General features: G+C 60.7%; 210 protein-coding genes, 1 tRNA gene and 4 pseudogenes (1 of these 215 running past the window's edge). 89 read left to right on the forward strand and 126 right to left on the reverse strand.

Annotation, left to right across the window (positions count from 1 at the left end):
* Positions 1-10: 10 nt before the first annotated feature.
* The gene (locus QLG12_RS02855) at positions 11-394 is read right to left on the reverse strand and encodes a DUF6124 family protein (RefSeq protein WP_282474080.1); all 384 of its coding nucleotides are present in this window, start codon (positions 392-394) and stop codon (positions 11-13) included.
* Between the two features lie 464 nt (positions 395-858).
* Here QLG12_RS02855 and QLG12_RS02860 point away from each other — a divergent pair.
* The 3 genes and pseudogenes from QLG12_RS02860 to QLG12_RS02870 all read left to right on the forward strand — a co-directional run.
* A pseudogene (locus QLG12_RS02860) lies at positions 859-972 on the forward strand (DNA methylase); the annotation flags it as partial.
* Positions 973-986: 14 nt separating this feature from the next.
* Positions 987-1,715 carry a DUF72 domain-containing protein gene (locus QLG12_RS02865; RefSeq protein WP_282473850.1) on the forward strand — a complete coding sequence of 243 codons (729 nt, stop codon included), beginning with the start codon at positions 987-989 and terminating at the stop codon, positions 1,713-1,715.
* A 101-nt stretch (positions 1,716-1,816) separates the two neighbouring features.
* Positions 1,817-2,197, forward strand: a complete 381-nt coding sequence (locus QLG12_RS02870) for a RidA family protein (protein WP_007955413.1) — start codon at positions 1,817-1,819, stop codon at positions 2,195-2,197.
* A gap of 160 nt (positions 2,198-2,357) precedes the next feature.
* On the opposite strand, the gene QLG12_RS02875 is transcribed toward QLG12_RS02870, so the two are convergent.
* Positions 2,358-2,834 carry a hypothetical protein gene (locus QLG12_RS02875; protein ID WP_282473851.1) on the reverse strand — a complete coding sequence of 159 codons (477 nt, stop codon included), beginning with the start codon at positions 2,832-2,834 and terminating at the stop codon, positions 2,358-2,360.
* 234 nt (positions 2,835-3,068) lie between these two features.
* On the opposite strand from QLG12_RS02875, the gene QLG12_RS02880 reads away from it, so the two are divergent.
* Positions 3,069-5,057 carry a U32 family peptidase gene (locus QLG12_RS02880; protein ID WP_114882511.1) on the forward strand — a complete coding sequence of 663 codons (1,989 nt, stop codon included), beginning with the start codon at positions 3,069-3,071 and terminating at the stop codon, positions 5,055-5,057.
* A gap of 73 nt (positions 5,058-5,130) precedes the next feature.
* Here QLG12_RS02880 and QLG12_RS02885 read toward each other — a convergent pair whose 3' ends face one another.
* A complete protein-coding gene (locus QLG12_RS02885) occupies positions 5,131-6,441 on the reverse strand; it encodes an MFS transporter (RefSeq protein ID WP_282473852.1) in 1,311 nt (436 codons plus the stop codon).
* 355 nt (positions 6,442-6,796) lie between these two features.
* Here QLG12_RS02885 and QLG12_RS02890 point away from each other — a divergent pair, with 355 nt between their 5' ends.
* Positions 6,797-7,822 (forward strand): GlxA family transcriptional regulator, encoded by a 1,026-nt coding sequence (locus tag QLG12_RS02890; RefSeq protein WP_282473853.1) that lies wholly within the window; start codon positions 6,797-6,799, stop codon positions 7,820-7,822.
* A gap of 21 nt (positions 7,823-7,843) precedes the next feature.
* On the opposite strand, the gene QLG12_RS02895 is transcribed toward QLG12_RS02890, so the two are convergent.
* Together QLG12_RS02895 and QLG12_RS02900 are read right to left on the reverse strand one after the other, a co-directional pair.
* On the reverse strand, positions 7,844-8,908 hold the full coding sequence (locus tag QLG12_RS02895) for an alpha/beta hydrolase (RefSeq protein WP_282473854.1): 1,065 nt from the start codon (positions 8,906-8,908) through the stop codon (positions 7,844-7,846).
* A 212-nt stretch (positions 8,909-9,120) separates the two neighbouring features.
* On the reverse strand, positions 9,121-9,315 hold the full coding sequence (locus tag QLG12_RS02900) for a PLDc N-terminal domain-containing protein (protein WP_039773123.1): 195 nt from the start codon (positions 9,313-9,315) through the stop codon (positions 9,121-9,123).
* Between the two features lie 167 nt (positions 9,316-9,482).
* On the opposite strand from QLG12_RS02900, the gene QLG12_RS02905 reads away from it, so the two are divergent.
* The 3 genes from QLG12_RS02905 to QLG12_RS02915 all read left to right on the forward strand — a co-directional run bounded on the left by QLG12_RS02905 (position 9,483) and on the right by QLG12_RS02915 (position 11,768).
* Positions 9,483-10,319, forward strand: a complete 837-nt coding sequence (locus QLG12_RS02905; RefSeq protein ID WP_197868331.1) for an AraC family transcriptional regulator — start codon at positions 9,483-9,485, stop codon at positions 10,317-10,319.
* A gap of 51 nt (positions 10,320-10,370) precedes the next feature.
* Positions 10,371-10,967: a LysE family translocator gene (locus tag QLG12_RS02910; protein ID WP_282473855.1), complete on the forward strand. Its 597-nt coding sequence runs from the start codon at positions 10,371-10,373 to the stop codon at positions 10,965-10,967.
* A gap of 105 nt (positions 10,968-11,072) precedes the next feature.
* Positions 11,073-11,768 (forward strand): tRNA (adenine(22)-N(1))-methyltransferase TrmK, encoded by a 696-nt coding sequence (locus tag QLG12_RS02915; RefSeq protein ID WP_282473856.1) that lies wholly within the window; start codon positions 11,073-11,075, stop codon positions 11,766-11,768.
* Positions 11,769-11,864: 96 nt separating this feature from the next.
* On the opposite strand, the gene QLG12_RS02920 is transcribed toward QLG12_RS02915, so the two are convergent.
* From QLG12_RS02920 to QLG12_RS02930, 3 genes are read right to left on the reverse strand one after another with little or no spacing between them, the layout of a single operon-like run.
* Positions 11,865-12,449, reverse strand: a complete 585-nt coding sequence (locus QLG12_RS02920) for an isochorismatase family protein (RefSeq protein WP_282473857.1) — start codon at positions 12,447-12,449, stop codon at positions 11,865-11,867.
* Positions 12,450-12,498: 49 nt separating this feature from the next.
* Positions 12,499-13,335 carry a pirin-like C-terminal cupin domain-containing protein gene (locus QLG12_RS02925; RefSeq protein WP_282473858.1) on the reverse strand — a complete coding sequence of 279 codons (837 nt, stop codon included), beginning with the start codon at positions 13,333-13,335 and terminating at the stop codon, positions 12,499-12,501.
* 11 nt (positions 13,336-13,346) lie between these two features.
* A complete protein-coding gene (locus tag QLG12_RS02930; RefSeq protein ID WP_282473859.1) occupies positions 13,347-14,411 on the reverse strand; it encodes an alkene reductase in 1,065 nt (354 codons plus the stop codon).
* Positions 14,412-14,512: 101 nt separating this feature from the next.
* On the opposite strand from QLG12_RS02930, the gene QLG12_RS02935 reads away from it, so the two are divergent.
* Together QLG12_RS02935 and QLG12_RS02940 are read left to right on the forward strand one after the other, a co-directional pair.
* Positions 14,513-15,394 carry a LysR family transcriptional regulator gene (locus tag QLG12_RS02935; RefSeq protein WP_282473860.1) on the forward strand — a complete coding sequence of 294 codons (882 nt, stop codon included), beginning with the start codon at positions 14,513-14,515 and terminating at the stop codon, positions 15,392-15,394.
* A gap of 72 nt (positions 15,395-15,466) precedes the next feature.
* A complete protein-coding gene (locus tag QLG12_RS02940) occupies positions 15,467-15,631 on the forward strand; it encodes a DUF2986 domain-containing protein (protein ID WP_011333814.1) in 165 nt (54 codons plus the stop codon).
* 42 nt (positions 15,632-15,673) lie between these two features.
* Here the strand turns inward: QLG12_RS02940 and QLG12_RS02945 are convergent, their stop codons facing one another.
* Positions 15,674-18,058, reverse strand: a complete 2,385-nt coding sequence (locus tag QLG12_RS02945; RefSeq protein ID WP_282473861.1) for a DUF3772 domain-containing protein — start codon at positions 18,056-18,058, stop codon at positions 15,674-15,676.
* A gap of 158 nt (positions 18,059-18,216) precedes the next feature.
* On the opposite strand from QLG12_RS02945, the gene QLG12_RS02950 reads away from it, so the two are divergent.
* The 4 genes from QLG12_RS02950 to QLG12_RS02965 all read left to right on the forward strand — a co-directional run bounded on the left by QLG12_RS02950 (position 18,217) and on the right by QLG12_RS02965 (position 24,325).
* Positions 18,217-18,558, forward strand: a complete 342-nt coding sequence (locus tag QLG12_RS02950) for a hypothetical protein (RefSeq protein WP_085703749.1) — start codon at positions 18,217-18,219, stop codon at positions 18,556-18,558.
* 99 nt (positions 18,559-18,657) lie between these two features.
* Complete coding sequence (locus QLG12_RS02955) at positions 18,658-19,914, forward strand: TolC family protein (protein WP_197868327.1); 1,257 nt, start codon at positions 18,658-18,660, stop codon at positions 19,912-19,914.
* Entirely contained in the window at positions 19,911-21,158 is a 1,248-nt protein-coding gene (locus tag QLG12_RS02960) for an efflux RND transporter periplasmic adaptor subunit (RefSeq protein WP_197868326.1), read from the forward strand. The genes QLG12_RS02955 and QLG12_RS02960 overlap by 4 nt, the downstream gene beginning before the upstream one ends.
* Positions 21,155-24,325 (forward strand): efflux RND transporter permease subunit, encoded by a 3,171-nt coding sequence (locus QLG12_RS02965; RefSeq protein ID WP_197868325.1) that lies wholly within the window; start codon positions 21,155-21,157, stop codon positions 24,323-24,325. Before QLG12_RS02960 ends, QLG12_RS02965 begins: the two co-directional genes overlap by 4 nt.
* A gap of 63 nt (positions 24,326-24,388) precedes the next feature.
* On the opposite strand, the gene arsH is transcribed toward QLG12_RS02965, so the two are convergent.
* The 6 genes from arsH to QLG12_RS02995 all read right to left on the reverse strand — a co-directional run bounded on the left by arsH (position 24,389) and on the right by QLG12_RS02995 (position 28,488).
* Complete coding sequence (gene arsH, locus QLG12_RS02970) at positions 24,389-25,078, reverse strand: arsenical resistance protein ArsH (protein WP_282473862.1); 690 nt, start codon at positions 25,076-25,078, stop codon at positions 24,389-24,391.
* An 11-nt stretch (positions 25,079-25,089) separates the two neighbouring features.
* The gene (locus QLG12_RS02975) at positions 25,090-25,560 is read right to left on the reverse strand and encodes an arsenate reductase ArsC (RefSeq protein WP_011333821.1); all 471 of its coding nucleotides are present in this window, start codon (positions 25,558-25,560) and stop codon (positions 25,090-25,092) included.
* A 25-nt stretch (positions 25,561-25,585) separates the two neighbouring features.
* On the reverse strand, positions 25,586-26,869 hold the full coding sequence (locus QLG12_RS02980; RefSeq protein WP_282473863.1) for an arsenic transporter: 1,284 nt from the start codon (positions 26,867-26,869) through the stop codon (positions 25,586-25,588).
* Between the two features lie 22 nt (positions 26,870-26,891).
* Entirely contained in the window at positions 26,892-27,239 is a 348-nt protein-coding gene (locus QLG12_RS02985; protein ID WP_282473864.1) for a metalloregulator ArsR/SmtB family transcription factor, read from the reverse strand.
* 117 nt (positions 27,240-27,356) lie between these two features.
* Entirely contained in the window at positions 27,357-27,977 is a 621-nt protein-coding gene (locus QLG12_RS02990; RefSeq protein WP_197868324.1) for a LysE family translocator, read from the reverse strand.
* A gap of 43 nt (positions 27,978-28,020) precedes the next feature.
* Entirely contained in the window at positions 28,021-28,488 is a 468-nt protein-coding gene (locus tag QLG12_RS02995; RefSeq protein ID WP_197868323.1) for a metallophosphoesterase family protein, read from the reverse strand.
* Between the two features lie 968 nt (positions 28,489-29,456).
* Here QLG12_RS02995 and QLG12_RS03000 point away from each other — a divergent pair.
* A complete protein-coding gene (locus QLG12_RS03000; RefSeq protein ID WP_064381904.1) occupies positions 29,457-29,933 on the forward strand; it encodes a hemerythrin domain-containing protein in 477 nt (158 codons plus the stop codon).
* A 90-nt stretch (positions 29,934-30,023) separates the two neighbouring features.
* Here the strand turns inward: QLG12_RS03000 and QLG12_RS03005 are convergent, their stop codons facing one another.
* The 10 genes and pseudogenes from QLG12_RS03005 to QLG12_RS03050 all read right to left on the reverse strand — a co-directional run bounded on the left by QLG12_RS03005 (position 30,024) and on the right by QLG12_RS03050 (position 35,652).
* Positions 30,024-30,548 carry a hypothetical protein gene (locus QLG12_RS03005; protein ID WP_064381903.1) on the reverse strand — a complete coding sequence of 175 codons (525 nt, stop codon included), beginning with the start codon at positions 30,546-30,548 and terminating at the stop codon, positions 30,024-30,026.
* 176 nt (positions 30,549-30,724) lie between these two features.
* A pseudogene (locus QLG12_RS03010) lies at positions 30,725-31,091 on the reverse strand (aromatic alcohol reductase); the annotation flags it as partial.
* Between the two features lie 16 nt (positions 31,092-31,107).
* Positions 31,108-32,025, reverse strand: a complete 918-nt coding sequence (locus tag QLG12_RS03015; RefSeq protein WP_282473865.1) for a helix-turn-helix domain-containing GNAT family N-acetyltransferase — start codon at positions 32,023-32,025, stop codon at positions 31,108-31,110.
* A 57-nt stretch (positions 32,026-32,082) separates the two neighbouring features.
* Entirely contained in the window at positions 32,083-32,775 is a 693-nt protein-coding gene (locus QLG12_RS03020) for a phytanoyl-CoA dioxygenase family protein (protein ID WP_282473866.1), read from the reverse strand.
* Between the two features lie 7 nt (positions 32,776-32,782).
* A complete protein-coding gene (locus QLG12_RS03025; protein ID WP_282473867.1) occupies positions 32,783-33,229 on the reverse strand; it encodes a hypothetical protein in 447 nt (148 codons plus the stop codon).
* Entirely contained in the window at positions 33,210-33,533 is a 324-nt protein-coding gene (locus tag QLG12_RS03030) for a gamma-glutamylcyclotransferase (RefSeq protein WP_197868320.1), read from the reverse strand. The genes QLG12_RS03025 and QLG12_RS03030 overlap by 20 nt, the downstream gene beginning before the upstream one ends.
* A gap of 66 nt (positions 33,534-33,599) precedes the next feature.
* Positions 33,600-34,637, reverse strand: a complete 1,038-nt coding sequence (locus QLG12_RS03035; RefSeq protein WP_282473868.1) for an alpha/beta fold hydrolase — start codon at positions 34,635-34,637, stop codon at positions 33,600-33,602.
* Between the two features lie 18 nt (positions 34,638-34,655).
* On the reverse strand, positions 34,656-35,087 hold the full coding sequence (locus tag QLG12_RS03040) for a VOC family protein (RefSeq protein ID WP_236195404.1): 432 nt from the start codon (positions 35,085-35,087) through the stop codon (positions 34,656-34,658).
* A gap of 47 nt (positions 35,088-35,134) precedes the next feature.
* Complete coding sequence (locus QLG12_RS03045) at positions 35,135-35,461, reverse strand: phosphotyrosine protein phosphatase (protein WP_236182700.1); 327 nt, start codon at positions 35,459-35,461, stop codon at positions 35,135-35,137.
* Positions 35,458-35,652 carry a hypothetical protein gene (locus tag QLG12_RS03050; protein ID WP_236195406.1) on the reverse strand — a complete coding sequence of 65 codons (195 nt, stop codon included), beginning with the start codon at positions 35,650-35,652 and terminating at the stop codon, positions 35,458-35,460. The genes QLG12_RS03045 and QLG12_RS03050 overlap by 4 nt, the downstream gene beginning before the upstream one ends.
* 192 nt (positions 35,653-35,844) lie before the next feature.
* Here QLG12_RS03050 and QLG12_RS03055 point away from each other — a divergent pair, with 192 nt between their 5' ends.
* On the forward strand, positions 35,845-36,291 hold the full coding sequence (locus QLG12_RS03055; RefSeq protein WP_282473869.1) for an anti-virulence regulator CigR family protein: 447 nt from the start codon (positions 35,845-35,847) through the stop codon (positions 36,289-36,291).
* 79 nt (positions 36,292-36,370) lie between these two features.
* Here QLG12_RS03055 and QLG12_RS03060 read toward each other — a convergent pair whose 3' ends face one another.
* Positions 36,371-36,670, reverse strand: coding sequence for a hypothetical protein (locus tag QLG12_RS03060; RefSeq protein ID WP_103387280.1), 300 nt, complete (start codon positions 36,668-36,670; stop codon positions 36,371-36,373).
* Positions 36,671-36,910: 240 nt separating this feature from the next.
* On the opposite strand from QLG12_RS03060, the gene QLG12_RS03065 reads away from it, so the two are divergent.
* Positions 36,911-37,168 carry a DUF2790 domain-containing protein gene (locus tag QLG12_RS03065; protein WP_282473870.1) on the forward strand — a complete coding sequence of 86 codons (258 nt, stop codon included), beginning with the start codon at positions 36,911-36,913 and terminating at the stop codon, positions 37,166-37,168.
* Positions 37,169-37,213: 45 nt separating this feature from the next.
* Here the strand turns inward: QLG12_RS03065 and QLG12_RS03070 are convergent, their stop codons facing one another.
* The 5 genes from QLG12_RS03070 to QLG12_RS03090 form a co-directional block, all read right to left on the reverse strand.
* On the reverse strand, positions 37,214-38,149 hold the full coding sequence (locus QLG12_RS03070) for a LysR family transcriptional regulator (RefSeq protein ID WP_282473871.1): 936 nt from the start codon (positions 38,147-38,149) through the stop codon (positions 37,214-37,216).
* A 72-nt stretch (positions 38,150-38,221) separates the two neighbouring features.
* On the reverse strand, positions 38,222-39,172 hold the full coding sequence (locus QLG12_RS03075; protein ID WP_282473872.1) for an aldo/keto reductase: 951 nt from the start codon (positions 39,170-39,172) through the stop codon (positions 38,222-38,224).
* Between the two features lie 22 nt (positions 39,173-39,194).
* Positions 39,195-40,613: an efflux transporter outer membrane subunit gene (locus QLG12_RS03080; protein ID WP_282473873.1), complete on the reverse strand. Its 1,419-nt coding sequence runs from the start codon at positions 40,611-40,613 to the stop codon at positions 39,195-39,197.
* An 18-nt stretch (positions 40,614-40,631) separates the two neighbouring features.
* Positions 40,632-42,098 carry a DHA2 family efflux MFS transporter permease subunit gene (locus QLG12_RS03085; protein ID WP_282473874.1) on the reverse strand — a complete coding sequence of 489 codons (1,467 nt, stop codon included), beginning with the start codon at positions 42,096-42,098 and terminating at the stop codon, positions 40,632-40,634.
* The gene (locus tag QLG12_RS03090; protein ID WP_282473875.1) at positions 42,098-43,222 is read right to left on the reverse strand and encodes an HlyD family secretion protein; all 1,125 of its coding nucleotides are present in this window, start codon (positions 43,220-43,222) and stop codon (positions 42,098-42,100) included. The genes QLG12_RS03085 and QLG12_RS03090 overlap by 1 nt, the downstream gene beginning before the upstream one ends.
* A 223-nt stretch (positions 43,223-43,445) precedes the next feature.
* Here QLG12_RS03090 and QLG12_RS03095 point away from each other — a divergent pair, with 223 nt between their 5' ends.
* Both QLG12_RS03095 and mug read left to right on the forward strand, forming a co-directional pair.
* Complete coding sequence (locus QLG12_RS03095) at positions 43,446-44,069, forward strand: TetR/AcrR family transcriptional regulator (RefSeq protein ID WP_282473876.1); 624 nt, start codon at positions 43,446-43,448, stop codon at positions 44,067-44,069.
* Positions 44,066-44,578, forward strand: a complete 513-nt coding sequence (mug, locus tag QLG12_RS03100; protein ID WP_282473877.1) for a G/U mismatch-specific DNA glycosylase — start codon at positions 44,066-44,068, stop codon at positions 44,576-44,578. The genes QLG12_RS03095 and mug overlap by 4 nt, the downstream gene beginning before the upstream one ends.
* On the opposite strand, the pseudogene QLG12_RS03105 reads toward mug, so the two are convergent.
* Positions 44,576-44,701: pseudogene (locus QLG12_RS03105) on the reverse strand (c-type cytochrome); the annotation flags it as partial. The gene mug and the pseudogene QLG12_RS03105 overlap by 3 nt on opposite strands.
* A gap of 84 nt (positions 44,702-44,785) precedes the next feature.
* Here QLG12_RS03105 and QLG12_RS03110 point away from each other — a divergent pair.
* Entirely contained in the window at positions 44,786-45,307 is a 522-nt protein-coding gene (locus QLG12_RS03110) for an AidA/PixA family protein (RefSeq protein WP_282473878.1), read from the forward strand.
* A 150-nt stretch (positions 45,308-45,457) separates the two neighbouring features.
* Here QLG12_RS03110 and QLG12_RS03115 read toward each other — a convergent pair whose 3' ends face one another.
* Together QLG12_RS03115 and QLG12_RS03120 are read right to left on the reverse strand one after the other, a co-directional pair.
* On the reverse strand, positions 45,458-45,817 hold the full coding sequence (locus QLG12_RS03115) for a hypothetical protein (RefSeq protein ID WP_039773181.1): 360 nt from the start codon (positions 45,815-45,817) through the stop codon (positions 45,458-45,460).
* A 356-nt stretch (positions 45,818-46,173) separates the two neighbouring features.
* On the reverse strand, positions 46,174-46,530 hold the full coding sequence (locus QLG12_RS03120) for a hypothetical protein (RefSeq protein ID WP_282474081.1): 357 nt from the start codon (positions 46,528-46,530) through the stop codon (positions 46,174-46,176).
* A gap of 97 nt (positions 46,531-46,627) precedes the next feature.
* Here QLG12_RS03120 and QLG12_RS03125 point away from each other — a divergent pair, with 97 nt between their 5' ends.
* On the forward strand, positions 46,628-46,867 hold the full coding sequence (locus QLG12_RS03125; protein ID WP_282473879.1) for a DUF2188 domain-containing protein: 240 nt from the start codon (positions 46,628-46,630) through the stop codon (positions 46,865-46,867).
* 147 nt (positions 46,868-47,014) lie between these two features.
* Positions 47,015-48,679 carry a TIGR04141 family sporadically distributed protein gene (locus tag QLG12_RS03130; protein ID WP_282473880.1) on the forward strand — a complete coding sequence of 555 codons (1,665 nt, stop codon included), beginning with the start codon at positions 47,015-47,017 and terminating at the stop codon, positions 48,677-48,679.
* 265 nt (positions 48,680-48,944) lie between these two features.
* On the opposite strand, the gene QLG12_RS03135 is transcribed toward QLG12_RS03130, so the two are convergent.
* The 6 genes from QLG12_RS03135 to QLG12_RS03160 all read right to left on the reverse strand — a co-directional run bounded on the left by QLG12_RS03135 (position 48,945) and on the right by QLG12_RS03160 (position 54,187).
* Positions 48,945-49,745, reverse strand: a complete 801-nt coding sequence (locus QLG12_RS03135) for a hypothetical protein (protein WP_282473881.1) — start codon at positions 49,743-49,745, stop codon at positions 48,945-48,947.
* A 210-nt stretch (positions 49,746-49,955) separates the two neighbouring features.
* The gene (phnE, locus tag QLG12_RS03140) at positions 49,956-50,723 is read right to left on the reverse strand and encodes a phosphonate ABC transporter, permease protein PhnE (protein ID WP_282473882.1); all 768 of its coding nucleotides are present in this window, start codon (positions 50,721-50,723) and stop codon (positions 49,956-49,958) included.
* Entirely contained in the window at positions 50,720-51,547 is an 828-nt protein-coding gene (locus tag QLG12_RS03145) for an ABC transporter permease (RefSeq protein ID WP_085747402.1), read from the reverse strand. The genes phnE and QLG12_RS03145 overlap by 4 nt, the downstream gene beginning before the upstream one ends.
* Complete coding sequence (locus QLG12_RS03150) at positions 51,541-52,338, reverse strand: ATP-binding cassette domain-containing protein (RefSeq protein WP_282473883.1); 798 nt, start codon at positions 52,336-52,338, stop codon at positions 51,541-51,543. Before QLG12_RS03150 ends, QLG12_RS03145 begins: the two co-directional genes overlap by 7 nt.
* On the reverse strand, positions 52,335-53,189 hold the full coding sequence (locus QLG12_RS03155; RefSeq protein ID WP_102718319.1) for a putative selenate ABC transporter substrate-binding protein: 855 nt from the start codon (positions 53,187-53,189) through the stop codon (positions 52,335-52,337). The genes QLG12_RS03150 and QLG12_RS03155 overlap by 4 nt, the downstream gene beginning before the upstream one ends.
* Positions 53,190-53,290: 101 nt before the next feature.
* Entirely contained in the window at positions 53,291-54,187 is an 897-nt protein-coding gene (locus QLG12_RS03160) for a LysR family transcriptional regulator (protein ID WP_085747398.1), read from the reverse strand.
* Positions 54,188-54,351: 164 nt separating this feature from the next.
* Here QLG12_RS03160 and QLG12_RS03165 point away from each other — a divergent pair, with 164 nt between their 5' ends.
* A complete protein-coding gene (locus tag QLG12_RS03165; RefSeq protein ID WP_011333861.1) occupies positions 54,352-55,101 on the forward strand; it encodes a glucose 1-dehydrogenase in 750 nt (249 codons plus the stop codon).
* A 1-nt stretch (position 55,102) separates the two neighbouring features.
* On the opposite strand, the gene QLG12_RS03170 is transcribed toward QLG12_RS03165, so the two are convergent.
* From QLG12_RS03170 to gstA, 3 genes are all read right to left on the reverse strand, one after another.
* Positions 55,103-55,774, reverse strand: coding sequence for a paraquat-inducible protein A (locus tag QLG12_RS03170; RefSeq protein ID WP_282473884.1), 672 nt, complete (start codon positions 55,772-55,774; stop codon positions 55,103-55,105).
* Positions 55,771-56,367 carry a paraquat-inducible protein A gene (locus QLG12_RS03175; protein WP_282473885.1) on the reverse strand — a complete coding sequence of 199 codons (597 nt, stop codon included), beginning with the start codon at positions 56,365-56,367 and terminating at the stop codon, positions 55,771-55,773. Before QLG12_RS03175 ends, QLG12_RS03170 begins: the two co-directional genes overlap by 4 nt.
* Before the next feature lie 132 nt (positions 56,368-56,499).
* Entirely contained in the window at positions 56,500-57,114 is a 615-nt protein-coding gene (gene gstA / locus QLG12_RS03180) for a glutathione transferase GstA (protein WP_282473886.1), read from the reverse strand.
* 108 nt (positions 57,115-57,222) lie between these two features.
* Between gstA and QLG12_RS03185 the strand changes: the two genes are divergently transcribed.
* Both QLG12_RS03185 and QLG12_RS03190 read left to right on the forward strand, forming a co-directional pair.
* Positions 57,223-58,110 carry a transcriptional regulator GcvA gene (locus QLG12_RS03185; protein WP_282473887.1) on the forward strand — a complete coding sequence of 296 codons (888 nt, stop codon included), beginning with the start codon at positions 57,223-57,225 and terminating at the stop codon, positions 58,108-58,110.
* 132 nt (positions 58,111-58,242) lie between these two features.
* The gene (locus QLG12_RS03190) at positions 58,243-58,668 is read left to right on the forward strand and encodes a cupin domain-containing protein (protein WP_282473888.1); all 426 of its coding nucleotides are present in this window, start codon (positions 58,243-58,245) and stop codon (positions 58,666-58,668) included.
* Positions 58,669-58,733: 65 nt separating this feature from the next.
* Here QLG12_RS03190 and QLG12_RS03195 read toward each other — a convergent pair whose 3' ends face one another.
* The 4 genes from QLG12_RS03195 to QLG12_RS03210 form a co-directional block, all read right to left on the reverse strand.
* Entirely contained in the window at positions 58,734-59,849 is a 1,116-nt protein-coding gene (locus QLG12_RS03195) for an alkene reductase (RefSeq protein ID WP_282473889.1), read from the reverse strand.
* Positions 59,850-59,996: 147 nt separating this feature from the next.
* Positions 59,997-62,234 (reverse strand): molybdopterin cofactor-binding domain-containing protein, encoded by a 2,238-nt coding sequence (locus tag QLG12_RS03200; protein WP_282473890.1) that lies wholly within the window; start codon positions 62,232-62,234, stop codon positions 59,997-59,999.
* Positions 62,231-62,704, reverse strand: coding sequence for a (2Fe-2S)-binding protein (locus QLG12_RS03205; RefSeq protein WP_282473891.1), 474 nt, complete (start codon positions 62,702-62,704; stop codon positions 62,231-62,233). The genes QLG12_RS03200 and QLG12_RS03205 overlap by 4 nt, the downstream gene beginning before the upstream one ends.
* Positions 62,701-63,960 (reverse strand): c-type cytochrome, encoded by a 1,260-nt coding sequence (locus tag QLG12_RS03210; RefSeq protein ID WP_282473892.1) that lies wholly within the window; start codon positions 63,958-63,960, stop codon positions 62,701-62,703. The genes QLG12_RS03205 and QLG12_RS03210 overlap by 4 nt, the downstream gene beginning before the upstream one ends.
* A 309-nt stretch (positions 63,961-64,269) precedes the next feature.
* Here QLG12_RS03210 and QLG12_RS03215 point away from each other — a divergent pair, with 309 nt between their 5' ends.
* Entirely contained in the window at positions 64,270-65,466 is a 1,197-nt protein-coding gene (locus QLG12_RS03215; protein ID WP_197868291.1) for an MFS transporter, read from the forward strand.
* A gap of 100 nt (positions 65,467-65,566) precedes the next feature.
* Positions 65,567-66,484, forward strand: coding sequence for a LysR family transcriptional regulator (locus tag QLG12_RS03220; RefSeq protein WP_282473893.1), 918 nt, complete (start codon positions 65,567-65,569; stop codon positions 66,482-66,484).
* Between the two features lie 40 nt (positions 66,485-66,524).
* On the opposite strand, the gene QLG12_RS03225 is transcribed toward QLG12_RS03220, so the two are convergent.
* The 4 genes from QLG12_RS03225 to QLG12_RS03240 all read right to left on the reverse strand — a co-directional run bounded on the left by QLG12_RS03225 (position 66,525) and on the right by QLG12_RS03240 (position 69,721).
* A complete protein-coding gene (locus QLG12_RS03225) occupies positions 66,525-66,674 on the reverse strand; it encodes a hypothetical protein (RefSeq protein WP_197868289.1) in 150 nt (49 codons plus the stop codon).
* Between the two features lie 78 nt (positions 66,675-66,752).
* Positions 66,753-67,955: an NAD(P)/FAD-dependent oxidoreductase gene (locus QLG12_RS03230; protein WP_282473894.1), complete on the reverse strand. Its 1,203-nt coding sequence runs from the start codon at positions 67,953-67,955 to the stop codon at positions 66,753-66,755.
* Between the two features lie 223 nt (positions 67,956-68,178).
* Complete coding sequence (locus QLG12_RS03235) at positions 68,179-68,553, reverse strand: response regulator (protein WP_041475244.1); 375 nt, start codon at positions 68,551-68,553, stop codon at positions 68,179-68,181.
* A gap of 148 nt (positions 68,554-68,701) precedes the next feature.
* A complete protein-coding gene (locus QLG12_RS03240) occupies positions 68,702-69,721 on the reverse strand; it encodes a helix-turn-helix domain-containing protein (RefSeq protein ID WP_282473895.1) in 1,020 nt (339 codons plus the stop codon).
* A 275-nt stretch (positions 69,722-69,996) separates the two neighbouring features.
* Here QLG12_RS03240 and QLG12_RS03245 point away from each other — a divergent pair, with 275 nt between their 5' ends.
* On the forward strand, positions 69,997-70,956 hold the full coding sequence (locus QLG12_RS03245; protein ID WP_197868286.1) for an MBL fold metallo-hydrolase: 960 nt from the start codon (positions 69,997-69,999) through the stop codon (positions 70,954-70,956).
* Between the two features lie 145 nt (positions 70,957-71,101).
* Here QLG12_RS03245 and QLG12_RS03250 read toward each other — a convergent pair whose 3' ends face one another.
* The 5 genes from QLG12_RS03250 to QLG12_RS03270 form a co-directional block, all read right to left on the reverse strand.
* Complete coding sequence (locus tag QLG12_RS03250) at positions 71,102-71,476, reverse strand: response regulator (protein ID WP_011333877.1); 375 nt, start codon at positions 71,474-71,476, stop codon at positions 71,102-71,104.
* Positions 71,477-71,602: 126 nt separating this feature from the next.
* A complete protein-coding gene (locus QLG12_RS03255; protein WP_282473896.1) occupies positions 71,603-72,127 on the reverse strand; it encodes a hypothetical protein in 525 nt (174 codons plus the stop codon).
* 15 nt (positions 72,128-72,142) lie between these two features.
* On the reverse strand, positions 72,143-72,784 hold the full coding sequence (locus QLG12_RS03260; protein ID WP_349016966.1) for an AraC family transcriptional regulator: 642 nt from the start codon (positions 72,782-72,784) through the stop codon (positions 72,143-72,145).
* A 116-nt stretch (positions 72,785-72,900) separates the two neighbouring features.
* Positions 72,901-74,355: an ATP-binding protein gene (locus QLG12_RS03265; RefSeq protein WP_282473897.1), complete on the reverse strand. Its 1,455-nt coding sequence runs from the start codon at positions 74,353-74,355 to the stop codon at positions 72,901-72,903.
* A gap of 346 nt (positions 74,356-74,701) precedes the next feature.
* Positions 74,702-75,349, reverse strand: coding sequence for a response regulator transcription factor (locus tag QLG12_RS03270; protein WP_282473898.1), 648 nt, complete (start codon positions 75,347-75,349; stop codon positions 74,702-74,704).
* A 441-nt stretch (positions 75,350-75,790) separates the two neighbouring features.
* Here QLG12_RS03270 and QLG12_RS03275 point away from each other — a divergent pair, with 441 nt between their 5' ends.
* On the forward strand, positions 75,791-76,765 hold the full coding sequence (locus tag QLG12_RS03275; protein ID WP_282473899.1) for a LysR family transcriptional regulator: 975 nt from the start codon (positions 75,791-75,793) through the stop codon (positions 76,763-76,765).
* A gap of 110 nt (positions 76,766-76,875) precedes the next feature.
* Here the strand turns inward: QLG12_RS03275 and QLG12_RS03280 are convergent, their stop codons facing one another.
* Both QLG12_RS03280 and QLG12_RS03285 read right to left on the reverse strand, forming a co-directional pair.
* The gene (locus QLG12_RS03280; protein ID WP_197868356.1) at positions 76,876-77,694 is read right to left on the reverse strand and encodes an alpha/beta hydrolase; all 819 of its coding nucleotides are present in this window, start codon (positions 77,692-77,694) and stop codon (positions 76,876-76,878) included.
* Positions 77,695-78,027: 333 nt separating this feature from the next.
* Positions 78,028-80,202 carry a TonB-dependent siderophore receptor gene (locus tag QLG12_RS03285; RefSeq protein ID WP_197868279.1) on the reverse strand — a complete coding sequence of 725 codons (2,175 nt, stop codon included), beginning with the start codon at positions 80,200-80,202 and terminating at the stop codon, positions 78,028-78,030.
* 407 nt (positions 80,203-80,609) lie between these two features.
* Between QLG12_RS03285 and QLG12_RS03290 the strand changes: the two genes are divergently transcribed.
* Positions 80,610-81,050: a hypothetical protein gene (locus QLG12_RS03290; RefSeq protein WP_282473900.1), complete on the forward strand. Its 441-nt coding sequence runs from the start codon at positions 80,610-80,612 to the stop codon at positions 81,048-81,050.
* Positions 81,051-81,173: 123 nt separating this feature from the next.
* Here QLG12_RS03290 and QLG12_RS03295 read toward each other — a convergent pair whose 3' ends face one another.
* From QLG12_RS03295 to QLG12_RS03310, 4 genes and pseudogenes are all read right to left on the reverse strand, one after another.
* Positions 81,174-81,593, reverse strand: a complete 420-nt coding sequence (locus QLG12_RS03295) for an organic hydroperoxide resistance protein (protein WP_064381867.1) — start codon at positions 81,591-81,593, stop codon at positions 81,174-81,176.
* Positions 81,594-81,876: 283 nt separating this feature from the next.
* Positions 81,877-82,794, reverse strand: a complete 918-nt coding sequence (locus QLG12_RS03300; RefSeq protein WP_197868277.1) for an AraC family transcriptional regulator — start codon at positions 82,792-82,794, stop codon at positions 81,877-81,879.
* Positions 82,795-82,875: 81 nt separating this feature from the next.
* A pseudogene (locus QLG12_RS03305) lies at positions 82,876-82,992 on the reverse strand (Atu4866 domain-containing protein); the annotation flags it as partial.
* Between the two features lie 266 nt (positions 82,993-83,258).
* Positions 83,259-84,023 carry an SDR family oxidoreductase gene (locus QLG12_RS03310; RefSeq protein WP_282473901.1) on the reverse strand — a complete coding sequence of 255 codons (765 nt, stop codon included), beginning with the start codon at positions 84,021-84,023 and terminating at the stop codon, positions 83,259-83,261.
* Positions 84,024-84,309: 286 nt separating this feature from the next.
* Between QLG12_RS03310 and QLG12_RS03315 the strand changes: the two genes are divergently transcribed.
* Together QLG12_RS03315 and QLG12_RS03320 are read left to right on the forward strand one after the other, a co-directional pair.
* Entirely contained in the window at positions 84,310-85,254 is a 945-nt protein-coding gene (locus tag QLG12_RS03315; RefSeq protein WP_282473902.1) for an AraC family transcriptional regulator, read from the forward strand.
* Positions 85,255-85,434: 180 nt separating this feature from the next.
* Positions 85,435-86,169 (forward strand): SDR family oxidoreductase, encoded by a 735-nt coding sequence (locus QLG12_RS03320; protein WP_282473903.1) that lies wholly within the window; start codon positions 85,435-85,437, stop codon positions 86,167-86,169.
* Between the two features lie 70 nt (positions 86,170-86,239).
* Here the strand turns inward: QLG12_RS03320 and QLG12_RS03325 are convergent, their stop codons facing one another.
* The 4 genes from QLG12_RS03325 to QLG12_RS03340 all read right to left on the reverse strand — a co-directional run bounded on the left by QLG12_RS03325 (position 86,240) and on the right by QLG12_RS03340 (position 91,324).
* Entirely contained in the window at positions 86,240-87,592 is a 1,353-nt protein-coding gene (locus tag QLG12_RS03325; RefSeq protein ID WP_282473904.1) for a cytochrome c, read from the reverse strand.
* Between the two features lie 17 nt (positions 87,593-87,609).
* On the reverse strand, positions 87,610-89,859 hold the full coding sequence (locus tag QLG12_RS03330) for a molybdopterin cofactor-binding domain-containing protein (protein WP_282473905.1): 2,250 nt from the start codon (positions 89,857-89,859) through the stop codon (positions 87,610-87,612).
* Positions 89,859-90,314, reverse strand: coding sequence for a (2Fe-2S)-binding protein (locus QLG12_RS03335; RefSeq protein WP_085611777.1), 456 nt, complete (start codon positions 90,312-90,314; stop codon positions 89,859-89,861). Before QLG12_RS03335 ends, QLG12_RS03330 begins: the two co-directional genes overlap by 1 nt.
* A gap of 77 nt (positions 90,315-90,391) precedes the next feature.
* Positions 90,392-91,324 (reverse strand): AraC family transcriptional regulator, encoded by a 933-nt coding sequence (locus QLG12_RS03340; protein ID WP_282473906.1) that lies wholly within the window; start codon positions 91,322-91,324, stop codon positions 90,392-90,394.
* Between the two features lie 230 nt (positions 91,325-91,554).
* Here QLG12_RS03340 and QLG12_RS03345 point away from each other — a divergent pair, with 230 nt between their 5' ends.
* A complete protein-coding gene (locus QLG12_RS03345) occupies positions 91,555-92,763 on the forward strand; it encodes an MFS transporter (RefSeq protein ID WP_282473907.1) in 1,209 nt (402 codons plus the stop codon).
* A gap of 199 nt (positions 92,764-92,962) precedes the next feature.
* Here the strand turns inward: QLG12_RS03345 and QLG12_RS03350 are convergent, their stop codons facing one another.
* The 4 genes from QLG12_RS03350 to QLG12_RS03365 all read right to left on the reverse strand — a co-directional run bounded on the left by QLG12_RS03350 (position 92,963) and on the right by QLG12_RS03365 (position 96,909).
* Positions 92,963-93,961 carry an NADP-dependent oxidoreductase gene (locus QLG12_RS03350; protein WP_282473908.1) on the reverse strand — a complete coding sequence of 333 codons (999 nt, stop codon included), beginning with the start codon at positions 93,959-93,961 and terminating at the stop codon, positions 92,963-92,965.
* Between the two features lie 67 nt (positions 93,962-94,028).
* Positions 94,029-94,898 carry an alpha/beta hydrolase gene (locus tag QLG12_RS03355; protein WP_282473909.1) on the reverse strand — a complete coding sequence of 290 codons (870 nt, stop codon included), beginning with the start codon at positions 94,896-94,898 and terminating at the stop codon, positions 94,029-94,031.
* Between the two features lie 82 nt (positions 94,899-94,980).
* On the reverse strand, positions 94,981-95,769 hold the full coding sequence (locus tag QLG12_RS03360; RefSeq protein ID WP_282473910.1) for an SDR family oxidoreductase: 789 nt from the start codon (positions 95,767-95,769) through the stop codon (positions 94,981-94,983).
* A 39-nt stretch (positions 95,770-95,808) separates the two neighbouring features.
* A complete protein-coding gene (locus tag QLG12_RS03365) occupies positions 95,809-96,909 on the reverse strand; it encodes an alkene reductase (RefSeq protein ID WP_197868266.1) in 1,101 nt (366 codons plus the stop codon).
* A gap of 149 nt (positions 96,910-97,058) precedes the next feature.
* Between QLG12_RS03365 and QLG12_RS03370 the strand changes: the two genes are divergently transcribed.
* From QLG12_RS03370 to QLG12_RS03380, 3 genes are all read left to right on the forward strand, one after another.
* Entirely contained in the window at positions 97,059-97,655 is a 597-nt protein-coding gene (locus QLG12_RS03370; protein ID WP_236195011.1) for a TetR family transcriptional regulator, read from the forward strand.
* 129 nt (positions 97,656-97,784) lie between these two features.
* Entirely contained in the window at positions 97,785-98,405 is a 621-nt protein-coding gene (locus tag QLG12_RS03375) for a TetR/AcrR family transcriptional regulator (protein WP_197868265.1), read from the forward strand.
* A 199-nt stretch (positions 98,406-98,604) separates the two neighbouring features.
* Complete coding sequence (locus QLG12_RS03380) at positions 98,605-99,876, forward strand: outer membrane protein transport protein (protein ID WP_282473911.1); 1,272 nt, start codon at positions 98,605-98,607, stop codon at positions 99,874-99,876.
* A gap of 75 nt (positions 99,877-99,951) precedes the next feature.
* Here the strand turns inward: QLG12_RS03380 and QLG12_RS03385 are convergent, their stop codons facing one another.
* Entirely contained in the window at positions 99,952-101,412 is a 1,461-nt protein-coding gene (locus QLG12_RS03385; RefSeq protein ID WP_282473912.1) for an efflux transporter outer membrane subunit, read from the reverse strand.
* Between the two features lie 210 nt (positions 101,413-101,622).
* Here QLG12_RS03385 and QLG12_RS03390 point away from each other — a divergent pair, with 210 nt between their 5' ends.
* Together QLG12_RS03390 and QLG12_RS03395 are read left to right on the forward strand one after the other, a co-directional pair.
* Positions 101,623-102,732 (forward strand): efflux RND transporter periplasmic adaptor subunit, encoded by a 1,110-nt coding sequence (locus QLG12_RS03390; RefSeq protein WP_197868262.1) that lies wholly within the window; start codon positions 101,623-101,625, stop codon positions 102,730-102,732.
* Positions 102,729-105,818: an efflux RND transporter permease subunit gene (locus QLG12_RS03395; protein WP_282473913.1), complete on the forward strand. Its 3,090-nt coding sequence runs from the start codon at positions 102,729-102,731 to the stop codon at positions 105,816-105,818. Before QLG12_RS03390 ends, QLG12_RS03395 begins: the two co-directional genes overlap by 4 nt.
* A gap of 322 nt (positions 105,819-106,140) precedes the next feature.
* Here QLG12_RS03395 and QLG12_RS03400 read toward each other — a convergent pair whose 3' ends face one another.
* On the reverse strand, positions 106,141-106,830 hold the full coding sequence (locus tag QLG12_RS03400; protein ID WP_282473914.1) for a lipopolysaccharide kinase InaA family protein: 690 nt from the start codon (positions 106,828-106,830) through the stop codon (positions 106,141-106,143).
* A 959-nt stretch (positions 106,831-107,789) separates the two neighbouring features.
* On the opposite strand from QLG12_RS03400, the gene QLG12_RS03405 reads away from it, so the two are divergent.
* Positions 107,790-108,983, forward strand: coding sequence for a GAF domain-containing sensor histidine kinase (locus QLG12_RS03405; protein WP_197868260.1), 1,194 nt, complete (start codon positions 107,790-107,792; stop codon positions 108,981-108,983).
* 168 nt (positions 108,984-109,151) lie between these two features.
* Here the strand turns inward: QLG12_RS03405 and QLG12_RS03410 are convergent, their stop codons facing one another.
* Entirely contained in the window at positions 109,152-109,409 is a 258-nt protein-coding gene (locus QLG12_RS03410) for a hypothetical protein (RefSeq protein ID WP_011334177.1), read from the reverse strand.
* Between the two features lie 182 nt (positions 109,410-109,591).
* On the reverse strand, positions 109,592-110,494 hold the full coding sequence (locus QLG12_RS03415; protein WP_166673454.1) for a LysR family transcriptional regulator: 903 nt from the start codon (positions 110,492-110,494) through the stop codon (positions 109,592-109,594).
* A gap of 123 nt (positions 110,495-110,617) precedes the next feature.
* Here QLG12_RS03415 and QLG12_RS03420 point away from each other — a divergent pair, with 123 nt between their 5' ends.
* The gene (locus tag QLG12_RS03420) at positions 110,618-112,048 is read left to right on the forward strand and encodes an aldehyde dehydrogenase family protein (RefSeq protein WP_282473915.1); all 1,431 of its coding nucleotides are present in this window, start codon (positions 110,618-110,620) and stop codon (positions 112,046-112,048) included.
* Positions 112,049-112,255: 207 nt separating this feature from the next.
* On the opposite strand, the gene QLG12_RS03425 is transcribed toward QLG12_RS03420, so the two are convergent.
* Positions 112,256-112,343: transfer RNA gene (locus QLG12_RS03425), tRNA-Ser, on the reverse strand.
* Positions 112,344-112,465: 122 nt separating this feature from the next.
* Between QLG12_RS03425 and QLG12_RS03430 the strand changes: the two genes are divergently transcribed.
* On the forward strand, positions 112,466-113,137 hold the full coding sequence (locus QLG12_RS03430) for a Bax inhibitor-1/YccA family protein (RefSeq protein WP_007955123.1): 672 nt from the start codon (positions 112,466-112,468) through the stop codon (positions 113,135-113,137).
* A 72-nt stretch (positions 113,138-113,209) separates the two neighbouring features.
* On the opposite strand, the gene QLG12_RS03435 is transcribed toward QLG12_RS03430, so the two are convergent.
* Both QLG12_RS03435 and QLG12_RS03440 read right to left on the reverse strand, forming a co-directional pair.
* A complete protein-coding gene (locus QLG12_RS03435; RefSeq protein ID WP_197868255.1) occupies positions 113,210-113,536 on the reverse strand; it encodes a YceK/YidQ family lipoprotein in 327 nt (108 codons plus the stop codon).
* Between the two features lie 40 nt (positions 113,537-113,576).
* A complete protein-coding gene (locus tag QLG12_RS03440; protein ID WP_197868254.1) occupies positions 113,577-114,014 on the reverse strand; it encodes an Lrp/AsnC family transcriptional regulator in 438 nt (145 codons plus the stop codon).
* Positions 114,015-114,153: 139 nt separating this feature from the next.
* Here QLG12_RS03440 and QLG12_RS03445 point away from each other — a divergent pair, with 139 nt between their 5' ends.
* Positions 114,154-115,047: a DMT family transporter gene (locus tag QLG12_RS03445; RefSeq protein WP_064381846.1), complete on the forward strand. Its 894-nt coding sequence runs from the start codon at positions 114,154-114,156 to the stop codon at positions 115,045-115,047.
* 3 nt (positions 115,048-115,050) lie between these two features.
* Here QLG12_RS03445 and QLG12_RS03450 read toward each other — a convergent pair whose 3' ends face one another.
* Both QLG12_RS03450 and QLG12_RS03455 read right to left on the reverse strand, forming a co-directional pair.
* Positions 115,051-116,091 (reverse strand): FUSC family protein, encoded by a 1,041-nt coding sequence (locus tag QLG12_RS03450; RefSeq protein ID WP_197868355.1) that lies wholly within the window; start codon positions 116,089-116,091, stop codon positions 115,051-115,053.
* Positions 116,092-116,137: 46 nt separating this feature from the next.
* Positions 116,138-117,763: an NADP-dependent glyceraldehyde-3-phosphate dehydrogenase gene (locus QLG12_RS03455; protein WP_197868253.1), complete on the reverse strand. Its 1,626-nt coding sequence runs from the start codon at positions 117,761-117,763 to the stop codon at positions 116,138-116,140.
* Between the two features lie 275 nt (positions 117,764-118,038).
* Between QLG12_RS03455 and QLG12_RS03460 the strand changes: the two genes are divergently transcribed.
* From QLG12_RS03460 to QLG12_RS03470, 3 genes are all read left to right on the forward strand, one after another.
* A complete protein-coding gene (locus tag QLG12_RS03460; RefSeq protein ID WP_197868252.1) occupies positions 118,039-118,401 on the forward strand; it encodes a c-type cytochrome in 363 nt (120 codons plus the stop codon).
* Between the two features lie 76 nt (positions 118,402-118,477).
* Positions 118,478-119,806, forward strand: a complete 1,329-nt coding sequence (locus QLG12_RS03465; protein WP_282474082.1) for a D-arabinono-1,4-lactone oxidase — start codon at positions 118,478-118,480, stop codon at positions 119,804-119,806.
* A gap of 74 nt (positions 119,807-119,880) precedes the next feature.
* Positions 119,881-121,089 carry a DSD1 family PLP-dependent enzyme gene (locus QLG12_RS03470; RefSeq protein WP_282474083.1) on the forward strand — a complete coding sequence of 403 codons (1,209 nt, stop codon included), beginning with the start codon at positions 119,881-119,883 and terminating at the stop codon, positions 121,087-121,089.
* Positions 121,090-121,092: 3 nt separating this feature from the next.
* Here the strand turns inward: QLG12_RS03470 and QLG12_RS03475 are convergent, their stop codons facing one another.
* Together QLG12_RS03475 and QLG12_RS03480 are read right to left on the reverse strand one after the other, a co-directional pair.
* A complete protein-coding gene (locus QLG12_RS03475) occupies positions 121,093-121,365 on the reverse strand; it encodes a bacteriocin immunity protein (RefSeq protein ID WP_282473916.1) in 273 nt (90 codons plus the stop codon).
* A gap of 9 nt (positions 121,366-121,374) precedes the next feature.
* On the reverse strand, positions 121,375-122,688 hold the full coding sequence (locus tag QLG12_RS03480) for an S-type pyocin domain-containing protein (RefSeq protein ID WP_282473917.1): 1,314 nt from the start codon (positions 122,686-122,688) through the stop codon (positions 121,375-121,377).
* A gap of 269 nt (positions 122,689-122,957) precedes the next feature.
* Between QLG12_RS03480 and QLG12_RS03485 the strand changes: the two genes are divergently transcribed.
* The 12 genes from QLG12_RS03485 to QLG12_RS03540 all read left to right on the forward strand — a co-directional run bounded on the left by QLG12_RS03485 (position 122,958) and on the right by QLG12_RS03540 (position 133,957).
* A complete protein-coding gene (locus tag QLG12_RS03485; RefSeq protein ID WP_064381840.1) occupies positions 122,958-123,584 on the forward strand; it encodes a transposase in 627 nt (208 codons plus the stop codon).
* A gap of 55 nt (positions 123,585-123,639) precedes the next feature.
* On the forward strand, positions 123,640-125,235 hold the full coding sequence (locus QLG12_RS03490; RefSeq protein ID WP_282473918.1) for a ShlB/FhaC/HecB family hemolysin secretion/activation protein: 1,596 nt from the start codon (positions 123,640-123,642) through the stop codon (positions 125,233-125,235).
* Between the two features lie 14 nt (positions 125,236-125,249).
* Positions 125,250-127,049 carry a MotA/TolQ/ExbB proton channel family protein gene (locus QLG12_RS03495; protein ID WP_197868249.1) on the forward strand — a complete coding sequence of 600 codons (1,800 nt, stop codon included), beginning with the start codon at positions 125,250-125,252 and terminating at the stop codon, positions 127,047-127,049.
* Between the two features lie 11 nt (positions 127,050-127,060).
* A complete protein-coding gene (locus QLG12_RS03500) occupies positions 127,061-127,486 on the forward strand; it encodes a biopolymer transporter ExbD (protein WP_007955109.1) in 426 nt (141 codons plus the stop codon).
* 3 nt (positions 127,487-127,489) lie between these two features.
* Positions 127,490-128,197 carry an energy transducer TonB gene (locus QLG12_RS03505; protein ID WP_282473919.1) on the forward strand — a complete coding sequence of 236 codons (708 nt, stop codon included), beginning with the start codon at positions 127,490-127,492 and terminating at the stop codon, positions 128,195-128,197.
* 39 nt (positions 128,198-128,236) lie between these two features.
* Positions 128,237-129,934 carry a putative porin gene (locus QLG12_RS03510; protein WP_282473920.1) on the forward strand — a complete coding sequence of 566 codons (1,698 nt, stop codon included), beginning with the start codon at positions 128,237-128,239 and terminating at the stop codon, positions 129,932-129,934.
* A 17-nt stretch (positions 129,935-129,951) separates the two neighbouring features.
* Entirely contained in the window at positions 129,952-130,581 is a 630-nt protein-coding gene (locus QLG12_RS03515; protein ID WP_282473921.1) for a DNA repair protein, read from the forward strand.
* A 29-nt stretch (positions 130,582-130,610) separates the two neighbouring features.
* Positions 130,611-131,078 carry a YbjN domain-containing protein gene (locus QLG12_RS03520; protein WP_085700718.1) on the forward strand — a complete coding sequence of 156 codons (468 nt, stop codon included), beginning with the start codon at positions 130,611-130,613 and terminating at the stop codon, positions 131,076-131,078.
* Positions 131,075-132,022, forward strand: coding sequence for a peptidylprolyl isomerase (locus tag QLG12_RS03525; RefSeq protein ID WP_282473922.1), 948 nt, complete (start codon positions 131,075-131,077; stop codon positions 132,020-132,022). The genes QLG12_RS03520 and QLG12_RS03525 overlap by 4 nt, the downstream gene beginning before the upstream one ends.
* A gap of 159 nt (positions 132,023-132,181) precedes the next feature.
* Complete coding sequence (locus QLG12_RS03530) at positions 132,182-133,159, forward strand: LysR family transcriptional regulator (RefSeq protein ID WP_282473923.1); 978 nt, start codon at positions 132,182-132,184, stop codon at positions 133,157-133,159.
* Between the two features lie 67 nt (positions 133,160-133,226).
* Positions 133,227-133,349, forward strand: a complete 123-nt coding sequence (locus QLG12_RS03535; RefSeq protein ID WP_275949902.1) for a hypothetical protein — start codon at positions 133,227-133,229, stop codon at positions 133,347-133,349.
* Positions 133,350-133,465: 116 nt separating this feature from the next.
* Positions 133,466-133,957: a hypothetical protein gene (locus QLG12_RS03540; protein ID WP_282473924.1), complete on the forward strand. Its 492-nt coding sequence runs from the start codon at positions 133,466-133,468 to the stop codon at positions 133,955-133,957.
* Between the two features lie 306 nt (positions 133,958-134,263).
* Here the strand turns inward: QLG12_RS03540 and QLG12_RS03545 are convergent, their stop codons facing one another.
* On the reverse strand, positions 134,264-134,485 hold the full coding sequence (locus QLG12_RS03545; RefSeq protein ID WP_011333930.1) for a hypothetical protein: 222 nt from the start codon (positions 134,483-134,485) through the stop codon (positions 134,264-134,266).
* Positions 134,486-134,500: 15 nt separating this feature from the next.
* Positions 134,501-135,928 carry a cytochrome-c oxidase, cbb3-type subunit I gene (ccoN, locus tag QLG12_RS03550; RefSeq protein ID WP_282473925.1) on the reverse strand — a complete coding sequence of 476 codons (1,428 nt, stop codon included), beginning with the start codon at positions 135,926-135,928 and terminating at the stop codon, positions 134,501-134,503.
* A gap of 285 nt (positions 135,929-136,213) precedes the next feature.
* On the opposite strand from ccoN, the gene QLG12_RS03555 reads away from it, so the two are divergent.
* The 4 genes from QLG12_RS03555 (at position 136,214) to QLG12_RS03570 (ending at position 140,295) form a co-directional block, all read left to right on the forward strand.
* Complete coding sequence (locus tag QLG12_RS03555; RefSeq protein WP_282473926.1) at positions 136,214-137,887, forward strand: nitrite/sulfite reductase; 1,674 nt, start codon at positions 136,214-136,216, stop codon at positions 137,885-137,887.
* Positions 137,884-138,363, forward strand: a complete 480-nt coding sequence (locus QLG12_RS03560; protein WP_197868240.1) for a DUF934 domain-containing protein — start codon at positions 137,884-137,886, stop codon at positions 138,361-138,363. The genes QLG12_RS03555 and QLG12_RS03560 overlap by 4 nt, the downstream gene beginning before the upstream one ends.
* Before the next feature lie 129 nt (positions 138,364-138,492).
* Positions 138,493-139,467 (forward strand): hypothetical protein, encoded by a 975-nt coding sequence (locus tag QLG12_RS03565; RefSeq protein WP_197868239.1) that lies wholly within the window; start codon positions 138,493-138,495, stop codon positions 139,465-139,467.
* Positions 139,468-139,623: 156 nt separating this feature from the next.
* Positions 139,624-140,295 (forward strand): DUF3313 domain-containing protein, encoded by a 672-nt coding sequence (locus QLG12_RS03570; protein WP_197868238.1) that lies wholly within the window; start codon positions 139,624-139,626, stop codon positions 140,293-140,295.
* Between the two features lie 46 nt (positions 140,296-140,341).
* Here the strand turns inward: QLG12_RS03570 and QLG12_RS03575 are convergent, their stop codons facing one another.
* The 3 genes from QLG12_RS03575 to QLG12_RS03585 form a co-directional block, all read right to left on the reverse strand.
* On the reverse strand, positions 140,342-141,337 hold the full coding sequence (locus QLG12_RS03575; RefSeq protein WP_197868237.1) for a DUF3829 domain-containing protein: 996 nt from the start codon (positions 141,335-141,337) through the stop codon (positions 140,342-140,344).
* A complete protein-coding gene (locus QLG12_RS03580; protein ID WP_197868236.1) occupies positions 141,334-142,980 on the reverse strand; it encodes a J domain-containing protein in 1,647 nt (548 codons plus the stop codon). Before QLG12_RS03580 ends, QLG12_RS03575 begins: the two co-directional genes overlap by 4 nt.
* A gap of 150 nt (positions 142,981-143,130) precedes the next feature.
* A complete protein-coding gene (locus tag QLG12_RS03585) occupies positions 143,131-143,556 on the reverse strand; it encodes a YciI family protein (RefSeq protein ID WP_064381823.1) in 426 nt (141 codons plus the stop codon).
* A 271-nt stretch (positions 143,557-143,827) separates the two neighbouring features.
* Here QLG12_RS03585 and tpx point away from each other — a divergent pair, with 271 nt between their 5' ends.
* The 8 genes from tpx (at position 143,828) to QLG12_RS03625 (ending at position 158,042) form a co-directional block, all read left to right on the forward strand.
* Entirely contained in the window at positions 143,828-144,328 is a 501-nt protein-coding gene (tpx, locus tag QLG12_RS03590) for a thiol peroxidase (protein WP_064381822.1), read from the forward strand.
* Between the two features lie 188 nt (positions 144,329-144,516).
* Positions 144,517-145,824 (forward strand): MdtA/MuxA family multidrug efflux RND transporter periplasmic adaptor subunit, encoded by a 1,308-nt coding sequence (locus QLG12_RS03595; protein WP_197868234.1) that lies wholly within the window; start codon positions 144,517-144,519, stop codon positions 145,822-145,824.
* Positions 145,821-148,913 (forward strand): MdtB/MuxB family multidrug efflux RND transporter permease subunit, encoded by a 3,093-nt coding sequence (locus QLG12_RS03600; protein WP_039772386.1) that lies wholly within the window; start codon positions 145,821-145,823, stop codon positions 148,911-148,913. Before QLG12_RS03595 ends, QLG12_RS03600 begins: the two co-directional genes overlap by 4 nt.
* 112 nt (positions 148,914-149,025) lie before the next feature.
* A complete protein-coding gene (locus QLG12_RS03605; protein ID WP_282473927.1) occupies positions 149,026-152,133 on the forward strand; it encodes an efflux RND transporter permease subunit in 3,108 nt (1,035 codons plus the stop codon).
* The gene (locus tag QLG12_RS03610) at positions 152,130-153,599 is read left to right on the forward strand and encodes an efflux transporter outer membrane subunit (RefSeq protein WP_236194963.1); all 1,470 of its coding nucleotides are present in this window, start codon (positions 152,130-152,132) and stop codon (positions 153,597-153,599) included. Before QLG12_RS03605 ends, QLG12_RS03610 begins: the two co-directional genes overlap by 4 nt.
* Positions 153,600-153,842: 243 nt before the next feature.
* Positions 153,843-155,924 carry an EAL domain-containing protein gene (locus tag QLG12_RS03615; protein ID WP_236194962.1) on the forward strand — a complete coding sequence of 694 codons (2,082 nt, stop codon included), beginning with the start codon at positions 153,843-153,845 and terminating at the stop codon, positions 155,922-155,924.
* 85 nt (positions 155,925-156,009) lie between these two features.
* Complete coding sequence (locus tag QLG12_RS03620) at positions 156,010-156,756, forward strand: SDR family oxidoreductase (protein ID WP_039772394.1); 747 nt, start codon at positions 156,010-156,012, stop codon at positions 156,754-156,756.
* A 155-nt stretch (positions 156,757-156,911) separates the two neighbouring features.
* Positions 156,912-158,042, forward strand: a complete 1,131-nt coding sequence (locus QLG12_RS03625; RefSeq protein WP_282473928.1) for a kelch repeat-containing protein — start codon at positions 156,912-156,914, stop codon at positions 158,040-158,042.
* An 8-nt stretch (positions 158,043-158,050) separates the two neighbouring features.
* Here QLG12_RS03625 and mapR read toward each other — a convergent pair whose 3' ends face one another.
* From mapR to QLG12_RS03640, 3 genes are all read right to left on the reverse strand, one after another.
* Positions 158,051-159,460, reverse strand: coding sequence for a GntR family transcriptional regulator MpaR (mapR, locus tag QLG12_RS03630; protein WP_039772397.1), 1,410 nt, complete (start codon positions 159,458-159,460; stop codon positions 158,051-158,053).
* Positions 159,461-159,735: 275 nt separating this feature from the next.
* Positions 159,736-161,166, reverse strand: a complete 1,431-nt coding sequence (gene ccoG, locus QLG12_RS03635) for a cytochrome c oxidase accessory protein CcoG (RefSeq protein ID WP_282473929.1) — start codon at positions 161,164-161,166, stop codon at positions 159,736-159,738.
* 195 nt (positions 161,167-161,361) lie between these two features.
* A complete protein-coding gene (locus QLG12_RS03640; protein WP_011333950.1) occupies positions 161,362-161,610 on the reverse strand; it encodes a DUF3203 family protein in 249 nt (82 codons plus the stop codon).
* A 122-nt stretch (positions 161,611-161,732) separates the two neighbouring features.
* On the opposite strand from QLG12_RS03640, the gene QLG12_RS03645 reads away from it, so the two are divergent.
* Positions 161,733-162,269, forward strand: coding sequence for an MgtC/SapB family protein (locus QLG12_RS03645; protein ID WP_197868227.1), 537 nt, complete (start codon positions 161,733-161,735; stop codon positions 162,267-162,269).
* Here QLG12_RS03645 and QLG12_RS03650 read toward each other — a convergent pair whose 3' ends face one another.
* Entirely contained in the window at positions 162,270-162,428 is a 159-nt protein-coding gene (locus tag QLG12_RS03650; RefSeq protein WP_170928915.1) for a hypothetical protein, read from the reverse strand.
* Positions 162,429-162,646: 218 nt separating this feature from the next.
* Here QLG12_RS03650 and QLG12_RS03655 point away from each other — a divergent pair, with 218 nt between their 5' ends.
* The 3 genes from QLG12_RS03655 to glgB all read left to right on the forward strand — a co-directional run bounded on the left by QLG12_RS03655 (position 162,647) and on the right by glgB (position 170,307).
* Positions 162,647-164,641: an alpha-1,4-glucan--maltose-1-phosphate maltosyltransferase gene (locus tag QLG12_RS03655; RefSeq protein WP_282473930.1), complete on the forward strand. Its 1,995-nt coding sequence runs from the start codon at positions 162,647-162,649 to the stop codon at positions 164,639-164,641.
* Positions 164,642-164,722: 81 nt separating this feature from the next.
* Positions 164,723-168,064, forward strand: coding sequence for a maltose alpha-D-glucosyltransferase (gene treS, locus QLG12_RS03660; RefSeq protein ID WP_197868225.1), 3,342 nt, complete (start codon positions 164,723-164,725; stop codon positions 168,062-168,064).
* 2 nt (positions 168,065-168,066) lie between these two features.
* On the forward strand, positions 168,067-170,307 hold the full coding sequence (gene glgB, locus QLG12_RS03665; protein ID WP_282473931.1) for a 1,4-alpha-glucan branching protein GlgB: 2,241 nt from the start codon (positions 168,067-168,069) through the stop codon (positions 170,305-170,307).
* 58 nt (positions 170,308-170,365) lie between these two features.
* Here glgB and QLG12_RS03670 read toward each other — a convergent pair whose 3' ends face one another.
* The 18 genes from QLG12_RS03670 to QLG12_RS03755 all read right to left on the reverse strand — a co-directional run bounded on the left by QLG12_RS03670 (position 170,366) and on the right by QLG12_RS03755 (position 193,186).
* Positions 170,366-171,436, reverse strand: a complete 1,071-nt coding sequence (locus QLG12_RS03670) for an autotransporter outer membrane beta-barrel domain-containing protein (RefSeq protein WP_282473932.1) — start codon at positions 171,434-171,436, stop codon at positions 170,366-170,368.
* A gap of 390 nt (positions 171,437-171,826) precedes the next feature.
* Positions 171,827-172,624 carry an endonuclease/exonuclease/phosphatase family protein gene (locus QLG12_RS03675; protein ID WP_197868222.1) on the reverse strand — a complete coding sequence of 266 codons (798 nt, stop codon included), beginning with the start codon at positions 172,622-172,624 and terminating at the stop codon, positions 171,827-171,829.
* An 86-nt stretch (positions 172,625-172,710) separates the two neighbouring features.
* Positions 172,711-173,472 (reverse strand): PIG-L family deacetylase, encoded by a 762-nt coding sequence (locus QLG12_RS03680; protein ID WP_064381811.1) that lies wholly within the window; start codon positions 173,470-173,472, stop codon positions 172,711-172,713.
* 177 nt (positions 173,473-173,649) lie between these two features.
* Positions 173,650-174,309, reverse strand: a complete 660-nt coding sequence (locus QLG12_RS03685) for a glycosyltransferase (RefSeq protein ID WP_282473933.1) — start codon at positions 174,307-174,309, stop codon at positions 173,650-173,652.
* Positions 174,306-174,905 carry an SAM-dependent methyltransferase gene (locus QLG12_RS03690; RefSeq protein ID WP_197868220.1) on the reverse strand — a complete coding sequence of 200 codons (600 nt, stop codon included), beginning with the start codon at positions 174,903-174,905 and terminating at the stop codon, positions 174,306-174,308. Before QLG12_RS03690 ends, QLG12_RS03685 begins: the two co-directional genes overlap by 4 nt.
* Complete coding sequence (locus QLG12_RS03695) at positions 174,902-175,660, reverse strand: PIG-L family deacetylase (RefSeq protein ID WP_282473934.1); 759 nt, start codon at positions 175,658-175,660, stop codon at positions 174,902-174,904. Before QLG12_RS03695 ends, QLG12_RS03690 begins: the two co-directional genes overlap by 4 nt.
* Positions 175,657-176,655 (reverse strand): acyl-CoA dehydrogenase, encoded by a 999-nt coding sequence (locus tag QLG12_RS03700; RefSeq protein ID WP_197868218.1) that lies wholly within the window; start codon positions 176,653-176,655, stop codon positions 175,657-175,659. The genes QLG12_RS03695 and QLG12_RS03700 overlap by 4 nt, the downstream gene beginning before the upstream one ends.
* Position 176,656: 1 nt before the next feature.
* Complete coding sequence (gene glgX, locus QLG12_RS03705) at positions 176,657-178,816, reverse strand: glycogen debranching protein GlgX (protein ID WP_197868217.1); 2,160 nt, start codon at positions 178,814-178,816, stop codon at positions 176,657-176,659.
* A gap of 108 nt (positions 178,817-178,924) precedes the next feature.
* Positions 178,925-179,257, reverse strand: coding sequence for a DUF2934 domain-containing protein (locus tag QLG12_RS03710; protein ID WP_282473935.1), 333 nt, complete (start codon positions 179,255-179,257; stop codon positions 178,925-178,927).
* 29 nt (positions 179,258-179,286) lie between these two features.
* Entirely contained in the window at positions 179,287-182,064 is a 2,778-nt protein-coding gene (locus QLG12_RS03715; RefSeq protein WP_282473936.1) for a malto-oligosyltrehalose synthase, read from the reverse strand.
* Positions 182,061-184,139: a 4-alpha-glucanotransferase gene (gene malQ / locus QLG12_RS03720; RefSeq protein WP_282473937.1), complete on the reverse strand. Its 2,079-nt coding sequence runs from the start codon at positions 184,137-184,139 to the stop codon at positions 182,061-182,063. The genes QLG12_RS03715 and malQ overlap by 4 nt, the downstream gene beginning before the upstream one ends.
* Positions 184,136-185,938: a malto-oligosyltrehalose trehalohydrolase gene (gene treZ / locus QLG12_RS03725; protein WP_197868213.1), complete on the reverse strand. Its 1,803-nt coding sequence runs from the start codon at positions 185,936-185,938 to the stop codon at positions 184,136-184,138. Before treZ ends, malQ begins: the two co-directional genes overlap by 4 nt.
* An 18-nt stretch (positions 185,939-185,956) precedes the next feature.
* Positions 185,957-187,543, reverse strand: coding sequence for a glycogen synthase GlgA (gene glgA / locus QLG12_RS03730; protein WP_064381801.1), 1,587 nt, complete (start codon positions 187,541-187,543; stop codon positions 185,957-185,959).
* Positions 187,544-188,071: 528 nt separating this feature from the next.
* Positions 188,072-189,025 carry a D-2-hydroxyacid dehydrogenase family protein gene (locus QLG12_RS03735; protein ID WP_282473938.1) on the reverse strand — a complete coding sequence of 318 codons (954 nt, stop codon included), beginning with the start codon at positions 189,023-189,025 and terminating at the stop codon, positions 188,072-188,074.
* A gap of 13 nt (positions 189,026-189,038) precedes the next feature.
* Positions 189,039-190,064, reverse strand: a complete 1,026-nt coding sequence (locus QLG12_RS03740) for an alpha/beta hydrolase (protein WP_282473939.1) — start codon at positions 190,062-190,064, stop codon at positions 189,039-189,041.
* Between the two features lie 85 nt (positions 190,065-190,149).
* Positions 190,150-190,584 carry a YqaA family protein gene (locus QLG12_RS03745; RefSeq protein ID WP_197868210.1) on the reverse strand — a complete coding sequence of 145 codons (435 nt, stop codon included), beginning with the start codon at positions 190,582-190,584 and terminating at the stop codon, positions 190,150-190,152.
* On the reverse strand, positions 190,584-191,030 hold the full coding sequence (locus tag QLG12_RS03750) for a DUF411 domain-containing protein (RefSeq protein WP_108561755.1): 447 nt from the start codon (positions 191,028-191,030) through the stop codon (positions 190,584-190,586). The genes QLG12_RS03745 and QLG12_RS03750 overlap by 1 nt, the downstream gene beginning before the upstream one ends.
* Before the next feature lie 164 nt (positions 191,031-191,194).
* Positions 191,195-193,186 (reverse strand): methyl-accepting chemotaxis protein, encoded by a 1,992-nt coding sequence (locus tag QLG12_RS03755; protein WP_197868209.1) that lies wholly within the window; start codon positions 193,184-193,186, stop codon positions 191,195-191,197.
* 382 nt (positions 193,187-193,568) lie between these two features.
* Here QLG12_RS03755 and QLG12_RS03760 point away from each other — a divergent pair, with 382 nt between their 5' ends.
* Positions 193,569-194,102 (forward strand): hypothetical protein, encoded by a 534-nt coding sequence (locus QLG12_RS03760; protein ID WP_197868208.1) that lies wholly within the window; start codon positions 193,569-193,571, stop codon positions 194,100-194,102.
* A 39-nt stretch (positions 194,103-194,141) separates the two neighbouring features.
* Here QLG12_RS03760 and QLG12_RS03765 read toward each other — a convergent pair whose 3' ends face one another.
* From QLG12_RS03765 to QLG12_RS03790, 6 genes are all read right to left on the reverse strand, one after another.
* Positions 194,142-195,086 (reverse strand): GNAT family N-acetyltransferase, encoded by a 945-nt coding sequence (locus QLG12_RS03765; RefSeq protein WP_236194946.1) that lies wholly within the window; start codon positions 195,084-195,086, stop codon positions 194,142-194,144.
* Complete coding sequence (locus QLG12_RS03770; protein WP_236194945.1) at positions 195,086-196,375, reverse strand: AMP-binding protein; 1,290 nt, start codon at positions 196,373-196,375, stop codon at positions 195,086-195,088. Before QLG12_RS03770 ends, QLG12_RS03765 begins: the two co-directional genes overlap by 1 nt.
* A complete protein-coding gene (locus QLG12_RS03775) occupies positions 196,359-198,809 on the reverse strand; it encodes an aldehyde dehydrogenase family protein (protein ID WP_282473940.1) in 2,451 nt (816 codons plus the stop codon). Before QLG12_RS03775 ends, QLG12_RS03770 begins: the two co-directional genes overlap by 17 nt.
* A gap of 1 nt (position 198,810) precedes the next feature.
* Complete coding sequence (locus tag QLG12_RS03780; protein ID WP_282473941.1) at positions 198,811-199,941, reverse strand: acyl-protein synthase; 1,131 nt, start codon at positions 199,939-199,941, stop codon at positions 198,811-198,813.
* A 15-nt stretch (positions 199,942-199,956) separates the two neighbouring features.
* Positions 199,957-201,204 (reverse strand): MFS transporter, encoded by a 1,248-nt coding sequence (locus tag QLG12_RS03785; protein ID WP_236194942.1) that lies wholly within the window; start codon positions 201,202-201,204, stop codon positions 199,957-199,959.
* 262 nt (positions 201,205-201,466) lie between these two features.
* The gene (locus QLG12_RS03790; RefSeq protein WP_282473942.1) at positions 201,467-201,604 is read right to left on the reverse strand and encodes a hypothetical protein; all 138 of its coding nucleotides are present in this window, start codon (positions 201,602-201,604) and stop codon (positions 201,467-201,469) included.
* Between the two features lie 157 nt (positions 201,605-201,761).
* On the opposite strand from QLG12_RS03790, the gene QLG12_RS03795 reads away from it, so the two are divergent.
* Positions 201,762-201,950: a hypothetical protein gene (locus QLG12_RS03795; RefSeq protein ID WP_007957552.1), complete on the forward strand. Its 189-nt coding sequence runs from the start codon at positions 201,762-201,764 to the stop codon at positions 201,948-201,950.
* Between the two features lie 18 nt (positions 201,951-201,968).
* Here QLG12_RS03795 and QLG12_RS03800 read toward each other — a convergent pair whose 3' ends face one another.
* The gene (locus QLG12_RS03800; protein ID WP_197868202.1) at positions 201,969-202,346 is read right to left on the reverse strand and encodes a fe2+ zn2+ uptake regulation protein; all 378 of its coding nucleotides are present in this window, start codon (positions 202,344-202,346) and stop codon (positions 201,969-201,971) included.
* Between the two features lie 294 nt (positions 202,347-202,640).
* Here QLG12_RS03800 and QLG12_RS03805 point away from each other — a divergent pair, with 294 nt between their 5' ends.
* Entirely contained in the window at positions 202,641-204,977 is a 2,337-nt protein-coding gene (locus QLG12_RS03805; RefSeq protein ID WP_282473943.1) for an acylase, read from the forward strand.
* A 62-nt stretch (positions 204,978-205,039) separates the two neighbouring features.
* On the opposite strand, the gene QLG12_RS03810 is transcribed toward QLG12_RS03805, so the two are convergent.
* Complete coding sequence (locus QLG12_RS03810) at positions 205,040-206,041, reverse strand: FecR family protein (protein WP_282473944.1); 1,002 nt, start codon at positions 206,039-206,041, stop codon at positions 205,040-205,042.
* Positions 206,042-206,196: 155 nt separating this feature from the next.
* On the opposite strand from QLG12_RS03810, the gene QLG12_RS03815 reads away from it, so the two are divergent.
* A complete protein-coding gene (locus QLG12_RS03815) occupies positions 206,197-206,466 on the forward strand; it encodes a PepSY domain-containing protein (protein WP_011333983.1) in 270 nt (89 codons plus the stop codon).
* 60 nt (positions 206,467-206,526) lie between these two features.
* On the opposite strand, the gene QLG12_RS03820 is transcribed toward QLG12_RS03815, so the two are convergent.
* Positions 206,527-209,847 carry a DUF6543 domain-containing protein gene (locus QLG12_RS03820; protein WP_282473945.1) on the reverse strand — a complete coding sequence of 1,107 codons (3,321 nt, stop codon included), beginning with the start codon at positions 209,845-209,847 and terminating at the stop codon, positions 206,527-206,529.
* Between the two features lie 48 nt (positions 209,848-209,895).
* Between QLG12_RS03820 and QLG12_RS03825 the strand changes: the two genes are divergently transcribed.
* From QLG12_RS03825 to QLG12_RS03835, 3 genes are all read left to right on the forward strand, one after another.
* Positions 209,896-210,957 (forward strand): hypothetical protein, encoded by a 1,062-nt coding sequence (locus QLG12_RS03825; protein WP_282473946.1) that lies wholly within the window; start codon positions 209,896-209,898, stop codon positions 210,955-210,957.
* A 9-nt stretch (positions 210,958-210,966) separates the two neighbouring features.
* Positions 210,967-211,311, forward strand: a complete 345-nt coding sequence (locus tag QLG12_RS03830; RefSeq protein WP_282473947.1) for a hypothetical protein — start codon at positions 210,967-210,969, stop codon at positions 211,309-211,311.
* A gap of 253 nt (positions 211,312-211,564) precedes the next feature.
* A complete protein-coding gene (locus QLG12_RS03835; RefSeq protein WP_282473948.1) occupies positions 211,565-212,596 on the forward strand; it encodes an Ldh family oxidoreductase in 1,032 nt (343 codons plus the stop codon).
* 55 nt (positions 212,597-212,651) lie between these two features.
* Here the strand turns inward: QLG12_RS03835 and QLG12_RS03840 are convergent, their stop codons facing one another.
* Positions 212,652-212,969 carry a DUF883 family protein gene (locus tag QLG12_RS03840; RefSeq protein ID WP_007957537.1) on the reverse strand — a complete coding sequence of 106 codons (318 nt, stop codon included), beginning with the start codon at positions 212,967-212,969 and terminating at the stop codon, positions 212,652-212,654.
* A gap of 153 nt (positions 212,970-213,122) precedes the next feature.
* Here QLG12_RS03840 and QLG12_RS03845 point away from each other — a divergent pair, with 153 nt between their 5' ends.
* On the forward strand, positions 213,123-213,377 hold the full coding sequence (locus tag QLG12_RS03845) for a hypothetical protein (RefSeq protein WP_007957535.1): 255 nt from the start codon (positions 213,123-213,125) through the stop codon (positions 213,375-213,377).
* On the opposite strand, the gene QLG12_RS03850 is transcribed toward QLG12_RS03845, so the two are convergent.
* Positions 213,378-214,292, reverse strand: coding sequence for a LysR family transcriptional regulator (locus QLG12_RS03850; protein WP_282473949.1), 915 nt, complete (start codon positions 214,290-214,292; stop codon positions 213,378-213,380).
* Between the two features lie 84 nt (positions 214,293-214,376).
* Here QLG12_RS03850 and QLG12_RS03855 point away from each other — a divergent pair, with 84 nt between their 5' ends.
* Positions 214,377-215,300: a carbon-nitrogen hydrolase family protein gene (locus QLG12_RS03855; RefSeq protein ID WP_197868196.1), complete on the forward strand. Its 924-nt coding sequence runs from the start codon at positions 214,377-214,379 to the stop codon at positions 215,298-215,300.
* Here the strand turns inward: QLG12_RS03855 and QLG12_RS03860 are convergent.
* From QLG12_RS03860 to QLG12_RS03875, 4 genes are all read right to left on the reverse strand, one after another.
* The gene (locus tag QLG12_RS03860; protein WP_197868195.1) at positions 215,290-215,847 is read right to left on the reverse strand and encodes a GNAT family N-acetyltransferase; all 558 of its coding nucleotides are present in this window, start codon (positions 215,845-215,847) and stop codon (positions 215,290-215,292) included. The two genes, QLG12_RS03855 and QLG12_RS03860, sit on opposite strands and share 11 nt — an antisense overlap.
* A gap of 50 nt (positions 215,848-215,897) precedes the next feature.
* A complete protein-coding gene (locus QLG12_RS03865; protein WP_282473950.1) occupies positions 215,898-216,371 on the reverse strand; it encodes an LEA type 2 family protein in 474 nt (157 codons plus the stop codon).
* A 70-nt stretch (positions 216,372-216,441) separates the two neighbouring features.
* Positions 216,442-217,908 (reverse strand): nucleobase:cation symporter-2 family protein, encoded by a 1,467-nt coding sequence (locus QLG12_RS03870; protein WP_085667096.1) that lies wholly within the window; start codon positions 217,906-217,908, stop codon positions 216,442-216,444.
* Positions 217,909-218,007: 99 nt separating this feature from the next.
* Positions 218,008-218,907, reverse strand: coding sequence for a LysR family transcriptional regulator (locus QLG12_RS03875; protein WP_282473951.1), 900 nt, complete (start codon positions 218,905-218,907; stop codon positions 218,008-218,010).
* Positions 218,908-219,006: 99 nt separating this feature from the next.
* Here QLG12_RS03875 and QLG12_RS03880 point away from each other — a divergent pair, with 99 nt between their 5' ends.
* From QLG12_RS03880 to QLG12_RS03910, 7 genes are all read left to right on the forward strand, one after another.
* Positions 219,007-220,098, forward strand: coding sequence for an extracellular solute-binding protein (locus tag QLG12_RS03880; protein WP_197868193.1), 1,092 nt, complete (start codon positions 219,007-219,009; stop codon positions 220,096-220,098).
* A gap of 26 nt (positions 220,099-220,124) precedes the next feature.
* Positions 220,125-221,084, forward strand: coding sequence for an agmatinase (speB, locus tag QLG12_RS03885; protein WP_282473952.1), 960 nt, complete (start codon positions 220,125-220,127; stop codon positions 221,082-221,084).
* Between the two features lie 88 nt (positions 221,085-221,172).
* Entirely contained in the window at positions 221,173-221,889 is a 717-nt protein-coding gene (locus QLG12_RS03890; RefSeq protein ID WP_197868192.1) for a YafY family protein, read from the forward strand.
* Positions 221,890-221,939: 50 nt separating this feature from the next.
* A complete protein-coding gene (locus QLG12_RS03895; RefSeq protein WP_007957516.1) occupies positions 221,940-222,281 on the forward strand; it encodes a nuclear transport factor 2 family protein in 342 nt (113 codons plus the stop codon).
* 22 nt (positions 222,282-222,303) lie between these two features.
* The gene (gene zapE / locus QLG12_RS03900; protein WP_197868191.1) at positions 222,304-223,422 is read left to right on the forward strand and encodes a cell division protein ZapE; all 1,119 of its coding nucleotides are present in this window, start codon (positions 222,304-222,306) and stop codon (positions 223,420-223,422) included.
* Positions 223,423-223,438: 16 nt separating this feature from the next.
* Positions 223,439-224,020 (forward strand): DinB family protein, encoded by a 582-nt coding sequence (locus QLG12_RS03905; protein ID WP_282473953.1) that lies wholly within the window; start codon positions 223,439-223,441, stop codon positions 224,018-224,020.
* Between the two features lie 98 nt (positions 224,021-224,118).
* Positions 224,119-224,616, forward strand: coding sequence for a GNAT family N-acetyltransferase (locus QLG12_RS03910; protein WP_007957513.1), 498 nt, complete (start codon positions 224,119-224,121; stop codon positions 224,614-224,616).
* An 82-nt stretch (positions 224,617-224,698) separates the two neighbouring features.
* Here QLG12_RS03910 and QLG12_RS03915 read toward each other — a convergent pair whose 3' ends face one another.
* The 3 genes from QLG12_RS03915 to QLG12_RS03925 form a co-directional block, all read right to left on the reverse strand.
* The gene (locus tag QLG12_RS03915) at positions 224,699-224,905 is read right to left on the reverse strand and encodes a hypothetical protein (protein ID WP_201818332.1); all 207 of its coding nucleotides are present in this window, start codon (positions 224,903-224,905) and stop codon (positions 224,699-224,701) included.
* A 185-nt stretch (positions 224,906-225,090) separates the two neighbouring features.
* Complete coding sequence (locus QLG12_RS03920; RefSeq protein WP_282473954.1) at positions 225,091-227,337, reverse strand: TonB-dependent siderophore receptor; 2,247 nt, start codon at positions 227,335-227,337, stop codon at positions 225,091-225,093.
* A 145-nt stretch (positions 227,338-227,482) separates the two neighbouring features.
* Positions 227,483-228,829: the 3' portion of a phosphoethanolamine transferase CptA gene (locus QLG12_RS03925; protein WP_197868187.1), read on the reverse strand. 399 nt of this gene lie beyond the right edge of the window; the window shows 1,347 of its 1,746 coding nt (coding positions 400-1,746); its start codon lies off the right edge, out of view; the stop codon is at positions 227,483-227,485.

Genomic DNA, 228,829 nt, shown 5'->3' on the forward strand with positions numbered 1-228,829 from the left:
CTGGTGCGACCTATTCCGTCGGCACAATGTTATCCAGCACCTTGTTCACTGCCAGTTCCGCCAGCATCACGATCTGTGCGATGCCCTGCGCGGTTTTGCGGTGGGGGCCCTGGAGGGCGTCGACGAGGTTGTTGAGCATCACGTTGGCCGAGCCCAGGGTTTCGCAGGCGTCGGCGAGCAGGGATTCGTTGTTGCTGGCCGGGTTGGCCTGGTAGAGGCGGTTGGGGTAGTAGGGCGCGGCCATCATGTGGGCTGATATCGGGCCGAGGTGGTAGTCGAGGGCGCGGTTGGCGGCTTCGTTGAATCTCTTGGAGTCAGGGCATTCGTAGGGGGAGGTTGGGTCGGTGATGCTGCCCGGTTCGGTGACCGGAGGATTCGGCGTGACTTTGAACATGTTCATTCTTTTCCTGTTTTGAAGCCGCCAGACCCGAGCTACTAAACAGGGGTGGAGGCAGCTGTGCGCAGGTTAGTAGACCGGGGAAAAGAAGAAAGCCGGCGTGCCCGGGGGCACCCTACGCACAGCCACCATCAAATACAGGTATGGGAATACCTGACTGATAGACACTTGTGCACTCTTCAAATACCAACGGGCTACTAAACCCGATCACTGCGAATCAGTGACCCGATCCAAGTTACCGGCCGACCCCAAGGCGCACAAGCCGGCGGATTCTGGCGTAGCGGTAGGCTCTGGCGCAAGGATTTGTAGGCATCCGGAAGCATTCCGACATGTCTTTAAACGGCACGATCCAAACCTGTTTATCGATCCTCACCCAAGGAGGAGACGCCTGACGCTTTACGCCCCCAAGCCATTCGTCGCCCGCCTCGCACTCATCACGCCGACGCTCGCTCAAAAGCTGCATGACCAAAACCATCAACGCCCAAGACTTGCACATCGACCTGCATCCGCTGAACGAATCAGCCCTGTTCAAATGGCTGCTCGCCAGTTTCCCGATGGGTAAACCAATCCAAGCGGCCAGGGTGCTGTTTTGAGTGTGCCGTCGATCTTCATCGGTTGCGCCGGCTGGAGCCTGCCCCGCGAACACTGGCCGGACTTCCCGGAGCAGGGCACCCATCTGCAACGCTATGCCGCGCTGCTCAATGGCGTGGAAATCAACAGCTCCTTCTATCGTCCGCACAAGCTGCAAACTTACGCCCGATGGGGCGAGTCGGTGGCGGACGGGTTTCGCTTCTGTGTGAAGATGCCAAAGTCGATCAGCCACGAGCGACGCCTGCGGGACTGCGAATCTGAGCTCGATGCCTTTCTCAAGCAGTGTTCGGGGCTGGGTGATCATCTGGGTTGCCTGCTGTTGCAGTTGCCACCGTCACTGGCATTTGATGAAGCGCTTGCCGAGGCCTTTTTCATCGCGTTGCGTCAGCGCTATTCCGGGGCCGTCGTGCTGGAACCGCGCCACGCATCCTGGGCCGCCGAACTGCTGTTGATGGCGTATCGCATCGCGCAAGCGGTGGTCGATCCCTCGCGCATCAGCACCGACACGGCTCCGTGCGGCTGGCCGGGCGTGCGCTACTGGCGGCTGCACGGTTCGCCACGGATTTATCACAGCCCCTATGATTCGGCGTATCTGGAAACGCTCGCCGGCGATTTGCAGGTAGCGGCTGTCGATGGCGTCGACACCTGGTGCATTTTCGACAACACCGCCAGCGGCGCGGCACTCGGCAATGCGCTGGAACTGCGGCGGATACTGGCGCAGTGCTGACACACCACGTCGGGACTTCCCACCGGCGACCGGGTCTGTAAACTGGCCGCCCGAAACGGCGCGCGATGGCGCCGTCCTCACTGCCAGCGAAGGACTTTCCCATGGCCAACCAAGACATCACCTACACCCCGGACCCGGATGCAGACTCGATCTCTTCGGACGTGACCGAATTCAACGGCATCCTGATGTCGACCCAGATCCCGACCCGTGCCGACGGCAGCCTGGAACTGGGCGACGTCACCGCGCAGAGCGAATGCACGTTGCAGGCACTGAAAGTGGCGCTGGAAAAGGCCGGCAGCTCGATGGACCGCGTGCTGCACCTGACCATTTATTTGACCGACATGGCTGATCGCGCTGCGTTCAACGAAGTGTACAAGCGCTACTTCGCCAAGCCATGGCCGGTGCGTGCAGCGGTGGGCGTGGCGGCGCTGGCGGTTGAAGGGATGAAGGTGGAAGTCACCGCGATGGCCGCCAAGGCCTGACTTCAGCACAGTTGCTCCCCGTAGGAGCAGCTGTTCCAAGTCAGTCATTCATTGCTGCTGTATTGTGCCGGCGTTTTTACGGGCAAACTTCCCTACAGACCAACGCAGCCAATACGGCCGCTCCGAGCCTGGCTGCGCTTCGAACTTTCTATTAAGGCTATTAATCGTCCAGTGGGCCGGTGGCATTTACAAAAAGTTTTGCGTTTTTCACATGGTATTCGGCGCCTTCATAAAAAACACGCATTTCAAAGTCTGCTTCAATAGTGTTGCTGATCCTGTCTCTTTTGAACGTAACCTTTCCGTTAGAACCCGGCACGAAATAAAAGCCTGCTGTTAGGTAGCCCGTTACAACGTCAGTACCTTCGCGCTCTATTGGGTGTGTACCGTCTTCCAGCGTTTTGGGGATTATGAGCGCGAGCTGTACGTGTTCCTCATCTGGCAGGCTACGACCCAGGACACTTACAGAGTCTGAGACTAACGAAGCATAGATGAATACGTCAGCTGAAAACGTTTTCCCTACGCCCGGAAGGGGTGGGCTGAACGTTGCCTTGTAATAATTGTTCATTACTGAATGTGCATCGCCGACTGTCATGTCTTTTTCATTAATATTTAATGCTTTGTAAATTTCAGTGTTCATTATCAAGTACCTTTTTTATGATTCGAAAAATGGAACAGGCACTGCAATACGCTGGAATGCCTGGCGAAAAGCGTGCTTCATATAATCCGACTCAACAACTGACAGAACTTACAGTTATGCCATTCCTGAAACTGTGCTAGTGCCTTTATGCGTCACATCGCCCCATGGGTGCCGGTCAGGCCGTTCGCAGGTACAATGCGCGCCTCAACCGTGACAGCCTGACTAAAAAAACATATGTCCTTGCCCAAACATCACCTGGAACTGCTCAGCCCCGCCCGTGACGTGGCCATCGCCCGCGAGGCCATCCTGCATGGCGCCGACGCGGTGTACATCGGCGGCCCGAGCTTCGGTGCGCGCCACAACGCGTGCAACGAGGTGAGCGAAATCGCCGAACTGGTGGAATTTGCCCGTCGCTACCACGCGCGCATCTTCACCACCATCAACACCATCCTGCACGACAACGAACTGGAGCCGGCGCGCAAGCTGATCCATCAGTTGTACGACGCCGGCGTCGATGCGCTGATCGTCCAGGACCTGGGCGTGATGGAGCTGGACATCCCACCCATCGAGCTGCACGCCAGCACCCAGACCGACATCCGCACCCTTGAGCGGGCGAAGTTCCTCGATCAGGCCGGTTTCTCGCAACTGGTACTGGCCCGTGAACTGAACCTCAAGGAAATCCGCGCGATCGCCGATGAAACCGATGCCGCCATCGAGTTCTTTATTCACGGCGCGTTGTGCGTGGCGTTTTCCGGTCAGTGCAACATTTCCCACGCGCAGACCGGGCGCAGCGCCAACCGGGGCGACTGCTCCCAGGCCTGCCGTCTGCCGTACACCCTGAAAGACGAAAAGGGTGGCGTGATCGCCTACGAAAAACACCTGCTGTCGATGAAGGACAACAACCAGAGCGCGAACATCCGCGCGCTGGTCGAGGCCGGTGTGCGTTCGTTCAAGATCGAAGGTCGCTACAAGGACATGGGCTATGTGAAGAACATCACCGCCTATTACCGTCAGCGCCTCGACGACGTGCTCAACGACCGTCCGGACCTGGCCCGCGCTTCCAGCGGCCGCACCGCGCATTTCTTCATGCCGGACCCGGAAAAGACCTTCCACCGTGGCAGCACCGACTACTTCGTCAGCGAGCGCAAGATAGACATCGGTGCGTTCGATTCGCCGACCTTCACCGGTCTGGCGGTGGGCACGGTCGAGAAAGTCGGCAAGCGTGACATGCAGGTCATCACCCACGAGCCGCTGTCCAACGGCGACGGCCTCAACGTGCTGGTCAAGCGCGAAGTGGTGGGTTTCCGCGCCAACATCGCCGAAGCCAAGGGCGAGTTCGAGGAAGAAGGCGAGAAGCGCTACCGCTACCGCGTTGAGCCGAACGAAATGCCGGAAGGCCTGTACAAGCTGCGCCCGAACCACCCGCTGAACCGCAACCTCGACCACAACTGGCAGCAGGCCTTGCTCAAGACCTCCGCCGAGCGTCGGATCGGCGTGAGCTGGCTGGCGAAGCTGCGTGAAGAGCGTCTGGAACTGACCGTGACCAGCGAAGAGGGCATCAGCGCCAGCGTCGCGCTGGACGGCCCGTTCGGCGTCGCCAACAAACCGGAACAGGCGCTGGAGACCTTGCACGATCTGCTTGGCCAACTCGGCACCACCGAGTACCACGCGACCTCGATCAAGCTGGATGCGCCGCAAGCGTTCTTCATCCCGAACTCGCAGCTCAAGTCATTGCGCCGCGAAGTGATCGAAGCGCTGACCGCCGCCCGCGTTGCCGCTCATCCGCGCGGTTCGCGCAAGGCCGAGACCACGCCACCGCCGGTGTACCCGGAAGCGCATCTGTCGTTCCTGGCCAACGTCTACAACCAGAAGGCTCGCGACTTCTACCACCGTCATGGCGTGAAGCTGATCGACGCGGCGTACGAGGCCCACGAAGAGGCGGGCGAAGTGCCGGTGATGATCACCAAGCACTGCCTGCGGTTCTCCTTCAACCTGTGTCCGAAACAGGCCAAAGGCGTGACCGGCGTGAAGACCAAAGTCGCGCCGATGCAGCTGATTCACGGTGATGAAGTGCTGACCCTGAAGTTCGACTGCAAGCCGTGCGAGATGCACGTGATCGGCAAGATGAAGGGTCACATCCTGAATCTGCCGCAGCCGGGCAGTGTGGTGGGGCATATCAGCCCTGAAGACCTGATGAAGACCATTCCTCGGGCGCCGCACTGATTCAGAGGCTGCTGTGCGATAAATAAAAAAACCGGTGACGAAAGTCACCGGTTTTTTTATGCCCGCCGGAAACTCAACTGGCTTCGTAGCGGGATCCTGTTGCCGGCGCCGCTTCGCCGCTCAACGCATCGACCATCGGCGGATGTTCCTGCGCGGCCTGACGCAGATCTTCGGTTACCCGCAGCTCGGCGCCAGTCGGCGAGAACGTCGCTGCCGCCGCAAACGGCGCCGGGTTGGCTGGCACCGGACGCTTGCCGCGACGCCAGAAGAAGAACGTCACCATGGCCAGGTTGACCAGCGCGAAGGCCCAGAACAGGCCGGTTTTGCCATGGGCGTTCATCGCCGGCGAGATCAGCAGCGGGCTCATCGCCGAGCCCAGCGAGTTGATCAGCAGCATGCCCTGAATCATCGGCACCAGGGTTTCCACTGGCGCACGGTCGGCCGCGTGGCTGACGGCGACCGGGTACAGGGCGAACACGCCGCCGCCCAACAGGAACAGCATGGCCGCGAGCAGGGACGAAGACAGCGGCACCAGCACGATCACCAGCGACAGCACGGTGCACGCGGCGCAGAGCACGGTCAGCACTTGCAGGCGATCCTTGCGGTCGGACCAGCGCCCGACCGGGTATTGCAGCAGCATCGCGCCGAGGATCGTCCACGCCATCATGCTGCCGACTTCGCCGACGTTCAGGCCAATGCGTTGCAGGTACAGCGGCAGCAAGGTGTAGATCGCCGCGATGGTCACGCCGGAGCCGAAGCAGCCGACCAGCCCGGTCGGCGACACACCCAGCAGCGCTCGTGGCTTGAGCGGTTCGACCTGTTCCAGCAGCGGCGAAACCCGCGGCAGGATCACGATCGGCAGCACTGACAGGGTCGCGAGCATGCCGGCGACCATGAACGGCGCAGTGTCACCCAGACCGGTGATTTTTCCCAAAAACGCCTGGCCCAGCACCCCTGCGCCGTAGAGGACGATCATGTACAGCGCGAGCAGACGGCCGCGAATCTTCGCGTCGCCGGCCAGCAGTAGCCAGCTCTCGATCACCAGAAACACGCCGACCGTGGCCCAGCCGTTGATCAGACGCAGAACGACCCAGCCCCAGGTGTCATAAAACAGCCCTTGCAGCAGGATGGTCGCGGCGATCAGCGAGGCGAAGCTGCTGTAGGCGCGGATATGGCCGATGCGCAGGATCAGCCGGTCGTTGAAGATCGCGCCCAGCGTCAGGCCGATAAAGTAGGCCGAGGACACGATGCCGATCATCGTCGCCGATTCGCCGGCCGCGCCCAGGCGCAGGGTGGTCAAAGAAGACAGAAAGCCGTTGCCCAGGGCAACAATGAACAGCCCGAGCAGGGGCGCCAGCGCCATGGCCAGCAAACGCGGTGTCATAAAAACCTCAAGTGATCGAACAGCGGAACGTGCGCCTCTGCGCATGCGAGTGCCAAGCCGAAGTGTGTTGAAGACAAACGACCGCCGAACGGGCAGGGCGATTGAGCCAGGCGCACTGGGTGAAAGTGGCCGGCTGTTCAAACCTGAGGGTTGTCATGGCTGCGGGCAGGCGCCGGTCGGGCGACTGCAAGAGGAGGCGCGATTTTAAGCCTTGTGTGGCGTTTGCCAAGGTGCCGGGCCTGCGACGTTGGGACGCAGGCACGTTCGTTCAGGCTGATCGTTCCCTGCGGTGCTAGCGTCGTTTGCGAGTAATTTGCTGCGGCGCCGGTTAGCATGGCGCCATAACAACGAAACGATGGACCCCGCCTTGATCGAACGACGCCAATTCAGCGGTGGCATGAAGGGCAAGAACCTTCGCTACCTGAACGAGCCCGCCAGCGGGCCGGGACGCATGACCCGCACCGGGTTCGTGCTGCTGGAGCATTTTTCCCTGCCGGCCTTCACCCAGGCGCTGGACACTCTTGTCACCGCCAATCTGCTGCGCCCCGGTCTGTTTTCCACGCGCACCTTTGGCCTGAGCGACGGCGAAGTGATCAGCGATCTGGGGCTGGTGATCCGCCCGGACTCGCGTCTGGAAACCAGCGTGTTGCAGGAGCTGGATCTGCTGGTGATCTGCGGCGGTTACCGCACGGAACTGAAGGCGAGCGACGAGTTCATCAATCTGCTGAAAATGGCCGCCGAGGCCGGCGTGATACTGGCCGGGTTGTGGAACGGCGCGTGGTTCCTGGGCCGGGCAGGGGTGCTGGAAGGCTATCGCTGTGCGATTCACCCGGAGCATCGGCCGGCGCTGGCGGAGATTTCCAAGGCGACCCAGGTCAGCAGCGAACCCTACGTGATCGACCGCGACCGGCTGACCGCGTCCAGTCCTTCCGGCGCATTCCACATGGCACTGGACTGGATCAAGGGCCTGCACGACAAGGCGCTGGTCGAAGGCATAGAAGACATTCTGGCGTTCGAGGAATCGCGTTACCGGCGGATCAAGCCGACCGAGAACCTCTGCGTCAGCGCCCCGCTGCGTGAAGTGGTGAAGCTGATGGACGCCAATCTCGAAGAACCGTTGGAGCTGGAGCAACTGGCGGTGTATGCCGGGCGTTCCCGACGTCAGCTGGAGCGGCTGTTCAAGGAACAACTCGGCACCACGCCGCAGCGTTATTACATGGAACTGCGCATCACCGAGGCCCGGCGCCTGTTGCAACACACCGAGCTGTCGCAGGTGGACGTGCTGGTGGCCTGCGGATTCGTGTCACCGAGTCATTTCAGCAAGTGCTACAGCGCCTACTTCGGTTATCGCCCGTCCAAAGAAAAACGGCTCGTCAAATGACGAGCCGCCTGGCGTGCCGCTTCAGAGGTGATCGGCGTCGATGATCGCCTGAGCGAAGGCTTTCGGGTCTTCCTGCGGCAGGTTGTGCCCGATTCCACCGTTGATCAGGCGGAACTGGTATTTGCCGGTGAAGCGTTTGGCGTAGTCCTCGGGTGCCGGGTGCGGTGCGCCGTTGGCATCGCCTTCCATCGTGATGGTCGGCACGCTGATCGACGGCGCGGTGGCGAGTTTCTGTTCCAGTGCCTCGTACTGGCTTTCACCCTGCACCAGGCCCAGACGCCAACGGTAGTTGAACACGGTGATGGCGACGTGATCCGGGTTCTGCAACGCCTTGGCGCTGCGGTCGAAAGTGGCGTCGTCGAAGGCCCATTTCGGTGACGCCAGTTGCCAGATCAGCTTGGCGAAATCATGGGTGTTCTTGGTGTAGCCCGCCTCACCACGGTCGGTGGCGAAGTAGAACTGATACCACCATTGCAGTTCGGCCTTGGGCGGTAGCGGGTTCTTGCCGGCGGCCTGATTGCCGATCAGGTAACCGCTGACCGAGACCAGCGCCTTGACCCGCTCCGGCCACAGCGCCGAAACGAGGTCTGCCGAGCGCGCGCCCCAGTCGTAGCCACCGAGCACGGCCTGTTTGATCTTCAGTGCATCCATGAAATCGATCACGTCACTGGCCAGCGCCGCCGGCTGACCGTTGCGCACGGTCTTGTCGGACAGGAAATGGGTATCGCCATAACCCCGGGCGTACGGCATCAATACCCGATAACCCTTGGCCGCCAGCAGCGGCGCGACGTCGTCGTAGCTGTGAATGTCGTACGGCCAGCCGTGCAGCAGAATCACCACCGGGCCATTGGCAGGGCCGGTTTCGGCGTAGGCCACGTCCAGTACGCCGGCCTTCACATGCTTGAGCGGGCCGAAGGGCAGGTCAGCCGTGACGCTGGCGGCTGCGGTCCTGACCGGCTCGGGGGCTGCGGTTTGTGCCTGGGCGAAGGCGCCGAATTGCAGCAGCGCGGTGGCTAGAATCGACAGGCCCAGCAGGCGACGACGGTTTTTTCCAGTGTGTACGGTGGTGTGCAGTGCAGGCTTCATGGCAAGTCTCCTTGGTAATCGGTGAGGGCCGGGCGTTGGCTGAACCCTTCGAATCTGGAGCCCATTAAAGACTGGCCACGTATCTGCGCTGTTTCCGTTTCCGCTGGCTGATGCGCGGGCATGTATCCGGGAGGCGTTCGTACACACTGCGATACAAACCAGCGGCCAACAAAAAGCCCCGAATGTTCGGGGCTCCTGCTTGCCTTGGGTTTTCAGGCCTGAGTAACCTGCTTGGGCCCGGCCAGTGCCCAGGCGATCAGCCCGAACAGTGGCACAAATACGATCAATACGATCCAGACGCCTTTATTGCTGGCTTTCCCCTCACTCTTGCGCACCCGGTTGATTGCCCACAATTCGATGAGCAAAAGAACGACGGCCAGTACGATCCACGTGGTTTCAATTTGCATGAGCTACCTCCTGATGGTCTCTGGCTTAGGCGGGCCGTGGCACTCAGGGTTCATTAAATTTGCTGGATCGCCTGCCTGGCGCAGGTGCACAAATGTTCTAAACGCTTTCGTAAAGTCGCGGTAACGTAGACGTCTTTGACGAACAACCACTGCCTTCGGAGCTTTGCGTGGACAAACGCAACTGGATCGAGCTGTCCCAGGATGCCGACACCGGGATCGAGTCGATTCGTGCCCATTTCCAGGGCCATGCCTACGATCCGCACTGGCACGACAGCTTTCTGGTGGGCGTCACCGAGCAGGGTGTGCAGCAGTTCCATTGCCGACGCGTGCGCCATCTGAGTACGCCGGGCAAGATTTTCATGCTGGAGCCGGGGGAGATCCACGACGGGCACGCGCCGACGGAGGAGGGTTTCACCTATTCCATGCTCTACCTCGACCCGCACTGGCTGGAGCGTGAATTGCGCGTGCTGTTCGAGCATGCGCCGGACAACAGCCAGCTCGGATTCACCGATACCCTGAGTCAGGATTCGCGCCTGTCCACGGCCATCAATCAAGCCTTCAACGCCCTGCATCAAGGCGACTTGCGCATCGTGCGCCAGACCGCCATCGACACCTTGCTCGGCGCGCTGACATCCCACCTCGACTGGCGCAAGCGTCAACCGTTCGATCCGCGCCTGCCACGCGTGGCCCAGGTGGCGCGGGACTATCTGCATGCGCATGCCTTCGAGGACATCGGGCTGGACGACGTGGCCCAGGCCTGCGGGGTTGATCGCTTTCGTCTGACCCGCGCATTCAAGGCCGCTTTCGGACTGGCGCCCCATGCCTATCTGATCCAGCTGCGGCTGGCCCGCGCCCGCCAATTGCTGGCGCGTGGCGAAACACCCGCCACCGTCGCCAGCACCCTCGGTTTTGCCGATCAAAGCCATCTCGGGCGCTGGTTCCGCCGTGCCTATCACCTGACGCCGGCGGATTACCGCAAGCGCTGCTCAAACCTTCCAGACTGAACCCCGCGCAACCGCGACCATGACCTCCTGTTTTGATTCGGGAGCCCTGTCATGGAATCGTTGTTGCCTTTTCTGCTGTTTTCCTTCGTCGCCTCGATCACCCCGGGGCCGACCAATATTCTGGTGATGAGCCACAGCTCGCGACGCGGTCTGACGGCCACCGTGCCGATCATCTTCGGTGCCTGTGTGTCGGCGGCGCTGGTGGTGTTGGTAGTCGGGCTTGGCGTGGGGGAAACCTTGCTGCGCTATCCCCGTGTGCAGCAGGCGATGGCCTGGGCCGGGGTGTTGTGGCTGAGCTGGCTGGCGTGGCAGATCTTTCGCAGTACGCCGCCGTCGCTGGACTCGGCGACCGCGACTGATGACGGCCTCAGCGTTGTCGGTGCCGCCGGCCTGCAAATGATCAACCCCAAGGTCTGGATGATGGCCGTGGCGGTGGTGAGTGTGTTTGGCGGCAACGGCGACGACAGCGCGCGGATGCTGCTGTTGTCGGCGGTTTTTCTAATGGTCTGCCTGCCTTGCATGACGGCGTGGGCGCTGCTGGGCGTGGGCAGTGCGCGGTTCTTTGGCTCGCCACGGGCATTTCGGCGCATGAATGCCGGGCTGGCGTTTATGTTGTTGCTGTCGGCTTGGTTGGCGGTGTTGGTCTAGCCGTGGCGTTCGGTCACATAAATTTGAAATGCAAGACGCAGCCCCCCAGAATCGCGCCCCGATCCGGCCACCAGCGCCGGGCGTTCAGAGTGAAAGGGGCTGCGGTTGAACGAACAGACATTGTCCATGCGCCTGGAACGGGTGGCGGCGCACGTGCCCGCCGGTGCGCGGCTGGCCGATATCGGCTCGGATCATGGCTACCTGCCAGTGGCCCTGATGCGCCGTGGCGCGATCGCGGCGGCCGTGGCGGGCGAGATGGCCGAGACGCCGTTCCGTTCGGCGCAACGCACCGTGCGCGAAAGCGATCTTGAACAGCAGATCACCGTGCGCCTGGCCAATGGCTTGATGGCCGTCGAACCGGAAGACGGGATCACGGCAATTACCGTGTGTGGCATGGGCGGCGAGACCATCCGCGACATCCTCGACGCCGGCAAGTCGCGCCTGAGTGGCCGGGAGCGTCTGATCCTGCAACCCAACGGCGGCGAGCAGCCGCTGCGCCAATGGCTGATGGACAGCGACTACCGAATCCTCTGCGAAGAAGTCCTGCGCGAGAATCGCTTCGACTACGAAATCATCGTGGCCGAGCGGGGCGGGCCAGTTTCCTATACCGCCGAGGAACTGTACTTCGGGCCGCTGCAGTTGCAGGCACGCAGTCCGGCGTTTGTCAGCAAGTGGCAGCACCGGTTGCGGCATAAGCAGCAGACCCTGAGCCACTTCGCTCGAGCGCGGCATGGGGTATGCGAGCAAAAGGTGCAGGATCTGAATCAGCAGGTGCGGTGGATCACTGACGTACTGGGGTGAAACTCTCGGGGATGCTAATGAGGGGATCCTGTCCGAAGTCGGGGTTGCCCGGTGCTGCGCCTGCCAGCGCCACACCGGGCAATGAATCCAGCGCAATCAGCTACCGAAAGACTCCATCAACACCTGCACCAATTCACCGCCCTGAGGCGTCGCCCAGCTACCGGCCAGTTCGGCAATCAACTGGTTGGTGCTGGTCAGCGTGACACCGGCCTTGTCCATGCGGCGCAACGCGATGTCATCGGCTGCCTTGGTCGGTGAAGCGCCTGCATCGGCGACGACCTGGACTTCATAACCATCACGCACCAGCGAGAGCGCCGGGTAAACGGTGCAGACGTCGTTGGTGACGCCGGCGATGATCAGTTTACGGCGACCGGTCGCCTTCACTGCGGCGGCGAAGTGTTCGTCGTCCATGGCGTTGACGATGCCAAGGCGTTTGATGCGGCTCGCAAACTCAGCCGGCAGGATCTGCTCAAGCTCAGTCAGGAGCGGGCCTTGTGCGTGCTCTTCCATGCTGGAGGTCAACACGACGGGCATTTTCAGAATGCGCGCGGCCTTGGCGAGCATCAAGGCGTTGCGTTTGAGTTCTTCGAAAGCCATCGATTTGGCCCAGCCCATGGTCCCGACCTGGTGATCGATCAGCAGAAAGGCAGCATTGTCGGCACTGAAGTTTTCGTACGTCATGGTGGTTCTCCTGGCATTTGAAATGGGGGGAATGCCCCCGGTGGTGGAGTCAGCGAAGATTCAGATTTCCAAAATCACCCCGTTGATAGCGGGCCACGGCGGCGGTCAGGGCTTCTGAAGAAGCGAGCGCCATCGGGCCCTGCCAATGCACCGGCTGGTTCAAGGGCGTGCCTGAGAAAACGACGGCCTTGGCGTTGCCGGTCGGCGCACTCAAGGTGACTCTACGATCCGCCCCTTGCGGGAGATTGACCGGTACTTTCGGATCGGACAGATCGAAGGGGTGGCCGTCGACAGACACTTCGCCGTCTATAGGCATGACGAACGCCACATGACCTTCGGGAATCGAGATACTCAGTTCGCGCCCAGCCTCCAGGGATATGTCCAGCAGTCGCACGTCGGTTGGCAGCGATAGAGGAGACACAACGTTGCGGAAGCTGCCCAGAGGCACTCGAACCTTCACGCCCGGCGAATGAACGACCGGCACCTCCTGAGATTCAACGCTGAAGGCAAACGGTGCTTGCGACTGTTTGTCTTCCGGCAGATTGATGAAAATTTGCAGCATGTGAACGGTCTTGCCGGGCTCGGCCGGAACTTCTTCGTGCACGACGCCATTGCCCGCCGCCGTCCAGTGCAGACCTCCGGGCTGGATCAGGTTGCGATTGCCCAGTGAGTCCAGGTTATCGATACCGGTTTGCGAATCCATAAACAGGTAAGACACTGCCGAGAACCCTGCATGAGGGTGGGCCGGAAACGTCGGTCCGCTGATCCAGGCGTGATCGACGCCCAAAAACGGGTCGATCGGTTTCGCATGCCGATCGCCTCGCAGGGTGAACGCCCTGAATCGGCTGCCGTGGTTCATGCGTTGCAAACGTGCGGTGGTAAGCATGGCTGCGTTCCTCAAGCCTTTGCGGACAGGGTCGGATAGTCGATGTAGCCTTCTGGGCCCGGGGCGTAAAAGGTGTTTTTGTCCGCAGTGTTCAGCTCGGCACCACTGCGCAAACGCTCGGGCAAGTCAGGGTTAGCGATAAACGCACTGCCAAACACCACCGCATCGGCCTTGCCACTGGAAATCAGGGATTCGGCGGTGTCTTTGTCGAGACCGCTGCCGATCAGGTAGCGCCCGGTAAAGAGAGGTCGCAGCGCTGCGTGGTAGTCGAACGTGGCGCCGAACAGCGCGACATGCAGGTAAGCGAGATTGAAAGCGCGCAGTTGTTCGACCAGGTGCATGTAGGTTTCCTGCGGGTTGGCATCGACGATGTCGTTGAAGTTCATTTCGGGCGAAATCTTGATGCCGACGCGGTCACCGCCAATCTCATCCACCATGGCGGCGAGTACTTCCAGCACGAAGCGGACGCGGTTTTCAACCGGGCCGCCATATTCGTCATCTCGCTGGTTACTGCCAGTGGACAAGAATTGCTCCGGCAGATAACCGGATGCCGCATGCAGCTCTACACCATCGAAACCCGCCTCGATCGCGCGGCGTGCAGCCTGGCGATAGCCTTCGACGACGGCGGCGATTTCGACGATGGTCAAGGCGTGCGGGACGACGAAATCCTGCAAGCCGTTGGCGGTGTAGGTCTGTCCCGCTGCTTTGATCGCAGAGGGGGCTTGCGGTTGAGCACCATTGGCGAGCAATGAAGGGTGGGACACCCGTCCGCAGTGCATCAGTTGCATGAAGATGCGACCGCCACGGGCATGCACGGCGTCCGTGACTTGCTTCCAGGCCGCCACCTGTTCGGCAGTTGCGATACCCGGCGTTCGGACGTAGCCCTTGCCGAGTGCAACGGGAAACACGCCTTCGGAAATGATCAGCCCGGCGCTGGCGCGCTGAGCGTAGTAGGTCGCGACCAGATCCGTCGGTACACCGTCATCATCGGCGCGCGAACGCGTCATGGGTGCCATGACAATACGGTTGGAGAGGGTGTGGCGGCCGACCTGGATTTCAGAAAAAAGTGGGTTCATCGCGGTGCTCCTCAGCAGTGATGGGGCTATCATCAGCCAATTCAAATTCGGGATAAATCCGTCTTAATTGAAATGACTGATCCACTGATGGAGCAATCTTTTTGGAGTACCTGAACGACATGGCGCTGTTTGTGGAAGTTGTGAAAATGCGCGGCTTTCGTGGGGCGGCTGAATCGCTGGGCATACCCAACTCAACGCTTTCCCGGCGCATCAGTGGCCTGGAGAAGGCCATCGGCTTGCGTCTGTTGCACCGCACGACACGCCGGATCGAGTTGACGGAGGCCGGGCAGCTTTATTTCGAGCGCTGCAAGCGGATCGTGGAGGAGGCGAGACTGGCCCATGAGCAATTGGGCGAAATGCTTGCCCGGCCCAGTGGTTTGCTGCGGGTTTCGATGCCGGTGGACTTTGCCACTATTTATCTGGCGCCGCTGATTGCCGAGTTTGCCCGTGAATATCCGGGTATAAGCTTCGATCTCGATCTCACACCCCGGCAGGTGGATCTGGTCAGCGACCCGGTCGACATCGTCATTCGGATGGGCGAACCGCCGAACTCAAACCTGATTGCCCGTAAGTTGGCGAGTATGAAGCGTGGTTTTTACGCATCGCCCAGGTATCTCGAACTGTTCGGGGAGCCGGAGCAACCTGCCCAACTCATCAATCATGAATGCCTCAGAATGCGCGGCTCCGGTTCTGACCGCTGGACACTTACCAGTGAAACCGGGAGCGAACAAGTGGAGGTCGGTGGACGTTTTGAACTCAACAGTGTGGGCATGCTCCGGCGTATGGCGTGTCTGGATCTGGGGATCGCGCTGCTACCGGAAGGTATCGCCGTCCAGGATGTGGCGAGCGGAACATTGCGCAGAGTACTGGCGCAATGGCAGGCACCACCGGTTTCGGTCTACGCATTGACAGAGACGCGACTGCTCCCGGCCAAGACGCAACGTTTCATCGAGTTTCTGCGTGACAGGCTCGATTGCGCGTAAGGGGTACTCTGGGATCAGTAACGGATTGAAGCTGATATCATCCAACAACTTTCAAGCAGGCCAAAAAACACCATGAACCGTCAGAAAAAACTGCAACAGCTCTTCAAGGAAAAATCCAGAAAGGCCAACGCCAAACTGGCACCCAAGAGCAACAAGCCGAAGTACATCAGCAAGGCGGATCGCTTGAAGCTGGAGGCTGAAGCGGCTCCAGCGTCGACTGACACCCCTGAGGCCTGATCGAGCGGGCGCACAGCGATACAGAGCCCATCAGGTTTTTCCTCAGGTACTCGGCGGTTTCGCCAGCTCGATCCCCGCCGCCCCCAGCCGCTTGAGAATCTCGAACAACAGATCACTCTTGGTCGTCCCGACAATCCTCGGGCTGGCCACATACCCGGTCACCGTCAACGTAATCCCGTCCGGCGTCAGCTTACTGAAACGCACAAACGGCGCCGGTTTTTCGAGGATGGTTTCGTGTTCCTTGTAGGTGTCGAACAGCAGGTTTTGCACCTGCTCGGGGTCGATGTCCAGCGGGAACATCAGCTCCAGCGTCGCCACGCCCTGGGCGCTGCCGCCGAGGGTGACGTTGCGCAGGTTCTGCGAGATCAGTTGCGAGTTGGGCACGATCACGATCGAGCGATCGCTGAGCTGGATCTCGGTGGCGCGCACGTTGATCCGGCGGATGTCGCCCTCGACGCCGCTGATGCTGATCAGGTCGCCGACCTTGACCGGCCGTTCGGTGAGCAGGATCAGGCCGGAGACGAAGTTCTTCACGATCTCCTGCAAGCCGAAGCCGATGCCCACCGACAGGGCGCTGACGATCCACGCCAGGTTGGTCCATTGCACGCCCAGCGACGACAGGGTCAGCAGGATCACCACCGCATAACCGATGTTGGAAAACAGCGTGCTGAGTGAGGCGCACATGCCCGGGTCCATGTCGGTCTTGGGCAGGAACTCGTTGTCGAGCCAGCGGCGCAGGGCGCGGATCAGGTAGATGCCGATCAGCAGCGCCAGCATCGCGTTGAGCAAATGGCCGGGGACGATGTTCAGTTTGCGCAGGCCGGCGCCGCCGAGGATCGTGCCGATGTTGTTGGCCAGTTGGCCCAGGGTGGTGCCGATCCCGCCGACAAACAGCGTGATGACGGCCAACAGCAGCAGCGCGGCCCGACCGAAACCGGCCAGCAGGGTCGAGGCTTGTTCGAGACGCCGATCACCCACGCCGAGCAGCTGTTTCAGGGCCTTGCCGCTGGAGTGGCGGGGCGAGAAGAAGTATTCGCAACTGTCCCTGAGCAACTGCATCAGCAGGTAAAACCCTGAAAACACGATAAACGCCCATACCAGTTCGTAGGTGATGAACCGCGCGAGCGACACATATCCCGTCAGCAGGGCGCCGAATGACAGCACCATCGCCAGGGTGGCCACGGTGTAAATCACCCCGGCGAAGGTGTTGCCCGCCACTTGGGTATCGCCGGCCAACGCCAGTACTTTGCGGACCTTGCCAACGCGCATCAGCAATGTTGTGACGATGCCCAGCACCACCAGCGCAATGATGCCCCGGCCTGCGATCACGATCTGGCTGCTCATGCCGGAGGCATTGCTGACTTGCACCGCCGTCACCAGCACCAGCAGCGTGGCGGCCAGAATCCGCGCAAAGGGCTGCAGCGCGTTTGCCACCTCGTCAGCCACCGCCGGCAAGCGCCACGACGGGTGCTCGGTGGACAGCAGGGCGCGGCTGAGCCCTGTGATCAGCACGCAGGCATAAACCACTTTCCCGAACTCATCGGAAAACGTCGCCAGCATCGGCGGCAGCGGCACGTGACGGGTGCAGGCGTAATAGAGCAATTCCAAGGCGATGGCGGTGGTCGCGAGAGTCGCCAGGGCCGAAGCGAATGCCAGCGAACTGCGGCGCAGTCGACCCTCCGGCATGCGGTGAATGCATACCCACGCCAGCCAGCGGCCGGCCAGCCGACGGCCCAGCGTCCAGACGACGAAGGCCAGCACCACCAGCAGGGCGGTGTAAAAACGCTGGCCGGGTTGCCAGGCTTCGGCACCGGTCTGTTGCACCTGTTCGACGAAAAAGCGCAGACGCTGGCGGTCATCAGGAGAAGGATTGACAAGGGGTGTCCAGAAACCGGGATTCAGAATGCTGTCGGTGCTGAGCGTCAGTTCGCTTTCGAGCAACGTGCGGCGGATACCGGCGATCTGGGTGATCAGCTCCGTGGCGTTTTGCTTGAGGCTGGCGAGGTTCTTCAGCGCCGTATCGACTTTGGTTTTTTGCTCGATCAACGTCGCCCGCTGCGCCGCGATATCGGCTTGTTCGGCAGCGACCGCTTCGGCCGGCGCGGCACCGAGCACGCCCAGTTGCACGGCCAGTTGCGCCTGCTGCGGCAACAGCGACGCCGACAGCCGATCAATGTCCAGAATGAACGTCTGCACCCGATCCTGCGGGCCTTCGAGCTGGTTGTAATTGTTGGCGGACGAGATCTGCTGCTTGAGGCCGTCGAGGCGCAGTTGCAGGGCTTGCAGATCGCTTTGAGTGACGCCGGGGAGCGGGGCGCCGGTGCTGACATCCGCTGTGCCGGACAGGTCGGCGGCCGACACCGCCACAAACCCGGAGCCGAGCAGGATCAAAGCGATGAACATCAATGACTTCAATGCATTACGCATGGGACTGGACGATTCCGGTTGATCACACAAGCATTGAGGTTAGGTGATCGGGCGCCTGCTGCATCATTTTCTGCTGCTAATCCTGGCTTAATGCGTGTCCGGTGAGATCGCCGGGCAGCCGATTGTAGGCGCCCGTTTTCACGACTAGACTCCCGGCCATGAAACGCTATCTGCGGTTTTGTCTCGTTTTCCTGATCAGCCTGGCGCTTCCCCTCAGCGGGATGGCGGGGGTGCAGGCACCGACAGAACCGTGCCCGATGCAAACCATGGGCATGGCGATGATGGACGGCATGAACATGGATTGCTGCAAGGACATGAAGAGTCCTGCCGACCATGGCTCCCCCTGCAAACCCGGCCAGGAGTGCAAGACCGGCGGCCTGCTGCAAGTCGCGATCCTCAAGCCGCCCGTTACCGTATTCAGCCCTGTCACGCATTCGTTCTTCAGTGATTCCCTGCCGCTAGCGGCCCCGTCCGGGGTCTGGCGACCGCCCCGCACCTGATTCCTGTCTCCCCTTGAAGCTCATTCCGCCCAGGCGGAGTGATTTGGCTGTGCGCGTGTTTTTCGTCGCGCGCAGTGGACGATCACAGGAATCGTAAACATGACATTCAAGTGCAATTGCACGGGTTGGCCTCTGGTGGCCGGCCTTGCGGCAAGCGTGCTCGCGTGGCCGGGTTTCGCCGCCGCGCTGACACTCGATCAAGCGCTGCGGCTGGCCGAAAACAATGCGCCGTCGCTGACCGCACAAGATCAGAAAATCCAGGCCGCCAGCAGCGCGGCCATTCCGGCGGGCGAGTTGCCCGATCCCAAGCTGTTGCTCGGTTTGCAGAACTACCCCGTGGGCGGCCCGGATCGCTGGAGCGTCGATCAGGACTTCATGACCATGCAGATGGTCGGTTACCGGCAGGAGATGCCCAACGCAGACAAACGCAAGGCGCGCATCGAAGTTGCCGACGCCGCTATTGAGCGCGCGGCGGCCGAGCGCAGGGTCGAGCGTTTGAAGGTGCGTCAGGCGACAGCGCTGGCGTGGATCAGCGGCTATTCGGTCGAGCGTAAGGAAGCGCTGTTCCGGGATCTCTTCAAGGAAAATCGCCTGCTGAGTGAGACCGTCCGGGCGCAGATCGCCGGTGGCCGCGCGCAACCTGCCGACGCGGTGACGCCGAAGCAGGAAGCGGCCCGACTCGCCGAGCAGCAGGACAACCTGACCCTCGAGCGTACCCTGGCCCGAGCCGCGCTCAAACGCTGGATCGGCAGCGCCGCCAACGACAAGCCCGAAGGCGGTTTGCCCGTGTGGTCGGTCGATGCCTCGACCTTCAATCATCAACTGCAACACCATCCCGAACTCGCTGCTTTCGCGCCCATGACCCGCGAAGCCCAGGCCAGGGTGCAAGAGGCGGTGTCCGAGAAAAAGTCCGACTGGAGCTGGGAGGTGGATTACCAGCACCGGGGGCGCGAGTTTGGCGACATGGTCAGCGTGCAGTTTTCCTGGGATCTGCCGCTGTTTCCCGAGACGCGGCAGAACCCTAAAATCGCCGCCAGACAGGCCGAGGTCAGCCAACTGCAAGCCGAGCGCGAGGCCCTGTCCCGCGAGCACACCGAACAACTGGAAAACCAGTTGGCCGATTACCAGCGTCTCGATCGGGCCGTACGCCGCACCGAAGAAAGCCTGGTGCCGCTGGCCAGAGAGAAAGTCGATCTGAGCCTGGCCAGTTATCGCGCCGGCCAGGGCGATTTGAACGCGGTGGTCAACGCCCGCCGCGAACTCATCGAGGCCCGCCTCAAACAGATCGACATGGAAGAACAACGCGCGCTGACCGCTGCGCGTCTGCATTTCGCTTATGGGGAGACCAGCCTGTGAACCGTAAACAATGGAACGGCGTGTGGCTGGCCGGCCTCGCGCTGGCGGTGGGCGTGGGTGGCGGTTACGGATTGGCCTATCAGCGAATGAACGGAGTAGCGGCTTCAGCCCCTGCGCCGAGCACTGAGCCCAAGGCCTTGTACTGGTATGACCCGATGTACCCGCAGCAGAAGTTCGACAAACCGGGCAAGTCACCCTTCATGGACATGCAACTGGTGCCCCGATACGCCAGCGGCGAGGAGGGCAGTGCGACCGTCAGCATTGATCCGGGGCTGAGTCAGAACCTCGGTCTGCGTGTGGCGCCGGTCAGTCGCGGCGCCTTCACCTCAAGCCTCGATGTGAGCGGTGTGCTGGGGTTCAACGAGCGCGATGTCGCGGTGATCCAGGCGCGCACCAATGGGTTTGTCGAGCGGGTTTACGCCCGTGCGCCGGGGGACGTGCTCACGGCTGGCACGGCGTTGGCAGACATTCTCGTGCCGGAATGGACGGCGGCCCAGAGCGAGTTTCTGGCGCTCAGGCGTAGCGGCGATGCCGACCTCATCGCGGCGGCGCGCCAGCGCTTGCGGCTGACCGGGATGCCAGCAAGCTTGATTGCTCAAGTGGAGCGCAGCGGCAAGGTGCAGTCCGAACTGACGGTCACCAGCCCTTTGGGCGGTGTGCTGCAAGCACTCGACGTGCGGGCGGGCATGACCGTGGCGAGCGGTGAAACCCTGGCGCGGGTCAACGGGCTGAACAGTGTCTGGCTCGCTGTGGCGGTGCCGGAATCGCAGACCGGTTCGGTTGCCGTGGGGCAGGCCGTCGAAGCACGCCTGCCGGCCTTTCCCGGCAGAGTATTCAACGGAATGGTCAGCGCGATTCTGCCGGACACCAACCCGGACAGCCGAACCCTGCGCGTCAGGGTTGAGCTGACCAATGCCGACGGCCGATTGCGGCCGGGGATGACGGCGCAAGTGCGGTTGAACCGATCGACCGGGCAAGACAGTTTGTCGGTGCCCAGCGAGGCAGTTATTCGCACCGGCAAGCGGGCATTGGTCATGCTCGTCGAAGACGCGGGGCACTATCGCCCGGTGGAGGTGCGCCTCGGTCAGGAAAGCGACGGCAGAACGGTGATCCTCGAGGGCCTGGCAGAAGGGCAGAGCGTCGTGACGTCCGGCCAGTTCCTGCTCGATTCGGAGGCCAGTCTCAAGGGCATCGTCGCCGAGCCGCTTGAATCGGGCGGGAACGTTTCGGGGAGCCAGCCATGATCGCCGCGCTGATTCGCTGGTCCGTCGCCAATCGTTTTCTGGTGCTGCTGGCGACGCTGTTCGTCACGGGTTGGGGCGTGTGGTCGGTGCAGAACACACCGATCGATGCGCTGCCGGATCTGTCCGATGTGCAGGTGATCATCCGCACGCCGTACCCCGGACAGGCGCCGCAGATTGTCGAGAATCAGGTGACCTATCCGCTGACCACCACCATGCTATCGGTGCCGGGGGCGAAAACCGTACGCGGTTATTCGTTCTTCGGTGACAGCTTCGTTTACGTGCTGTTCGAAGACGGCACCGATCAATACTGGGCGCGCTCGCGAGTGCTGGAGTACCTGAGCCAGATCCAGAGTCGCCTGCCTGCCGGCGTCAAACCGGGATTGGGTCCGGATGCGACCGGCGTCGGCTGGATCTATCAGTACGCGCTGGTGGATCGTAGCGGCGGGCATGATCTGGCGCAGCTTCGGGCGTTACAGGACTGGTTCCTCAAGTTCGAGCTCAAGACCCTGCCCGACGTCGCCGAGGTCGCTACCGTTGGCGGCATGGTCAAGCAGTATCAGGTGCAGCCCGATCCGGTGCGGCTGGCCAGTTTGGGTATCACTCTGGCGCAGGTGCGCGAAGCCATCGGCAAGGCCAATCAGGAAACCGGTGGCGCGGTGCTGGAAATGGCCGAAACCGAATTCATCGTGCGCGCTTCCGGCTACCTGAAGACGCTTGATGATTTTCGGGCTACCCCGTTAAAGCTCGGTGCTGGCGGGGTGCCGGTAACTCTCGGCGATGTCGCAACGGTTCAGACCGGGCCGGACATGCGTCGGGGCATCACCGAGCTGGACGGCCAGGGCGAAACCGTCGGCGGCGTGGTAATCCTGCGCAGCGGCAAGAACGCCCGCGAGACCATCGCGGCGGTCAAGGCCAAACTCGATGACATGAAAAGCAGCCTGCCGTCCGGCGTCGAGATCGTCACCACCTACGATCGCAGCAAACTGATCGATCGCGCCGTGGAAAATCTCAGCCACAAACTGCTCGAAGAGTTCATCGTCGTCGCGCTGGTGTGCGGGATCTTCCTCTGGCATTTGCGCTCTTCGCTGGTGGCGATCATTTCGTTGCCGGTGGGCGTGCTGATCGCCTTCATCGTGATGCGTTATCAGGGCTTGAACGCCAACATCATGTCGTTGGGCGGGATCGCCATCGCCATTGGTGCGATGGTCGATGCGGCGGTGGTGATGATCGAGAACGCCCACAAGAAAATCGAAGCGTGGCACGCAGCCCATCCGGGGCAGGCGCTCAAGGGCGAGCGCCATTGGCAGGTGATGACCGACGCGGCAGCGGAGGTGGGGCCGGCGCTGTTTTTCTGTTTGCTGATCATCACGCTGTCGTTCATTCCGGTGTTTACCTTGCAGGCCCAGGAAGGGCGGCTGTTCGGTCCGCTGGCGTTCACCAAGACCTACGCCATGGCAGCAGCTGCGGGATTGTCGGTGACGCTGGTGCCGGTGCTGATGGGCTACTGGATTCGCGGGCGGATTCCGGATGAGCGCCACAATCCGCTCAACCGCTGGTTGATCCGGATTTATCAACCGGCGCTGGATGCGGTGTTGCGCCGGCCGAAATTCACTTTGCTGGTGGCGCTGTTGGTGTTTGTCAGCGCTGCCTGGCCGATTTCGCGGCTCGGTGGCGAATTCCTCCCGCCGCTGGACGAGGGCGATCTGCTGTACATGCCTTCGGCCTTGCCGGGTTTGTCGGCGCAAAAAGCCGCGCAACTGTTGCAGCAGACCGATCGGCTGATCAAGTCAGTGCCCGAGGTCGAGCATGTATTCGGCAAGGCTGGTCGTGCGGAAACCGCTACCGACCCGGCACCGCTGGAGATGTTCGAGACCACTATCCAATTCAAGCCCCACGATCAATGGCGTCCGGGCATGACCCCGGAAAAACTCGTGGAAGAACTGGATCGCGTGGTGCGAGTGCCGGGCCTGACCAACATCTGGATTCCACCTATCCGCAATCGCATCGACATGCTCGCCACCGGGATCAAAAGTCCCATCGGCGTGAAAGTCGCCGGCAACGATCTGGCCCAGATCGACGCCGCGACCCAGGCCGTCGAGCGGGTGGCCAAAGGTGTGCCCGGCGTCAGTTCGGCACTGGCCGAGCGCCTGACCGGTGGCCGCTACATCGACGTGGATATCGACCGCAACGCCGCCGGCCGCTACGGGCTGAACATCAGCGATGTGCAATCCATCGTCTCCGGTGCCATTGGCGGGGAAAACATCGGGGAAACCATCGAAGGGCTGGCGCGGTTTCCGATCAACATCCGTTATCCACGAGAGTGGCGTGATTCGCCCGGCGCCCTGGAGCAATTGCCGATCTACACGCCTTCCGGCAGCCAGATCACCCTCGGCATGCTGGCGAAGATCAAGGTCACGGACGGCCCACCGATGCTCAAGAGCGAGAATGCCCGGCCGTCCGGTTGGGTGTACATCGACGTGCGCGGGCGGGACATCGCTTCGGTGGTGGCCGATCTGCGTCGCGCCGTCAATGAACAGGTGAAATTGCAGCCCGGTATGAGCCTGAGCTATTCGGGGCAGTTCGAGTTTCTGGAACGGGCCAATGCGCGGCTGAAACTGGTAGTGCCTGCCACGCTGCTGATCATCTTCGTGCTGCTCTACCTGACGTTTGCTCGCTTCGATGAGGCGCTACTGATCATGGCCACGTTGCCGTTCGCATTGAGCGGCGGTGCGTGGTTCCTGTATTTGCTGGGCTACAACTTGTCGGTCGCGACCGGGGTTGGCTTTATTGCACTGGCTGGGGTTTCGGCCGAGTTCGGCGTGATCATGCTGCTCTACCTGAAAAACGCCTGGGCCGAGCGCGAAGGCCTCGGCGACCACTCTGAACGTGGACTGGTCGCGGCGATTCGCGAAGGCGCTGTGCAACGCGTGCGCCCCAAGGCGATGACCGTGGCCGTGATCATCGCCGGCCTGTTGCCGATTCTGCTGGGCAGCGGCACCGGCAGCGAAGTCATGAGCCGCATCGCCGCGCCCATGGTCGGCGGCATGGTCACGGCGCCGCTGTTGTCCCTGTTTGTCATACCGGCGGCGTATCGCCTGATGCGCCGTCGACGGTTGCCCGCTGAAAACAAGTCACCTCAAAGCGACGATGCTTCCATCCAGCCGTAACCCGGCGACGAAAAAAAACCGGTGCGAACGTTCGCACCGGTTTTTTATTGTGAGGTCTGGTCATCAGATCGACCGCTGATTGACCCGCTGCATCAATTCCTCCGCCGACTCCTTGCGCTCGGAATAGCGATCCACCAGATCCGGGCGATCACGCAGCAACAGCGTGAATTTCACCAACTCTTCCATCACGTCCACCACCCGGTCGTACAGCGCCGAGGGTTTCATGCGGTTGCCTTCGTCGAATTCCAGATAAGCCTTGGGCACCGATGACTGATTGGGGATGGTGAACATGCGCATCCAGCGGCCCAGCACGCGCAGTTGATTGACCACGTTGAACGACTGCGAGCCGCCGCAGACCTGCATCACCGCCAGGGTTTTGCCCTGGGTCGGACGCACCGCGCCGAGGGCCAGCGGCACCCAGTCGATCTGCGCCTTGAATACCGCCGACATCGCGCCGTGGCGTTCGGGCGAGCACCAGACCTGGCCTTCCGACCATTGCATCAGTTCGAGCAGTTCCTGGACTTTCGGGTGATCGCCCGGCGCATCGTCCGGCAGCGGCAGGCCTGAGGGATTGAAGATTCTCGTCTCGGCACCGAAGTGCTCCAGCAGGCGGGCGGCTTCTTCGACGAGCAAGCGGCTGAAGGAGCGCGGGCGGGTCGAGCCGTACAGCAACAGGATGCGCGGCTTGTGGGCGCCTTCGTCACGCGTGGTTGTTTGAACCAGTGAAGGATCAAGGTTGGGCAAGTTGGTCATGTTAGCTCCGGTTACAGCGTGCTGATGCGGTCGAGCTCGCGCTTGAGGGCATCACGGTCAAGTTCGGCGAAGGGCAGGGCGAGGAAGGCCCGGCAGCGGGTTTCGATTTGGGCGAGGGTGGCGCGGAAGGCGGCATCAATGGTGCGTTCATCGCCGACCACATCCGACGGATCTTCCAGCCCCCAATGGGCTTTCAGGGCCGGGCCGAAATACACCGGGCAAGCTTCACCGGCGGCCTTGTCGCACACGGTGATGACGATGTCCGGCGGGTTGTCTTCGAAGGCCTCGTTGCCCTTGCTGCTCAACCCGGCGATGGAAATACCGGCCGCCTGCAACGTGGTCAGGCTGCGCGGCAGCACCTGGCCCTTGGGGAAACTGCCGGCACTGACTGCTTCGAAACCGGCCGGCGCCAAGTGATTGAACATCGCCTCCGAGAGAATGCTGCGGCAGCTGTTGGCGGTGCACATGAATAGAACGCGCATGATGATTCCTCTTTCCAGACAGGCGTTAAACGCTCAGGCGCAGGGCCAGGGCAGACAAGGTGATGAACAGAATCGGCAGGGTCAGCACCACGCCGGTCATGAAGTAATAACCCCAGGTGATGCGGATCCCTTTGCGCTCCAGCACGTGCAGCCAGAGCAGCGTTGCCAGACTGCCGATGGGGGTGATTTTCGGGCCCAGGTCCGAGCCGATGACATTGGCGTAGATCATCGCCTCGCGTATCACGCCGACGGCATCACTGGCCTGGATCGACAACGCGCCCACCAACACCGTCGGCATGTTGTTCATCGCGGACGACAGCAGGGCGGTCAGAAATCCCGTACCCAGCGCCGCGCCCCAAAGCCCGGTACCGGCCAGATAATTCAGTGCCGTCGCCAGATAATCCGTCAGCCCGGCGTTCTTCAGCCCGTACACCACCAGGTACATGCCGAGCGAGAAAATCACGATCTGCCAAGGGGCTTCGCGCAGCACGCGCCGGGTCGAAATCACATGACCCCGCGCCGCCACCGCGAACAGCAGCGCCGCGCAGACTGCGGCAATCGCACTGATGGGAATGCCCAGCGGTTCCAGGGCGAACAGACCGATCAGGAGCAGCCCCAACACGATCCAGCCGACCCGGAAAGTCAGCCCGTCTCGGATGGCCAGTCGCGGATCCTGCAAGTCATCCAGTGAGTAATGTGTGGGTATGTCACGCCGGAAGAACCAGTACAGCACCCCCAGAGTGGAGGCCACGGCAACCGCGTTGACCGGCACCATCACCGAGGCATATTCGCTGAAGCCAAGGCCGAAATAATCGGCGGAAACGATGTTGACCAGGTTGGACACCACCAGCGGCAGGCTCGCGGTATCGGCGATGAAACCGGCCGCCATGACGAACGCCAAAGTGGAAGCCGCCGAGAAGCGCAGGGCGAGCAGTATCGAAATCACAATCGGCGTCAGGATCAGCGCCGCGCCATCGTTGGCAAACAGCGCAGAAACGGCCGCGCCCAACAACACCGTAAAGGCGAACAGACGCCGGCCATCGCCCTTTGCCCAACGGGCGACGTGCAACGCGGCCCACTGGAAAAAACCGGCTTCGTCGAGCAACAGGCTAATGATAATGACGGCAATGAACGTCGCGGTCGCGTTCCAGACAATGCCCCACACCGTGGGAATATCGCCCAGGGTGACAACCCCGCTCAGCAGCGCCAGCACCGCACCGAGCGTCGCACTCCAGCCGACACCCAGCCCCTTCGGCTGCCAGATGACCAGCACGATCGTGAACAGAAAAATGGCAAAAGCGAAAAACATGGGAATCCCGAAAGCCTGAGGCTTAGCAGCAAGCGGAGGTGTTGAGCGGGCGATCGCCCATGGCAGCCAGCCGCGCGCTGTTTTCTTCCAGCCAGGCGGTGTTGGCGGCGAGCGTGGTTTCGAGCAGCGTGCGAATCCATCCGGGCAAATCAGGGTTGAGCCGGTAATAAACCCACTGGCCCTGACGACGATCCAGCAGCAGACCGCAGGTGCGCAGCTGCGCGAGATGGCGGGAGATTTTCGGCTGACTGTCGTCCAGCGCGCAGACCAGTTCGCAGACACACAACTCACCCTCACGGGTGATCAGCAGCGTGGCTCGGGCGCGGGTTTCGTCGGCGAGGCATTTAAAAACGGAGGCGGGGTTGAGCATGACGATGCCTTGAGTGCATATGGTTGTCCGAATATACGGATATCCATATGTTTCGGGCAAGCCTTGATTTTGGTGAAGTGGCAGGTCTCGACCGAAGGTTTGTTTAGCGCAGGCGCTTCAACGCTTGCTGAACGCCAACCGCGCAGCAAACAACACGAAAATCACCCCGGTGGTGCGATCCATCCAGCGAATCACTTTCTCGCGCCGCAGGAACCCGGACAGCGGCTGCGTCGCGCCAATCAACACCAGCGACCAGATCAGGCCGAGCACTACATGAATGCTCACCAGCCCGAATGTCCACGGCACCAGCGGCTGGCCTTGCGGAATGAACTGCGGCAGAAACGACACGTAGAAAATCCCGATCTTCGGATTCAGCACATTCCCCAGCATGCCCTTGAAAAACCAGTTCGCCCCCGGCTTGCCGTCGGCCTCGGCCGGTGCCAGCGAGCGGCGAGGGCGCAGCAGCATGTTCAACCCCAGCCACGCCAGATACGCCGCGCCGCAATACTTCAACAGGTTGTAGGCCAGCTCCGACACCGCAATCAACGCCCCCAACCCAAACGCCACCGCCGCGCCCCACAACAGACAACCGGCGTTGATCCCCAACGCCGCGCGCAATGCCTGCTGCTTGCCCTCGACGGTGGCCGTGCGCAGCACCAGCGCGGTGTCGAGACCGGGCGTCAGGGTCAACAGCGTGGCGGCGAGGGTGAAGGCGAGGAGGTTGTCGGCGATAGACATGGCGCGTGGGTTCCCGGTTCTGGATGGGGGGACGGTAGCGGTTTCAGGCAGGGGGATCCAGCAGGGAAATCAGGCGCGGTTCGATGCGGTCGGGTTGTATCTCGAGGATCGCCAGCGTGACCGGCAACTTGAAACGCCGAGGGCCGGCGCTGCCGGGGTTCACGTAGAGACGGTCACCGCGCCATTCGATGCGGGGTTTGTGGGAGTGGCCGGTGATGATGAGCTTGATGCCCGGATCGAGATCGGCGGGGACGTCGGCGATGTCGTGGACGAGGAGTGCTGGCCAGCCGTTGAGGGTGAAGGTCAGGAGGTCGGGGAGGTTTTCGGCCCACGGGCTGTTGACGTCGTTGTTGCCGCGCACGGCGTGGACCGGGGCGATTTTGGCCAGTTGGGCGAGGATGTCCGGGTTGCCGATGTCGCCGGCGTGGATGATCTGGTCACAGCCCTGGAGCGCGGCGAGGGCTTCGGGGCGGAGGAGGTTGTGGGTGTCGGAGATCAGGGCGGCTTTCATGGGGGGGCTCTCAGTTGGTGGATCGGGTGGGAGTGGCTGGTTTGGCCGTCTTCTGCCCGTCGCGAGACGGAAGAGAACGACCCGATGCAGCTCTCAAAAAAGGGACTGATTCGATTTGTCAGCCGCTTTAGATACCCCCGAAACCGAAAAGCCAGAAAGTTAAAGCCCTGCCTCTATGCCCCTCATAATCCGATTCACTATCAAGCTGTTTTCGACAATAAAACAAACTGATAATGGCTGGGATAAACAATAACGTGAACAACCATTGAAACACGTCTGTTGATTTCAAGGTGATCGCCACAAGTAAATTGGTTAGAGTCATGCCAATAATTAATAAGTTGTATCTAATATGTCGACGCTTCGTTGAAGCAAAGCTTTCCCAATCATAAATCAGCCAGTCGTGGGAAAAGTCGTCGCATTTAGGACACCTAAGGCTCGGCGGAAGCTTGTCTGCGATATAACCGCAGCTAGAGCATCGAACTTTCATGGCGCTATCCTGACACTCTCTCATTAGTTGACATGTCATGTCGTGGTAAGCGCGAGATCTATCGAGGGATGACGCGATAGGGTAACGGCAAGCCCGACTACGATAAAGAGGGTAGCAGGACACAATCTATTTGCCGGTAGTCTGTCCACCGACTGCTTTTGGCTGTTGATTCAGCCGATAGCTGCCATTCCGCAGGGCAGCTTCGGCCAACGGTCATCCCTCTGTTGTTGCGTACAATCCGTTCGCCGCAGAGAGCAAATGGCAACCACTGAGTAGGCTCACTTCCGCTATTTGCAAGAACCTCAACCCACACTCATACAGAGTGCATGCCTATATTTGGCCATCACTCTGCACAACTCTTTGATTTTTCTAAGACCTTTTTAAGGGGGGCGCTGGCACACAATATGCGAGGTCTGTCTGGAATACCGTGAGAGTTGCCGACCACCTTCGGCAAAAAAATAATCCGTGATAGAGGCCTCAAATGAACGCCATCGACCTTTTGAAAACTGACCACGAAAAAGTAAAAGGCATCCTGAACCAACTCAGCGAATCGACCGATCGGGCATTAAAAAAACGCGCGGATTTGTTGGACAAGCTGGAGCTGGAAATCACCATTCATACTCAGCTTGAAGAGCAGATTCTGTATCCCGCTTTCAAGGAAGCAGGCGGTAAAGAGCAGGATGAGATGTACTACGAGGCAAAAGAAGAACACCGCACGGTCGATTCTTTGGTACTGCCTGATCTGAAATCTACCGATCCTTCCAAGCCTGAGTTCGCGGGCCGCGTAAAAGTCGTCAAAGAGCTTTTGGAACACCACATTGAGGAAGAGGAAACCGAGATGTTTCCTCAGGCCAGAAAGCTGCTGGGCAAGGCAAAGCTCGAGGAGTTGGGCAAGGAAATGGAAGTGATGAAGGCTTCACTCAAGAAAAGCCTCGGCGGGGCGAATATGGCAGCCTGAACAAATAGACGGATCTGCTGCGTAATCACAAGCCCGGCTTAATGCCGGGCTTCTCGATTTCAGCCCCTGCGTGAGGGGAGGCCGTTGTGATCAGGCCACCTGGATGAACACGCCCCAAAAGCCGAGCAGCACCCAGAATGACGCGAAAATCCACGGCGTGCGCACCGAAAACAGCAGTGCCTTGCGATAGCCTTTGTGCGTTGACTCGCGCTCACAGAACAGAGGGGATTCGTCATAAGCCATACCCATCACGGGCTCGCTGCGTAACAGTTCACTCTGTTTGTAGTACCAGTGGTCGATGATGTCGTAAGCGGCGCGGATGCCCGGCCACGCGTTGAGTGAACTCAACACGCCCAATAGCGCGAGAAAGGGAGGCACGACGAGAGTGAACATTTTGCCCCACTCGGGATTGAGATTGCCCATGCTGGAGGCGAAAGCAATGACCAGGAATGACTGGGCGGCGAGATAGGCGTCCGTACGATTGGCCAGGATGCTGGTCTCGTACTGGATTTCCCGACGATAGAAATCCAGTCGTTCTTTCGGCGAGCCAAACATCTTGGCGTTATGTTCTGTGAGTTCGCTGTCGCTGGTATGACTCGTCAGTATTCTTGGCACGAAGAAACGTCCTGATATTCGAATCCGGAGAACATTCGGAGACGTCGGTCAGCGAAAGGTTCACCTTGTGCGATGAACAGTAAGCGAGCGCAAGGGAGAGGACTGGACGGGTATATCGGCGAGGCATTATGAGGTGCGCTCATCAGTCCTGCAGAACCGTTGAGCGCGAAGTGATTTCAGTTGCCTGCGAGGTTTTCTCGAACCCACTGTTCTGCGCTGGTGACCTGAATGGATTGCTGCTCGTTGAACGTGCCAGCTTTCGGCCAGGCCACGCCTCTGCCTTGTGCAAACACGGCGCGATACTTTTTGATGTGGTGGGTGGGATCTTTTTCGAGTTCCTGGATCAGGTGCTCAACAGTCCAGACATTGCGTTTGAACGGACGCTCAAGCACCTACTTGCCCGTACGTCACGGTGTCGCCGGACAGGTAGACGATCTGATTGCGAAAGCGAGGTTCGAAGAAGACGATTTCGGCGGTCAACCTGCCGATGTCTTGCGGTGTCGTGAGCGTCACGCTGTTGTCGAGACCGCCCAAGGCGTTCACACCGCGAGCATAAACCTTACAACGCAATCGCCCAGGTCTGACTCACCAGTTCCTTGCCGAAGCTGAAAATCGGCTCTTCCTCGACCAGTTCAAACCCCGCCCGTTGATACAACCGGCGGGCATCCACCAGATTGCTGGTGGTCCACAGAATCATCTTTTTGTAGCCGACATCCCGGGCAAAACGCAGGCATTCCTCGACCAGTCGATTGCCGATCCCCAGGCCCCGCGCGCTGGCATCCACGTAGAGCATGCGCAGTTTCGCGGTGGTTTCGTCGTGGCGAATGACGAACACCGAACCCACCACCTTGCCGTCCTTCTCCGCAATCCAGCAGCGCTCGCCCGTGGAGTCGAATTCGCGCAGATATTTGGCGACAACCTCTGCCACCAGCGCTTCGAACTCTGAATTCCAGCCGTATTCGCGGCTGTAGATCGCGGTCTGCTGATGCACCACCAGGCCCATGTCGCCGGGTTGCGGATCGCGCAGCAGATAGGTCGTCGGCTGGCCGCCCTCGAGCAGCGTCTGTATTTGCTTCATCGAGGCGATCAGTTGCAGTTGCTGCGGTTCGGACAGGCGTTCGAGCAGGGTGATGACCTCTTGTCGCGAGGCCTGTTCCAGCGGGGCGAGGATCTCGCGGCCCAGGTCGGTAATGTGCAACTGACTGGCGCGGGCGTCGGTGGCGGAGGGGACTTTCTGGATCAGGCCCTTTTTGTCGAAACCGCTGATGAGGCGACTCATGTAGCCTGCGTCGAGGCCCAGCATCTGGCGCAAATCGGTGCTGGTCAGATCGCCCCGGGACGCGAGTTCGTAGAGGATGCGCAGCTCGGTCAGCGAGTAGTCGCTTTGCAGCAGATGCTCCTGCAGCACGCCGATCTGATGGGTGTAGAAACGGTTGAATTGCCGAACGATGTCGGCGCGGTCGGTGATTGTGGACATTGCGGTATGCTCATGTATTTGCCTTAGGCAACTATATAGTTGCCTAAGGCAATCAAGTCAAATGAATGATTCCACGATCCCGAACGCAAAGTCCCCCGGATCGAACCGCTCGGTCGTGTCCATTTTTATGTTTCTGAGGCTCACCGTTTCCAGATGCGTTGAGTAGAGCGATTCGGAAAACCAGGTAATCAACAGGGTTCGTCGGGCTGCACCGCTGGAGTTCAAGCTGCCGGCGTGGATCAGGTCGGCATCGAAGATCAGGATGTCGCCCGCGCTGCCCGTCAGTTGCACGGATCGGGACTCGTCAGTGAAATCGAATGGGGGCTCGCTCAGAGCAGGGCGATGGCTGCCGGGAACAATGCGGGTTGCACCGTTTTCCGGGCCGTAATCGTCGAGGTACACCAGCGCGTTGACGGTGTCGCCGGGGCGTTGCGCCGACAAGTCGCGGTGCAGTTGTTGGTGGCCGCCATTGATGAGCGGTTCACGGCCCTCGACCTGAGAGAGGAAGAAGCGTTCGCCGATCAATGCGCCCACCACCGCCAGCAAGGGTGGCAATCGGCACACGGCCTGAACGGTCGGGTCAGTGTCCAGTTGTGAATGGCGCCAGTCGCTGCCGCGGGGCACGGGCCATTCGTTTGAGGGTTTGATACCGGTATCGAAAGCGAGGCGAAGGGCGGGCAGCCACGTGTTTGGAACCGCTCCAAAGAGCAGTGTGTAGCCTTTGCTATGGAGTAGTTCGCGGCTCGTCATGGCTTCATCAGTCTCCCTTTTTACAATCAGGGCGAGTATTGCCGATCGTGATCAAGCCAACGCGAACCTCGGTATCGCTGCCGTAACCCCAAGACAATCGGTCTCCGTAACTCACCAGATCGTAGATCTCGCTTTCGCCAAGTAGCTGATCATCGCGATTGTCGTACAAACGGAAAAACGCGGGAGATTCCCAGCGGACGAACCATTGAGTTTCGAAGGGGGCGTCTGGAGGCGCCTGCGGGTGAAGGAAGTTGGGTAATAACCAGAAAGGTCTGAAAGTTTGCACCCTAAAGCAGCCATCGGGGCTGATATGAGCTGCATAGGCAGGCTTCGCCAACGCCTTCTCCCACCACTCGGAAACACTCCAAAGCCCGACACAAAATAATAGCCCGGCAAGGACGATCTTCAGCCGCCGAGGAAAGGGCGAACGCCGACTACCTGAGCGCGTAGACATAAGCATCCATTGCCGTCCCGTCATCCAGCGTGACCTTGGTCAACACGCGCTGATACTCAGCTCCTTCAAACTCATCCAGCGCCGCCCAGTGCAGGTGGAAATTCTCGGAGGCGAACACGTAGCCTTCGATGACATCGCCATCCTCGGCAATCACCAGCCCGGGAAAGCCCATTGCCGCGCCCCATCCGGCCTGCGACAAACGACCCTTCAGCGAAGCGGCCTGCCACGTGCCGCCGATGTTCAGCATCACATGTTCATTCGGTCGGCCAGGGCCCAGGGTTCCATAAACGAAGAGACGTTCCACGATTGCTCCTGCCAGTCAAAAAGGGAGGGATCCTGACGTATCAACGATGTGCAGGCAACACCGCGATCAGTTCTGCGTCGACCGGCTCAGAAACCCGTCGATCAACGCCACCACCTGTTGCTGGATTACCTCACGGGAACGCGCGCCGCCGTCAGCGCAAATGATGCCGTCGCCTGGCGAATCTTCTTCCAGCAGCGCCACGGCGCCGGGCTTGCACAACGACATAAAGCTGAAATGGCTGGCATCACTGATCTCGACATACTGCGAGGTGGCCGAAGGCAGCCGCGTGGCGAGATTCGCCGATTCCAGTTGGGCGGGAAGGTCTTCGGACGGCACACCCGCGCCGATCACCAGTGTTGGCACCGACAGTGCTGCGAGGCTGGCGTCGGTCATCCCGCGTGACAGGCCCAAATCCAGTGACACGATGGCGCTGACGCGTTTGTCGCTCAAGTCTGCGCTGATCCGGTTCTTCGATTCCGACGTGTCGGCGACGTTGATCATCTTGTAGACCGAGCAACTGGCAAGTTTTTGATGGGCTGCGCAGTCCTTGGCAAAGCGCTCGGGATCGAAGCGTGTGCCGGCAATTTCCAGAGCGGTCCAGCCGCCAAGCGAATGGCCGGCGACTGCAATTCGCTCCTTCGAGACCGCGCCAAATTGCCCCGGTTGAGCCGTAACCGCATCGATGATGCGGCTGATGTCGACAGGCCGTTGCCACAACTGTGCAGCGGCTTTCTGACTGCGGTCATGAGTCGTGGTGCCCGGGTGATTGACCGCCGCGACGATGTAACCCTGACGGGCCAACGCACTGGCCAGCCATGCCTGATTGCTCCAGTTGCCACGGTAACCGTGAGAGAGCACCAGCAATGGATGATCGCCGGCTGTTGGCGGCGCCTCGCGCACCGCCGTAGTCCCGACGAACACCGCGTCGTCGGCAATCAATTGCGCGGGAGCGGTGGTCTTGGCGGGATACCAGACGACCATGTCCAGCGGGCGCTCGTTGTGCGCGTCCGCCAGCGTGGCGGAGCGGAAACCGATGGGGTTTTCGTCAGCGTGTGCGCCGGCTGAAAGGCAGATCAGAAACAACAGGCCGAAAGCGTTTTTCATTGTTTTTATCTTCCTTGATCAAATCGGGCAAACAGGACGTTCGCCCAGACGTTCTACCAGTCTTACGAGATAACCGTCCGGATCCTGAACGAGAAATTCACGCTGGCCGACCTCGACATCGTCAGCGCGATACCAGGTGTCTTTGCAGGTTTTATAAAGTGGAATCTGGGCAACGCCCAGTCTTTCGATGATGGGGGCAACCGCCTCAACGTCAATCTGCAGATTGACGCCTCTTCCGAAAGGCCTGCTCAGATCCGCCGTCAGCCACTGGCCTGCTTCCGGCTCAACTTGTTCGAGCATGACTTGAGCGCCATTCAGGTCGAGGTAGGCAAAGCCATCTTCCGGGCGTTGATAAGCGATGTTGAATCCCAGGCAGGAGACCCAGAAAGCGAGGCTGGCCTGCAGATCCGTGACCATCAATTCTGGAACCAGTTTGTTCCGTTCAAACATGGGGTGGAATTCCTTTTCATTCGATGCATTGCCAAATGCGCAGAGGGTCAAGTAGCGAGGTAGGGTTTCACCGATTCTTCAAGAAGGTCTACCAACTCGGGATCCATGTAGTGGTAGTCATCCGGAATATCCAGCGAGTGAATCCGCTTGTGCTCGAGCAGCCGGGCGTACTCGGCCCGCAGGCGATTGAGGTGTTTGGTTTCCATCACAAAAATGAAATCGGCCCAGCGAATATCCGCTGGGCCGACGGTTTTGCGTGCATTGGGGCTGGTGCCCGCGGAGCGGACATTGAAGCCGGGGCGGCGACGCCAGACTTCTTCGGCCGTCGGGCTGCGCCATTGGTTGCGACTGCAAATGAACAGAAGGTTCGTCACGTTTCATCCAACAATTGGCGGGTAGAGCGAATGGGATAGCTCATGCCGAGTTGGCGAGCCCTGACCAGTTTGGCGGAGCGGATGTACATCAACTTCCAGTTCTTTTCTGGCTTGAACACTTGCGGGCGGGCCGCTTTGTCACTGCCGTGTTTGCGTGCCTGGGTGCGTCTCCAGGCGCGGGTTCTTTTCATGGTCTGTCCTCGTGAATACCGGGTTCAGCAGCCGCGGTAATACGAGTTGGGCGTATGGTAAGCGCGAATCGGGGGGCACCGAAAGCTGCGCGCATCGAAATTCTTCACAAACCGCGATGACCGGATCGTCTCTCTTTACCTGTAAGAAACTGACTAGAATCCACACACACCCATTCATTCAAGGAACGAACCATGTCCGGTTTACGCACGTTGATTGCGACCACGACCTGTATTGCGCTGTTGAGCACTTCGGTGTCAGCGCTGGCCGATCCTGGCAATGGAAAGGGGCAGGGCAAGGGCAATCCGCATAACAGCCAGGATCATGGCAATCAGGGGAAAAAAGGCGGGGGCGGTTATCAGGGGCATGGCCCGAGTATCGATCGCGGCGGGGTGATCGGGATCGTGGACGGCTATCGTGGCTACTGGACCCCGGGCCCGGCGTTGCCGCCCGGCATTCAGAAGAACCTGGCGCGGGGTAAACCGCTGCCGCCCGGTATTGCGAAGAAGCTCGATGGTCGACTGGTCGGCAGACTGCCGTACTACGACGGCTACGAATGGCAGCAGGTCGGCACCGATCTGATCCTGGTCGCGCTGGCTACAGGGCTGATTTATGAAGTGCTCAATGGCGTCTTCGATTGAAAAATAAATCTGTCCCCATATGAAAAAGCCCGGCGGATAAGGCCGGGCTTTCGTCGGGTACTGCGGTAAAACCCAGCATTCAGGCGTTACGACTTTCGATCAGACGGTCAGAACCACCTTCGGCAACGGCATCGCTGAACAGTGGGTCGGTTTCAGTCGCGGCAACTGCATCACTGAACAGCGGATCGGTTTCAGTCGCGGCAACGGCGTCACTGAACAGTGGATCAGTTTCGGTCGCAGCTACGGCATCGCTGAACAATGGATCGGTCTGGGTCGCAGCGGCGACAGCATCGCTGAACAGTGGATCGGTTTCAGTCGCCGCAAAAGCGTTCAAGGCGAAGAGCGAGAAGGCGATGCCGAGGATAGTTTGGCGTTTCATGGTTCTGTACTCCGTGTGCATTGGGTTGGTATGGAGCAGATCCTACGCTTTGGATTTGATATGAGAACTTCATTGAATTAATGGTTGTTATTGATGCGCTCAATGATTGGCGCTGACCCTATTCATATGAAATCCAGCAAGAGTGTTTGTCTATCCCGCCGATATTTCCGCGCCGCCGCAACCCTTAGCATCGTCTCCAATCCGTGAACAAACACGGTCCTCAACGAGACGGTGAACATCATGAACCTCAAGAAAATCGCGCTGGTTTTAATGCTTGGCAGTTTCGGTGCGCACGCTTACGCCGATAACGCGGACTCGGCGAACATCCCGGTCGAGACCTACAGTTCTTCGACCAATCTGGACATCGAACACGTCATATCCATCACCGACCCGGCCAACGAATGCGCCCCGGTGCCGGTGCAGATGACCTACGAAGATTCCCATGGCGAGCGCCACGTTCTGCAATATCAAGTGATGGGCACTGGCTGTTCCAGTTGAGTCGGGCACAGGGGATGGAGGGTCGACACTCCATGCCAGCCACGCTCAACACGCTTTCGCTCCAACGACGTCTTCATCCGATGCCAGCAATTGCGGGATCGACTGCTTCAGAAACTCAACCCAGGTCTTGATCTTCGCATCGACGAACTTGCGCGACGGATAGATCGCGAACAGGTTCAACTCCTCCAGCCGGTACTCCGGCAACACCCGCACCAGGGTTCCCGCCCTCAGGCCATCCACGGCCGAAGCAATCGGCTGAATGCCGATGCCCATGCCTTTTCTGATCGCGATGGTCATGCCGTCGGCGGTATTGATGTGGAAGGGCGATGCGGGAATGCTGATGGTTTCCATGCCTTCGGGCCCTTCGAATGTCCAGTTTTCCACCGGCATCACCGTGTTGACGATGCGCAGACACTCGTGTTCGCAAAGCTCGCCCGGTGTTTGCGGCAGGCCGCGTTTGGCCACATAGGCGGGCGAGGCGCAAAGAATGCTGTAGGTGATGCCCAAACGTTGCGCGACGAAGCCGGAATCCGGCAGGTCGCGGGCCAGCACGATGGACATGTCGAAGCCTTCTTCGAGCAGGTCGGGGACGCGGTTGGTCAGGGTCAGATCGAACATCACCGTGGGGTGGATTTCACGATAGCGGGCGATGGCGTCGATCACGTAGTGGTTGCCGATGGCCGACATGGTGTGAATCTTCAAGCGGCCGACGGGCAGGGTCTGGGCGGTGCCGGCTTCTTCGTCGGCTTCGCGCACGTCATCAAGGATTTTTTCGCAGCGCTCCAAATAGCGTACGCCGGCTTCGGTCAGGGCCAGACGGCGGGTGGTGCGGTTGATCAGCCGCGTATGCAGGCGCGCTTCGAGAGCAGAGATCGCTTTGGAGACGTTGGTGGTATTGGTGTCCAGCAGCTCGGCAGCGGCGGTGAAGCTGCCACTTTGGGCGACGGCGATGAAGAAGCGCATGCTTTGGAAGACGTCCATCGGTGTCGTCTCAACAGTCAGGTGGAAAGAGTATAGGGGCGACCTCACAGGAGGCCGCCCCTTTGCCATGTGTCACTTTTTACGGGGGATGAAACCGGGTACGCCGGTCTCGACCACCGAGTTGAAGCGGATTCGCGTCGTGATCTCTTCCTTGATCTCGCGCATCGCCCGGTGCGGCAACGTCGCGATATCGAAGTTTTCCTGAATCCGGCTCGGGTTGGCCGAGGTCGTCAGGAACGCCGTCCCACGCTGCACCGCCCAGGCCAGGGCCACTTGCGCCGGGGTTTTCTGTACGTGCCGGGCGATCCCGGTGAGCACGGAATCCTCCAGCACATTCGGCTCCATGCCATGACCCAATGGGGCGAAGGCGAGCAGGATGATGCCGTGTTCCTTGCAGAATTCCAGCATCTCCCACTCCGGCAGGTACGGATGGGATTCGATCTGCACCACCGCCGGTTTGATGCGTGCGGCGGCGACGATGTCCTTCAGCGCACCGAGGGTGATGTCGGAAAGACCGATGGACCTGCAGCGTCCTTCATCCACCAGCGCCTCGAGCGCACGCCAGGTGTCGATCAAACGGGTTTCGCCATCGTAGATCACGTGCCCGAACACATCCCGCGGGTCCTGATCGTCGCCGGGCTGGAAGGCGAATGGCGTGTGGATCAGGTAGCAGTCGAGATAGTCGACTTGCAGCCGCTGACAACTGGCTTCGAACGCCGGTTTTACTCGCTCGGGGCGATGGTTGGTGTTCCACAGTTTGCTGGTGACGAACACGTCTTCGCGGCGGATGTTGCCCGCCGAAAACACCTGCGCGAAGGCCTCGCCGATCTGTGTTTCGTTGCGATAGCGCTCGGCGCAGTCGAAGTGGCGAAAGCCCACTTCCAGCGCGCACTTGACCGCATCGGTGGTGGTGCTCAAGTCGCGAAACAACGTGCCGAATCCCACGGCCGGCATCGAGCCTGCGCCGTTGTTCAGTGGTAGGCGGGTGTCGCGAAGTTCATCGTGAAAGGCTTCGTAAGTCATGTCGTGTCTCCGGTATCTGCCGTTAAAGAAGGGATGAGGTCTTGCGGGTGGCGAGCTTCTGGTCGAGCACACCCACCGAGTTGCCGCCGAGCGCCACGAACAGGCGCACCGAGTCGAGATAACGCGCGGTCTTCACCTGAATCTGCCCGAGCAGCGCCTGTTGGTAGGCGCGTTCGGCTTCCAGCACCTGCAACAGGCTGGTTTCGCCCTGGGCGTAGGCCTGGCGATTGAGCCGCAGGCTGGTGTCGGCGGCGCGCAAGGCGTCGTCCTGCGCCAGGTTTTGCTCGGCGCCGTGGTTGAGCGCCTGCAAGGTGTCCGCGACCTGGCCGAAGGACTGAATCACCGTCTGTTGATAGCGGGCGAGTGACGCGTTGTAGCCTTCGACGGCGCCTTCGCGTTCAGCCTTGAGCGTGCCGCCATTGAAGATCGGCGCCGTCAGGCCGGCGGCAAATCCCCAGAGTGCGGCGCCGCCATTGCCCGACGCGGCTTGCATCAGCGAGGCCGACAGCTCGACATGCGGGTACAGATTGGCGGTCGCGACACCCACCGCCGCGCTGGCGATGTGCAGTTCGGATTCAGCCTGGAGAATGTCCGGGCGGGTACGGGCCATTTCCGAAGGCAGGCTGACCGGGATGTTTGACGGCAAGGCGAATTCGTCGAGGCTGAAGTCCGGCGCAATCCAGTCCGCCGGGCCCTTGCCGGCCAGAATCGACAACGCATGACGCGCCGCATCGCGCTGCTGGGCGAGGGGCGGCAGCAGCGTGCGATCCTGGGCGAGCCGGGTTTCGGCCAGCGAGATTTCGATTTGTGTGGTGCTGCCGCTCGCCTGGGCCCGGCGCACCAGATCGAGGTTTTTCGCATCGTTGGCCAACAGGGTTTCCACGGCCTGGATCTGCGCGTTGGCCGAGGCCAGCAGCAAAGCCTGGCTGGCGACGTCGCCGGTCAAGGTCAGCCAGGCTGCTTCGTAGCGATGCTTTTGCAGATCGGTCAGCGCTTGTTGTTGCTCGACCGCGCGCTTGTTGCCACCAAAGACGTCCAGATCGAACGCGACCCGTGGCCCGATCCCGTAGAAATTGGAGACCACCGGCTCTGGCCCATTGTGGGTGCGCTGGCGCCCGGCAGAAGCAGCGAAATCAACCTGCGGATACAACACGCCTTCCGCCGCCGCGACTGAAGCGGCGGCCTGACGAAGGGTGGCGTCAGCGGCGGCCAGTTCGAGGTTGCCGTCGATGGCGCGGCGCACAACCTGATCGAGTTTTGGTGAACGGAACGCCGACCACCAATCGCCGTGGATCCGCCGGCCCATCGCAAAATGCTGTTCGGCCGCTTGATCGTAATGCTGCGACGGGCTCTCGGCAGGCCGCTTAAAATCAGGGCCAACGGTGCAGGCGGACAACATCACCAGCATCGCCAGCGGGGTGAAGCGCATAGAAGCTTTCATGGTTCAGACTCCACGTCATCAGTTGGCCGCAACAGGTTTGCGCAGGAACATCACCAGCGGACTCACCACGAGCATCGCCAGCATCAGAATCTTGAATTGGCCCATCACCGCGACGAACGCCGCCTGGTGGGTGACCAGATGGTTGAGGCCTTCGAGCGCCGGCAAGGAGGTCGGCAGGGCCACGCGATAAGGCGTCAGCTGATTGACCAGCGCCGAGTGCATCGCCTGGGTGTTGTTGAAGAAAAAGATCTGCACCACGGCCACACCGAGGGTGCTGCCATAGACCCGCATCAGGTTGAAGAAACCGGTGGCTTCCGGGCGCAACTTCGGGTCGATGGTGCTGAACGCGGTTTTGCTCAGCGCCGGCATCAAGACGCCCAGACCGACGCCCTGGATAAACCCGGTAACGGCCACGGGCGTCCAGTCCATCAGCGGCGAATACCCGAGCATGAGCCAGTTGGCGTACACCACCAGCGCGATGCCGGCGGCGACGAACAGCCGCGCGTCGATCCATATCGGCGCGCGCATCATCAGCAGAAACGCACCCACCAGACCGATGCCGCGCGGAACAGTCAGCAACCCGGTGGTGTCCGGCGGATAGCCGAGGATTTCATCGAGCATCGGCGAGGTCAGGGCCATGGTCGACAGCAGCACAAATCCCAGGGCGAAGAACATCACCGTCGACAGCATGAAGTTGCGGTCGCTGAACAATCCCTTGCTGAGAAAGTGGGTCTTGCGGGTCAGTGCATGGACGACGAACAGGTACAGGCCGAGGGCGCTGGCCAGCGCTTCGATCCAGATTTCCGGCGAGTCGAACCAGTCCAGCCGTTCGCCGCGATCGAGCAGTATCTGCAGGCCGATCATGCCGACGGTGAAGCTGGTGAAACCGAAGAAATCGAACGTCGGACGCGGGTCTGCTTTCTTCTCGGCGAGCAGCAACGTCACCACCATCAGGATGTACGCGGTCAGCGGCAGGCTGAGGTAGAACATCGGGCGCCAGTCGAAGTACTCGCAGATCAAGCCGCCGATGCTCGGGCCACTGACGATGCCGAACAGCACCAGCGCCGTCCATTTCGGACCGAACGCGGGGCGTTTTTCCGCTGGCAAAGTTTCCAGGGCGATGGCCATCGACAACGGTGCGATCACGCCGCTGGCCAGACCTTGCAGGAGGCGTGCGCCGATGAATTCCAGCGGTGTGCCGGCCAAAGTGCCGAGCCACAGACCGAGGGCGAACAGCACCAGTGCCGTCTGGTAAACCCGCTTCAACCCAAAGCATCCGGCGAGCCATTGCGCGACCGGCATCGTGATCGCGCTCGCGGCCAGATAAGACGTGAAAATCCACCCGGCCTGATCGTCGGTCATCGACAGACTGCCCTGAATCAAGCGCAGCGCGGCGTTCGGCAACGGCAGGTTGGCTGACTGCATATAGGTGGCGAGCAGGGCGACAAACCGCAGTGCCCGCGCATCGGCTGCTGAGCTGTTCATCACGAATTACCCGCAGACAACAACGACTTGAGCGGATGCCACCACGGCGTGCGGTGCCCGGTATCGACCTTGACCGTGGCGCTGGTGCCGGAGAACAACGGCAGGGCAGGGTCGGCCTCGTCCAGTTCCAGACGCACCGGCACTCGCTGCACCACCTTCACCCAGTTGCCGGTGGCGTTCTCCGGCGGCAACAGCGCGAAGTCGGCACCGGCGCCGGGGCTCATGCTGATCACGTGTGCCTTGAACGGGCGATCCGGGTAGGTATCGAGGGTGACTGTCGCGGTCTGACCGGGGCGCATGTGCGTCAACTGGGTCTCGCGAAAGTTGGCCTCGACCCAGATTTCCCGGTCGGAAATCAGCGCAAACGCCGGTGCGCCGTTGTTGACGTAGTTGCCCACCTGCAAATCATCGACCCTGGCGACGATGCCGTCGTCCGGCGCCGTCACCGTGGCGTAAGACAGATACAGCTGTGCTTCATCGAGCTGAGCCTTGGCTTCGCGCACGGTCGGGTGATTGTCTAGGGCGATGTCCGGGTTACCGTTCAACGCGACGACGGTGTTGGCAATCTGTTGCTCGATGGACGCGATGCGTTGGCGCGAGACTTTCAGGTCAGTTTCGGCGCGCTCGTAGAGGGCCTTCGACACGAACTCGGTGGCGATCAAGGCTTTCTTGCGGGCGAACTCCTTCTGGTCGTATTCCGCCGAGGCTTTCGCCGATTGCAGCTCGGCCTGTTGCTGGCGATAACTGGCCTTGAGCCCGTCGATGCGCAGGCGCGCGTTGGCCAGTTGCGCTTCGGCCCGGTCGACGGCGATTTGCAATGGCTTGGGATCGATGCGAAACAGCACCTGGCCTTTGCGTACTGGCTGGTTGTCGTCGACCGCGATCTCGACCACTTGCCCGGAAATTCGCGCGTTGATCGAGGCCTTGGTCACGCGGGCGTAGGCGTTATCAGTTGAGACGAAGGGCTCGTTGGCCACGTACTGGCCGCAGCCAATCGCGGCGAGAAGCGCGGGGACGCCCCACATGAAGACCGGGCGCAGTCTCTGCTTGAGCGGCATTTTCGGCGGCGCGTCGACGGGGTGCGTGCGGGCTTGTTCTGCGGTGAGATCGAATTGCTGATTCATGAACGGCTCTCTCCAAAGTGCTAGGCGGCGTTGAATGCGGTGCGTCATCAAGTCAGTGCGCGGTGCAGGAGGGGTGCTCTGTTGCCGCTGTTTCGTCGTCGCCAGCCTCGGTTCGAGCGCTGTTACAACAAACCTGCCGATCAAGGAATTTCTGATTCCTTAATTTTGTGCGATGGTGTAAGAATATGGGCGACTTCATTTCCCCGCAAGGAATTTGTACGACATGGCACAAAATAAACCGACAGAAGGAAAAGGCCGTGGCCGTCCACGGGCCTATGACCCGCAAACCGCGCTGCAACAGGCGCTGGGCGTGTTCTGGAACACCGGCTATTCCGGCGCATCACTTGACAGCATCGCCAGCGCCGCCGGCATGAACCGCCCCAGTCTGTACGCCGCGTTCGGCGACAAACACGCGCTCTACATCAAGGCCCTCGACCAATACTGGGCCACCGCCCACGCCGCCATGCAGGCCGCGCTGAACGACAGCAGCCTGACCCTGGAACAGGCCCTGACCGGTTTCTACGAAGGGCAACTGGCGATCTATTTTTCCGGCGACGGCCAGCCACGCGGCTGCTTTGCCATCGGCACTGCGACCACCGAAGCGGTCGAGGACCCGGAAATCCGCAACGTGCTGTCCCAGCGCTTGAGCCAGCTCGATGCCGATCTCGAAGCTCGTCTGCAACGAGCGATCGAGTCTGGCGAGCTGAACGCTGATGTGGATGCAGCCGCGCGGGCCATGCTCGCGTCATCGCTGCTGCACAGCATCTCGATCCGCGCCCGTGCCGGTAAATCCCGCGAAGAACTGGCCGGGCAGGCGCGCGATGCGGTGAAGGTGATCTGCGGTTGAACGGGCTTGAGGACATCCTCACGCAAGGCCTGTCCGTTGTGTTCTGCGGAATCAATCCGGGATTGGTGGCGGCAGAGCAGGGCCATCACTTCGCCGGACGCAGCAACCGCTTCTGGCGCACGCTGCACCTGGCCGGTTTCACGCCCCACGAGTTACGCCCGGAAGAAGACCGCTCGATCCTGCAATTCCACTGTGGCCTGACTGCCGTGGTCGAGCGGCCGACGGCGAGTGCGGATCAACTGTCGGCAGAGGAATTCACCGCAGCCGCCGCCAGCTTCGAACGCAAGATCGCTCGTTACGCGCCGCGCTTCGTGGCGTTTCTCGGTAAGGCTGCGTATGCCGGGTTATCCGGCAAGAAGTCGATTGAATGGGGGTTGCAAGAGGAGACGTTCGGTGGCGCTAAAGTCTGGATTCTGCCCAACCCCAGCGGGCGCAATCTGGCGTTCAATCAGGCGCAACTGGTGATGGCGTATCAGCAGCTTCAGCGGGTGTCGAGCGCCAGCACATAAGCGCCCGGTGCCTTTGATATCGGCTCCATGGCACACGGTGCATTGCTGTGAATAGAGGGCTTTTCCATTGGCCGCATCGGCGAGGGATAGCGCTGTTTGGGTGAGGGCAAAGAAGTCTGACATGACGATGAGGAGTGGGACCGGATGAGCCGGACAGCCTTCGCGGGCGCGGTCGCTTATGCGATTCCAAAAACAAGGAGCCTCAAAATGTCCAGTGCTACCCAAACCATTGACGTGCTAGTCAATGTCGATGCCGATTACCTGCTTGCCCATCCCAACGACGTAGGCGGCGCAATCTCCATGCTGGTGACGCGCGACGCCGTCGACCCCAATGCCAGTGGCAACACCGGCGAAGGCGGCGACGAGTTGTGGATCGACGTCAAACCCGGCGACAACATCCGCTGGCGCGCCACCACGCTGTCGCGCAACTTCGACCACATCGCCCTGATCAAAAACGTCCAGAGCGGCGACCCCCACCAGGGCGGCGATTACAAAGGCACCATGTCGACACCGCTCACCTACAACATCCCCGGCGTAGTGCCTTACCTGAACAAGGCTGCCAATGGCGGTATCTCCAAAACCGATGTGATCTATTCCATGTGGCAAGCCACGGCCGAGAATCCGGGCAAACTCTGGTACCAGATCACCTTCGTCCTGCTCGACCGCGACCTCAACCAACTGGGCCCGCAACACACCTGGGCCCCGTACATCACCGTCAATAACCAGTAACTGAAACGCCAACAGCCCGGCCCGGCATCCTTCGTCATTGACGAGGGTGCCGGGCCGGGCTGTTTACATTCCACATCTTCTGAGCCGGATGTTTCCAGCGGCAAAAACGGACTCAACAACTCCCGCTGGAGACAAGCTTTCGACGACTGCTTACGCGACTTCGACGTGATCCAGCGCCTGATTCACCGCCAGCTCGGCAATCATCACGATTTGCGTAATACCGATCGCGGTCTTGCGATGCGAGGGATCGAGCGTGGCCGCGAAATTGCTCAGCATCTCACTGGCCGCACCGAGGTTTTCGCTGGCGTTGGCCAGCAGGCATTCGGTGTTGAATTTCGGATTGGCCAGATACATCCGCTCGGGCTCGTTCAAGGACGACATGATCCCGGCGGCGGGGAAGAGGTAGTGATCCAGCGCGCGCTCGGCGGCGTCGTGGAGTTTTTTGGAGTTGGGGGATTCGTAGGGGGAAGTGGGGTCGGTTTCGGGTGGGTTGGGTGTTGGTTTGATCATGGTGAAACTCCTTGTGTCGTCATCAGGAGCCATCACCCACTCGCTACCAAACGTTGGGTGGTGGCCATACGCAGGTTGGTAGACCGGGACACAAGGAGACCGGCGCGCCCGAAGACGCCCTGTGCATGGCCACCATAAAACCGGGGCGATTGACCGCCGCGATGGTGTGCTCTGCATCTTGTGTTTGTCTCGGGCTACCAAACCCGATCACTGTTTTTCAGTGACCCGGAAACGATAAAACCCGCGCTGTAGACACACAAGCCGGCGGATTCTGGCGTAGTCGTAGGCAATGACGCAAGGCGTTGTAGCCTTGGGGAAGTTACGGCGGGTTGCTTTAAACGGACCTGTTTAAGCGCTCAAAGCCTGGAGGAAATCTCCTTCCAGATGTAGCCATAGTTGTATTGCAGCCAGCGAACCAACGCCTTATCAAACTGCCTGCGAAACCAGCTGTTCTCCCTCGCTGCCAAACGTTCCTCGATCATTGCCCTGAGAGAGTCTGGATCAAAGCCAGTCCATACCGGAGGCACAGCGGCCACAAGGTTGGTGAAGCAAACCGGCGCGATCTCTGAATAAAGGATTTCGTAGAGCACGTCAGGATCGATGCCTCTGACCTCCGCCGCTACGTAATCGTATTCGACCGGCAAATCGTTGAAAGGCCAGGAAAGTGCAGCTCTGACGTCGGTCAGCTGTGATTCACTCAGAAAGTGCCCAATACAAAGAACCTCCTGTTTCGCGTCCAGATTTTGTGGCCGTGTGCGTTTTGATGGCATTGAGCTATACCTCAATGACCACATTGCCTAGGAGGCGATCATGAGTAAAGGCCGAGACAGAACAATATCCAAGCGACCTGACGGAACCTGGGAAAACAAGCGCAATGACGCAGAGCGCGCATCGAGCGTTCATAGCACACAAGCGGATGCCCAGAAAGCAGCGCGTGAAATGCTCAAGAATCAAGGTGGAGGTGAATTGACGACGAAGGGCGTTGATGGGCGAATTCGCGACAAAGACACTGTCGCGCCCGGGAATGACCCCAATCCACCGAAAGGATAGACCAACAATGTTTGCATGTGATGATTATTAGGAAATGAAGGAAAAGAAGGCAGGACACACCTGCCTCCTTTTTATATAGCGGTCAAAATAAGCGGCCTCCTCTATTCTAAGTGAGTTCTGGCGAGGCAGAGAAAAATAGGAGCGGACATGTCGACATGGAATGATGTCAGTGCTGTGCCAGGTAATTCGACGTTAGTTCCGCAAAAGAATAAAAAGGAGAGAAAAGAGAAGCTATCTATATATTTGGCAAAGAATTCGCAAGTCGAAGATTCCGTTCTTTTGAAGCTGGAGAATACTAAATCGCCAATTGAGCTTTCCATTTCTGGACTTGAGATTGCTCGGCTGTATATAAAAAAAGAGCCTCCAAAACACTCACCTCCATGGACGGATCTGTTTACTTCAAGACCGGAGGTGTCTTCTGATGCATTTGGGAGTAGCAGTAGTGTAGGGGCTGCACTGTGTGTTTTTGTGCATCAAAACAAATTCATACTAACGTTCGGGACGGGTTTTCATCTTCTGCGTGAGGAGGCGATTGAGCGAGACTTCGGTTTGCGGGTTACATTGAATTCAGTTGATCCTGATAAGCTTAGAAGCTTGGATAAGTCAAGTTATGATCACAATCCTTTGAATTCGAGAACGCAAAGCACACGAGAGGTTGATATATTTGACCTGCATATAGATTCTGATCTGGAAATGCTATACGCAGTTACGGGTAGTTCCATTGTGGATTTGTTTGGAACTCATGTAACTGGGCGTGACGCTCTAACGGTAATTACTGGTATGGAGCTGGATAAATTAGAAAGCATTTTGGCGGAGGCGCTTGAAAGGTATAAGAAAAAACTTCCGGATGCTTTTGAGTGGGTGGATAACGTAAATAAGGTAAGAGATCATGATGAAATTCATATTTTGGATCTCGAACTAGAAAAGATTTTATGTGGTGCTGATTTGTCTGGCTTGTGGCTCGGAGAGCCTGAGATCGTCGATTGGGAAGAGCAGATCGGTTATTCGTTTGAGCTGTATGCGCGTAGTGAGCGCTATGCAGTTTTAGAGTTATCACAACTTTTGTCGTATCTTGGTACGAAATCATTGCCGCTTTCTGTCGAGAGCCTAAAGCATACTTCTATTCATATAAATGACTCGCAATACCATGCGATAAAAACGTGGAGTGCATACAAGTGTTTGTATGCTGAGGTAAAGTATGGTGCGGATCAATTTATTCTAAGGAATGCCACTTGGTATAGGGTTGATAGTGATTTTTTAACAGCTGTTGATTCTAGTTTGTCAAGTATGGAGTTGTACGGTTATTCATTTCCGGTTTATAGTCAGGATAGGGAGGAGGATTATAATAAAATTGTAGTTGGTGATCCTTCGTTTGAGTTGCTGGATAAGAAAAATATTAAGATAGGCGGGTCTTACGATAAGTTGGAGTTTTGTGATTTGGTTCGAAATGGAGAAGACTTAATTCACGTAAAATATTACAGAAGCTCGAGCACTTTAAGTCACCTGTTCTCACAAGGTTGTGTTTCAGCCGAAGCATTCGTCAGGGACGTGGAATTTAGAAAGAAGCTTAACGCCAAGCTTCCGAAATCAATACAGTTAGAAGATCCTGTGCCGCGCCCAAGTCCCGAGAGATATACAGTTGTATACGCTATAGCGACTACAAAACAATTGCCCTTGGAGCTGCCATTTTTTTCGAAGGTCACTTTGAGAAACGCGCTAAAGGTTCTTCGAGGGTTAAATTATTCGGTTAAGATGGTTGCTATTGATATTGATCCAACGCTTAAGGTAAGAAAAAAATACAAACCGAAATGACGTTGATGTTTTTATATTTACCCTGCGATCTTGTATTCGTGTTTCGTGTTTCGTGTTTCGTGTTTCGTGTTTCGTGTTTCGTGTTTTTTTTCCTGATATTGTGATAATTTTGATCTGCGCTTTTTGATTTGAGAAAAGGTGACTGAATTGTTTTCAGAAAATAAAACTGTCACCTTTGTGCGCAGTCATCTTTGTACTCATAAACCAAAAAAGAGGATTATCCTTTGGAGATAAATTCGTCCCCTGTTTTTCCACACATAACTATTCAGTTTGTTATGGCTACCCCTGTGCTGAAAGCTGGAATATTTACATCTGGTTCAATGTACCCGCCGGAGAATAGTAAAGAGTGATCCTTGTCTCCAACTCCTAACCCCCAAGCTAATAGCTCTAAACCTTTTACACTAGGAACAAAGCCTATCCCATCCTCTCGAATATCTGGCATGAATGTTTTCATATGATTAGCTCCGCCGTATTCAAAGTTTTCTAAGAGACCATATTGGTAGAGGCCGAATAGCGTATGTGAGAACATTCGATCAATATTTTCAAGCTCTTTTGTTGAAAACTCCATCGCTGATATGAATGTATTCATTGGCATGAAAAGTTTTATCTTTGATCGAACTTCGGAGGCAGAGATTTCACTAGGGCCTTTATAGTGATCGATAAATGCTTTGTATAAAATATAGTGTGCTCTAATTTGATAGGTCGAAAGGCTGTCTAATAATTTTGCTATGCTTGCTCCTCGATCGTCTCGTCCCGTTTCTGATTTTGATGAAGCGAGTATCCCACCGAAGTATTCGATGCTCAAGTCGTCTTCGTTGAATGAAGCGTCCCCTAGAATCGTATTAAGCAACTTTGGAGGAATCTGTCCTTTTTGTCTTGCCTTTTCTCCAAGTTTGCTTTCTCCTTTTTTGAAGATTTTCCCAATGTTCTCGACTCTGCTTTTGGTTATCTCCTTAAGAGTGTCGCCTAAGTAAGAAGCGGTTGGGCCTAAGAGCTTTTCTAATCCATCTTTGCCTATGTAGGCTGCAATTGCACCGCCACCAATTATTGAGATAGGATCTGGCATATTTTGGGGTCTCTAATCGAAGCTGTTATAGGGCATAATATAGTTTGGTTCGAATGCTGATTTTACATCAAGATTTCTGCCTATACATTCTGTAATGCGAGGTTTTCCGAAGATGGTTAGCGTCGGGTTACAGCGTGCTTTTTTCGATTGCGACCACTTCAGATTTGCATCAACTGTCCTACTTGATAGGAGGAATACTCTAAAAAACAACTACGCCTTAACCCACCGCCCCCGACCCCAACCACTCAACCAATCCACCCCCCACACCAAAATCAGCATAGCCAAAATCACCGTCCCCGCCTGCGCCTCCTGAAACAAACTCAAGCTCACATACAACATCTGCCCCAACCCCCCAGCCCCGACAAACCCCAGCACGCTGGCCATCCGAATATTGTTCTCCCACCGATACAAACAGTACGCCAGCAACTGCGGCGCCAGGTTCGGCAGCGTGCCGTAGCAGAACGCCAAAACCGGATTGCCCCCTTGCAATCGGATCGCATCCGCCGGTTCCGGCGGTGTGTTCTCCAGCGCTTCAGCAAACAACCGCCCCAGCACGCCCGTGGTGTGCAGGGCGAGGGCAAGTGTCCCGGCATTCGGCCCAAGCCCAGCCGCCAGCACCATCAACGCAGCCCACACCAATTCGGGTATGGCGCGCAGGGCATTGAGCAGCAGGCGCGCGGCACTCTGAAAAAACCAGCCAAACCGGCCAGCGGCGGGGAGCGCCAATAGCAAGCCCAGCACAGCGGCGAGCAGGGTGCCGAGGGCCGACATGGCAAGGGTTTCCATCGACCCGCGCAGGATGGCGCTCAGGTAATCGGCGCTGAGATCGGGGCTGAGAAATCGCGCCACATACAGGCCCATCTGTTTCAGGCTGGTAGCGCTGCCGAGTTCTTCAAGATCAAGGCCCAGGTAGGCAAATGAGGCGATGACGGCCGCGACGATGGCGAGAATCAGCACCGAATTGATCAGGCGTTTCATGCCAGCCTCCAGCGCAGCAGGCGGCTGAGTTGGTCGGCGCCGAGGACGAGGAGGAGGAAGGTGAGGAGCATGCTCGCGACTTCGCCGCCGGCGAACATGCGGATCGACAGGTCGATCTGTTGGCCGAGGCCGCCGGCGCCGACGAAGCCCATGACCACCGAGGCGCGGATGGCGCATTCCCAGCGGTAGACGGTGTAGGAGAGCAGTTCTGCGGCGACGTTGGGCAGTACGCCGTAGGCGAAACTGGCGAGGCGGCCGCTGCCGGCCTGGAGCAGGGCGTGGGCCGGGCGTTGGTCGGTGGATTCGTAGATTTCGGCGTAGACCTTGCCGAGCATGCCGCTGTAGGTGATGGCGATGGCCAGCACGCCCGCCGCCGGACCGAGGCCGACGGCCCGCACGAACAGCAGCGCCCAGACGATTTCCGGCACGCTGCGCAGGAAGATCAGCAAGCCGCGCACCGGCCAGCGCAGCAGCCGGCCCAACAGGCTCGGGCGGCCGCTGCGGGAGGCGGCGGTCAGCGACAGGGCGCGGCTGGCGAGCAGGCTGGCCGGCACTGCCAGCAGCAGGGCCAGGGCCATGCCGGCGGTGGCGATGGCCAGGGTTTGCAGGGTGGCTTTGAGCAGTAATTGCAGAAACTCGCGGTCATGGGCCGGTGGCCAGAACATCGACACGAAGCGGCCCATTTCGCTCTGGCTGTCGGCATGAAACAGCACGCCCAGATCCAGCTCACTGAGCTGAATGCCGGGCCAGAGCAAGGCAATCGCCAGCCCGGTCAGCAGCAACCGTGGCAGTGCGGCGGGGTCGCGGGTGTCGGCGCTCAGCATCGCGGAATCTGCACAATCAGTGGGGTGACGGCGGGCGCCGGGGATTGCAGTTGTTCGTTGGCGTAGAGGGTGTCGAGCATGTCGCGGCTGACTTGCGCGGACGGGCAATCGAACAGGATCTGCCCTTCGCGCAGACCGACGATGCGCGGGAAGTGCGCCAGCGCCAGTTCCACCGCGTGCAGGCTCGCCACCAGCGTGACGTTGTGCTCCCGGGCATGGCGCGACAGGATCGACAGCGTGTGCCCGGCCAGCACCGGATCCATCGCCGAGACCGGTTCGTCGGCCAGCAACACCTCCGGCGCCTGATACAGCACGCGGGCGATGCCGACCCGCTGCAATTGTCCGCCGGACAGTTGCTGGCATTGGCTGAAGAGTTTGTCCGCCAGATCCAGTTTTGCCAGGGCGGCGCGGGCGCCGGGCACGTCGAGCGGGTGCAGCAGGTTGATCAGGCTTTTGCCCAGGCTCCATTGGCCGAGTTTGCCGGCCAGCACCGCCGTCACCACCCGCTGCCGGGGCGGCAGGGGCGGCGCCTGATGCACCAGACCGATGCGCGCACGCAGGCGTTGCCGTTGGCGGGCGGACAAGTGCCAAGCGCGCTCGCCCAGCACTTCGATGTCGCCGCTGCTGGGTCGAATCGCGGTCGCCAGCAGGTTCAGCAGGCTGGATTTGCCGGCGCCGGACGGGCCGATGATCGCCACTTGCTCGCCGGCCTCGATCTGCAAATCCACGCCACGCAGAGCCTCCACGCCATTGGTGTGGTGCAGAAAAGCCTGTTTAAGGCGCAGCGTCATTTCAGCAAGTCGGCGGCGCGGGCGGCTTCCTCGATGCCTTTGTAATTGTCCGGGCTGGTTTCGATGAAGCGGCTGGCGGCTTGCAGGTCGAGGATTTTCTTGTGCTCGGGGTTGGCCGGGTCGAGGTCGAGGAAGGCTTTTTTGATCTTCGCGGCCAGCGCCGGGTCGAGGGTGCCGCGCACGGTCCAGTTGTAATCGAAGTAGGCTGGGGTAGTGGCGAAGACCTTGACCTTGTTGGTGTCGACCTTGCCGGCGTCCACCAGTTTCTGCCAGACGCTGGCGTTCAGCACACCGGCGTCGACCTTGCCGGCCTGCACCCAGGCGACGGTGGCGTCGTGGGCGCCGGAGTAGCCGACGCGGCTGAAATAGCTTTCCGGTTTGATGCCGTCCTTGAGCATGAAATAGCGCGGCATCAGGCTGCCGGAGGTGGACGACACGGAGCCGAAAGCGAATGTCTTGCCCTTGAGGTCGGCGAGGCTTTTGACGTTCGGGTCGGCGGTGATGAATTTGCTGGTGAACTGCGCATCTTGTTCACGCTGCACCAGCGGAATGACCTTTGGATCACTTTTCAACTGCGCCTGGACGAAAGTGAAGCCACCGAGCCAGGCCAGATCGAGACGGTTGGTGGCCAATGCTTCGACCACCGCCGGGTAGTCGGCCACCGGCACAAACTCGACTTTCATGTTCAGTTGCTTCTCCAGATAAGACCCCAGCGGCTCGAACTTGCGCAGCAGCTCGGTCGGGGCTTCATCGGGAATCGCGCTGACCTTCAACACCTCCGCGGCTTGCGCCAGCACGGCGGACAGGGACAGGGCCAAACCAGCGGTCAGTGCCAGGGTTCGCTTGAGCATGGAATTCTCCGTTTCGTGGGCATCAAGAGCAGTGCGCCGATGATGGGCAGTTATCGTCGGGTGCAACGTCAGGTTAGACGAAACGGCGCGATTGCGAGGGCTCAGTCAACCTGCGCAAACCGCTCCACCAGCCAATCAATGAACACCCGCACCCGATTGCTCAAATGCCGGTTTGGCGGATACAGCACATGAAACGGATACGCTGGCGGACGCCAATCCTCGAGGATCGGCACCAGTTCGCCGCGCTCGATGGCGGTCCTGACCGTGTAGCTGAAGGTGTGGATGATCCCCAGCCCGGCAAGCCCGGCCGCCAGGTGCGCGTTGCTCTCGTTGACGCTGATCAGACCTTTGCCTTCGATCTGATGGCGTTCGCCGTTGCGCTGGAAGTTCGACGGCAGGATGCGCCCGGTGGAGGCCGAGCGGTAGGCGATCAGCTGATGGCTGGCCAGGTCGAGCGGGTGGCTCGGAGTGCCGTGGCGTTGCAGATAGTCGGGTGTGGCGCAGGTGGTCCACGACACTTCGCCGAGGCGGCGCACGGCCAGGGTTTGTTCGGTCAGCGGGCCGCCGCGAATCACGCAGTCGACGCGCTCGCTGATCAAGTCCACCGGGCGGTCGCTGACGCCCAGGTCAATCTGGATGTCCGGATAGCGTTCGAAGAACTTCGGCAGTTCGGGGATCACCAGCATCGTCGCGGTCGAGCCGCCGATGTCCACGCGGATCTTGCCGCGCGGCAGCCCCTGGGCCTGGCTGAAGCCTTGATCGATGTCGTCCAGTTGATGCAGCAGTTGCTGGGTCAACTGGTAATAAGAGGCGCCGTCGGCGGTGACGGTGAGGCGGCGGGTGGTGCGTTGCAGCAAGCGTACGCCGAGGTGGTTTTCCAGTTGGCCGATCAGTTTGCTGACCGTGGTTTTCGGCAGGTTCAGCGAGTCGGCGGCTTTGGTGAACGAACCGCTTTCCACGACGCGGGCGAAGGTGCGGATCGCCATTAACTGATTCATCGGTTCGGGCTCGGGTGGGAAGAGTGGGCTGAGTATTGTGCATGTGTATGCACAAACAAAACCTATTTTGCGGATTTTTCAATTCAATCGATCGGCCTAAAGTCGCTTCCAACGGCTCACCTACGACCCGTCACCTACCTCGAAACGGTTACTGGAGATTCATCATGAGCAACAGACTTGAAGGCAAAATCGCACTGATCACTGGCGGCACCACCGGCATCGGCCTGGCTTCGGCGCAGGAATTCGTCGCCCAGGGCGCCACGGTATTTATCACTGGCCGTCGTCAGGCCGAACTGGACAAAGCGGTCGCCGCCATCGGCCCGCGAGCCATCGGCATCCAGGGCGATGTGGCGAAGCTGGAGGATCTGGATCGCATCTACAGCGAGATTTCCGCCAAGGCCGGGCACCTCGACATTCTGTTCGCCAACGCCGGCGGCGGGGACATGCTGCCGCTGGGCTCGATCACCGAAGAGCACTTCGACCGGATTTTCGACGCCAACGTGAAGGGCACGCTGTTCACCGTGCAGAAGGCCTTGCCGCTGCTGCGCGATGGCGCCTCGATTTTGCTGACCTCATCGACCACTTCGGTGCAGGGCACGGAGAACTTCAGCGTCTACAGCGCGAGTAAAGCGGCGGTGCGCAACTTCGCCCGGTCGTGGCTGCTGGATCTGAAACCACGGCGCATCCGCGTCAACGCCATCAGCCCTGGCCCGGTGCGCACGCCAGGTCTGGCAGGGCTGGTGCCGGCGGAACATACGCAGGGGCTGTTCGATCAACTGGCGTCGATCGTGCCGATCGGGCGTCTGGGCGAGCCGAGCGAGATTGCCAAGGCAGCGCTGTTCCTGGCTTCGGATGACAGCAGCTTCGTGAATGGCATCGAGTTGTTCGTCGACGGTGGCACCGCGCAGATCTGATTTAAGTCGCTTGATGCCCCGGCACTTGTTCAGTCGAGTGCCGGGGCATTTCCGTTTCTTCGTCCGGCGCGTTATCCCAGATCAGCCGTGGGTCGAAACTCATGGCCGAGAGCATGGTGAACACGACCACCAGGCCGAAAAACAGAATCCCTACGCGCGGCTCGATATCCCCCAGCGCCTGAAACTTCACCAGCGCCGCCACCAACGCAACCACCAGCACATCGAGCATCGACCAATAGCCGATCAGCTCGACGAAACGGTACAACTTCGAACGCTCCTTGCGCGCCCAATGGCTGTCCCGTTGCACGGTGACCAGCAGCAAGGTCAGGGCCACAAACTTCACCCCCGGCACCGCGATGCTGGCGACGAAGATGATGACGGCGATATCCCACGCACCGTGTTCCCAGAACTCCAGCACGCCGCTCATGATGGTGCTGTCGGCGCCACTGCCGAGCAGGGTGGTGTTCATCACCGGCAGCAGATTGGCCGGCACGTAAAACGCCAGCGCGGCGAACATGTAGGCCCAGGTGCGGGTCAGCGAGTTGGTCTTGCGCCGGTGCAGCGGCGCGTCGCAGCGCGGGCATTGATGGGGCTCGCCGGTCATGTCGCAGGCCAGCCCGCAGCTGTGGCACAGGCACAGGTTGAGTTCGCTGGCAGTCGGTGGTCGTTTCATAGGATGTCCCACAGTTCACGTACGTCGCGCCCGGCGATGCGGATCAGCAACAGGCTGAGCACGGCGAGCGCAAACAGGCCGATGCCGGGAATCACGTCGAGCATACCCGCCAGTTTGAACACCGCCACCATGGCACCGAGCAGGCAGACTTCGAGCATGCTCCACGGCCGCAAGGTTTCCAGCCAGCGCATGCACAGCTTGAACCCCGGTGAACGGCGCGAGGCGAGGGCGAAGCTCAAGACCCAAATCAACAGCACCAACTGAAAGGCCGGTGCGATGATGATCGAAATCGCCGCGACCATCGCCATGAAGGTGATCGGCCCCTGACTCAGGGCCAGCACCGAATCCCACAAGGTTGCGCTGTTTTTCAGGCCCTTCATGCTGATGCTCATCACCGGGTAGAAATTGGCGAACAGCCACAGCATCGCCGCGGTGAAACTCAGGGCCAGCCGTTGCTCCACGCTCAGGTTGTTGTAGCGCTGGAGCACGGCGCCGCAACGCACGCAGAGGGTCTTCTGGTGTCTGGCCAGCTCGACTTTTTCGTACACGCAGTCGCAATGCTCGCAGATGATCAGTTGATCGGTGCTGGCCATGGGGCGCTCGACGGGAGGAGGGCATGAACCCTTTCACTATAGAAGCGCTGGGGCATTCAACAACTGTCACCTTGCGAAACGCGCGTGGGGCGATGAAATCCAATCCGTCCTGGTAGCGGTTTTCCGGTCTTGTCAGAGCACCGGTTGCGTGGCGTCCTCTTCCGCAATGGCAGCCCGCACGCTGGGCCGCTCGGCGATGCGTGTCATGTAGTTCGCCAGCGCTGGCCAGTCTTCGATGGCGATCCTGAACGTCGGCAACCACTTCAGCACCGTGAACAGATAGGCATCCGCTACACCGAACGTCTGCATCAGAAAGGGCTGGGTGGCGAGGAGGCGGTTCAGGTAATCCAGACGCTTGAACAGTTTGTGTTTGAAGAGCGTTTTGGTGGTTTCCGGGATTTCGCTGCTGAACAACGGCGCGCTGCCCCCATGAATTTCCGAGCTGATGAAGTTCAGGTGTTCCTGCAAGCGCGAGCGCTCCCAGGTGCCATTGGCCGGGACCAGCGCATGACCGGGCACCAGGTCGGCGAGGTACTGCAGAATCGCCGGGCCTTCGGTCAGCACTTCACCGTTGTCCAGCATCAGTGCGGCCACGTAGCCCTTCGGGTTGATCTGGCGAAAGTCCCGGCCATCGGCGGTTTGCTTGGTCTGGTTGTTGACCCGGATCAGCTCGAACGGCAGCTCCAGTTCGCGCAACACGATGTGCGGGGACAGTGAACAGGTCATGGGGGCGAAGTACAGTTTCATGGCAGCTCCTTGCAAGTGAAGCCTCAGAATCGGCTATCGCCGCGGCGCTTCGCAAAGGACAAATCCAGTGCTAGCGTATGACAAAATCTCATGGACTGTAGAGGTCATATGCTCCCCCGACTGCCATCGCTCAACGGATTGAGAGCCTTCGAATGTGCGGCCCGGCACCTGAGTTTCACCCGTGCTGCCGAAGAACTGAACGTCACGCAAACCGCGATCAGCCATCAGATCCGTCGCCTCGAGGATGAACTCGGCGTGCGCCTGTTCTTGCGCTCGAAGGATGGGTTGGCGCTGACGGATGAGGGCAATGCGTATTTTCCCGGCGTGCGTTCGGCGTTTCTGGAGTTGCGCCATTCGACCGAGCGTTTGCTGGAGTCCAACGACCACAGCGTCCTGACCATCAGTACTTTGGTTTCGGTGGCGTCGAAATGGTTGTTGCCGCGTCTGCCGTCGTTTCACGAGGCGCATCCCGAGATCGATGTGCGAATCAGCGCCATGACCCGACTGGTGGACTTTCGCAAGGTCGGCGTTGACGCGGCGATCCGCTACGGCAACGGCGACTGGCCCGGACTGCGGGCTGACTGGTTGATGTCTGACGAGATCTTCCCGGTGTGCAGTCCGCGACTGCTGACCGGCGACAAGCCTCTGAAGACGCCGGCGGATCTGGCTCATCACCCTTTGCTGCAAGTCAGCGGCCTGACCGCCAATGACTGGAATGACTGGCTGCGCGCGGCAGGCCTGCCACCGCTGACGGCCAAAGGCCCGCGTCTGACGTTCGATCTGGCAATGATGGCCGTGCAGACCGCGATTGACGGGCAAGGCGTGTGCATCGGGCGTTCGACCTACGTCGATGACGATTTGCGCGCCGGGAGGCTGGTGGCCCCTTTTGATCTGCGGCTGAAGTCCAGCTCGGGTTTCTACTTTGTCACGCCCCAGGAAAATGCCGAGTCGAAAAAGATCGTGGCATTCCGGCAATGGCTGTCAGAAGTGCTGTGAGTTGTATGCGCGTGTATCCATCCCGTCGCCGTACACAAACGGGTAACAAACCCCGACCTCAGGACACATCCCGAGTACATGCCCCGCTCAAAGTAGTGGCCAACCCATCACTACTTCCAAGAGGGCAACACCATGCGCCGCACACTTCTGATGACCGCTGCCGCCGTATTCGTTTCGCTGACCGGCCTCGCCCACGCGGCTGACACCCCATCCGCCGCCCCGGCGAAGAGCTGGCAGCAGGGCCTGAGCCGTACTGATCTGGTTCGTCAGGATCTGGGTGCTGCGGATCGCGAGGTGATCCAGGCCCGTGTCGATTTTGAACCGGGCGTCACCTCGCCCAACCATGCGCATCCGGGTGTGGAAGTGGCTTACGTAATCAGCGGCACGTTCGAATACCGGCTTGAGGGTCAGGCTCCGGTGACGCTGAAGGCGGGGGATTCGCTGTTCATCCCGGCAGGCGTGGCGCATATCGCGAAGAATGTCGGCAACGAGAAGGGCTCGGAACTGGCGACTTACATTGTGAAGAAGGGCGAGCCATTGTTGATTCTCAAGCAGTAACGCTCCGCGAAAACGAAGAAGGCCTGCCGGTGTGGCAGGCCTTTTTGCGTCCGCTGTTCAGCGTATCAGTGGGCGTACACCGGGTAGTCGGTATAGCCACGCTGATCGCCGCCAAAGAATGTGCTCGGGTCCGGTGCGTTGAGCGTCAGGCCTTCGCGGATTCGTCGCGGCAGATCGGGGTTGGCCAGAAACGGTCGGCCGAACGCGATGATGTCGGCGCGACCGTCGGCCAGCGCTCGTTCCGCCGACTCGGGGTCGTAGCCGCCGGCGATCATCAGCACGCCACCCCACGCATCACGCAACTGAGCGATGATCGCGTCCCAGCGCGGGTCGAAATTTTCGTCCTTGACGGTGCCGACCACGGCCGGCTCGACCAGGTGCAGGTAGGCCAGCTTCCAGCGGTTCAACGAGCGCACGATGTAGCCGAATGTGGCCTCCGGCGATTCATCGCCCATGCCCATGAAACGGCCCATGGGTGTCAGGCGCACGCCGACACGGTCGGCACCGACTTCGTCGACCACGGCCGCCACCACTTCGAGTAACAGGCGCGCACGATTTTCCGGGGTGCCGCCATAACCGTCAGTGCGCTGGTTGCTGTTGCTGTTGATGAACTGGTCCAGCAGATAGCCGTTGCCGGCATGAATTTCCACGCCATCCATCCCGGCTTTCAGCGCATTGCGTGCGGCGCGGCGGTAGTCGCTGATGATGTCGGCGATCTCCGACGTTTGCAGTGCGCGCGGCACTGGCACGTCGCCCCAGACACCGTTGCCCTCGGCATCGACGATGAAAGTCTTGCCCGGTACAGGCAATGCGCTCGGCGCCACCGGCAGTGCGTTGTCCGGTTGAAAGCTTGGGTGCGATACGCGGCCCACATGCCAGAGCTGCATGAAGATCAAGCCGCCGGCCTCGTGTACCTGGCGGCTGACTTCGCGCCAGGCTTGCACCTGTTCATCGTTGTAGATGCCGGGCGTCCACGCATAACCCTGACCCTGACGGGAAATCTGCGTGGCCTCGGTGATGATCAGCGCGGCGCTCGCCCGCTGGCGGTAGTACTCGGCGTTCATGGACGTCGGGATGTCGCCCGGTTGCCCGGCACGGGAGCGGGTCAACGGCGCCATCGCCACCCGGTGAGGAAGTGTGTAGGGGCCGAGGGCAATCGGGCGGAACAGTTGTTGTGTCATGTGGGTTCTCCAGTCTTCGAAAAGGTCGGTGGACGGTGTCGGGCGTTGGGGCCGGCACCGGATGGCCCTACGTTAAGCGGCTGTCCGGCGCTTGATAATCCACACGCGACGCCACGCTGCATTGCGTGAAATGCAACGTGGCGCGGTTCAGGAAGGCTGCTGCGAGCGGGTCAGGGGCAGGTTCAGCCAGCGTCGTCCGGTGGCGTTCGCTACGGCGTTGCCGATGGCAGCCGCCATGGGACCCTGGACGATTTCGGCGGCACCAAGAAACGGTTGCCCCGGCTGGTCGAGCAGGTGAACGTCGACCTTTTTGGGTACTTGCGAGAAACGCAGGATCGGGTAGCCGCTCCAGTCGTAGCTGCGGATCCCGCCGGCGTCATAGGCGACCTTTTCATACAGCGTCCAGCTGGTGGACTGCACGATCCCGCCCTCGACCTGGTTGCGCAGGCCGTCGGGACTGACGATCTGGCCCACGTCCACTGCGGTGACGACGTGATCGATCTGCACTTCGCCGGTCTGCGGATGCACCCGCAAACGCACGGCAATGGCGCAGTAACCCATGATGTTTTTGTAACGCGCGAAGGCGAAGCCAAGGCCTGCGCCGGGGTCGCTGCTTTTGTGCGGCCAGTCGATTGCATCGCGCACCCGTTCCACCACCGCCCGCGCCCGAGGATCGGTCAGGTGCGCCAGACGCAGGGCAACCGGATCGACTGCGGCCTTGGCGGCCAGCTCGTCGATGCAGGCTTCGATGGCGAAGACGTTGATGTGGGCGCCCAGCGAGCGCATGGCCGAGGTGCGGAACGGCATTTCGGTGACGAAGTTCATGTCGATCCGCGAAGAGGCCACGGTGTACAGCGGCACCGCGTTGCGATCGCCGTCGCCTTCGGGCTGAGCGATCGGCACCGACGGTGCGGAGGCGAACGGCCGGGCCAGCAGGCGTGCGGGCAGCAAGCGCCCGGCGTTGACGATGCGTTCGTTGTGCGGCGTGGTCCACAGCTCGTAGTTCCAGTCCTGCAGCCGACCCTGTGCGTCAAGGTTGGCTTGCACCTCGGTGACCATCGCCGAGCTGTACGGCTCCCAAAGGTTTTCCTGCTCGCGCATCCATTGCACCCGCACCGGCGTGCCCGGTACGCGCATGGCAATCAACGCTGCGTCGGCCGCGGCATCGTCTGCGCCGTTGTGGCCATAGCAGCCGGAACCTTCGGTGTGGATGCAGCGCACACGCTCGGGCGGCAGCCGCAGCATTTCGGCGATCCCGGCACGTAGCGGATACACGCCCTGGGTGTGGGTCCAGACGGTGAGGGTGCCGTCCTTGAACCAGGCTACGGCGCAGGAAGGGCCGATCGAGCCATGCATCAGGTATTGCTTGGTCACCCGGGCGCGGTATTGGTTGTCGGTCTTGCCTTGCGGCGTGCCTTCATGGCTGATCGGATAACGCCGTGAAGGCAGACGTTCGAGCAAGGTGTGGATGTCGCGCGATTCGGGAATCGCCTGTCCGCCGCTCCAGCGCGCCGATGCGTATCCGTGGCGCATGGCTTTGATCGCTTGCCATTCGTCCCGCGCCACCACGGCCAGATAATTGCCGTCGCGAATCACCTGCACCACCCCGGACAGGGCCTTGATCGATTCAATATCGATGGCGTCCAGCGTGCAGCCGGGACGCGGCGGGCGGATGACCCGGGCGTGCAGCATGTCCGGCAGGCGAATGTCCTGCACGAACGCGGCGCCCCCGCTGACTTTGCCCGGAATGTCCAGGCGTGGCAGCGAATGGCCGATGAGCTTGAATGACGCCGGTGGCATCGAGGGCGATGCGGATTTTGCGTAGCGGTGCAGATCGACCTGCTGCACGGCGTCGGCGTAGGACATGCGTTGCCCGGTCGGGCCGAGAATGATGCCGTCCCGTGTCGTCAACAGTGCCGGCGCAACGTTCCAGCTGCGCCCGGCCGCTTCCAGCAGCATCTCGCGCACTTGTGCCGCCGCGTTGAACAGCGCGGTGCCGCTGTCGAAAATCGTGTGGCTGCCAGCGGTGTAGCCTTCGTTCGGCGTCAGTGCGGTGTCGGCGGTGAGCAGGTTGATCGCGGTCGGGGCGACCTCCAGGCGTTCAGCGGCAATTTGCAGCAACGCGGTTTTGACCCCGGTGCCCAGTTCCACCTTGCCGGTGTAGACGGTGATGCCGTCAGGGCCGACGCGGATCCAGGCATCGAGCCAGGGATTGGTGCGCAGGCTGCCGGGCAGGTCCGGTGCCAGCACGACAGTGCCCAAAGTATCGACTTCGGTGTCGGCCAGGGCGCGGCGCGAGACCGGTACCAGCGCGAACGCCACCAGCAGGGCTCCCCCACGCAGGAACGCACGGCGACTGTGATCGACCTCATTGATCGTCGTCATAGCGCGCTCCCGTTTTGCCGGGCGACAAGGTTGATCGCCTCGATGATGCGCAAGTGCGTGCCGCAGCGGCACAGGTTCACGGACATGTGTTCGCGAATGGTCTGTTCGTCGGGCTGCGGATTGCTTTCCAGCAGAGACTGCGCACGCATCAACATGCCGGCGATGCAGTAACCGCATTGAGCGGCCTGCCTGTCGATGAACGCTTGCTGCAGGGCGCCGGGGTGTTCGGCGGTTCCCAGGCTCTCGACCGTCCGCACCTTTTTACCTTCGAGGCCGGCGCAGGGTGTCAGGCAGGAAAACACCGGTTGGTCATCGACGATGACGGTGCAGGCACCGCATTGGCCCAGACCACAGCCGTACTTGGCGCCGTTCAGGCCCAGGTGATTGCGCAGCGCATAGAGCAGCGGCATGTCGGGTTCCAGCTCGAGAGCCTGGGTGGATCCGTTGACGTTGAGGGTGATCTGAGTCATTTCGTCTCCTGACGCAGCGTTTGGAGGGTGGCAGGAAGGTCGGTCCAGGGTTGGTCGGGTCTGGCCTGATGGCGCAGGTATACGGCCAGGGCATTGAGTTGGGCATTGTCGAGACTGGCGGCGAACGAGGGCATCACCGGCCCCGGCTGGCCGGACTCTGCCGGTATGCCTTCGAGTATGGTTTTCACGAAGTTGCGCGGGCTTGAGGCTTGCAGCGCTGACGTCTGATCCAATGACGGACGCCCGTCGATTTCACGCATCGGCGCGCCTTGGGCATGGCAGCCGGCGCAGGCACTGGCGAACAGCTGCGCGCCAGAGGATCGATCCGCAGGTTCAGCGCTGGCGCTCGGGATCTCGTTGATCGCGATTTTCGCCGGCAGACTCAGCAGGTACTCGGCAATCGCCTGTGCATCTTCTGCGGGCAAGCGCGCCAGACCAAGACTGACCGGGCGCATCGGGCCCGCCGCCGTGCCGTGTCCGTCGACCACTTCGGCCCGCAGGTAACTCACCAATTGTTCGCTGCTCCACGGGTTTGCCCGGTGCGCCATGCCCAGCAGTGACGGCGCGTCCCAGCCATCCACGCTGCCGCCGGCCAGGTTTTCGCCGGATTTCTCGGCACCGATCAGGTTCAACGGCGAATGACAGCCCGCGCAGTGACCGGGCCCCTCGACCAGGTAACGTCCGCGATTCCACGCCTGCGATTGCTGCGCCACCGGCGTCAGCGGCTTCCCATGCAGGAACAGCAGGTTCCAGAACGACACCAGTGGACGGATGTTCATCGGGAAGTTCATGCGGTTCTGTTGTGGCGGCGAGTCCACCGCCGGGCCGCTCATCAGGTACGCATAGGCGTCGGCAATGTCGTCTTGGTTCATGCGCCGGTAATGAACGTAAGGGAAGGCCGGGTACAGGAAGTGGCCGTCGCGGGAGATCCCTTCACGCATGGCCCGCTCGAAGGCCGGCAACGACCATTGGCCGATGCCGGTCTGTGGATCCGGTGTGATGTTGGTGCTGTAGAGGGTGCCGAACGGCGTCACCAGCGGCAGTCCACCGGCCAGGTATTGGCCACCGGGTCGCGTGTGACACACCGCACAGTCGCCAGCCTCGACAACGCGCGCGCCGCGTTGCAGTTGCACGGAGTCGAAGGTCAGCGGGCGCTCAATGGGTGCAATTGCCGGACGCCACATCAGCGCCAGGGCCGCGATTGCCCCGATCGACGCGAGTGCTGCTGCGCTGATCCACAGCGCTCTGGATCTCATGAAATGGCCGTTCATGAGCGGTTGCCCAAGAGGCACGCGGTGGGCGTGAGGGACGGATTTGGCATCTTCGACAACTCCTTGAACGACCGGGGAAGGGCGCCGATGTAAAGCCCTGCGCCAGGTGCCCAAGGGTAGAGAAGGTGCATCCGTCCGAGTATTGCCAGACCGCGCAATAGCACGTTGCGCCAAGTGCAACGCCGGGGGTCGTTGCATTTGGCGCATCACTCAATTGCCTTTGGGATGGATACTCGAAGGCCGAAGCAGCCCTTAGCCTTGGCGTCACTTTTCCAAACTCATTGAGGTGTCATCATGCTTACGGGCAATCCGGCGGCGGCCAAGGCCGAACCATCCGCTTCTCTTTCCGGCCTGATGGTCGCGTTCCTGGCATTCTGCTGCGGCGCGGTCGTTGCCAACCTTTATTACGCTCAGCCGATCGTCGAACTGATCGCGCCGCAGATCGGCCTGTCCAGCGCCAATGCCAGCCTGATCGTTTCCCTCACGCAGTTCGGTTATGCGCTGGGCCTGCTGTTGCTGGTGCCGCTGGCCGACCTGATGGAAAACCGCCGGCTGGTGGTGGGCTTTACCCTGGCGGCGAGCGTGACCCTGTTGTGCGCCGGTCTGACGCACTCGCCGTCGATGTTCCTGGTCCTGTCATTGCTGATCGGCCTGACTTCGGTGGCGGTGCAGATTCTGGTGCCGTTGGCCGCGCATCTGGCGCCCGAGGCAACCCGTGGGCGGGTGGTGGGCAACATCATGAGTGGCCTGTTGCTGGGCATTCTGCTGTCGCGACCACTGTCGAGTCTGCTGGTGGAAGTGTTCGGCTGGCGCGGGGTGTTTTTCAGCGCGGCGGCACTGATGGCCGTCATCGCCTTGATCACGACGATTGCCTTGCCGCGCCGCGTCCCGACCCATCAGGCGACGTATGTGGCGCTGATCGGCTCGGTGTTTGCGCTGGCCCGTCGGCACGCGGTTCTGCGTCAGCGTTCGCTGTATCAGGGCTTGCTGTTCGCCAGTTTCAGCCTGTTCTGGACCCTCGCACCGATCGAGCTGATGCGGCACCACGGTTTCAGTCAGGCACAGGTGGCGATTTTTGCCCTGGTCGGCGCTGTCGGCGCGGTCGCAGCGCCGATTGCCGGGCGCTTGGCCGATGCCGGGCACGGTCGGCGCGGGACGCTCGTGGCACTGTTGCTGGCGCCAGCCTCCTTGCTGATCGCCGCGCTGCCGGGCAGCGGCTATGTCTGGCTGGTGGTGTGCGCGGTGCTGCTGGACTTTGCCGTGCAACTGAACATGGTGCTGGGCCAGCGCGAGGTGTACGCCATCGATCCGCACAGCCGGGCCCGCCTGAATGCCGTGTACATGACCAGCATCTTCATTGGCGGCGCCCTGGGATCGTTGGTCGCCAGTCCGCTCTACGAGCATTTTGGCTGGAACCTGTCCGCCGTGACCGTGGCGTTGCTGCCGGCGCTGGCACTGGCGCTGTTCCTGAGTCGCAAGGCCGATGCCTGAACCTCAGGCACCGCTGAGTTCGATGAAGCACGGTCCTACAAGACGATTGGCGAACGGTGATGCACAATCATCACCGTTTCCTTTCGATCGGGCTCCACTTATGGACAAGTTGCTGGCACTGAAGATGTTCGTTGAAACCGTCCGTTGCGGTGGTTATTCCTCGGCGGCGCGCAAACTCGGCATCTCCACATCTTCGGTGACGCGCCAGGTGGCGGGACTGGAACACGAGTTGGGCGCCAGCCTGCTCAACCGCACCACACGCAACACCAGCGTGACAGTCGCCGGACAAACCTATTTCGAGAAAGCGGTGGCCATTCTCGATGCCATCGACGAGGCCGACGCGGTGGTCGCCGACCGTGGCAGCGAGGCGCAGGGACGCCTGCGCATCAGCGTGCCGGTGGAATTCGGCCGACAGATCATTGCACCGCAACTGGGTGTATTGCTCGACCGCCATCCGGGGCTTGAAATCAGTGTGTCGTTGAGCGATCAGGTCAGCGATCTGCTGAGCGAGCAGATCGATGTCTCGGTGCGCCTGGGATCGTCGGTGGTCAGTGACGATATCGTCAGCAAGCGCGTGGGCGGCTTCCAGCGCTGGGTGTTGGCGAGTCCGGATTACCTGAGCCATCACGCTGTGCCGACGCATCCACGGGACTTGCTCGAGCATCACTGCCTGCGCTTCGACTACGGCGCTGCGCACCAGCACTGGACGTTCCAGGGCGACGAGGAAACCATCCAGCTCAATGTCCATGGCCGCCTGCAAAGCAACAACGCCGACATCCTGCGCGAAGCGGCGGTGGCGGGGCGCGGGGTGGCCCTGCTGGCCGACTGGCTGGTGCGCGCCGATGTCGAGGCGGGTCGGTTGATGCGACTGCTGGCGGGGTATGAAGTCAACCCCGGCAATGCGAGCTGCTGCATCAATGCGTTGTATCTGCCCAATCACCGGGGCTCCAGTCGAATCAATGTGTTCATCGACTTTCTGGAAGATATTCTGGCTGCGGAGCCATCGCGTCAACGCTAGAGTGCCGTTTATTGCCGCTGTGCTGCCGGTGGCTTGTTCTTCAGCGCGGCAGCACGGTTTCGCGACAGTCATGTGCGGGTCGGTAAGTGCATTGTTGAGCCATGGCGTTCAATTGTGGATCGAGGCCGATCAGCCGTGCGGCGCTCTCGTCCAGTGTGTTTTGTTGGCCGACGCTTTGTGAGTTCTGCATAAAAAAAGCGCCCGCCAAAAAAACCGTGGCGGGCGCCTGGGAATGCGCAGCGATAGGGAAGTGTGAACCGTCGGGTGATCAGGCCACCGGAATCAATGGGTCGGCCGCGGCCAGTGCGGTTGCACGATCGGCGGCCGGCGGGTAGATCCACACGGTGTTGATCTGGGTCTTGAGGTCTTTGGCCTCTCGCCCGACCAGTTTCAATTGACGGTCCCAGCCCTCGGTGAACACCGCGCCCCAGGCACCGAGGTCAAGGCAGGTCACGTACTTGGGCTGGCGGTAGTTGACCGGTGCGACACCGATCAGGTCAGCGGCCGCATTGTTGCCGGCATAACGGCCCAGGCTGATCGCATGCTGGCAGGACATCGCGGCGTAGTTTCCGAGGTCATCCGTAGCGGCATAAGCGACGTCGCCGGCAGCGAAGACATCCACGTGCCCCAGCACTTTCAGGTGACCGTCGACGTGCAGGCGACCTTGTGGGTCGCGGCTGCCCGGAATCTGCTCAGTGAGCGGGCTGGCGCGGAAGCCAACGGTCCAGATGACGGTGTTGGACTCGATACGTTTGCCGTCAGCCAACGTCACGCCGCCGGCATCCACCGAGGCGACCGAGGCGTCGACTACCCATTCAATGCCCAGCTCTCGGGACGCTTCCACAATGGAGGGGCGAATCCCGTCACCCAGCGTCGCGGCGATTTGCGGCGAACGATCCACCACGATGACCCTGATCGGCGCATCGTCACCCAGTGCGGCACGCAGGCGCGCCGGCATTTCGGTGGCGGTTTCGATTCCGGTAAAACCACCACCGGCGACCACCACGGTATTACGCGCAGCACTCGACGGCTGGTCCTTCAACGACTTGATATGGGCTTCGAGGCGCGCGGCTTCTTCGATCTGATCGACATCGAAGGCGTGTTCGATCATGCCCTTGAGCGGTGGCCGGATTACGCGGCTGCCAGCTGCCAATACCAGTCGGTCATAGTTCAGCGTGCCTTGTGTGCCGAAGGCATCGCTGTAGGTCACTTGCTTGCCGGCGGTGTCGATGCTGTCGGCGATGCCTTTGACAAATTTCACGCCCACGGCATCGAATAGTTCACCCAGCGGCGCCTTCATGTTGTGGACATCCGGCTCGTAAAAACGGGGGCGGATGCGCAGTTCTGCCTGGGGCGCGAGGACGGTGATCTGCACGTCGTTACGATCATGCTGGTCCAGCAGACGTGAGGCGCTCAGGGCGCTCCAGACTCCACCAAACCCTGCGCCTATAACTAAAATGTGCTGTTTCATCGGATGACTCCTGTGGAAATTCTGGTCGTTGAACGGTTTGTCCGTTCATGCGTGAGCGTCTGCCGCACTGCACGAAGCAGGTGGTTGTGAACAACCGCAGAGCCGGTTCGATTCGCTGGGGAAGATGCTATCCGGGAAGGTGCGGCGAGACACTTCTACATAGGGTCAGTGCCGACATGCTTAGGTATGGGGTGGGGTATACACAGGTATGGGAAGAGGGCCGTCAAACGGCGCGATTGAATGCGCTTTCGATGCAGGTGATGAGTTCGCCGCACGGGAAGGGTTTAGGGAAATAGGCGAGGGGCTCGGGGAATGCGGCGTTGACCCGTGGCGGACGCCCCTGGTAACCCGTGATGAAAATGATCGGGATGCGCACGCCTCGGGCGCACAGCTCATCATACATCTCTATGCCGGACAGACCGGGCATCTGGATGTCCGAGATGATGCAGCCGGGGCGGGGCGGCGCCTTCATCGCCAGAAAAGCCTCCGCGTTCGGGTACAACTGCACGGTGTAGCCGTGAGAGCGCAACAGGCTGTCCAGCGCCATGCGCACGGACTCATCATCATCGACAACCGATACAACAGCGGTGTGGGACATTGCTTTACCAGGGCTGATCTCGGGTAGCCCGTCGAGGACGCCCGCCATTGCCGCACGATACGCCGCTCGGTCCGGCCACGTACTTATACGTGTGTATAGCGACAGTATTTGAGCGTCTGCGAGCCCGGCGCCATTGCGCTGTGTGGCGTCAGCGCGAGAACCGGCTGCGGTATTCCCGGGGCGAGACCGAAAGGTGACGGTAGAAGGTGTCGCGCATGCGCTCTTCGTCGCCAAACCCGCACAACTGCGCGATCTGGTCGATGTTGCGCTGAGAGTCTTCGAGCATTCGTCGCGCCGCTTCCAGGCGAAACAGCTCGAGTGCCTTGGCCGGCGTGCGGCCGATCTTGCGTTTGTAGACCCGCGCGAAATTGCGCGGGCTCATCTGCGCCTGTCGGGCCAGCGATTCGACGCTCAATTGTGGGTCGCCGAGGTTTTCGCTGATCCACAGGTGCAATTCTTCGAAGCAGCCTCTGTCGTCGATCTGCGCTTGCAGCAACTGGCTGAACTGCGCCTGACCGCCAGGGCGTTTGAGAAAAACCACCAGCTCCCGCGCCACCTTCAACGCTACGGCGCGGCCGCAATCGGCCTCGACCAGCGCCAGCGCCATGTCGATCCCGGTGGTAACCCCGGCGGAAGTCCAGACGTTGCCTTGCTGGATGTAGATCGCATCAAGGTCGACATCGACACTCGGAAAACCACCCTTGAGCATCTCGCACATGCCCCAGTGGGTGGTTGCGCGCAAGCCTTCCAGCAGCCCGGCCTGGGCCAGCAGAAAGGTGCCGCTGCACACCGAGGCGGTGCGTCTGGCCTTGGCCGATGCCGCGCGCAGCCAGTCGACCAACGCAACATTGTCGAGCATGGCCTGACGGATATTCGGCGCACCGGGCACGATCAGCGTATCGATGGTTGTCTCGTCAAAAGTGTGCAGGGCCAAGGTGTTGACCGACAGCCCTTCGGCGGTGGCGATCAATCCGCCGTCCAGGCTTGCGGTGTGCAACGCGTAGCCAGGCAAGCCGCGTTCGGCCATGGCCTTGGACGCGGCCCAGAACACGGTTTGTGCGCCGGTCAGGTCCAGCAAGCCCATCTGCGGATACGCCAGGAACACCAGAGTGCGCGGTTGCGCGAGCAAGCAGGTGAGAGGGTCGGGTTGGTGAAAAATAGAGTTCATGACTGCTCAGGGACCTGATGATCGCCCGCTTTTCGGCGATCCGGTGCGCCGTAGTTTCGGTGTTTGCGGGCAGGAGCGCGAATATACATTGGTATGGGCCACAGCCACCTCAAAAGCGGCGTTACTCGGTCGATGTGGTTCAAGCCCTATACCCGCGTATGGTGTTGGACGTCGTGGTCGCGATGCACACTCGATTTCAAGGCACGCCCTTCAGCGCTTGCGCCAGCAAGGGCATTCGTCCGGGAAATTTTGACTCAGCCAAGAGGAAAGCGACCATGTCAACGTATCTGAATCACTCCAATCAAACCAACGCAACCGATGACCGGCAGACGTCCGTCACCCGCCAGCCATTCGCTCCGGCGCAGGAGCTGGTGCCATCGCGCTACGCGCTGCAGGTCGGCGACATCGACGTGGTGGTGATCAGCGACGGCGTGCTGCCGCTGCCGACCTCGACCATGTCCACAAATGCCGACCCGCAGGCTCGCGCCGCCTGGTTCAAGGACATGTTCCTGGGGCCTGATGCGTTTGACTGGGCACTCAACGTGCTGGTGGTGCGCAGCGGCGAGCAGATAATTCTGGTCGACGCCGGGCTGGGCGGGCAGTTTCCCGGCTTCCCTCGGGCCGGCCAGTTGCCGAAACGCCTGGAAGCGGCGGGCATTGATCTGGCCAGCGTGACTGACATTGTGATCACGCACATGCACATGGACCATGTCGGCGGTCTTCTGGTCGACGAGGTGAAGAGCCGGTTACGCGCGGACGTGCGCATTCACGTCTCGGCAAAAGAGGTCGAGTTCTGGGAGACGCCGGACTTCACCCAGACCGTCATGCCGGCGCCGGTGCCTGACGTTCTGCGCGCGACGGCCAATCAGTTCATCAACGATTACCGCCGCCAGGTGCGCACCTTCGAGGATGAATATGAAGTGGCGCCGGGGGTGGTGGTGAAACTCACCGGCGGGCATACGCCGGGGCACAGCATTGTCTACGTCAACTCGGGCGGCGAACGCCTGACCTTTGCCGGCGACGCCTTGTTTCCGGTGGCCTTCGAGCATCCGGAATGGCACAACGGTTTCGAGCATGATCCTGAAGAGTCAGTGCGTGTCCGCGTGCGCCTGATGCGTGAGGCGGCGGCGAGCGGCGAGTGGTTTGTCGCCACTCACCTGCCGTTCCCGTCGGTGGGCCGCGTGGCGGTCGATGGCGATGCGTTCCGCTGGATTGCAGCGTTCTGGGATTACTGATCGGCTGTCGGCGGCCCGACTGCATTCGGCCGGGCTCGATAAAAAATCAGGCCCCGCAAGTGATGAACTTGCGGGGCCTTTTTTTGCTTTGAGGTTTGTCGGTCGGGCAGCGGCGGCTCTGCATCCAGTTGTTCGTCAGGGCCGCTCAACGGCGGCGCATCAGCGCCTGTTCGATGCAGGCCAGCAAGGCCCCGGTATGGAACGGTTTGGAGAAATAACCTTCCGGCGTCTTCACCCGCGCACTGAACTCGGGGGGCAGGCCCGGTTTGCCAGTGATGAAAATCGTCGGAATATGGATCTTCCTGGCCGCCAGCGCCTCGTACATTTCGACCCCGCACATGCCGGGCATCTGAATGTCCGAGATCAGGCACCCGGTCTGCTCTGGCGCGCTCGATTCAAGAAATGCAAAAGCGCTGTTGAATGTCTTGACCGTATAACCGCAAGACCGCAACAAACTGTCCATTGAAACCAGAACAAGTTCGTCATCATCGACAACTGAAACAATAGCTGAGTGGAACATGGGAAACCTTGCGTTCTTTGCGGGTGTCTGTCGCGCCCGCCATACTTGCAAGATACGCTTTCAAAAATTGTGGAATAGTATACGTGGGTATGTTTGGTTGGTTTTTTTGTTAGTTGCGAAAGTTAATCAATGTTCAGCAAATAAATGGTTGTTGATTAACGAAAGAAAGTAACTGTTATGTCGAGTGCAGGCTTCAAAGAGTTGTCGGCTGGCGCAGTCGTTGTTGGCAATTGCGCTGGCGCGACAGTCGCGGAACAAGGCATCGGCGGCCCGCAGTCGGCTCAGGGCGCGGTCAATGCCTTTAAGGCAGTCGGCAAAGCATAAAGGTTCGGGAGCCTCATTGAGGTGGTAGAGCGCGTCGCGCTGGGCATGGCCGCCCAGGTCGGTGATGCCGGTGACGAGAAAGTCGGCGTAACGGGTATTGGCGTTCAACAGTCTGCGAAACAGCGTCTGCACCGGTAGAAAGCTGACAGCGTGCAGTGTCTGCTGGCTGTGCTTGAGCCGCGCCAGAATGCTCAGCGTCGCGCTCAGGGTCTGCGTCAATGCGTCGATGATCTCCACGCGCTCAGCGGTGGACAACGATGTGTGCGTGCCATAGCGGGTGAAGCAGGGCGGGTGACTGACCAAATACAGTTTGTGCGGTGCGTTCATGACCACCGTCTCCGGCTAGCGCTCGTGCGCGATTGAATGTTGTGATTGCAGCAGCGGACTCCACTGTTTCTGGTTGTCCGGGCGTCGGTAGTACACCACCATGCGCCGGGCGACCTGCATGGCCAGCTCGCGACCGTGATCGGCTTCGACCAGTGCCAGCGCCAGATCGATCCCGGCGCTGACGCCGGCGCAGGTCCACACCGATGCCTGGTGGACGAAGATGGCCTCGCGATCCAGCTCGACCCTGGGGAACAGACGCTCGAACATGTCAGCCATCAACCAGTGTGTCGCCACGCGCAGTCCATCGAGCAGTCCGGCCTGAGCCAGGAAGAAAGCACCGCTGCACACCGACGTCGTACGGTTGGCCGTGGCTGACGTGGCGCGCAACCAATCGACCAGCGGCGCGTTGTCTCGCAACGCCTGGCTGATGGACGCCGAGCCCGGAACGATCAACGTATTGATCGGCTCGTCGCTGAGCTCATCCAGCCGCCGGGTTTGAACCACCAGGCCTTCGCCGGTCCGCACCGGCCCGCCTTGCAGGCTCGCGGTGTGCAAGGCATAACCGGGCAAACCGAGTTGCGCCAGTCCGCACGTCGCCGCCCAGAAAACGGTCTGCGCACCGGTCAGATCCAGCAGGCCCATTTGCGGGTATGCCACGAAAACGACGGTTCGTTCGTGTACCGGGGTTTCGGGTTCTGCGCCGGGGTTTGTACGTTGGATAGACAATGCGGGTCTCCGTATCGCCACCGGGCGACATCAGGGGTGGATGGTTGTCATTGATCGTGTTCGAGCGCAGCCAATGGAATCGCAAACACAAACTGCGTGCCGACGCCTTCGGTGCTGTTGACCCAGATGCGGCCGCCGTGGAATTCAATGATCGAACGGCAAATCGAGAGGCCCATTCCCAGGCCGGTGGGCTTGGTGGTGAAGAATGGATCGAACAGCGAAGGCAGGATGTCCTCGGCAATGCCAACGCCGGAGTCGGCGATTTCAAGCACGGCCTCGTTGTGCAGGATCGAGGTGGTGATCCGCAGCGTCCGGGCGCGGTCAAGCACATTGGCCATGGCCTGGCAGGCGTTGATGATCAGATTGATGATGACTTGCTGCAGTTGTACCCGGTCACCTTTGATCCGCGCACCATGAGTGCCCAGTCGGGCGTGCGGGCGAACCTCATGGAAGCTGATGTCATGTTGCATCAGCGTCAGCGAGTCACTGACGATGTCGTCGAACACTTCGACATTGCGCTGCACCTCGCTGTGTCGCGACAACGCCCGAATACAGGCGATGACATCGGAGACCCTGACCGAGTTTTGAATGATCCGGTCCAGCGAACGGCGGGCTTCTTCCAGGTTGGGTTCTGGCCGGTTGATCCAGCGTTTGCAGGACTCACCGCTGGTGATGACCGCTGCCAGCGGCTGATTGATTTCGTGGGCGATGGAGGCCGCCAGTTCGCCCATGGAAGTCAGGCGCGTGACGTGGGCGAGGGTGGCTTGCGAGTGAAACAACGCCTCTTCCGACTGTTTGCTGGCGGTGACGTCCATCAGCGCCCCGGCGTATTGCGTGCGCCCGCGATGTCTGGGCAACGGGCTGGCGATCATCTGCACGTGCTTGATCCGACCATCCGGCATGAGCAGCCGATGCTCGACTTCGACCAGCTCCTGCCGGCGCGCAAACTGCTCCAGCACCTGATCGATAACCGGCAGGTCGTCGGGATGAGTGCGTGACTTGACCAGCGCAAGTGTCGGGGGGACGTCCGGCGAATACTCGAAAATACGCGACGACTCTTGCGACCATGACACGCTGACTTTTTTATCGATGATGAAACCGATACTGCCGGTGTGGGTAAGTTTCTGTGCGCCCAGAAAGAACGCTTCCTTGCGCCGCAGCGTTTCAGTGGCGCGTTTGCTGCGCAACGCGAGCAGGGAAATGGTCGTCAGCGCGATCAGGCACCTGACGAATCCGGCGATGCTGCGGTGATCGCGATAACCTTCATCGACCAGGAAGTCGGCCGTCAGCAGCGTGAGGCAACCCAACGCTACGGCAAGAAATACCGGTACCGGGAAGATGTTCGCTGACATGAATACCAGCGTGATGTAGAACAACGTCGGCGCAACGTCCAGATCGAGGTACGCGTTGGTGATATAGATCATGCTGCCGACCGCTATGGCGCCAAGCCAGGCGAAGGCGTCTGAACAAAGAAGTTGTGCGCGACGTTTGATGATAGACATTTATTCTTCCAGATTTTTGCTATCGGACGGCAGGTCGTGTTCTTTCGATGAAGCAGGCAAACGCTATGAAAGGCGTATTAATGAAGAGGTTAAAAAGTCTGAAGTTGTTTTTCAGGCATGACGGTTGTTGGCGACTGTCTGTCATTCACCAATCGTTGTATTGAGTAATGATTATTTGAATAAAGATCTTATTCGAAGACTTCTACGCTGGCACTGCTGCATTGGGTCATTTGCAGTATGAGTGCGTATGAACCGGATATACCCAAGTGTTAGTTGTTCGGAACTTGAGTGTTGATTGTGCCGGCCGGCCACGGCGGCTTGAGCCATACCGTATCGTTTCATTCGGTCACCGATGTGAAGGCAGCGCCGCGATGACTTCGGCCATGCGCACCAGGTCCGCAAATGAGCGCGCGCCCATCTTGCGCATGGCCTGGCCCCGGTGGATCTTTACAGTGATTTCACTGAGGCCGATTTCCCCGGCGATCTGCTTGTTCATCAAGCCTGAGGCCGCCAGAGCCATGACCGTCTGCTCTCGGGGTGTCAACGTCCCATGACGGGCGCGCAGCTCATCGGCATGCCGCCCTGACTCGCGACGCTGCTTGTCCCGCGAGTGTGCGGCGCAGACGGCATCGATCAGGTCCTGCTCGCGAAACGGTTTGGTCAGGAAGTCCACCGCGCCGGCTTTCATCGCGCGCACGGTCATGGCGATATCGCCGTGTCCGGTGATGAACACGATCGGCACATTGATTCCGGCGGTGGTCAGTTCATTCTGGAAATCCAGCCCGCTGCTGCCTTGCAGGCGCACGTCGAGTACCAGGCAACTCAGCGTGTCCGGACGTTGATACGTCATGAACTCGGCGACCGATCCGAATAGCTCCACCCGCAGACCAATGGAGCGCAACAGGCTGCCGAGGGATTCGCGCAACGCGGCATCGTCGTCGACGATGAATACCACCGGCTCGCCGGGGTTGTTGCTGATGGGATTGTTGTTCATTGCTCTTTTCCCAAAAGGTTGTGACGTTGTGGGGCTCGTCGTGGTATCGGTGAGGACCCATCAAGAATGTGCGAATCCCTCGGCCCGGCGGCCGGTGTTTGCTCGTGCGGGTTGATGCCCGACCAGAGACACGGTCCCGCTGGCGATAGCGCCGTGAGACACGTTGCGCAGGTGTGGGCGTGAGTAGATAAACGGTTAAGCATCGTAGTGGCGCAGCACGCCGTCAGCTAGGACAAAAAACCCGAAAAAACGGCCATTGCACCGGTCTTTGCGCGGCCCGATGCAGCGATCGGTTTCAAACGGTTCATACACAAGTATCAAAACACTCACCTAACGCATGATCTCGCTGTCCCCAAGTACCACAGACGTCCGGCAGGCGTGCCCTTAACCTTTATCAGCTCTCCGTCGATTTCAATGGCCGCGTGCCGGGTGGTGAACTTCATGAACAGAAATGAACTCCGTCGTGTCGACATCAATCTGCTGGTGGTCTTCGAGACGCTGATGCATGAGCGCAACGTCAGCCGGGTCGGCGAGAAGCTGTTTCTCGGTCAACCGACCATCAGTGCCGCGTTGGGGCGTTTGCGTGTGCTTTTTGACGATCCGTTGTTCGTTCGTGCGGGGAGGGTGATGGAGCCGACAAGGCGGGCCGAGGAAATTTTCGCCAACCTGACGCCGGCGCTGGATGGCGTTGTCGCGGCGTTGAGCCGTTGCCAGCCCTTCGACCCAGCTACCAGCGAGGTGACCTTTCAGGTCGGCCTGTCCGACGATGTCGAATACGCGTTGCTCCCGCGACTGCTGCGCCAGCTTCGTAGCGAGGCGCCGAATATTGCCTTGGTGGTGCTGCGCGTCGATCAGCAGCAGATGTCGCAGCGGCTGTTCAATGGCGAGATTTCTCTGGGCATCAGCCCTACGCTCGATCTGCCAGCCAACGCTCGACGCAAGAGTCTACGGTCGATCCGGCCAATGCTCCTGCGCTCGGATAACCGCCCGGGCCTGCTGGCGCTCGATGAGTTCTGCGAGCGCCCGCATGCCATCGTGTCGTCCATGGGCAAGGCCAGGGATGACACCGATCACGCGCTGGACCTGCTCGGACGTCGGCGCAAAGTAGTGCTGGCAGTGCCGCAGTTCAGTGCCTTGCCAAGGTTGTTGGCGCAGAGCGATATGCTGGTCATCGTTCCGGATTACGTGGCCAGGGCCATGGCCTCGGTGAATGGCATCAGGGCTGAGCCGGCCCCCCTGTTGCTGCCATCGCGGGAGCTTTCCATGGTCTGGCGTGCCGCTGCGCACAACGATTCCGGCCAGCGTTGGCTGCGTTCGCGTTGCCAGGCATTTTTTGGCACGCCGATTGAGTTGCAGGTTGTGCCCAAGCTGCGCCCGGCGTTGCCCGTCGATCAGACGTTGATGATGGTCCGGTAGATAACTGCAACGGCTGTGTGATTCGCCCAATAAAAAAGCTCCGACTCGATCGGAGCTTTTCTTTTCAGGGGGCCCTACGTGGCTTGTCGTGAGGGCGCGGCCCTGGAACCTCATGCATTGATAAACGCCAGAAGGTCCGCGTTGATGGTGTCGCCATTTGTGGTGCACATGCCATGGGGCTGGCCGGGGTAGGTTTTCAGCGTACCGTGCTTGAGCAATTTGATTGAGAGGTGAGCCGAATTGGTGATCGGCACGATCTGGTCATCTTCACCGTGCAGCACCAGGGTCGGCACATCGATGTTTTTCAGGTCATCGGTGAAGTCGGTTTCGGAGAACGCGCTGATGCAGTCGTACTGCGCCTTGATCCCGCCGTTCATGCCCTGACGCCACCAGTTTTCGACGATCGCCTCAGACACTGTCGCGCCAGGGCGATTGAAGCCGTAAAACGGGCCACTCGGGAAGTCTCGATAAAACTGGCTGCGATTCTGCGCGAGTGCCTTGCGCAACCCGTCAAATACCTCCATCGGCAGGCCGCCAGGATTTTTTGCGGTGCGCAGCATGATGGGCGGCACGGCGCCGATCAGCACGGCCTTGGCCACCCGGCCGCGACCATGCCGCGCCACGTAGCGTGCGACTTCACCGCCGCCGGTGGAGTGACCGATGTGCACGGCGTTGCTGATGTTCAGGTGCGCCATCAACTCGGCAACGTCGGCGGCGTAGGTGTCCATTGCGTTGCCCATGGCCGTTTGCGAGGAGCGACCATGGCCACGTCGATCATGGGCGATGACGCGAAAGCCCTTGTTGAGGAAGAACAGCATTTGCGTGTCCCAGTCATCACTCGAAAGGGGCCAGCCGTGGTGGAAAACGATCGGCTGGCCGTGGCCCCAGTCCTTGTAGAAAATCTGCGTGCCATCCTTGACGGTGAACATTCCCGAACCGCTGCCGTTGCCGGCGCCGGCGCTGCCCCCTGACGCGGATGCCGGTGTCTGCTGCGTCGCCAGCGCCGGCAATGCCACTGCCAGGGTTGCGGCCATGGCGCCCGTCGTGATCAAGCCACGACGGGTGGTTCCGTTTTTCTCGTCAGTCATTTTGAACACCCATTGAGTTAAAGAAGTTGCACAGGCGGCGCAAGGCTGCAGCCCTGACCGAAGGCAATCTTTGGGCAAAGGGGTACGACTGACCACCAGACATGGGTTTTTGAAATTAACGCTTTGGTATGTAGGGCATGTTGGCGGGGTGGCGCGTCCCTGCGCCTGGACAAGTCAGAAGGTGTACTTGGCCGTCAGCATCATGTTGCGCGGTGCACCATAGCTGTCGCCGCCGTAGCTGACGGAGTTGGCGATGGTGGAGTAGTACTTGCGATCGAAGATGTTGTTGGCGTTGAGCTGCAGGTCGAGGTTCTCATTCACCCGGTAGCCGGCCATCAGGTCGGTCACGGCGTACGCGCCTTGTTTGAGGCGGTAGTTGCCGCCGTCGAGCAGTTCGATGTCGTTGTACATGCGGCTCTGCCAGGAGATGTTGCCGCCCACGCGCAGTTTTTCCAGCGGGCCCTGGAAGTTGTAGCGGGTGGTGAGCTTGAACAGGTGTTCCGGTGTGTCGGTGTCGAACTGCTTGTTCACGTTCTGCGGGTTCGCCTCGTCCTTGATGGTGTGCGTACGGGCGTAGGTGTAGCCGCCGCCGATCTGCCAGTTGTCGGTGAGCGCGCCTTGCAGTTCGAAGTCGATACCCTGGCTGCGGATCTCGCCGGAGGCTTCATAGCAGGAAGCCTGCGGGCAGTTTGGTACGAACACCTGCACCGCGCGGTTTTCCTGATCGACACGGAACACGGCGAGGCTGGCATTCAGCGCGCCACCCAGGTATTCGCCCTTGATGCCGACCTCGTAGTTCTTGCCCACGATCGGCTTGACCGGACTGCCGGAGGTGCCCTTGTTGCTCTGCGGGGTGAAGATGTCGCTGTAGCTGGCGTACACCGAATGATGGTCGTCCAGCTCGTAGATCAGGCCGGCATAGCGGGTGACGTTGCGGGTGACTTTGTAATCGCCGTCGCCATCGCGGTTGTCGTAGTCGTACCAGTCCAGACGTCCACCGAGGATCAGCTTCAACGGGTCGGCCAGGCTCAGGCGGGTGGTCAGGTATACGCCGTCCTGAGTGGTGACTTCACGTGTGTTGTTGGTGTGGACGAAGTCCGGCTTGCCGGCGTTGATCGGCCAGTTGGTGTCGTACGGCGAGTAGTTGTGGGTGTTCAGGTCGTAGATGCGTTTGCTGGCACCGACCACCAGTTCATGGCTACGCCCGAAGGCTTCGAACGGGCCGCTGAAGAACGCGTCGAGACCGGCCTGGTTTTCATCGGCCTTGGATTGGTAAACCGTACGGGCCAGGGTGTCGTTGACCCAGCGCGACTGGTACGAGCCGGAGAACAGCGCGTTCTGTTCGGAATAGTTGGCGTTGACCTGCAGCTTCCAGTCGTTGGCCAGTTGCTGACGGATCTCGGCGAAGACCGTGTTGATTTCCTGATCCTTGTCTTCCCAGGAAGTGCCGGGGTTGTACGAGCGCGGGAGGTCGAGGTGATGGCCGTCGAGGCCGATCATCGACGAGCCCCAGAAGTAGTTTGTCCTGTCTTTCTGGTGCGAGAAACCCAACGTCAGCGTGGTGTCATCGTTCAGGTCGGCTTCGGTGACGGCGTAGAACAGGTTGTGTTGCTCGTCCACGTCATCGATGAAGCTATTGGTGTCGCGGTAGGACGTGACGACCCGGCCGCGCAGGGTGCCGCTGTCGTTGAGCGGGCTGGAAGCATCGAGCTCGCCGCGATAGTTGTCCCAGGTCCCGGCGGCGCCGGTCAGGGTGACGCGCTGCTCGGCCAATGGCCGTTTGCGCACCAGATTGATCGCCGCCGAAGGGTTGCCGGCACCGGTGACCAGACCGGTCGCGCCCCGAACAACTTCAACCCGATCGAACATTGCCAGATTCGGCTGGGATCCGACGTTCACGCCGTTGTAGCCGCTCGGAATGCCGTCGTACATCAGGTTATCGATGTCGAAACCGCGGGCCTTGTAGGACTGTCGGCCGGGGCCGTTGGAGTAGTCGAGGAACAGCCCCGGCGTGGCGTTGACCACGTCATTGATGCTGGTCATCGCCTGATCGTCCATGCGCTGGCGGGTGATGACGGTGACGGCTTGCGGCGTTTCGCGCAGGGTCAAAGGCAGCTTGGTGGCGGTGGCCATGGTGCCGGTGGTGTAGGAATCGGAGCCTTCGGTGATGCTGCCCAGTTGGGTGGATGTGATTGCAGTCGCGCCGAGTTCGAGGGTGGCGGGCGGGGCAGTGTCCTGCACCTCGCGGGTTTCATCGGCCAGCGCCGGGGTCATGACGGCCATGCAGATGGCCATGGACAGGAGGTTGCGTGACGGGTTGAAACGATGTGGCGAGGTGGGGCGCGACATGGAGGCTTCCTGATTTTTAAATAGCAAACAAAGAGCTGTTGAGAATCATTTCCAATAATTGTGTCAGGGTTTTTTACAGCGACAAAGCGATTCGTGAAAGAAATGTGAAATCGCGCAACGGGAGAGGGAGCTGGGTCTGTGTCGTTAAGGTAACCGCTCAAGCACGGCCCTTGGCGCTCAGACAGCCGAAAAGCCGCTTGTCAGTTTCCAACGCAAACCAACAGGTCGGCGTCTACTTTTGTGACCGGGTCAGTCAAATGACAGGAGAAATTCTGAAGTCATTGAAGCGAATTCGAACTGACCCCGTGACGTTGATTTCAGGATGGATCTTGAATGAGGCGCGGAGCAACGCCCAGGCGGTGCGTAACGGAGAACCCGCGCCTTTGAGCTCGTTAAGGAGAACGCAGATGGCAATCAGCCGAGTCACCGAAACAACCGATAAAACCGCACTCGTCAAAGCCGAGGTGTACCGATGGTACAACCTCTTTTTCCCGTGGTCGCGCGGTGTGGCTTCCCAGTCGGAAGACGCGATAAAGCCTTTGTATGATGCCCTGGCGAACGATTTCCGGGTGGTACTCACGGACGGTCAGATCATGGACCGCGAGAACTACTGGGAACGCCTTTGGGGGCTGCACGGCAAACGTGCCGGAAGTCCCGAGTCGCACATCATCAATCTCTCGATCACGCCGCTTCCCGGTGACTTCTTCCTCACGGTTTTCGACCGGGTCAAGAACGGGATCACCAAGAAGAAAGTCGACTCGGCGCTGATGCGTCTCGACCCGGATTCACCGTCGGGTATTTCGTGGATTTACGTTCACGAAAGCGAGCACGAGACACCGTTCGCGTAAATCGTTCAATGACCGTTCGCACCTCTGGTTGTTTGAACCGGAGGAACGGCATCGCTCAACCCTGTAAAAAAAAACCGCCCTAAGCCGTTCATCGGGCGGTTTGCAGGATCAAACAGGGTTGATTCAGATCAGCCGCAGGGTGACGTCGATGTTGCCGCGAGTGGCTTTTGAGTAAGGACAGGTCTGATGCGCCGCGTCGACCAGCGCCTGGGCAACCGAAGGCTCCAGCCCCGGCAGGCTGACACTCAAGCGTGCCTGAAGGAAGAACGCATCACCGGTCTTGCCCAGATCGATTTCGGTTTCGACCGCCACATCCGCTGGAAGCCTGATCTTCTGTGCCGCAGCTGCCTTGCCCATGGCGCCGATGAAGCAGGCCGACCAGCCGGCTGCCAACAGCTGTTCCGGATTGGTGCCGCTGCCATTCGAACCGGGTGGCGAAAGTTTGATGTCCAGGTTGCCGTCCGAACTGCGCGATGCGCCATCGCGCCCGCCGGTGGTGCGGGTCTTGCCGGTGTACAGCACGGTGTCGATTTGATTGATCATGGAAATACCTGCCTGAGTGATGGGTTAAGTCGGACAGCGAAGGTTCCGATGGCCCACACTTTTGCATTGGCATGTACCCGGGATGTGTCGTGCGGCGGCGTTTTTGTATCGCTCTGTAGCCTGAGCCAGGCCACTGGTTCCTGTCGCTTATCACGTCAGGCGATACGCATTGACCGCTTAAAGCCATCGCTGTGCATTGCGTAATGGGGCAGGCTTGGGTCTGCCTGCCTCTTTCTCGATCCTGGCGGATAACGTTCCCCGCGTCTGCGTCAGCGTGCGGGGTTTACCCCGTGCGACGCGTACGGCTGGCATCTTTGGACGGTGGGCAGCCAAACTGGCGACTATATTCCCGGCTGAATTGCGACGGGCTTTCGTAGCCCACTCGATAACAGGCGCTCGCCACATCCAGCCCTTCGCCGAGCAACAGCCGGCGGGCTTCCTGCAGGCGCAGTTGTTTCTGATATTGCAGCGGACTCATGGCGGTCACTGCCTTGAAGCGATGATGCAATGTGGAGTTGCCCAAATTGGCGACCCGGGCGAGTTCTTCGATGCGCAAGGGTTGGGTGTAGTGGTTGTTCAACCAATCGATTGCCCGCGTAACCCGACGTGTTTGCGAGTCGCCGAGGGCAAGCTCATACAGACGACGGCCGTGCATGCCGCGTAGCAGGCGGTAATACAGCTCCCGCAAGGCCAGAGGTGCCAGCATGCCGATGTCTTTCGGGGTGTCCAGCAGTCGGACCAGTCGAAGCATGGTTTCCAGCAGGGGCACATCGACCCTTTCAAGGAAAAGGCCCAGTTCCGGCTCGTCCGGTACGCCCGCCGGCGGCGCGTCGGCGATGACCTGGGCAATTTCCGTGGCCTCGAAATCGAACCGGATACACAGGTAAGGCGCTTGCGGACTGGCCTTCAGCACGCGGCCGGCAACCGGGAGTGTCACCGAGACCACCAGGTAACTGAGCGGATCGTAGAGGTAATGATCGTCACCCAGGCTGATTTCCTTTTGTCCTTGCACGATCAGGCAAAGTGCCGGTTTGTGCACGGTATGGATCAGCTCCGAAGGTGCATCGAAACGAATCACATGCACGGGAGCTATGGCGGTCTCATAGATCCCGGGTGTGGTAAAGCGTTGAGTCAGCAGGCGAACCAGTTCGTCACGGTAGATGGCCGTGTTCTGCAGGATGAAAGCATCGCTTTGTTCCATTTCAAGGCTCTCACAAGTGTTCATCAGCGTCTGCCCGGAACTGCGCGGGCAGACGATATTCACCCGACATCATCAAAGTACTCATTGTCGATGGAGGATCATTCCGGCGTGATACAGCACGTCGTCATGAAAGTGGCCATCAGCGGTGAAGCCGGTGTCGTCCCTGTACTGGATGTAATCACCGACCAGTCAGCGGCCAGGTACAGGCTGGTCGAGGAAAGGTTGATCGCACAGGCCACCATCGCGCCGATCACCAGTGAAAGGGAAAGCCGTTTTGCGTTTTTCATTGTTCAGTCCTCATTGACGTTGTTCATCTGAGCGGCCTGCCGTGGCCTGTGTGTGCATCCGTTGCGTGCTTTCAGATTACGTAGCCGAGCGCAGCGGTGTTAGGACGAAACTGCCGCAGATTTGCCTGATCCTCTCGGGTTGGTCGGGCGTGTCCTGCGGCGCATTTGTGCTGCGGCTCAGCCGGCCGTGACCGTCATGCCGCCGTCGGCCATGACCACCGAACCGACCATGAAACTGGCCCGATCCGAGGCGATGAAGGCGACCACTTCGGCGATTTCTTCCGGTTGGGCGGCGCGGCCGATCGGTGCCGCTTCGCCATGTTGGGCGAGAAAGGCAGGGCCGTCGTCGACCACATTGTTGAGGATGTTGGTCACCACATCGCCGACACCGACAGCATTGACGCGGATGCCGTGGCCAATGACCTCAAGCGCCAGGGTGCGCGTCAGTTGGGCCAGCGCGCCTTTGGAAGCGGTGTAGGCGGCAATGGTGGGGAAGGCGAAATAGGAAGCGTAGGACGCGATGTTGACGATCGATCCGGACTTGTTGGGCATCATCGCTTTGACCGCCTCCCGGCTATGCAAAAAGGCCGCCGTGGCGTTGACCGCCTGAATGCGTTCCCAGTCTTCGCGGGTCATGTCGATGACCAGTTTGTTGATGATGATGCCGGCGTTGTTGACCAGAATGTCCAGCCGACCGAATTGCTCGACGGCCAGGGCGACCGCGCGTTCGGCTGCGCCGTCCTGAGTGATGTCGGCCACCAGGGGGACCAGGCCAGGGCGGGCCAGTGCTTCCACCTCAGGGTTTACATCTTCAGCAATGACCTGGGCACCGCGGGCGTGCAGCAGCAGTGCGATGGCCTTGCCGATGCCACTGGCCGCGCCAGTGACCAGCGCGACTTTACCGGCCACTTCGTTTGGGGTGCTGTTCTTGAAGTCAGTCATGATGTTCTCCAGCGTTTTTGATCGAGTAGGGATAAGCCGTGTTGGCGCCGGCGAGGCGCTGTCATCGGCGACGGGCCTACTGTCTCGCAGCGCAGTGAGGTCGGCTTTCGTGAGATTGCCCACGCTGTCGGGGTTTTGCGCTGAATGTCAGTGAGGGAGGTTCGGTGCGCGATTCAACCCGCGGAAAAACCCCGATATCATCGAGCCGGTCACCGTGACACGGCGTGCGGGCAAGCATCCGAGACCTGTCTGTCTTGGCACAGCCGAATCTGAAAAGGACGAGTTCATGGCAAATACCGGGCGCACCTCCCAGGAACCGATGTCGACATCTTCTCGAGACTTGCGCATCACCGGCGAGTCGATGGGTGAGTTCCTGCCTGGCGAACCCCAGGCGTTACCTTCGCGCCCGGAAATCACGGATGTTGTGATTCAGCTGTTCACCCATCGCAGCGTTACCGAACCCATTCTCGTGCCTGCGGTGGTGGAGCCGTTGCTCGTTCTGGTTCTGGCCGGGGCGGCGAGGGTGGAGGAGCGCGCATTGGGTGGCGAGTGGGAAGCTGCGCAAGTCAGTGCCGGCGATTTTTTCCTTACCAGCTCCGATGAGCCGTATGAAATGCGTTGGCAGACGCACGGAGGCGATACCTTCGAAGTCATGCATCTTTATCTCGGGCTGCCGCTGATCGAGCAAGCGTCTCGAGAGCTGTCGGGTCAGCACGCCGGGTCTGTGCGTTTGCGCGATGTTTCAGGGTCACGGGACGAGCGCGTCGCGTTTGTCATGGAGCAATTGCGCACCGAGCTGCTTCTGGAGCGCTCGCCCAGCGCGCTTTTCGCCCGCTCGCTGGCGCAGGCGCTGGCCGTGCATCTGGTGCGCAGTTATCTCGCAGAAAGCCAGCCAGGGCGTCGGGTCAATGCCTTGCAAGCCTACAAACTGCGCAAAGTCACCGACGCCATGAGCGCACATCTGAGCGATGAATTCAGCCTGTCCAGACTGGCCAGCCTTGCCGAGCTGAGCGAGTACCACTTCAGCCGCCTGTTCAAGCGGGCGACGGGGCTTTCGCCGTCGCAGTACTTCATTCGCTTGCGCATGGCTCGCGCGCGGCACCTGTTGCTGGAGACCCGTCTTGGCGTTATCGACATCGGGCTGGAGGTCGGCTACTCAAGCCCAAGTCATTTCTCGCAGGTCTTTCGTCGCGAAGTGGGCGTAACGCCCAGCGAGTTCCGTGGGGCGTGAGCGCAGCCTCATTACAAATTTGCGGGCGATGCACACAGACACGAATAGGCAAAAGTGGCGCAGGTTTCGGCACGCGCCGACGAGGCCCGTGCCCTTAATCTTTTCGACGTACCCCGCAGCAACGACCGCGTCTTCAGCGGTCGGTGCTGAACTTCAATGCAGACAGCAGGAGCTACGGATATGTCGAACATTCAAAACAAAGTCGTCCTGATTACCGGTGCAAGCAGTGGTATTGGCGAGGCAGCGGCCAGGTTGATTGCTGCCAAAGGCGCGCATGTGGTTCTCGGCGCCCGCCGGACCGAGCGTCTGGACAGACTGGTCAGCGAGATCCAGGCCGAAGGGGGCTCCGCAAGTGCCTGCGCACTGGACGTTACGGACCTGCAATCGATGCACGCCTTCGTGGCATTCGCCAAGACTCAACATGGCAAGGTCGATGTGATCATCAACAACGCGGGGGTGATGCCTTTGTCTCCGCTGGCTTCGTTGAAGGTCGATGAATGGAACCAGATGCTCGATGTCAACGTTCGCGGTGTGCTGCACGGTATTGCCGCCGTCTTGCCCGACATGCAGGCGCATGGTTTCGGTCAGGTCATCAATATCTCGTCCATTGGTGGACTCGCGGTTTCTCCGACAGCCGCGGTGTACTGCGCGACCAAATTCGCGGTCCGGGCTATCTCGGATGGTCTGCGCCAGGAAACGGACAAGATCCGGGTGACCGTGGTGTGCCCGGGCGTCGTCGAGTCCGAACTGGCCGATACGATTTCCGATGAGGTGGCACGCGAGGAAATGAAAGCCTTCCGGCGCGTGGCGCTTAATGCAGACGCTATTGCGCGGGCGCTCGCCTATGCCATCGAGCAGCCTGACGATGTGGACGTGAGTGAGATTGTGGTTCGTCCGACCGCCAGCCCACACTGAGCAGTCGGGAGGCTAGCCAGTCCCGCGCCGTGCGCGGGACCAGCAAGTCGATGCTTTATCAATCTCTCCTCTAGCGCATCTGCAGGATGATCGGACTGCTGCTGGCCGGATCGGTGTGTTCACGCAGTTTGCCCACCGTCTGCGCATCAACGGCAATCCCCTGGTTGCCCCAAGTGCTGCGCATGAACGTCAGCACTTCGGCGATCTGCTGATCCGACAGCTGCTCACGGAAGGCCGGCATGCGATAGGCATCCGGCACGCCGGCCGCCACCACTCGTTGCGAACCATTGAGGGTGATGTTGATTGCCGAGGCACTTTCCCTGGCCAGTGCAGAAGTCGCGCCGGCCAGCGGCGGCATCCATTGCGATTGACCCTTGCCGTCCAGGCCGTGGCACGACGCACAGCGCGTCACGTAGGTCTGTGCACCGGGCGATTCCAGACGTTGCGCTGCCGAAACCGCTTGATACTGCCAAGGCGCGCCATCCCGTTCGCGATCTCCCGGAAGCGACTTCAGGTAGTGGGCAATGGCGGTCAGATCGTCGTCGCTCATGAACTGCGTGGAGTTGTTGAACGCCTCGGTCATCGAGCCGTAGACCACCGCGTGCTGGTTGCGACCGGTCTTGAGGAACTGCACGATTTCCGGCTCGCTCCAGCGGCCCAGGCCGGTGTTGTGGTCATCGCGCAGGCTCGGCGCGTACCAGCCATCGAGCAGGGCGCCGGCCAGGTATGGCTTGCCAGACTCATCCAGTGCCTTCTCGTTGAACGCCAGGCCGCGCGGTGTATGGCAACTGCCGCAGTGCCCGGCGCCCTGAACGAGATAGGCGCCGCGGTTCCATCGTTCATCCTGCGACGGTTTGGCTACGTAGGGCTCCGCGTCGACAAACACACCGTTCCACAGTGCAATCGGCCAGCGCAGGTTCAGCGGAAACGGGATCGCACTGGGGATGTTCGCCTGTTTGACCGGCGCCACGCCTTTCATGAAGAACGCATACAGCGCTCGAACATCGTCATCACTGAGCTTGGCGTAGGACGGGTAGGGCATCGCCGGGTACAGACGGCGACTGTCGGGCGCCACCCCGTGGCGCACGGCACGGTCGAAGTCCGCCAGGCTGTAGTGACCGATGCCGGTTTCTGTGTCCGGGGTGATGTTGGTCGCATGGATTGAGCCCAGCGGCGTGGCCATTTCCAGCCCTCCGGCGAACGGCGCGCCGCCCGGCACGCTGTGGCAGGCCACGCAATCGCTGAGCCTGGCGACGTATTCGCCACGGGCCACCAGCGCCGGATCGATGTCGGCCACGGCGATCTGATGGTTTTCCAGACGCGAGACAGGCTCACGGGTGACATACCAGGCCAGCAGGCCTGCCGCGACCAGACACGGCACGGCCAGCCAGCCAGCGGTTCTTGCGAATCGGCTGTTGTTCATAAACGCTCCGGCGCTGATCAGGTGAAAGTGTGTCGGCTCAAGGGCAGGCTGCGCACCCGCTGACCGGTCAGCGTCGCCACCGCGTTAGCGACAGCGGGCGCGACCGCAGGCAACGGCGGTTCACCAATGCCACCCATTTTTTCCCCGCTCTCGACCACCCGCACATGCACCCGTGCCATCCGCGCGGGCGGCAGGATCGGATACAAGTCGTAGTTGCGCGCCCGAGGCTTGCCATCGATCCACACGGCTTCTTCCACCAACGTCTGCGAAAGTCCCAACGCTACGGCGCCATTGACCTGAGCCTCGACAATCGCTGGATTGACGATGCTGCCCGGATCAATCGCTTGCCATATGTCATGCACCTTGACCTGGCCGTTCTCGATGGACACCTCGGCGATCACCGCCGTCTCGGTACCGAACGGCGAAGCCATGGCCACCCCACGCGCACGTCGGCTGCCGTCCTCGGCAGTAAACGGGCCGCGTTTCCAGCCACCTGATAGTTCACCCACGGCTTGCAGCAGTGTGGTCAGCCGTTGGTTGCCGCGCAGCAAATGCAGGCGCAGGTCGAACGGATCTTTGCCACCCTTGTCGGCCAGTTCATCGAGGAACGATTCATAGAAGAAGTCGTTGAGCGAATTACCCACCGAGCGCCAGTAGCCGAGCATCGCCGGGCCTTTGACGTAGATCTGTGCGATGCGTTTGTTGGGGATCGCGTAGGATTTGCCGGACAACCCTTCAAGGGCCGTCGGATCGAGCTTTTCACCCTGTTTGCCAGCGATCCCTTCGGTAGGCCCTTCGGTGGCACTGATCGCTTCGATTGCCAGCGGCCAGCCGTCGTTGTCCAGTGCGGCCCGGAAATTCACTGCGGCAACCGGGCGAAGCACATCACGCAGGAACTCTTCTTCGCGACTCCAGATCAGTTTGACCGGGCGCCCAACCGCTTTGGCCAGCGCGATGGCCTGAGGGTAGGGACTGGCCGAATCGTAGAGGAAATGCCGACCGAAGAACCCGCCCAGCAGCGGCGAATGCAAGGTGATGCGTGACGGATCGAGCCCGGTGCGCTTGGCGATGTCGGCGCGGAACATGTCCGGCGCCTGGTTCGGTAGCCAGACTTCGAGCGAGCCGTCCGGATTGAACCGGGCCAGTGCTGAAGGCGGCTCCAGCTGTCCGTGGTTCAGGTATTGGTTGTGGTAAGTGGCGTCAATCCGGGTCTTGGTCTCCTTGAGAATCGAAGCCACATCGCCTTCGTGTTCATCATCTTTGGCGGGGCTTTTATCTTCAGCGAGGCGCTTGAACCAGGCATCGCTGGAAAAGTCGGCGGGCATCGGCCGCACTTGGCTGTCGGCCGTCGGCTCTTGCCAGTCAACCTGGATCGCCTCGACAGCACGTTTGGCGTGCCACCAGCGCTCGGCGACCACCGCCACGGCGCCCGGCAGACGATGCACGGAATGCACGCCTTTCATAGCCTTGACCTGCTCTTCGTTGCGCAGATTCCCTACGGTCATCCCCAGGCGCGGGGCATGTTGAACGGCGGCATGCAGCATGTCGTCGACTTTCAAATCGATGCTGTACAGCGCCTTGCCGGTGGATTTGTCGTAAGCGTCGAGACGCTTCACCGGTTTGCCGATCCAGCGGAACTGGCTCGGATCACGCAGCTTCACCGAGGCTGGATCGGGAACCGGCAGATCCATCGCACGCTCGGCCAGTTCACCGTAGGCCAACGAGCGCCCGGACTTGGCATGCACGACTTTGCCAGGCTCAGTGCTCAACTCGCTCACCGGCACGCCCAGTTGCTGCGCGCCGGCCTGCAACAGCATGGCGCGAGCGAGGGCGCCGAGGCGGCGCATGACCGGGTAACTCATGCGCACCGACATACTGCCGCCGGTGATGCGCATGCCGTTTTCCATCACCACATAAGCTTCGCCGGGCGGCGCGGCTTCGACCAGAAAGGTCGCCGGGTCGGCATCCAGTTCTTCGCCGACGATCTGCGCCATGGCGGTGAACGTGCCTTGGCCGCCTTCCATGAACGGGCAGAGCAGGCGCACGCGGTTGTCCGGGCGGATTTCGAGAAACGCCGGGACTTGGGTGCCACGCTCGGCCGTCGCTGCCGCTGCCGCTTGTACCCGTGTCGCACCGAGCGGCAGACCGAAGCCGAGCACCAATGCGCCGACGGCGGTACCGGTCAGAAAGCGTCTGCGCGACACATTGATCGGTTCATGCAGATCCAGTACTGAAGCGTGTTGTGAAGGGTCGATACGAACGGTCATCACGCGTCCCCCTTGCCGGCAAGCTCATGCACGGCGGCATGAATGGCGTTGTAGGTACCGCAGCGACACAGATTGACCATCGCCGCCTCGATCTGCGCATCACTCGGTTTGGGGTTCTGCTTGAGCAGCGCGGTGGCAGCCATCACCTGCCCGGACTGGCAGTAGCCGCACTGGGCGACCTGCAGATCGACCCAGGTCGAGACGACTCGTTTGCCCACGTCATCGGTTTCGATGGCTTCAATGGTGGTGACCTCGCGGCCAACCACACCCGCCACCGGCGTGACGCAGGAGCGCACGACGTTGCCGTCCACCAGCACCGAGCAGGCGCCGCATTGCGCCAGTCCGCAGCCGTACTTGGTGCCGGTCATGCCCAGATCATCGCGGATCACCCACAGCAAGGGCGTATCGGCGTCGGCATCGACCTGATAGGTCTTCTGGTTGATTCGTAGTTCCATGATTCACCCGCTGATCATCGGTTGACGTGCATTGTTATAAGCAGTGACACGCGGCGGGGCGCATCACCGGTTTTCGTTCAATTCGCGACTGTGCCGAGCGCTGCTGCCTCGAAGGGCTGCCCGCGCAAAAGGGCCATGTCACGACTCGGCGCGGTGCCGAACAGCCGGCCATATTCGCGGCTGAACTGCGAAGGACTTTCATAGCCGACTGCAAACGCCGCGCGCGAAACGTCCAGGCGCTCGACCAGCATCAGCCGCCGGGCTTCGTTGAGCCGCAGCCATTTCTGGTACTGCAACGGACTCATGCCGGTGAGCTGGCGGAAATGATGGTGAAAGGTCGGCGCGCTCATCTGCACCCGCGCGGCCAGATCATCGATGCGCAGGGCATCGGTGTAGTTGACCTTGAGCCAGTCGATGGCCTTGGCGATGCGATAACCCTGACCGTCGACGGCCGTGATCTGCCGCAGCCGTGGGCCTTGGTCGGTGTGCAGCAATCGGTAGTGGATTTCCCGCAGAATCAGCGGCGCCAGAACCGGGATCGCCTCGGGTTCATCGAGCAGGGCCAGCAGGCGATCGAGCGCGTCTTCCAGCGCTGACGACAGGCTGCCAATCGCGGCACCCGTACCCGTTGATGGCTGGCGTTTCGCAGGCAAGCCGCTCTTGGTAATGACCTCGGCAAGCATGCTGACATCCAGTTTCAGTACGAGGCCGACACAGGGCTGTTCAGGACTGGCGAGCATCACTTCGGAGTTGGCGGGCAGATCCAGTGAAGTGACCAGAAACCGCGACGGGTCATAGCTGTAACCCTCACCGCCGACCCACAAGCGTTTTTCGCCGCGACCCACAAGAATCAGGCTGGGTTCGATCATGCACACAACGGGTGGCGCCGGCTGGTCGCGACGAAACAGCGACAGACCGGGTATCGACGTGGCGAAGTCGCCCGGTGCGCGCACGTGCGGGTCGATGTGCACGGCCAAAGGCGATTCCTGGGGCAGAGGGTTAGGGATCATGTCGGGTCACTCCTGTTGACCGAACTCTAATGCGCGCGCGAGACGTTTCCTATCCATCACCCTGCATCGCCAGAGGATCAGGCAAGCATTCAAGAGGAATGCGCTAGGGAAGCACCGGACTGACCGGGAGAATGTGTCTATCTGTTTCAGGTGTAGTGCCCGGACGGGCGACAAACCGCTTGCCCCTGCGTATCACACCCCACACGTTTTTCGCACCACAGGTAGTTCCCATGACGTTTCCTTCTACAGATCCTTCCAAAAGAACAGGCGGCTGGAGCGCCGTGCTGGCCATGTCGCTGGCGGCATTCGCTCTGGTCGCTTCCGAGTTCATGCCCGTCAGCCTGCTGACGCCGATTGCGGCGGACCTGCACATCACCGAAGGCCAGGCCGGGCAGGGGATTTCCGTGTCCGGTGCCTTTGCCTTGATCACCAGTTTGTTGATCGCCTCGGTTGCCGCTCGCGTCGAACGCAAGAAGCTTCTGCTGGGCCTGACCTTGTTGATGATCGTCTCCGGAACGGTCGTCGCACTCGCCCCGGGCTACCCGTCGTTCATGTTCGGACGTGCGTTGATCGGGATTGCGATTGGTGGTTTCTGGTCGCTGTCGGCGGCGACTGCCATGCGCCTGGTGAAGCCTGAACAGGTTTCCCGTGCGCTGGCCATCGTCAATGGCGGCAACGCTTTGGCCACGGTCATCGCCGCACCGGCGGGCAGCTTCCTTGGCTCGTTGATCGGCTGGCGCGGCGCATTTTTTTGTGTGGTTCCGGTTGCAGTGCTTGCCGCCGTGTGGCTGCTGATCAGCCTTCCGTCTTTCAAGGCCGAGCGCCAGGCCGGTAGCGGCAACGTTCTGCGGTTGATGAGGCAAATGCCAGTGGCTTTGGGCATGGTCGCCGTCAGCGTCTTTTTCATGGGCCAGTTCATGCTGTTCACTTACCTGCGGCCATTTCTTGAGGGTGTGACTGGCGTCAGTGTCTCAACCTTGTCGCTCATGCTGCTGGGGTTGGGACTGGCAGGCTTTATCGGCACCTTTCTGATCGAACGGTTTATGGGCCGTGGCCTCTATCGCACGCTGACCGCCATTCCGCTGATCATGGCGGTGATCGCGCTGGCGTTGATCAGCTTCGGCAAATCGCCGGTGCTGACCGCCGTGTTGCTCGGACTTTGGGGGCTGGTCGCCACAGCCGCGCCGGTTGGCTGGTGGACTTGGCTGGCGCAGACGCTTCCGGATGATGCGGAAGCGGGAGGCGGCTTGCTCGTCGCGATTGTCCAACTGGCAATCGCCGGCGGCGCAATCATTGGCGGCCTGGCGTTTGATCTGAGCGGCTACAAAGCCACCTTCGAGCTTAGCGCCGCTGTTCTGGTCGCCGCATCGGTGCTGGCCTGGCTGGCCGGACGCAATGCCACGCAAATTCATCTTGTCGAGCCGAACGCGATAGCCTGACGAGATCACATGCGACTCGTTTCAACCTATGGCTCGAGCATCAAACTGCGCCAAACGATAACGGGCGGTTCAACCCGCGCATCATCCGGTTGAAGCGCTTGCTGTTCCTGCACCTCTGGCGAAATCACCTCGGCTGATGGCCCCTCAAGCAGTAAAAGCGGTGCAGTGTCTACGGTCGATTCATGAGCTGGCGGCGGGGTCATTTGAGCGAAACAACGACCTTGCCCTTGGCGCGTCCCTGCTCGACGTACTTCAATGCCTCGGCCGTTGATTCAAAGGGGAAGGAGCGATCAACCACTGGTTTGATGATCCCGTCCTCCACGAGCGCGGTGATGTGTTGCAGTTGAGCGCCATTGGCCCGCATGAACACGAACGCGTAGCTGACATCCTGCTTGCGCGCTTTGCGACGAATGCCAAGGCTCAGCAGGCGCATGACTTGCTGCAATGGCCAGGACAATCCTTGCTCCCGCGCGAACTGCACAGTGGGTGGGCCCGAGATGGAAATGAGTTGGCCGCCGGGCTTCAGGACCTTGAGTGACTTCTCCAGCACGTCGGCGCCGAGGCTGTTCAGCACCACGTCGTAGTCATGCAGCACGTTTTCGAAGTTCTGCTGTGTGTAGTCGATCACCAGATCGGCCCCCAGCGCCTTGACCCATTCGACATTGGCGGTACTGGTGGTTGTGGCGACAAACGCACCGAGGTGTCTGGCAAGCTGAATGGCAATGGTGCCGACGCCGCCGGAACCTGCGTGAATCAGCACTTTCTGGCCCTTTTGCAGACGTGCGGTTTCAACCAGTACTTGCCACGCAGTCAGTGCAACAAGGGGCAAGGACGCGGCTTGTACCATGTCGGTATTGGCGGGTTTCAGGGCGACCGCGTTTTCGTTCACGGCGATCAATTGGGCGAATGTCCCGATCCGCGTTTCGGGCGGGCGAGCGTATACCTCGTCTCCCGGTTTGAAGCGTGTCACCTGCGGGCCGACTTCAACCACGACACCCGCCAGGTCATTGCCCAATATCAACGGCAAGGCGTAGGGCAGGATCAGCTTGAACTCGCCTTTGCTGATCTTCGAATCCAGCACGTTGACACTGCTCGCATGGACCTCGATCAAGACGTCGTGGGCACCGACTGCAGGGGCGGGGGCTTCGCCAATGCGTCCGGGGTTCTTGCCATAGCCATCAATCAGAAATGCTTTCATCGTGGTGCGGCTCTTGCTGGTTGTACGGAGGGTAGTCGGTGGGTTGCGGTGTTGCTGCGTGACGTGATCAAGCATCGAGAAACGCCTGCGCCTTGGCCACAAAGTCCGCGTGATGCTGGAAAATCCCGCCGTGCCCGGCATCCTCATAAATCACCAACTGTGCGTCGGGGATAAGCCTGGCCAGTTCAAACGAGGTAACGCTGGGCACCATGATGTCGTTGTCGCCGTTGACGATCAGCGTCGGTGTGCGCAAGCGTCCGAGCGCTTGCCGCGGTTGCCTGCCCCACGCCGTGATGGCTTTCAATTGCCGCAGGAAGGCGCGTGGCGTCGGGCCCTTGTCGCGATTGTTCTTGCGTGCCTTGAGGCGTCTTAAATACTGCGAGGCAGACCGTCGCCCATTGGCCGACGAGGTGAAGAAAAGGTAGAACTTGGGATCACGCAGGGTCAGCAAGCCTTTGAGGATCAATGGCCATGACACTGTGCCGACCTTGTCGATGCCGGTGCCGCCCGCCGGTCCAGTACCGGTCAGAATCAACCGGCGTACCAAATCAGGCGCCTTGAGGGCAATGTCCTGAGCGACGAAGCCTCCGAGGGAAAAACCGAGCACATCCACGGTTTTCAGCCCCAGCGCCCTGATCAGTTGGATGGCATCGTCGGCCATTTCACCCACCGTCAGTGGCGCGGTCCCACCCGAGTTGCCGATGCCGCGATAGTCGGTGGTGATGACGCGTCTGGTTTGCGCCAGGCCATCGATGATCGCGGGGTCGAAGTTGTCCAGCACCGCGCCCCAATGGTTGAACAGTACAAGCGGCACGCCGGTTGCGGGCCCGGTGTCGCGGTAGGCGAAGGGAATGCCGTTGACTGTGATCGACTGGTTCGCCGCGTCAATGAATGACGTCGGCGAACCCGAGCGGGAAGTTGTCTGCATTGAACTCATTGTCACTCCGGCAAGCCGGCAGGATGCGATGCAGTGCCGTGCGCCTGCATCGAATCCGGCGCGAATGCTCGCTAGCAAAAAATCACTGTGGCGTCTGGTAGCGTTGGGCGACCGCAGACTGGCGGATTTGCCCCAGCAGGCCCTGACGTGCGCCCTGCAGGTCATCCCAGCGCTCGGCTTCGTGCAGCGGCGGGATGGTCACAGGTTCACGACGATCAAAACCGACCAGTGCGGCATCCACCAGATCACCCACTTCCATGATTTCGCTCAAGGTGTTGACGTCTATGCCGGAGCGATCCCAGATCTCCGTGCGGGTGGCGGCGGGCAACACGGCCTGCACGTAGACGCCCTGAGGCGAAAGCTCCAGGCTCAGGCCCTGGGACAGGAACAGCACAAAGGCCTTGGTCGCACCGTAGACGCTCATGCCGAACTCCGGCGCAAGGCCTACCACCGAACCGATGTTGATGATTGCGCCGTCGCCGGCCTTGGCCAGGCGTGGGGCGATGGCGCTGGCAAGCCGTACCAGCGCCGTGGTGTTGAGGGCCACCAGTTGCGCGACGCTGTCGGTGCTTTGGTCGACGAAGAGGCCGGACAGCGCGGCGCCGGCGTTATTGACGAGGATCCCGATGCGGGCGTCGTCGCGCAGGCGGCTTTCAACGGTGGTCAGATCGGCGAGTTGGGTCAGGTCTGCCGGGATGACATCGACGGCGACGTCGTGCTCGCTGCGCAGGCGCGCTGCCAGTGTGTCCAGGCGAGCCTTGTCGCGGGCGACCAGTACCAGATCGTGGCCGCGTTGGGCGAAGCGGTCGGCGTAGACGGCGCCAATGCCGGTAGAGGCGCCAGTGATGAGAACAGTAGGGCGAGTGCTCATGGGGTATCTCTCTTTCAGGAGGTGAGAAACAGAACGCGCTCAGCTTGCGCTGACGCTCGACTCAGCCAGCGTCGGGTAGTCGATGTAGCCCGCTGCGCCGCCGCCATACAGGGTGGCGGGATTGAAGGCGGACAGAGGCGCGCCCTGTTTGAGGCGCTCCACCAGATCCGGGTTGGCAATGAACGGGCGACCGAAGGCGATCAGGTCGGCCTGGTCTTCGGCCAGCCGCGCAGTCGCCAGGTCCAGGTCATAGCCGTTGTTGGCGATATAGGTGTTTTTGAAGCGCTGACGCAGGGCGTCGAAATTGAAGGGCGCTACGTCACGCGGGCCGCCGGTCGCGCCTTCGACCACGTGCAGGTAAACCACGCCGAGGGCGTCGAGTTGCTCGACGACGTAATTGAATTGCGCCTGCGGATCGCTGCTGGCCACGCCGTTGGCCGGCGACACGGGAGACAGGCGCACACCGGTACGATCCGCGCCGATCTCGTTGACGACGGCCGCCGTCACTTCGAGCAACAGACGCGCACGATTTTCAATCGAACCGCCGTAAGCGTCGGTGCGCAGATTGGCGTTGTCCTTGAGGAATTGATCCAGCAAATAGCCGTTTGCACCGTGAATTTCCACGCCATCGAACCCGGCGGCGACTGCGTTGGCCGCAGCCTGGCGGAAATCGGAGACGATCCCCGGCAGTTCGCTGGTTTCCAGGGCGCGGGGTTCGGAGACGTCTTCAAAGCGGTTGTTGACGAACACTTTGGTCGCGGCACGCAGTGCAGAAGGAGCCACCGGTACGGCGCCGTTTTCTTGCAGGTCAACGTGTGAGACGCGGCCGACATGCCACAGCTGCAGGAAGATTTTGCCGCCCTTGGCGTGGACCGCATCGGTGACTGTGCGCCAACCGTCAATCTGTGCCTGGGTGTAGATCCCGGGGGTGTCCTGATAACCCTGGCCCTGTCGGGAAATCTGCGTCGCTTCACTGATCAGCAGACCGGCGCTGGCGCGTTGGCTGTAATAGGCGGCCGCGTATTCGCTGGGGACAAAGCCCTGGCCTGCGCGATTGCGTGTCAGCGGTGCAAGAACGACGCGGTTCGACAGCATGAGACTGCCTAGCGTGTAAGGGGTGAACAGAGTCTGCTTGGTCATCAGATGATTCTTCCGTGCCCGTTGATGGAGATCGGTGGGGTGTGAAATTAGGATGATGATCGAAATCTAAACTGTCAACTGTTTTGATTATGGCCAACATCTATGTATCATCGAGCGCAGAAATTCCCGCTGAACACGAGGTATTGCACGTGAGAGTGACCAAGGCCCAGGCGCAGGCCAATCGAGAACACATCGTTGAAACAGCCTCAGAACTGTTCCGTGAGCGTGGCTTTGATGGCGTCGGTGTGGCCGATCTCATGGCCGCTGCCGGTTTCACCCATGGAGGCTTCTACAAGCACTTCGGCTCGAAAGCCGACCTGATGGCCGAAGCCTCGGCCTGCAGTCTTGGCAAATCGTTGACTGGCGCCCAGGCGCTCGACGTGCCCGGTTTCATCAACGTCTACGTGAACCGGGAACATCGCGACGGACGCGGCAGCGGTTGCACGATGGCCGCACTGTGTGGCGACGCGGCGCGTCAGTCGGACGATGTGAAGGCAACGTTTGCCGCAGGCATTGAACAGATCCTGCAAACCCTGGCGGAAAAATATCCTGTGGGCACGGATGCCGCAGAGGGCGAGGGGAGAAAGAAAATGATCGACTTGCTGTCGCGGGCGGTCGGCGCAATCATCCTGTCACGCGCCTGCCCGGATGATTCTGCCTTGGCGGATGAGATCCTTGAGGTATGCCGCGCTGAAATGTTTGCTTCATTACCGGTGCTGCCGGTCGATCAAGTGGAAACACCGTAGAAGGGCCGATCCGGCCTTTTCGATGACTTGAACGTCAGCCTGTTATCAGTCGATCAGCCGGCTTTTCGTGACCATGTACTCTGTTGGTCACGATTTGTAAGTCCTCGAAAGGGTGAGTAAGCTACGCCCATGAATCAGCCATCCATATCTTCGCCCGGCCCACGTGGCCCAGTCGATCACGAGATTCGTGATCAGATTGTTGCGGCAGCCAATGAACACTTCAGCCAATACGGCTATGGCAAAACCACGGTTTCCGATCTGGCCAGGGCCATCGGTTTTTCCAAGGCGTACATCTATAAGTTCTTTGATTCCAAGCAGGCGATCGGCGAAGCGATCTGCTCGAATTGTCTGGGTCAAATCGTTGCAGCGGTGGAGCAGGCTGTTAACGCAGAGGGAATTTCGCCGACCGAGCGTTTCCGCCGACTGGTGAAGACCGTGATTGCCACGGGTGTGGACCTGTTCTTCAATGACCGCAAGCTCTACGACATCGCTGCATTTTCCGCCGGGGAGCGCTGGCCCAGTGCGCAGGTGTATGAAGAGCAGATCAAGCGCTTTATCTTCGACATCGTGCGTGAAGGGCGAGAGCTCGGAGAGTTCGAGCGCAAGACCCCGCTGGACGAAACCGTCGAGGCGATTCATCTGGCCTTGCGCCCCTTCGTAAACCCGTTGCTGCTGCAGCACAATCTGGATTTTATCGAGGTAGCGCCCACGCTGACCTCCAACCTCATTCTGCGTAGCCTGATGCCCTGACCCAACCCGGATCACCTGTTCAGGTGAGCTGGGCCAGAGCGCGACATCCCCCAACCAGGTTTCCTGTTACCGGCACATGCGTGCCGGTACGGCTTTGATTATTGCTTAATGTGACCATTGACTGAAATGGTCACTTGGATAGTATGGCTTCGCTGTTGTTCTCGATGTTGTTTTTCAGTGATCCCATAGAGTCCAGATAATGAAAAAAATAATGCTCAAGAATCCCGTCGGCCTGGCGGTCGCGCTGGTGTCCTCCAATGTGTTGGCCGGTGGTTTTGCCCTCAACGAACAAAGCATCAGCGGGATGGGCTCCGGTTTTGCCGGGCGATCTTCATCCGCCGAAGACGCCAGTACGATCTACGGCAACCCGGCAGGCATGGCGCGGCTTAAACGAGAGCAGGTGAGCGTGGGGGCGGCGACGCTGTTCGCCAAATCGGACATCAGCCAGACACGCAGTACGTTTGGGGGGAAGGAAGACGGCGACATGGTGCCCGTCACCACGGTACCGATGGGGTATTACGTGAAACCGATCGATGAGCATTGGGCATTCGGCGTCGGGTTTTATGTGCCTTTCGGGCTGATCACCGACTACGGCAGTGGTTTTGCCGGCCGCTATTACGCCAACAAGAGTGAAGTCACCACGCTGACCTTCCAGCCGACCATCAGCTACGCCTTTAACGAAAAGGTGTCGATCGGATTCGGGCCGACCATCAATCGTATCGGCGGAGAGATATCGGGCATGGTGCCCAATCCACTCAGCCCCGGGCGCAACGACGGCAAACTCAAAAGCACCGGCGATGACACGGCACTGGGCTTCAATGCTGGCGTGCTGGTGCAGGCGACCGATCAGACCCGCCTGGGCCTGACGTATCACTCCAAAGTCAGTTATCACCTGGACGCCAAAACCAAGGTCACCGATGGCATCTTCAGCGTGCTGGGCGTCAGCGGCCGTAGCTATGACGCATCGCTGGATGTCGACACGCCGGAGTCGGTGGACTTTTCGCTGACGCATCAATTCAACGACGACTGGACACTCTATGTGGGCAGTACCTGGACACGCTGGAGCCGCTTCAAGGAACTGACGATTGAGAACAGCGGCTTGCCGCCGTTGCTGAGCGGGCAATTGGGGACGATCAGCGAAGAGCAGAACTGGCATGACACCTGGGCTCACGCGATCGGTGCAGCCTATCGATTGAACAGCCAATGGGTGCTGCGTAGCGGGTTTTCGGTCGATCAGTCACCCGCCAACAACACCAATCGGGGGCCGCGCATTCCGACGGGTGACCGTAAGGTTGTCAGCTTCGGCGCCGGTTGGACGCCCGTGGACAATGTGACGATCGATCTGGCGTATTCCTATCTTTGGGAGGAAAGCGTCGGGGTCAACGACACCTCGGCATCGAGGGGGGCCTACAGTGCCAGGTACAAGAACAGTGCCAGCGGGTTCGGTACGTCGGTCAGTTATCGCTTCTAGGTGAGCGCTATCAAGCCAAATGCGGGTCGGGAGTACACGTGTCTCCCGACTCTTGAAGCGATCCGGGGTTGCTGTTCAGCGCGCCGCTACAGAACCCGGCGCAACGGGTTGCCATCCTCCACCGAGCGACTTGAATAACGCCACCGCCGCACGGGCCGATTCGGTCCGCGCTTGCGCTCTGGCGTCGGAGGCCTGCAACAGTGTTTCGTCGGCGTGCAAGACATCGATCAGGCTGGCGGTGCCTTTTTCATAGGCGGTGAACGAGGACTGGCGAGCTTGAGTCAGCGCCGCTTCGCCGCCGGTAAGGGTGGTGGTCTGAGTTTGCCGATTCACCAGTGAGGACAGCGCGTTCTCTACATCTTCGGTGGCGCGCAGTACCGACTGGCGATAGGCGGCCAATGCTTCAGATTCCTGGCCTTTGGCCTGATCGATCCGGGCGTTGATGCGTCCGAAGTCGAATAGCCTCCAGCGCAGACCCAGGACAGCGCTCGACTGGCTCGCGCCGCTGGTGAAAAGATTGCCGCCGGAGACGGCAGTCGCGCTGCCGAGCAAGGCGCTGAGGGAAAATTTCGGGTAGTACTCGGCAATCGCTTCGCCGATACGCGCGTTGGAGGCCGCAAGGCGGCGTTCGGCGACGATCAGATCCGGTCTGCGCCGTAGCAGATCCGCCGGAGTGCCCAGCCTATTCAGCGACGGCACATCGGGAATTTCGCCCTCAGGTGCCAGTTGCGTGCGGTGGGTGCCGGGAGGCGTGCCGAGCAGCACGTCCATCGCATTCATGGCCGCTTCCAGACCACTTTGCAGTACCGGAACGCTCGCCTGGACTTGCGACAATTCACCCTCGGCCTGACGCACTTGATACTCCGCGGCCAGCCCTTTGCCGTAAAGCAATTGAACCTTCTCCAGCAATGCGCGCCGGGTGTCGACTTGCCGGTTGGCGATGTCCAGCCGGGCCTGTAATCCGCGCAGGGTGATGTAGATATCGGCCGTTTGCGCAGCGATCGCCAACCTCGTCGCCGTGAAACCGGCTGCTGAGGCCTGATACTCAGCCAGTGCCGCCTCACGCCCGCGGCGCAGTCCGCCAAAGACATCAACTTCCCAGCCCGCCTCGAGGTTAGCCTCGTAGGCATTGCCGTAACGGTCGTAGCCAGGTGTTGAATTCAACACCTGGCCCAGTGGTGTCTCGACGGACTGATAAGCGCGTGCCGCCTGTGCGCTGATATTCGCCGAGGGCAGCAGTGCTGCATTGGCGGCGCCCAGGCCGGCCCTGGCCTGGGTGACGCGCGCTGATGCCTGTGCAAGGTCCAGATTCTGCTGCAAGGCCTGGTCGATGAGGTTGCTCAGTAGCAGATCGTTAAAGCTTTCCCACCAGGCGGCAAGGCTGTCCGGTGTCGATCCTGATCTCAGTTCGACAGCAGACTGCCCGAGGTAATGATCTGAAAGCGGGGCATCTGGACGATGGTAATCCGGACCCACCGCACAACCTGCCATGAGGCTGGCGGTAACCAAAAGAGCAATCGGGCGGAGGGGAGGCATCGTCGTTCCTTTACAAGTTTTGTGACCATGTTAAGTATTGGTCACATCTTGTCAATCAAGGGCGATCGATTTGATTGAGCGGGTTATAAATATCATTGCGGCGTGAGTGATAAAGCTGAAGCGTCGGATAGTTCATGGTTAGTGACTATTGACGTTAATGGTCACGCGACTGAGAATATGATGAACATCCTATTTTCAGTAAGGGTACCTATGCGCCGGCTCCGAATTTTTCCCATCGCCGCATGCCTGTTACCACTCGCCCTGGTGGCGTGCGGTGATGTCACCTCCGTTGCAGACCCGCGCACACAGGCGCCTCTGGTCAGGTTCACCGCTGTTCAGGCTGCGGGCGACGGTTCCCGATCTTTTACGGGGGTGGTGACGGCGCGCATTCAGACCGACCTGGGTTTTCGTGTATCGGGCAAGGTGCTCGAGCGTCTGGTTGACACGGGGCAGACCGTCAAACGCGGTCAGCCGCTGATGCGGCTCGACCCCATCGACTTGGGGTTGCAGGCGCGCGCGCAGCAGGAGTCGGTCATCGCCGCACGGGCCCGCGCCAGGCAGACAGCCGATGACGAAGCTCGTTATCGCACTCTGGTCAGCGCCGGCGCCATTTCCGCTTCGGCCTACGATCAGATCAAAGCCGCCGCAGACACGGCCAAGGCCCAACTCAGCGCCGCTGAAGCGCAAGCGGACGTTGCCCGCAACGCTTCCGGTTACGCGGTGCTGGTCGCCGATGCCGATGGCGTTGTGGTGGACACACTCGCCGAACCCGGACAAGTCGTCAGTCCCGGACAACCGGTGGTTCGACTGGCGCGGGCAGGGCAGCGCGAGGCCATCGTGCACTTGCCCGAGACCTTGCGTCCCGCAGCAGGATCCACCGCGCAAGCCACGCTTTATGGTGATGCCTCGGGTGCTGTGACCGCGAAACTGAGGTTGCTTTCAGATTCGGCGGACCGCACGACGCGTACGTTCGAGGCCCGCTATGTACTGGAAGGCGCGCTGGCCAATGCGCCGATAGGTTCGACAGTCACCCTTGGAATCGCCGAGGGCTCGACACCTGCCGCGTCGTTGCAAGTGCCCATTGCCGCGCTTTACGACGCCGGTAAAGGTCCTGGGGTGTGGGTCATCGCCGGGACACCGCCAACCGTGACCTGGCGTCCGGTTAAAGTGCTGGGTTTGAGCGATGATCTGGCGCGAGTGGCTGGCGATCTTCGGGTCGGCGAACAGATTGTGGCGCTGGGCGCTCATCTGTTGCACGAAGGTGAACCCGTAAGAATGCCTGTGCCTGAAGCGGCCACCGTTGTCGGGAGTCGTCCATGAGCGAAGGACGATTCAACCTTTCCGCCATCGCCGTTCGCGAGCGGGCGATCACGGTCTTTCTGATTTTCCTGATCGCCGTTGCCGGCACCCTGGCGTTCTTCCAGTTGGGGCGTGCCGAAGATCCTCCGTTTACGGTCAAGCAGTTGACCGTCATCACGGCGTGGCCGGGGGCGACCGCACAGGAGATGCAGGATCAGGTCGCGGAGCCACTGGAAAAACGCCTGCAAGAACTCAAATGGTACGACCGCTCGGAAACCTATACGCGGCCAGGGCTCGCTTTCACGATGGTCTCGTTGCTCGATAGCACGCCGCCCTCGCAAGTGCAGGAAGAGTTCTATCAGGCGCGTAAAAAACTCGACGATGAAGCGATCAAGTTGCCGGCGGGTGTCATCGGGCCGATGGTCAATGACGAATATTCGGACGTGACCTTTGCGCTGTTCGCCCTGAAAGCCAAAGGCGAGCCGCAGCGCCTGCTGGTTCGCGATGCGGAGTCCATGCGCCAGCGCCTGTTGCATGTGCCGGGGGTGAAGAAGGTCAACATCATCGGCGAACAAGCCGAACGGATATTTGTTTCTTTCTCGCATGAGCGGTTGGCGACCCTGGGCTTGTCACCGCAAGACATCTTCGCCGCGCTGAACAGTCAGAACGCACTGACCCCGGCCGGATCAATCGATACCAGCGGGCCACAGGTTTTTCTGCGTCTCGATGGTGCGTTCGACAAGCTGCAGAAAATCCGTGACACCCCTGTGGTCGTGCAAGGGCGGACACTCAAGCTGTCTGATGTGGCGACGGTCGAACGCGGTTATGAAGACCCGGCTACCTTTATGGTGCGCAACAACGGCGAAGAGGCGCTGTTGCTCAGCGTAGTGATGCGTGAGGGCTGGAACGGCCTTGATCTGGGCAAGGCGCTGGATGCCGAGACCGTCAGGATCAATGAGGAAATGCCCTTGGGTATGACTCTCTCGAAAGTCACCGACCAGGCAGTGAATATCGACTCGGCTGTCGGCGAGTTCATGGTCAAGTTCTTCGTCGCGCTGCTGGTGGTCATGCTCGTTTGCTTTCTGAGCATGGGCTGGCGTGTCGGCGTGGTGGTCGCCGCCGCGGTTCCTTTGACTCTGGCAATCGTGTTTGTGGTGATGGCGGCCACCGGCAAGAATTTCGACCGTATTACCCTCGGGTCATTGATCCTGGCGCTTGGTTTGCTGGTCGACGATGCGATCATTGCCATTGAGATGATGGTGGTGAAAATGGAGGAGGGCTACGATCGCATCAAGGCCTCTGCCTATGCCTGGAGCCACACGGCGGCGCCGATGCTGTCCGGAACCCTGGTGACGGCGATCGGTTTTTTGCCGAACGGTTTTGCTCAGTCCACGGCCGGCGAATACACCAGCAACATGTTCTGGATCGTGGGCATCGCTCTCATCGCTTCGTGGGTCGTGGCAGTGGCGTTCACCCCTTATCTGGGCGTGAAACTGTTGCCGGATATCAAGGCGGTGGAGGGTGGACATGCGGCGATCTACAACACGCCGCGATACAACCGCTTCCGCGGGGTTCTGGCCTGGGTCATTGCACGCAAATGGTGGGTCGCGGGCATGGTCATTGCGCTGTTCTTCGTGGCGGCTGCGGGCATGGGCCTGGTGAAGAAACAGTTCTTCCCGACCTCTGACCGTCCTGAAGTCATGATCGAGGTGCAAATGCCCTACGGCACTTCCATCGAGCAGACCAGCGCCACGGCCGCCAAGGTCGAAGCCTGGCTGCACCAGCAGGATGAGGCGAAAATCGTCACGGCCTATATCGGCCAGGGTGCACCGCGTTTCTTCCTGGCCATGGCGCCGGAACTGCCCGATCCGTCGTTCGCCAAGATCGTGGTGCTGACCGACAGTCAGGAGGCACGGGAAACCCTCAAGTTGCGTTTTCGTGACGCGGTGGCTCAAGGTCTTGCCCCGGAAGCGCGCCTCAGGGCATCGCAAATCGTGTTTGGTCCTTACTCGCCGTTTCCAGTGGCCTACCGGGTGATGGGGCCTGATCCGGCCAAGTTGCGCGTAATCGCCGAGCAGGTGCGGGGCGTGATGCAGGACAGCCCGATGATGAGAACCGTGAACACTGATTGGGGGCCGCTGACTCCGTCGTTGCATTTCAACCTGGATCAGGATCGTCTGCAGGCAGTGGGGCTGACATCGACTGCGGTTGCACAGCAATTGCAGTTCCTGCTCAGCGGAGTACCGATTACGGCGGTGCGCGAAGATATTCGTTCCGTGCAGGTCATGGGGCGGGCAGCGGGCGATATCCGGCTCGATCCACAGCAAATCGAAGGCTTCACCTTGGTCGGTGCGTCGGGGCAGCGGGTCCCGTTGTCGCAGATCGGTGAGGTCGATGTGCGCATGGAGGATCCGATCCTGCGCCGGCGTGATCGCACCCCGACCATCACCGTGCGCGGCGACATTGCCGAAGACTTGCAGCCACCGGATGTTTCCAGTGCGCTGCTGAAGCAATTGCAGCCGATCATCGACAAGCTGCCTTCCGGTTACCGGATCGAGCAGGCGGGTGCGATCGAAGAGTCCGGCAAGGCCGGCAAGGCGATCCTGCCGTTGTTGCCGATCATGATCGCCATGACCCTGGTCATCATCATTGTGCAGGTCCGTTCGATCTCGGCGATGATCATGGTGTTCCTGACCTCGCCGTTGGGCTTGATTGGCGTGGTGCCGACACTGCTGATCTTCAATCAGCCGTTTGGCATCAATGCGCTGGTTGGCTTGATTGCACTGTCGGGGATCCTGATGCGCAATACGCTGATTCTGATCGGGCAGATTCATCACAACGCGCAAGAAGGGCTGGATCCGTTTCACGCGGTCGTCGAAGCCACGGTGCAACGTGCGCGACCGGTACTGTTGACGGCCCTGGCGGCGATCCTGGCGTTCATTCCCCTGACGCACTCGGTGTTTTGGGGGACGCTGGCCTATACCCTGATTGGCGGCACGCTCGTCGGCACCATCATGACGCTGGTGTTCCTGCCTGCGATGTACTCGATCTGGTTCAAAATCGGTCCTGACGCCAGGCCGCCGGCTGCAACAGTCAAACCGGAGTAGCCATCAGTGCTGAAAATCGAGGCCTGATCGCGGAAACGACAAAGCCCTGAATAATCAGGGCTTTGTCGTATATAAAGATGGCTTCCAGCCTCACCACACGGCGCCGCGCGGATAGTCAATGTGCGCCGAATCGTTCTCGGCCGTTCCGATCCCGTTCCGGCGTGGCCTGTGCTGTCGAAAAACTGGATGGTAGCTGCGTCAGTAGAGTAGAGCCTTCAATGAGTTGGGCGGGGCCGGGCACACACCCTGCATTCACCGGTTCACCTGGCAGATCGATGCAGACATTCATGTGATGTGAGCGCCTGCCGCCTTCGTTGGGCTTTCAAGAACGGCCCTGAGTGATTACTGGTCGACCCAGGTGCTTTTCATAATGACGAAGAAAGTGTTGCCACTCCGGTTCGCTCCAATAGGAATGGCGCCTGAGTTGCAAAATGTCGTGCCGAGCCGCCCGCAATGAGCTGATTCGCCCATGGGACTTCTCGAGATCGAGCAGCGCAAGCTCGAACTCGGTATCGCTCGACGAATTGCGAACTTTGATAAAAATGTGTTTTGAGCGCATGCAGCCATGTTGCCAGCGGCCGAGATGCATTCGTGCCATTAACGACGCGAGTATTTCAAGCACATTGTCCAGTTGCTTGGGTGTGTATTGGTTTTTAGCGCCTTCGTTGTACCAGGATTCCAAATCCTGGAAACCGTTCAAGTCCTTGGTGACCAAGATGCCGTGCCAGACCCCTTTGATTTTTTGCGCACCGTAGTAAACCGGTTGAGGGGCGTTGACCCCAAGATGGAGTAACTTTGTGAGCGCGCGGCCTTCGCGCAAGGTGGTGGGGCGCCCCAGAGGATATCTCAGGCTGCGAAACAAATGACCCGTCTGACGTTTAACGTACACAGTCGCGCCGTTATGCAGAACTCGCTGCACTCCGCTTGTGCCACTCCTGCGAACGTTGGGTTCTTCTACCCAAGGGCCTGATGTATTCCACCAATAGGAAAAAATTTGGTCGGTTTGGCTCATCGCGCACTCCATTCTTGTGTTGTTATCAGCTGCGCCATTGGCCTTTTTGCTGGCTGGCATCATGCCGTTATTCAAACAGACGTTTCAATATTGGGCTTAGTTCCTTTGATGACGCGCTTATCCATTATTGAGCGGGAGCTACGGTCCAAAGGCAGTCGTGAGAGATGAAATGGTTTCGGCCAGAACAGTCGTCCGCAGGGGGCAGCATTCGGCTGATAGCTATCAGTCAGGTGCCATCATCACGGCCAGAGTCATCTTGATGAATTCCCGTATTACATGAAGAGTGTTTTATGTTCGGCAGGACGCTGGAGAAGGGAGTGAAAGTTGCGGTTTGTGGAAAACATCCTGATGTCATCAGAATTTCTGGAACGCCAGAAACGACAAAGCCCCGAATAATCAGGGCTTTGTCGTATCAAATATGGCGGAGGTGATGGGATTCGAACTCATGGACCTGTTACAGTCGACGGTTTTCAAGTCCGAAGATTAATTTTTAAATTTCAATGGTTTAGGTTGAATTCGTTTCCGCTGGACAGTATTTGTCAACGCTCTGGAGGCCTCTGAAATCAAGGGGTGGGAACTTATTTGCGGAAACGAAATGGCGGGTTATTTGGCGTTCTCGGTGGGCTCATTATTACCCTAAATTTCATAGCTGTAATCGAGAGACTGCGCTTGATGGAAAGCGACTTTCATCTGAGGTGTTTTTTCGCAGCCAACCTGGTCAGTCGTGACCGGCAGTAAACGGCCAAAAGCTGCCACGGTAACGGGTAGAAAGCGGCAAAATATAGTCGTTGGAGGAATGTCAACACGAAATCGATGTCCATTTCATCGACCGCCGGAGGCGGCCGTTATGACACTCGCTGGTTTTGGCCCTAGTGACGTGAAGCTTGATGAAATAGCTTATTGGAAACCTTAGATAATTAGGAATACTCTCTGAACGCACGCATTTGAACCGCAGATCTATGACCAGCCAAGAATTCTCTCAAGACATTAATGCTATCCACCGCATCAAAGCTGTGCCGGTGATATTGAGCATGGTCAAGCACGTCACTGGAATGCGGTTCGCCGCTGTCGCCAGGGTCACTGAAAGAAACTGGGTGGCGTGCGCAGTAGATGACTCCATCGAGTTCGGCTTGAAACCTGGCGACGAGCTGGTGCTTGAGTCAACGATCTGCCATGAAATTCGCCAGCACAGAAAACCGGTCATTTTCGGCCACGCCAGTAAACATCCCGTTTTTTCCCTGCATCACACGCCCAGAACCTATGGATTGGAAAGCTATATTTCTATTCCGATCATAAAGGCAAACGGCGAGTTTTTTGGGACACTGTGTGCCATCGACTCCGTGCCTGCTCATCTCGATGAACCGGCCATTGCCAACACACTTACGCTTTTCGCCCAATTGATAGCGTTGAGCCTCGATGCCCAGAATAATCTCGAGATTACCCAAGCGGAGTTAGTTAATGCCCAGGAGCACGGAAGGTTGCGCGAGCAATTCGTCGCCGTACTCGGGCATGATCTGCGCACGCCATTGAGCGCCATTCGTATGAGCGCCGATCTGCTGGAAACCAAAACAACGGACAAAAGATCGCTTAGCTTAATTTCAGCCATTCGTACTAGCTCCACACGCATGGGAAACCTGATCGAAAACGTGCTGGATTTTGCCCGGGGTCGAATGGGGAGCGGAATTCCAATCAAACGCCAACTTGTCGATGATCTGGGCAACACACTACGTTTGACTCTGAATGAGGTTCAAATCTCGCACCCTCGAGCTACATTTATTGAGTTGGTAGACATACCGGCCGGTGTCTATTGTGACCCTCTGCGTATCAGCCAGTTGCTTTCCAACTTGTTGGGAAACGCAGTCACCCACGGCTCATTAGCGTCGCCTATCACTGTTAAGGCCGACACTGAAGTGGACGAAATTGTTATATCTGTGACCAACCAAGGCCCCCCGATACCGCCGCACTTGTCGCCCTTGCTGTTTGAACCTTTCACCCGATCAGAGGCTGGACAACGTGGTGAAGGCTTGGGCTTGGGACTCTATATCGCCTCCCAAATTACCACTGCGCACGGAGGCAACCTGAGCGTAGTGTCCACACTCGAATCGGGAACTTGTTTCGTAGCAAGATTTCCCGCTCGTCTCAAACGTGCCTAAACAACGATCTTCATCCTTCAGATCATTGTTGAAGACGGTTAGGTCTTGATTCCATGCGCCAAAAAGCAAAAATACTACCACTGTTAGAATTATTCTTTTTGATTTGCTTTCGGGTGAACTAGGTTCCATAAACAGCTCTTGGGGGCATTAATCGTCGGAGGCAAAAATTTAAGTGGTGACGTCAGCGCGGGAGGGAAGAAGCTCATAAGTCAACCCTGCCTCATAAAACACCGTTCGCCACTCTAGAAAACCCGGACGGTATTCGCACAGAAGACGAACGATCTGCCCATCCTCTCCGACATAGACTTCTTCCACCAAAGCGATATCTCCTGGCGCTGCCTCGCGAGAGTTAATCCAATCAGTTAAAACTATTTTCGCTTGGTCAGCGCTGATTAGTTTTATGAAATCGCCTTTAGACAGTGCCATGTCCCTTCGCCTGGATTTTTACTGATAACAAATACATGAGCCTATCGGCTTTTTAAGACAAAGTCCTTCTTTTAGTCCAAAGGCTTCCTTTAGACGATGTTCGCTTCTGGCCGAAAGCGGTCCTTTCTGATGGGTGTTTTTTTGGCCGAAGGGGGGGACGATAAAAAGGCGGCGGAACATTATCAAACCACCGTGGGCCGCAACTCTTGCGCCAGTTCAATCAGTGCGCGCAATCGCGCCGGCACGAAGCGATGGCCCGAGTAGTAGAGCCTCAACCCGCCAAACGACGGGCACCATGGCATCAACACCGGCACCAGGGCGCCGCTCGCCAGTTCTTCTTGGATGAACCACTCGGAAATGAAACCAATGCCAAGGCCCAACACCACGGCCTGTTTGATGGCCAGCAACTCGTTGGAGGCGAAGCGCACCGGCAGATCCATCTGCAGCTTTTGGCCATCGCGCTCCAATTCCCACTGATAGAGGCCACCGTGGGCCATGCGCATGCAGATGCTCTGGTGGGTAAGCAGATCTCGTGGATGCTCGGGCACGCCGTGGCGTTCGAGGTACTCGGGCGTTGCTACCACGAGCATCCGGATGTCACCTGACAGTGGCACGGCAATCATGTCTTGCGGCACAGACTCCGCCAGGCGGATCCCGGCGTCGAAGCCACCGGCGATGATGTCGACCATGCTTGATTCGCTGACGATGTCGATGCGCACTTCGGGATAGCGCTGAGCGTACTGCTTCAATAGCGGATCCAACAGCAGGTAGGCCGCGCCATGCGGTGCATTGATGCGTAATGTGCCGCTGGGTTCATCAGGGCCGAGGCTGGCTTCTTCGCCGGCACTTTTGATCTGCGCCAACGCAGGGGCGATACGTGCCACATAGCGTTGCCCAATGTCGGTGAGGGCCACGCTGCGCGTGGAGCGATTGAACAGGCGCACTTTCAGGCGTGCTTCCAGGCCGGCCACCGCGCTGCTAACGGCGGTAGTGGACATGCCCAATTCCTGTGCTGCGCCGCGAAAACTGCTGCGTCGCGCCACGGCCAGAACCACTTCCAGCTCGGTCATTCCTGTTCTGTGCATGGATTGTCCTGAATATGCGGATGCTTCATAAGCCAAAGGGTGGCTTATCGGAATAATGAACCCTTCTTAGACTTCATCACAGAGGCTCGATTCAGGCGAGTCGTTTTTGAGCGAGGAGTCGCCATGCAACTCATTGAACATATCTACATCGACGGCGAGTTCGTCATTCCGCACGGTCAGGAATGGTTCGCCCTTCATAACCCGAGCACCGAGGAAGTCATCGGTCAGGTTCGGCTGGGCGATGCATTGGACGCACAGCGTGCGATCGCAGCCGCCAAGGTTGCGTTCCCGGCGTGGGCTCGTACTAGCCGGGGGGAGCGTATTGCGGCACTGCAACGCATGCACCGGGCCATGGCGGCAAGGGAGGAGGAACTGTTGGAAGCCATCCTCGTGGAATACGGCGCGCCTGCGGTTCGCGGGCGCTGGATGGCGACTTATCCGGCCGATGTGATTGCGCAAGCAATCGATGCACTGGAGGCGTTCGATTTCGAGGAACAGGTCGGCGTGGCCAGGGTCATTCTGACGCCCGTGGGCGTGACCGGTCTGATCACGCCCTGGAACAGCAATGCGGGCTTCATCTGCAACAAGCTGGCCACTGCGCTGGCGACAGGCTGCACCGCTGTCATCAAGCCCAGCGAGATGAGCGCGTTGCAGACGCAGGTCGTGGTCAGAGCGTTGCACGAAGCGGGGCTGCCACCGGGTGTATTCAATGTCGTCAACGGACGGGGCGATGTGGTTGGCGAGGAGATCGCCCGTCATCCCGACGTTGCCAAGATCTCGTTCACGGGTTCGTCCGCTGTCGGTCAGCATCTGGTAAGAACCGGTGCCGACACCATGAAGCGCGTGACGCTCGAATTGGGCGGCAAGTCCCCCACCGTGGTGCTTGACGATGCTGATTTCCAAGCGGTCATGCCGTTGGTGCTGCAAGCCGGATTTCTCAACAGCGGCCAGGCTTGCATCGCGGGCACTCGCATCCTCGTGCCGCGCAGCCGGCTGGCAGAGTTCGAGCGGATTGCGAAGGAGGGTGTCTCACAGATTCAATCGGGCGATCCACGCAACGCCGACACCGACATCGGTCCGATGGTGAGCCAGAAACAATGGGAGCGGGTGCAGCGCTACATCCGTACCGGCCACGAAGAAGGCGCGAGGTTGCTGGCGGGTGGCGAAGGTCGCCCGGAAGGCTTGCATGCCGGATGGTTCGTGAAGCCCACGATCTTCACTGATGCCACCAACCGGATGCGCATCGCGCGTGAGGAAATTTTCGGCCCCGTGCTGACGATCATCCCCTACGAGGATGATGCCGATGCGATCAGCATTGCCAACGATACGGACTATGGGCTGAGCGCCCTGGTGCTGGGAAAAAGCTCCGAACGTTGTATGAACGTCGCCCGTCAGATCGATTCGGGACGCGTGCTCATCAACACCCTGGCCCACGAACCGCGTGCCCCCTTCGGTGGATTCAAGCATTCAGGCCTTGGGCGCGAAATGGGCAGGTGGGGGATGAGCGCGTATTTGGAGCCAAAGACGTTGATCAGCTATGACCCATTGAATTGACTGGGTCAGGTTCCTGTCTGGGAGCACTGGATGAGGAATGGCGGTTAGCGTCCGCTTTTGGCTGTGGATTCAACCGATCGATGCAACACAACTAAATTCTGTGTAAGCAGAAGGAGTGTTGTAGATGAAGCAGAGACCTCGGATCTATTACACCGAAAGCCAAAAACGACAAAGCCCTGAATAATCAGGGCTTTGTCGTATCAAATATGGCGGAGGCGATGGGATTCGAACTCATGGACCTGTTACAGTCGACGGTTTTCAAGACCGTTGCCTTAAACCACTCGGCCACACCTCCGTTGCGTTGCGGGCGCCATAATACCTGAATGAAACACACTGTCAAACTCTGTGCATGGCTTGTTACAGAGCGTCTGTTATGATCTTTGCGACTGAACGTTTCAAACCAACAGGAGTGTCGCCATGCGCGAACAGGATTACGCAGTTCACAACAGCGTGCAGGCTGAGCAGCTAGAGGTTAGCCGCGTCCTGCGCAACACTTACGGTCTACTGGCGCTCACCCTCGCATTTAGCGGTGTGATGGCGTTCGTGGCCCAGCAGATGCGGGTCGGCTACCCGAACATTTTCGTGGTACTGATCGGTTTCTACGGTCTGTTCTTCCTTACCAACAAGCTTCGTGACTCTGCCTGGGGCCTGGTGTCGGCATTTGCCCTGACCGGTTTCATGGGTTTCCTGCTCGGCCCGATCCTCAACCGTTACCTGGGCATGCAGGGCGGCGCTGAAGTGGTCAGCTCCGCGTTTGCGATGACGGCACTGGTGTTCGGTGGCCTGTCGGCCTACGTGCTGATCACCCGCAAGGACATGAGCTTCCTTGGTGGCTTCATCACCGCTGGTTTCTTCGTCCTGCTGGGCGCGACGCTGGCGAGCATGTTCTTCCAGATCAGCGGCCTGCAACTGGCGATCAGCGCAGGTTTCGTGCTGTTCTCGTCGGTCTGCATCCTGTTCCAGACCAGCGCCATCATCCACGGCGGCGAGCGCAACTACATCATGGCGACCATCAGCCTGTATGTATCGATCTACAACCTGTTCGTCAGCCTGTTGCAGATCTTCGGCATCATGAGCCGCGACGACTGATCGCCTCACCGCTACAAACAAGAAACCCGCGAAAGCGGGTTTTTTGTTGCCAGCGGAAAAGGGAGCAGACGATCAATTGATCTCGATGCTGCCATCAGCCTGTTGCTTGTAGATCGTGTAGGGCAGCAGCAACGTATCGAGCACGCCCGACACGGCCGCATCGACCAGCAGACCCGGTGTAGCGTTCTTGTAGTTGAACGCATCGACGTCATCCGGCTTTTCGGCGTGCAGCATGCAGAAGTCGTACGTCACGCCACTGTAGATGCGCGGTACAGCGCCGCAGTAGGATTTTTTAGCCTTCAACTGGTCGGTGGAAAACTTATCGCTGAACGCCACGGTCTGCACCGTCCCGCACCCGGCCAGCATCAACACAGAAAGCATCATTGCCTGAATTTTCATACCGCCAATCCTTCGCCGGAAAAGACTCAAACTACGCCGCTCAGGCCATCGGTGGCAATCGACGTTTCACCGGGGTCTTCTTGACGATCGCGGTATTGGTTTCCGCCAGCGTATTCAGCCGATCAAGCAGGGTGTCCAACTGTTCCATCGAACGCACATGCAAACGGGCAATGAAGCAATCCTCGCCGGTCACCTTGTCGCACTCGGTGAACTCGGGAATCGATAGAATCTGCCGCTCGACCTCCTGCAACTGCCCCGGTAATGGCCGCACCCGGACAATCGCCTGCAACTGATAACCGAAGCATTTCGGGTCAACTTCAACGGTGTAACCCTTGAGCACACCGCGTTCCTCCAGCCGCCGCAGGCGCTCGGCCACGCTCGGCGATGACAACCCGCTGATTTGCGCCAGGGCCTTGAGCGAGCGCCGCGAATCCTCCATCAGGGCCCCGATCAGGATCTGGTCGATATCGTCGGTCATACAAGAAACTCCCACATTAGGCGAATGGCACAAACTACCCTTGATAAAAAAGGCAGAAACCGAGTTTAGCCTGCTTTTTCCGCTGGAGAGGCCCCGATCTCGCTTGGCATACTTTTGCCACACATTAAGGAGATAGATGATGGACAAAACAATCCGTCGCGGCTCATTCGAAATGACCGCCGCCATGCTGATATCCGGGACGATCGGCTGGTTCGTGCTGGTGTCGGGGCAACCGGTGCTGGACGTGGTGTTCTGGCGCTGCCTGTTCGGCGCCGGCACCTTGTTGCTGATCTGCGCCGCGTTCGGCTTTCTGCGCCCAGGCATTCTGACCCGCACCACATTCCTGCTGGCGGTGCTCAGCGGGGTGGCAATCGTCGGCAACTGGGTGCTGTTGTTCGCCTCCTATTCAAGGGCCTCGATTGCCATCGGCACGGCGGTGTACAACGTGCAGCCGTTCATGCTGGTGGGTTTGGCGGCGCTGTTTCTCGGCGAGAGGATCACCCTGCAGAAGATGTTCTGGCTGGCGATTTCTTTCATGGGAATGCTGGCCATCGTCAGTGCCCACGGCGGGCAGGGCGAGGGTGGCAATGATTACCTGATGGGGATTGCGCTGGCGCTGGGGGCGGCGTTTCTGTACGCCATCGCCGCGTTGATCATCAAGCGTCTGACTGGCACGCCGCCGCATCTGATCGCGCTGATCCAGGTCTGCACCGGCGTGCTGTTGCTCGCGCCGTTCGCGCATTTTTCAGCGATGCCCGAGGCACCGAGTGCCTGGGCCAGTCTGGTAACGCTGGGCATCGTTCACACGGGGCTGATGTACGTGCTGCTTTACGGCGCGATCCAGAAACTGCCGACCGCATTGACCGGCGCGCTGTCATTCATCTACCCGATCGCGGCGATTTTCGTTGACTGGTTTGCCTTCGGTCATCAACTGCAAACCCTGCAATGGATCGGCGTGGCGGCGATTCTATTGGCCGCTGCGGGCATGCAACAGGGTTGGGGATTGAAGGCGCGGCGCCTGGCCGCGCAGTAAACCCTAGATATTCCAGCGCGGCGCGGTCTTCGCCAGGCGCTGGCGCATCTCGCCGATGTTGGCCGCCAGTTGCCGGGTCAACAAACGGTAGCCATCGAGCGCGTTGTAGACCGGCGTGTCGAGACTGGCGTCCGGCAACTCCACCGGGCGCCCCAGTCTCTGGGCCGCACCGGATTTCAACGCTCGGGCCATGCCGATCAATTGCACGCGAATGTGCCGGTGCTCAGTCTTGAGCGCGGCTTGCAGATGCGCCATGGCGTCGGGGTCGTTGGCATCCGGGCGAATGTTGCCGAGGATTTCCAGGGTGCTGATGCACATGCGCAGGTTGCGCTGGATGGCGTCCAGCTCAGTCATCGAGACTTTGACTTCCTTGGACACCGACGGCATCAGCGAGCGCAGTTGCACCATCACCGCGTTCAGCCGGCTCATCAACTTCAAGTGTTCGTCGGCCGTCACCGGTTGGCCGCCAATGATCCGCCCGTACACCGTGGCGCAGTCGCGCAGCGCGTCGGCCAGGTTGTAGCGCCACGAGTACACCGCGTACAGCGGCAGGGCGAAGGAAAAGGCCAGGGCCAGGGCGATACCGATCAGGATATCGACCCCGCGCCACAGCCCGTCGGTGATCGGGTTGTCGCCATGCCCGGCGACAATGAACACGGTAATGGCCGAGAGCAGGGCGGTGTAGCCGCCCTTGCCGATGGCGTGATACGAGAAAAATCCGCAGACCACTGCCATCGCAAAATAGGTCAGCCACGGCATGCCGAGCCACGCCTGTTGCGCCACGATCAACAAACCGACGCCGGCACCGATCAAGGTGCCGGTGGCACGCTCGGCGGCTTTCTTGCCGATGTTGCCGTGGTGCTGCAGGCCGCCGATCACCACCAGCATGGTCACCGACGCCCATTCGCCGTGGGGCAGATTGATGCCGGTGGTCAGCAGGATTGTCGCCAGCAACCCCAACGCGACCCGCACCGCGTGAATCGTTCGAGCATGGCGATAACGTCGATACGGGTCGAGCAACGGCCGCAGGATCCGCCGCAACAGCGGCGGCCAGCGGTGGGGGCTGAAAGTGCTCAGCGCTGATTCCTCCTCAGAAGATGTAGTCGGTGGCGATGAAGTTCGAATCCCGTCCGCGAATGATTTCGCTGATCAGATCCTTGTTGGGTTCCTGGAACTTGGTCGCCACCAGGGTGCGGATCGAAAACACCCGCAGTGCATCGTGTACCGACAGCGTGCCTTCGGCGGAGTTCTTGCGACCGTTGAACGGGTAGGTGTCCGGGCCGCGCTGGCACTGGGCGTTGAGGTTGATCCGCCCGACCTGGTTGGCGAAGGTGTCGACGAGCCGGCCGACGGCCACCGGGTTGGTGCCGAAGATGCTCAGTTGCTGGCCGAAGTCCGATTCCAGCACGTAGTCGATCACGGTATCGAGGTGACGGTACGGCACAATCGGCACCACCGGCCCGAACTGCTCTTCCTGATAAACGCGCATCTGCGGCGTCACCGGGTACAGCACCGCCGGGTAGAAGAACGATTCCCGCGACTCGCCACCATTCGGATTGACCACCTGGGCGCCTTTGCTCTGCGCGTCAGCCACCAGCCCGTGCAGGTAATCGACCTTGCCCGACTCCGGCAACGGCGTCAGCGACACGCCGTTGTCCCACGGCATGCCCGGTTTGAGGCTGGCCAGTTTGGCGTTGAATTTCTCGATGAAACTGTCCACCACATCTTCATGCACGAACAGAATCTTCAACGCGGTGCAGCGCTGGCCGTTGAACGACAGGGAGCCGGTGACCGCTTCGCTCACCGCATTGTCCAGATCGACTTCCGGCAGGACGATGCCGGGGTTCTTCGCATCCAGGCCCAATGCTGCGCGCAAGCGGTGTGGTTTCGGGTGCAGTTTTTTCAGGTCGCTGGCGGCCTTGTTGGTGCCGATGAAGGCGAAGATGTCGATCTTGCCGCTGGCCATCAGTGCACTGACGGTCTCGCGGCCGCTGCCGTAGATCACGTTGATCACGCCGGTGGGGAAGCTGTCGCGGAAGGCTTCAAGCAAAGGACGGATCAGCAGTACGCCGAGTTTTGCCGGTTTGAATACCACGGTGTTACCCATGATCAGCGCCGGAATCAGCGTGGTGAAGGTTTCGTTCAGCGGATAGTTGTAAGGGCCCATGCACAGCGCTACGCCGAGCGGAACGCGGCGGATCTGGCCGAGGGTGTCCTGTTCCAGCTCGAAGCGGCTGGAGCGGCGGTCGAGTTCTTTCAGCGCATTGATGGTGTCGACGATGTAGTCGCAGGTGCGGTCGAATTCCTTCTCCGAGTCCTTGAGGTTCTTGCCGATTTCCCACATCAGCAGCTTCACCACGGCGTCGCGTTGCTGGCGCATGCGCCCGAGGAAGGCTTCGACGTGCTGGATGCGTTCGGCGACGCGCATGGTTGGCCACAGGCCCTGGCCCCGGTCATAGGCGCGCACGGCGGCGTCGAGGGCGGTGAGGGCGGTGTCGGCGTCCAGCAGCGGCGTGCTGCCGAGGATCACTTGTTCGTCGCCATTATCGCCGTGCAGATAGACCGGACTGCGCACGGTGGCAAGCGGGCCATCCCAGCGGCGCAACTGGCCATCGACCAGGTATTCGCGTTGCTCGACCTGACCGTCGAGGCGGTATTTTTCCGGGATGTCGCTGACAGAAGGGAACAGGTTGCCAAGGATGTTTGCTGTGGTCATGTCGCTACCCCGCGTCATTGAAAAAGTCTGTAACGGTTATACGCCTGAATGCGCCGAAATTTAAACCCGCAAATGTCACGCGAATGTCACCCAAAGGCGCAGGGCAGAGGGGATGACACCGCAGCTCCCACAGGTTTTCAGCAATACCCGATTCTTCAGGGAACCCGACTGGCCCCGGATGCCCCCCTCACTGTCCCGCAATGCCCTCAGCCCGCCGCCGTCGCTGCCTTAAGGTGGGAGCACAACAATAAGCGGCACCTCACGCGAGGATTTTTATGCGGGCATCCCGTTTCACCTGGCTGCTGTTGCTGGCCGTTGCACTGGCCGGCTGCGGCGAAGACGCCAAACCCCCGACCTCATCCGGCATCGCCCCGGGTGCCATGCCCTCCGACCCGGCGCTGGCGCAGATCTACGCCAACAGCTGCCAGCTCTGCCACGCCAACCCCGCCGCCAATGCGCCGCTGACCGGCGACCGCAAGGCCTGGGAACCGCGCATCCAGCAGGGCGCCGACACGCTGCTCGACCACGCTATCAACGGCTACAACGGCATGCCGCCGATGGGTCAGTGCGTCGAGTGCTCGGAAGAACAATTCCTTCAGTTGATCGGCTTCATGGCCGACCAGCCGCTCCCACAATAAGGATCCTGGCATGCCGATAGATCTGACACGCCGGCAGTTATTGCAACGGGCAAGCATCGTCGGCGCGTTCAGCGCGCTGGCCTGCAATCCGGCGCTGGGCCAGTTGATGCGCGCACCTCGGCTGATTCCCTGGCGCAACTGGTCGGGCGGGCAGAGTTGCCTGCCGGCGGCGCGAGTGGCACCGAAAAATCTCGATGAACTGACCGCAGTGATTCAGCAGGCGCCGGGCAGGATTCGCCCGGTCGGTTCGGCGCATTCCTTCAGTGCTTTGGTGCCCACCGACGGCACGTTGCTGTCGCTGAGCTACTTCAACGGTCTGCTCGATCACGACCCGAAAACCCTGCAAGCGGAATTCGCCGCCGGCACGCCGATGTCGCGTATGGGCACGCCGCTCAAGGACATCGGCCAGGCCCTGCAAAACATGGCCGATATCGACTACCAGACCCTCGCCGGGGCGATTTCCACCTCGACCCACGGCACCGGAAAAACCTTCCAGTCTTACTCGGCCCATGTCTGCGGGATGCAACTGGTAACCGCCAGCGGCGAGGTGCTGGACTGCGACAGCCAACGTCATCCCGAAGTGTTCAACGCTGCCCGTGTGTCCCTCGGTGCGCTGGGCGTGGCCACCAGAATCCGCCTGCAAAACCGCCCGGCCTATCGCCTGCGGGAAACCCAGTGGATCGCCAAGACCGAAGAGCTGCTGGAAGACATCGACAAGAACACAAGCGAAAACCAGCACTGGGAAATGCTCGTCGTCACTCATTCCGACTACGCCTTGTCGATCGCCCTCAACGAAACCACTGATCCGCCCACGCCGCCGATTCCGCCCGAAGAGGAGGGCGGCAACGAGTTCGTGACCCTGATCGAGAAGATCGACAAGTACGGCAGCGATTTCCCGAGCCTGCGCAGCTCGTTGCTCAACAGCCTGCGGCATCTGGCGAGTTTCGATGATCGGGTCGGCGACTCGTTCGACATCTACGCCAACGTGCGCACAGTGCGCTTCAACGAGATGGAATATTCGGTGCCCGCCGAACACGGCCCGGCCTGTCTGCGCGAGATTCTCAAGCTGATCCGCGACAAGGACCTGCGCACCTGGTTTCCCATCGAATACCGCTACGTGAAGGCTGACGACATTCCGCTGAGCATGTTCGAGGGCCGCGACAGCTGCTCGATCTCGGTCCACCAGCATTACCAGATGGACCATCACAACTTCTTCGCCGCCGTCGAGCCGATCTTCTGGAAGTACAACGGCCGCCCGCACTGGGGCAAGTTGCACTCGCTCAATGCCCGCACGTTGCAAACGCTCTATCCGCGCTGGCAGGAATTCATTCAGGTACGCCAGGCGCTGGACCCGAGCGGCAAGTTTCTCAACGGGCATCTGTCGTCGATTCTGGGGGTGAGCTGATGGCGGTCAATCGACGTAATTTCGTGCTCGGGACTTTGGGTGTTGGCGCTTTGCTGGTGGGGGTTGGCGCATGGTTGCGGCCGGGGGATCGCGGCGGGCCTTACAGTGACTATTTCCGGGCGCTGAACAACGAACTCAAGACCAAAGGGCCGATGCGCCCGGTGCTGCTGATCGATCTGGATCGGCTGGATCACAACATCGATGTGGTGATGCGCTCGGTCAAACGCGCAGGCAAGCAGTTGCGGCTGGTGGAGAAATCCCTGCCATCGCCGGGCCTGCTCAGCTACATCAGTCAACGGGCGGGGACGCAGCGACTGATGTCGTTTCATCAGCCGTTTCTCAATCACGATGCGGTGACGTTTCCGCAGTCGGACATTCTGTTGGGCAAGCCGTTGCCGGTACGCTCGGCGGAGATTTTCTACCAGACCCACAAAGGCCCGTTCGACCCGACGAAGCAACTGCAATGGCTGATCGACAACCCCGAACGCTTGCAGCAATACCTCGCACTGGCCCAGGGATTGGGCACGCGGATGCGGATCAACATCGAGCTGGACGTCGGCCTGCACCGAGGCGGCGTCAGTGATGTGAACGTGCTCGGGCAGATGCTCGCGCTGATCGCCGCCAACCCGCAGCACCTGGTGTTTGCCGGGTTCATGGGCTACGACCCGTTCGTGGGCATGGGCGTGCCGGGGATTCTCGGTTCGCCCGAAGAACTGTTAGCCAGGGTGATGGTGATTTATCAACGCTGCGTCGACTTCACCCGGCAGCAATATCCGGCGTTGTGGCATGACGGCTTGTGCCTGAACACTGCTGGCAGCCCGAGTTATCGCATGCATGAAAACGAACACCTGAGCAGTGAAGTATCGGTGGGGACGGCGATGCTCAAGCCGACGCATTACGACTTGCCGTCGCTGGTCGAACACGAGCCTGCCGCGTACATCGCCACGCCGGTGTTGAAAAGCACGGGGCCGGTGAACATCCCGGCGCTGGACGACAAGTCGAAACTGTTTTCGTGGTGGGACACCAACCAGCGCCAGACCTTCTTCATCTACGGCGGCAACTGGATGGCTGAGTTCGAATCGCCGCCGGGCCTGCAGAGTAACGGTGTGTATGGCCGAAGTTCGAATCAGGAGATGGTCAATGGTTCAAATGCCGTGGGGCTGACGGTGGAGGATCAGGTGTTCCTGCGACCGACCCAGACTGAAGCCGTCCTCCTGCAATTCGGTGACTTGCTGGCGGTACGTGGCGGCAAGATCGTCGATACCTGGCCGGTGTATACATGAAGGTTAGTCGGATTTGAATCCCGGCAGGCCTTGGGATATGCGCCATTCTTTTATGGTTCGGGTTATTCCTTCCGCTGAGTCATCGGCCTCGGGCAGCGGACGATAGATCAGGTTCATCTTCTCCGGATGCCCGACGATCTTGTTGAAGTGGCGAACCAGCAAGTCGGCGCGGGTATCAGAAGGCGCCTGGTCCTCTTTGAATATTTCTTCCAGAAAACTAACGAACTCGCGCTCCGTGTATTCAGAAATGTTGTTTTTGATAAAGGGATCCTTCATTTTCTTTCCTTAATTCTGATGTACGTCAATGTGGTTTCGAGGTGTGTTAACTCGCATGTTATCGACGTCGTAAACCGGACCACCCTCTGAAATCAGCTCCACGTGATGTATCTCATGCGAGATCCTTGAGCCTGCCACATCCGAAATATCGACACGCGGGGCTTTTCCTGCTCGCATACGATCCAGATCCCTGCGCGAAAACTGGGAACTCAATTCCGGCCTTTTCGATACGGCGGTCCAGAACGCTCGTCGGAATGCATCGAAGCTGGAGAAACGACGTCCTCTTAATTGACTGGCCATATTGGTTGGAATTGGCGCTCCGAGTCCGGAACGGGCAGTGTCGAGCCATCGTCCCTCCACATCCTCACCCACCCCCGTCACAACCCCCGGCTCATACCGCGTGCTGAGCACCACATAAATCGGTGCCAGCCCCGCATCCGCCGGAAACCAGACGATCGCGTCGTGATAATCCGGCGGATGCTGCGGATTGACGAGGATGCGGTCAGTCTTCTCGCCCGGCGGATAGACCCAGATCGTCGGCAGCGGCGGGGCGCCTTCCAGGGCTGGGATGGGTGGCGCGTCGTCGGGATTGGCGGCAGGTGTCCAGATCAGGCCGATGCCGTGGCCGAGGTCGGCGACGAAGTGTTCGCCTTCTCGTTGCGCCTTGATGACCGGGACGAACTCCCAGTCTTTCTTGCCACCCGTGTAGAAGCCGTAGGCGCTGATTGAGCCGTCGGGCAGTGTCTTGGCACTGAAGCGCACACGGGTGCGGCCGCTGGCGAGTAGTGCGTATTGTTCGGTTGTGTAAAAAGCGCTGTCGGACGAGGTATCCGTGTTGGGGATCAACAACGCCAGCGTGCCGACGGTACTGGCGCCACTCAACAGGCTGAGCCCGAGCGAACCGCCGAGCCGCTGGGCCAGCGCCCGACCGCTTCCGGAGCCTGCCACCCATTTCAATGGCACGCCTTCAGCGCTTATCGGCACCTGGCTGCCAAGAACGGCCCACTGACCGTACTCGGCCAGGCGTTCGGTCGGGATGAAACCGGCCGGATTTTTGTGATCTATCACGCCGTCCGAAAGGTTGCAGCTTATGGCGAACACACAACCCCGGCCGGGCGCTTGCGGACGCTGCTCGATCTGGCGCAAGTGCCGATCTTCATACGCCTGCTGGCGGGCGATCATTGCGTCGTAGGTCGCTTCTCGGGCTTTGAATTCGGCGAACTCGGTCGACGTCATGTCCCGTGGGACAAGCCTGCCGTGTCCGGCGCCGCCATTGCCGCCCCGGTCTTCCCAGACCTGGGGAATGTCGTTGTCCCGCGCCATGGTTGTTTTTCTGCATGTAACCGAAGAGGCGCGAAACCTAACCGGGCGGCCCCTGACCTGGCGTTAGGACGTTTCCTAAATGCAGCGCTGAAATTTCCTGTTTCGCGGTGTTGCTGCAGCTTCCTCAATCCTCAGTGGATTTCTGTAATGAAGCTTTTATGACAAAAGTTCGGTAGCACATCGCCAGTCCGGTCATGCCTATGTAACGCGCTTGAGGGGCCCTGAGGGGCGCTTTTCACAAGCCGAGGCGGGACGCCGGGAGTGAGGCAATGGGGACTATGGAACGCTACTCGAAAGTGGGCATGCAGGAACTCGATCAACGCCTGTCGAAGATCGTCGAAGCCGCGCGCAAGAAGCCGGTTTCTGTGTATCGCTACGGCGCGCCGTGGGTCTGGATCGTCTCGCAGGATGACTGGCAGGGCGCCTTGAAGGAGGTCTCCAGCTACATTCCGCCGGGGCATTCGCTGGTGCTGCTGCGCCCGCAGATCGACGACCTGCTCGACGCCCACCGCGACCTCCTGCACGAACTCAATGCCCGACCCGGCATGCTGATCGCCCCGCAGACGGTCATGCACATTCTGCTGCTGCAACTGCTGTATTCAGTACCCAGCGAGCAGCAGCTCTACGAACAGCTCAATTACAACCTGCTGTTTCGCTGGTTCGTCGGCCTTGGCCTGAACCAGAAAGTCTGGAGCTTCAACGTCCTCAGTCGCGACATCGCCACGCTGCTCAACGAGCCGCGTGCGGTGCAGCTCATCCAGAAAATCATCGGTGAAGTGTTCTGCGGCGCGCTGCTGCAAATGCCCGAGTTCTCCTTGAACTTCGCGCTGCTGCACACCTGGCTGGGCAAGCACACCGGGGCCTGCACTTCAGCAATCAAGAACGCCAGTAACTGACGCACACGCAAGGCGCATGAGCGCCAACAGGTCATCGCGAAATTCAGGGGGTAGTGTGGAGCAGATTTTCACGTCACGGCTGGCGCTGTGGGGCTGGCTGCTGGTGACGGCCGGCGCGCAGCCGGCGTTCGCCGATGAGGCCGGGAACGCAGAGGCGCAGCGTCTGGTGGACGTCAACGAATACTTCGTGCGCGGCAACACCGTGCTCGATGCGCGGGCTATCGAAGAAGCGGTGTACCCGTTCCTCGGCCCGCAAAAAGCCATGAGCGACATCGAAGGCGCGCGCGATGCCTTGCAGAAGGCCTATCAGGAGCGCGGCTACCAATCGGTGTTCGTTGAACTGCCCGAGCAGGCGGTGGCCGACGGCATCGTCTACCTGCAAGTCAGTGAAACCAAGGTCGGCCGGGTCCGTGTGGTCGGCGCCAAACACTATTCGCCGCTGGACATCCGCGACAACGTCCCGGCGCTGAAGGAAGGCGAGGTGCCGGACTTCGCCAAAGTTCAGGGCGAACTGGCGCAACTCAACAAGACCCCGGGCCGCCAGGTGATGCCGCTGGTGCGTGAAGGTCAGCGCCCCGGCACCATGGACGTGGACTTGCAGGTCGAAGACCAGAACCCGTGGACCGCCAGCGTCGGGCTGAACAACGACTACAGCGCCGACACCGAAAAACTGCGCACCGTCACCAGCCTCGGCTACAACAACCTTTGGCAGTTGGGGCACAGCGTCAACCTGACGTTCTTCACCGCGCCTCAGGAGACTGACAACGCCAAGGTCTGGTCCGGCTCCTACACCGCGCCGCTGACCGAGCGCTGGAGCGTGCAGTTCTCCGGTTACCAGTCCGACAGCAACGTCGCCACCCTCGGCGGCAGCAACGTGCTCGGCAAGGGCCATTCCTATGGCGTAGCGGCGATCTACACGATCCCGTCCAGTGGCAACTGGTCGAACTCGCTGTCGGCCGGCATCGACTTCAAGGACTTCGACGAACGCCTGACCCTGTCCGGCGAAAGCGACAAGGTGCCGCTCAAATACGCGCCGTTCACCTTCGCCTATAACGGCTATCGCTACAGCGAAAAGAGCCAGCTCGGCCTCGGCCTGAGCCTGGTCGCCGCCACCCGCAGCATCTTCGGCTACGGCAGCTCCGACGAAGACTTCGACTACAAACGCTACCGCGCCAACCCGAGTTTCGCCGTGCTCAAGGGCGATACCAACTTCACCTGGACCTTCGACAACGACTGGCAGAGCGCAAGCAAAGCCGCGTTCCAGCTGGCGTCGGGGCCTCTGGTTTCCAACGAACAATTCTCCGCCGGTGGCGCCACTTCGGTACGCGGCTATCTGGCCGCCGAGCGCACCGGTGATGACGGCGTGTTGCTCAGTCAGGAAGTCCGCACGCCGTCACTGGCCAAGTACGCCGGCACCTGGATGCAGGACTGGCGCTTCTACGCCTTCGCCGAAGGCGCGCAACTCTACCTGCGCGACGAGCTGCCGGACCAGGACGCCAATTACGCCTTGGCCAGCGTCGGCCTCGGCACCCGCGCCAGCCTGAGCAAATGGCTGTCCGGCAGCCTCGACTGGGGCTATCCGCTACTCGAAGGGCCGAACACCTCGAAACAGGAATCGCGCCTGCACTTCAACCTTCAGGCCACTTTCTAACAAGGAGCACCTCCATGCAGCGCCTTTTCCTTTCGTTGTTGATCTGCCTGGGCTTCGTGCTCCCGGCCACGGCCCAGGCCTGGTGGCAGGACGACTGGCATTACCGCAAACAGATCGCCGTCGACACCACGCCGCAAGGCGCCGCGATCAATCAGGCTCTGGGTCGCACCGCGCTGCTGGTACGCCTGCACACCGGCAACTTCACCTTCGACGGCGTGAAAGAGGACGGCTCGGACCTGCGCTTCGTCGCCGCCGATGACAAGACCGTGCTCAACCACCAGATCGAAAGCTTCGACGCGCTGATGGGCATGGCGCTGATCTGGGTCGATGTGCCGAATGTCGAGGGCGGTCAGCGTCAGGACATCTGGATGTACTACGGCAACCAGAAGGCCCCGGCCACCGGCAACGGCCAACTGACGTTCGATCCGAATTACACCGCGCTCTATCACTTCGACGGCGCCACCGGCACCCCGGCCAAAGACACCACCGCCTACGGCAACACCGCGCAAAGTGCGACCGGCGCAAGCATTGACGGCGTAGTAGGGCGGGCCTTGCAGTTCAGCGGCCAGCCGTTGCTGCTGCCGGCCAGTCCGTCGTTGCAGCACAACGCCGGCAGCGCGTTCACCTTCAGTGCCTGGCTGCGACTGGATCAGGCCAATGGCGAACAACTGATCCTGGCACGCCGCGAGGGCAGCAACAGCCTGCTGGTCGGGGTGAATCAGGGCGTGCCGTTCGTGGACATCGACGGCCAGCGCGCCGTGGCCACTCAACCGCTGAATCCCGGCCAATGGCAGCACGTCGCACTGACCGCCGAAGGCGCGAAAGTGACGCTGTACATCAACGGTCGCGAAAGTGCGGCACTGGCCCAGGCAATGCCGGCGTTCAACTCGGTCATGGCCATTGGTGCTGATCTCTCCCCGAGCGCGTTCCAGCCATTCGCGGGGGCCATTGATGAACTGCGCCTGTCGAAAGTCGCCCGCCCGGCGCCGTTGCTGCTGGCCGACGCCACTTCCCAGGGCGCCGAGTCGAAACTGGTCGCCTACGGCGTCGATGAAGAACAGTCCGGCTTCGGTTTCGGCAGCCTCGGTTTCCTGCTCAACGCGGTGCCGGTGGACGCCTGGGTGATCATCGCGGTGCTGGTGCTGATGATGTTCCAGTCGTGGATCATCATGCTGCGCAAGAACCGCACCCTCAGCCGCGTCACCGCCGCCAACGAAGACTTCCGCGTGCAATTTGCCAAGGTTGGCACCCGCCTGGAAATGTTCGCCGACGACACCCAACTCGCCCAGCGTTTGCAGCACTCGCCGCTGTGGCGCCTGTATCTGGTGGCCGTGAAAGAAATCCGCACCCGCCGCGAGCAGGGCGCCGATACCTCGTCCGTTTCCGCCGCGACCATCGAAGCCATCCGCTGCTCGATGGACGGCGTCCGCACCCGTGAAAACCAGCAGCTCAGCTCGAAACTCTCGACCCTGTCCAACGCCATCGCCGGCGGCCCGTACATCGGCCTGCTCGGCACCGTGCTGGGGATCATGGTGGTGTTCCTCGGCACCGCCATGGCCGGCGACGTCAACATCAACGCCATCGCGCCGGGTATGGCGGCCGCCTTGCTCGCCACGGCCATGGGCCTGTTCGTCGCGATCCCGGCGCTGTTTGGCTACAACCGCCTGATCACCCGCAACAAGGAAGTCAGCGCCGACATGCGCGTGTTCGTTGACGAGTTCATCACCCGTCTGGCGGAGATGCACGGCGAAGGCCAGTCCAGTGAAACGGCGCATCAGCGCGGTCATCACGCCAACCACTCCGTACCGGCCTGAGGAGCACTGACATGGCGTCCGTAAATGCCTCCCACGACGATGATGAAGATGCAGCGGTAGACAGCATCAACATCACGCCACTGGTGGACGTGCTGATGGTGGTGCTGGTGATGTTCATCCTCACCGCCACCGCGCAGGTCTCCGGGATCCAGATCAACCTGCCCAAGGCCAGCGCCGCCGTGTCGCTGTCCGAGGCCAAGACCAAGGCAATCTCGGTCAACGACGGCGGCCAGGTGTTCCTCGACGCCTACCCGGTGACGTTGCCGGAGCTGGAAGAACGCCTGCGCATCGAGAAGGCGCAAAACCCGGACTTCCCGGTGATCGTGCGCGGCGACGCCACGGTGCAGTACCAGAAGGTCATCGAAGTGCTGGATCTGTTGCGCCGGCTCGAACTGTCCCAGGTCGGTCTCGTTACCGGCAAACCGACGCAGGGCTGAGTGATGACTGCACAACTGCCAATCGAGCCTTTGCCGGTGACGAAGTCGCCACTGCGTTACGTGAAATGGGGCGCCGGGCTGCTGCTGGGTGCTGTCGCGGCGTTCCTGTTGTGGCAGTGGGCCAACGACATGAGCGGCATCCGCCGGGAAGCGCCGAAGGTGCCGACGATCATTCCGCTGCCGCCACCGCCACCTCCGCCGCCGCCGGAAAAACCGCCGGAGCCGGAAACCCCGGTGGAAGAAAAAATCGTCGAGCCCGAGCCAACGCCGGAGCCGCAAGAGGTCAAGCCCGAAGAAGAAGCACCGCCATCGCCGGCGGACGATCTGGCCAACCCGATGCAAATCGACGGCGACGCCCAGAGCGGCAGCGACGCCTTCAACATCGGCGCGGGCAAGGGCGGCGGCATGGCCGGATCCGGCGGCGGGCGACTGGGCAACGGCACCTATAGCCAGTTCCTCGCGTTCACCTTCCAGAAGCTGCTGCGCGAGAACCCCGACCTGCGCAACCTGGCGTTTTCGCTGCAGGCCGATGTGTGGCTGAGCAGCGTCGGCGAGATCACCCGGGTCGAGCTGATCAAGTCCAGCGGCAATCCCGAAATCGATACGCAAGTGCTCGCCGCGCTGCGCAATGCGCCTGCTTTAAGCGAGCGGCCACCGGCCTCCATCACCTTGCCTGTGCGCATGTCCCTGCAAGGGCGGCGTCCGGGTTAACCGAATTCATAAAGCTGTATGAAAAGGAGTTGTGTGCAGATGATTTCCAACGTGAATCGATTGTCCCTGGCGGTCGGCATGGTCCTCGCGACCCTGGTCGGTCAGGCCGCGGCAGCGCCTGCGCCCTCGGAGAACGCCACGATCAATCTGATCCGCTTGCTGGTCGAGCAGGGCATTCTGAAACAGGACAAGGCTGACGCGCTGATCGCCCAGGCCCAGAACGAAGCGGCCCAGGCCAAGCAGGCTGCGGCGTCTACTGCCGTGGCCGCCGGGCCGGTCGCAGCGCCGGGCGATGTGCGGGTGCAATACGTGCCGGCCGCGGTGCGCGACCAGATCCGCGATCAGGTCAAGGCTGAAGTCATGGCCACCGCCAAACAGGAAAACTGGGCCGCGCCCAACACCTTCCCGGACTGGGCGTCGCGCATCAGCTTCGACGGCGACATCCGTCTGCGTGACGAATCGCGCTATTACTCGGGCAACAACAGCAACGAAATCGTCGACTTCGCCAAGCTCAACAACAACGGCCCGTACGACGTTAACCCCAACAGCAGCACCGCGTTGCCGCCGTTGCTCAACACCCGCGAAGACCGCGAAAACCTGTTCCGCCTGCGGGCCCGGCTGGGCATGAAAGCGGAGATTTCGCCGCAATGGACCGCCGGCATCCGCATCGGCACCGGCTCGGACAACAACCCGGTGTCGACCACCCAGAACCTCGGCGGCGGTTTCTCGAAAAAGGACATCTGGCTCGATCAGGGTTACCTGACCTGGAAGCCGTCGGATGAACTGACCCTGACCGGTGGCCGCTTCGCCAACCCGTTCATGTCCACCGACATGCTGTACTCCAACGACCTGAACTTCGACGGCGTGGCGGCGATTTTCGACCACAAGCTCAGCCGCGACTGGGGCGTGTTCGGCACCGTCGGTGCGTTCCCGGTGGACTACACCAACGACACCACGACCAGCAACGGCTTCGACAAAGAAGAAAGCGACAACAAATGGCTGTACGGCGCGCAGATCGGCGCCAAGTGGGCGATCAACAGCAACAACCGCTTGAAAGGCGCGCTGGCCTACTACCGCTTCGACGACATCGAAGGCCAGCGCTCCAGCCCTTGCGAACCGTGGGCCGGCGCACCGGGCTGTGACAGCGACGGCACCCGCGCGGCGTTCATGCAGAAGGGCAACAGCGTGTTCCTGCTGCGTGACATCACGCCGAACCCGCTCAACCCGACCACCACGCCGCAACCGCAATTCGTCGGCCTGGCGTCCGAGTTCAACCTGCTGGACCTCAACGTGGTGTGGGACGCCGACCTGCCGGAAGACTTCAAACTGCGCAGCCAGGGCAACTACATCCACAACCTCGGCTACGACGAAGGCGACATGCGCAAGCGTTCGGCGGGACAGATCGTCAACAACCTCGACAGCAACGGCAACATCGAAAGCGGCGCCAACGCGTGGATGGTCCAGTTCACCCTCGGCAACGCGCTGGAGCTGAAGAAGCAGGGCGACTGGAACCTGTTCGCCGGCTACAAGTACATCCAGCCGGATGCCTTGCCGGACGGCTTCAACGACTCGTCGTTCCACCTCGGCGGCACCAACGCCAAGGGCTACTTCCTGGGCGGCAATTACGGTCTGGCGAAGAACGTCTACGCCACCGGCCGCTGGCTGAGCTCGGAGGCGGTGTATGGCGCGCCGTTCGATATCGACGTCATGCAGCTTGAGATCAACACGCGCTTCTAAAGCGCCGGGAGAGGGTTATGAAAATCCGCTTTTTATGGCTTGGGCTCGGGATGTTGATCGCCACCGGGGCGAGCGCCGAAGGCATGGAAGAACGCCTGCGCACGCAATTGCGCAGCACCACCCAACAGCTGCAAACCCTGCAAAGCCAACAGGCCCAGGCCAGCGCCGCGCAACTGGCGGCGCAGAACGAAGCCAAGGCTGCGCAGGCACAAATCAAGCAATTGACCGCCGAACTGGCCAAGGCCAAAGGCCTTGTCGTGCAACTGGCCGGGCAGCAGCAAAGCCTGCACAGCCAGGCCCAGGCGCAAGTCGCGGCCAGCAACGAGCAGACCGGCAAGTTCAAGAAGGCCTACGAAGAGCTGTTGGTCATGGCCCGTGCCAAAGAGGCAGAACGGTCTAAGCTTCAAGCGCAATTGACTGAACGTGACACACAAGTGCAGCAATGTTCGGTCAAGAATCAGCAGATGTATGGCGTGGCCAAGCAGATTCTCACCGCCTACGAAAACATTGATGTGGCCGAGGTGATGAAGATCCGTCAGCCCTTCGCCGGCAGTGCCCGGGTCAAGTTCGATGAGCTGGCTCAGGGCTTTGGCGACGAACTGTACAAGACTCAATTCGATGCGCCGCAAGCCGCGATTGCGCACTGATTAAAAGACTCATGGACAAGGAAGAAGTAATGACTCAATTGATCTCCCACGTATCCCCGCAATCCCTGACCGACGTGCTGCAAGCCGCCGGTTACCGCGTCAACCAGACCGAACAGAACGGTATCGTGCAGTTGCTCAGCGCCAGTCAGGGCATCGGTTACGCCGTGCGTTTCGGTAACCCGGCGGTGGCGGAGCAGGGCAGTTACGTCGACTTCACCTTCAGCTGTGCGCTGCGGGTACAGGGTGAATTGCCGGCGGGTGTGGCCGAGCAGTGGAACGCGACCCGCCGGTTTGCCCGGTTGTCGTTGCAGGGCGAGTTTCTGGTGATGGAAATGGACGTGGTGGTGGCTGCGGGTGTCAGCAACGATCACCTGCGCGGCAACCTGGAATTGTGGGATCGCCTGCTTCAGGAGTTCATCGTGTATCTGCGTGATTTCACCCAGAACGCTGCTGCCGCCCAGGCTCCAAAGGTTGAGCAAGAGGAAGTCGCGCTGTGACAAAGCCTGCCATGGTAATCAGCGCCGCTGCGGTGGCGCTGTTGGTGGTGGCCGTGGCGCTGGTGGTGCGGCCGGGCAATGACCCGGTCGCCGCCCAGCAACCGGCGCCGGTCGTGGGCGCCAATGCCGGGCCGGCGGTGGCGCGGCTGGGCAATCAGCAGGTCACGCCGGAGGAATTGCAGGCGCTGCTGGCGGCCGTACCGCCACAGACTCGCGAGCAACTGCGTGGCAATCGTGAGGCGCTGGAACGCTGGATTCGTTCACGCCTGGCCGAAAAAGCCGTGCTGGAACAGGCCGACGCCCAGGGCTGGGCGCAGCGCCCGGACGTGGTGCGGCAGACTCGTGCCGCCACCGAACAGATCGTGTTCCGCGACTATTTGCAGTCGGTGAGTAAAGTGCCGGCGGATTACCCGAGCGCTGCCGAGTTGCAGCAGGCGTATGACGCGGGCAAGGCCAACTGGCAGACGCCGGCGCTGTATCGGGTCAGCCAGATCTTCCTTGGGGTGAATGAGCCGCAGAATCTTGAAACCGTGCGCAAACAGGCCACGGAGCTGAGCAAGAAAGCCCAGGCGACCCCGGCGGACTTTGCAGCACTGGCCAAAGAGTTTTCCCAGGATCGGCTGACTGCCGAACGCGGCGGCGATACCGGCCTGCAACCGTTACAGCAGCTGGTGCCGGAAGTTCGCGGTGCGGTGGCGCGGCTCAAGGTTGGCGCGGTTTCCGATCCGGTTCAAAGCAGCGCCGGTTTCCACGTGATCAAACTCACTGAGCAACAACCGGCCCGCACCGCGACCCTCGACGAGTTGCGCGATCAACTGACCCAGGCCTTGCGGGCACAGCGTCAGGAACAGATCGCCCAGGCCTATCTGGACGGCATGCTCAACACCGCGACGCTGAGCATTGACGGGGCTGAGCTCAACAAGGTGCTGGAGGAAAAGCTGTAATTCAGACTCACCTCTGAACCCCTGTGGGAGCTGGCTTGCCAGCGATGGCTGTGTGTCAGTCACCAAATATGTTGGATCTGCCGGGCGCATCGCTGGCAAGCCAGCTCCCACAGGGAATGTGTGCAAAGGCAAACAACAAAGATCGACAGGGAGTCATCGATGTCATTCACCGAACCCGCAGCACGACCGAGCAGCGCTGATTTCCGCTGGCCCCGGGATAAGGAAGAGCCCTGGCTGGCGCAAGCGGCGACCCTCGACGGCGACGTCGCCCAATACTTTCTGGTCAGCGCCCGCTGCGGTTGCTTCATGCAGGCCGCCCGCAGCCTCAACGTGCGCTCGACTTTGCTGCGTAAACAACTGGCGCAACTCGAACAGCAACTGCAATGCGCGCTGTTCAGCTTTCAGGGAAGCGCCTTGAGCCTGACCCGCGAAGGCCAGCAATTGCAGGCGCAACTGGTTGCCTTGGCCCACGAACGTCAACTGCCGGTGATCGAGCAACCGCTGATCAGGCTGGCCGTCGCCGAATCGATCCTGCACGACATCCTCGGCCGCGACCTCATCGCACTGCTGCGCCGCAACGCCAGCGTGCGCCTTGAGATCATCGCCCTCGACAGCGAGCTGGCCCTGCGCGCCGTCAGCGCCGACATCGTGCTGTGGCTCGCCCACGGCGACACCCCGCACCCCGGCCCGACCTTCGCCACCAGCGAACCGCAACGCCTCGCGCAACTGGAGTATCAGCCACACATTGCCAAACGCTACTCCCGCGTGACTGCCCGCCCGGAGAGCCCGGACGACCTCGCCGATTTCATGTTGGTGCAATGGCAGCACGACCGGCAGATCGACAGCTTCCGGCCTTGGAACAATCTGGTAGAACAACGCCTGGCTGGCGTGGTGCAGATGCAATCCTATGAGCTCATGCTGGAGATGATCCGCTGCAGCGCGTGTATCGGATTGCTGCCGATGTACATGAGCCGCTTTGATCGCGGGCTGGTGGCGTTGCCGGGGTTGTTTGACGAGGCGATGCGGTTGCAGGCTTGGTTGGCGGTGAACAGTGAATCGCAGGAGGTTGGCGAGGTGCGGACGTTGGTTGAGTTGATTCAACGCACTTTCAATGAGCGGCAGGAGTGGTTCGAGTAAGCCTCGCCAGGATCAGTTGCGCCGGTTTACAGTGACCGGCCACGCACTGATCCAGGAGGGATCTTTCATGCCTGAGCACAACCCCGCCATTCATCTCGAGCGCTTCAACGAGTTCCACCTCGAAGGCGTCACCGTGCGTGACGGGCAATGGGTCGACACCTTGAGCATGGCGCGTTTGCGCAAGCGCTGACCTTTTGTCAGTCCATGGCCGAAGTGGCGACCGTGCAGGCAAATGACTTGCACGGCCGTCATCGGCATCTGCCATGCTCGGAGTCCGCAGCACCGCTTCCTTGAAGGAACACCGCAATGGACGACGTACAGCAACTGGGCGAAATGCTTCGCCACTATGCCGACAGCGAAGCGCACAAGAAGCAACTGTTCGAGACGCAATCGGCGACCTGGGCTACACGGATTACCGAGTTGTTCGGAAAGATTCAGCAATGGCTGGAACCGGTGCAGGCGCCGGGTTTGCTGGAGGTGAGTCGCGAGGCGTATGTGGCGTTCGGGCCGAGCACCCCGGTTGAGACCTCGACCTTCAAGACTGAAAAACTAAGCATCGTGATCGCCGGCAAACCGGTGGAGTTCGTGCCGGATGTGATGGGCAGCGGCGGGCAGATTTCGCTGGCGGTGATGGGGTTGACGGCGGCGCGCTACGGGAGTGTTTCGTTGGTGGGGTTGCCCAATGGTGATTGGCAGTGGCGCAAGACCAATGGGTTGAAGGATCCGGATACCTTTGCCTTCGACGCGAATTTCCTCGCACAGCAATTGCAGAGCCTGATTCCTCGAGACCGCACCTAAGATCAAAAGCCTACCCCCTCATCGGAACGCCGCCCGCCCAACCCTCTCCCCCAAGGGGGCGAGGGGGAAAGGGAGCAGATCTGCGTTGTTTTCAATTTTGAGCTCGGCGGAAAGGGAGCCGATCTTCGTTGTTTTCAATCTTGAGTTCGACGGAGAGGGAGCAGATCGGGGGCTTTTCAGTATTTGAGTTCGGCTCGATATTTCAGGTCGATGTATCTCGGATAAACGACTCGGTCAGTTCCCTCTCCCTATGGGCGGTCCGACGTTTCGGGAGGGCTAGGGTGAGGGCCGCTCGGCTGACACACCTCACATCTCAAGATTGACCCACCCCGGCTTCGCCACCTCCGGCGCCACCGCTTTCACGGTTTTACCGGTAGCCATCTCAACCCGCCGAGCCACCTCCGGATCATCGGCAAATGGCGTCAGACTCGCCTCATCCAGGCTCTCGCTCGTCTCATGGCGCAAGCAATACTCGACCGCCAGCCACAGAAACACCACACCCAACACATTCAAGAAAATATCGAACATGACCGACTCCCTCGATCAGGCGATCTGCGCTTCACGGTGGGCAATCGCAACATCCGCCACCCGCACCGTGCGCCACACGTTATAGGCCATCAGCAACATGCCGCTGAGGAAGAACACCCCGCCGGCAAACCGCACGACAAACCCCGGATGACTGGCCTGCAACGCTTCGACGAACGAGTAGGTCAGCGTGCCGTCCTCGTTGATCGCCCGCCACATCAAGCCCTGGGTAATCCCGTTGACCCACATCGAGGCGATGTACAACACCGTGCCGATGGTCGCCAGCCAGAAGTGCAGGTTGATCAGCGGCGTGCTGTGCATCCGCTCGCGGCCAAAGACCTTGGGCACCATGTGATAGGTGGCGCCGAAGGTGATCATCGCCACCCAGCCGAGCGCGCCGGCGTGTACATGGCCGATGGTCCAGTCGGTGTAGTGGGAGAGGGCGTTGACGGTCTTGATCGCCATCATCGGGCCTTCGAAGGTCGACATGCCGTAAAACGCCAGCGACAACACCAGGAAACGCAGGATCGGGTCGGTGCGCAATTTATGCCACGCGCCGGACAGGGTCATCATCCCGTTGATCATCCCGCCCCAGCTCGGCGCCAGCAGGATCAGCGACATCGCCATGCCCAGCGACTGTGCCCAGTCCGGCAACGCGGTGTAGTGCAAATGGTGGGGGCCGGCCCAGATGTACAGGGTAATCAGCGCCCAAAAATGCACGATCGACAACCGGTACGAATACACCGGCCGATTCACTTGTTTGGGCACGAAGTAATACATCATCCCGAGGAATCCGGTGGTCAGGAAGAAGCCCACCGCGTTGTGCCCGTACCACCACTGCACCATTGCATCGGTAGCGCCGGAATACACCGGATAGGACTTGAACCAGTCCACCGGAATCGACAGGTGATTGACCACGTGCAGCATGGCAATCACCAGGATGAACGCGCCGAAGAACCAGTTGCCGACATAGATGTGCTTGGTCTTGCGTTGCACCACCGTGGTGAAGAACACGATGGCGTACGCGACCCAGACCACCGCCATCCAAACGGCGCCGGAGAATTCGATCTCGGCGTATTCCTTGGTCGTGGTGTAGCCCATCGGCAAGGTGACCAGCATGATCACGATCACCGATTGCCAGCCCCAGAAGGTGAAGACCGCAAGTTTGTCCGAGTACAGCCGCACCTGGCAGGTACGCTGCACGGCGTAGTAACTGGCGGCGAATTGCGCGCTGCCGGCGAAACCGAAAATCACAAGGCTGGTGTGCAGCGGTCGCAAGCGGCCGAAAGTTGTCCATGGCAGGTCCAGATTCATCTCCGGCCATACTAGTTGCGAGGCGATCCATACCCCCATCGCCATGCCCACGACACCCCAGAAAACAGTCGCGATGACGAATTGGCGGACGACCTTGTAGTTATAAGCCTGTCCGATTGTTGCTGTGCTCATGGTCAGTTCATCCACGGTTGCAAAGTCTTGCCAGGCCACCCGGTCTGGCACGAGCTGCACTGTAGAAACCCCACCGGAAACAAAACAGGCTCAGGAATTGTTCATTTATGCGGATCAGATCAGGGCGCTGCCTGCGGCCATCTGCCGCGCCCTGATACGGTTTTTATGGTTTCAGGTGAATCTGTTGCGTGCTGCGCCGCTCGTCCATAGTCGTAAAAAATCCTGTGGGAGCGGGCTTGCTCCCACAGTTTTGACCGTGATCAAAACTGATGAGGTAGCCGCTGCATGTATCAATACGATGATTACGACCGGGCGCTGGTGTTCGAGCGCGTTGCGCAGTTTCGCGATCAGGTCGAGCGCTTCATGGCCGGGGAGTTGAGCGAAGAAGAGTTTCTGCCGCTGCGCCTGCAAAACGGCCTGTACATGCAAAAGCACGCCTACATGCTGCGGGTGGCGATTCCCTACGGCACGCTGAGCGCCGGGCAGATGCGCACACTGGCGAGCATTGCCAGTGACTACGACCGTGGCTACGGCCACTTCACCACGCGGCAGAACATGCAGTTCAACTGGATCGAACTGCACGAGGTGCCGGACATTCTCGAACGTCTGGCGCAGGTCAACATGCATGCGATCCAGACCTCGGGCAACTGCGTGCGCAACATTACCACCGAAGCCTTCGCCGGGGTCGCGGCAGACGAGCTGATCGACCCGCGTCCGCTGGCCGAGATCCTGCGGCAATGGTCAACGATCAACCCGGAATTCCTGTTCCTGCCGCGCAAGTTCAAGATCGCCATCTGCTCGGCGAAGCAGGATCGCGCGGCGATCATGATGCACGACATCGGCCTCTACCTTTACCCCGGTCGCGACGGCCAGATGCTGCTGCGGGTGATCGTCGGCGGCGGTCTGGGGCGTACGCCGATTCTCGGTCTGCAAATTCGCGATGGCCTGCCTTGGCAACACTTGCTGTCCTATGTCGAGGCGGTGTTGCGGGTCTACAACCGCCACGGCCGGCGCGACAACAAGTACAAGGCGCGGATCAAGATTCTGGTCAAGGCGCTGGGCATCGAGGCGTTCGCCAAAGAGGTCGAAGAGGAATGGCACCACCTCAAGGACGGTCCGGCGCAACTGACCGAGGATGAATACCAGCGCGTCGCCAGTGCTTTTGTGCCGCCGAGCTACCGCACGCTGGCGGGCACCGATCTGGATTACGGTACGCATCTGGCGGAGAACCCGGCGTTCGCCCGTTGGGTCGCGCGCAACGTGCAACCGCATAAAGTGCCGGGCTACACCAGCGTGGTGCTGTCGACCAAACCGGGCCTGGCGTCACCGCCGGGGGACGTGACCGATGCGCAGATGCAGGCCATGGCCGACTGGTCCGAGCGTTTCGGTTTTGGTGAAATCCGCATCGCCCACGAGCAGAACATCGTCCTGCCGGATGTACCCAAGTCCGAGCTGTTCGCGCTGTGGCAGCAGGCGAAAGAGCAGGGGCTGGGCGCCGCCAACGTCGGTCTGCTGACCGACATCATTGCCTGCCCCGGCGGTGATTTCTGTGCGCTGGCCAATGCCAAGTCGATCCCGATTGCCCAGGCGATTCAGGCGCGTTTCGACAACCTCGATTACCTGCATGATCTGGGCGACATCAGCCTGAACATCTCCGGCTGCATGAACGCCTGCGGCCACCATCACATTGGCAATATCGGGATTCTCGGCGTCGATAAGAACGGCAGCGAGTGGTACCAGATCACCCTTGGCGGCGCGCAGGGCAAGAACAGCGCACTGGGCAAGGTCATCGGCCCGTCGTTCAGCGCCGCCGAAGTGCCGCAGGTGATCGAGCGGATCATCGGCACCTTCGTCCGTTATCGCGAGGCCGAAGAGTTGTTCGTCGATACCGTGGCGCGCATTGGTCTGGAGCCGTTCAAGGAGCGGGTCTACCCGAAAGCGCTGGAGGTGTCGGCATGAACAATCTGCTGCGAATGGAGACGAGCGGGGCGCGGATCGTGCTGGATGATCCGTGGACGCTGATCCGCTCGCCCGAAACGGCTGACAGCACTGAAATGTTGATTCTGCCGCTGGCCCACTGGCTCGAATCACCCTCGACTCACGCGGTCTGGCTGGGCCCGGACGATGGCGTCGAAAGCCTGCTGCCGTGGCTGGCGTCGCTGCCGCTGATCGCCCTCGACTTCCCGAGCTTTCGCGACGGCCGCGCCTACAGCCAGGCCTATCTGCTGCGCAGTCGTTTCGGCTGGAAAGGCGAGTTGCGCGCCATCGGCGATGTGCTGCGCGACCAGCTCAGCCACATGCGCCAGTGCGGTTTCGACAGCTTCGCCGTACGCGAAGACAAATCCGCCGAGGATGCGCTCAAGGGCCTGGCCGGGATGAGCGTGTTGTACGGGCGCTCGGTGATCGAGCCGCGACCGTTGTTCCGGCGTAGGTGATGCAGGGGAAACCCTTAGAACCCTGATGAATCGGGGATTTTTCCTTGGGTCGATGGTGGCCTTTTGGTAGAGTCCCCGTCGCCAGCGGGTTTTCGGCTGGACGACGGAACGAAGAAGGGAGTCTGAGCAGTGAGTCCGGGCAAAAAAATTCTGGGCCTCACCGCGTTGCTGTTGATGGTGACGCTGTGGGCCGGTTACATCTATGTGTTCAACGAAAACCGGGGCGGTCAGCTCGGTGGCGTGGGCGAAAGCACCGCGTGGTGCGGCACGCCGCCAAACACCGAAGCGGCGCTGCTGGGCAAGGATCAACTGACTCTGCGCATCACCAACAACCTGCGCGGCGAGTTCATGCTCAGCGGCGCGGTGGTGGTCTCCGAGCGCACGTTCAACCGCTATGACCTGGGCCGCAACGAACTGCGTCTGCGCCTGGAGCCGTTGCAGTGGTCGTTTGGCGTCACGCCGATCTTCCTCGAACAGGTGAAAGTCCTGCCCCTGAGCCGCAACCTCGCCTCGACCGACAAGAGCGCCTTCGCCGAACTCGAATCGCGGCCGATCAGCGTCCAGGGCCGGGTCACCGAATTTCCCTTCGACACCTATCGCTACGGCTACAAACCGGTGCTGTATTACCTCAAGGGCAGCGAGCGCATCGACCTGCGCTTCAAGAACATCACCACGCTGATGGAGATGTCCAACACCTTCATGCCGATCCAGAAATACAACCGCGCCGATTACATCAACGAGAAAAACTCGATGATCCGCGACGAGGACTACAAGGCCTACGGCCCCCACGAATGCGCGTTCAGCGTCGAGCGCAAGGGCTCGTTCAAGGTTGTGGTGCTGTTGATGCTGCTGGTGCTGTGCCTGCCGTTGCTGCTGGTGTTCTACCGCGATGAACCGGGGATCGACTTCCTCGCCACGCTGGTGGGAATCGGCGTGGTGCGCACGGTGCTGGTGGGGCCGGTGCAGGATTTCCAGCTGTACAACATTGATTTTCTGTTCGGTGCGGCGATTTTGCTGGTGGGGACGGTGTCGCTGATCAAGGCGATGCGGGCCAACAGCCGGCGGGAGATGGCGTTGAGAAGTGGTGAGACTTCGAGCTGGTAGTCGCAAGCCTTGAACACCTGTGCTGGTCCGGACCTTTCCAAGGTCCGGACCAGCTGTTGTGCGATGTTGTGGTTTCTAGTCGCAAACGGCGCGAATTTAGCTATACCTGTAACTCCCCCGACGCAATAAATTCGGCCTTCCGACAGGAGTTACAGCATGAAGCTAGCCGTAATGATGAGCACCCTGTGCATTGCTACGCTGGGCGTGGTGGGTTGCTCCAGCAAAACCGTCGCACCCGACGAGTACTCAGGCTTCCTCAAGGACTACAGCCAGCTCAGGGAGGCCAAATCCCCGTCGGGGGCCGAAGTGATGCGCTGGATCGACCCGAAAGTCGACATCGGCAAATTCACCAGCTTCTACGTCGAACCGACCCAGCTCTATCCCAAACCACAACCCACCGTAAAGATTCCCCAGCAGACCCTCAACGGCATCACCAGCTACTACGATCAGGCGCTCAAGCGTGAAATGGGCAAATCCCTGCCGCTGGCCTCAGGCCCCGGGCCGGGCGTGATTGTGGTGCGTGCGGCCATCACCGCCGTCAGCAGCAAGGCCGAAGGCCTGCATGCCTATGAAGTGATTCCGGTGGCGTTGGTGGCGGCAGCGGTCAGCACCGCCAGCGGCAGTCGCGATCAGGAGACCACGCTGGCGACCGAAGCGGTGTTCCTCGATGGCGGCACCAACAAGGTGGCGGCGCAGGTGGTGCGCAAGGGCACTGGCAAACCGCTGGAAAACGATTCGCAGGTGATGAAGGCCGATGACGTGAAAAGCGTGATCGACGGCTGGGCGTCGGACCTGCATCAGTCCTACCTCAAGCTAAAGGCCAAGTAAGGCTGGCTGCCGGATCGCTCATGGCGGGCGATCCGGCTGGCTGTCATCAGAACTCGGCTCTGGCTCGGCGGTTGTAGTAGCTGAGCAGTCCATCGTAGCGGCGGTTGATGGCGTAGAAATCATCACTCAGCCGTTTTGGCTCGGCGTGATTCCGCCAGTCCTTTTGCAGGGTATTCAGCGCGTCGAGGTATTCGGTCCCGGGCTTGCCAATGTACAACCACAGGTCCCGTGCAGCATCGGTCTTGTTCTGGAAACCGCTCGTTTGCGAGCTCAGGAAGGGCTCCCGACGATTCCAGGCCTGTTGCAGCTTCGCGGTGGTGTCCGCCAGCAATTGCGGGGTCAGCGTGCGGTTTTTCATGGCCGCTTCGAGCACATCGACAGTTTCCCGGGCCTGGATCATATAGGCCAGCAAATACCAATGAACGTCCCGGCCCTGGCGTGCTTCCAGCAGCCTGAGCTGTTCGGGCCGCTGCGCGGCGTCCAGCGGCAGGAGGGCTTGCCTGAGGCGTGTCGAGGCACTGGCGTAATCCTGCGAGACGCGCTCGATCATTGCCTTTTCTTCAGCGGACGGCTGTTGCGATGAGGAGATGAAGCTCGCTTCCCGGTAAAACCGTTGAGGCGGAAGCGTTGTCGTCACACGATTCAGCGCCAACGCATATTCATTGGCTACTTGCGCCAGCTCGGGTTGATAAGCCAGCAGTTCGAGTTTTTCGGTAAAACCTTGGGAGCAGACATCGCGCTGGATGTCTCGCACGTTGAGCGCGTCACTGTCCTCGAAATCGCTCAGGCTGGCGAACCATCGTTCATCGACCGGTGGACGTGGCTGGGGATGCTTGTAACGGTCGTAGGCCACTCGCCATTGCACGTCGATCCGGTTGATGCAGGCGATCACCGGGCTCAGCGCATTGGCCTGGGCGGTGATCGGCGCATCGCGCTCGTCCAGCCAGAGATCGAGCTGCAGGAAAGGGCGGCTCGCACTCGTCAGCGCCATCACCACCAGCGCGAAGAAAATACCGAGGCAAAACATCATTCTTGAGCTCATGGGCGGGCCTCCTTGCCGTACCACTGCTCAACGGTGGCCGGTGCGCTGCATTCGGGGGTAGTCGCCGGCAAGCGGCTGCACAGGCGTTCGGTCCAGGGTTGCAGGCCCTGATTGCGATTGACCGTGCCTTGGCTGGCGACCACTTTGAATACGCCGAGCACGAGGGCCAGCACCAGAATGCCGAAGATCGTCACGCCGACCTTCATGGCCGGACGGCTCTCTTCCCAGGACACCCGGGGCCTGGACTGCCAGCGGCGCACAAGTCCGAAGGCCGCCAGGGTCGCGGCGTACACCCCGCCGGCAATCGGGCCGAAAAACCAGCCGAGCCCGACCACCATCAGTGCGGCGGGCACGAGGTCGCGCAGCACGCCGAATGGCGGCGAGTCTTTGAGCAAGCGCGGGCAGAGGCCAGCGCTGAGCCGGTCATCCAGCCGCCATACGCGATGGGCAACGTTGTGTACCAGCCAATTGAGCCCGGCCACGATCACGCCGAACACCACGGTCGAGATCATGACGATATTGATCAGCCCGCTGAGGCGCACGCCCAGCGGAATGTAATGGGTGAACGCGCCGATCAGACAGGCCAGCACCACGCCCACGTAGGTCGGCCAGTCATTGAAGCTCAGTTCCCAGTCACGCCAGAAAAACGCTGTGCCGCCGGGCATCTGTGCGCAGACATTTGGGTGATTGGCGTACAGTTCTGAACTCAGTTTCCGGCACTGCGCCCAGTCTTCTTCGCGCAGGCGGCGGGCGAGTGCACGGCGGGCGCTGAACGAGCCGGTGCCCAGCAGCAGGCGGGCGGCGCGGTGTTCGGGGGTGACGGGCGGTTCCATGGCCAACTGTTGCTGGCTCGCCAGGTACAGCGGCGCATTTTTTCGCGCCAGCAGGCGTTGCCATTCACCGTCAGGGCAGGGATTCCCCGTGCTGCCGTGCCAGCCTTGATGGGTGCGCACCCGTTCGAAAACCTCGGGATACCAGACCGGCGCATCCAGCAGCAAATGGCTCAGGGTATGGTCGAACCATTTCTGATGTCGTTCGATTGTCAGCCATTTGAAATGTGCACAACGGGCATACGCCTGGAGGAATCCGTCAACGTCTTCCTGTTCGAGGGCTTCACGCATCGGTTGCGTGATCCGCGTGCGCTGCCGGGCCAGCAACAGCTCGATCGATTCTTCATCGAGCTCCAGGCGTTGCCAGGCGCTGAACCAGAAAAAGGTCGGCACCGCCCAGTCCACCAGCGTGTCGGAGGATTCCGGGTGCTCGATGCAGTGATGCAGCAGAGTGTCCTCGAAGATATGCGCGCAGCCTTGTTCGAGGGCGACGGTATGGCGACGTTTCAGCTCTTCAACACTGAGCCCGTCCAGCGAACGGGTCGCCAGTTGCAGGGCATCGACCTCGACCACGGTGAGGCCGCTCAGGTCCCAGGATTCTTCGATGCCCTGTTCCTGCGCTTGTTCTTCATGCTGCTCGTGATACTGCTGCCATTCCTTGTACGCCAGCGCCTGCTCATAAGCATCGCGCAGCCGTTGGAAACCCTCGGGGTCATCGTCGGGGCGGGTTTGTTTGAGCAGGACGGCATATTGGCGTTTGATAGCGCGCACATCGGCGTCGGCCGACAGGCCAAGGACGGTCCAGCAACTCATTGCGATGACAACTCCATAAAAATCGCGACGCGATCCAGTGGTGGCATTGTGATGTTGCGCACCCTACCTGTTTCGCGTCGAAAAGTCCCCGTGTCTTGCTCAGTCGTCTTCGGCCATGCAGAAAATGCTCACGTTCTCGATTCGGGGGGCTCAGTGTTTTTTGGCTTGCTCGCGTATGCGTTCTTCCTGCTCTCGCAGTTCCGGCGTGAACTCGGCGCCGAAATCTTCCGCGCTGAACACCTGGCGAATCTCGATTTCCGATTCAGTGCCGGGCATGGGATTCGGGCAGCGCTTGACCCATTCGATGGCTTCTTCTTTGGATTTCACGTCCCAGATCCAGTAGCCGGCGATCAGCTCCTTGGTTTCGGCAAACGGGCCGTCGATCACGCTGCGGTTTTCGCCACTGAAGCGCACGCGGGCGCCTTTGCTGCTGGGATGCAGGCCGTCCGCTGAAACCAGGATACCGGCCTTGGCCAGTTGTTCGTTGTAGTTGCCCATGTCGGTCAGCAGTTGCTCGCTGGGCATCACGCCGGCTTCGGAGTCGTGGCTGGCTTTGACAATGATCATGAAGCGCATGGTGTTTCTCCGCAGGTGAGTGAAGGATTCATGGCTTAGTCGAACGGCCGGGGTCTGAATCGACAGGTCGTTAAAGAAAAGCCGCAGATTGTCGCTTTCACAAGCTTCACTTCCTTTGGACACACGGCTGTGGCCGGCACTGGAGAGCGTGTATCCAGTTTTGTGTGCCAACACATGACAATTTCGGTTCAGGCATAGGTCGTCGGACAATTTCGTGGTTAACTTCCGCCTCTTGCATGCTTTCCCAACAACGTTAAGAAGGACTCCGTTCATGGCTCAAGTCACGCTCAAAGGCAACCCGGTTCAAGTCAACGGCCAACTGCCACAAGCCGGTTCCAAGGCGCCAGCCTTTTCCCTGGTAGCCGGCAATCTGTCCGACGTCACCCTGAAAGACTTCGCCGGCAAGCGCAAAGTGCTGAACATCTTCCCAAGCGTCGACACCCCGACCTGCGCCACTTCCGTGCGCAAGTTCAACGCCCAGGCCAACGAACTGGCCAACACCGTGGTGCTGTGCATCTCGGCTGACCTGCCGTTCGCCCAGGCTCGCTTCTGCGGTGCCGAAGGCCTGGAAAACGTACAAAACCTGTCGACCCTGCGTGGCGCCGAGTTCATTCAGAACTACGGTGTGGCCATCGCTGACGGCCCGCTGAAAGGCCTGACCGCCCGTGCGGTGGTTGTTCTGGACGAAAACGACAACGTCCTGCACAGCGAACTGGTCAAGGAAATTGCAGAAGAGCCTGACTACGATGCGGCACTGGCTGTATTGAAATAAGTGTTCTGAAACAAGCGCTTTACAATTGTTAACGGCCTGGCCCTGTCCAGGCCGTTTTCATTTGTGTATCAGTGTTTTGCCTCACACCTTGAAACGTAAGTGGAAGGTAAATTGCCGGTAAAGCTGCTTTGCTAAATCCCGGCCAGTGCTTATCGTTCAGCCTCCCGTAAAAGAAGCCCACGCGCCCAATGGTTAATCACTCCATGCAATCGTCTTCCCGAAACTCCCGTCGCTGGCTGTTGAGCCTGCTTGTCCTGCTGGTCATTGCCGCACTGTGCTGGAAATTCTGGCCCGCCGGTTCGACCCACAAGGAGGGCGGCGAGAAGGCGCAGGCCGGCCACACCGGTCGTTCGGGGATGATGCGTCCGGGCTTCGGCGGCGCTGCGGGGCCGATTCCGGTGCGCGTGGCGCCGGCAGTCACCGGGGACTTCCCGCTGTACTACAAGGCGCTGGGCACGGTGACAGCGCTCAACACCATCAATGTGCGCAGCCGGGTCGGTGGCGAACTGGTGAAGATTTATTTCGAGGAAGGGCAGATGGTCAAGGCCGGCGACCTGCTGGCGGAGATCGACCCGCGCCCGTACCAGAACGCCTTGCTCCAGGCCGAAGGCACCTTGCTGCAGAATCAGGCGCAATTGAAAAACGCTCAGGTCGACGTCGAGCGCTATCGCGGCCTGTACAAGGAAGACAGCATCGCCAAGCAGACGCTGGACACCGCCGAAGCGCTGGTCGGCCAATACCTCGGCACCGTGAAAACCAATCAGGCGGCGGTCAACGACGCCAAGCTCAATCTCGAATTCACCAAGATCCGTGCACCGATTGCCGGTCGCGTCGGTCTGCGTCAACTTGACGTCGGCAACCTCGTGGCGGCCAACGACACGACCTCCCTGGCGGTCATCACTCAAACTCAACCGATCAGTGTCGCCTTCACCCTGCCGGAAAACAGTCTGGACACCGTGCTCGCCCGCTATCGCAGCGGCGCCAAACTGCCGGCCGAAGCCTGGGATCGCGGCGACACCAAACTGCAGGCCACTGGCGTGCTGCAAAGCCTCGACAACCAGATCGACGTGACCACCGGCACCCTGAAATTCAAGGCGCGCTACGAAAACCGCGATCAGTCGCTGTTCCCCAACCAGTTCGTCAACGTTCACCTGCTGGCCGACACCTTGAAAGGTGTGGTGCTGGCGCCGTCGGCGGCCATTCAGTTCGGCACCAACGGCACTTTCGTCTACGCGCTGGATGGCGACAAGAAAGTCACCATCCGCCAGTTGAAGATCGGTGCCAGCGACGGCGAAAACACGGTGGTCACCGAAGGCCTCGCGGCCGGCGACCGGGTGGTGCTGGAAGGCACCGACCGCCTGAAGGAAGGCAGCGAAGTGGAAGTGGTCAACGAGAGCAAGGATGTGCCGACTACTCCGACCGAACACCTGCAAGGCAAGTCCGCCGCCACCGCGCCTGACGCCACGGTCACTGACAAGGCCAAGAAGGGCGCATGAACATTTCGCGTCTGTTCATCCTCCGTCCGGTCGCCACCACGCTGAGCATGCTGGCCATCGTGCTGGCAGGTCTGATCGCCTATCGCCTGCTACCGGTTTCGGCGTTGCCGCAGGTCGATTACCCGACCATCCGGGTCATGACCCTGTATCCGGGCGCCAGTCCGGACGTCATGACCAGCGCCGTCACCGCGCCGCTGGAACGCCAGTTCGGGCAGATGCCGGGCCTGACGCAAATGGCCTCGACCAGCTCCGGCGGAGCGTCGGTGCTGACCTTGCGTTTCAGCCTCGACATCAACATGGACGTCGCCGAGCAGCAGGTGCAGGCCGCGATCAACGCCGCGACCAACCTGTTGCCGACCGACTTGCCGGCGCCGCCGGTGTACAACAAGGTCAACCCGGCGGACACCCCGGTGCTGACCCTGGCCATCACCTCGAAAACCATGTTGCTGCCCAAACTCAATGATCTGGTCGATACGCGCATGGCGCAGAAAATCGCCCAGATCAGCGGCGTCGGCATGGTCAGCATCGCCGGCGGCCAGCGTCAGGCGGTGCGGATCAAGGTCAATCCGGAGGCGCTTGCGGCCAACGGTCTGAACCTGTCGGACGTGCGCACGCTGATCAGTGCGTCCAACGTCAATCAGCCCAAGGGCAACTTCGACGGCCCGACTCGAGTGTCGATGCTCGACGCCAACGACCAGCTGACGTCGCCCAAGGACTACGCCAACCTGATCCTGGCCTACGCCAACGGCGCGCCGCTGCGGCTCAAGGATGTCGCGCAGATCGTCGACGGCGCCGAGAACGAGCGTCTGGCGGCGTGGGCCAACCAGAATCAGGCCGTGCTGCTGAACATCCAGCGTCAGCCGGGCGCCAACGTGATCGAGGTGGTCGACCGGATCAAGGCGCTGCTGCCGAGCATCACTGACAACCTGCCGGCCGGTCTCGACGTGGTCGTGCTGACCGACCGCACCCAGACCATCCGCGCTTCCGTCACCGACGTGCAACATGAATTGCTGATCGCCATTGCGCTGGTGGTGATGGTGACGTTCCTGTTCCTGCGCCGCGCCAGTGCGACGATCATTCCGTCGGTGGCCGTGCCGCTGTCGCTGATCGGTACGTTCGGCGTGATGTACCTCGCTGGCTTCTCGGTCAACAACCTGACGCTGATGGCATTGACCATCGCCACCGGTTTCGTGGTCGACGATGCGATCGTGATGCTGGAGAACATCGCGCGTTTCATCGAGGAAGGCGACAGTCCGATGCAGGCCGCGCTCAAGGGTGCGAAGCAGATCGGTTTCACCCTGATCTCCCTGACCCTGTCGCTGATTGCGGTTCTGATTCCGCTGCTGTTCATGGCCGACGTGGTGGGGCGGTTGTTCCGTGAGTTCGCCATCACCCTGGCGGTGGCGATCCTGATTTCTCTGGTGGTCTCGCTGACCCTGACGCCGATGATGTGCGCGCGTCTGCTCAAGCGCGAGCCGGAAGCACATGAGCAGGGCCGTTTCTACCGCGCCAGTGGTGCGTTCATTGACTGGATGATTGCCGCTTACGGCCGCAAGTTGCAGTGGGTGCTCAAGCATCAGCCGCTGACCCTGCTGGTGGCCATCGGCACACTGGCCCTGACCGTGTTCCTTTATATGGTGGTGCCCAAGGGCTTCTTCCCGGTGCAGGACACCGGGGTGATCCAGGGCATTTCCGAAGCGCCGCAGTCGATTTCCTTTGCCGCCATGGGCGAGCGTCAGCAGGCGCTGGCCAAGGTGATTCTGGAAGATCCGGCGGTGGAAAGCCTGTCGTCCTACATCGGTGTCGACGGCGACAATGCCACGCTCAACAGCGGTCGGTTGCTGATCAACCTCAAACCCCATGGCCAGCGTGACCTGACGGCGACTGAAGTGATTGCTCGCCTGCAACCACAACTGGACAAGCTTGTCGGCATCCGTCTGTTCATGCAGCCGGTGCAGGATTTGACCATCGAAGACCGCGTCAGCCGTACCCAATACCAGTTCAGCATGTCGTCGCCGGATTCCGAATTGCTCAGCCTGTGGAGCGGCCGTCTGGTCGAGGCCCTGGCCCAGCGCCCGGAACTGACCGACGTCGCCAGCGACTTGCAGGACAAGGGCTTGCAGGTGTTCCTGGTGATCGACCGCGACGCCGCTTCACGATTGGGCGTGTCGGTGTCGAACATCACCGATGCGCTGTACGACGCGTTCGGCCAGCGGCAGATCTCGACCATCTATACCCAGGCCAGCCAGTACCGCGTGGTGCTGCAGGCTCAGGCCGGGGAGAAGATCGGTCCGCAGGCGCTGGATCAGATTCACGTCAAGACCACCGACGGCGGTCAGGTGCGATTGTCGAGCCTGGCCCACGTCGAGGAACGGCAGGCGCAACTGGCGATCACCCACATCGGCCAGTTCCCGGCGGTGATGATGTCGTTCAATCTCGCACCCGGCGTGGCGCTGGGGCATGCAGTGGACATCATCGAGCAGGTGCAGAAGGACATCGGCATGCCGATCGGCGTGCAGACCCAGTTCCAGGGCGCCGCCGAAGCGTTCCAGGCATCGCTGTCGAGCACCTTGCTGCTGATTCTGGCGGCGGTGGTGACCATGTACATCGTGCTCGGCGTGCTCTACGAGAGCTACATTCACCCGATCACCATTCTCTCGACCTTGCCGTCGGCGGCGGTCGGGGCCTTGCTGGCGTTGCTGCTCAGTGGCAATGATCTGGGCATGATCGCGATCATCGGCATCATCCTGCTGATCGGTATCGTGAAGAAGAACGCGATCATGATGATCGACTTCGCCCTCGACGCCGAACGCACTCAGGGCATGGCGCCGGAGCAGGCGATCTATCAGGCGGCGCTGTTGCGCTTCCGGCCGATTCTGATGACCACGCTGGCTGCGCTGTTCGGCGCGGTGCCGCTGATGCTGGCCACCGGTTCCGGCGCTGAATTGCGTCAGCCGCTGGGTCTGGTGATGGTCGGCGGGTTGCTGGTGAGTCAGGTGCTGACCTTATTCACGACGCCCGTGATTTACCTGGCTTTTGATCGGTTGGGACGGCGTTGGGCGAAGTCCGGCACAGGAGAGGTTGCGTGAAGGGCGACGTGAATACAGCTGCAAGCGTCAAGCTTCGAGTTGCAAGAGAAGAGCGTACCGAAAGCTTGTTTTCAGCTTGCGGCTTGCAGCTTGCCGCTAGTGGTTGCCACCTATGAATCTTTCGGGTCCTTTCATCAAACGCCCCGTGGCAACCATGCTGCTTTCATTGGCGATCATGCTGCTGGGCGGTGTGAGCTTCGGCCTGCTGCCAGTGTCGCCGCTGCCGCAAATGGATTTCCCGGTGATCGTGGTGCAGGCCAGCCTGCCCGGCGCCAGTCCGGAGGTCATGGCGTCCACCGTGGCCACGCCGCTGGAGCGCTCGTTCGGCGCCATCGCCGGCGTCAACACCATGAGCAGCCGTTCCAGCCAGGGCTCGACCCGGGTCATCCTGCAATTTGACCTCGACCGCGACATCAATGGCGCGGCGCGGGAAGTGCAGGCGGCGATCAACGCCTCGCGCAACCTGCTGCCGAGCGGGATGCGCAGCATGCCGACCTACAAGAAGGTCAACCCGTCGCAGGCTCCGATCATGGTGCTGTCGCTGACCTCGGACGTGCTGGAAAAAGGCCAGCTCTATGACCTGGCCTCGACCATCCTGTCCCAGAGCCTGTCTCAGGTGCAGGGCGTCGGTGAAGTGCAGATCGGCGGCAGCTCCTTGCCCGCGGTCCGTATCGAACTCGAACCCCAGGCGCTGAACCAGTACGGTGTGGCGCTGGACGATGTGCGCAAGACCATCGCCGAAGCCAACGTGCGCCGGCCCAAAGGCTCGGTCGAGGATGACCAACGCCTGTGGCAGATCCAGGCCAACGATCAGTTGGAGAAGGCCAAGGATTACGAATCGCTGATCATCCACTACAACGGTGGCGCGGCGCTGCGCCTGAAAGACGTGGCCAAGGTCAGCGACGGCGTGGAAGACCGCTACAACAGCGGTTTTTTCAACGATGACGCGGCAGTGTTGCTGGTGATCAACCGCCAGGCCGGCGCCAACATCATCGAGACGGTCAACGAGATCAAGGCACAGTTGCCGGCGTTGCAGGCGGTGTTGCCGGCCAGCGTAAAACTGAACCTGGCGATGGATCGCTCGCCGGTGATCAAGGCCACCCTGCACGAAGCGGAAATGACCCTGCTGATTGCCGTGGCCCTGGTGATTCTGGTGGTGTTCCTGTTCCTCGGTAATTTCCGTGCGTCCCTGATTCCGACGTTGGCGGTGCCGGTGTCGCTGGTCGGCACTTTTGCGGTGATGTACCTCTACGGATTCTCGCTGAACAACCTGTCGCTGATGGCGCTGATCCTCGCCACCGGGCTGGTGGTGGACGACGCCATCGTGGTGCTGGAGAACATTTCCCGGCACATCGACGAAGGCGTCAAACCGATGAAGGCCGCGTACCTCGGGGCCAAGGAAGTCGGTTTCACCTTGCTGTCGATGAACGTCTCGCTGGTGGCGGTGTTTCTGTCGATCCTGTTCATGGGCGGGATCATCGAAAGCCTGTTCCGCGAATTTTCCATCACCCTGGCGGCTGCCATCGTGGTGTCGCTGGTGGTTTCCCTGACGCTGACGCCGATGCTCTGCGCCCGCTGGCTCAAACCCCATAAGCCGGGTGAGGAAAACCGCCTGCAACGCTGGAGCCGCCGCACCAACGACTGGATGGTCGGCAAGTACGCCACCAGCCTCGACTGGGTATTGCGCCACCGTCGCCTGACCTTGCTCAGCCTGATCATCACCGTCGGAGTGAACGTCGCCCTGTATGTGGTGGTGCCGAAGACCTTCATGCCGCAACAGGACACCGGCCAGTTGATCGGTTTCGTGCGCGGTGACGACGGCCTGTCGTTCAGTGTGATGCAGCCGAAAATGGAGACGTTCCGCCGCGCCGTGCTCAAGGATGACGCGGTCGAGAGTGTGGCCGGGTTCATTGGTGGCACCAACGGCACCAACAACGCCTTCATGCTGGTACGCCTGAAGCCGATCAAGGAGCGCAATATCTCGGCACAGAAGGTTATCGAGCGCCTGCGCAAGGAAATGCCCAAGGTGGCCGGTGCGCAGTTGATGCTGATGGCCGACCAGGACCTGCAATTCGGCGGCGGTCGCGAGCAGACCACTTCGCAGTACAGCTACATCCTGCAAGGCGGTGATCTGGGTGAGTTGCGCGAGTGGTATCCGAAAGTGGTCACCGCGCTCAGGGCCTTGCCCGAGCTGACGGCCATCGACGCCCGCGAAGGCGCGGGCGCGCAGCAGGTGACATTGATTGTCGACCGCGATCAGGCCAAGCGCCTGGGCGTGGACATGGAAATGGTCACGGCGGTGCTCAACAACGCCTACAGCCAGCGGCAGATTTCCACGATCTACGACAGCCTCAACCAGTATCAGGTGGTGATGGAGGTCAATCCGAAATACGCCCAGGATCCGGTGACGCTCAAGCAGGTTCAGGTGATCACCGCCGACGGTGCGCGGATTCCGCTATCGACCTTCGCTCATTATGAAAACAGCCTGGAAGACGACCGGGTCAGCCATGAAGGCCAGTTTGCTTCCGAGAGCATTTCCTTCGACATGGCCGAAGGCGTGACCGTGGAGCAGGGCAGTGCCGCCATCGAGCGGGCGATTGCCAGGCTTGGCCTGCCGGAAGACGTGATCGTGAAAATGGCCGGCACCGCCGATGCATTCGCCGCCACCCAGAAGAGCCAGCCGTTCATGATCCTCGGTGCGCTGCTGGCGGTGTATCTGGTGCTGGGCGTGCTGTATGAGAGCTACATTCACCCGCTTACGATCCTGTCGACGCTGCCGTCGGCCGGGGTCGGCGCGTTGCTGTCGATCTATGTGCTGGGCGGCGAGTTCAGCCTGATCTCGCTGCTCGGGCTGTTCCTGTTGATCGGCGTGGTGAAGAAGAACGCGATCCTGATGATCGACCTGGCGCTGCAACTGGAACGCCATCAAGGCATGGCGCCGCTGGAATCGATCCGCAGCGCCTGTCTGCAACGCCTGCGACCGATCCTGATGACCACGCTGGCGGCGATCCTCGGCGCCTTGCCGTTATTGCTCGGCCGGGCCGAAGGCGCGGAAATGCGCCAGCCGCTGGGCCTGACCATCATCGGCGGGCTGATTTTCAGTCAGGTGCTGACCCTTTACACCACGCCTGTGGTTTACCTCTATCTCGACAAGCTGCGCCATCGTTTCAACAAATGGCGTGGCGTGCGCACTGATGCCGCTCTGGAAACTCCGCTATGAATGACCGTTCGCTTATCCAACTGGCCAGTGTCCGCGGCTCGCGTCTGCTGAGCCTGTCTCTGTGCGTGGCGATGCTCAGTGCCTGCGCCGTCGGCCCGGACTACCAGCGCCCGCAGACCGCCGAAATCGCCCAGTACAAGGAAGCCGAAGGCTGGCGTCAGGCCAATCCGAGCGATTCCTTGGCACGCGGCGCCTGGTGGGAGCTGTATGGCGATCGTCAGCTCAACCAACTGATCGAGAAGCTCAACAGCTCCAACCAGACCGTCGCCCAGTCCGAGGCCCAGTACCGTCAGGCCCAGGCGTTGGTACGCAGTGCACGCGGGGCGTTTTATCCGAGCGTTGATTTGAGTGCCGGCAAGACCCGCTCCAGCCAGGGCACCGGCAGCAGCAGTTCGAGTCTGAGCAGTTCCTCCAGCGGCATTCGTGACACGTACAACGCGCAACTGGGCGTGAGTTGGGAAGCGGATGTCTGGGGCAAATTGCGTCGGGGCCTGGAAGCCAATGAAGCCAGTGCCCAGGCGAGCTTCGCCGATCTGGCGGCGATGCGTCTGAGCCAGCAGTCGGAGCTGGTGCAAAACTACCTGCAATTGCGGGTGATCGATCAGCAGAAACGCCTGCTCGAATCGACAGTGGCCGCGTACGAGCGCTCGCTGAAGATGACCATGAACCAGTACAACGCCGGGGTTTCCGGGCGTGATGCGGTGGCGCAGGCGCAGACCCAGCTGAAAACCACCCAGGGCGATCTGGTGGACCTGATCTGGCAACGGGCGCAGTTCGAAAACGCCATCGCGGTACTGACCGGCCAGCCGCCCGCCGAATTCAATATTGCCGAGACTCAGGACATTCCCAAGCTGCCGCAGATCCCGCTGAGCCTGCCGTCGCAGTTGCTCGAACGCCGTCCGGACATTGCCTCGGCGGAGCGCTCGGTGATCGCTGCCAACGCCAACATCGGCGTGGCCAAGGCTGCGTACTACCCGGATTTCAGCCTGAGCCTGAGCGGCGGCTACAGCAGCAGTACCTCGCAGAACCTGATCAGCCTGCCGAACCGCTTCTGGTCGGTGGGGCCGAAAATGACCCTGCCGCTGTTCGATGGCGGCATCCGCTCGGCCGAAGTCGACCGCACTGAAGCGGTGTACGACCAGACCGTGGCCAAATACCGCCAGACCGTGCTCGATGGTTTCCGCGAAGTGGAAAACTATCTGGTGCAGTTGAAGGTTTACGAGGATGAAGCGGCCGTGCGTCAGGAAGCCCTCGAAGCGGCACGAGATTCGTTGCGCCTGACCGAAAACCAGTACAAGGCCGGGGTGATTGCTTATCTCGACGTGGTGACGGTGCAGGCCACTGCGTTGAGCAACGAGCGCAGTGTGCTGAACGTATTGCAGAGCCGTTTGATTGCCAGCGTGCAACTGATTGCCGCGCTGGGTGGTGGTTGGGACGGACAGCTGGAAACCTCGGATAACCGCTAGCCTGATAGATCGTTCCCACGCGGACGGTTCGATGCCTCGACGTGGGAACGATCTGCCGGCGAGGCGGACGATCTGCTCAAGACACCGAAATTGAGCCTCGTCAGACGATCAAACAAGCGTTTCATCGGCTTGATGGCCATTTGATTACTTTGTCAGTGCGTTCTTCCGCGCAATCAGTACAATCGCCGCATTTGGCCCCGCCGAGAACGGACGCAGTACGGCGGGGTGGTCACGAGAATCCTCATGCTCATCGGTAGCTATTCCTTCACGCTGGTTTTCATTTCGCTGTGTGTGGCGATCCTCGCTTCCTACACCGCGCTCGATCTCACCGGGCGCATTGCTACTGCCAAGGGCCGCGCCGTGCATTTGTGGACGGCCGGCGGGGCGTTCGCCATGGGCATCGGTGTCTGGTCGATGCACTTCATTGGCATGCTGGCATTCAAGCTGCCGATCAGCCTCGGTTACGACATTTCAATCACCGCGCTTTCATTGCTGATCGCCGTGCTGTCCAGCGGCTTCGCCCTGTGGCTGGTCAGCCAGCCGAAACTGCCGGCCTGGCAACTGGCCTTTGGCGCGCTGATCATGGGCGCCGGCATCAGCGCCATGCACTACACCGGCATGGCTGCGATGCGCATGCAGCCGGGTATCGACTACGATCCGACGCTGTTTGGCGCCTCGCTGTTGATCGCCGTCGGCGCCTCGGCAGCAGCGTTGTGGATCGCCTTTCGCCTGCGTCAGCATTCGCCTTACGTGCGGCTGTTTCGTGCAGGTGCGGCGATTGTCATGGGCGTGGCGATTGTCGGCATGCACTACACCGGGATGGCGGCGGCGCGGTTTCCCGACGGCAGTTTCTGTGGTGCGGCGCTCAGTGGCCTTAACGGCAACGGCCTCGACAATCTGGTGCTGATCACTACGCTGGCGGTGCTGGCCATTGCGCTGCTGACCTCGATTCTCGACGCGCGTCTTGAAGCCCGCACGGCTGATCTGGCCCATTCGTTGACCGTGGCCAACCGTGAACTCACCCAACTGGCCCTGCACGACCCCTTGACCGGCCTGCCGAACCGGATGTTGCTGGACGACCGGATCAATCAGGCGATGAAAAAGGTCAATGAGCAGGGCGGCTGCTTTGCGCTGATGTTCATCGATCTGGACGGCTTCAAACCGGTCAATGACGCTTTCGGTCACCACATGGGGGACCAATTGCTGCGCGAAGTGGCGGTGCGCTTGCGTGAAGATTTGCGCAGCCTCGACACGCTGGCGCGGATCGGCGGCGACGAGTTTGTCCTGCTGGTGCGCCTGGCCGAACCCAACGATGCACTGGGTCTGGCGGCACGTCAGGTCGGGCTGATCGCACAGTCGTTCCGGGTCGCCGAACATGACCTGCAGATTTCTGCCAGCGTCGGCATCGCCCTGTACCCCGGCAACGGGGAGAGCGCCCAGGAACTGTTGATGAACGCCGACGCCGCGATGTACCACGCCAAGGGCGGCGGCAAGAACGGTTACAGCTTCTTCGACGTTTCGATGAACAGCAACGCGCGCAAGCAGTTGCAGTTGTTGCAGGATCTGCGTGCAGCACTGGAGCACAGTGAGTTTTGCCTGCATTACCAACCCAAATTCCACGCCGCTGACGGTCACCCGGTCGGTGCCGAAGCGTTGTTGCGCTGGGAGCATCCGGTTCACGGCATGCTGATGCCGGACACGTTCATCGATCTGGCAGAGAAAACCGGTCTGATCATTCCGATTGGCGAGTGGGTGCTCAACGAAGCCTGCCGGCAGATGCGCGAGTGGTATGTACTGGGCCACACCGAATGGCGGATCGCGGTGAACCTGTCGGCGTTGCAGTTCTGCCACGCCGGACTGGTGCGCAGCGTGGCCAAGGCCCTGGCCACCCATCATTTACCGGCCAACAGCCTGACCCTGGAAATCACCGAAACCACCGCCATGAGCGACGCCGATGCGAGCATGACGGTGTTGCAGGAGCTGTCCGACATGGGCGTCGATCTGTCCATCGACGATTTCGGCACGGGCTATTCCAGCCTGATGTATCTCAAGCGCCTGCCGGCCAACGAGCTGAAGATCGATCGCGGTTTCGTCCGCGATCTGGAGCACGACAGCGACGATGCGGCGATCGTTTCGGCAATCGTCGCCCTGGGTCAGGCGCTCGGACTGCGTATTGTGGCCGAAGGCGTCGAGACCGACTCGCAACAGGACTTCCTCACGCAACTGGGCTGCGATTCGCTGCAAGGTTATCTGCTCGGTCACCCGATGCCGGCGGATCGCTTTCTGCAGGATGTCGCGCGCGGCAAACCATTGGCGGTGAGCTGAGCCGCTAATCGCAGGTCATGCAAAACCCTGCAATGACGGTTATTCTTGCCCCGACTGTTACGTGTGCATCGGGGGAAAGGCCAGCATGGATAAAGTCATTGTGATCACCGGCGGTGGTCGTGGAATTGGCGCCGCCACCGCGCTGTTGGCTGCCGAGCAAGGCTATCGGATCTGCATCAATTACCAGACGGACGAACAGGCCGCCCACCATGTGCTCGATCAGGTTCGGGAACGCGGCGCGACGGCCATTGCCGTCCGTGCTGACGTCAGTATCGAAGACGAAGTGATCGCGCTGTTTCATCGGGTCGACACAGAGCTGGGCCGGGTCACTGCCCTGGTGAACAACGCCGGCACCGTGGGGCAAAAATCCCGGGTCGACGAAATGTCCGAATTCCGCATCCTCAAAATCATGAAAACCAACGTGCTGGCGCCGATCCTCTGCGCCAAGCACGCGATCCTGCGCATGTCGCCCAAACATGGCGGGCAGGGCGGCAGCATCGTCAACGTTTCTTCGGTCGCCGCGCGGTTGGGTTCGCCTAACGAATACGTCGATTACGCGGCCTCAAAAGGCGCGCTGGATACGTTCACTATCGGTCTCTCAAAGGAGGTGGCGGGCGAGGGGATTCGGGTGAACGCGGTGCGTCCGGGTTACATCTATACCGACTTCCACGCCTTGAGCGGCGATCCGGATCGGGTCAGCAAGCTGGAGTCGGCGATCCCGATGGCCCGGGGCGGACGGCCGGATGAGGTGGCGGAGGCAATTGTCTGGTTGCTGTCGGACAAGGCCTCGTATGCCACCGGCACTTTCGTCGATCTCGGCGGCGGGCGTTAGACCGGACCACGTGAAACCACCTGTTTTTATCGTTGTCAAGCTGTTGGTTCTGACAGTTTACGCGGCTTGCCGCCGCGCCTAGATTAGGCGCGGCGGACTTAGGCGACTCAATTCCTGTATCGCGCTGTCCGTATCTGGCGAAGCGGGGCAGCGTGATGCAAACAATCAAAAGCGGGACCTTCAAACCGACATCGCCGATGATGGCGCCACGTGCATTTCATACGGCGACCTTGCTTGCGAACGGCGATGTGCTGGTGGTCGGTGGCCTTAACGCGGACGCGGCAACTGCAATGGCCCCTCAGTCTGTACGTGTTGAGGCGTTGCTTCCTGGCGGGATGAGCCTTGATCAGCAAGCGTACGCATCAAGCGTTGAGCGCTATGACCCGAACCAGCAAAAATGGTCATCGGCCGCACCACTTCACGGCGCACGTTGGTCTCACACTGCGCTCCTTCTTCGTTCCGGCCTGGTCATGGTCACAGGTGGCAGCGATGGAACAACGCTGCGAAGCAGCGAGTTATACGACGTCCCGAGCAATCGATGGTTTGCATCCGCTGACCTGAAGATTCCGCGCTTTGCACATACCGCCACGTTATTGCCTTCCGGCGAAGTGTTGGTGGTGGGTGGGAACAATCTGCAGCCGAGTGGCGGTGAGGTGCTTGACAGTGTCGAGAGGTTTGACCCGGCAACCGGCCAATGGGCTGATATGCCCAGTCTGCCTGTCGCACGAATGAATCACACCGCGACATTGCTCGATACAGGCGAGCTTCTGGTTGCTGGTGGCTACTCGGCAACCGACAACGCCGCATTGCGCAGCGCCTGTATTTTCGACCCCCAGCGCCGCCTGTGGAGAGAAATCGAGCCGATGCCGACGCCCCGCATGCTGCAAACAGCGACGCTGTTGGAGGATGGAAGTGTCTTGCTGGCCGGAGGAGCTGACGCACCTTTCGGTTTACCCTTGAACAGTGGCGTACTTTATTGTCCGAACGACGGTACCTGGCAGCCGACGACTGCGCTGACGGTTGCTCGCAGTCGGCATACGGCTACCATACTGAACAGTGGTGAGGTGCTTGTGGCGGGAAGTACCGGGGTTTTTGACATAGGAGATGCGCGGTCCGCCGAAATCTACAACCCCGCCTCCAATGAGTGGGTCCCGGTCGGTGACTTGAGCGACGGGCGGCATTCGCACAGCGCTACTCTGCTCAAATCCGGCGCAGTGCTGATTGCAGGAGGACAGATCCCGACACCCGACCCGGGATATACAGGTAGCGCTGAACTGTTCAGTTGAGTGACTGTTCAGAATGATCGGACAATCCGCCCCAAGGTCTCCATGGCCTTTTCGGCATCCTCGGTCCACGGGCTGCCGTAGTTCAACCGGATGCAATTCCTGAAGCGCTGGGTCGGCGAAAAAATCGGACCCGGCGCGATGCTGATCCCCTGCGCCAACGCCATCTGAAACAACTTCAACGAGTCCATCTGTGGTGGCAGTTCCAGCCACAGGAAGTAGCCGCCGGCCGGTTGGCTCACGCGCGTCTGCGCCGGGAAATAACGGGCGATGGCCGCGAGCATCGCGCTTTGCTGTTCTTCGAGGGCGTAGCGCAGTTTGCGCAGGTGACGGTCGTAGCCGCCGTGTTGCAAATAGTCGGCGATGGCCGCTTGGGCCGGCATCGAGGCACAGAGTGAGGTCATCAGTTTCAGGCGTTCGATCTTTTGTGCGTAACGGCCGGCGGCGACCCAGCCGATGCGGTAGCCGGGGGCGAGGCTCTTGGCGAACGAGCCGCAGTGCATCACCAGACCTTCAGTGTCGAAAGCCTTGGCCGGTTTTGGCGCCTGCTGGCCGTAATAGAGTTCGGCGTAGACGTCGTCTTCGATCAGCGGCACCTGATGCTGTTTCAGCAGTTCCACCAGTTCCTGTTTCTTGGCCTCGGGCATGGTCGCGCCCATCGGGTTCTGGAAACTGGTCATGCACCAGCAGGCCTTGATCGGGTGCCGCTCAAGCGTTTGGGCGAGCACGCCGAGGTCGATACCGTCGCGCGGGTGCACGGGGATTTCCACGGCTTTGAGTTTCAGGCGTTCGAGCACTTGCAGGCTGGCGTAGAACGCCGGGGCTTCGATGGCCACCAGATCGCCGGGTTCGGTGACCGCTTGCAGGCACAGGTTCAGCGCTTCGAGGGCGCCGTTGGTGATCAGCAGTTCTTCCATCGGCAGCATCAGGCCGCCGACCATGTAGCGCAGCGCGATCTGCCGGCGCAGCTGCGGGTTGCCCGGCGACATGTCGGTGACCACCATGCGCGGGTCCATTTCCCGCGCGGCGCTGGCCAGCGAGCGGGACAGGCGTTGCAGCGGAAACAGGGTCGGGCTGGGGAATGCCGAGCCGAACGGCACGGTGCTTGGGTCTTTGATCGACTCGAGCACCGAGAACACCAGTTCGCTGACGTCGACCTTGGTGGACTCGTTGACCTGGCTGCTGATCACCGGCTCCGAGAACGGGCTCGGGGCGTGGGTGTTGACGAAGTAGCCGGAGCGCGGCCGGGCACGGATCAGGCCGCGACGTTCCAGCAGGTAGTAAGCCTGGAACACCGTGGACGGGCTGACGCCGTAGGTTTGGCTTGCGTAGCGCACCGACGGCACCCGCTGACCGGGGCCGAGGACGCCGGAGCGGATTAGTTCAGCGATGTCGTCGGCGAATTTTTCGTAGCGTTTCATCGGGGGCCTTGGTACGTGGTGTTTGGTGTTTTTGTGGTGGGTCAGTGGCATCAGCCCTCACCCTGGCCCTCCCGAAACGTCGGACCGCCCGGAGGGAGAGGGGACTGATCGTGGATTGCTTAAAAGTTACGCCGACATGAACATGCTGCAGTGAATCCATAATCGACGCGGTATTTCAGGCCGACGTATAGCGCCAGATACCTCGGTCGGCTCCCTCTCCCTCTGGGCGGTCCGACGTTTCGGGAGGGCTGGGGTGAGGGGGCGATTCTAAGGGATCAGCGATTCATCGGCGCAACAAACCGGCTCTTCGCCACGCTATAGATCTCTGGCTCATCACTGTCGGCAATCTTGAAGCTCAAGGTCTGCGAGCTGCTGGCCGGACGCTCTGTGGTCATCGCCACCGACACCGGCACATCGACGATCTCGCCCGGCGCCAGGCTCAGCTCGGTCTTGCCTTGCAGCTGGAAGCCGTCGCCGTCCATCAGGCTCAGGTTGTAGTCCTGTCGCTGCTGGGTCTTGTTGATGACCTTGAGGGTGTAGATGTTTTCGATCTGGCCCTGACCGTTTTCACGGAACAGGCCACGGTCCTTGGTCACGTCCAGTGACACCATCGGCCGTTCGACCAACGCGAGAGCGAGGGCGCCGATCATGACCACCAGTACCGCGACGTAGCCGATCAATCTCGGGCGCAGCAAATGCGTCTTGCCACCCTGCAATTCACGCTCGGAGGTGTAGCGGATCAGGCCGCGGGCGTAATTTATCTTGTCCATGATCGAATCGCAGGCGTCGATGCACGCCGCGCAGCCGATGCATTCCATTTGCAGGCCGTCGCGGATGTCGATGCCGGTCGGGCAGACCTGCACGCACAACTGGCAGTCGATGCAATCGCCGAGGCCGGCTTCGGCCGGTTTCACCTCGCGTTTGCGCGGGCCACGGTTTTCGCCACGGGCGGCGTCGTAGGAAATGGTCAGGGTGTCCTTGTCGAACATCACGCTCTGGAACCGCGCATACGGGCACATGTGCATGCACACCGCTTCGCGCAGCCAACCGGCATTGATGTAGGTGGCGGCGGTGAGAAACAGCACCCAGAACAGACTGACGCCACCGATCTGCAAGGTCAGCAGTTCTTCGGCCAGCGGCCGGATCGGGGTGAAATAGCCGACAAAGGTCAGACCGGTCAGCACGCTGATCGCCAGCCACAGCGTGTGCTTGGCCGCACGCCGTGCCAGTTTGTTAAGGCTCCAGGGCGCCGCTTGCAGCTTGATGCGCTGGTTGCGCTCGCCTTCGGTGATCTTCTCGCACCACATGAAGATCCACGTCCACGAACTCTGTGGGCAGGTGTAGCCACACCAGACCCGGCCGGCGAACACAGTAATGGCGAACAGGCCGAACGCGGCGATGATCAGCAGCGCCGACAGCAGAATGAAATCCTGCGGCCAGAAGGTCGCGCCAAAGATGTGGAACTTGCTTTCGGAAAGGTCCCAGAGCACCGCCTGACGACCGCCCCAGTTCAGCCAAACCGTGCCGAAAAACAACAGGAACAGAAACCCCGCACCGCTCATGCGCAAGGTGCGGAACAGGCCGGTGAAGCTGCGGGTGAAGATCTGGTTGTCGCTGGTGGCGTGTTTCGCCTTCATTGGGCGCGCCGGTACTTTTTTTATCCGGGGAGATGCTTCTACGGTTCGGACGGGGATTCGTTCGCTCATGGTCGTTCGCTCATCAGCCTCCATCAGGCCGATGAACTATGAGCGTCGATCTGTTTGCATAACAGACTCAGGTATTTCAATAAAAAGCGTATCAGATGTCATTTGCACCCACGTCTGCGACAACTTGAAGCAGCCTGCAGGCCAAGGCGCAGATGCCTATCCCAGACGCCTGCGCCGGTTCTTGACCGGGGTCAGTCAAATCACCGAATCACTGTCGTCGGCCTTCAGGTGTTTGCGTCCATCCCTGGCACCTGCGACGGTCAATGCATCCGCTTCGGCTTCGGTAACGTAGATGCGCCGTCCTTCCACTTCGACGAACGACATGGCTTTTTCGCTATCTGTCCTGACTTCCAGCGTGTCGCAGATACGAATCTCCTCACCATTTTCCACGGTGAAAAAACAGACTTTCGAGTCCGGATTGCTTTCATCGATACGAAGGGGCATGGGGTAGTCCTTTTTCACAGGGGTTCTGAACCTTTAGGGCTTGCGCTGCGCCGATCGTTCTACGCAACCGATTAATGGTCGGTGCTGTCCATCCTTTATCGACTCATTACAAGGACTGGCCGATGAACGCCTGGTGGCATGAAGTGTGGGAAACCCTGCAAGCGGAATTCGCCGACATCGGCGACGCCTCGCAGCTGACCCGGATCACCGTGCGCCTGCTGATGGCGGCGATATTGGGCGGGATTCTCGGTTTTGAACGTGAACACAAGGGCAAGGCCGCCGGGGTGCGAACGCACATGCTGGTGGCACTCGGCGCGGCGCTGTTTGTGCTGGTGCCGCAATTGTCCGGTTCCCAGGCCGATGCGATGAGCCGGGTAGTGCAGGGGGTGATTGCCGGGATCGGCTTTCTCGGCGCCGGCACCATCCTCAAGAACCACGAAGGTGACGAAGGCCACGTCAAGGGCCTGACCACCGCCGCCGGACTGTGGATGACCGCCGCCATCGGCGTCGCGGCCGGGTTGGGCCGCGAGGCGACGGCGCTGCTCAGTACGTTGCTCGCTCTGGGGATCTTCAGTGTCATGCCGCGGATCGTCAGAGTCTTCGATAAGGATCACATCGAAAAAGACCGCATCGAGAAAGACCACAACGACCCGCGCTGATCAGACGATTACCGGCGGCATGGTCGTCGGCGGTTCTTCCTTGGGCGGGGGCGTGGAACCAGGCGGTTCCTGTTCGGGAATCGGTTGCGGCTCGGTCTCGGGCAGGGTCGGTTTGTCGATGTTCGGATCGGGTGTTTCGGCTGGAATCGGGATAGTCATCGGGTGAGCCTCCGTGTGGCACTTGGCGTGGGAAGTGCTTAAGTGGATTGACCACTTCACTGCGAAATCGATCCGATTTTGTGGCGGGGCAAATCCCTGTGAACTTTTCCCGGCGTCAATCGCTCGGAACCTGAGAGAGTTCATCATCGGGCGCAGGCCCGGCCGTGACCGCCAAACAGGCAAACGAGCGTCCTTGGGGCGTTAAGGAGAGATGCTCAATGACTGCTGAAAAACCTTCCGAACAGAGCTACAACCCGCACATACCGCTGTCGCAAGCCTTGCTGTTGCCGCGCATCGTCATTGAAAACACCATGCCGACCCTCGACGGCGGACAGTTTGCCGTCAAGGCAATCGCAGGCCGGGAGATCGTGGTCACCAGCAAGGTGTTCGCTGACGGTCACGACAAACTGGCGGTGCGCATCCGCTGGCGCGAAGAGGGCGATGAAACCTGGCAAACCGAGGTCATGTCCGATCAGGGCAATAACGGCTGGAAAGGCGTTTTCCAGCCACAGCGCGTGGGTCGATATCTGTATCTGATCGAAGCCTGGATCGACCAGTTCGCCAGTTTTCAATACGAACTGGAGAAGAAACACTCCGCCGCCGTTCCGGTCAGCCTCGAGCTGCAAGAAGGACGCACCATGGTGCAGCAGGCTGCCGAGCGCAGCGAAGGTCAGCTGAGCGAACAACTGGCCGCCTTGCACCACGAATTGTCCGGCCTGCTCGAAACCGAGCAGGTTGCGTTGTTCCTGCACTCGCGCAGTGCGCAACTGATGGCCGAGGCCGATCACCGCGCCTACCTGAGCATCAGTGCGGAATTCCCGGTGGACGTCGAGCGCGAACTGGCGGAATTCGCCAGTTGGTATGAATTGTTTCCCCGCTCGATCACCGACGATCCCGCCCGCCACGGCACCTTCAATGACGTGCACGCGCGCCTGCCGATGATTCAGGACATGGGCTTCGACGTGTTGTACTTCACGCCGATCCACCCGATTGGCCGCAGCCATCGCAAGGGCCGCAACAATTCCCTGACCGCCGGCCCGGACGATCCCGGTAGCCCGTATGCGATCGGCAGCGAGGAGGGCGGCCACGAGGCGATTCACTCGCAGCTGGGCACCCGTGAAGACTTCCGTCGGCTGGTAGCTGCTGCCGCAGACCACGGTCTGGAAATCGCCCTCGACTTCGCCATCCAGTGCTCCCAGGATCACCCGTGGCTCAAGGAGCATCCGGGCTGGTTCAACTGGCGGCCGGACGGCACCATCAAATACGCGGAGAACCCGCCGAAGAAATACCAGGACATCGTCAACGTCGACTTCTATGCGCCGGAAGCGATTCCGAGCCTGTGGGTCGAGTTGCGCGACATCGTGGTCGGCTGGGTGCAGGAGGGCGTGAAGATCTTTCGCGTCGATAACCCGCACACCAAACCGCTGCCGTTCTGGCAATGGCTGATTGCCGACGTACGTACGTTGTACCCGGAAGTGATTTTCCTCGCCGAAGCCTTCACCACCCCGGCGATGATGGCGCGGCTGGGCAAGGTCGGGTACACCCAGAGCTACACCTATTTCACCTGGCGCAACACCAAGGCCGAACTGGCGACCTATTTCAGCGAACTCAATGAATCGCCGTGGCGCGAGTGCTACCGGCCGAATTTCTTCGTCAACACCCCGGACATCAACCCGGCATTCCTGCATGAATCGGGACGTCCCGGATTTCTCATCCGCGCGGCACTGGCAACCATGGGCTCGGGGCTGTGGGGCATGTATTCGGGGTTCGAACTGTGCGAATCGGCGCCGGTGCCGGGCAAGGAGGAATACCTCGATTCCGAGAAGTACGAGATCCGCGTCCGCGACTTCAACCAGCCCGGCAACATCATTGCCGAGATCGCCCAGCTCAACCGCATCCGCCGGCAGAATCCGGCGCTGCACAGTCATCTGGGCCTGAAGATCTACAACGCCTGGAACGACAACATTCTGTATTTCGGCAAGCGCAGCGCGGACGGCAGCAACTTCATTCTGGTCGCCGTCAGCCTCGATCCGCATAACGTTCAGGAGGCGAATTTCGAGCTCCCGCTGTGGGAAATGGGCCTGCCGGACGATGCCACCACCCACGGCGAAGACCTGATGAACGGCCATCGCTGGGACTGGCACGGCAAGTACCAGTTCATGCGGATCGACCCGTCGTATCAGCCGTTCGGAATCTGGCGGATCACCGCCTGAACACAGATCCCACAGGTTGCTCATCGTTTGCGAGCCAAGTGATCGGCTCACCGTGTCTATAGAATTCAACAGGAGTTTCACATGGCGAAGAAACCCAAGGCAGCCACATTCATCAAGGACCCGCTCTGGTACAAGGACGCGGTCATCTATCAAGTTCACGTCAAATCCTTTTTCGATTCGAATAACGACGGGATCGGCGACTTTCCCGGTCTGATCGCCAAACTCGATTACATTGCCGATCTTGGCGTCAACACCATCTGGCTGTTGCCGTTCTACCCCTCGCCCCGTCGCGACGACGGTTACGACATCGCCGAGTACCGTGGCGTGCACAGCGATTACGGAACGATGGCCGACGCCAGGCGTTTCATTGCCGAGGCGCATAAACGCGGGTTGAGGGTCATCACCGAGCTGGTCATCAACCACACGTCCGATCAGCACCCGTGGTTCCAGCGTGCGCGCAAGGCCAAGCCCGGTTCGGCCGCGCGGGACTTCTATGTGTGGTCGGATGACGACCAGAAATACGACGGCACACGGATCATTTTTCTCGACACCGAAAAGTCCAACTGGACCTGGGATCCGGTGGCGGGTCAGTACTTCTGGCACCGCTTCTATTCGCACCAGCCGGATCTCAACTTCGATAACCCGCAAGTCATGAAAGCCGTGCTGTCGGTGATGCGCTATTGGCTGGACATGGGCATCGACGGCCTGCGCCTGGATGCGATTCCGTACTTGATCGAGCGCGACGGCACCAATAATGAAAACCTTCCGGAAACCCACGACGTCCTCAAGCAGATCCGTGCCGAGATCGACGCCAACTATCCGGATCGTATGCTGCTTGCCGAGGCCAATCAGTGGCCGGAAGACACCCAGTTGTACTTCGGCGACACCGATGCCGAAGGCGTGAATGGCGATGAATGCCACATGGCGTTTCACTTCCCGCTGATGCCCCGGATGTACATGGCGCTGGCCCAGGAAGATCGCTTCCCGATCACCGACATCCTGCGCCAGACCCCGGAGATCCCGGCCAACTGCCAATGGGCGATTTTCCTGCGCAACCACGATGAGCTGACGCTGGAGATGGTGACCGACAAGGAGCGCGACTACCTGTGGAACTACTACGCCGCTGACCGTCGTGCGCGGATCAACCTCGGCATCCGCCGCCGTCTGGCGCCGTTGATGGAGCGTGACCGCCGCCGCATCGAGCTGCTGAACAGTCTGCTGTTGTCGATGCCCGGCACGCCGACCCTGTATTACGGCGATGAAATCGGCATGGGCGACAACATCTACCTCGGCGACCGCGACGGTGTACGCACGCCGATGCAATGGTCGATCGACCGCAACGGCGGTTTCTCCCGCGCCGATCCGGCCAGTCTGGTACTGCCGCCGATCATGGACCCGCAATACGGGTATCAATCGGTCAATGTCGAAACCCAGGCCGGTGACCCGCATTCGCTGCTGAACTGGACTCGCCGCCTGCTGGCCGTACGCAAGCAATCCAAGGCATTCGGTCGCGGCACGCTGAAAATGCTTTCGCCGGCCAACCGCCGGGTGCTGGCCTATACCCGTGAGTACACCGGGCCGGACGGCAAGCACGAAATCATTCTGTGCGTGGCCAACGTGTCGCGCAGTGCTCAGGCAGTGGAGCTCGACCTGTCGGCCTACGTCGGCATGGTGCCGGTGGAGATGCTCGGCGGTAACGCCTTCCCGCCCATCGGCCAGTTGAGTTTCCTGCTGACCCTGCCGCCTTACGGTTTCTACTGGTTCGGCCTGGCGGCGGAAAACCAGATGCCGAGCTGGCACGTCGAACCGGCGCAAAGCCTGCCGGACTTCACCACGCTGGTACTGAAAAAACGCATGGAAGAGCTGCTTGAAGCGCCGTCCCGGGCCACCCTCGAGCAGGCGATTCTGCCGAGCTGGCTGCAGAACCGCCGCTGGTTCGCCGGCAAGGACGCCGCCATCGATCAAGTGAAACTGGCCTACGGCGTGCGCTTCGGCGACGCACAGCATCCGGTGTTGCTCAGCGAAATCGAAGTGCAGAGCGGCGGGCAGACCAGTCGTTATCAATTGCCATTCGGCTTTATTTCGGAAGATCAGGTCGGGCCGGCATTGCCGCAGCAACTGGCTTTGGCGCGGGTACGCCGGGTGCGTCAGGTCGGGTTGATCACCGATGCCTTCAGTCTTGAAGCGTTTATTCGCGCGGTGCTGCAAGGCATGCAGGGCGGCACGGTACTGGAATCCAGTGACGGCGAGATCCGTTTCGAGGCAACGCCGCATCTGGAAAAACTCGGCCTGGGTGCTGAATCCGAAGTGCGCTACCTGTCTGCCGAGCAATCCAACAGTTCAGTGGTGATCGGCAACAGTCTGGTACTTAAGCTGATCCGAAAAGTCGCGTCCGGCGTACACCCGGAACTGGAGATGAGCGCTTACCTGACCGCTGCCGGATTTGCCAATATCTCTCCGCTGCTGGGCTCGGTGATTCGCCGCGACGGGACGGGCGAGGACAACCTGCTGATGATTGCGCAGGGCTATCTGAGCAATCAGGGCGATGCCTGGGAATGGACGCAGAATAACCTTGAACGGGCGCTGCGCGACGAGCTGGCCGACGCCGTGTCCGAGCAGGCACAGCATTACAACGCTTTGGGTGAGCTGAAGGATTTCGCCGGGATGCTCGGCCAGCGTCTGGGGGAAATGCATCAGGTGCTGGCAGCGCCGAGCGACAACCGGGACTTCGCGCCGCAAGTCAGTTCGGCCAAGGATGCGCAGGCGACGGGTAGGGATGTCGCGGCGCAGGTCGAGCATGCGCTGAAACTGCTCAAACAGCATCAGGGCGAACTCGATACGGCGGATCAGAAGCTGGTGGCTCGGCTGCTCGAGCACAAGAAAACCATCCTGGCCCATGTGCAGGAACTGGCAAAACGATCGGCTGGCGGCTTGCGGATTCGTGTCCACGGCGATCTGCATTTGGGACAAGTGCTGGTGATCAAGGGTGATGCTTACTTGATCGACTTTGAAGGTGAACCGGCGCGGCCATTGAGCGAGCGCCGAGGCAAGCACAGCCCGTACAAGGACGTCAGCGGGGTGCTGCGTTCCTTCGACTATGCCGCGGCCATGGCCCTGAACGTGCACAACGTCGACAACAGTCCCGAGACTGAAGCCGCGCGTCGCCGGGTCACGGAGCGGTACTTGCGTGAAGCACGGGACGCGTTTCTCCAGGCATATCGCGAAGCGGCAGCTAGTCTTGATCATGCCTGGCAGGATCCTGAAGGTGCCGACGCCGCTCTGGCGTTGTTCGGTCTGGAGAAAGCGGCCTACGAAGTGGCCTATGAAGCCGAAAATCGCCCCACCTGGCTGCCCGTGCCGCTGCACGGTCTGTACGGGTTATTGGCGGGGCTAAAACCCTTTTCCGATCTTGGTGGAGAGTAGTCATGAGTTTCTCGAACAAGGAACAGGGTCGCGCTAAAGAAAGATTGCTGCCCACTGCAAAAGACATTGATGCCTTGGTGCGTGCGGAGCACCACGACCCGTTCTCCATTCTCGGCCCTCACGGCGATGGCGCCGGCGGGCAATTTATCCGGGCGTATCTGCCCGGTGCGTTGAGTGTTTCGGTGCTGGACAAGAACAGTGGTGAAGAGCTCGGTCCGTTGGACGCCACCGAAACGCCGGGGCTGTTTGTCGGCCATTTCGAGCACGCGCGGTCGTATCTGCTGCGTACTCGCTGGGCCGGTGGCGAGCAGGTCGCGGAAGATCCTTACAGCTTCGGCCAGTTGCTCGGTGAAATGGACCTGTATCTGTTTGCCGAAGGCAATCACCGCGACCTCAGCAGTTGCCTCGGTGCGCAGTTGAAAACCGTCGATGGCGTTGATGGCGTGCGCTTCGCGGTGTGGGCGCCGAATGCCCGTCGGGTGTCGGTGGTCGGCGATTTCAACGTGTGGGATGGTCGGCGGCATCCGATGCGCCTGCGGCATCCGTCTGGCGTGTGGGAATTGTTCATTCCGCGCCTGCAAGCAGGGGAACTGTACAAGTACGAAATCCTCGGCGCCCACGGCATTCTGCCGCTGAAGGCCGACCCGATGGCTCTGGCCACCAGTCTGCCGCCGGACACTGCGTCAAAAGTCGCCGCACCGTTGCAGATCGACTGGCAAGATCACGACTGGATGAGCGGCCGCCGCGAACATCAGCAGCACAATGCGCCGCTGTCGATCTATGAGTTGCACGCCGGTTCCTGGCAATGCGAACTCGACGATCTGGGCGAAGTGGCGCGCCAGTACACGTGGCCGGAACTGGCCGAGCGGCTGATTCCTTATGTGAAGGAACTGGGCTTCACACATATCGAACTGATGCCGATCATGGAGCACCCGTTCGGCGGTTCATGGGGCTATCAGTTGCTGTCGCAGTTCGCTCCGAGTGCGCGATACGGCACGCCCGAGCAGTTCGGCGAGTTCGTCAATGCCTGCCACCAGGCGGGCATCGGTGTGATTCTCGACTGGGTGCCGGCGCATTTCCCGACCGATACCCATGGCCTTGCGCAATTCGACGGCACCGCGCTCTACGAATACGGTAATCCACTGGAAGGCTTCCACCAGGATTGGGACACGCTGATCTACAACCTGGGCCGCACCGAAGTGCACGGCTACATGCTGGCGTCGGCGTTGCACTGGCTCAAGCATTTCCATATCGACGGGCTGCGGGTCGATGCTGTGGCGTCGATGCTCTATCGTGATTATTCGCGCAAGGCCGGCGAGTGGGTGCCGAACCGTCATGGCGGTCGCGAGAACCTGGAAGCCATCGATTTCCTGCGGCACTTGAACGACGTGGTAGCACTGGAAGCGCCGGGCGCGCTGGTGATCGCCGAAGAGTCCACGGCGTGGCCGGGCGTCAGCCAGAGCACCCAACAGGGCGGTCTCGGGTTTGCCTATAAATGGAACATGGGCTGGATGCACGATTCACTGCATTACATTCAGCAGGATCCGGTGTACCGCGCCCATCACCACAATGAGTTGAGTTTCGGACTGGTCTACGCCTGGTCCGAGCGGTTCATCCTGCCGATTTCCCACGACGAAGTGGTGCACGGCAAGCATTCGCTGATCGACAAGATGCCCGGCGATCGCTGGCAGAAGTTCGCCAACCTGCGCGCATACCTGAGTTTCATGTGGACCCATCCGGGCAAGAAACTGTTGTTCATGGGTTGCGAGTTCGGCCAGTGGCGCGAGTGGAATCATGACCAGCAGCTGGACTGGTATTTGCTGCAGTATTCGGAACACAAAGGTGTGCAGAAACTGGTCAGCGACCTCAATCGGTTATACCGCGAAGAGCCGGCGCTGCACGAGCAGGACGATGCACCGCAAGGCTTTCAGTGGTTGATCGGCGATGATGCGATCAACAGCGTCTATGCGTGGCTGCGCTGGAGCAAGGACGGCACGCCAGTGCTGGTGGTGGCCAACTTCACCCCGGTGCCGCGTCAGTCGTATCGCGTCGGTGTGCCGTTTGCCGGGCGCTGGAAGGAGTTGCTCAACAGTGACGCCGACACCTACGCCGGTTCCAACTACGGCAACGGGGGCGGGGCGTTCACCGAAGAGGTCGCGAGCCATGGGCAGGCGCTGTCGCTGGAACTGAATCTGCCGCCGCTGGCGGTGTTGATCCTCAAACCCGAGGGTGCGAACGCGTAACCGATCGCCCCCACGTAGATCGTTCCCACGCAGAGTGGGAACGATCATGCAGAAGAAGTCACCACCGCATCCGGACCCCCAAGCTGCCAATCAACCCGTTCAAGTCGTTGTCGTCCACATCACTGCTGTAGTCGGCGCTGACGTACAGGCTCACTGTCGGCGTCATTCTGGCCACCAGTCCCAGTCCGACTTCCACCGTCGAGGACTTGCGGCTGCTGCTGATCTTGTCCACCTGATCCAGCGTCACCGTGTCGCCGGTGTACACCGTGTGCCACAGGTTCGTGCGCACGTAGGGCTCAACGGGCAACCCGTTCAGATCGTAGCTGCCTTTCAAGCGCGCACCGACCCGGCCGCTCCACGATGTGATGTCACTGGAAGAGGCGTTGCCCGAGCCTGCGTACGGCGTATCCAGAGTGATGCGCTGGTTGATCAATTGCGCTTGCGGTTCAACCACCCAGTTTTCACCCAGGCCGATCGGGAATCCACCTTCCACCGACAGCGTCATTGCGTTGCCCTCAGTGGCCAGGCGTGCACCTTGCTCGTTACGACTGAAACCGCTGACCCGACCGCCACTGGCCGACAAGTCAACGTGCCAGCCTTGTGGGCCACTCAAGCTGTAGTAGGCGCCCAGGCTCTGGCCTTGCAGGTTGAGGGTGTCGGTGTTCGGATCGGCGAGGGCGCGGCTGGTGATCAGTCCGCTGCCATTGGCCTTGATCTGATTGACCCCGCCGATCAGGCCGAGCTGCTGGGTGTGGCCGCTGCTGCTTTTCAGGGTCAGCACGGCGGGGCCTTTGAAGTCTCCATTGCCGGGCATGGCGAAGCCTTGGCCGAGTGCATCGGTTTGCGCCTGGCGGGAGGTCTCTCCGTAGAGCTGCTCCCAGGCCGAAGGGGCGAGGTCTTCGGTGATCAGCTCCGCGCCTCGCAGGTCCGGCTGCGGACCCAGACGTTGCGGCCCTGGCGTCACCACCGTGGCGGGGAGGGTCATGACTGGAATGTCCTGGCGATACCAGGACGTGGTGTCGTCCTCCGCAGGACCCGCCTGCGCCTCCATGGACGAGCACAGCAAGATAGAACTTGAAACGGTGCAAAAGGTAACTCTGATCTCTTGTGAGGTGAGTGAGGTTTTCATGGAGGTCTACCTTGCTAGCGCATGCAGTATCTCGCCTTGGCGTCTCTCCTACCCCGAACGAGGGGCGACCGAATGGAGCGTGGCGAACCTGTGGTCGCCCGTTTTGGCGAGTGACCTGAGGCTCGCCCCGAGTAGTATTTCCGGGGGTAGTAAGGTAGAGCTAAGAAGACCCGAGCCTATGCGTCAAGAAATTGAACGATGAGCGGTAGGGTCAAAACAGGTGATGCAAGCTTCTGTTTTTGCGTATTTATCTAAGTTCTTGTTTGTAGGCGTAATCGCTGCGCAAGCCGCGAGGCAGAGACGTTTTGTAACCGACAGTCGGTCTGCCAGACCGTGCTCGGCAACCGGTTTCGCATCGCTGTGCGGGTGAGGACGGCTCTCAGTATCGCGCTATAAATGCACTTCGACAGCCAGCGGCAAATGATCCGACAGATGCGTCCACGGTTTGCTGCCGAGGATCTGCGGGTCGTGGCTGCTGGCATTGCGCAGGTAGACCCGATCCAGGCGCAGTAAAGGGAAGCGTGCGGGGTAAGTCTTGGCGGGGCGGCCGTGATGGCGTTCGAAGGCTTCGTGCAAGTAGTCGCGACGGGCGAGGGCGACGTTGCCCTGCAACTGCCAGTCATTGAAGTCGCCGGCGATGATCACCGGGGCATCCTCGGGCAGGGATTCGAGTAACTGGCAGAGCAGCTGCAACTGCAATTGCCGATGGCTTTCGAGCAGACTCAGGTGCACGCAGATGGCATGTACTTCGGCATGCCCCGGCACATCCAGGACGCAGTGCAACAGCCCGCGCCGTTCGGGACCTGTGATCGAAACATCGAGGTTGCGGTACTCGCGGATCGGGTATTTCGACAGCAGGGCGTTGCCGTGATGGCCATCGGGATACACCGCATTGCGGCCGTAGGCAAAATCGCTCCACATGCTGTCGGCGAGGAATTCGTACTGCGAGGTTTGCGGCCATTCGTTGTAGCGGCTGGAGTGTCGCTCGTGTTCGCCGACCACTTCCTGAAGAAACACCAGATCGGCCGAGGTGCTGCGCACCGCTTCACGCAGCTCCGGAAGGATGAAACGTCGATTGAGCGCGGTGAAACCCTTGTGCGTGTTGACCGTGAGCACCCGCAGGCGATGGATGTCGGACGGCGTGGAGGTCTGTGCGTCGACGGCATGACGCTTGGGATTGCTGGACACGTTCACTCCTCTGAATCATGACGGCCTGTTCATGCGACTGATCCTGACGCGAGCAGTTCACTTTGAGTGGCTGCCCGCGTCCGCCGTCAATCGACCAGGACGATCTCGTAAGGCAGGCGCATGCGTTCCAGAATCGACTTGGGCAGAAGGGGCGCAATACCGATCGCCGGTTCGCCGTTGAGCTGGCTGGCGTAGGCATGGGTGGCGTGGCTCTTGCGCGCGACCGTCCAGGTGTCGAGCCGCAGCTTGCGCGCGCGATGCCACGGGATCTGCGCCTGGTCCCGTTCCGGCCAGTGCCAGGCCCAGACCGGCACATCATGATAGGTCGCGCCGGCCAGTTGCGCAGCCTTGGCACTGGCCCGGCCGACCACTTCATGATCGGCGGTGCCATCTTCGCGCCAGGTGCTGAAAACCACATCACCGGGGCGCAGGTAGCGGGCGATGAAATCGGTCAGCTGATGTTCCTGATCGAGCAGGGCGTTGTCAGTGAACCCGCCGCGCACCCATTTCAGGCTGTGCATCGGCAAACCGAGACGGCGCAAGGCTTCGACGCTTTCCTGGGGGCGGAACACACTCAGGCGTTTCTCCGACCACTGTCGTGAGCCCGGATGACTGGCGCTGCCATCGGTGATCGACAGCAGTTGCAAGGGATGCCCCAGGCTGGAAAGCAGTTGCAGCAGGCCGCCGCAGGTCACCACTTCATCGCCGGGGTGCGGGGCAATGACCACGGCGCGGGCGCCGGGTGGCACTAATGTGTGAGTGTTGATGACGGGAATATTGTCGAGCTGCGGGGCGCTGTTCCAGATCTGCGCCGGCAGGCCGTTTTCGCTGAGGGATAACGGTTTCATGAGTCATACGTCCTTGTTGTGTCTCGCCCTCAGTCGTGCGCGCCATGCGATGCGTGTACGACCCGTGAAGGCTGGTGGATAGCCCGGCAGCGCTCCGAACCCTGGATTGCTGCGCAGCAGAGTATTGCTCAAGACGGGCGGTTCGTCGCGTCACAGATCAATCTGATCCGTTTTTTTTTATTCAGTCTGTGCCAACTGTCGCAGATAGTCGCCAAAACCACCCCGTGCACGACTGTCCAGACGGGCGCTGGTGATGACTTGCGGGCGATGGCTCCAGGCGATGCTGGCCCCTGAACGCTCCAGTTGGCGCACCAGCTGCACATCTTCGTCACAGGTCAATGGTTCGAAGCCGCCGGCGCGCACGTAGGCTTGTGCGCTGACGCCCAGGTTCGCGCCATGGATGTGCCGGTGACCTTCACAGGCCTGGTAATGTCCGTGATAGCGAATCTGTGCGGCCTCATCGAACGTGTCATGCCACTGCTCGACCGTCACCGTGCCGCATACGGCATCGGTGCCCAATCCCAGTTGTTCCACCAGCCAGTCTTCGGCAACGCGGCTGTCGGCATCCGAGCAGGAGATCCAGCGCGCACCGCGCTCAAGCAGTTGTTGTGCGCCAATCGCGCGAGCCTGGCCGACGTTGCGCGCTTCGATGCTCAAAGCTTGCACCGGGTATTGGCTGACGATGTGCGCCGAACGATCGGTGCAGCTGTCCAGCACCACCAGAATTTCCACCGGTTCACCCGCCAACATGGGATGTCCGCCAGCCCGCAAGGCAGCGTGCAAGCAGTCATCTAGCCATTCTTCTTCGTTGTGCGCAGGAATCAGGATGCCAATCATCGCAAGCCCTCCAGCGCGGCCACCGAACGCGGTTCGCGGCTCCAGACTTCCAGCAGAAAATCCGCTTCCTGATGCAGGACCAGTCGCGGCAGGTGCAACTGTTCGTGAATCAGGTCGTGAACCTGTCGAGCATTGAGCGGGCAGCCTTCGATGGGCGGGCGCCAGTGACAGGCCAGCAATTGACCGTCCGCTGCTAACGAATCGCTGATGCAACGGATGACCTCCGTCAGATCCTGCCGGTCAAGGTAGTAGCCGATTTCGCTGAATACGATCAGGTCGTATTTTTCCGCCGGCCAATCGCCAGGCAACCGACATTGACGGACTTCGGCGTGGTCGAACAGGCTCAGCCGGGTGCGCGCCAGATTGACCGCAGCGGCGCTGGTGTCGCAGCACAACAGCCGATCACAGCGTTCGGCCAGCGCGGCGCTCAGTTCGCCGTTGGCGCAACCGGGTTCGAAGATCGTGCGGTAGTGCGGGCGGGGCAGGGCTGCCAGGGTCACCAGGCGTTTGCGCTGCTCGTACCAGCGCTGGCGAAATCCCCAAGGGTCGTTATTGCCCGCAAACAGGCCTTCGAAGTAGCGATCCTCGACACTCATAGAAAGACCACCTCGAACGGTTGCAGCAGTCGCTCGATCACATAGGGCGCGAGCACCGGTGGCAGGCCGGCGTCGGGATCGCCTTCCAGCTGGCTGGCGAAGGCGTGCACCGCGTGACGCTTGCGTGCGATTTGCTCCGGGCTGAGCAGAATCTTGCGCGCTCGCTCCCAGGGCACGAGGGCGTCTTCCGGGGCTGCCCAGTGCCAGGTCCAGACCGGCAGCTCATGGCAAATCGCGCCCACGCGCCGCGCCGCTTCGACGCTGGCGCGGCCGACCGCCTCGTGGTCGCTGTGGCCGTCTTCGCGCCAAGTGGTGAAAACCACGTCGTCGGGTTGCAGGTAACGGGTCAGGTACTGGCAGAGCATTGATTCGCGCGCGGCGACCTGAGTGTCGGGGAAGCCGCCGCGCAGCCACTGCAACTGGTGCATGGGGAGGCCGAGACGGCGCAGGGCTTCAGCGGATTCCTGCGGGCGCACGACGCTCAGGCGCGCCACTGGCCAGCGCTCCGAACCTGGATGGCTGGCGCTGCCATCGGTGACCGAGATCAATTGCAGGGTGCGTCCCGCCGCTGCGAGCCCTTGCAACAGTCCGCCGCAACCGAGCACCTCGTCGTCCGGATGCGGCGCGATCACCACCGCCCTGGATCCCGGTGGTACCAGGTCGAGAATCTCGACGCTGTCTACCGCTGCCAGATGGCGTGAGCCCTGCCATTCGTGCAGCGAGGTTCCTTCGCCGACGATCGGATTGCGCTTCATAGGGCCCAACCCTCGCGCGGTTGCTGTGCAATCAGTTGGCCCAGTGCCGCCAGATCGCGTTCGGCGTGGCTCTGACGCAGATACACCGGCAAGTCGGCCACCAGCCGGGCGAAGTGCGGATCCTTGCAGAACGGCCCGGCCCCAAGTGCCCGACCGGTCTCGCGGATCACCTGTTCAGCGGTGTCCTCGACCACGGCCCGTACGCGGCGGGCCAGCAATTCGGCGTTGGTGTGGGGATTGCTGTCGATGTCCAGCGCACTGACGCGAAGTGCTTGAGCTGCGGCGTGCAAGGCACTGTCGACGGCGCCGAGACTGGCCAGCGCGTGGGGTTCTTCACGCCGCGCACAGTGCAGGCGCAAGCGTTCGCCGATCTCCCTGGCGGCGCCGTACCAGCACGCGGCGATTCCGATCCCGCCCTGCCAGAAACCCGGCCGTTGCAGGTAGTCGCCAGGCTCACCGATCGCCTGAGCCTCGACCTCATCAAACAGCACCTCGACACTGCCGGTGGCCGCCATGCCGACCGCTTGCCAGCCCTGATCGGTGACGGTGACGCCCGGTTGATCGAGGGCCACCGCGACCAATTGCTGACGATCCTCCTCATCCCATGCCGTCAGCAGGGCGTGGCTGAGCACTGCTGCACCGGAACACCAGGCCTTGCGTCCATTCAGCTGCACCATATGTCCCGATCGGCTGACCCGAACCCGCGCCTGCGGCGGTTCGGCCGCCCACATGCCCCAGGTGCTGCCGGGCGTTGGCGAGCCACCGAGCTGTTCGATGATCGCCAGTGCATCGGTATGACCTTCGTAGAGTTTGCACAGCCCAAGGTCATGCCCGCCGACCTCGGACAGGCGTTGCCAGCGCTCCAGCGTACGACCGCTGCCGGGCAATGGCAGACGGTCGAGGCCGGCTTCGACCATTTGCCGCAGACACAGACCAAGAGCAGCCGTGTCGCGGTAGTCCCTGGCGTGCCGGGAGAGATAGGCTGACAAGTCCATGTCAATCCTCTTCTTCGCGTTGCAGTTCAAACAGCAGCAGCGAGCGTCCGGTGACCGAGTACTCATGACCGAACTCGAAACGCTCCTGGCCACGGATCGCTGGTTGGTTGGTATCGATCATGCACGTCCAGAAACTGCCCTCGGGCACTTCCGGCAAGGTGAAGTTGACGATGTCGTGATGGGCATTGACTACCAGCAGCAGCGTGGCGTCGGCACCCTTGCGGCGGATCCCGGTTTCCTGGGCACGACCGTCGAGCAGCATGCCCATGCAGCGGTTCTGCGCATCATGCCAGTGCTCGGTGGTCATTTCCGTGGCGTCCGGCGCAAGCCAGGTCACGTCCTTGACGCCGATATCCTCGTTGTATTCGCCGACCAGGAAACGCCCGCGGCGCAGGATCGGATAAGCCAGGCGCAACTTGATCAGGCGTTTGACGAATTTCAGCAGCGCCTTGCCATCCTCGCTCAAGTCCCAGTTGACCCAGCCGATCTCGCTGTCCTGGCAATAGGCGTTGTTGTTGCCGTCCTGGGTGCGGGCGAATTCGTCGCCGGCCACGATCATCGGGGTGCCCTGTGACAACAGCAGGGTGGCGAAGAAATTGCGCATCTGCCGGTGGCGCAGCGCATTGATTTCCGGGTCGTCGGTGGGCCCTTCGACGCCGTGGTTCCAGGACAGGTTGTTGTTGCTGCCGTCCTGATTGTTTTCGTCGTTGGCCTCGTTGTGCTTGTCGTTGTAGGACACCAGGTCGTTGAGGGTAAAACCGTCGTGAGCAGTGACGAAATTCACTGACGAATAAGGCCGGCGACCGCGCTGGTTGAACATTTCCCCGGAGGCGGTCATGCGGCTGGCGAAGTCGGCGAGCTGGCCGTCGTCGCCCTTCCAGAAGGCGCGCACCGTGTCGCGGAACTTGTCGTTCCACTCGACCCAGCCCGGCGGGAACTTGCCCACCTGATAGCCGCCGGGACCGCAGTCCCAAGGCTCGGCGATCATTTTCACCTGGCGCAGCACCGGGTCCTGGCGGCAGGCCACGAGGAAGCTGTGGCGTTCATCGAATCCGTCGTGATAGCGGCCGAGGATGGTCGCCAGGTCGAAGCGGAAACCGTCGACATGCATTTCGCTGGCCCAGTAGCGCAGCGAGTCAGTGACCATTTGCAGCACACACGGATGGCTCAGGTCGAGGGTGTTGCCGGTGCCGGAATCGTTGATGTAGAAGCGTTTGTCGTCCGGCATCAAGCGATAGTACGAAGCGTTGTCGATCCCGCGCATCGACAGGGTCGGGCCTTGTTCGTTGCCCTCGGCGGTGTGGTTGTAGACCACGTCGAGAATCACTTCGAGATTGGCGTCGTGCAGGTGCGCGACCATCTCCTTGAACTCGGCGATCTTGCCGCTGGCCAGATAGCGCGGGTCCGGGGCGAAGAACGCGATGCTGTTGTAGCCCCAGTAGTTGGTCATGCCTTTGTGCAGCAGGTGCTGGTCGTTGACGAAAGCGTGGATCGGCAACAGTTCGACGGTCGACACACCCAGTTTGCGGATGTGTTCAAGCACATCGTCGACCATCAGCCCGGCAAACGTGCCACGCACATTTTCCGGCACCGAAGGGTGGCGCATGCTGATGCCGCGCACATGGGTCTCGTAAATGATGGTCTTGTCCCACGGCACGCTGACGCGGTGGTCGTGGCCCCACGTGTGGGCCGGGTCGATGACCTTGCACTTGGGAACGAAAGGCGCGCTGTCGCGCTCGTCGAAGCTGAGATCGGCGTCCGGATGGCCGATGGTGTAGCCGAACAGCGCTTCGGACCATTTCAACTCGCCCACTAACTGCTTGGCGTAGGGGTCGATCAGCAACTTGTTGTGATTGAAGCGGTGGCCGTTGGCCGGGTCATACGGGCCATAGACCCGGTAACCGTAGATCAGCCCCGGATGCGCATCGGGCAAATAGCCGTGGTAGATCTCGTCGGTGTATTCCGGCAGTTCGATGCGTTCGAGTTCAACTTCGCCGGTATCGTCGAAAATGCACAGTTCGACCCGAGTGGCGTTGGCGGAAAACAGCGCAAAGTTCACCCCCAGACCATCCCAGGTGGCGCCGAGCGGGAAGGGCAGGCCTTCACGGATGCGCGAGGGTTCGGCGTGCGCGGCGGGCTCGGCTTTCTTTGGACGGTTCATAGGTGCTCCTGCAAAAAATCGGGGGGTAGATGTTTTTCGAGGACGAGTAAGCCCTCGGTGGCGAGCGAGCCCGCCACACGGTTATTCAAATCAATGGATCGGGGAGCGTCAGACCGCAGGCGGCTTGCGCGGCGCGCGGGGTTTTTTCTCGGCGGCTTTTTCGCCCGGGGGAATCACTTTGGCGGCACCGGCAGGCTTGGCCTTGGCCGTCGCGGCCTTGGGTTTGGCGGCAGTTGCCTTGCCCTCGACAGCTTTGCTGGTGGTGGTCTTGCCGGCGGTTTTACTGCCGGCAGCCTTCGGCGATTTTTTCGGCGCCAATGCCTCGGCTTCGGCCAGTTTGCGTGCCATCTCCCAGTGGCGGGCGTCCTGGCCCTCGGGTTTACCTTCCGATTCCCAGATCTGATAGGCGAATTCGCGGATGCGTTTATCGTCGGTACTCATCGCAATGCTCCTGAACTGAACTCATGCTGCTAGACGTGTTGGATAAGCAGATTGACCGGGAAATCCCCCAGCGCGGCGCTGACCTGCAGCTCCCTGTTTTTTGTGACTGCGGTGCTCGAAAAAAGTCCCTTCAGATTTTCGTCAGAGGCGTCGAACGGTAAAACCACCCGTGTATCGCCCCAGCGCAGCGCGTCAACCATCGGCACAGCACTGTTTTCCAGCAATGTCGCGCAACGGATCGGCACGATCACGATGATCCGTCGTTCCCCATGCTCGCGGGCAAACGCGAGCACGTTGTGCGCCTGGCTGCCCAGTACCTCGAGGGCCTGGTACGAATCACGGCGAAACAACTCGGTGTCGTCGGCGCGCAGGCGCAGCACCTCGGCGATCAATGCTTGCTTGATTCGCCCGTCGCGCCAGTTCTCCAACAGCTCCTGAACCGGCCCTGGTGCCTCCAGCGCCTGTTGCCTGGCGGCATAGTCGACTGGCCGCCGATTGTCCGGATCGACCAGGCTGAAATCCCAGAACTCGTTGCCCTGATACAGATCCGGCACCCCCGGCACGGTCATGCGCAGCAAGGTTTGCGCCAGACCGTTGAGGGCGCCGGCCGCCGCGATGCTGTTGACGGTCTTGGCCAGTGCTCCGCGCAGCAGTTCACCTTCGGGGGCCAGCAGCAACTGTTCGGTGAACGCCTGGGCTGCGTTTTCGTACGCCTCGTTCGGCGCGCTCCAGCTGCTTTGCAGCTTGGCTTCGCGCAGGGCTTTCTGCTGCCACTGCCATATACGTTTGGCGTAATCGGCGAAGCCCGCCTGATCGTCGTCACGCAACTCCAGCGGCCAACTGCCGAGCAGCGCCTGATAAAGGATCAGTTCGTCCGCCGACGACGGCAGTTGATCGTCATGGCGCAGCGGCCGGGCGAGGGCGCGCCACAGCTCGATCTGCTCGGCGTACCAGTGGCTGCGTTCGCTGAGCACGGCCAGTCGCGCGCGGGTGTCTTCGCCGCGTTTGTGGTCGTGGGTGGCGGTGGCCAGCAGGTTGTCCGGGAAGCTCGCCAGACGCTGCTGGTTCACCGCGTGAAAGTCGCTGACCGGCGCACTGAACTGCTCGGTGTTGTAACCGACGTCATTGCGCGACAGCAGCACCGCCGAGCGATACAGCGCGGTGTCTTCCACCGCTTTGGCGGCGGCCGGGGAGGTGAGCTGCTGAAAGCGCACGCAGGCATGCTTGAGGATTTTGCGCGAACGGCCACGGGGTTTGCGCCGCCACGGCTGGCCGCCAAGCCAACCGGCTACGGAGTCCAGCACTGGCCAATCGGCTTCGCTCAATGTCTGCCGCGCACCGTCCATGGCCTGCTGGAAAAACACCTCGTCGCGCGCCGAGCGGCCCATCGCGGTGATGTAGGTGCGATAAACCGGGAAGTGCACGATCAACGCCTGCAACACACGGCGGATCGAGCCGAGCGTGAGGTCGCGGGTCATCAGGTCGTCGCGCGCCACTTGCAGCAGGGCCTGAGCAACACTTTCGCAATCGCTGGCCAGCGAGCCGTTGAGGATCTGCTGGCGCGCCAGTTGCGCTTCTTCGATGAACGCGGCGGGGCGCTCGGTGCGGCGTTGCCACAAGTCGCCGAGCACATGTTCACCGTCCGGGTCGTGTTGCAACAGCGACAACTGGTTCATGAATTCATAACCGGTGCTGCCGTCCACGGACCAGTCGGTGGGCAGGGTTTCGCCGTCGCCGAGAATCTTCTCGACGTAAATCGGCAAGTGCCGGCCCGGCGCCAGATGGTCAAGACGACGGCGCAGCTTGCGGCAGTAGCCGCGCGGGTCGGCGAGGCCGTCAATGTGATCGATGCGCAGGCCGTCGATCAGCCCTTCGCCGATCAACTGGAAGATCTTGCCGTGGGTGGCCTCGAACACTGCCGGACGCTCGACCCGTAAACCGCCGAGTTCATTGATGTCGAAGAAGCGCCGCCAGTTGATGTCGTCCGCCGCCGTGCGCCAGCTCGCCAGGCGATAGCTTTGCCGTTCCAGCAATTGGTGCAGGCGTTGAAAACCTTCTTCGGTCTTCGAATCGTAGTGCGTCAGGTTGCGCTCAATGGCCTGCAGGACTTGCGGATCACTGGCCAGTTGCTGGAGTTCTTCCTTGAGCGGCAGAGCCCGCGCGTGCGCCTCGGTCTGATAGCCAAGCGCGCTGAAACGGTCGGCGAGGGCCTTGAGCGCGTCGTTCGGGGCGTCATCGGATCTGAGCAGTTCGCCGTAATCAGTAGGGCAGATCGGGAAGTGATGCTCGTAATGCTCGACGTGGAAAGTGCCGCTCTCGGCATTGAACAGCAGCGGCAGAGTCGCGTCCTGCAATGCGACACCGTAGTCGCTGCCGAGAAACGGCAGCAGCAACTGGCCTTCCATCAGCGGGTCGGGCGAGTGCCACTGAATGTCGAAGAACTCGCCGTAGGGGCTCAGTCGGCCCCATTCCAGCAAGTCGAGCCACCACGGGTTGTCACCGCCACCGACCGCCATGTGATTGGAGACGATGTCGAGGATCAGCCCCATGCCGTGCTCGCGCAGGCTGGCGACCAGACGACGCAAGGCTGGTTCGCCGCCGAGTTCCGGATTGACACGGGTCGGATCGACCACATCGTAGCCATGCATGGAGCCTGCGCGGGCGGCAAGCAGCGGCGAGGCATAAATGTGGCTGATGCCGAGTCGAGAGAAATACGGCACCAGCGGCACGGCCTGATCAAGGGTGAAGCCTCGGTGAAATTGCAGGCGAACCGTGGCGCGCACGGTCTGGATAGGCAATGCACTCATTGGTCACGCTCGGCTGCCTGAAGGCGGGCACACGCCAATAGTTCCAGGCGTCTTGCGGCGTCGACACCGTCGAGCAGCGTCTCACTGGTGGCCGGCAAGCGGCGCGACCAGTTGGGGTGGGTGTCGATGGTGCCGGGCAGATTGGCCTGCTCGTCGAGCCCCAGCGCATCTTCCAACGGCAGCAGAACCAGCGGCGCACGGGTGTGGCCGAGGAAACGCACTGCGGCGTCGACTACCTGATCGGCCTCGTGGGATTCCTCGCGAAAGTTTTGCGGGTCCTGGCTAAGGGCATTGCGCAGGCCTTCACGCTCCCGTTCGCGGTAACGGCGCCAGTCGATTTCGCCGTTGGCGTCGATCAGTCCCAGTCGCGCATTCCAGTCGATGTCGCGGCCGTGCCACCAGCCGTTGAGGGTCGGCAGATCGTGGGTGCTGGTGGTGGCCAGGGCGTTGTCCGGCCAGTCGAGGATCGGTTTGAAATGGGTGTTGTCCTGCTCGAACAACAGCACGCGCATGCCGAGCATGGCCCGGGCGATGAGTTTTTCCCGCAGGCCATCGGGCACGGTGCCGAGGTCTTCGCCGAGCACGATCGCTTGATGACGATGGGATTCGAGGGTCAGCAGACGCAGCAGGTCATCCACCGGGTAATACAGGTAGGCGCCGTCCGCCGGGACCGCGCCGTTGGGAATCACCCACAGTCGTTGCAGGCCCATGACATGGTCGATGCGCAGCCCGCCGGCGTGGGCGAAGTTGGCGCGCAGCATGTCGATGAACGCACGAAAGCCGTTGCGCACCAGACCTTCCGGGGAAAACGCGGAAATGCCCCAGCCCTGGCCTGAGCGATTGAGGATGTCCGGTGGCGCGCCGACGGTCAGCGAGGCCAGCAGTTCGTCCTGAAAGCTCCAGGCCTGGCTGCCGGCACCATCGGTACCCACGGCCAGGTCGGCGATCAGGCCGATACCCATGCCGGCGCTGCGGGCGGCGGTCTGGGCGCGTTCCAGGCAACGGTGGATCAACCATTGGCAGAACGCGAAGTAGCTGATGCGCTCGGCGTATTCCTCGGCAAATGCGCCGAGGGCAGCGCCGCGCGGGTCGTGCCAGTGCTCCGGCCATTGGCGCCAGTCGAGGCTCTCGCCACGGGCCGCGCGCATTTCCTGGATGGCTTCGAAGCGGCAGTGGTTTTCCAGCGCTTCGCCGCCGGCATCGCGGAAACTGGAGAAGTCGGCATGCAACGGGTGTTCGCCGCTGATAAAGCCGTCGTACAAGGCTTGCAGCAGTTTCAGTTTGGCCTCGGCGGCTTTCGGCCAGTCGATCAGTTTCAGGTTTTCCAGTTGCTCGAACTGATCGGCCAGGCCGGCGGCGTCAATCGCATCGCGCAGGGCGCGTTCGCCGAGAATCGCGCCGGGTGCGGCATACAGCGGATTGAGAAACAGCCGACTGGACGGCGAGTAGGGGCTGTAGCGCCCGGTGTCGGCGCTGAACATCGCGTGCAGCGGGCTGATCGCCAAGGCATCGGCACCGCGTTCGCCGGCCACCCGAGCCAGCTCTTCCAGGGCCTGGGTGTCGCCGAAACCGCCATCGCCGGGGCGGCGCAGGCCATAAAGCTGCACGCTCAGGCCCCATGCGCGCGGGATCGGGCTGTCCACCGCGTCACCCACGCTGAAGCAGCGTTCCGGTGCCACGGCCAGGGTGAATTGCTGATCGGCGATGTGCACTTGCTGATAGCCGACCGGAATCTCGCCGGGCAATACGGACTCGGCATCGAGACGCAGGCTCAGGCGCGAGCCGTCTTCCAGGTGAATCTCGCAAGGCGTCTCGGGTTCGAAATAACGGGCCAGATCCACGCCCACGCCGACATCGGCAGTGAGCAGCGGGGGCAACTGGCGATTTTCCTGTACCTGTTGCAGTTCGAGCAGGCTGGCGTCGATTTCCTGAGCCGTTCCGGCCGGGTGACCGAGGCCGATCAGCACATTGCGCAGCACCGCCGGGGCGACTTTTTGCGCTCGCCCGTTGGCGTCGATCCAGTCGACGGCAAGGCCGGCTCGGCTGGCGAGAATTTCCAGTTGCGCATCACTCATAGGCGCTCTCCATCCAAGGGGGGCAAAGGGGTTGCGGCCGTGAGGCTGACGAGCGCGCAATACGGGGGCAGTTGCCCCTCATCCGACAGGCCGGCGTCGGATGGCTGGCGAAACAGCCACACCGACTCGGTCTGTGGAAGGTTGACCACTGGCGTATCGCTGAGGTTCAGGTCGATTCGCAGCTCGCTGCCATCGCCCAGGCGCCAGCGTGCGCTGACGGCGCCAGGCCCCAGCACTTGGGCGCCGAGGGCTTGAGTGCCGGACAGGTTGGGAATGATGTATTGATGGCGCAGTTGCAGAAGCTGGCGATACAACGCCAGCGTCGCCTGTTGCCGAGGCGTGCCGTTACCCGTCAGGCGCGGTTGCGAGGCGTGAAAGGTCTGCTCGGCGTTGGGGTCGGGAATCTGTTCACGCTTGTGCGGATCCGAGAAGGCACTGAATGCCGCGAACTCATTGCGCCGACCTTCGCGCACCAGTTTCGCCAGTTCGCCATGGTGGCTGGTGAAGAACAGAAATGGCTGTTGGGCCGCGTATTCATCGCCCATGAACATCAGGGGAATCATCGGCGACAGCAACAACAACGCTGTCGCAGCATCCACCGCGCGCGGGTCGGCCAATTGATGCAGGCGCTCGCCGAAGGCGCGATTGCCGATCTGGTCGTGATTTTGCAGGAACAACACGAAAGCAGTGGATGGCAGATGCTCGCTTGGCTCGCCACGGGGTTCACCGTGGCGCGTGATATGACCCTGAAACACGAAACCCTGGCTCAGACAGCGGGCCAGTTGCTCCGTGGGTTGCAGTGCATAGTCCGCGTAGTAGGCGTCGGTTTCACCGGTCAGTAATACATGCAGGGCGTTGTGGCCATCGTCGTTCCACTGCGCGTCGTAATTTTCCTCAAGCAGGCTGGACTGGTTGAGTTCGTTTTCGATGGTCAGCCACACATGCCGGGACGGGTCGATCTGCTGACGTATGCGACGTGCGAGTTCCGGCAAAAAGTCGGGGCTTTCGATGGCATGCACCGCATCCAGGCGCAGGCCGTCGAAACGGTATTCCAGCAGCCACATCAACGCGTTTTCGACGAAGAAGTCCCGCACTTCGCGACGACGGAAGTCGATGGCCGCGCCCCACGGGGTATGTTTGTCTTCTCGAAAAAAGCCCTTGGCGTAGCGGTGCAGGTAATTGCCGTCGGGGCCGAAGTGGTTGTAAACCACATCAAGAATCACCGCCAGACCATAACCGTGGGCGCTGTCGATCAGATGTTTGAGTTGTTCCGGCGTGCCGTAGCTGGCTTGTGGTGCGTAATGCAACACGCCGTCGTAGCCCCAGTTGCGATCGCCGGGAAACTGCGCGATCGGCATCAGTTCAATGGCGGTGATGCCAAGCTCCGCGAGGCGTGAGAGATGCTGCTCGACTTCGGCAAATCCGCCGAGCGCGCCGACATGCAGTTCATAAATGACCGCTTCATTCCAGGGGCGCCCTTGCCACGTGGTGTTGCGCCAGGAATAACGGTGCGGATCGACCACCACGCTGTGGCGGTCGAGATCACCGTCCTGCGCCCTGGAGGCCGGGTCGGGCACCTCCAGTTCGCCATCGATATTGAAACGGTAGCGGCTGCCGGCAGGGCATCGGGTCTTGATGACAAACCAGCCCTCGCCCTGGGGCAGCATGGGCAGGGACTGGCCGTTGTCCAGCTCGACGCTGACGTAAAATGCATCCGGCGCCCACAGCGCGAATTGGGTGTGCTCGGCATCCAGCATGATCGCGCCGTGGGGCCAGCTTTCAGGTGTCCGTGACGGCATCGTTGAAAACCTCCCTGGTTATTTGTGGTGCGTTTTACCCAGCGCCTTGGCCACCAGTCGTTCGTAGAGTTCGGCGTAAGGTTCGACTGCCTTGCACCAGTTGAAGGGGGCGGCCATCGCCCGGCAACGCATGGCGTTGAGCAGTTCGGGAAAGGCAAACACCTTGAACGCTCGGCTCAGGGCCTCGCGGTAGCTGTCGGCGGTGGATTCATTGAACAGGAAACCGGTAACACCGTTTTCGATGGTGTCGGCCAGCCCGCCGGTGTTGCGCGCCACCGGCAGTGAGCCGAAACGCTGGGCGTACATCTGGCTCAGACCGCACGGTTCATAACGCGATGGCATCAGCAGGAAATCGCTGCCGGCGAACATCCGTCGGGCGTCGGTTTCGTTGAAGCCGATGCGCACGCCGATCTGGCCGGGGAAGCGCAGCGCCAGTTCACGCATGGCCTGCTCTTCTTCAGGCTCGCCACGGCCGATGATCGCGATCTGGCCACCGTTCTGCACGATGTATTCCGACACCGCTTCGGTCAGGTCCAGGCCTTTTTGATAGACCAGTCGCGAGACCACTGCAAACAGAGGACCTTCGGACTCGTTCAGGCCGAACAGTTCGCGCACGTGAGCGGCGTTGATGGCCTTGCCTTCCCAGTCGCCGATGGCAAATGGCGCGAACAGATGCGGGTCGGTGGCAGCGTCCCAGCTCTCATCGATGCCGTTGGGAATGCCGCTGAGCAAGCCTTGCTGGGTCTTGGCGGCGAGAAAACCGTCGAGACCGCAGCCGAAATCCGGGGTGGTGATTTCTTGCGCGTAGGTGGCGCTGACCGTGGTGATGTGGCTCGAATAAGCCATGCCGGCCTTGAGGAACGACATCTTGCCGTAGAACTCCATGCCTTCCTGTTGCAGGGCATGGGCGGGAATCCCGAGCTCCGGGCACGAGCCCAGGCTGGTGACGCCTTGATAGGCCAGGTTGTGAATGGTGAACAGGGTCGGCGTGCGTTGCCCGCGCCAGTGCATGTAGGCAGGCGCGAGACCGGCCGGCCAGTCGTGGGCGTGCACCAGATCCGGGCACCAGTGGATTTGTGCGAGGTTGGCGGCGATATCGGCGGCGGCCAGACCCAGACGGGCGAAGCGAATGTGGTTGTCCGGCCAGTCGCGACCATTGTTGGCGCCATACGGGCCACCGTCACGGGCGTACAGTTCAGGGCAGATCAACACATAAATGACCAGACCGTCGGGCATGTCCATGCGCCCGATCTTGCAGGGCGGCAGCGCGGCGTGGCCACCTAGTTCGCCGATGATGTGGATCGGATTCTCGCTGTTCATGACTTGCGGGTAACCCGGGATCAACACCCGGACGTCGTGCAGATGCGCCATTGCACGGGGCAGGGCGGCAGAAACGTCTCCCAGACCGCCGGTCTTCACCAGGTCGGCGATTTCCGAGGTCACGAACAATACTTTTTTCTTGTTGGGGTTCTGACTGGCTATCGGCGTCAGTGTCTTGGTGATCGGGACGCTGATCGATCGGCTGCCGGGAACGCTTAAAGTGCTCGATTCACCCATCGGCTGATGAGCCCGTTCTCCCTGAATTTCCAATGCCGCACTGATCATATGAATCTCCCGTCTTTTTGATCTGATTCTTGTCTTGAACATGCGATGTCCATGGCCAGGTCCTGTGGCCGGGCGCAAACACGCCACGCATCGGTAAGCAAACGCTACCCGACACGTGCAAGCAGAATGGGTGAGGTGGCCATTGCAAGACTTGAACCAGTCGCTTTGGCCCTGCCTATCAGATGACCCGCCGCGATCTGCAAAAGTTTCGACGAATTTTTGACTTTGCGACCGGCCGGTTTTACCCCGCGAAATCCAGTCTAGGCCAGATCCTAGAGCGGGCCAGGGCGATCGGATGAATTGTTCGACAATCTGTTGCAGGCTCACGAAATCCGTGGCTTAGGGAGGGGGTGCGCCCCGACGAAGTGCATGTCAGGCGACGTCGATGATGCAAAATGGTGACCGGACGGTCACGATTTCGGGCGCCGGAAACGTGCGAACGCACTGTTGCGGTGCGGACACTTGTGTTGGCAGGTGGTCAGCGGGTGCTGCCTCGCGGGCAGGAATTGCCCGCGAGAGTGAGGAGACTCAGTTGAGCAGGCGCACGGGTTCTCCGGTTGCCCAGGCCTGGATGTCTTCGATCATCTGCGAAAAGAACAACTCATAGTTCTGGCGGCTGACGTAGCCGACATGAGGCGTGGCCAGCACGTTGTCGAGGGTGCGAAACGGATGCAGCGCCGGCAACGGTTCCTGATCGAACACGTCGAGGGCCGCACCGCCGATACGCTGTTTCTGCAAGGCCTTGATCAGCGCCGCTTCATCGACAATCGGCCCGCGCGCCGTGTTGACCAGCAGGGCGTTCGGCTTCATCCAGTCCAGCGCCTGGGCATCGACCAGACCCCGGCTGCGATCGCTGAGCACCAGGTGCACCGACAGCACGTCAGCCTGTTCGAACAACTGCTGCTTGCTGACATAGGTGACACCGGCCTGTTCAGCGCGCTCGGCGGTGAGATTTTCACTCCAGGCGATCACACGCATGCCGAACACCTGACCGAATTGCGCCACCCGCTGGCCGATGCTGCCGAGGCCGAGAATGCCGAGGGTCTTGCCGTGCAGGTCGTTGCCCAGACCTTGCTGCCACTGGCCGGCGCGCAGGGCGTTGGCCTCGTTCACCAGATTGCGGGTGGCGGCCATGATCAGCGCCCAGGTCAGTTCCGGTGCCGCGTGTTTATAGCTGTCGGTCCCGCAGACCTTGATTCCGAGGCGGGCGGCGGCCGGCATGTCCAGCGCCGCGTTGCGCATGCCACCGGTGACCAGCAACTTCAGCTTCGGCAAGCGTTTGAGCAGGTCTTCGTCGAAGCGCGTGCGTTCGCGCATCACGCAGATCACCTCGAACCGGCCCAGACGCTCGGCCAGCGTGGCGTTGTCCGCCGGGTACTCATGGACGAAGGTGACTTCGCCGAGACTGTCGAGCACCGACCAGTCGACTGCGCCCCGCGCGACGTCCTGCCAGTCATCGATCACCGCAATCTGCACCGCCATCAGCGTCACCTCTTCAACGAACGGGATTGGTTTTGTCCAGCCAGCCCAGCAGTGCTTCGTGGAATTTCGCCGGTTCTTCCATCTGCGGGGCGTGGCCCATGCCGGGGAATTCCACCAGCGTGGACTGAGGAATCAGTTTCGCCACCTGTTTGCCCAGCACGTCGTAGTGACCGATTTTCGCCTTCACTTCCGGCGGCGCGATGTCCTTGCCGATGGCGGTGGTGTCGGAGGTGCCGATCAGCAGCAGGGTCGGCATCTTCAGGTCCTTGAACTCGTAGTACACCGGCTGGGTGAAGATCATGTCGTAGATCAGCGCCGAGTTCCATGCGACCTGAGTCTTGCCCGGGCCGTTGCTCAGGCCGGCGAGCATGTCCACCCAACGGTCGAATTCGGGTTTCCAGCGACCGTCGTAATAGGTCGTGCGTTCATAGTCGCGGATGCCCTGGGCGGTGACTTTCAGTTCGCGCTGATACCACTGATCGACGCTGCGATACGGCACGCCGAGGGCTTTCCAGTCTTCCAGGCCGATCGGATTGACCAGCGCCAGTTGCTCGACCTGATCCGGATATTGCAGCGCATAACGGGTGGCGAGCATACCGCCCGTGGAGTGACCGAGCAGGGTGGCTTTCTGGATGCCCAGCGCCTTGAGCAGCTGCTGAGTGTTGGCTGCCAGTTGCTGGAAGGTGTACTGGTAATGATCGGGTTTGCTGGAGGTACAGAAACCGATCTGATCCGGGGCAACCACCCGGTAGCCGGCTTCGCTCAGGGCTTTGATCGAACTGTCCCAGGTCGCGCCGCAAAAGTTCTTGCCGTGCATCAGCACCACGGTGCGCCCGTTGGCCTTGCCGTGGGCGGCGACGTCCATGTAACCCATCTGCAGCGACTTGCCCTGGGACTGAAAGGCAAAGTGCTTGAGGGTGTAGGGATACTCGAAACCTTGCAATTCCGGGCCGTACTGCGGGCCTTCGGCATGAGCAAGCAGGGGCAGGGCAGCGGTCAGCAACAGGCCGGGCAGCCAGCGGGTCAGCGACACAGACATAGGACAACTCCACAAGAAATCGGCCGATGCTCGAGCGGCCGGATTAGGGCGACGTTAAACACAGGCAATCCCCGGACCCGATCGTTCAACCGAGCCAGCCGAGGGTGAGCATCGCCAGCACCCCGTAGCGGGCGCTTTTGGCGAGAGTGACGATCAACAGGAATCGCCCGAGAGGTTCGCGCATGACCCCGGCGATCAACGTCAGCGGATCGCCGATCACCGGCAACCAACTGAGCAGCAGCGACCAGTGACCGTAGCGCTGATAGTGAATGCGGGCGCGCGCCATGTGCTTCGGACTGACCGGAAACCAGCGCCGGTCCTGAAATCGTTCCAGACCGCGCCCCAGCCACCAGTTCACCAGCGAACCGAGGACATTGCCCAGCGTCGCCACGGCCAACAGGCCCCAAAGCCAGTAACGATCGCTGACCAGAAGCCCGACCAGCACGGCTTCCGATTGCAGCGGCAACAGGGTCGCCGCCCCAAACGCAGCCAGGAACAGCCCGAGATAACCCGCCGTCATCAATGGGCCGGGTAATCCGCCACCACCACATCGACGCCGTCTTTCTTCAGGCCGATCACTTGATACGCGTCGCTCATGCCGTCCATTTCCATGCCCGGCGAGCCCATCGGCATGCCCGGAGCGGCAACGCCGAGCAGGTCGTCACGCTTGCTCAGGGCCAGCACCTGTTCCGCCGGAACATGGCCTTCGACGAATTTGCCGTTGATGATTGCGGTGTGGCAGGACGCCAGACGTGGCGGCACGCCGTGTTGCTGCTTGAAGCTGCTCATGTCGCTTTCGACGTGGTCTTCGACCTTGAAGCCATTGGCTTCCAGATGGCTGATCCATTTTTTGCAGCAGCCGCAGTTGGCGTCGCGATGAACTTCTATCGGAATAAGATCGGCGGCTTGCGCCAAAGAGGAAATGAACAGCGCGCTCAGGGCGGCCAGACGCAGATGGTTTCGCATGGAGGGCTCTCGGCTTAGAGGAGAAACGGTCAAAAAAGGAAGGCATTTTGACCGGTTTTTCCTGCCTGGCATCAACGGAGTGTTTCCAAGTGATACGAGGCAGGCCTGCCAACATGATCGTAGACCAAAGCTGACAGGCCACTGAGCGCAAGATGACAAAACCGTCAGCGAACCTTGAACCGCCCCATGATCGCGCTCACCCGGCTGTTGGCTTCCAGCAACTGGCGGGTGTTGAGTTCGCTGGCCTGACCGCTTTCCACCAGCTCATCAACCATGTGGCGGATCTGCACCATGCTGCGGTTGATCTCTTCGGTGACCGCGCTTTGCTGTTCCGCGGCGGTGGCGATCTGGGTGCTGAGGCTGTTGATGTGGCTGACCGCACCGGCCATTTCGTCCAGCCCGCTGTTGACCCGGGTGGTGGCATCGGCGGCGGACTGGCAACTGGCCTGGGTGTTTTCCATGGCGCTGACCGACGAGCTGACGCCTTGGGTCAGACGGCTCAACATCTCGTTGATTTCCGAGGTGCTGGCCTGGGTGCGGGCGGCGAGGGCACGCACTTCGTCCGCTACCACGGCAAAACCGCGACCCTGTTCACCGGCCCGCGCTGCTTCGATGGCGGCATTGAGTGCCAGCAGGTTGGTCTGGCCGGCAATGGCGCCGATCACGCCGAGGATTTCGGTGATGCGCTGGGCATCCTGCTGCATGCTTTCGACCTTGTGGGTGGCGCTGGCCACTTCGTCGATCAACGCCACTACGCTGCCTGACGCTTCACCGACCACGATGCGGGAACGGTCGGCGTTTTCGTTGGCGCGCTGGGTGAAGGCAGCGGTTTCGGCAGCGTTCTGCGCGACGCTTTCAGCGGTCGAACTCATTTCGTTGATCGCGGTAACGGTCTGGTCGGTCTCCGACGCGTGGCGCGCCAGAATCTGGCTGGTGTGCGCCGAGGTGCGTTGCAGGCTGTCGAGGCTCGAGGCCATCGCGCCGGTGGCCTGGGTCACTTCGCCGATCATGTTCTGCAGGTAGGCGATGAAGGTGTTGACCGAATGCCCGATGGCACCGAGTTCGTCTTCAGCACGAATGGTGATGCGCCGGGTCAGGTCGGCATCGCCGCTGGACAGCGAATCGATGTTGGCTTTCAGCGCTTTCATGCGCGAAACCAGTTGGCGGATTGCGTAGACCTGCAACAGTACCAGCAGGATCACCAGCGGAATCTGCAGCATACTCAGGCTGCTGAGCACATCGTCACGCTGGGCGGTGAGCATTTTGGTTGGCAGGGCGGTGGCGAGGAACCACGGGGTGCCTTCGATCGGGCGCATGAAGAAGGTGCTGGCTTCACCGTGGTTGTCGAATTCGACGCGCTGCGCCTGATCGCGGTTTTGCAGCCCGGCCTTGACCTGGCTGGCGAAGGTCGAGCCACCGGCGAGTTCACTGATGTTCTTCAGCACAATCGGCCCGCTGATGCGCGAGCTGTTGCTGATGATCTTGCCGTCGGCCTCGACGATCAGCATTTCGGCGTTGAGGTCTTTTTCCTTGCGCGCCACCAGATCGTTGAAGAAGCCCAGGGTCACGTCGATGGTCGAGACGCCCCAGGCGCTGCCGTTTTTCTGGATGGCCATGGCGCAGTTGGTGCGCGGCTCGGCACTGGCATCATCTTTATAAGCGGCGGCCCAGGCACATTGGCCGCGCGGGGTCTGCATGCCGCCCTTGTACCAGCTCTGGTCGTAATAGTTGGGCGCCGCGTCGCTGTTCCAGAAGGTGTTCACCGCCAGTTTGCCGGAGGCATCACGGTGCCAGAACGTACTGAACTTGTTGCGTCCGGCCTCACGCTGGCCGGGCAATGGCCAGATGCCGCCGCCGAATACTTTGAGTTCGCCGTATTGATCCACCAGCCCCGGCAATACGGTGTCGATGGCTGCGCTGTCGAGCAGCGGGATGGTCTGGGTGATGCTGCGCTGTTGCGCCTGGACCTTGTTCAATTCGCCCTGGATCTGTTCGGCCACTTCAGCAATGCGGTTGAGCACGACCTGCTCTTCGGTATGGCGCAGCTTGGGTGCGACCAACTGGCTGATGCCGACCACGGTCAGCACAGACAACAACAGAATGAACAGAACCAGAAACAGCGTGTAGCGAGCCTGAATGGTGCGGAATGCGGGCATGGAAACCGGTCCTTGAGCAGGGATTCTTATTGTGGGCAGGGAAAAAACAGCGCGGGTTTCCTAACGTATCGTCGCGACTTCGGGAAGCTTTAGGTACTTTCGTCCTAAAAGCTGCAATCCCGACCGATGGAACGTATCCGGCCTGATACACGAGAACTAACTGTCCCGAACATTAGAGCGATAAACCCACTTTCATCACATTGTCATGAACGCTCTGGTCCCGTATTTCCGGGGCTGTTATCGGTTTGTATCGTGAATGTACGAAAATTGTAAAAAAGTGCAGAAAGGAGTTGGTGTGATTGGTTTGCCGGCCGATACTCCGGGCAACTCAAAAGTCGTTCAACAAGGAATTTTTCATGTTTTCCTCGCAAGGAGCTTGCTCATGACTATCGGATATACCGGTGCCTGGCAACCCAAGGCGGGTTTGCTGGTTCGAGATACAGGCAGCTCGAGCAAACCGGTTTCTCAAAGTGTCAAGGTCAAGCAGATGCTGGCCCTGGTCGGCAGTGACCCCACCGCGATCAGTATTGCGGAAATGGACAAGCAGGGGCTGCACAAGAACATCAAGGGTTTCGATCCCACCAATGTTTCGGCCAAACAATTGGGCAGCCTCAGTGCAATGCTGCGCAGCCGTGGCCTGATTTCCGAAGTCACGTCCATCACTCTGCTCAACGCCGGCGACAAGTTTGATCGCTTCGGCATTCAGAAGGATCCGGATGCCAAGTTCAATGCGCTGGAGTATTTCGCGACGCAACTGGATACCATCCAGACCAACAATCTCAAGGGCAACAAGTACGCCAATACGTTGATCCCCGAGTACAAGAAAGCCATTTATGTACTGCAGAACCTGCAGACCTACGGGCAGGGCGGCGAGCGCAAGCCTCCGACCGACGCTGGCGTCAGCGCCAAGGCGTGACCAGAAGGCCCGCACCGGTAACGGAGCGGGCCTTTTCGTTTATGGGTGGTTGCCGCAAATCTGAAAATCCGCAAGCGGGGCGATCCGTTGTTGCATGTCGTCATGCAACCGCTGCATGTGCGGACAATGCAGTGTCAGTGATTTTGGCTGGAACCCTCTATGAAACAATGCCAGCCATCCCTCACCTCTGTCATCGGGCGCCAGTCCGCTGAACACGAACCCCGTCGTTGATAACCGGCGCCAGGCAGTGTCGAAACCCTGGGCCAGCCTGAGCCGGATCGATATCAGCCAATGGGTGGGGAGTTGTTGCAGCTGTTTGAGCAAGCTCTCATCCACTTCGCTGAAAACCCCGTCATATCGCCCCCAGCGCTGTTCCAGCTGCGCTGGAGCGCCGATCCACGGCGCCACGTTCAATTGCGTTCCGAACACGTCGCACAACTGCTGCATGAACTCACGGCATTCGTCTGGCCAGGTCAAGGCCGGCAGCGGCCGCTGAAAGCCGTCGACAGGGACGTAACCCAGCACGAGCGATTCGGTCAGCACGCCGCCAAAGGGTGACGGTGCATGATCGGGCAACAAGCCGGTATTTTGAAAACCAAGGCGGGCGGCCATTTTTTGCGAATAGGGGTGATGGGTCACTTGCTTGATCGTGACACCCCGATAGCCCAGCGCCTGCGCATGCGTCAGCAAGCGTCGGCTCAGTTGAGTGGCAATGTTCTGGCCACGGTTCTGAGGATCCACCACGCTCAGCGCCAGTTCGGCGATGGATGATTGCTTGTCGAGAATCAACGTGGCGTGGCCCGCCACCTGATCGTTCGCCACCGCCACCAACGAGTGCCAGCGGCCGTCGGCATGGTTCTGGCTGATCATGCGGGGCAGGTAAACATGCGGCTGGGCGTAGTGGTCGCCATAGATATTTCTGAACAGGCGACTGACCGCCTGGGCGTCACTGGTGCGATATCCGCGCAGGGTGATCGTTTCCATCAGCAACGCTCCCGGCCGGAGCCGTTATAGACGCGCCGGTCCAGCACGCGCTGCCGTTTGCCGGAGCGTGGATGGCATACCAGTTCCTGAACCGTACAGCAGCGAATCCGCAACGCCATCAGGCGATCGGCGCTCAGTTGTTCGATCAACGGATAGTCCTGGATCAAGGCACTGTGCAGCGCCTGGTCGGCTTCAGCGTTTGCCGGTGACAGGGCGTCCGGGGCCCAGTGCAGGCTTAGGATATCCATGGTGCCGTCCTGTTCGATCAGCAGTTGCCAATCGTCGCTGCCGGTAACGCGCCGCACGGTTTCGCCGATCGATTGCGGCAGCAGAGTCAGAACGCCCACGCGCACCCGTTGGCTGTCGGCGCAGCGGCCCATCAGCGCGAACTTGCGCCGGGACGCGCCGGGCGACTCTCGCCAGCACGCGCGATCGCCGACGGGGTAGCGGATCAACGGCATCAACCGGCGCGTGAGGTTGGTGATCACCAGGCGTCCGACACGACCGCATTCTTCGATCGGTTCACCGGTCTGCTCGTCGAGAATTTCCAGCAATGCGTGACATTCGGGAACCCGATGTTCGCCGATGGCGCAGTCACGATGACTGGCACCGATGAATCCGGCGTCCACGCTGGCGTATCCGATCGAGGCTACGCGGGCGCTGGGGAAAACCCGCGCCAGCCGTTGCAACTGGGCGTCAAACAGGCTTTCACCGGCGTAGAGCAGGGCGGTGACGCCTGCCAGGACCCGGTCATGTTGCTCTAGCCACGCCGCGAAACTCAGCAGATGTGCCGGCAGACCCGCCAGCACGTTGATCCGGTGCCGGGCAATCGCATCGGCCAGGATGTTCGAGTCGACATGGCCGGTGAAGGGAAACTCGACGACCTCGGTTTGCACATGTGCCAGCGCGTCGTGGGTGAAGATGAAGCTGGCATACAGATCACCGACAAAAAACAGGTTGGCGACCCGGTCTCCGGCGCTCAACCGGGCGCCGAGACTGCGGCCGAAGTCTGTTACCAGCGTCCGCCATTCCTCACGCCGGAACAGTGAAAACTTGCCGGCGCTGGTGGTGCCTCCGGTCTTGAAAACCAGGGCGTCATTCAGCGGTGCCGTCAGGACAGGCCACTGGTCGAGGTCATGACTGCCTTTCCAGTATTCCACGGGGTCAATCACCGGCAGTTGTTCCAGTGATGTGATCGGCTGGGGAAGTTCGGCGAAGTGACGCGCATAAAAACCGGAATGCTGTCGCGCAAACGTGACCAGCTCTTGCAGTTCAAACCGTGTGTTCATGTTCCGCTCCTTGCCTGTCTGCGCTGGGGCCAATGCCCCGGTTGTCGATCAGCAGAGGCGTCTTGCCGCTGTGCTTGTTGCGGGTGAACCGGTCGCTGCCGCAGACCTCCACTTCCACGCTAAGCAGCCCTGTCTGGATGAGCGTGGCCAAGGTCGGATAGTCCAGCAGGCGACGCTGTACATCATCCGGTTGCCGTGGGCTGCGAAAGCGCATGCGCTCCAGGCCGTCCGGGGCGTGTTCGAGAATCAACTGAAATTCGGTCTGCAGATGCTCTGCCAGTTGCGACAGGCAGATAAAATCCGTGCCGATGCGCATCAGCCTGCCATGACGTTGCAGCAGCTCGAAACGTGGCGTGGGCAGCCCGCACTCACACACACCGGGAATCCAGCGACCGCTGTCACCGACGTCGTAGCGCTGAATGTCCTGTCCTTCGCGCTCGATGGAGGTGAACACCAGACGCCCGGTTTCGCCGTCGGGCACCGGTCGATCAGCCTCGAATTCGACGATCTCCAGATGCTGGATATCGCTCATCAGGTGAAACACGCCATCGCCGGTGGCGGGGCAGGCATGGCCGAGCGGTCCGGCGTCGACACTGCCGTAAATGGCCGAGCGGATCAGCCTGACGCCGCAGCCGCGCATCAGTGCGAGGCTTTGCTTGCCGGGGTGTTCGCCCCCGAGGAAGACCTTTTCGATCCCGCCATAGGCACTCAGCCGTGCCTGCTCGTTGAGGAACAAACGATGCAGCGTGCTGGGCATGCCGACCAGCACGCTGACACGCTGATCGATGATCAACCGGGCGATCTCGCTGTAATCGTCATCCGCCGGCGCGCCCATCGGCAGGTGCGTGGCCCCCAGCATCTCCAGTACTTTGGAAAAACTGAAGAAACCGCCGTACAGCCCGCCGCTGAAGAACAGATTCATTACCCGGTCGCGTTTCGGATCAAGGCCCGCTGCGAACAGTCCGTCGGCGCTGGCGCGCATCTGTCGATCAAAATCGCGGTAGCTGTAACCGGCCAACGCCGGGGCGCCGCTGCTGCCGCCGGAGCGGAAATACAACCGCGCCGCCGGGTGGATGGGGCGGGTGACAAAGGCGTCTTTGCTCATGATCGGCAGATTGGCCACAGAGGGTGGTGTCGGCAGAGGATCGAGCGTGGCACGGGTTGCCAGCGCCGTGGCCGCCAGGCTGACCGATACGCGACGGCTCAGGCGCTGCAACGCATACACGCCGTCGTGTGGTTCGCCTTCGTAGCCGTCGTGAATCGCTTGCACCGGAGTGATCCTCGTGACTCCTGCGGCGATCAGTGTTTGAGCCAGTTCAGCCGTTTCGTGTTCTGTACACATCAGCCCGGCGCTTTGCAGTACGTTGCGCCAGGGCAACAGCTGCTCGCTGACCTGCGCCCGTGGCAGTGGCTTGAGCAACAGGCTGCGAAACAGCGGCGAGGGGGCAAGTTGCTGGTCGTGGGTCCAGATGACGCGCCAGTCCGGTGCCTGCCAGACCCGGCCATTGACTTCGGAAAAGCTCTGGGCCAGTCGCGCCATCGCCGTGTGGGTGGTGATTTCCGAGGCCTCCTGAATCGAAGGCAGCAGGACCGGCCAGTGTCGGGATCGACGCTCGAACGCCTCGGCCAGGTCATCGCCGATGGAGCGCAGGATGTTTTCGTCGTTGCTGTCCACCAGCAGCCATTGCGGACTGGAACAGGCCTGCTGGTTCAGACGGCAGACTTCATCGGCCACGGCGTCCAGCGCTTCTGGCGTGACCGCTGCCGGCGTCAGGTAGATGAAGCTGATGCGATGGCCCCAGTCGATCCAGCGACAGCCAGGCGGCAGTTGCTGGCGGATCGCTTGCAGCGCGGATTCACCGCCCCACGCGGAGACGCCGTTGGCCCGTCGGCACAATTGACCCATCTGTGCGGTGCCTGCCGGAATGACGGCGACATGTCCGGCAATCTGACCGGTCGCATCACACTGTGCCAGTCCATGAAGCAATTGGGCCGTCAGCCCCTGATCGCTGCTGCTTGGACGCAACCAGTTGACGTTGCCGGCCAGCAGGCCTTCGATCACCGCGCAAAAGGCCAGCAACGGTGCATTGCCGGGGGTGATGTGAACCACAAGGCCCAGCGGGCTCCAGCGTTCAAAGCGTGACGGGTGATAGTCGAGGCGACGCAGGCTGCCCGGTTGCTCGCCGAGTTCGCGCTCAAGCTTGCGCCGCAAGGCATCCGGCTGGCAGAACTCGATCAGTGTCTGGCGTTGTTCGGGATCGATGGGCATTGCGATGCCCGGGTCTTGCAGACGCTCGGCAAAAGTCGCTGCTGCACCAAGCACGGTCGCGGTATCGAGCGCCCTGGCCAATCGTTGTGGCAAATCCAGGTCCAGCTGTTGCAGTGCGACGTCGAGGGTGCAGTCGTCGTGAAGTTTTCCGTTGATCAGGTACATGTCAGTGCGTCCCCAATAATTCAGAGGCAGCCATCGCGCAGCTTCGGCCGGCCGTGGTGGCCGCACGGCCATGCAGTTCGAACCAGTCGGTGGGTAGACCACAGCCGCAACTGGCGCCAGGATGCAGGGTGGCGAGATCGCTCATGACCACCGCGTGTGCCGGGCTTGATGAAATGTAAGGCGAGACAAAGCTCAGCAAGCCCTGACGCCCATAGGGCTGAACTGAAAAATCGGAGGGATGACGCACGAAAACCTTCGAATAGACCGGTACATGGAAATGATGGTGAGCACACTCGAGATACGGCACCGCATGCTCGACGGCGCCATAACCGTCACGACAGCGAGATATCTCGATACCCAATTGGCGATGAATGCGTTCATACAGTTGCTGACGGGGAATTTCGTGTGCCATCCGGGTTTTCCAGCCGCCGCCAAACAGCGTCAGCGAGCCTTCTGCCAGTTGCAGGTTCGCCACCCCGGTGGCCTGCATGCGTTGCAGGGTCTGCCAGAGAAAGGCCGGGAAGCCGAAGATGCGCACCGGCAAGCCTTCTTCGGCGAAGGATTGCAAGGCGGCAATCACGCCGAAGCCGTCGAATTCATGTCCGCCGCCTGTGCGGCGCAGTGCGTAGGCCACGCGATTGACGGGCGCAAACCGGCACAGAAACTGATCGGTAAACGATGTGCCCAGGCTGATACTGCCTTCGGGTTCATAGCTCAGCAGCAGGTAATTGCATGGGGTGTGCGGGGTGTCCCAGTCATAGTGCCGGAAGATCCGCCGAACCATGTTCTGGGCAGCGCCCAGACTGCGCTGGTCATAACGCATGCGGCTTTTCTCGCCACTGGTGCCGGAAGACGTGAGTTCCAGTGCGTCCACTCCGGTGGCACTGAGCAAGGGCTGTCGCTTGAAGAAACTGGCAAAAACGGGCGGCAGCCGTGACCAGTCATCAAGGTGCTCCAGGTCGTCCACGATCAAGCCATTGGCGTTCAGCCAGTGTTCGTAGCCGGGGGTGTGCTGGCTATGAAACCGACTGATCTCGGCCATGGCCTGGTTAAACAGCCCGTCCGGCACGGAATCCGGGCAATAGGGTCGCGTCAACGCGCAGAGCGCGTCGCTGTAGGGGAAAGGGTTCATCATGCGTCCTTGGCGTTATGTTGAAGAAGCGGAGTCTGTCGGGACGTTTGGCAGAAACCGATACAGCAGAGGCAGGCTGAGCAGGCCGCCCAGCGCCGCCCAAATGGCGAAGGATTCGAGGCGGGTACCGCCGCCGATGGCGGCAATCAATGAACCGCCGACACCCATCACCGCAATCGAAATCATGCCGATCGAGGCAGAAACCAGGCCTTTGCTGTCATCGCTGGCAAACAGTGCCAGGCGGTACAGCGCGGCGTTGCTCATGCCCAGCCCCACGGCATACAGCGCAAGGCCGGTCATCAACCCTGCAAGGGGCAGGCTTAACAGTGCGGTGGCGATCAGGGTCAGCAGACCCAGGCAGAACGGCCAGAGTGCCAGACGAATCAGTTGCGGCAGTTCCCGTGACGCGAGCAGTCTGTCGAGGATCAGATTGCCGACAATGACCGCCGAAAAAACCGGAATCTGCCATAGCGCATATTCACGTGTGGTCAGGCCCAGCAACTTGACGAGCAACAGTGGCGCCAGTCCGATCCAGGCTATCAGCGGCAGGCTCATCAGCCCGAGAGCCAGGCAGATGCCGACGAACCGGTGATTGCGCAGCAGTGCGAGATAACGGCTGCTCAGCTGGCCGAGCGAGAATGGGATCGGCGCTTGTTGGCCGCCGTCGTGGCGGACAACGCCGATCGTCTCCGGCATGCAGGCATACAATCCGATCCAGGTCAGTGTTGCGATCAGGCCCAGACCGAGGAACAGCTCGCGCCAGCTCAGCCATTCCAGCAGCAGGCTGCCGAGCAGTGGACCGAGCAGGGGCGAAAGCAGTGCGACATTACCCAGCAATGCCATCAGTCGCACCGCATCCGCCTCGCAGAAAACTTCCTGAAGGGCGGGATAACTGACCGCCACGACAAATCCCAGGCCCATGCCTTGCAACAGTCGCAGGGCGTTGAACACTTCGATGCCGGGCGTGGCGACGGTGGCCGCGCAGGTTGCACCGAACAGCGCACAACCGGCCAATAACAGCGGGCGTCGGCCGAACCGGTCGGACAACGGGCCGATCAGCCATTGCAGGCAGACGCCGCCGATCAGATACAGATTGAACGCGTTGGGGATGTGAGCCGCATCGGCTTCCAGATCCCGGGTGACGGTCAGCATGGCCGGCATGATCATGTCACTGGCCATGTAGGTCAGCCATTCGAACAGCGTGATGGCGAGACAGAAACCGAGCGCCTGGAGTTGCGGGAGGGGGATGAGAGTTCTTTGCATGCGCAACCACGGCAGTGGAGAAGGAGCGCAAAGGGTAGGGACGGGGAGTGATTGTTCCTACGCCATTGGTATGACAATTCGTGACCTGGTTTTGCATGATGTTGCGAATGGCAGAACTACTACAAGCGCGTTGGAATTGCCTTACCTTAAGGAGAATAAAGTCCTACAAAAATGCCCACATTTGCGTGGGCATTTTGATTTGTCTTACATACATTGTTGTATTTAAGCGGTCGTCTGTCGCCCTGTCGCTCAGGGAGATGGCTTAACGATGGTAGTAATAGCCCGGGCCAGGCGCATAGTGGCGATGATCGCCATGCCAGCCGCCGTGGGGGAAGATGATGCAGCCGCTCAGCGTCAGCAGTGCAAGGCCAGGAATCAGCCAGGTGATTCGACGTAGCATTTCAAGGATCCTCATGGTTAACGCCGTTTGAAGCCAAAGCTCTTCATCGGCTGTAACATGAGACCCCGTTTACAGCGGCGCATCCCCGTCAAACGGTATGTGCATGGCATCAACGCCGATACAAACCCGATACATTCCAACGGTTCAGGAACCTGTAATGACCCATAAGCAACGCTTGATATATTCGATTCTGATCGCCGTCGCCGTACTGCTGATCATGCTCGGCCTGTCCTGGCTGCAAAACGCCGGCAAGCTCAGCGAGCAAACGTTCCAGTACATTGCCATTGGCGTGGCAGTGGTGGTGGTCGTGATCAACGGCGTGATGCGCCGCAAGGTCAAGCCCTGACGGCGTGTGCCGGGCGCGTCAATCGTTGTTGAGCACCGCAGCAGCCTGGGGATGGAGGCTGTAGCTCTTGTCGTCGTTGAACGTGATCACGCCCTCGGCGCACAGGCGCTTGAGCACTTCACGTACGCTGAGGAAGGACAAGGGAATGTCCAGATCCAGCAACTGGCTGTGAACGCCACGCACACCCAGACGACGGTCGTCCTCGGCGGCAACCAGCAGGGTATCGATGACTTTGAGGCGAATCAGGCTGGTGCGCAGCCCGAAGCTCTTGAGCAGCAAACGGATGCGTTCATTGCCGTGACGCTCGATCCGTTGCCCGAATACGTCGGCGTGCGAACCCATGGGCGCTCCTTTGGGGGTCTGGCTACCTTCCGATGGTAGAAGTGGGTTGTACATGCGATTTCTCCTTTCAGAGCCTGATCAGGAAAGGTTTTCCGTGCTCTCTCTAAACAAGACGTTTCAGCTCGACAAATCATGAAGCGAAAAATGTAGAAAATTTGTCGTCGTTTCGTCTTTTCCCCGTGATTGCGGCACGAAACGGGTGTGAGACCGACTAAATTTTTTTCCCGCGGCTTCGTTTTCTGGACAGGCTCATTGCGCGTGACGCGTGGGTGATTTCAGAGCGAGCCGGGCCCGATGTATTCACGATGGCGGGCGGTTCGCTCTTCGATTTTTCGATCAGGAGCGAGCGTGACTATTTCCAGGCAATTCACCGGACTGACCCTTGCCGGCCTGTTTCTCGGGCTGAGTCTGTCGGCGCAGGCGTTCACCCCGTCCGTTCAGACCGGCGCGGATATCCGTCGCACAGGCTTTGGCGTACCGCACATTCGCGCGGAAAACGAACGCGGTCTCGGGTTCGGCATCGGTTACGCCTATGCGCAGGACAACCTGTGCCTGCTGGCCAATGAAATCGTGACAGTCAATGGCGAGCGGTCGCGGTACTTCGGGCCGGAGCAATTGACGGTCGAAGAACGCGAGAACCGCATCAGCGATGTGTTCTTCCAGTGGCTCAACACCCCGCAGGCGGTGAATGCGTTCTGGCAGGCGCAGCCGGTCGCAGTCCGTGATCTGGTGGAAGGTTATGCCGCCGGCTACAACCGTTACCTGGCCGAGCGTCGCCAGCGAGGCTTGCCGCAACAGTGCCAGGGTGAATGGGTGCGCGATATCGCCGCCGAAGACCTGGTGAAACTGACCCGTCGCCTGCTGGTCGAGGGCGGTGTCGGGCAGTTCGCCGAAGCCTTGGCAGGTGCTACACCCCCGCAGGCCACTGCGCAGATTGGAAACGATGCCCGGGCTTACCAACTGGCTGAAACGCGCCAGCAACGCTTCGCACTGGACCGTGGCAGCAACGCCGTGGCGGTCGGCAGCGACCGCTCCTTCAACGGGCGCGGCATGCTGCTGGCCAACCCGCATTTTCCGTGGGTCGGCGGCATGCGTTTTTATCAGATGCACCTGACCATTCCGGGCAAGCTCGATGTGATGGGCGCGGCGCTGCCGGGTCTGCCGATGATCAACATCGGTTTCAACCAGCACCTGGCCTGGACCCACACCGTCGATTCGTCCAAGCATTTCACCCTGTATCGCCTGCAACTCGACCCGAAAGATCCGACCCGTTACCTGCTCGACGGCCAGTCGTTGCCGCTGAGCAAGCAGACCGTCACGGTGCAGGTCAAACAGGCGGACGGCCAGGTCGTGCCGGTTTCCCATGACGTCTACAGCTCACAGTTCGGCCCGATCGTGCAATGGCCCGGCAAGCTCGACTGGAATCACCAGTACGCTTACAGCCTGCGTGATGCCAACCTCGACAACGACCGGGTGCTGAAGCAGTGGTACGCCATGAACCGCGCCGGCAGTCTCAAGGATCTGCAGGATTCGGTGCACACGATCCAGGGCATCCCGTGGGTCAACACCCTGGCGGTGGATGACAAAGGCCAGACGCTGTACATGAACCTGTCGGTGGTACCAAACGTCAGTACCGACAAACTGGCCAAGTGCAGCGACCCGCGCGTCGGTCTGGAAATGATCGTGCTCGATGGTTCCAACAGCGCGTGCACTTGGGACGTCGACCCGCACGCCGCACAGAAGGGCATTTACGCCTCCAGCCAGTTGCCACAGCTGTTGCGCAAGGACTTCGTCCAGCACTCCAACGATTCGGCCTGGCTGGCCAACCCGGCGCAACCGTTGACTGGCTACTCGCCGCTGATCAGCCAGGACGGGCTGCCACTGGGCCTGCGTTCGCGCTTTGCGCTCGATCGTCTGGCGACCCTGAACAAAAAAGGGCCGGTGTCGGTGCAGGACCTGCAACACATGGTGATGGACGATCAGGTGTTTCTTGCGACTCAGGTAGTACCGGATATGTTGAAGTTCTGCACTTCCCAGTCTGAAGCCGCGTTGAAATCGGTGTGCAGCAGCCTGAAAGCGTGGGACGGCCGGGCGAATCTGGAGTCGGGCGTTGGCTTGGTGCATTTCCAGAGCATCATGCAAGCGATGCAGGCGTCGCCGCAGGCCTGGCGCGTGGCATTCGATCCTAAGGATGCGCAACACACACCGCGCGGGCTGGCCATTGAAAAGCCGGAAGTGGCCAAAGCACTGCGCGCGGCGATGCTGGCGTCGGCCGAAACTGCCGCCAAAATGGGCCTGACCGAGAAAACCCGTTGGGGCGATGTGCAGGTGGTCAGCAGTGGCGGTCAGCAAACGCCGATCCACGGTGGCCCCGGAACGCTGGGCATTTACAACGCCATTCAGAGCGTGCCCCGTGAAGATGGCAGGCTCGAAGTGGTCAGCGGCACCAGTTACCTGCAAGTCGTGACGTTCGATGATAAAGGGCCGCATGCCCAGGGGCTGCTGGCGTTCTCGCTGTCCAGCGATCCGGCGTCGAAATATTCTCGTGACCAGACCGAGGCCTTCTCGAAAAAGCAATGGAGCGTGTTGCCATTCACCGAGCAGCAGATCAAGGCCGATCCGCAGTATCAGGTGCAGACCGTACGCGATGATCTGGAAAAAATGGGGAAAGTGGCGGCGCAGTAATCAGCTGTTCAACCCGTCTACAACCGCTATAGCAGAAGGCCGCTCCCTCACGGGAACGGCCTTCAGTTTTTTGGCGGCTGTTGCGGCATCGGATTGATGACCGGGTTGCCGTCCTTGTTGCGGGTCAGGAAGACCGGCAAGACTTTGGGCAAGGAGCTGGCAAAGCTGTTCAGCTCCTTGACGTTGTAGATACCCCCCACCCGGATCGAGCCGGTCGAGTGATCGGCGAGCATCAGGGGTTTGTCCAGATAGCGGTTGATCTGCGGCAACGCTTCGTTCAGCGACAGGTTGTCGAGCACCAGTCTGCCGCTGCGCCAGGCCAGCGAATGGTCGTTGGCGTAGGTCTGGCTGATTTGCGGCATGTCGTCGCCGTGTTTGTAGCGAGCCTGCATCGAGGGGCCCAGGCGCAAGCCGTCGCCGCTCAGGCGGGCGTTGCTGGTGACCAGCACGGAACCCTCAATCAGGTTCACCTTGACCTGATCCTCATACATCCAGACGTTGAAGCGGGTGCCGGTGACGCGAATCCTGCCTTCGGCCGCCCTGACGATGAAGGGGTGGCCAAGGTCATGGCTGACTTCGAAGAACGCCTCACCCATTTTCAGCGTGACGCGACGCTCGTCCTTGTAATTGCTGTAGGTCAGCTCGGTGTTGAGGTTTAGCTCGACCTGACTGCCATCGCCCAGGGTGACATGGCGGACATTGTCGGTCGCTGCAAAATGCTGATAGCTGTTGGGGAGCCAGCCGAGGTTCCACCCGGCCCAGGCGGCCAGCGGCAATGCCAGGGCACAGACCGAAGCCGCCGCTGCGTACCGGCGCCATGAGCTGGCGGGTTGGCGAATCGGCACGACTGGTGCGGGTTCCGGGCGCGGCAAGTGCTCAGCCACCTCCCAGATTTCCAGCATCGCCTCATACTCGAACGCGTGAAGCGGGTGCGCATCGCGCCATTGTTCGAACGCCTGGCGCTCTTCAGCAGTGCAGTCGACGGCATGCAGACGCATGCACCAATGCGCGGCGGCATCGGTGATCGCATCGTATTCGGCTTCCGAGAGGGTGTTCTGGGTCATTGACTCATCCTGATTTCGCGCATTCTAACCTTCAGGGGAAGGTGCCGAGAACATCGTCATGGCATTTACCCATCAAAACGTGGAACTTTTTTGCGCGCAGGCGCCCCAAAAAACCAGGACTTGCCCGTGAACAGTATCTACAAATGGAGTGAAAAATGATCAAACGAACCCTCGCCGCTTGCGTCGCGACTGCCAGTCTTCTGAGCGCCGGAGCGGCCCTGGCCGACCGCCCGGGCGCTGGATGGATCACCATTGAAAAAGCCATCGAGATCGTGAAAACCAAGGCCGGTTATGTCGAAGTCTACGAAATCGAGGCCGACAACGACGGTTATTGGAAAGGGGAAGGGCGCAAGGCCGATGGCGTTGTGTACGAATTCCGTATCGATGGGGCTTCGGGCAATGTGCTGCGGGATCAGAAGGACTGATTCGGCTCCCAAAGGCATTAAATGCGCAGGTGCTGCACCTGCGCATTTTTTTCGCCTGTTTCAGGGCGATTGTATAGGGTCGAGTTGCCGCCCGATTTCGCAGATCAGCCGGGTGACGGAGTCGGCATTGCGCAGGATCACCTTGATGCGAACGTCGGGATTTTGTCGATCAAGGAAGGCGTTGCGCGCTTCAGGAAGGTTTTTGGCGCCGGTCAGTTGCAGGACTTCATCGTAGATCAGTTGCATCTCCGCAATCTTGTCGATCCCCATCCAGGTTTTGAGGGTGGTGTTCCATTCGGCAAACAGTTGCTCTAGTGGAGTACGCAGTGACAAGGCAGAGCTCTGATCGAACTTCAGATCCTCGTACAACCTCAAGCCATCCGGGGTGAGGGTCGATATCAGGTCGCAGAACGGCTCACGTGCACGCAATGTTGCGATATCCATCGTCTTGCTGAATTGATGGGAAAACTCGTGAATCAAGGTGGATGCCTGGGCATGCCCGTCGACATCGAATGGCACCTGCATCAAGGGTTTGAATGCATCCAGTCGCTGGTCGAAAAAGTGTTCGGTGAAGTGCACCAATCGCTTTTGGTCGCCATTCAGGACAAACGCGATCACATCGTGCAGATACTTGTTGGAACCGACGACGAAGCGCTCTGTTTCCAACAACTCATCAGCGGGGTCCACCAGGGCTTTGCAGATGGGGACGATGGCGGTGCAGATTTTTTTGAGCATTTCGGCGGTAATCTTCGGCGCATCAAAAAAGCCTTCGAGAAAAAGGCTGACCCGGGGGTTGGCTATACCCTTGGTGAGCGGAACCAGATTATGCAGGCAATAAAAGGCATAGCGCCGGGCGAGGTCGATTGCATGCACCAACTCCTGGGCTTTTTGCGGGTATTTGAGGCGAATCTCATTCATCCCGTGGGCTTCGATGTTCAACATGTTGCAGCGCAAGCGGGTAATGGTCGTGCGTTTGGCGAGTTTTCTGATGGCCTGGCCGTAGTGAACGGTCTGACCAGGTGAAATGATGACCTGGCGTGATTCGCTGATCTGAATCATCGGGCCGGATTGATCCGGGCTGCGCAGTTGCCAGGCTTCACCCTTCTGAACGACCGGGTAGACCTTGCCTTCAATCACGGCGTAATGGCGGTTGTTCGACACATCCCGGTAGGTGTTCAGCCTGGGGCTGAAGACGAGATCCTCCAGCGCAACCTCCCTCGCCTCGAAAGGACCCAGCTGCGTGCGTCGAGGCGAAGTGGGTTCGATGTCGGCCCTATCCGGCGTGGTCGTTTCTTCCATGTTTTTCGCCATGGTTTCGGCTGCGTCTGTGCTTTGCTGCTCGACGGCATCACTGGCGATGGAGGTTTCGGCCGACATCTGCGGCAAAAGCCCCATCATCACCATTTGCGCGGCCCCCCCGATAAAAGACCGCAGCGCGCGTTTCCAGTGGTGATCCTGCAGTGCTTCGGCCGAGTCTTTGAACTCGTCGTACGCTTTCCAGAGCAAGGGGATGACGGCAAGCTTGCCCGGCAGCAAACCGGGAACCTGTTGGATTTCATCGCTGAGCAGAACTTTTGCTGTCTCCCAGTCAGTCTGCGCTTCGCTTTGTTTCTGGGTCCCCAGCAGTTGGGTGAGCAACTTGAGATTGTCGGTGTACAGATACTCCAGCAGGTTGCCGGTGATTGCTCGCAAGTCCAGGCTCATTTCACTGGTCTGACCCAGTGTGGATTCCAGCAGGCTGCGAAACAGCGCGCGCTCGGCTTCTGGCAGGCGGCGCAGCAAGAGGTTCTGCAAATGTCCGGGGACGTTCAACGCCGCTATCAGCGATTTTTCGTCATCGAATTCGTGAAAGACCTGTTCGTCATAGGGAACATAGAGCACCAGTGGCTCTCTGTTTTCGCCGCCGGCCGTGAACACATGCATTCCGGGAACGATGACCGCTGGCGCGCCTTCGGTCTTGACCAGCGAAAGCGGGCAGGCAATGGCCGGCGCCATTGCGGCGACCCGGGCAATACCGTCGGGCATGTCCAGCACCTGACGTACGTAATCGAAGGCGGTGTCACACAGCCGTTGCTGCAGTTTCAGGGCATGGGCCTGTTGCATCAGTTGCCAGGGCATCTGACGGAAAAAGCGCTGCTTGCGCTCACGACCTTCGGACGTGTCGATCGACAGTGAACCGGCCACTTTTGCGCTGAAACTTGTCGGTATCGCCAGTGAAAGCAGCAATTGCGTCGCCGCTGCCTGATCCAGCCCGGCCGGCATCGTCTGGCGGTTTTTCGATGACACCCGAAAGCCCGTTCCCTGGGCGACGTTGATGTGGTTCAGGGCGAATTCCACCAGCGTCTGCGGGGGGCCGGCCAACGCCAGGTGAGGGGTGATTTCCATTTCTCGCGGATCGAGCCGATGCCCCGGAAAACGCTGGCCGAGCAAGGTTTCGAGCGTCTGTTCGACGTGGCTGACCAAAGTCGGCACGCCCGTCAGGTAATCCTGATCGTTCGAAACGCTCTGGTACCACTGTTCCAGCAATTCAACGTGCCTTTTCTGTTCCATTACCGGCGCCATTCCCAGCCAGGCGGGCAATGTCTGTGCGGTGGCGATGGCTTGCGCATGGCTGGCTGCCAGAGGCAGGTTGGTGTTGATCGTCGTCCCGCGCAGTTGTTCCAGAGCCCTTTCCCGGCGGGTCTGGTCCGTGATCCGTGAGCGCACCTGTTCGCATCGATCCAGGTAATGCTCGATGCTCGACTCCATGCGATCAAGCAGCACGTTGCCGCCAATGAAAAGCAGCGGCCCCAGGGTATATCGCTGATGGGCCTGGAACTGTGATGCAAGGATGTTTTCCAGCAAAGAAAGGCGTTGTGTACGGTCGAGGAGTCGCCGGTTCAACTGCCTGCGGACACTGGCCACGCTGTCGAAAACCTCCAGCCCCTGTGAAGGCGTCCATAGCACTGCAAACCCTGAGTGTTGTTCGTCGAGGCCTCCACGTTCGGTTAACAGGATGCAATGTGCCAGGCGCACCAGATGGCGTTCACCGGGACTTTCGAGTGTGAGCGAATAGGCATCCGGGCGGAAACCGTTGAGCGCCTCGCGTTGCGTGCGGGTGGGGCGATCGGCGCTGATCACAGTATTGACGATCGCTTCAGCCCAGGCCGGCAGGGTTGCATTCAATCGGCGGAGCCTGGCCTCACCGTTAATGCCGACAAACCAGGCGTGTGCCAGATCCGGCTTCATGGTTTCCAGCCAGTAACGCTGGATGGCCCGATTCTTCATGGGTTGACTGGCAAGCCGGTTGAGCAGGGGACCCTCAACCGAACGGAAGGTCTTCACCGCCGCAAGGGCTTTCTCCGCGAGCACGGCAGAGGGTTGTCGGTCGCCGGCGATCACCGGGTGTGTGCTCCAGCGTCCCCTCGTGTCCAGCTGCAACAACCGTTCATGGATCATCGAGCGGATATCCAGACTTTTGTCGAACAGCGCGTGAAGGTTCACGGCACCGTCGCTGTGTCGAAACACCTGCAACGCGTATTCGATGTTCTGTCGTTGCTTGGTGATGATCGACTCGAACAGGATTTTGAAGATTTCCCCGACGATCCGTTCTCCCGAAACCTTGGGTTGATCGAAACCGAGAAAGCGATTTTGCTCATCCAGGTTCAACAATCCGAAGAGCTCGTCTTCGTGACCCCTGGCGAGAAATTTGTCCTGCAGCGTCTGCTTGAGATCTTGGTAATCCTCGAGCAATTGCAGGCCCTGGGCGGGCGTATAAAGAAACGCGTGAGGTTCGCTGATCATCAGCGAACCCGCCAGTTCCACGTAATTGGCGGCGTGTTCCCACAACCGTACGCTTTCCACCACAGGAAAACGGGCGGCGGACGAAACCGGGCGTATCAGTTGATGCACGGTGTTGAACTGCTCGCGATCGAGGATCCCGGCTTCGCGCTTGAGCATCCATTCGCAGCGTGCCTGGTCTTCCAGCACTCGAGCGAAGAAGACACGACGGGTGGTGCCAACGGCGGAGGGTGCGTCCCAGAAACCTTCCAGTTCGCGAAACAGCAGCACCGGCAACCGCCCCGAAGTGTTCTTGACGACATCTTCCCAGACAGCCTGATCGTCAATTGCCGGTTTTCTGCCCGGATTGGAAAACACCGGTTGCCGGCCCGCCGGCCAGTGCTGATGTCGGTAATACGCCAGTACGGCCTCACTCAGGCTCATGGATTCGGGCCAGTGCCTGTCGGTCAATTCCATGGGGCGGGCGCTGTCACTGGCAAGCGGACGGAAACTGACACGTGTATGTGTTTGTCGCAAATTCCCGAAATGAGGCTTGAGCACGTTATCGAGTATGGCTTCGAGCATGTTCGTGAGCGTGGCGATGGTTTGCAGTTCGGCGCACAGGGCTTCGGTGTTCAATGCCTGGCCTTGCTCGAGGCTTGCGCGCTGCTCTTCGAATATATCCCCGTCGATAACGCTGAAGCTCACCGAAAGCGGCCCGGCGTCGAGTAGACGCTTGCGTTGGGGCTCGGCCAGAAATGCCAAAAGAGGGTCCTGCTCATCGGCGTCGTTGAGGCGTTGTTCGAGTTGCACCTTCAGGGATTGCCGACTGTGGTGTTTTTTGAGGCCGTCATACGGGGTGTAGAGCATCACACCTTTGTCATCCGGCGTCTCCCCGAGCATGAAGGCGCCGGGCAGCGGTTGGGGAGTCTGGTTAGCGACATTCAGCAGCAGGCGTTCGGCACGCATGGGTGGCGTCTGCTGGCTGCGCAGGGCAGCCGACGCCAGCCGGACATGGGCGAGCCAGCGAAAATCCTTTTCGCGCAGGCCGTGTGCCTTGCCCAATTCGGGCCAGAGTCCCGGTGAATCAATGGCTTCGGGGAATAACAAGGGAGGGGTTGGGGCTGACATCGTCGAGTCTCGCTGAGGGCGTTTGCACGCGCTGATGGTTTGAGGCTCAAGATTAAAAAATCGGCAGGGCTCGGCAGGTGGTACATGGATATTGCGTCAGGTGCGATCCGCATCACGGGGTTGACAGGGTGCCGGCTGCATGTGGTTAATCCGGTTGCGGGTTGTTCGTTCGCTGTTGTTCCCTCCAATAATTACTCTGGAGCTTCAGATGTCTGCGCCTCACGATCATGCGGTCTCGTACTCGGTGTCTCTGGACGAGCTGATTCAACTGCTGGAAACGATTTTCACCCGTCACGGTACCTCGGCCGAAGTCGCCAGAACCCTGGCCACCAATTGCGCCAATGCCGAACGGGACGGGGCGCACAGTCACGGCGTATTCCGGATCCCCGGTTATGTCTCGACGCTCAACAGCGGCTGGGTCAACGGCAAGGCCGTGCCAAAAGTCGAGGACGTGGCTTCAGGGTTTGTCAGCGTCGATGCCGGCAACGGTTTTGCCCAGCCTGCGCTGGCGGCGGCGCGTCCACTGTTGTTGGAGAAGGCCCGCAGCGCGGGGATCGCGGTGTTGGCGATCCGCAATTCCCATCACTTTGCCGCGCTGTGGCCGGACGTCGAGCCGTTCGCCGACGAAGGTCTGGTGGCGCTGAGCGTGGTCAACAGTATGACCTGCGTGGTGCCCCATGGCGCCGACCGGCCATTGTTCGGCACCAACCCGATCGCCTTCGCCGCGCCCCGGGCCGACGGTGCGCCGATCGTGTTCGACCTGGCCACCAGCGCCATTGCCCATGGCGATGTGCAGATTGCTGCACGCAAGGGCGAAAAACTGCCGGCAGGCATGGGCGTCGACAGCCTGGGCCAGCCGACCTGCGACCCTAAGGCGATTCTGGAAGGCGGCGCCTTGCTGCCGTTTGGCGGACATAAGGGGTCAGCGCTGTCGATGATGGTCGAGCTGCTCGCCGCCGCGCTGACCGGCGGCAATTTCTCGTTCGAGTTCGACTGGAAGAACCATCCGGGGGCCAAGACCCCGTGGACCGGGCAACTGCTGATCGTGATCGATCCGAGCAAGACCGCCGGACAAAGCTTTGCCGAACGCAGTCAGGAACTTGTGCGGCAGATGCACAGCGTGGGGCTCAAGCGCTTGCCGGGAGATCGGCGGCATTTGCAGCGGGCCAAGTCATTGGCCAAAGGGATCGAACTGGATCAACAGACCCTGTCGCAGCTGCGTGAACTGGCCGGCGAATGAGTGTTTGCCGGGCATGAAAAAGGCGAGCCCCAGGGCTCGCCTTTTTTGTTCGTGCTCAGCGGCGACCGAGCAGCAATCCGACCACCAGACCGAACCCGGCGGAGATCGCCACGGTCTGCCACGGATGCCCGCCGATGTAGCTCTCGGTGGCGTCCACCGCCGGTTTGGTGCGGTCACGCACGCTGGTGACCGAATCCAGCGCCTGCTGCAATTTCTGGGCGATTTGCCCGCGCAGGGTCTCCGCTTCCTCGCCGACCAGCGAGGCACTGCTTTTGAGCAGTTTTTCCGACTCTTCGATCAGCGCCTGAAGTTCGCTGAAGGCCTGGTCCTTGATTTGGTCTTCGGCGGCTTGAACGGCGGTTTTCCGGGCCATTGGGTGACTCCTTGCAGGTGAATGGACAGTGAACAATGGAGTGTGGCGTGCCTTGAAAAGTTGCAGCGATTTTCCATCCGGAGCAAAAACCAGCGTCAGAGGTTTCCGTCCAGCGTGTAAGATGTCGCCATTTCATGCAGCAGGTAATTCCCGATGAGTTTCAATCTGGCCGACAAATCCCTCGCAGAGCGCGCCGCGCTGGAAGATGAAAAATCCCGACTGTTCGAACTCTGGCAGAACAATTTGGGCAAAGCCAAGGGCGAAGCCGCACGATTGTTTGGCGAGCGCTCCAAGCGCAAGGGTAAATGGGCCGAATTCGTGCGCGCCGAACTGGACGGCATGTCGCCGCCGGAATTCGCCAACATGGTGCGCAGTGAAGTCAATCGCCTGATGGCGGCCAACAAGTAATCACTCGGTTCTGAAACTGGCGCCTATCGCTTCGCGCACCGTCAGTACCACCGGATCGATCTGGGTGCTGGTGCGCCAGCCCAGTTCGATCGGGTAGCGCGGCAGCGCCAGCGGGCAGGGCAGCAACGCCAGCCCGCTCATTGAAGCAATGGCCTGCGCGGCGTGGGTCGGAATGGTCGCCACCGCTTCGCTGCCCTTGAGCAGGTGCGGCAACGCCGCGAAATGCGTGGTCGAGGCGCAGACCCGGCGAGTCCTGCCCAGCGCCGCCAGCCCTTCATCGGTGATCCCGATAAAACCGCCCGACGACACCAGCAGGTGCTCGCGGGTGACGAACTCCTCCAGATCGATCTGCTGCTGGCCTGGCGCCAGGCTCGCCGGATCCACCAGACACGCATAACCCCCTTCACCCAACACCTGACGGCTGAGCAGCCGTTCGGCGAACCCGCCGGCAGTGATCGCCAGGTCGATGCTCCGCTCCATCAGCGCCCGGGCGACGATCTGGCTGTGGGTCTGGCGAAAGATCAGCCGCAGTTTCGGCGCGCGGCGGGCGATTTCCTCGATCAGCCGCCGGCCGTAAGCGATCTCGAAGTCGTCCGAAAGGCCCACAGTGACCGAGCGTCCGTCGTAGTGGTTGGCGGTCGGGTCGACCATGGCCAGGCTTTGCCGACATTTGTTCAGCGCATCGCTGACCACCGGTTTCAACTGGTTGGCCTTGAGCGTCGGGGCCAAACCCCGTCCGGTACGCACGAACAATTGGTCGCCATACACCTCGCGCAACCGACGCAAGGCTGCGCTGACTGCCGATTGAGTCACGCCCAGACGCAACGCCGCGCGGCTGGCACTGGACTCTTCATGCAGGGCTTCGAAGACTTTCAGCAGGTTGAGGTCAACGGTTTCGATATTCATTTGGCTCATATCAATCAGCAGCGGATCGGTCTTTATTCATGATCCCGTGGCGCCGGAGAATGAGCAACACCTGAACCTCACGGAGTGACCGCCATGCCCAAATCAATCGTTGCCGCCCTGCAGATTGGCGCCTTGCCCGGTGGCAAGGTTGAAACCCTGGAACAGATCCTCAGCTGGGAAACCGCGATCATCGAATCCGGCGCCGCGCTGGTGGTAATGCCCGAAGCCTTGCTCGGTGGTTACCCGAAAGGCGAGGGCTTCGGCACGCAACTGGGTTATCGCTTGCCGGAAGGCCGCGAGGCCTACGCCCGTTACTTCGCCAACGCCATCGATGTGCCGGGGGCGGAAACCGAAGCGCTGGCCGGGTTGTCGGTGCGCACCGGGGCCAATCTTGTGATCGGTGTGATCGAACGGGCCGGTAGCACCTTGCATTGCACGGCGCTGTATTTCGACCCGCAGGCCGGCCTGGTGGCCAAGCACCGCAAGTTGATGCCCACCGGCACCGAGCGGCTGATCTGGGGCAAGGGCGACGGTTCGACGCTGCCGGTGCTCGACACGCAGGTCGGCAAGCTCGGCGCAGTGATCTGCTGGGAAAACATGATGCCGCTGATGCGCACGGCGATGTACGCCAAAGGCATTGAAGTGTGGTGTGCGCCGACCGTGGACGAACGCGAGATGTGGCAGGTCAGCATGCGTCACATCGCCCATGAAGGGCGCTGCTTCGTGGTCAGCGCCTGTCAGGTGCAGGCCTCGCCGAATGAACTGGGTGTGGAGATCGCCAACTGGCCGGGGGATCGACCGCTGATCGCCGGCGGCAGCGTGATCGTCGGGCCGATGGGCGACGTATTGGCCGGGCCGTTGCGCGGCGAGGCCGGGCTGCTCACCGCCGAGATCGACACCGAAGAGCTGGTGCGCGCCCGCTACGACTACGACGTGGTCGGCCACTATGCGCGGCCGGATGTGTTCGAGTTGAGCGTCGACGAGCGGGCTAAACCGGGTGTGCGATTCACGGTTTGACGGTTTGTCGGCGCCGCCATTCTTCGCGGGTGATTTCCCAGATTTCCCGTGGGAAGCGGCCGCCAACGAAGTCGTCCTCGTCGGTGCGGATCAAGCGCATGCCAGCGCGTTCCGAGAGCTTTCGCGAGCCAATGTTCGGTGCGGCTTTCGGCACGCGCATCAATGGTTTGTCGAGGCTTTCGAACCAGTACCGGGTCACGGCTTCACTGGCTTCGGTCATCAGGCCCTGACCCTGCCAGGCCGGGGCGAGCCAGAACCCACGGTGGTTGTCCGGCTCGTCCATCAGGCTGATGTTGCCGATCAATTGCTCCGGCGCCGATTTGAGGCGAATCGTCCAGTGCCACTCTTTGCCTGCCGCAATGGCAGGCAGCGCAATGTCACGCAGGTAGGTGAGGGCGCCGTCGTCCGGATAAGGCCAGGGCACGAAAACGTTCAGATATCGCACCACTTCCCAGTGGGGAAATTGCTGCTGGATGGCCTCGGCATCCGCGAGCTCAAGCGGACGCAAGATCAGCCGTTCGGTGTACAACGTTGGGGTGTCTTCCATAAACCACGGCTTCCATGTTCTGACAGTGGGCCGTGCAGGCTACCGCATCTTTACCAGGTCGCGGCACTGGCCCTCGGCAGACTGAGCTTGCCGGTATCGACAAAGCGCATCGTGCCAAACAACCCGCCGGCCAGTTTGCCGCGCAGTACATAGGGCAGGTTGTCGAGGGTTTGGGTCTGGCTCAGGCCCAAGGTCTGGCGTAGCACCGAGAACGCGGAAATGCTCACCGGGACGCTGACGATGGTTTCGGAAAACCGTGGAATCGAGCCGGTCTGATCGCTCACACCCGACGCCAGCGAGTGACCGTTGACCTCCAGATCCAGCGCGATGCCGTTGTAGTCGATGGCGGTTTCGTTGGGGTTTTGCACCCGCAGCTTGATGGCGAAGCGAACTTCCAGATCCCGGCTCGGCAGCGGTTCGAGGCCGACCACGTTGATGTTCACCGGATCGCGGTTGGGGAACAGCGCACAGGCGCTGAGGGAGAGCAGAAGCAGGGACAGGATGACGGCTTGGAGGCGGCGCATTGATGCTCTCTCATTGAAAAAGGGCTGAACCGTCGCCGGTATCAGCCCTTTTTTCAAGGAGCGGACAGGATCAACGGTTCAACTGTGCGACAGCGGCCGGCGCGGCGGGTTCAGCTTTGGCCGGCAGGTCGGGGTTTTCCATGACCTGAAGGATAGAGGCTTCCGGGTCGAAGTCATCTTCTTCCAGTTCGATGAATTCTTCCGGCAGGAAGATATTCAGCACGATGGCACACAGCGCGCCGACGGTGATCGGCGACTCGAAAATATTGCGCAGCGCCTGCGGCAGTTCACGCAGCACTTCCGGCACGGCGGCGATGCCCAGGCCCATGCCGACGGAAATCGCCACGATCAGCATGTTGCGCCGATGCAGGCCGGCCTCGGCGAGGATCTTGATCCCGGCCACCGCCACAGTGCCGAACATCACCAGCTCTGCGCCACCGAGCACCGGTTTCGGCATCAGTTGCAGCACCGCGCCGATCATCGGGAACAGCCCCAGCAGCACCAGCAGACCGGCAATGAAAAACGCAACGTAACGGCTGGCGACGCCGGTGAGCTGAATCACCCCGTTGTTCTGGGCGAAAGTCACCATCGGCATGCTGTTGAACACGGCGGCCATGGCCGAGTTGAGACCATCGGCGAGCAGCCCGGACTTGATCCGGCGGATGTACAGCGGGCCTTTGACCGGTTGCCGGGAAATCATCGAATTGGCGGTCAGGTCACCGGCAGCTTCCAGCGGCGACACCAGGAAAATCACTGCCACCGGCACGAACGCCACCCAGTCGAAGTTGAAACCATACTTGAACGGCACCGGCACGCTGACCACCGGCACTTCGGGCAGGTTGGCGAAATCCACGGTGCCCATCAGCCACGCCACCACGTAGCCGAGGGTCAGGCCGATAACAATCGCGCCCAACCGCAAGAACGGCACATCAACCCGGTTCAACACCACGATGGTGCCCAGCACCAGCGCCGCCAGGAACACATGGCTGGCCGCGCCCAGATCCGCCGCGCCGAAGCCGCCGGCAATGTCGGTCATCGCCACTTTGATCAGCGACAGGCCCATCAGAGTAATGATGGTGCCGGTCACCACCGGGGTGATCAGCATGCGCAACTTGCCGATGAACTGGCTCAGCACCACTTCGATGAACGCGGCAAAGAAGCACACGCCGAAGATCGTCGAGAGAATTTCATCGGTGCCGCCGCCCCGGGCCTTGACCATGAAACCGGCGCTGAGGATCACGCTGATAAAGGAAAAACTGGTGCCTTGCAGGCACAGCAGCCCCGAACCGACCGGGCCGAAGCGCTTGGCCTGAACGAAGGTGCCGAGCCCCGAGACGAACAGCGCCATGCTGATCAGGTACGGAATTTCGCTTTGCAGGCCGAGGGCGCCGCCCATGATCAGGGTCGGGGTGATGATGCCGACGAAGCTGGCCAGCACATGTTGCAGGGCGGCAAACACCGTTGCGGTGAAGTGCGGACGGTCGTTGAGGCCGTAGATCAGATCGTTGTTGCGCGGGGCTTTTTCAGAGACGGTCATGGTGGTTTGCGTGCCGCAATGCGGGGCCGGGTCGGAAAATGGGTGCGCAGGATGCCGCAAGCGAGGGATGAGGGCAACGCATTAAAACTGCCCAAAAGGTCAGGTTCGACCAAAGGCTGACAGCAGATCTTCTTCAAAAACCTTCTGCGCATCGCCGGGCACCTGCGCCCGATGCCGGGCCAGATGGAACGCCACGTCAAAGCTCAACTCGCCTTCGCGCACCGGTCGCAACAGGCCCTTGTCCTGCCATTGGCGGGCGTAATGGTTGGGCAGATAACCGACGTGTTTGCCGGACAGAATGAAGGCGAGGGTGCCTTCGACCTGTTCCGAGCGTGCTGAGCAGAGCTTGCCCTGAAACGGCTCGTCACTGCGCAGAAACCGGTAAGGGTGATCGACCCGGTCGCAGGCCTGCAACGCCGCATCATCGGGCGCCTCGTCGGTAAACAGCGGATGGCCGGGCGCGCAGTACAGATGCTGGGTTTCGCTGAACAATTCGCGGTAGTCGAACGCGCTCTGCACCTGGGAGAAGTAACCGATGGCCAGATCCAGCCGTTGTTGCAGCAGCAGGCGCTCCATTTCGCCGGGCATGGCGCTGATCAGCTCGATGCGCACTGATTCATCCCGCTCGCGAAAGCGCCGGATCGCATCGGCCACCCGTTGCAGCACCGATTGATCCACCGCTTCCGACAGACCCAGCCGCACTTCACCGATCAAGCGCCCGGCGACGCCGTTGGATTGATGGCGGAAGGTTTCGATCGAATCGAACAGGCTGCGGGCGGCAATCAACAGTTGTTCGCCCTTGGGCGTCAGGCTGAAACCGCCCTTGCCCCGGTTGCACACCCGATAGCCGAGGCGGGTTTCCAGCTTGGCCATTTGCTGGCTGATGCTCGACTGGCTCAGGCCCAGTTCACCCTGCGCCGCGCTGAAGCCATTGGCTTCGACCACGCCGAGAAACAGCCGCAAAAGCTGAAGATCGACATCGTGGAGCTGACCGAGCATCACATTACTCCCGGATAAAGTCAGGTTAACAAGCTTGATATTTCTCGAATGTATCCGACGGCGCATCCTGCCACCACTTCCTTCGGTCAGGTGTTCGTCATGGCTCCCTTGTTCAAGCTGTGTTTCCCCGCGCTGTTGCTCTCTGTCTCCATCGCCGCCCAGGCCGAGGACAAGACGCTCAACCTCTACAGCTGGGCCGATTACGTGGCGCCCGAAACCTTGCAGCGCTTTGAAAAGGAAACCGGCATTCACGTGCGCTACGACACCTTCGATACGTCCGAGGTGCTGGAAACCAAGCTGCTCACCGGCGGCAGCGGTTACGACGTAGTGGTGCCTTCGTCCAGCGTGTTGGCCCGAGGTCTGGCCGCTGGAGCGCTCAAGGAAATTCCCCACGAAGGGCTCAAGGGTTACGCCAATCTCGATCCCGATCTGCTGGAAAAACTGGCGGCGGTCGATCCCGGTAACCGCTACGGCGTGCCGTACACCTGGGGCACCCTCGGCCTGGGCATGAACGTCGAGGCAGTCAAACAGCGGCTGCCGGATGTGCCGCTCAACAGCCTCGATCTGCTGTTCAAGCCCGAATACGCCAGCAAGCTCAAGGATTGCGGGATCGCGATCCTCGACTCACCGCAGGAGGTGATTGGCCTGGCGCTGCACTATCTCGGTAAAGATCCCTACAGCACCGACAAGGCCGATCTGGCCGCCGCCGAAGCCCTGTTGCAGAAGTTGCAGCCCTCGGTGCTGTACGTCGCCACCGGCCGGCAGATCAACGATCTGGCCAACGGCAGCGTGTGTCTGGCGCTGACCTACAACGGTGACGCGAGCATGGCCGCCGACCAGGCGCGCAAGGCCAACAAGCCGTTTGAGGTCGCGTACCGGATTCCCAGGGAAGGCACGCTGGTGTGGCAGGACAACCTCGCCATTCCCAAAGACGCGCCGCATCCCGAGGCCGCGCGCACCTTCATCGAGTTCATGTTGCGCCCCGAATCCGTGGCGGCGCTGACCAATACGCTGTTCTTCGCCACCGCCAACCAGGCCGCCACGCCGCTGGTGGATGAAGCGGTGCGCAACGACCCGGACATCTACCCGAAACCCGACGTGCGCGAGCGGCTGTACGCCGACCGCAGCATGAGCCTCAAGGACATGCGCCAGCGCACGCGCTTGTGGACCACTTTCCGTAGCCGCCAATAGCCCTTCATAACAACAGGAACACACCGATGGACGTGCCCATGCAAAACGATCAGGCCCTGACCCGTGACAGCCTCTACGGCACCGCTGCCGAAAGTACCTACGCCGGGATCACCAGTTTCATGCGCCGGCGCTACAGCCGCGACCTGCGCGGCGTGGACGTGGCGGTCAGCGGCGTGCCGTTCGATACCGCCACCAGCAACCGTCCGGGCGCGCGTTTCGGGCCGCGCGGGATTCGTGCGGCGTCCACCGGGATTGCCTGGGAACGGCACTGGCCATGGGCGTTCGATCCGTTCGATCATCTGGCGGTGATCGATTACGGCGATTGCGACTTCGATTACGGCTCGCCGCACACCATCCCGGAAAGCATCGAGGCCCACGCCGAGCAAATTCTCAGCTCCGGCAGCGCGATGCTCACCTTCGGCGGCGACCACTTCATCAGCTATCCGCTGCTCAAGGCCCATGCGCGCAAGCACGGCACGCTGTCGCTGATTCACTTCGACGCTCACAGCGACACCTGGCCAGACGAGGGCGGCAAGCGGGTCGATCACGGCACCATGTTCTGGCACGCGGCGCGAGAGGGGCTGGTGGATCCGGCGCGTTCGGTGCAGATCGGTTTGCGCACCACCAATGACGATCATCAGGGCTTTCAGGTGCTGGACGCGCGGCAGGTGCATCGGCGTGGCTGCGAAGCGATTGTCGAGGCGATTCGTGCGCGGGTCGGCGATAACCCGGTGTACCTGACGTTCGACATCGATTGCCTCGACCCGGCCTTCGCGCCGGGCACTGGCACCCCGGTGTGCGGCGGCCTGAGCACAGTGCAGGCGCTGGAGATCCTTGGCGGCCTGCGCGGGATCAATCTGGTGGGCATGGACGTGGTGGAGGTGGCCCCGGCTTACGACCACGCGGACGTGACGTCGCTGGCGGCGGCGACCCTGGCCATGGAGATGCTTTGCCTGTACGCGGCCCGGCACAAAGTCGACGCGTGATCTCCTCCGAGTCTGGTGAAAGCTCCTGACAATTTCTGACACCAGGCTCTGCTAAGCTCCGGCAAATTTTTGTCCGGAGCCTCCCGCCGTGTCGCGAACCACTCGCCTGTTGACCCTGCTGCAAGTGCTGCGTGGCAAGAAACGCCCGGTGACCGCCGCGACGCTCGCCTGCGAGCTGGAAATCTCCGAGCGCACGCTCTATCGCGACATCGCCGAACTGACCGCACTCGGTGCACCGATCCACGGCGAGGCGGGCATCGGTTATGTGCTGCGCAGCGGTCTGTTTCTGCCGCCGCTGATGCTCAACGCCGACGAGACCGAAGCCATTGTGCTGGGCCTGCGTTATGTCGATCAGCGTGGCGACGAGGTGCTGAGCAAGGCTGCGGCGGATGCGCTGGCAAAAATTGCGGCAGTGCTGGACCCGCAGGCCCAGGAGGCGCTGCGCAATCCAACCGTCATGCCCGGGCCGCCGGGCTACGGCTTTCCGCAAAACGCGGTGCCGTTGAATGTGTTCCGCCATGCGATCCGCGATCAGGCCAAGTTGCACATCGATTACGCCGATGCGCAGCAGGTGCAGAGTCAGCGCTTGATCTGGCCGCTGGCGCTGGGCTTTCTCAACGAGGTGCGGATCATCGTCGCGTGGTGCGAGTTGCGCGGCGCCTATCGCACCTTTCGCACCGACCGGATTGCCGCCGCCAGCCTGCAGGGCGAGCGCTATCCGGGGCGGCGCAGCGACCTGTTGCGGACGTGGCAGCGGTTGATGCAACTGGACGAAAACGGCCGTTTCACTCCTGACAGGAACTGACGCAGAGGTGTTCTAGGATGGCGCCAGAACCCGAAAAAGGAGCTGTAACCATGTTCCATCCCACCTCGATCCTCGCCCCGGCCATCGTTGAGTACATCAACGCCGCCAATGCTCGCGATACGTCCCGGGTCGGCAGTTTTTTTGCCGAGGATGCCCACGTGTTCGATGAAGGCCATCATCAGGTCGGCCCGCAGGCCATTGCCAATTGGATGCAGGACACCGCCCAGCGCTATCAGCCACGGGTCGAAGTACTCGGCGTCCAGCAGCGCACCGGCAAAGTGCTGGTGCAAGGGCTGATTTCCGGGACGTTTCCCGGCAGCCCGCTGGAGTTGCGCTACACGTTCCGGCTTAACGAACAGGGCAAAATCGCTCGGCTGGATATTTCCCTGTAGCCATCGTGGCATACTGCCGCGCATGACTTTCGACTCCCCTTTGAGCGCCTGGCAATACGCCGTCGACCACAAGGGCTTCATCCAGGATGAAGCCCAGGAACACGCGGTCTGGGCCTTGCAAAAATGCCATGAAGCCCTGCACGCCGGTGCCCGTTCGGTCACCGGCGTTTACCTGTGGGGCCCGGTCGGGCGCGGCAAGACCTGGCTGATGGATCAATTCCATCAAAGCCTGCGGGTGCCGGCGCGGCGGCAGCACTTTCATCACTTCATGGGCTGGGTGCACCAGCGCTCCTTTCAGTTGACCGGGATCGCCGATCCATTGCGGGCGCTGGCCCGTGAGCTGGCGGCCGAGGTGCGGGTGCTGTGTTTCGATGAGCTGTTCGTCAATGACATCGGTGACGCGATCATTCTCGGGCGCCTGTTTCAGGTGATGTTCGACGAAGGCGTGGTGGTGGTCTGCACCTCCAACCTGCCGCCGGATCAGCTGTATGCCGACGGCTTCAACCGCGACCGTTTCCTGCCAGCAATCACCGCGATCAAGCAGCACATGCAAGTGGTTGCGGTGAATGGCGCCGAAGATCACCGATTGCACCCCGGCGCCATCGAGCAGCGTTACTGGGTCACTCAGCCGGGGCAGGGCAGCGCGCTAAGCCAGGTGTTCGACGCGTTGGCCGCCGGGCAAACCGTCAGCGCCGAACCGGTGCCGGTGGGTTACCGCGCCCTGAACGTAGTGCAGGCCAGCGATTCGGTGCTGTGGTGCCGCTATGCCGATCTGTGCGAGCAACCGTTCGCCGCCATGGATTTCATCGCGCTGTGCGACACCTACCGGGCTATCCTGTTGAGCGAGGTGCCGAACCTCAGCGCGAAAAAACGCGAGGGGCGGATCGCCCGCGGCACCGAGGACGGCGCGGAGCGGGTGGTGGCCGGTGATCGCGAATTGCCGCAACTGTCGGTGCATGACGACGGCGTGCGCCGCTTCATCGCGCTGGTCGACGAGTGCTACGACCGCAAGGTGCCGCTGTACATCGAGGCCGAAGTGCCGATGGACGCGCTGTACACCGAGGGCTATCTGGAATTCCCGTTCCGCCGAACCCTCAGCCGCTTGCAGGAGATGCAGCTGCAACGCTTCGCCGAGACCTGAACACGGAGGGCGCGACATGACTCAGCCACTGTCCCACCATTTGCTGACCATGGCCTATCAGAATGCCTGGGCCAACCATCGACTGGCCAAGGCCTGGAGCCAGCTCGACGACACGCAGCTGGCAGCGCCACGGGTCAGTTTCTTCCCGAGCATCCGCCTGACCCTCAACCACATCCTCACCTGCGACTGGTTCTACGTCGACGCGCTGGAGCGTGAGTTGCGCGGTGACGAACCGCATCCCGATTGCTACGTGTTCTTCAACGCTGACGAGCCCTTGACCGAGGCGCAGGCCTTGCGCCGTGAGCAGGCCCATGTCGACCGCAGGCTGATCGCCTACTGCGAGCAACTGCGCGATGCCGATCTGTCGCGCATCGTCACCATCGCCCGCGACACGCCGCAGCACGACAGTCGTCTGCGGATGATTTCCCACCTTTTCGAGCATCAGATCCATCATCGTGGCCAGGTCCACGCGATGCTCAGTGGCACTTCGGTGAAACCGCCGCAACTGGACGAGTTTTTCTGTGCCGGCGAGTCCGGTTTGCGAGCCGAGGATTTTGCCGAACTGGGCTGGACCGAAGAGCTTGTCTGGGGGCACTGAAAACGCCGGGTTGTCGCCGGGGCCTGCCTCGCGCTAAGGTCGCCGAGCCTATCAGTGCGTATCAAACGCGCCGGGGCCCCGTGCGATTGAGGAAGGAAATGGATTCCGCAGAAATTCTTGTGCTTCAAGCCAGTTACACCAACCCGGTGCATGCCGAGGCCATCGGTGTGGTGCTCAATCATTACGCCGAAGACCCGATGGGTGGCGGCCATCCCATTGCCCCCGAACTGTTGCAGCAATTGCCCGCCGAACTGGCCAAGCGGCCCCACGCGTTCAGCGTCCTGGCGTTTGTCGGTGGCGAGCCGGCGGGGCTGGTGAACTGCTTTGAAGGGTTTTCCACGTTTGCCTGCAAACCGCTGGTCAATGTGCATGACGTGTCGGTGGTGACGAAATTTCGCGGTTTGGGGTTGAGCCAGAAAATGTTGCGCAAGGTCGAGGACATTGCCCGTCAGCGTGGTTGCTGCAAGATCACCCTGGAGGTGCTTGAAGGCAACGCCGTCGCGCAAAATTCCTATGCCAAATTCGGCTTCGCGCCGGGCATGTTCGACCCGAGTCACGGGCGCATGCTGTTCTGGATCAAGGATCTGCAGGCATAAAAAAGGCGCCCGATAAGGGCGCCCAACTGTCATCTGCGAGGCCAGAGCGGTGCCATCGCAGGTCCATCGGTAAAGCGTTCGCTCAAGGGCGATAGGACTCGGTGACCTGAGCGGTCTGGTCGTCCGGAACCTTGAGTTCGTGGGTCTTCGCTTCAGCCTGTTGGCTCTGTGCGGAATGAACCGGGAAATTGGCCCAGTAATGTCTCATGCGCTCGGCGCCGCCTTCAGCGAATGCGCTGGCGGATGCGAGGGTGAGTAGACCGGCAAGGATTGCAGTCGTGGTTTTCATGGTGCCTCCTACGAAAAATGTCGGAGCCTTTCGTCCATGAATCTAAGCCTCGGGGCGCAGTGTCCAGCGAGGGCATTAACCAAGGGTTAACGCTCGTTCAGTGAAGGTTTTACCGATTGTTTCCTCGGCGGATCGGACGAACGCTGCACGCGTGAATGACGCGTGCAGGTCGCGAGGGAAGGGCGTCAGAGTTTCCAGTCGAGGCTCAGCGTCACGGTGCGTGGGGCGCCCCAGAACACGCCGTTGTAGAAACCGACGTTGTCGTAATACTTCTTGTCGAACAGGTTGTCGACGTTGAGAGACGCCGACAGGTGCTTGTCGAACTCGTAACGCGACATCAGCTTCACCACCGTGTAGGCGTCCTGACTGATCCGCGCTCGCTCGGTGATGATCCGGCCATTGGCGCCGCGCCCGACCGGGCGATTGGAATTGCCGTAGACGTCGCTCTGCCAATTCACCGCGCCGCCCACCGTCAGAGCGTTCCAGTTACCCGGCAGGCGATAGGCCGTGGACAGGCGGAACAGGTTCAGCGGCTGATTGGTGTTGCTGCGCTGTTTCTCGCCGTTGACCGAGTGGGTGTAGGTGTAGCCGGCGGTCATGTTCCAGCCGTCGAGGATCTCACCCGAAACCTCGGCTTCGAAACCGTTGACCTTGTTGCCCTTGCCGCCGGAGGTGTAGAACTCCTCCAGCGTCACAGGATCCGGCGGGACCGAGTCATCGACTTCGGCGACGTTGTCCTGCTTGCTCCAGAAAATGGCGGTGGCCAGATTCAGGCGCTCGTCCAGCAAACTGCCCTTGAGCCCGACTTCATAGTTGCTGCCGACGATCGGTTCGATGAACTTGCGGTTGGCGTCGCGGTAGGTCTGCGGTTTGAAGATGTCGGTGTAACTGACATAAACGGTGTACTCCGGCGTCAGGTCGTACAGCAGGCCGGCGTAGGGCGTCCACATGTCGTTGTGCTGCTGGCGGCTGGCATCGACGCTTTCCAGTCGCAGGTTGTCGTCAAAGGTGTTGGCCGTTTTTGACGCTTTCCAGCTGCCGTAGCGGGTGCCAAGTACGGCATGCAACTCGTTCGTCAGGCTGAGGCGGGTCGCCAGATAACCTGCTTTTTGCTGCGTACTGTCTTTGGCGCTGGTGAGCCCGGTCACGGTGTCCGGGAATTTGGCGATGTCGCCCATGTACTTCCAGTCGCGGATGGTGCTGTAGTCGCGTGCAACGGCTCCGTCTACGGTATAGGGCGAGCTGGAGCTGCGTTCGGCTTCGCCATAGCCGATCATCATCTGATGTTCGCGACCCAGCAGTGAATAAGGGCCGGACAGGTTGAAGTCGTACGCCTTCATGCGCTGCGGGCCAATCATGTGCGAGGTGTAGGCGGTCATGCCGCTGCGATCAGGCTCGGGAAAACCGGCACCGGCGTAGTAGACCTTGCCGTCGGTGTCGCTCTTGCGGTGGGTGTAGGCGGCTTTCAGGTGCCAGTCGCCGGCCAGGGTCTGATCGAGGGTGGCGAACGCGGTCTTGTCGCGCAGGGGCCAGGAACTCCAGGACGTCGCCATGTTGGTCGAGCGTCCGAGTCCGGCCTTGCTGCCATCGGCGTTCCAATACGGCAAGGTGCCCCATGAGGAGCCTTGCACCTGTTTGTCCTGATAGTCGTAGCCGACGGCCAGTACGGTGGAAGCGGTCAGGTCTGCTTCGAGAATGCCGTAGCCGACTTCCCGCTGGAGGGCGTACTTGTCGCGAAACGATCCCTGGTCGCGGTAGGCCAGCACACTGCGCCCGCGCAGGCGCCCGTCGAACGCCAGCGGGCCGCCGACATCGACGTAACTGTAGTAGTCGTCGTAGCTGCCACCGCTGGCACCGGCCTGAGCCTGCCACTGCGCGGTCGGGCGTTTGCGCACCATGTTGATGGTCGCCGACGGGTCGCCTGCGCCGGTGGTCAGGCCGGTGGCGCCGCGCACGACTTCGATGCGGTCGTAGATGATGGTGTCCGAATCGGACTTCATGTACTGGAAGGTGTTGAGCATCCCGTCGATCTGGAAATTGTTGATCGAGTAGCCGCGGGATGAGTAGCTGACCCGATCCGAATCGTTGTGCTGCACCACGATGCCGGTGGTCTGGCTCATGGCCTCGGACAATGTACCGAGCTTGAAATCATCCATCTGCTGACGGGTGACCACGGACACCGATTGCGGGGTTTCCTTGATCGACAGGTTCAACCGCGTCGCCGTGCTCATGGCGCCGGTGGTATAGGCGTGGGTGTTTTCAGTGGTGCTGCCAAGACCCTGGGCGGTAACGCTGGTGGACGCCAGCTCGAGTGCCGGCGCAGCGGCGGGCGACCGTTTTTCCGTGTCGGTTTCAGCCAGCAGATCCGGGCTCAATGCAACGCTGCACAGGCCAAGGGTCAGGGTCATGGAACGGGTGATGGGCGCGAACATCGCAGCCGACTCCTTGTCTTTGAGGGAAAAATTCCGTTTGTTCAAAGACGAAGGTGAAGGGGGCGATTTAGCACCAAACGAGAAATATTATTATTTGGAGGTGTTTCAGTCAGACGAAAAAAAGGGCCGTTTCCGGCCCTTCTCGTTACTGCTGCAGCACCACTTCTGTGGCTGCGGGTTTTTTCGGCTTCATCAGGCTGAAGTCGATCAGGGCCCGCTGTTCGCGTTCGTAAGGGTTGCCGATCAGCAGCGGACGTGGCTTGAAACTGTCGCTGACCAGACTCTTGCTGCGATCCAGCTCATCGAAACTCAAACCGGCCAGATCCGCCCAAGTGTGGATCAGGTGTGAGCTGCTGTAGGGCCGGCTCAAATCCCCGGTGAAGTTCCAGTTGTGGGTTTCACGCCACTTTGGCGAGGCCCAGGCCATGAACGGAATGGTGTACATCGGCGCCGTCGGCTTGTTTTCGTTGCGACCCAGAGTGCCGTGGCCTACCGAGTCGAACACGTCTTCGCCGTGGTCGGAGAGGTACAGCAAAAAGCCGTTCGGATCGGACTTGGCGTAGTCCTTGATCAGGCTCGAGACCACGAAATCGTTGTACAGCACCGCGTTGTCGTAACTGTTGTAGGTCGGCACCTGATCGTCACGCACGCCGGCCGGAACACCGTTGCGATCCTGGAACTTGTCGAAGCTCGGCGGATAACGGTACTGGTAGCTCATGTGCGTACCGAGCAGATGCACGACGATCAATTTGCGCGGCGCCGCGTCGGCCAGGGCCTTGTTGAACGGCTCGATCACGTCGCCGTCGTACTGCGCGGCGTTCTGGTTGCGGTTGTTGTTCAGGTACACCTGCTCGTCGGCCTGTTCGGAGAAGGTCGTGAGCATGGTGTTGCGCTTGGTCATGGTCTGCTGGTTGGTGATCCAGAACGTCTTGTAGCCAGCCTGCTTCATCATGCTGACCAGCGAAGGCGTGGACAGGTACAGGTCCGGGTTTTCTTCGTCGGCGAAGGTCAGCACCTGTTGCAGCGCTTCGATGGTGTACGGGCGCGGGGTGATGACGTTGTCGAAGACCGACAGTTGATCCTTGAGCTTGTCCAGTTCCGGCGTGGTTTTACGCGGGTAACCGTAGAGGCTCATGCGCTGGCGGTTGGTGGACTCGCCGATCACCAGCACCAGGGTCGCCGGCTGGTTGGCGCCCGCGTCCTTGAGATTTTTCAGTGGCGGGATCTTGCTCGCGCTGTGCAGCATGCCCTGCATGTCGGCCAGGGTTTCCTGATAGCGGTGATACGCCACGGCCATCTGCCACGGCACGGCCGGCTCGATGCGGGTTTCGAATTTTTCGAAGCCCTGGGCGAAGCTGCCGGTGCGCATCGTCTGCTTGACCAGCGGGTAACCGATCACGGCCACCAGAATCGCCATGGCAGCGACGAATGCCTGACCACGGGGCAGGTACACCGGACGCAGGCGGGTCCACAGGAAATACGCGAACGCGGT

The organism is Pseudomonas sp. V88_4, assembly GCF_029967985.1.
GTDB lineage: Bacteria > Pseudomonadota > Gammaproteobacteria > Pseudomonadales > Pseudomonadaceae > Aquipseudomonas > Aquipseudomonas glycinae.

Coding starts and splice junctions, on each gene's coding strand:
- QLG12_RS02855 (WP_282474080.1), bottom strand. CDS start 394: ATGTTCAAAGTCACGCCGAATCCTCCGGTCACCGAACCGGGCAGCATC.
- QLG12_RS02870 (WP_007955413.1), top strand. CDS start 1,817: ATGGCCAACCAAGACATCACCTACACCCCGGACCCGGATGCAGACTCG.
- QLG12_RS02875 (WP_282473851.1), bottom strand. CDS start 2,834: ATGAACACTGAAATTTACAAAGCATTAAATATTAATGAAAAAGACATG.
- QLG12_RS02880 (WP_114882511.1), top strand. CDS start 3,069: ATGTCCTTGCCCAAACATCACCTGGAACTGCTCAGCCCCGCCCGTGAC.
- QLG12_RS02885 (WP_282473852.1), bottom strand. CDS start 6,441: ATGACACCGCGTTTGCTGGCCATGGCGCTGGCGCCCCTGCTCGGGCTG.
- QLG12_RS02890 (WP_282473853.1), top strand. CDS start 6,797: ATGGACCCCGCCTTGATCGAACGACGCCAATTCAGCGGTGGCATGAAG.
- QLG12_RS02895 (WP_282473854.1), bottom strand. CDS start 8,908: ATGAAGCCTGCACTGCACACCACCGTACACACTGGAAAAAACCGTCGT.
- QLG12_RS02900 (WP_039773123.1), bottom strand. CDS start 9,315: ATGCAAATTGAAACCACGTGGATCGTACTGGCCGTCGTTCTTTTGCTC.
- QLG12_RS02910 (WP_282473855.1), top strand. CDS start 10,371: ATGGAATCGTTGTTGCCTTTTCTGCTGTTTTCCTTCGTCGCCTCGATC.
- QLG12_RS02920 (WP_282473857.1), bottom strand. CDS start 12,449: ATGACGTACGAAAACTTCAGTGCCGACAATGCTGCCTTTCTGCTGATC.
- QLG12_RS02925 (WP_282473858.1), bottom strand. CDS start 13,335: ATGCTTACCACCGCACGTTTGCAACGCATGAACCACGGCAGCCGATTC.
- QLG12_RS02930 (WP_282473859.1), bottom strand. CDS start 14,411: ATGAACCCACTTTTTTCTGAAATCCAGGTCGGCCGCCACACCCTCTCC.
- QLG12_RS02940 (WP_011333814.1), top strand. CDS start 15,467: ATGAACCGTCAGAAAAAACTGCAACAGCTCTTCAAGGAAAAATCCAGA.
- QLG12_RS02945 (WP_282473861.1), bottom strand. CDS start 18,058: ATGCGTAATGCATTGAAGTCATTGATGTTCATCGCTTTGATCCTGCTC.
- QLG12_RS02950 (WP_085703749.1), top strand. CDS start 18,217: ATGAAACGCTATCTGCGGTTTTGTCTCGTTTTCCTGATCAGCCTGGCG.
- QLG12_RS02955 (WP_197868327.1), top strand. CDS start 18,658: ATGACATTCAAGTGCAATTGCACGGGTTGGCCTCTGGTGGCCGGCCTT.
- QLG12_RS02965 (WP_197868325.1), top strand. CDS start 21,155: ATGATCGCCGCGCTGATTCGCTGGTCCGTCGCCAATCGTTTTCTGGTG.
- arsH (WP_282473862.1), bottom strand. CDS start 25,078: ATGACCAACTTGCCCAACCTTGATCCTTCACTGGTTCAAACAACCACG.
- QLG12_RS02975 (WP_011333821.1), bottom strand. CDS start 25,560: ATGCGCGTTCTATTCATGTGCACCGCCAACAGCTGCCGCAGCATTCTC.
- QLG12_RS02980 (WP_282473863.1), bottom strand. CDS start 26,869: ATGTTTTTCGCTTTTGCCATTTTTCTGTTCACGATCGTGCTGGTCATC.
- QLG12_RS02985 (WP_282473864.1), bottom strand. CDS start 27,239: ATGCTCAACCCCGCCTCCGTTTTTAAATGCCTCGCCGACGAAACCCGC.
- QLG12_RS02990 (WP_197868324.1), bottom strand. CDS start 27,977: ATGTCTATCGCCGACAACCTCCTCGCCTTCACCCTCGCCGCCACGCTG.
- QLG12_RS02995 (WP_197868323.1), bottom strand. CDS start 28,488: ATGAAAGCCGCCCTGATCTCCGACACCCACAACCTCCTCCGCCCCGAA.
- QLG12_RS03000 (WP_064381904.1), top strand. CDS start 29,457: ATGAACGCCATCGACCTTTTGAAAACTGACCACGAAAAAGTAAAAGGC.
- QLG12_RS03015 (WP_282473865.1), bottom strand. CDS start 32,025: ATGTCCACAATCACCGACCGCGCCGACATCGTTCGGCAATTCAACCGT.
- QLG12_RS03020 (WP_282473866.1), bottom strand. CDS start 32,775: ATGACGAGCCGCGAACTACTCCATAGCAAAGGCTACACACTGCTCTTT.
- QLG12_RS03025 (WP_282473867.1), bottom strand. CDS start 33,229: ATGTCTACGCGCTCAGGTAGTCGGCGTTCGCCCTTTCCTCGGCGGCTG.
- QLG12_RS03035 (WP_282473868.1), bottom strand. CDS start 34,637: ATGAAAAACGCTTTCGGCCTGTTGTTTCTGATCTGCCTTTCAGCCGGC.
- QLG12_RS03040 (WP_236195404.1), bottom strand. CDS start 35,087: ATGTTTGAACGGAACAAACTGGTTCCAGAATTGATGGTCACGGATCTG.
- QLG12_RS03050 (WP_236195406.1), bottom strand. CDS start 35,652: ATGAAAAGAACCCGCGCCTGGAGACGCACCCAGGCACGCAAACACGGC.
- QLG12_RS03055 (WP_282473869.1), top strand. CDS start 35,845: ATGTCCGGTTTACGCACGTTGATTGCGACCACGACCTGTATTGCGCTG.
- QLG12_RS03060 (WP_103387280.1), bottom strand. CDS start 36,670: ATGAAACGCCAAACTATCCTCGGCATCGCCTTCTCGCTCTTCGCCTTG.
- QLG12_RS03065 (WP_282473870.1), top strand. CDS start 36,911: ATGAACCTCAAGAAAATCGCGCTGGTTTTAATGCTTGGCAGTTTCGGT.
- QLG12_RS03070 (WP_282473871.1), bottom strand. CDS start 38,149: ATGGACGTCTTCCAAAGCATGCGCTTCTTCATCGCCGTCGCCCAAAGT.
- QLG12_RS03075 (WP_282473872.1), bottom strand. CDS start 39,172: ATGACTTACGAAGCCTTTCACGATGAACTTCGCGACACCCGCCTACCA.
- QLG12_RS03080 (WP_282473873.1), bottom strand. CDS start 40,613: ATGAAAGCTTCTATGCGCTTCACCCCGCTGGCGATGCTGGTGATGTTG.
- QLG12_RS03085 (WP_282473874.1), bottom strand. CDS start 42,098: ATGAACAGCTCAGCAGCCGATGCGCGGGCACTGCGGTTTGTCGCCCTG.
- QLG12_RS03090 (WP_282473875.1), bottom strand. CDS start 43,222: ATGAATCAGCAATTCGATCTCACCGCAGAACAAGCCCGCACGCACCCC.
- QLG12_RS03095 (WP_282473876.1), top strand. CDS start 43,446: ATGGCACAAAATAAACCGACAGAAGGAAAAGGCCGTGGCCGTCCACGG.
- QLG12_RS03110 (WP_282473878.1), top strand. CDS start 44,786: ATGTCCAGTGCTACCCAAACCATTGACGTGCTAGTCAATGTCGATGCC.
- QLG12_RS03115 (WP_039773181.1), bottom strand. CDS start 45,817: ATGATCAAACCAACACCCAACCCACCCGAAACCGACCCCACTTCCCCC.
- QLG12_RS03125 (WP_282473879.1), top strand. CDS start 46,628: ATGAGTAAAGGCCGAGACAGAACAATATCCAAGCGACCTGACGGAACC.
- QLG12_RS03130 (WP_282473880.1), top strand. CDS start 47,015: ATGTCGACATGGAATGATGTCAGTGCTGTGCCAGGTAATTCGACGTTA.
- QLG12_RS03135 (WP_282473881.1), bottom strand. CDS start 49,745: ATGCCAGATCCTATCTCAATAATTGGTGGCGGTGCAATTGCAGCCTAC.
- phnE (WP_282473882.1), bottom strand. CDS start 50,723: ATGAAACGCCTGATCAATTCGGTGCTGATTCTCGCCATCGTCGCGGCC.
- QLG12_RS03145 (WP_085747402.1), bottom strand. CDS start 51,547: ATGCTGAGCGCCGACACCCGCGACCCCGCCGCACTGCCACGGTTGCTG.
- QLG12_RS03150 (WP_282473883.1), bottom strand. CDS start 52,338: ATGACGCTGCGCCTTAAACAGGCTTTTCTGCACCACACCAATGGCGTG.
- QLG12_RS03155 (WP_102718319.1), bottom strand. CDS start 53,189: ATGCTCAAGCGAACCCTGGCACTGACCGCTGGTTTGGCCCTGTCCCTG.
- QLG12_RS03160 (WP_085747398.1), bottom strand. CDS start 54,187: ATGAATCAGTTAATGGCGATCCGCACCTTCGCCCGCGTCGTGGAAAGC.
- QLG12_RS03165 (WP_011333861.1), top strand. CDS start 54,352: ATGAGCAACAGACTTGAAGGCAAAATCGCACTGATCACTGGCGGCACC.
- QLG12_RS03170 (WP_282473884.1), bottom strand. CDS start 55,774: ATGAAACGACCACCGACTGCCAGCGAACTCAACCTGTGCCTGTGCCAC.
- QLG12_RS03175 (WP_282473885.1), bottom strand. CDS start 56,367: ATGGCCAGCACCGATCAACTGATCATCTGCGAGCATTGCGACTGCGTG.
- gstA (WP_282473886.1), bottom strand. CDS start 57,114: ATGAAACTGTACTTCGCCCCCATGACCTGTTCACTGTCCCCGCACATC.
- QLG12_RS03185 (WP_282473887.1), top strand. CDS start 57,223: ATGCTCCCCCGACTGCCATCGCTCAACGGATTGAGAGCCTTCGAATGT.
- QLG12_RS03190 (WP_282473888.1), top strand. CDS start 58,243: ATGCGCCGCACACTTCTGATGACCGCTGCCGCCGTATTCGTTTCGCTG.
- QLG12_RS03195 (WP_282473889.1), bottom strand. CDS start 59,849: ATGACACAACAACTGTTCCGCCCGATTGCCCTCGGCCCCTACACACTT.
- QLG12_RS03200 (WP_282473890.1), bottom strand. CDS start 62,234: ATGACGACGATCAATGAGGTCGATCACAGTCGCCGTGCGTTCCTGCGT.
- QLG12_RS03205 (WP_282473891.1), bottom strand. CDS start 62,704: ATGACTCAGATCACCCTCAACGTCAACGGATCCACCCAGGCTCTCGAG.
- QLG12_RS03210 (WP_282473892.1), bottom strand. CDS start 63,960: ATGAGATCCAGAGCGCTGTGGATCAGCGCAGCAGCACTCGCGTCGATC.
- QLG12_RS03215 (WP_197868291.1), top strand. CDS start 64,270: ATGCTTACGGGCAATCCGGCGGCGGCCAAGGCCGAACCATCCGCTTCT.
- QLG12_RS03220 (WP_282473893.1), top strand. CDS start 65,567: ATGGACAAGTTGCTGGCACTGAAGATGTTCGTTGAAACCGTCCGTTGC.
- QLG12_RS03225 (WP_197868289.1), bottom strand. CDS start 66,674: ATGCAGAACTCACAAAGCGTCGGCCAACAAAACACACTGGACGAGAGC.
- QLG12_RS03230 (WP_282473894.1), bottom strand. CDS start 67,955: ATGAAACAGCACATTTTAGTTATAGGCGCAGGGTTTGGTGGAGTCTGG.
- QLG12_RS03235 (WP_041475244.1), bottom strand. CDS start 68,553: ATGTCCCACACCGCTGTTGTATCGGTTGTCGATGATGATGAGTCCGTG.
- QLG12_RS03240 (WP_282473895.1), bottom strand. CDS start 69,721: ATGAACTCTATTTTTCACCAACCCGACCCTCTCACCTGCTTGCTCGCG.
- QLG12_RS03245 (WP_197868286.1), top strand. CDS start 69,997: ATGTCAACGTATCTGAATCACTCCAATCAAACCAACGCAACCGATGAC.
- QLG12_RS03250 (WP_011333877.1), bottom strand. CDS start 71,476: ATGTTCCACTCAGCTATTGTTTCAGTTGTCGATGATGACGAACTTGTT.
- QLG12_RS03255 (WP_282473896.1), bottom strand. CDS start 72,127: ATGAACGCACCGCACAAACTGTATTTGGTCAGTCACCCGCCCTGCTTC.
- QLG12_RS03265 (WP_282473897.1), bottom strand. CDS start 74,355: ATGTCTATCATCAAACGTCGCGCACAACTTCTTTGTTCAGACGCCTTC.
- QLG12_RS03270 (WP_282473898.1), bottom strand. CDS start 75,349: ATGAACAACAATCCCATCAGCAACAACCCCGGCGAGCCGGTGGTATTC.
- QLG12_RS03275 (WP_282473899.1), top strand. CDS start 75,791: ATGAACAGAAATGAACTCCGTCGTGTCGACATCAATCTGCTGGTGGTC.
- QLG12_RS03280 (WP_197868356.1), bottom strand. CDS start 77,694: ATGTTCACCGTCAAGGATGGCACGCAGATTTTCTACAAGGACTGGGGC.
- QLG12_RS03285 (WP_197868279.1), bottom strand. CDS start 80,202: ATGTCGCGCCCCACCTCGCCACATCGTTTCAACCCGTCACGCAACCTC.
- QLG12_RS03290 (WP_282473900.1), top strand. CDS start 80,610: ATGGCAATCAGCCGAGTCACCGAAACAACCGATAAAACCGCACTCGTC.
- QLG12_RS03295 (WP_064381867.1), bottom strand. CDS start 81,593: ATGATCAATCAAATCGACACCGTGCTGTACACCGGCAAGACCCGCACC.
- QLG12_RS03300 (WP_197868277.1), bottom strand. CDS start 82,794: ATGGAACAAAGCGATGCTTTCATCCTGCAGAACACGGCCATCTACCGT.
- QLG12_RS03310 (WP_282473901.1), bottom strand. CDS start 84,023: ATGACTGACTTCAAGAACAGCACCCCAAACGAAGTGGCCGGTAAAGTC.
- QLG12_RS03315 (WP_282473902.1), top strand. CDS start 84,310: ATGGCAAATACCGGGCGCACCTCCCAGGAACCGATGTCGACATCTTCT.
- QLG12_RS03320 (WP_282473903.1), top strand. CDS start 85,435: ATGTCGAACATTCAAAACAAAGTCGTCCTGATTACCGGTGCAAGCAGT.
- QLG12_RS03325 (WP_282473904.1), bottom strand. CDS start 87,592: ATGAACAACAGCCGATTCGCAAGAACCGCTGGCTGGCTGGCCGTGCCG.
- QLG12_RS03330 (WP_282473905.1), bottom strand. CDS start 89,859: ATGACCGTTCGTATCGACCCTTCACAACACGCTTCAGTACTGGATCTG.
- QLG12_RS03335 (WP_085611777.1), bottom strand. CDS start 90,314: ATGGAACTACGAATCAACCAGAAGACCTATCAGGTCGATGCCGACGCC.
- QLG12_RS03340 (WP_282473906.1), bottom strand. CDS start 91,324: ATGATCCCTAACCCTCTGCCCCAGGAATCGCCTTTGGCCGTGCACATC.
- QLG12_RS03345 (WP_282473907.1), top strand. CDS start 91,555: ATGACGTTTCCTTCTACAGATCCTTCCAAAAGAACAGGCGGCTGGAGC.
- QLG12_RS03350 (WP_282473908.1), bottom strand. CDS start 93,961: ATGAAAGCATTTCTGATTGATGGCTATGGCAAGAACCCCGGACGCATT.
- QLG12_RS03355 (WP_282473909.1), bottom strand. CDS start 94,898: ATGAGTTCAATGCAGACAACTTCCCGCTCGGGTTCGCCGACGTCATTC.
- QLG12_RS03360 (WP_282473910.1), bottom strand. CDS start 95,769: ATGAGCACTCGCCCTACTGTTCTCATCACTGGCGCCTCTACCGGCATT.
- QLG12_RS03365 (WP_197868266.1), bottom strand. CDS start 96,909: ATGACCAAGCAGACTCTGTTCACCCCTTACACGCTAGGCAGTCTCATG.
- QLG12_RS03375 (WP_197868265.1), top strand. CDS start 97,785: ATGAATCAGCCATCCATATCTTCGCCCGGCCCACGTGGCCCAGTCGAT.
- QLG12_RS03380 (WP_282473911.1), top strand. CDS start 98,605: ATGAAAAAAATAATGCTCAAGAATCCCGTCGGCCTGGCGGTCGCGCTG.
- QLG12_RS03385 (WP_282473912.1), bottom strand. CDS start 101,412: ATGCCTCCCCTCCGCCCGATTGCTCTTTTGGTTACCGCCAGCCTCATG.
- QLG12_RS03390 (WP_197868262.1), top strand. CDS start 101,623: ATGCGCCGGCTCCGAATTTTTCCCATCGCCGCATGCCTGTTACCACTC.
- QLG12_RS03395 (WP_282473913.1), top strand. CDS start 102,729: ATGAGCGAAGGACGATTCAACCTTTCCGCCATCGCCGTTCGCGAGCGG.
- QLG12_RS03400 (WP_282473914.1), bottom strand. CDS start 106,830: ATGAGCCAAACCGACCAAATTTTTTCCTATTGGTGGAATACATCAGGC.
- QLG12_RS03405 (WP_197868260.1), top strand. CDS start 107,790: ATGACCAGCCAAGAATTCTCTCAAGACATTAATGCTATCCACCGCATC.
- QLG12_RS03410 (WP_011334177.1), bottom strand. CDS start 109,409: ATGGCACTGTCTAAAGGCGATTTCATAAAACTAATCAGCGCTGACCAA.
- QLG12_RS03415 (WP_166673454.1), bottom strand. CDS start 110,494: ATGCACAGAACAGGAATGACCGAGCTGGAAGTGGTTCTGGCCGTGGCG.
- QLG12_RS03420 (WP_282473915.1), top strand. CDS start 110,618: ATGCAACTCATTGAACATATCTACATCGACGGCGAGTTCGTCATTCCG.
- QLG12_RS03430 (WP_007955123.1), top strand. CDS start 112,466: ATGCGCGAACAGGATTACGCAGTTCACAACAGCGTGCAGGCTGAGCAG.
- QLG12_RS03435 (WP_197868255.1), bottom strand. CDS start 113,536: ATGAAAATTCAGGCAATGATGCTTTCTGTGTTGATGCTGGCCGGGTGC.
- QLG12_RS03440 (WP_197868254.1), bottom strand. CDS start 114,014: ATGACCGACGATATCGACCAGATCCTGATCGGGGCCCTGATGGAGGAT.
- QLG12_RS03445 (WP_064381846.1), top strand. CDS start 114,154: ATGGACAAAACAATCCGTCGCGGCTCATTCGAAATGACCGCCGCCATG.
- QLG12_RS03455 (WP_197868253.1), bottom strand. CDS start 117,763: ATGACCACAGCAAACATCCTTGGCAACCTGTTCCCTTCTGTCAGCGAC.
- QLG12_RS03460 (WP_197868252.1), top strand. CDS start 118,039: ATGCGGGCATCCCGTTTCACCTGGCTGCTGTTGCTGGCCGTTGCACTG.
- QLG12_RS03475 (WP_282473916.1), bottom strand. CDS start 121,365: ATGAAGGATCCCTTTATCAAAAACAACATTTCTGAATACACGGAGCGC.
- QLG12_RS03480 (WP_282473917.1), bottom strand. CDS start 122,688: ATGGCGCGGGACAACGACATTCCCCAGGTCTGGGAAGACCGGGGCGGC.
- QLG12_RS03485 (WP_064381840.1), top strand. CDS start 122,958: ATGGGGACTATGGAACGCTACTCGAAAGTGGGCATGCAGGAACTCGAT.
- QLG12_RS03495 (WP_197868249.1), top strand. CDS start 125,250: ATGCAGCGCCTTTTCCTTTCGTTGTTGATCTGCCTGGGCTTCGTGCTC.
- QLG12_RS03500 (WP_007955109.1), top strand. CDS start 127,061: ATGGCGTCCGTAAATGCCTCCCACGACGATGATGAAGATGCAGCGGTA.
- QLG12_RS03505 (WP_282473919.1), top strand. CDS start 127,490: ATGACTGCACAACTGCCAATCGAGCCTTTGCCGGTGACGAAGTCGCCA.
- QLG12_RS03510 (WP_282473920.1), top strand. CDS start 128,237: ATGATTTCCAACGTGAATCGATTGTCCCTGGCGGTCGGCATGGTCCTC.
- QLG12_RS03515 (WP_282473921.1), top strand. CDS start 129,952: ATGAAAATCCGCTTTTTATGGCTTGGGCTCGGGATGTTGATCGCCACC.
- QLG12_RS03520 (WP_085700718.1), top strand. CDS start 130,611: ATGACTCAATTGATCTCCCACGTATCCCCGCAATCCCTGACCGACGTG.
- QLG12_RS03530 (WP_282473923.1), top strand. CDS start 132,182: ATGTCATTCACCGAACCCGCAGCACGACCGAGCAGCGCTGATTTCCGC.
- QLG12_RS03535 (WP_275949902.1), top strand. CDS start 133,227: ATGCCTGAGCACAACCCCGCCATTCATCTCGAGCGCTTCAACGAGTTC.
- QLG12_RS03540 (WP_282473924.1), top strand. CDS start 133,466: ATGGACGACGTACAGCAACTGGGCGAAATGCTTCGCCACTATGCCGAC.
- QLG12_RS03545 (WP_011333930.1), bottom strand. CDS start 134,485: ATGTTCGATATTTTCTTGAATGTGTTGGGTGTGGTGTTTCTGTGGCTG.
- ccoN (WP_282473925.1), bottom strand. CDS start 135,928: ATGAGCACAGCAACAATCGGACAGGCTTATAACTACAAGGTCGTCCGC.
- QLG12_RS03555 (WP_282473926.1), top strand. CDS start 136,214: ATGTATCAATACGATGATTACGACCGGGCGCTGGTGTTCGAGCGCGTT.
- QLG12_RS03560 (WP_197868240.1), top strand. CDS start 137,884: ATGAACAATCTGCTGCGAATGGAGACGAGCGGGGCGCGGATCGTGCTG.
- QLG12_RS03570 (WP_197868238.1), top strand. CDS start 139,624: ATGAAGCTAGCCGTAATGATGAGCACCCTGTGCATTGCTACGCTGGGC.
- QLG12_RS03575 (WP_197868237.1), bottom strand. CDS start 141,337: ATGAGCTCAAGAATGATGTTTTGCCTCGGTATTTTCTTCGCGCTGGTG.
- QLG12_RS03580 (WP_197868236.1), bottom strand. CDS start 142,980: ATGAGTTGCTGGACCGTCCTTGGCCTGTCGGCCGACGCCGATGTGCGC.
- QLG12_RS03585 (WP_064381823.1), bottom strand. CDS start 143,556: ATGCGCTTCATGATCATTGTCAAAGCCAGCCACGACTCCGAAGCCGGC.
- tpx (WP_064381822.1), top strand. CDS start 143,828: ATGGCTCAAGTCACGCTCAAAGGCAACCCGGTTCAAGTCAACGGCCAA.
- QLG12_RS03595 (WP_197868234.1), top strand. CDS start 144,517: ATGGTTAATCACTCCATGCAATCGTCTTCCCGAAACTCCCGTCGCTGG.
- QLG12_RS03600 (WP_039772386.1), top strand. CDS start 145,821: ATGAACATTTCGCGTCTGTTCATCCTCCGTCCGGTCGCCACCACGCTG.
- QLG12_RS03605 (WP_282473927.1), top strand. CDS start 149,026: ATGAATCTTTCGGGTCCTTTCATCAAACGCCCCGTGGCAACCATGCTG.
- QLG12_RS03610 (WP_236194963.1), top strand. CDS start 152,130: ATGAATGACCGTTCGCTTATCCAACTGGCCAGTGTCCGCGGCTCGCGT.
- QLG12_RS03615 (WP_236194962.1), top strand. CDS start 153,843: ATGCTCATCGGTAGCTATTCCTTCACGCTGGTTTTCATTTCGCTGTGT.
- QLG12_RS03620 (WP_039772394.1), top strand. CDS start 156,010: ATGGATAAAGTCATTGTGATCACCGGCGGTGGTCGTGGAATTGGCGCC.
- QLG12_RS03625 (WP_282473928.1), top strand. CDS start 156,912: ATGCAAACAATCAAAAGCGGGACCTTCAAACCGACATCGCCGATGATG.
- mapR (WP_039772397.1), bottom strand. CDS start 159,460: ATGAAACGCTACGAAAAATTCGCCGACGACATCGCTGAACTAATCCGC.
- ccoG (WP_282473929.1), bottom strand. CDS start 161,166: ATGAGCGAACGAATCCCCGTCCGAACCGTAGAAGCATCTCCCCGGATA.
- QLG12_RS03640 (WP_011333950.1), bottom strand. CDS start 161,610: ATGCCCCTTCGTATCGATGAAAGCAATCCGGACTCGAAAGTCTGTTTT.
- QLG12_RS03645 (WP_197868227.1), top strand. CDS start 161,733: ATGAACGCCTGGTGGCATGAAGTGTGGGAAACCCTGCAAGCGGAATTC.
- QLG12_RS03650 (WP_170928915.1), bottom strand. CDS start 162,428: ATGACTATCCCGATTCCAGCCGAAACACCCGATCCGAACATCGACAAA.
- QLG12_RS03655 (WP_282473930.1), top strand. CDS start 162,647: ATGACTGCTGAAAAACCTTCCGAACAGAGCTACAACCCGCACATACCG.
- treS (WP_197868225.1), top strand. CDS start 164,723: ATGGCGAAGAAACCCAAGGCAGCCACATTCATCAAGGACCCGCTCTGG.
- glgB (WP_282473931.1), top strand. CDS start 168,067: ATGAGTTTCTCGAACAAGGAACAGGGTCGCGCTAAAGAAAGATTGCTG.
- QLG12_RS03670 (WP_282473932.1), bottom strand. CDS start 171,436: ATGAAAACCTCACTCACCTCACAAGAGATCAGAGTTACCTTTTGCACC.
- QLG12_RS03680 (WP_064381811.1), bottom strand. CDS start 173,472: ATGAAACCGTTATCCCTCAGCGAAAACGGCCTGCCGGCGCAGATCTGG.
- QLG12_RS03685 (WP_282473933.1), bottom strand. CDS start 174,309: ATGATTGGCATCCTGATTCCTGCGCACAACGAAGAAGAATGGCTAGAT.
- QLG12_RS03690 (WP_197868220.1), bottom strand. CDS start 174,905: ATGAGTGTCGAGGATCGCTACTTCGAAGGCCTGTTTGCGGGCAATAAC.
- QLG12_RS03695 (WP_282473934.1), bottom strand. CDS start 175,660: ATGAAGCGCAATCCGATCGTCGGCGAAGGAACCTCGCTGCACGAATGG.
- QLG12_RS03700 (WP_197868218.1), bottom strand. CDS start 176,655: ATGGACTTGTCAGCCTATCTCTCCCGGCACGCCAGGGACTACCGCGAC.
- glgX (WP_197868217.1), bottom strand. CDS start 178,816: ATGAACCGTCCAAAGAAAGCCGAGCCCGCCGCGCACGCCGAACCCTCG.
- QLG12_RS03710 (WP_282473935.1), bottom strand. CDS start 179,257: ATGAGTACCGACGATAAACGCATCCGCGAATTCGCCTATCAGATCTGG.
- QLG12_RS03715 (WP_282473936.1), bottom strand. CDS start 182,064: ATGAGTGCATTGCCTATCCAGACCGTGCGCGCCACGGTTCGCCTGCAA.
- malQ (WP_282473937.1), bottom strand. CDS start 184,139: ATGAGTGATGCGCAACTGGAAATTCTCGCCAGCCGAGCCGGCCTTGCC.
- treZ (WP_197868213.1), bottom strand. CDS start 185,938: ATGCCGTCACGGACACCTGAAAGCTGGCCCCACGGCGCGATCATGCTG.
- glgA (WP_064381801.1), bottom strand. CDS start 187,543: ATGATCAGTGCGGCATTGGAAATTCAGGGAGAACGGGCTCATCAGCCG.
- QLG12_RS03735 (WP_282473938.1), bottom strand. CDS start 189,025: ATGGCGGTGCAGATTGCGGTGATCGATGACTGGCAGGACGTCGCGCGG.
- QLG12_RS03740 (WP_282473939.1), bottom strand. CDS start 190,064: ATGTCTGTGTCGCTGACCCGCTGGCTGCCCGGCCTGTTGCTGACCGCT.
- QLG12_RS03745 (WP_197868210.1), bottom strand. CDS start 190,584: ATGACGGCGGGTTATCTCGGGCTGTTCCTGGCTGCGTTTGGGGCGGCG.
- QLG12_RS03750 (WP_108561755.1), bottom strand. CDS start 191,030: ATGCGAAACCATCTGCGTCTGGCCGCCCTGAGCGCGCTGTTCATTTCC.
- QLG12_RS03755 (WP_197868209.1), bottom strand. CDS start 193,186: ATGCCCGCATTCCGCACCATTCAGGCTCGCTACACGCTGTTTCTGGTT.
- QLG12_RS03760 (WP_197868208.1), top strand. CDS start 193,569: ATGACTATCGGATATACCGGTGCCTGGCAACCCAAGGCGGGTTTGCTG.
- QLG12_RS03765 (WP_236194946.1), bottom strand. CDS start 195,086: ATGGAAACGATCACCCTGCGCGGATATCGCACCAGTGACGCCCAGGCG.
- QLG12_RS03770 (WP_236194945.1), bottom strand. CDS start 196,375: ATGAACACACGGTTTGAACTGCAAGAGCTGGTCACGTTTGCGCGACAG.
- QLG12_RS03775 (WP_282473940.1), bottom strand. CDS start 198,809: ATGTACCTGATCAACGGAAAACTTCACGACGACTGCACCCTCGACGTC.
- QLG12_RS03780 (WP_282473941.1), bottom strand. CDS start 199,941: ATGAACCCTTTCCCCTACAGCGACGCGCTCTGCGCGTTGACGCGACCC.
- QLG12_RS03785 (WP_236194942.1), bottom strand. CDS start 201,204: ATGCAAAGAACTCTCATCCCCCTCCCGCAACTCCAGGCGCTCGGTTTC.
- QLG12_RS03790 (WP_282473942.1), bottom strand. CDS start 201,604: ATGCTACGTCGAATCACCTGGCTGATTCCTGGCCTTGCACTGCTGACG.
- QLG12_RS03795 (WP_007957552.1), top strand. CDS start 201,762: ATGACCCATAAGCAACGCTTGATATATTCGATTCTGATCGCCGTCGCC.
- QLG12_RS03800 (WP_197868202.1), bottom strand. CDS start 202,346: ATGTACAACCCACTTCTACCATCGGAAGGTAGCCAGACCCCCAAAGGA.
- QLG12_RS03810 (WP_282473944.1), bottom strand. CDS start 206,041: ATGACCCAGAACACCCTCTCGGAAGCCGAATACGATGCGATCACCGAT.
- QLG12_RS03815 (WP_011333983.1), top strand. CDS start 206,197: ATGATCAAACGAACCCTCGCCGCTTGCGTCGCGACTGCCAGTCTTCTG.
- QLG12_RS03825 (WP_282473946.1), top strand. CDS start 209,896: ATGGATCATCGAGCGGATATCCAGACTTTTGTCGAACAGCGCGTGAAG.
- QLG12_RS03835 (WP_282473948.1), top strand. CDS start 211,565: ATGTCTGCGCCTCACGATCATGCGGTCTCGTACTCGGTGTCTCTGGAC.
- QLG12_RS03840 (WP_007957537.1), bottom strand. CDS start 212,969: ATGGCCCGGAAAACCGCCGTTCAAGCCGCCGAAGACCAAATCAAGGAC.
- QLG12_RS03845 (WP_007957535.1), top strand. CDS start 213,123: ATGAGTTTCAATCTGGCCGACAAATCCCTCGCAGAGCGCGCCGCGCTG.
- QLG12_RS03850 (WP_282473949.1), bottom strand. CDS start 214,292: ATGAGCCAAATGAATATCGAAACCGTTGACCTCAACCTGCTGAAAGTC.
- QLG12_RS03855 (WP_197868196.1), top strand. CDS start 214,377: ATGCCCAAATCAATCGTTGCCGCCCTGCAGATTGGCGCCTTGCCCGGT.
- QLG12_RS03860 (WP_197868195.1), bottom strand. CDS start 215,847: ATGGAAGACACCCCAACGTTGTACACCGAACGGCTGATCTTGCGTCCG.
- QLG12_RS03865 (WP_282473950.1), bottom strand. CDS start 216,371: ATGCGCCGCCTCCAAGCCGTCATCCTGTCCCTGCTTCTGCTCTCCCTC.
- QLG12_RS03870 (WP_085667096.1), bottom strand. CDS start 217,908: ATGACCGTCTCTGAAAAAGCCCCGCGCAACAACGATCTGATCTACGGC.
- QLG12_RS03875 (WP_282473951.1), bottom strand. CDS start 218,907: ATGCTCGGTCAGCTCCACGATGTCGATCTTCAGCTTTTGCGGCTGTTT.
- QLG12_RS03880 (WP_197868193.1), top strand. CDS start 219,007: ATGGCTCCCTTGTTCAAGCTGTGTTTCCCCGCGCTGTTGCTCTCTGTC.
- speB (WP_282473952.1), top strand. CDS start 220,125: ATGGACGTGCCCATGCAAAACGATCAGGCCCTGACCCGTGACAGCCTC.
- QLG12_RS03895 (WP_007957516.1), top strand. CDS start 221,940: ATGTTCCATCCCACCTCGATCCTCGCCCCGGCCATCGTTGAGTACATC.
- zapE (WP_197868191.1), top strand. CDS start 222,304: ATGACTTTCGACTCCCCTTTGAGCGCCTGGCAATACGCCGTCGACCAC.
- QLG12_RS03905 (WP_282473953.1), top strand. CDS start 223,439: ATGACTCAGCCACTGTCCCACCATTTGCTGACCATGGCCTATCAGAAT.
- QLG12_RS03910 (WP_007957513.1), top strand. CDS start 224,119: ATGGATTCCGCAGAAATTCTTGTGCTTCAAGCCAGTTACACCAACCCG.
- QLG12_RS03915 (WP_201818332.1), bottom strand. CDS start 224,905: ATGAAAACCACGACTGCAATCCTTGCCGGTCTACTCACCCTCGCATCC.
- QLG12_RS03920 (WP_282473954.1), bottom strand. CDS start 227,337: ATGTTCGCGCCCATCACCCGTTCCATGACCCTGACCCTTGGCCTGTGC.